Below are 227,774 nucleotides of genomic sequence, written 5' to 3'. Positions count from 1 at the left end.
ACCAGCGGCTGGAGCGGCCCCTCGGCGAGGCCGAGAGCGGACCGCACGCCCTCCGGGTCGAAGTCGCAGTGGACATGGCTCTCCAGACCGGCGGCGGCCGCGGCCAGCGCGACGCGCTGGGCCAGCGCGCCCGCCGCGATGTTCTGGGCGCGGTACCAGCGGTCGCCGAAGGTCTCGACGCCGGTCCGCAGGTCGCCGCAGGGCGCGAGGACCGCGGTGGCGGTGCGGCACTCGTCGGCCAGCATGGGACTCTTGCTGGCGCCGATCACGGCCGCCACGGCGTCCGACCCCCGGGTGGCGACCAGCGCGTGACCGGCCGGGTCGTACAGGTGCGCGCCGGTCTCCACCCCGGGAACCCGCTGGACGACTCCGGCCAGCCGGACCGTCCGGCCGACGGGGGTGTCGGCGGTGACCGCTTCCGCGGCAGCGGCGAGCACAGCGCCGAGCGTCCGCTGCTGGACCTCGCCGGGACGGTAGCCGTAGACGGTACGCCGGCCGGCGAAGCCGTCCACCACGTCGAGCGCGGCCGCGGGCAGCACGTGCCGGGAGGCGCCCGGAGGCGGTGTCCAGGCCGGGACGGGCCGGGACAGGCCCGGAGCGGCGGCGCGGATGGCGGCGTGCAGGGCTGCCACCTCCCCCAGGGCGGGCACCCCGGTGACGGACACCGGTCCGGGCCGGGCGGCGGGTACCTCGCCACGCCACCGCCCGGTCGGCGCGGCGGCCGACGGCGGGCCGTCCGGCCGGTGCGGCGCGGGCACGTCCGGCCGGTGCAGGGTGAGCACCGCGAACACGCTCTCGGCGAAGGGGGTGAGACCGAGTATCTCGTCCAGCGTCGCGTCGTCGTAGCGCAGATGGACGGTCGCCGACAGTCCGGTCGCCGCAGCAGCGGCCGCCGCCTGCGCGGTCACCACGCCGACGTCGAGGCTCTGCAGGCGGTAGCCGAACACGCCGTACTTGGCCGCGTTGCGCCACAGCACGCTGCTGAGCAGCAGGACGAACTCCGGTAGCTCGTCGGGCGGTTCGGCGAGCGACGACGTCAGCAGGTCGCGTCCGTCGCCCTCACGCAGCCATTCCAGCGCGTGGTGCACGGGGTCGTAGTGGGAAAGCCCGGCCGGCAGCCCGGCACCCCCCGGGGTGGCGGCATACACCTCCACGGGATAGCGGGACCCGGAGGACGCCCCCGTGCGGCCGGGGGACAGCAGCACCCCGCGGTCGCGGCGCACGGCGGAGGTTCCGAGACCGAGCGGCATGATGCCGCTCATCCAGCGCATCCTCGTCAGGCCGTTGGTCTGACGCAGCAGCCACGACAGGCGCCGGGCCGGATCGTCGTCCCGTGGGCCGGCACAGGCCGGCAGCGGCTGGCGGGCCGCCGACGGATAGCGCTTGTGGACCGGCGGGAGGGTGAGGGGGTCGGCGGCGGGCAGCGCGTCCGGCGGCTGATGGCCGGAGGCGAGATAGGCCAGTGCCGCCGAACCGAGGGTGGGGGCGTGGGTGGTCATGCGGCTGGTACCGCCTTCCGAGCCGAGGAGCCGCCGTGCGTCTGGGGAAGGTGCTCCGGGACGGGCATCAGGTAGCGTTCGTCGGCACCGGGTGTGCCGAGGGCGATCTGGAAGACCGGTTCGTGTCCCGGAGGAAGGCGCAGGGCGTCCGCGACTGCCCTCGCCGTGTAGCCGTTGTGGACGCGCGCGGCAAGTCCCGCCACGGTGCTCAGCACGCACAGGCGCTGTGCGACGACTCCCGCCTCGTGGTGCAGCACTCTGAATCCCCGGTCGCCGAAGGCGGCCTGGGCCTGCTCTCGGGGCACCGACAGGAAGACCACGGCGTTCACCGTGCGGTAGTGGATGTTGGGCGCCGCCAGGCCGAGGTCCGCGATCCGGACGGAGCCCAGATGACGCAGCCCGTGCTCGGTCATCTCGTACAGACCGTCCTCGGCTCCGGTGACGTCGACCGCCCACACGTGCGCCCTGACGGGCGGCGCGGAGCCGTCCGGCACGGCGTCGGACACGAACGGCGCGAGGGCGGCCCCGACGGCCCCGAGCACCGCATCCAGCGGGACGGGCCGCCGCTCGGGGTGGAACACCGGGGCGCCGGAGGTACGCCTGCGCAGGCAGTCGGCGAGTTCCCCGGCCACCGCGGCCCCGCCGGCCGCCCTCGGGACGGGGGACACGGCGTGGGGCAGCCGGGCGAAGGCCGCCGTGCCGGTGAGGCGGGCGGCGGTGTCCACGGCGACCAGGTCGCCGAGAGACCGGACGGCGGTGACAGGAGGTGCGGGGCGGCCGGTCACCGGACCGATCGCGGCGGACAGCGCCGCCTCGGTGTGCGGAGCCGGGGAGCGCAGGATCGGCCGGCCGTCGTCTTCGCGCCCCGGGTAGAGGGCGAGCACGGCGGCGATGCTCTCGTCAGGACGCGCGACGCCCGTCAGCCGCTCCAGCGGCCCGTCGAGGAACTGGTGGTGCAGATGTCCTTGTGCGCCGAGAGCGCCCGCGACCATCAGCGCGTTGCCGGCCACCAGCCCCGACTCCTGTGCGCACAGGCGATAGGCGTAGGCGCCGTAGCGGAAGGCGGTGCGCCAGAAGACCGTGGACAGCAGCAGCACCCCGACGGCGTCGGCGATGTCCGCGCCGAGCGCCGCGCCGAGCAGGGCACCGAAGTCGCCCGCCCGCAGCAGTACCAGGGTGTGGTGCGCTGGGTCGTAGGCGTAGACACCCGCGGGGACTTCGTCGTGCCCGGGAGTCCACAGATAGGTCTCCACCGGCGCGAAGCACCGGGCGGAGGGAACGGCCCGGTGGTAGGGCCAGCGGGCCGTCGGTCCGAACTCCGTCCGGAACACCCCGCACGAGTAGTGGAGCAGCGCCGAGTAGAAGGCGGCGCTCGGCGCGGGCACCGGCGGCGGGCCGCCCGTCCCGGGCCCGGCGTGCCACGGGCCGAGGCACCGGCCGAGCGCGCCGAGCGCGCGGGGCGGTGGAGGCAGCGGGTACCGGGGCAGGTCGCCGAAGCGCGTGAACCTCTCCGGATCCGCCGGTCGGCCCTCCCGGCCGCCCGGTCCTTGCCGGATCATGGCGGCGTAGTCGTGCAGCGACCGGTGCCAGTACCGTGCGCCGGGCGACTCGGTGGGCCGGGTCGGCCGAGTGGGCCGTTCGATGGCGGTCATCCGCTCTGTCCTCGGGTGTCTCTCACGGGAAGGGGTGGGGGTGAGGGTTGACGTCCTCCGGTGTCAGCTCCCGGTCGCGGTAGCCCAGTTCGTACGGGACGCGCAGCAGCCGGGGCAGGCCGTCGACCCGCCGGTTCTGGTGTCCGAAGGTCATCGGCAGGGTGCCGGGGACCATGACCTTCACGCAGGCGAAGCCGCCCGCCCGGTGTTCCGGCGTCGTCTGGTCCACGACCACGACGTCCATGCCCCGGTCCAGGTAGCGACGGAGCATCTCCTGGAGGTCCGCCCGCAGATCGGTGTACGCGGGCCACCGCCACTGCTCCTCGAAACTCGCGAACGGCCGTGCCTCGCGCTCCGACAGCAGGAAGTCGAACCGGTCGAACGCGTCCGGGTGGCTGTAGAGCACGGAGTGGTCGCCCATCACCTTCACCAGGGACGGGTCGCGCACCATGCGCGCGGCGCGCTCCCGTTCCGCGGCGTCGTAGATCTTGGCGTGCTCCAGCAGGTGCGCCATTTCGTGCAGGACGTTGACCACGGCTCTCTCGGCCAGCAGCGCGGAGCCGCCCGCGCACAGCACGCGCGGCCGGTCCGGGTCGCCGAGGGCGTCGAGGCCCACCGCCCAGAAGCACGGGACGCCCTGCTCAAGGGTGGCCGAGTACAACTGGATCTCGTACCCGGTCCGATGGCGCAGATGCTCGATCATCATGGGGATGGAGCGGTCCCGTGCGGAGCCCGGGTCGACGCGCGGGATCGGCATCCGCCCGTACCAGGTCATCAGGAAGGCGTCCCGCTCGGCGACCTCCAGCAGGCCGCACAGGATGGCCTCCTCGAGGCAGCCGCCCATGGCGCAGCCGTTGGAGATCTCGTAGACGAAGCGCGGATCGTCGTGGCTGTGCGCGGCGTAGTAGGCGTACCGCTCGGGCACGAGCACAGGCTCGGCGCGGGCGAAGGAGTACCCCCACACCCAGGGCATCACCAGGTCCTCGTGGTAGCGGAGGTAGGGGAACCCGGGCAGGTCGTGCCGGTCGTCGGGATAGAGGCCGAAAGCGCGCGGGTCCACCGCCCGCTCCCCCAGTTCGCGCCGGCTCGCCGTGACCGTGGTGCGCCGGCCTCGGGGCTGCTCCCCGCCGAACCGTTCCAGCGCTTCGAGCACGGCGGTGAGCCGGGAGGTGCGGTAGTCGGTCGTGCGGCCCCAGCCGTGCTGGGAGCTGTTGCCCCGCAGGGAGCTGAGCGGCGCCACCGCGCGGGGCAGCGGTCCGCCGCGCTCGTCGTCCACGGAGGGGACGACACCGGCGACGCCGTCCACATAGATGTCGTACAACTCCTGCTCGCGCGCCACCACGTTCTGCACCCGGAAGACGTCGGGTGCGGGCTTCGGGCGGGACAGCGGGGTGATACGCGCCGCCTCGGGACCGTCCGGCGGGAGACCTCCGCAGTCCTCGCAGAGCGAGCAGGGCAGGTAGCGGTGGGCACCGACGGCGAGCGAGGCGAGGTCGACGCGGAGGAACCGGTCACCCGGGCGGCGGCCGGTGGCGGTGCCCGCGCGGTCGGCGGCGTCCTGCGGCAGGGCCCTGCCGGACAGGGTCGCCTCCAGCAGGGCCACCGCGAGCCCGGCCGCCACGGCCGCCGCCGCTCGCGTCCGCAGCGGCGAGGGCTGCGCGGCCATGGCGGCGCCGTGGCGGGCGCGCAGGGTCTCGTGGTGCTGCGCCTGGTCACGGGCGAGGCGGCGGCGCCAGTCGGCGCAGGTCGGGCAGGCGTCACCCGGGCTGGTGACGACAGGCCCGACATAGATGGCGTCCGCGTCGGTGTGGAGCGGGATCCAGGGAATGCCCGCCACCTCCGCGGCCTTGCGCGCCCCGGCGTGGCGGGCGGTGTCGGGGGTTTCCGAGGGCACCAGGATCGCCGCGCAGGTACCGAGGGTGTCGGCAAGCGCGTCGGGTTCCGGGCGGACGAGCCGGAAGGAGCGGGCGACGGCGGCTTCCGTGGCCCGGTCGAGCAGCCCTCCGTCGCCGAGCACGGCGATCGGACGGGCCGGGGCGGCAGGCGTGGTCTCAGGCATCGAGGAGCACCACCCGGACCACGTGAGGCAGCACGGCGTGGACGGCCGGATCCTGGTCGAGCGGCACCACGACGGGTTCGAGGCCGTCGGCGCGCAGCGCCTCGACGAACGGACGGTGCCGTGTGGAGTCGGCGAGGTCCGCGGTCCACAGGGAGACCATGGCCGAGGGAGCGTACTCGGTCTGGCCGTGGGCCTCGGCCTGGTAGGCCAGCAGGAGCCGGCCGAGGCCCGCTTCGGCGGCCTCCGCGGGAGTGAAGCCGACGCCGCGCTCGACCAGGCCGTGTCCGCCGCCGAGGTCTCCGTCGAGGCGGCAGGCGTAGGCGCTCACCCCGGCCGGGGCCGGGAGCGCGTGCATCGACAGGTCAGCGCCGGTGGCCAGGAGCAGCTCACGGTACCGGCCCCCCGCGGGGGTCGGTTCGAGGCCGTCGGCTGCCGGCCGGTCGCCGTCCGCGGGCAGCCTGCGCAGGCAGTGGTCGAGCAGTGCCCGCTCCACGGCGGCGGCCCACGTCGGCCCGGCGGCCGTGCCGACGGGGAGGCCGGTGCCGGCCTGTCCGAAGGCCGTGTCCGCCGGTACGTCTCTCGGGGTGCCGTCCGCGAGCGCGAACCCGGTCACCGGACCTCCGCCGCGCGCCGGCCGGAGCGCGGCGGAGCGGACGGCGTACGCGGCGAGCGCGTGGCGGAGTGCGGCGTCCTGGGTCTGCGCGAAGTCGGCTCCCGCACCCCACACGGGGAAGGACTCTCCGGGACGGCCGGGATCGGCGACCGCGACCCGTACGACCCGCAGCGGGAACTGCTCGTAGTGCTCTTCGGACGCCCGGCCCAGCACACCGAGCCGTTCGTCGGTCAACGCGCCCACGCGTTCGGCCAGTTCCTCGGCGACCACGGCGGGCGCGTCGGCGAGTTCGCGAACCGTGCGGGCCGGTGTGGCCGGCGGGTGCGGGACGAGCGTGTGGACGGACGTCTGGAGCGTCTCCAGGTCGATGCGTACGGCACCGGCCTGCGGCGTCTCCGCCTCGTCGTGTCCGGTGACGCCGGTGACATGCTCGAACGCGCGGAAGACGAGGTGGTTGGCGACGATGCCGGGGACGGGCCCGGTGAGGAAACCGCTCCGTGCCGCAGCGTCCTGCCGCGGCCGGCCCAGCCTCTGCCACAGGCTCTCCCAGCGCGTCGTCCGGTGATCGGCCGGGCAGACGGGGCCGACCCACGCCTCGTCACCGAGGATGGTCACCGGGATCAGGGTCCGGCCGAGTTCCGCACAGGCCAGGTCGATCGCCCCCAGGCAGCCGGGATCCGTGCGGTCGGCCGCGTACAGCACCAGGTCGGCGGCCTCGACGGCGCGGTGCAGCGCCGCCGTGTCGGTCACGTCCATGGATCCGATGGCCAGGCTCCGCTCCAGGTCACCGCGCCGAACGTCGTCGGCGAGTTCGTCCAGACGTGCCCGCACGGCGGGTTCCTCCGTCGGCACGTCGCCCGCGAAACGTGCCGAGACGCGGGCCACGCCCGAGCGCAGGGCACCGTCCACCGTGGCGGAGAGCACCGGGCCGGATCCCAGGACCAGCAGCCGCGTGCGGCGGTACCGCTGGAAGCGCAGCGCCGGCGAGGTGCGGAACGTCTCGATGAACGCGATCTCGGCGGCGTACTCCGCCAGTTCCCGTTCCGACAGGGAGTGGTCCGCGTCCTGGCTCACGTCGCGGACCAGACCGGCGTCGTGCAGCGCGCCGACGAGCCGCTCGACCATCTGACGCGTCGTGGGTTTCAGGCCCGAGGTGAGGTCGCCGACGCTGTGTCTGCCGTCGAGGTGCGGCGACAGCTTCTCCAGCCACGCGTAGGTCGAGGCGCCCTGGAAGGTGACGATGTCACTGCCCTTGGTCAGCAGGACACCGTCCCCTTCCGGGGTCGGGGTGAAGAAGACGCCGGTTCTCATCCGCGGACGCATGGCCGCGATGGTGCTCTGCATGGTGGAGGACTCCGCGTTCGGCTGGCCGGGCATTGCCGCCCGGGCGAGTCATGAGGTCGATCGTGTCAGGTGGCCCCGCACCTTTTCGTCCGTCGGGAGTCTGCATTCCCGACTCCGCCGGAGGGACGCGCAAGGACCCCGTCTCCCACTGGCGTGGGGCCCGAATCTCAGAACCGCTGATGGTGTCCGGTCAGTTCCTCCAGCACCGGGACGAGGTCCGCGGGTCCCGGAAGCCGGGCGAGTTCCTCGCGCCACGCGGTGGCCGCCTCCTGGAAGGACGGGTTCCGCAGCAGCTCCGCCAGTGCCGCGCGAAGCGACCGCGGACTGAACTCGCGCCGGTCGAGGACGACTCCGGCACCGTTGCGGACCAGATGTGCGGCCGCCGCGTCCTCGTCCCAGGACGGCACCGGCACGATCAGCTGGGGGACGCCTGCCGCGGCGGACGGCGCCAACGTCTCGGCGGCGCCGTGGTGGACGACGGCGGCGCATCCCGGAAGCAGCTGCGGCAGGGGGATCCGCTCCAGTACGCGTACGCGTTCGGGCAGGCGGGACTCGGCAGAGCCGGGGTCGACCGCGGCGACCAGCTCCACGTCCAGGCCGGCGAGGGAGTCCAGCACGTCCGCGATACCCGTTCCGTTCTCCCGCAGCAGCAGCCGACCCGGCTCGCCGGCTCCCAGCGTCACACAGACCCGTGGCCGCGACGGCCTGCCGTGCAGCCACTCCGGCACGGCCTGGCCCCCGCCGTACGGCACCCAGCGCACGCTCTCGTAGCGGACCGCCGGTACGGGCAGTCGCATACCGGGCGGCATCGGGTCCACCGTCCACTGGCCGAGGACGAGTTCCTCCTCGAAGGTCAGTCCGTACGGTTCGAGGATCTGCTGCATCGTCTCCTCCAGCGGCTCCGGCCAGCCGCCGTCGGGGGCCTGATGCCGGTACCGCACGGAACGCCCGTACAGCCAGGCGATGTTGTCCCGGCCCCACAGCAGCCGGGCGTGGGCGGCGCCGCTGACCCGGGCGGCGACGGCGGCCGGCAGACAGAAGGGGTCCCACAGGACCAGGTCGGGACGCCAGCGCACGGCGACACCGGTGAGCTCCTCGAGCAGCGGCCGCAGCGCCGGGAACACCCGGGTCGTCCGGAACCACTTCGCACCCCAGTCGTCGCAGTCCCCCGGACCGATGTCCAGACCGCCTCCGGCGAGGCCGGACAGCACCGGGTTGCGGGCGAAGTCGGTGAGCGCGGCGAGGTCTTCGCCCCGCCCCACGGGGACGGCCGCGAGTCCCGCCCCGGTCACCACGCGGGCCGTGTCCGGGTGGGTGGCGATACGGACCTCGTGGCCCGCGTTCCGGAGCGCCCAGGCGAGCGGGACCACGGGGAAGACGTGTGCCGCGACGGGAAAGACGGCGAACAGGACACGCACGGATTACTTCCTCAGAGAACTTGTCGGACGGTGATCGGTGGGCCGCGGGCGCACGGCTCGCCGGCGGTACCAGTCGACGGTGTCCGCGAGGCCCGGTGCGAAGGGAACGAGGGGCCGGTATCCCAGGCGCCGCAGCTTGCCGTCGTCGACGCAGTAGCGGCGGTCGTGGCCCTTGCGGTCGGCGACCGGGCGTACCGCGCTCCAGTCGGCACCGCAGGCGTCCAGCAGCAGCCCGGTCAGTTCCGCGTTGGTCAGCTGGGTGCCGCCTCCCACGTTGTAGACCTCGGCGGGCGCCCCGCGTTCGAGGACGAGCCGGATGGCCCGGCAGTGGTCGAGGACGTGCAGCCAGTCGCGGACGTTGCCCCCGTCGCCGTACAGCGGCACCGGCTCACCGGCCAGCAGCAGCGTGACGAAGCGAGGGATCAGCTTCTCGGGATGCTGGCCGGGGCCGTAGTTGTTGCTGCACCGGGTGACCCGCACGTCGAGCCCGTGGGTGTGGGCGTAGCTGAGGGCCAGCAGATCGGCGGAGGCCTTCGTGGCAGCGTACGGGGAGCGGGGCCGGACCGGGTCCTCCTCGGTCCAGGAGCCCTCCTCGATGGAGCCGTACACCTCGTCGGTCGACACCTGGAGGAAGCACCGGACGCCGGCGTCCAGCGCCGCGTCGAGCAGGACCTGGGTGCCCAGCACGTTGGTGCGCACGAAGGCACCGGCGGCGGCGATGGAGCGGTCCACATGGCTCTCGGCGGCGAAGTTGACCACCACCGACCCGGGCCGCGTCAGCTCGCCCACCAGTGCGGCGTCGGTGATGTCGCCGTGCACGAACCGCAGCCTCGGATGGCCGGCGAGCGGGGCGAGGTTCGCGAGGTCTCCGGCGTAGGTCAGCGCGTCGAGGGCGGTGACCTCGATGTCGGGCGGTCCTTCGGGGCCCAGGAGCTGGCGGACGTAGGCCGAGCCGATGAATCCGGCCGCTCCGGTGACCAGGTGGTGTGTCGTGGTCATGAGGCGATTCGGACTGTGCTGTGGTCGCCGAGGACGAGGCGGTGGGACAGGGGAACCCGGGGCGCGGGAGCCACCTCCGTGTGACAGCCGATGAGCGAGGCGTCGATGCGGCGCACCCCGGTGATGGACGCGTCGTTCAGCACGATGGAGAACTCGATCTCGCTGTCCTCGATCCGGCAGTTCTCGGCTATCGAGGTGGAGGGGCCCACATAGGAGTCGACGACGACAGAGCCGGCGCCGATCAGTGCGGGACCGACGATACGGGAACCGCGCACCACCGCGCCCGCGCACACCCGCACCCTGCCGACGAGTTCGCTGTCGGCGCTGACCGTGCCCTCGACCGCGGGGTCGAGGCTGTCCAGGACGCAGCGGTTGGCCTCGAGCACGTCGGCGACGGTGCCGGTGTCCTTCCAGTATCCGTTGATCACCGTCGGCCTGATGTGCCGGCCCTGGGCGAGCATCAGGCGCAGCGCGTCGGTGATCTCCAGCTCCCCGCGGTCGGAGGGGGTGATGGCCCGGACGGCCTCGTGGACGGCGGGGGTGAACAGGTAGGCGCCGACGATGGCCAGATCGCTCGCGGGCCGCTCGGGCTTCTCCTGGAGGTCCGTGACCCGTCCGGCGGCTGACAGCGTGGCGACGCCGTAGGCGCTGGGGTTCGCGACCCGGGTCAGCAGGAGCTGGACGTCCGGCCGGTGGGCGCGGAACTCGTCGAGCAGCGCCGTGATGCCCCCGACGATGAAGTTGTCGCCGAGATACATCAGGAAGTCGTCGTCGCCGAGGAAGTCGCGGGCGAGCAGGACGGCGTGGGCCAGCCCCAGCGGCCGGGGCTGCGGAAGGTAGGTCACTCGCAGGCCGAAGGCCGATCCGTCGCCGACGGCACGCCGGATCTCCGCGACGGTGTCCCCGACAACCACTGCGACGTCCTTGATCCCGGCGTCGGCGATCGCCTCGAGTCCGTAGAAGAGCACGGGCTTGTTGGCGATGGGCACGAGTTGTTTGGCGGAGGTGTGGGTGATCGGGCGCAGTCGCGTGCCCGCGCCACCCGCCAGCACGAGGGCTTTCACGAGGCTCCTTTCGGTGGTCAGTGCTTCGGTGCGCGGAACGCGGCCACCGTCAGCGGGCCGAAGACCACGAGCAGCAGCAGGGACCAGCCGAGCGTGGCGGCGACCGGGTGCGCGATCGGCCATGCGGCGGCGTCGGGCACGGCGACGGGGTTGCCGAACAGCTCGCGTACGGCGGACACCACCGCGCTGACCGGATTCCAGTCGGCGAGCAGGCGCAGCCCGGCCGGCAGGCCCTCGGTGGGGACGAAGATGTTGGAGATCATCGTCAGCGGGAACATCAGCATGCCGACGAAGTCCGTGGCGGACCGGGAGGGCATCACCAGACCGATCCAGATGCCGAGCCAGCTGAACGCGTAGCGGGCGAGGAGCAGCAGCGCGATGCCTGCCAGGACGCCCATCGGCGCGGCGGCCGGACGCCAGCCGACGAGCAGACCGCAGCCCGCCATCACCCCCAGCGTGATGGCCCCGCCCAGGCACTCGGCCAGTGACTGCCCGAGAGGGACGCCCGCACGGCTCATCGGCAGGGAGTGGAAGCGGTCCATGACTCCTCGGTGTTTGTCCTCGGCCGTCACGGCGGCGCTCGCGGCGATGCCGAAGACGGCCATCTGCGCCAGCATTCCCGGCACCAGGAAGTCGACGTACGAGATGCCGCCGGGCGCCCGCATGTTGCTGCCGAGCACGTAGACGAACAGCAGCGTGAAGACCAGCGGGGTGACCAGCGCCATCGCGGCCCTCTCCGGGGCGCTGCGCAGATGGGCCAGATGGCGTCGGGCGACGGTCGCCGCGTCTCCGGCGCACCAGCGCAGCCGGGAGAGCGGCGGTTCGCCGGACGTCGTCCAGGTGGCCGGTGGCGATGTGCGGGCGGGGCTCGGGGCGCGCATCACACGGCCTCCCGGTCGGGGCTCGGCCGGCTCGTGAGACTGAGGAAGACCTCGTCCAGCGTGGGGCGGCGCAGGACGAGATGGACGACCGCGATGCCTTCGGCGTCCAGTTCGCCGAGCGCTGCGGCGAGCACCGCCGTGCCCGGCACGGGGCCCGCGCCGACGGCCAGGCACACCCGGTGCGGATCGTCACCGATGTCCGGCTCCCGGCCCCCCGCGCGGGCCAGGATCTCGGCGACGCGCGCACGGTGTCCGGGGTCACGGACGGTGACGTCGACGCGTTCACCGCCGAGGGCGGACTTCAGCGCGAACGGGGTGCCCTCGGCGATGACCCGGCTTCCGGTGCCGTTCACATCGGCCAGCACGGCGATCCGGTCGGCGAGGTGGTCGGCCTCGTCCAGGTACTGCGTGGTGAGCAGAACGGTGGTGCCGGCCCGTACGAGTTCGCGGACGCTCTCCCAGAGCCCGCCGCGGCTGTGTGGGTCGAGCCCCGTCGTCGGCTCGTCGAGGAAGATCACGGCGGGCGGCACCACGAGGCTCACGGCGAGGTCGAGTCTGCGGCGCATCCCGCCGGACCAGGTACGCACCGGGCGGTCACCCGCGTCCGTCAGGCCGAAGCGCTCGAGCAGTTCCTCGGCCCGTCGCCGTACGGCGGGACCACGCATCCGGTACAGACGGGCGAACATCTCCAGGTTGTCGCGGCCGCTTATCACCTCGTCCACCGCGGCGTACTGTCCGGTCAGCGCTATGCTCCCCCGTACCCGGGCAGGGTGCCGTACGACGTCGTGTCCGGCCACCCGGGCCGTGCCGCCGTCCGGGAGAGACAGGGTGGCCAGAATGCGGACCATCGTGGTCTTGCCCGCCCCGTTGGGCGCGAGCAGCCCGCAGACGGTGCCCGGCCCGACCGTGAGATCGACGCCGTCCAGAGCGGGGGTCGTGCCGAACCGCTTGCGCAGACCGCGCACCTCGATGGCGGCGGCCTCGGCAGGTGGGGGCACGGGTTCTCCTTGGCGCAGGGGGCCGGACGATTGACGCGTGAGGCTCATGCGCGCCCTCGGTCACGGGCGGTGGCAGCCGCGGACGGGACGGGACGCGGCAGCACCGGCAGGGTCAGCAGCCCGCGCATGTCGCCGACGGGGAGCCACCGCTGGGGCGCGTGCGGATCGGCCGCGGCCAGTTCCGGCCACCGGCTCAGCAGCGCGGCGAGCACGGTCTCCGTCTGGAGCCGGGCCAGCGGCGCGCCCAGGCAGTAGTGAATGCCGTGGCCGAACGACAGGTGGGCACCGGATGCCCGGGTGATGTCGAGCCGGTCGGGCTCGGGAAAGACGTCCGGGTCCCGGTTGGCGGCCGTGAGCGCGACGCTGACGACGCTGCCTGCGGGAATGAGGGTGCCGGCGAGCTGTACGTCCTCGCGTGCCACCCGCAGCGTGGTCCGGGCGAGCGGCGCCTCGTAGCGCAGCAGTTCGTCCACGGCCGAGGGCAGCAGTTCCGGGCGGTCCCGCAGCAGCGCGAGCTGATCGGGGTGGCGCAGCAGGGCGTCGACCGCGTTGCCGATCATCCCCGTCGTGGTTTCGTGTCCCGCGACCAGTAACAGCACCAGCAGGCCGACCAGCTCCTCGTCGCTGAGCCGTGCGCCCCGGTCGTGCGCCACGATGAGGGCCGCGAGCAGGTCGGGCTGCTCCTCCTGGGGCAGGTCGGTGCGGACTCGGGGACGCTTCGCGGCCACGAGGGAGGCGAACCACCGGTGCAGCCTGCGCGTGCGCTCAGCAGGGCCTGTTCCGGGTCCGGCCGCGCTTTCGGACACCGTGAGCATCCGGGTGGCCCAGTTCAGCAGCGCGCTGCGGCCGGCGTGGGGCACTCCCAGCAGTTCGCAGATCACCAGGACCGGCAGCGGGAAGGCGAGCGCCGTCATGAGGTCGACGGGGGTCGCGGCGCCGTCCCGGGTGCCGGGCTCGTCCGGGACGGCATCGAGCAGTTCCCGGGTGAGCTGTTCGACCCGGGGCCTGAGCGTCTCGACGCGGCGCGGGGTGAACGCCCCGGAGACCAGCCGCCGCAGCCGCGTGTGGTCCGGCGGATCGCTGTTGACCAGGGGCAGGAAGAAGCTGTCCGCCCCGAAGACCGCGTAACCGGCGGCGGTCAGCGCCTGCTCGGCGAGCCGGGGGTCCTTGGAGAAGCGGGGGTCGAGCAGGACCTCCCTGGCCTCGGCGTGCCGGGTGATCAGCCAGTACCCGAGGCCTCGCGGGTTGCGGACGAGACGCGGTCCCGGGCTCTGCCGCAGACGGGTGTAGTAGTCGTGCTGATCGGAGAAGAAGGCGGGAGTGTCGATCTCCGTCGGGATTTCGGCGGGTCGGCTCACGGCGCGCTCACCCGTGTGCCTGTGCGGACGCAGTGAGCAGGGATTCGATGACGTCGGCCGCGGCGGGTGCACCGCCCGCACGCCGGACATGACCGCGCATGTCCCGGACGCGGTCGCCGTAGGAGGAGTCCGCCAGCACCGCACGGGCCGCCTCCCGCAACGACGCGGCCGTGACCTCCCTACGGTGAAGCATCACCCCCAGCCCCAACCCCACCAACCGGTCAGCATTGGCACGCTGCTCACTCATCTGCGGAATCGCCACCATCGGCACCCCGAAGAACAACGACTCCATCACACTGCCCATCCCCGCATGCGTCACGAACAGGTCCGCCTCCCGCAGCACCCGCAACTGCGGCACATGCGCACGCACCTGCACATGCGCCGGAACCCCCGACAACACACCCGGATCCACCCGGTCCCCCACCGCCATCACCACATCCCACGGAAGACCGGCGAAGGCATCCACACACGCCTGGAAGAACCCCACATCGTCGTTGTGGATCGTCCCCAACGACACCAGCACCAACGGCCGCTCACCCGAACCATCCCCCGGCCGGCTCCACTCGCCGTCAAACCGACGCTCCGACCAGCACGGCCCCACGAAGTGGAAGTCCTCACCGAACGTCTCACCCCGAAACTGGAACTCCCGCGGAATACACACCAACGCGGGACCCGACTCGCTCCCGGTCATCAGCTCCTTGGGCCCCAGGGGCACCTTGAGCCGGTCCAGCAGGGTGGTGACGGCGTGGAACACCCGCATGATCTCCGGGTGCGACGGGTCGACGTCCGTACGGTGCGTGGCGAGCGACCAGCCGGCTCCCGCGGCGAACGTGGTCCGGTAGGGCAGGACCGGAATGCCGCGCCGTGCCGCGATCAACCGGGCCGCCCACCCGGAGGGGTCGTCGTAGACCACCAGGTCGGGCCGGTCCTGTGCGAACGCGCGGTCCAGGGGGCCGAGTACGGCCACGGTCTCACGCAGCAGATCCCGCAGGACCCGGGCCAGGTCGTCACTGCCGAAACGGTCGGGGCGGTCCGCGGCACTGTCCTTGGCCGGCAACCCGTCCATGGTGGACTCGTAGCGCAGCGGTACCGCACCGGTTGCAGCCGCGGCGGTGGCGAACCGGTCGGTCGTCGCGAAAGTGACCCGGTGACCGCGGCGCGTCAGCTCCGCGGCGACGCCGAGAGCGGGGTTCACATGACCGTGCCCGGGCAGGGCGAAGAACGCCACGTGCGCCGGGCGGGAGTCGCCGCTCACCGCTCCACCCCCGCCGTCACCAGCAGGGATTCGATGACGTCGGCCGCGGCGGGTGCACCGCCCGCACGCCGGACATGACCGCGCATGTCCCGGACGCGGTCGCCGTAGGAGGAGTCCGCCAGCACCGCACGGGCCGCCTCCCGCAACGATGCGGCCGTGACCTGCCTACGGTGAAGCATCACCCCCAGCCCCAACCCCACCAACCGGTCAGCATTGGCACGCTGCTCACTCATCTGCGGAATCGCCACCATCGGCACCCCGAACGACAACGACTCCATCACACTGCCCATCCCCGCATGCGTCACGAACAGGTCCGCCTCCCGCAGCACCCGCAACTGCGGCACATGCGCACGCACCTGCACATGCGCCGGAACCCCCGACAACACACCCGGATCCACCCGGTCCCCCACCGCCATCACCACATCCCACGGAAGACCGGCGAAGGCATCCACACACGCCTGGAAGAACCCCACATCGTCGTTGTGGATCGTCCCCAACGACACCAGCACCAACGGCCGCTCACCCGAACCATCCCCCGGCCGGCTCCACTCGCCGTCAAACCGACGCTCCGACCAGCACGGCCCCACGAAGTGGAAGTCCTCACCGAACGTCTCACCCCGAAACTGGAACTCCCGCGGAATACACACCAACGCGGGACCCGACTCACTGCCCCCGAAGAACTCCTCGGCGGTGAGACCCACTCCGAGTCCGGCCAGCATGGCGGCGATCTCCCCGTACACGGCGTTCAGTCCCGGGTGGTCCGGCTCGAAATCGGCGTACTCCCCGTCCGTGCCGAGCGACCAGTGCTCGTTCGCGGCCATGGTGGGGATGCTGCGCACGGCCGGTATGCCCCAGCTGTGCGCGAGCAGCCTGCCGGTCCAGCCGGACAGCCCGTCGTGGACGAGAACATCCGGACGGTCACCGGCGAACGCCCGGTCGAGCTGCGGGTACAGCGCCTCGGTCTCCGTCACCAGGCCCCGCAGCACCTGCACGAAGTCGCCCGTGGTGAAGCGGTCGACGCTCTCCAGGTCGTTCATCGCGTTGCGGGTCTGCCGCATCGTGGTCTCGTACGGCACCAGCGTGGCGCCGGCCTCCTCGATCTCCGCGCCCTGGTGCGCTGTCACCGCGTAGCTGACGCGATGGCCGCGCGCCACGAGTTCCGCGACGATCCCTGCCGTCGGATTGACGTGACCGGCTCCAGGAATGTTGAAGAACGCGATATGGGACATCGAACCACCTGTGTTTGCGGGCGGGGGGAAAGAAACGGTCATCGGAGCGGCAACCTAGCAAAGGATTCGACGAGTTCGCCATGCGATCACCGTTTTCCTCACCGCAATAACCAAAAGGCGAGGCTGCGTCTCCCACCCGAGTATGAGACGGGCGGTTCGATTCATACACGTGCGGTGACCGATAAACCAGTGAGAGGGCGGAAGAATTCGCCAACCTCCCCAGAGAGCATGACGACGGCTGCCCGGCCGACGGGCAGCCTCGCGGATGCCTTCGGGTATCCGCGGAGATCATCACTGTCGAGGAGGCAACCATGCCCGTCGCCGACCTGCTCGCCGACGACCTGCTTGAGCTGGACGCCCTGACCGAGGACGAACTCCTCCAGGTCGAGGCGGACGACAAGGAGGCGCAGGCCATCCTGTGCTCCTGCTGCTGCTCCTGGTGCGGCTGCTGAGTATCGGTCTGATGCACGTCTCCCGGGAGGCCCTGTCTCCCGGGAGACGCCAAGAGGTCGGAGTGAGAGATGACGAGTGAAGAGAACTGGGGCCTGCCGCCCATCCCGATCCCTCCCCTCGGGGCGAAACGCCTGCTCCTGGTCGGCACCGGATCGTCCAACGCTGCTTTCCTTCCCCTCTGGATCAACTGGTTCCAGGTCAGTTATCCGAAGGTTGAGATGCGCATCGTTCTCACTCGCTCCGCTCAGCGATTCGTGACCAGAGAAGGCCTTTCCGTCCTCACCAACCGACTTGTTTTCGAGGACTCCTGGTCCGAGGAACCACAAGCGCGAAAACTCCATGTGGAACTGGCGAGCTGGCCGGATGCGATAGCCGTCTACCCGGCGGGCCTGCACTTCATCGCGCGACTCGCCCAAGGCCTCGCGGACACCCCCGTGACGATGGCACTCCAGTGCACCGACGCCCCGATCGCGCTCGCCGCGGCGCTGCCGCCGGGCGGCTGGGAGAGCGCCGCCATGAACGATCACCGGACCCGGCTCGCGCAGCGCACCAACGTCGTCCTGCAGCCGCCGGTCGTGGGGCTGAGCATGACGACGGGGCGCCACGACGGCAACCAGCCGGACACGCTTCCCAACCTCCTCAAGAGTCTGGAGGACCTGCGCACACGGCGGGCCGCCGAACGCCCGGCTGACGGAGTGGTGAACGGTGCCGGGCCCCGCTGAGGCCGGGGCCGGCCGTCATGTGGCGGTCTTCACGGCCGCCGCGTACAGCCACATCAGCCCGCTGCTGGGCACCGTGAGGGAACTGGTGCGGCGTGGGGTGAGGGTCAGTTACGCCACGACGCAGCAGTTCGCGCCGCTGGTGGAGGCCACGGGGGCAACGGCCGTGGTGTTCCGTTCCTCGCTGCCCTCGGACCCGGGCGCCTGGCCCACCGACACCCGGCGACTGCCGCTGCTCTATCTCGACGACGCCCGCGCCATGCTGCCGCAGCTGGACGCCTCCTTCGCCGGGGACCGGCCCGACCTCGTCCTCACGGAGGATCCGGCCGGGGCGGGAAGCGTCCTCGCGGCGAAGTGGCGTGTCCCGTCCGTCCAGGTCTGGACGTATCTGGCGGCCGCCCGACACTGGTCGCTGATCGAACCGGGCACGGCCGGCGCCAACCCGATGGCCGCGGAGTTCCTGTCCCAGCTCGGCTCGTTCCTTGCCCAGGAGGGCGTAACGACCGCGGCCCGGGACCATCTGACGTCGGGTCTGGCGGGCGGGCTGGTCCTCGTCCCGCGCTCGTTCCAGCCGGATGGCGACACTTTCGGCGAGGAGTACACCTTCGCCGGGCCCGCTCCCGCGCCCGAGCCGGACCCGGCGCAGTGGACGCCGCCCGACGGCGGCGATCCCGTCGTCCTGGTCTCCCTGGGGTCCATCGACCACGACCACCCGGAGTTCTTCGGCACGGTCGCCGAGGCGTTCGACGGTCTCGCCTGGCATGTGGTGATGGCGATCGGTGACCGGTGCGAGCCCTCCGACCTGCCCCCGCTGCCTCCCAATGTCGAGGCGCACCGCTGGGTGCCGAACACGGCCGTGCTGAGGCATGCCTCACTCGTGATCCATCACGGCGGGATGGCCACCACGATGGAGGCCCTCCACCACGGCGTGCCCTCCCTCGTCGTCCCCCGGCTGCCGGAGCAGGCGGGCAACGCCAGGCGGGTCCGGGAGCTGGGGCTCGGCACGGCGATCCCCTTCCGTTCCGTGACCGCCGCCGCCCTGCGACGCACCGCGCTCGGCCTGCACACCCACGCCGGTGTACGCCGACGGGTGAACCTGATGCGGGAGGAGATCCGGCGCTCGGGAGGAGCCGTGACCGCGGCCGACGCCGTGCTACGCCGGCTCGCCTCCGGATGACCGGCGAGGTGATCGGCGACGGGTTCGTCGCCCGGTACGTCCGGCGGCACCTGGTGCCGGGCGGGCCGGTGACCGTGCTGGCCGCGGGAGTGTCGAGCACGTCGGCGACCGCGCCGGAGCAGTTCGCCCGCGAAGCGGCGCTGGTGACCGAGACGGCGCGCCGCTGCCGCGAGCGGAACCGCCTGCTGGTCCATCTGTCCTCGGCGTCCTGCGGCCTCTACGGAAGGCGGGGCGAGGGCCGCGAGGACGCGCGGGTCACTCCCCCGACCCCCTACGGCCGGCACAAGCTCGCCATGGAACGGGTCGTTTCCGACTCCGGCGCCCCCTGGCTCACGCTGCGGCTCAGCCATCTGGTCGGTCCGGGCCAGAACCCGGCACAACTCATACCGTCACTGGCTGCCCAGATCCGCTCGGGCACGGTCGTCGTCCACCGCGGGGCCCGGCGGGACCTGTTGGACGTCCGGCATTTCGTCACGGTGCTGGACCGGCTGCTCGCTCTCGGGGTGCGCGGCCAGATCGTCAACGTCGCCTCCGGGTTCTCCTTCTCGGCCGAGGAGATCGTCACGGCCCTCGAACTGGGGCTCGGCCAGCGGGCGCACCGGATCCTTCGAGACGTGCCGGCCGAGTCCCTGCGGATCTCCAACCGGCGGATGCGGGCCTTCGTCCCCGAGACCGAGCACTTCGGCTTCGGTGCCGGCTACCTCGACCGTCTCGTGGCCCGCTACGTGCCACACCTCGCGGCGGCCGAGCGAACCGGGGCCTGAGCTAGCCGCGGGCGCTGCGCGCCAGCCACGGCGTCAGGTTGGGGCTCGTGATCAGTTCCTTGTACGTCTCGTCCGCGGGCAGCGGCACGACGAGCCACTGGCCGGGGGGAAACAGCCGGCCCTTGGTGTAGGCGAGCCCGCCGTAGACAGACCTGAGAAACGCGGGGACCGAGTCGCGGGGGACGTCGTGGAACTCCACCCCGTCCACGGTGATGTTCGCGTCGTCCTCAGGGAAGAGCCGGACGCTCACGGACGGCGATCCCGCCAACTCCACGAACGCCTCGTGCGGCAGCGAGCCGTCGGGGTCCAACACCGTGAAGAGCTCGGCCGACGTACGGCGCGACGTCTGGTCCGCGCCGATGTCGTCGGTGACTGACATCGCCAATTCGAATGACTCCGCGATGTCGCGTATCGCGGAGACTGCAGCCTCGGTGGTCGGTAGGTGCACGTTCTCCATGCACCTGATCATGCCCGATGAAGGCGGGCGCGACCAGGATGCCGGAGGGGCTCCGAAACAGCGATCGCCCGCATCACCGCGACCGGCACCACGTGCCGTCGACGTGCTCGGGGCCGGCGGCCGGGGGCGCGCACAGCCCGACCAGAACCGTCTACTGGAAGGCATCACCTCCCTACCCGTCGAGTTACACCGATGAGGCCCAGAGCAGCGACCGCCACCAGCGCAGCGCGCCGTCGCCAAGGAGCTCGGCGCTCTCGCGGACTGGCACCGTGATGGGATGAAACCCCGTCGCGTCCGACGCAGGTTTTACCGTCTCATGGTTGCCGCCCCCCGACGGCTCGTCGGATTCTTGGCCACCATGCCGTCAGGCAGCTGATTCTGCTGTTCACGGGGGGTGTACGGGTCCCCCCGCGCTGAGCGGGGAAAGGTTCATGCACCTCGAGTTCCGGCACCTCCGTGTCCTGCTCACCGTCGCCGAGGCCGGCAGCATCCGCAAGGCAGCCGCGCGCTTGCAGCTCTCGCAGCCGGCCACCAGCGCTCAGCTGAAGCGGATCGAACACGAGCTGGGCGGCCCGCTCTTCATCCGCAGCGCCGACGGGGTGAAGCCGAACGAGAACGGCCAGTACGTCCTGCGCTGCGCCCGTGACCTCGTCGCCGGCTTCGACCGGCTGCGCGAGCACGCGCGGTCGGCGGCCGAGGCGGACAGCCGGGCCGCCGCCCCGCTGCGGGCGGGCGGAACCGCAGGCCCCTTGGTCTCCCTGCTGGTCTCCGCCCTCTTCGAACTCGTTCCGGAGCGCCGGCTCACCATAGATGCCCGCCGCTCGGTGCACACCCTGGTGAAATCGCTGAGTCTGGCGAAGTGCGACATCGCGGTGTTCGGCGAGTTCCCGGGCTTCCCGCTCCCGGTCGGCGACTCGGTGGCGACGCGCACGCTGCTCCGCGAGCCGGTCTTCGTCCTGCTCTCCGAGGACCACCCGCTGGCGCGCCGGGAGATGGTCGGTCTCCATGAACTGGCGGACGAGGACTGGGTGATGCCGGAGGCGGACGAGAGCGGTGTGCACGCCTACCTTCACCTCACCTGCCAGTCGGCAGGATTCACCCCGCGCATCACCCATGTGACGCCGGACCTGTCCGTGGCGCAGATCCTGGTCGCCGGCCGGCGTGCCGTCTGCGGCGTGTGGCCGACCGCCGATGTCGCCGCCCAGGGCACCGTGCAGCGGCCCCTCGTGGACGTCCCGTTCCACCGTCGGCTCCTGCTGGCCTGGAACACGGCATCGGTTCCGCCCGAGCTCGCCGACGCGGCGGGCGAGCGTCTGCTGGCCGCCTATCTGTCACTGGTGCGGCAGCGGCCGCAGTATCTGGCCTGGTGGGAGGGCGGGGGAGAGAAGTTCGCCCTCGGCGAGGGCAGCTGGCCCCCGGAGTCACGGGCCTTTGCCCTATAGCTCCGCGGCTATATCCCAGATGGGATCAGGTCAGGAACATGCCACCTGGTGAACACTTCGCGTCAACGTCCAAGGACGTCGTCACCCCACGACGACCCAACGTCCGAGGACGTCGTCACCCCACGACGAGCGAAGGAATCTCCCCGTCATGTCCCGTCCCTTTCTTGCCCTTTCCGCGATGGTCGCCGCCGGTGTCATCACCACGGGTGCGATGGCCGTACCCGCGCACTCGCAGCCCCAAGCGGTGCAGGACGGAACCTCCGTCCGCGACACGGCGATATCCCAGGCCAAGGCGAACGTGACCCGGCACGCCGACACCTTCGGGTTCGGCGCGGGCCAGACGCTCAAGGTGAAGGACGTCGTGATCGACGCAGACGGCACCCAGCACGTCCGCTTCGAGCGGACCTACCGCGGCCTCCCCGTCGTCGGCGGCGACTTCGTCGTCCACCAGAAGGCCGATGGCTCGCTCAAGGGATCCACCCGCGCCAAGGCCCACAAGGTGGCACTCAAGTCCGTCACTCCCGCCGTCGACGCCAAGGGCACCGCGGCAAGCGCTCTGAAGCGCTCGCGCGGGTTGGTGCGCAACGCCAAGTCCACGCCCGAGCTGATCGTGTGGGCCGCCGACGGCACCCCGCGCCTGGCCTGGCGGACCACCGTGCAGGGCCTGGGCGACAAGGGCCAGCCGCACGGCGAGGTCTTCGTCACCGACGCCACCACCGGCGCGGCGATCGAGAACTACGACGCCGAGCACGAGTCGACCGGCACCGGCCACTCCGAGTACACCGGTGACGTCAGCATCGACACCACCCAGCAGGCCGACGGCACCTTCGCCCTGATCGACCCGGTGCGCGGTCACATCACCAAGGACGCCCACAACCTCTCGTCCTCGTCCCTGAAGAGCTCCTCCGGCACCCTGTTCACCGACGCCGACAACATCTGGGGCGACGGCAAGAAGTTCTCCACCGACAGAGCCACCGCCGCCGTCGACGCGCACGCCAACACGGCGAAGACGTTCGACTACTACAAGGCGACCTTCGGCCGCAACGGCATCAAGAACGACGGTCGCGGCGCCACCGTCTTCGTCCACGTCGGCACCAACTGGGACAACGCCCAGTGGTCGGACTCCTGCTTCTGCATGATGACCGGTGACGGCAACGGCACCGTCGACCCCGAGCAGGTCGACCTCGACACCATGGGCCACGAGATGACCCACGGCGTCACCTCGGCCACCGCCAACCTGCGCTACAGCGGTGAGTCCGGCGGCCTGAACGAGGCCACCAGCGACATCCTCGGCACCATGGTCGAGTGGTACGCCAACAACCCGGTCGACACCCCCGACTACCTCTTCAGTGACCAGTCCACCCCGCCGTGGCTGCGCCGCTTCGACAAGCCGTCCCTGGACGGCCGCTCCGCCGACTGCTGGTCGAAGTCGGTCGGCCGCCTCGACGTGCACAACTCCTCGGGCGTCGGTAACCACTGGTTCTACCTCGCGAGCGAGGGCAGCGGCGCCAAAACCATCAACGGCGTCTCCTACAACAGCCCCACGTGCAACGGCTCCACCGTCACCGGCATCGGCAACCAGAAGGCATCCGCCATCTGGTACCGGGCGCTGACCGTCTACATGACCTCCACCACGGACTACAAGGGAGCCCGCACCGCGACTCTGAACGCGGCGAAGGACCTCTACGGCGCCGGCAGCCCCGAATACGCCACCGTGGCCGCGGCCTGGAGCGCGGTCAACGTCCTCTGACACACCGACGCACCGTCTGATTCGTGCGAGCCGGCCCGGACGACGACGAGAACCATCTCAGCCGTCGCCCGGGCCCGGTGTTCTCCGGCGACGCCGCGACGACCGGTGAGCCCGGCTGCCCCGCAGGTGAACTCACGGGCGAGCAGTGGTGGTGACGACTAGTCAGTTGGCGGCTGGCGGCGGGCTGGGCCGCTGTCGCGGCATCGGCGGCGGGAGGGGACGGGCGGGTCGGTGGTTCGGTGGTGGGCGCGGTCGAGCCGGTGGTGGTCGTGCGCGCGGCGGCGCTGGCGCGGCAGGGGCGGGAGCGGCGGCCGGCGGTGCTGGAGTGATTTACCGAGGCCGGGCATGGCCCCGTCGGCGGGGATGGTGCAGGTGCCGGAGCTCCCGGTCGGTTTCCTGCTGCGCGGTCTGGAAGCATTTTCCTCGACGGCGGTTCTGCCCTTTCAGGTGATCGGCCGGGTGAACATTTCCTGCCCGGCGCGGTCGAGACTGGCTTGCACGATGCTCATCGGGGGGCTGTCTTTCCATGATCGCCTGTGGGCGCCTGGGAGGGCCGATCACCGGGCTCGGCGAAGGCCGCAGGGCCGCTTCTCTGCAGGAAGAAAGCCAGGGTGGGAAGCCGCCACCGCCTTCATCGACGCCCTCCCGGCCGCCCGGCTCACCCAGCGCATGGATACAGGGGGGGTGCTCCAGTCACGACGTTGGACCGTCAGTTGTTCGCTCCGACGGACCCGCGCTCGGCGGGTGTGTCGATCCGATACGGCGCATGACTCCTTGCGGTGACACGATCGGTGATATGGACACCAATACGGACTGGGCGTACCGGGTGTTCGAACCCCACGGGTCCGAGGGCTGGCGCCCCTACGGCAGTGACCCCGAACGGTGGCACGGCGCGATCACCGCTCCCGACACGGACGAAGGCGCCAAGCACGCCATCGGCCGAATCATCGGCGACCTCATGACCGAGTGGGAGCGGAACGGCCTGAGCCACGCGATGCACGTCCGAGTCTTCCTCTGGCATGACGAGACGGGCGAGATGAAGGACCCCGACTTCATCGTGGAGGTCCGGCCCCGGACCGACTTCGACGTAGGGTGACCAATCCTGGACGGGACGTGTCAGCGCGTGCGGCGCCGCCAGGGCTGACCTCTGAGGCAGGGCCGCCGCCCGCCAGGCGCCGCTCGGCAGGGAGGGCAGCCACGACCATCTGCGATACGCCGGCGCACCGCTCGCGCCGCGGCGCTGCCGTGCCCGAGCCGTACGGCCCGTCGGCGCGAGGACCGGCGCTCGCTGGAGGCCGGACGGACGGGCCGCGTTTCGGGGTGCTCGTGCTGATCGTGGACGGCAGTCCGGGCCGTAGATCGTCTGGCAGGCCGGTCTTGCCGATGAGTTCACCGTCCTCGAACGGTCTACCCAGCGACACGACCGTTCTCGACAGGAGAGCCATGTCCACCATCCAGCCAGTGATCCTGACTGCCGACCACCACGTCCTGCTCGGCTTCTACACGAAATTGTTCGGCGCCGAGGAGATCTTCCGGGTGCCGGAGGCAGGCCCGGTCTTCTACCTCGGCTTGCGCATCGGCGACACCGACCTCGGGCTGGTGGCCAAGACCAACCCGGGGACCGGGGCGGAGCCGCGGATCCTGCTCAGCATCGCTGTCGACGACGTCGACGAGACACTCGGCCGGGTGACGGCGCTGGGCGGGTCGGTCCGCGGCGGCCCCAACGACATGCCGTGGGGACAGCGCGTCGCCCACATCCAGGATCCCGACGGCAACCCGGTGAACCTCACCCAGCCGATCCCGGCTCAGTGACGCTGTTCCGGAGAGCAGCGCGCGAAGCAGGTGGGTTGCGCGAGCGCGGTCAGTGCGGAGCTTGGTGAGATCCGCCCCGGCCAGGGCGCCGAGGCCGGCAGCACGCAGGTGGATGTGGTCGCGGCGGGCGGCGGTGGGCCAACGTCGACGCGGTCGACGTGGGCGCGCCACTGGGCCGCAAAGAACGGCCGATGCCACCCTGCTGCCGGGACGGCCATGCCTGTTGCCCGAGCCGCTCGCCCGCACAGGGAATCCGGCTGGGCTGCGGGCCCAGGCCGGGACGGATGGCGTGCCGGTCAGGGAGGCACCGGAGCCATGGGGGGTGCGGTGCGCATGCTGGTGCTGATGTGCACTGTGGGCCATGGTGGTGGGCCGCGGCTCGGGGCGCCGGTTTTCCTGACTGCCCCGAGCCGCGGGCCGGCCGGGTACTAGTGGTTGCCGAGGATCTTGTTCATCTCGGTGATCTCGGCTGACTGCGAGGTGACGATCGACTTGGCCATCGTCTTGGCGGGTCCGTAGGCGCCCTTGGCCTGCTCGGTCTTCGCCATCTCGATGGCGCCCTGGTGATGGCTGATCATCATCTGCACGAACGCCTTGTCGAAGGCGTCACCGGACAGGTCCTTCAGCTTGCCCATGTCGTCGTCCGACATCATGCCGGGCATCGACGAGTGATCCATGCCCGGCATGGCTGAGTGACCCATGCCGGCCATGCCGGCGTCCGGGGCCTTCTCGCCCCAGGCCTTCAGCCAGCCCGACATGGTGGTGATCTCCGGATCCTGAGCCTGCTTGATCTTCGCAGCCAGGTCCTTGACCTGCTGTGACTTCGCTCGCGACGGCGCCAGGTCCGCCATGACCACGGCCTGCCGGTGGTGCGGGACCATTCCCTGCGCGAACAACACGTCCTGCGCGTTGTGGCTGCCCTGCGCGGCCGAAGCGGTAGCCGGCGCGCTGGCGGAGGACATCGCCCCCATGCCTTGTCCGGATTGCTTCGAGGACGAGGAGGAGTCGCTGCTGCCGCAGGCGGCCAGCACCACCGCAGCAATGGCGGTCGCGGCCAGCGCGGTGGTCCGGCGGATGAGAGAACGGCGAGATGCCATGAAAAGTACAGCTCCTTGAAGCGCCCGCGCTCACGCGCGGGATGACGGATGCAGACAGACCGGAGCGCGCCACCTGCCTCAGGCGGGTGCCGTGCGGGCGCCTCTAGATCCGCAGGAGCTGCAGTTGGGAAAGGTCCGGCGGTGCCCGGCCGTCCACCGCCCCCACGGCCGGAACGCTGCCGGCGGTCGCCGCGGGCTCGCGGGCGACCAGTGACGGCATCAGGACCGGCGGAACGTAACCAGCGGCCGTACCGCCCGCTGCACAGGTCCCGCCGGAGTGGTCCGTGCCCATGCCGCCGCCCGGGTCCGTCAGGTGCTGGCAGTCTGCCCCCGCAGCGTGGGCGGACGCGGGCTGCCGGCCTGGGGCCACGACCGACATCGCCATGTCGTGTCGGCCGGCAGCCGGCATACCCATGGGTGACAGGGCATGCATCCCCAGCACCCCGGCCACCAGTGCCAGAGCCATCCACATCCAGCGCACGGAACTCATCACAGAGCCGATACGGATGCTGGACGTCATGCGTTCAGACGGGGGTTCCCTCCGGAAGGCTTCGCGCTGCTGTTGGCACCTCACCCCTGGCGCATCCTTCGTGCCAGCCATGCGGACGGGTCATCTGATGTTCCATGCCGGCTGGGTGGCCAGGTGGAGTGCTTGCTCCAGCGGGCCGCGCCGGAAGCGCCGGGTCCACACGACCGCCAGAACCATGGCGGCCGCCATGAAGCTCAGCAACGCCGGCAGGGCGGCCATGGTGTCCTCATCGACCGCGGCCACGTACCAGACATCGCCGAAGAACCACAGCGCGACGACGTGCAGGACGTACATGGTCAGTGCCGTCATGCCGACCGCGGCAACAGGTGTGGCCAGCCGGGTGAGGCGGGGCATCCGTTCGGCGACTGTCAGACAGGCGGAGATCACCACGAGGGCCACACCGGTGTTGGCGACCACGGAGAAGGAGGTCTGGCTGTGCGGAACGGCCACCAGCAACCACGCCGGCGGGGGACGGCCCTCAAGTCGGCCGACGGTGTCGGACCACCAGGCCGACGAGGCCGAGCCGCCGTCCGTGGCGGACGCGACGGCGGAAAGGGCGTGCGGGACCAGGTGCAGAGCGAGCCAGGAACTGCCGTAGCCCAGCAGAGCCAGCACCCCGCCGACGATCGCGAGCCGACATCGAGTGCCTGACCGGGTCAGGTCCAGCCGGGCCACCGCCATGCCCGCGATGAGGAAGGGGATCCAGGTGAGCACCGGGTATTCGCCCGTGACCAGGAGCTCGATGATGCCGTCCGTCCCGCTGATCCGGGCCAAGGGGTCATGGGCGATGACGGCGTCTGCCCAGGTGCCGCCCTCGATGGAGACCCTGATCGCGAACAGGACCTGGGGCAGGATCAGCGCACCGGCCGCAGCGATGAGAGCGAGCGTTGCTGCTCGCAGGCGGTAGAGGGGGAGGACGGCCAAGAAGAGCAGTCCGTAGAAGCTGAGGATCACGTCGACGTCGGTGTCCAGCGCGGTCAGCGCGTAACCGAGCGCCAGCAGGACGACGGCGCGAATCATGACCCTGGCCCGTACCTGACGGCCTGCCCGTCCGGTATGGGGGCGAGGGCGGCCCGTGATGATGACCAGTGAGAACCCGGCGAGCAGCGCGAAGAGCGCGGCGGAGCGGCCACGGGCGGTCTCGAGGAGGAATCCCACCGGCCCGCCGACCGTCACGTCCGGCCCGACATGGGCGGAGTACATGCCGAAGACCGCCAGTCCGCGAGCCAGGTCGATGCCGATCAGCCGGTTTGTCGAGGACCCGCCGTGGGAGGCGGGTGAGCGGTCGCGCTCAGGCCGCGCTGACATGTCCGCCGGCCCGGCCGGAATTGCTGCCATGCCTCATGGATTCACCATGTCTCACCCTGGTCACTCCGGCAGCTTTCCGAAGCCGCCCCGCCGCTTGACTGCACACCAGTCCTGCCGGTCGAGGGGGATGGCTGCGCACGCCGACGGCTCCTCCGTGCACGATGCGGGTCATCTCGTTCTGATCGCTCGCGGGGGGGGAGGCCGCTGCGACGACCACATCACCCGCCTCCTCAACAGGTCCTTCGCCATGAGCAGCTGTGTCCGGCACTGCGGTGCGCCCAGGCCGCGGCGGTCACCGCGGCGGAGCGCGAGGAACCAGGAGGAGCCCCACGCGGCCAGGCTGCATCGAGGCCCGCCGCATCGTCCCCGGCCCGGTTACAGCGCAGAGTATCTGAAACGCCACGAAGCGTTGCAGGGCGACGCAAACAATGACGACGGCGCGCTCCCGGGAGCCCCACACAACGCCTCCCGCCGTAAGGTCCGGGCCCGCACGGAGTGAAGGGATGGAGGATCCCTCGTGACTTCACTCTGAAAGGCGACGACGTTTACGAGACCAGGGAGGCCAGGGGAGGCAGCTCCGCACCTCCGGGGGTCCGAGAGTGCTCAGTCGATACAGAACTCGTTGCCCTCGATGTCCAGCATCGGGATGCACGACTCGTTTTCCCCATCGGCATACAGCGTTTGCACATGGGTCGCACCGAGCGCGACCAGTCGAGCGCACTCGGCTTCAAGCGTGGCCAGGCGCTCGTCTCCCACGAGACCGGTGCCGACCCGGACGTCGAGATGCACCCGATTCTTGACGATCTTGCCTTCGGGGACGCGCTGGAAGTACAGCCGCGGCCCCACGCCTGAGGGATCACTGCAGGCGAACCATGAACCCTGCTCCTCAGGAGGCAGGGTGCGGTTGAAATCCTCCCAGGTGGTGAACCCCTCCGGTGGCGGCGGTATGAGGTACCCCAACACTTCACACCAGAAGCGAGCGAGGCGCTCGGGTTCTGCGCAGTCAAAGGTGACTTGGAACTTCTTGATCACTGACATCGGCGCACCGTACCCCGCACCACAGAGACCCTGCCGCTCATTTCCCCAGGCGGTTGCGCCCGCCACCCGCCGCGCCCGGGGCCGCCTTGGACACCAAGTCGGAACGAACGCGCCCTGAAATCAGGAGAGGCCGGTCAGGGCATGCACAACTCATTGCCCTTCGACGCGTCTGAGCCACCCCGTAGAAACTGAGCCAGACCCGGCTCTCCTTGTCGAAGCCAACCGCCAACCTGTCTGACGAGGCACGCCCGCCCGCGCGGCTCTCGGGTGCGGATGCAGGCCCTCGACCGGAACCAGCGTCGTGACATCATCAAGCGATGACGGACACCAGCAGCGACGACGGCCGCGCCTTACGGCGCGAGACCGAGCGGATCGTCAACGAGATCGCCCAAGGACTCCGCACGTTGGACGCTGGTGCGGGCTGGTTCTCATGCCTCGCCCCGACAGGCCAGCGGGAAGTCCTGCAGGAGGTCGCCGGTTATGCGATGCAGGCGCACATCACAGCTGCGGACGGCCGTGCGGGGGTGGCGCGGTCCGGTGTGAAGCCGACGGCCAACCCCTCGGTCATGATCTGCATGGACCCACCCCGATACGGGTTCGCGGGCCTCCCCGCCGCCGAGTACGTCAAGGCATTCCACGTCCTCGTTTCCGCGTTCGCCATTGCCGACACTCGCCGCCGCGAGGCGTACTGCAGAGGCGCCTGCGGACATGCATGGCACAACCTGCCGGCTGCAACCGGGCAGCCGTAGCATCGGCCACCCCACCCCTGACTGGGGTGGCTATCGGACGGCCCTCCCATGTGACGCCCCACCAGCCGGGCTGAACTCGTTCTGCCCGGGCCTCGGTGTCCGGAGCAGCTGCGCCGCGAAGCACTGCGTGAGACGGGTCTGCATCTGGCCGGACCGGGTTCCCCAGGGTGAGCAGGGGAGCTGAGCGGGACGGTTCTCCAGACGCTCGGACATGTCTCGCCATGAGCCAGAACAGGGACATGCGGACTGCGATGTCACTCCTGTCTGCCGGTACGCAGCAAGGCCCTGCAGCTTCCTGTGGTGGCGGGCCCGAGCCTGAGAGCCCATCGGGACGCCAGGGTTGAGACGCCGCGAGGCCCCTCCCGGGCACTGCTTCGGGAAGGGCGTCATGCTGGTTGCCTGCTGCGATGCGGCGTAGGACGCGAACTCAGGCGCAGCCGCAGCCGCAGCCGCAGCCGCAGGAGGTGACCGTGACCTCGTCGATCGCAGGCCCCCTCGCGCCGGGAGTGGTACTGGAGAACGTGGGGGTCGTAGTGTCGCCGGTGGCCACGAACGCGAACCGGCGCGCCACCCAGGGGTCTCCGGCGGCGCATCTGCGTAGGCGGGAGGCGTTTGCCGCCGGTGGTTCGGGGAGTCGAAGAGAAGGAACAGCGCCGCGCGGCCGTCGGCCCGGCCCGGCGCGGATAGCCTGCACGCGTGAAGCGGATGCAGCGGGCCGCCGGCGCGGTCGTCGGCTCAGCGGTGGGTGACGCCCTGGGCGGTCCTTTCGAGTTCGGTCCCCAGGGAGCCTTCTCCGCGCGGTTTCCCACGCCTGGCGCCGGTGGCGAGATGTGCGGAGGCGGTGGCTGGGACCCCGGCGAGGCCACCGACGACACGCAGATGGCCGTGCTGGTCGCTGAGTCGCTGCTGGAGCGGGGCGGTCTGGATCTGCCGGACATCTTCGCCCGCTTCCAGCGGTGGGCCGCGTCAGAACCCAAAGACATCGGCCTGCAGACCGAAGACGTCCTCACCAACGGCATGCCCTGGGACCTCGCCGCCGCGATCCATTTCCAGGTCAACCAGCGAGCAGCGGGAAACGGTTCCCTGATGCGGGCATCGACCGCCGCGGTCCACTTCGCAGCGGCCGGCCCGGAAGCCACCATGGACGCTGCCCGCCGCATCGCAGCCCTCACCCACGGCGACCGCGCAGCTTGGGAAGGCACCGCGATCTTCCACGAACTCATCCGCGTCACGTTCGAGGGCACCGACCCCCTCAAGGCGCTCCCGGACATCCTGGCTCTCGTCCATCCCGACCACCGGGGCCGTTACGCCACTGTCCTCGCGCCCGACTGGCACCCCGATCAGGCGACCGAGTTCAACGGTGCCGTCTGGCCCTGCCTGGGCTCCGCCGTCTGGGCCCTGCGCACGACCACCAGCTTCGAAACCGCGGTACGCGCGGCGATCGACCTCGGCGGTGACACAGACACCGTCGCCGCGGTGACCGGAGGCCTCGCGGGGGCGTACTACGGGCTGGATGCAATCCCCGCCCACTGGACCCAGCCGCTCCACGTCCCCCTGCCAGGCTTCGACCGACGCGTGCTGCGCCTGGCGGATCTGCTCGACCTCGCACACCGCCTCGGAGGCTGAACCGGGCGCTGCTCCAGGATGATCAGCTTCGATATCGAAGCCGGGCACCGGATGGCCATAGGCACCCTCCGGATCCATCAGCACGCTCTCCAAGCGGGCTCGGCTCGTCGCACCCAGCTCCGCGATCACATCGCTGCCCCTGTCCCGCTACCGGTGATCTGCCAGCAGATCGAGGCTACTCATGGGTGGCTGCCGGGGGGCTTCACCGACCGATGCCGTTGCTTTTGAGTCGCAGAGATCGTTTGCCCCGGGTGTGACGGGTGAGTGCGGGGCAGCGGGTGCGGATCGGGACCCTGACGAAGCCATTCACCGCTGAGCTGGTGGACGCGGCCGTAATCAAGCACGACCGGCTGAGCGGCGGCGGCGCCTCCTGCCGACCAGGCCGGTCGTGCACTTCGTCCTGACCCTGTCTCTCGTCGCCCGGGATTCGTAGGAGGAGGTGCTGCCGCTGCTCCAGTCGTATGCCGGGCTGTCTCAGGTGGTGATGGTGAGGATCGCCGAGCCGGTGAGCCGGTGCGCGGCGTTCTCGGCGTACAGCCGGAAGTAGCTCGTCAGGCCCGCAGCCCGGTGGAACGTGAACGAGCTGCCGGTGAGCAGCGGCCCCGACGCCCGGACGAAGCACGGTCCGTCGGCGGTCGAGGGACCGCTGCAGGACCCCTCGCGATAGCCAGTCGTCACTGTGTCGGCCGGGTCCTTCGGGTCCCAGCTGACGGTTACCTGCTCGGTGGCCGCGTCATAGCTGTACGCCAGGCCTGTCGGCGCCGGTGCCGGCGCGGTTTGGGTGACACCGGTCGGCGCTGCAACCGCCGGGACCGTGGTTGCTCCCCCTGCTGCCGCCAGCGCGATGGCCACCGCCGCTGCGCGGCAGGCGATCCGTGCGCGCTCTCGCATGTCCCCTCCAGGATGTTGATCGTTTCGGACTGCGGAAGGTTACGAGCCCGTCCCGCGGCCTGGGATGGCGGGCAGGGGGCGGTGAGATGGCGAGCGGCTGAAGTCTTGCCGCGCGGCGCCGGAACACGACGGTCATGACGCGAGGGCAGGGAGTTCGCCTCGGCGTCCCCAACAGTTGTCAAGGTGGACCTCAGCAACTACCGCAGTGTCCGCGCGTACCGTCGACGAGGGGTTCGAGGTAGTCGGCGTGGGGGCCTTCGAGGGCCTTGAGGTCGGCCCGGGCATGGACGAAGGCGATCTGGTCGAGCTCGGTGACCTGGCCGACAGCGGCGGCTGCGGAGACGACTGCGGCGAAGCGGTCACGCACGCATGGGACCGGGCATCCTCCAGGTGATCTCACGGACGGCAAGATTCCCTCTTTGTCCCCGTCTGGCGTACAACCTTGTGGTGTGGTCGACTGTCTCACCCGGTATCAGAGTTACGCGACCAAGCGCGACCAAGGGGGACAGGATGCGACGTGTCAGAGCGGCAGTGGCGGTGCTCGCGCTCATGGGCGCCACGCTGGGGACGGCGGCGAGCACCGCGGGCGCGGCCCCGGCGGAGGGACCGCGCGCGGCGGCGGCCTGCCCGACGGGCTGGGGCAGCGGTGCCAAGGGTGGTACCGCCATGGGAGCCGATCACCTGGAGGACATCAGGACCGGACAGCACGAGTGCTACGACCGCATGGTGTTCATCGTGTCCGGCGGCGGCAACCACATCGGCTACCACGTCCAGTACGTGGACCGGTTCTACGCGGACCCCTCGGGCCAGTACATACCCGTTGCCGGCGGGGCGATCCTCGACATCCGCGTCGGCGCGTGGAGCTACGACCTGGAGGCCGGCGTGCCGACCTATCCGGGGAAGGTGGGCAAGGCCCTGCCCGGCGTGAACCTCAGCGGGTACAGGACCTTCCGGGACACCCGGTTCGGCGGCACCTTCGAGGGACAGACGCAGGTCGGTCTCGGTGTGCGCGCCCGACTGCCCTTCCGGGTACTCCAGTTGGACGACCGCGTCGTGGTCGACGTGGCCCACAGCTGGACGAGTTGACCCACGCCCGGCCAGTCCCGACCGCCCGTTCCTCCCGGGCGTCAACGTCGTGGCGCGGTCCCCACACGCGCCCCGATGCCGGCCTCGTACGCGCGTAAGAGCAGCGCGTTGAAGGCGAGCGCGGCCGGCGGGTCGGCTCGGGCGGTGGGGCCACGGCCGCCCACTCGTCCTCGCTGAGTGGCTACGGCAGGGCGGTACGGGCCGGCGTGCTCGGCAGGGCGTTGCTCGGGACGTCCGGGGCGAGGGCGGCGTGCGGGCGGCTTCGGCTTGCTGCTCCTGGCGGCGCTGATCGTCACGCGGCTGCTGCACGCGTTCGTGTTCGGCGTCGGCGGCGAACTCGTCCTGGACGGCAGCGCCGCCGGGCGTCCGGGGCGTGGACGCCGCCGGTGGTGGCGGGCAGTTGCACGCTGAGCTCCCACTTGCCGACTTGGGCGGGGCCGCGCGGATCGCCGGGCAGTGCCTCGCTGCCGCGTTCGAGGTGCTGCTGCAGCCGGCTTTCTTGAGCGCGGCCGCGGCCTCCGTGGCGGTCATGCCTGTGTCGCGCCGACGGACCGAGCGGCGGCCGGCCTTCGCCCAGCCGACCGGCTTGTGGGCGCTGCGGCCTCGTCTCTCGCCGACGGCTATGAGATTGAATGTGCCAGCACCTGAACGACGGCGACGCATGGGAGACACGCAGTGCAGAGCAAGGACACTCCGCTGATACCGGACGCGGTGTGGCTGGAGGACCGGTTGGGCAAAGGTTCGCTCTGGCGCCCGGACGAGGCTGACCTGCCGGCCGAGCTGACTGATGCCGCATCGAGAGAATTCCTGCTCCGGGTCGGATTCCCCGCCGTCCACCTCGACGTCGTGGGGATCGACACGAGGCACTTGCGGGACGAGTACGCGCTGGAACCGTTCGATGCCGACGAGATCTACGGGGAACGCTACCCGGACGACGACTCGCCGCCCAAGAACTTCTGCTTCACCATGGCCACCTGGTACGACCAGCACCTGATGCTCGGCGCGGCGGACGGTGGCATCACCCACTACGACCCCAACGGGTGGGACCACGGGGCCGGGTGGAAGGGACCGGCCGCCGATTCCCTCCCCCAGCTGGCCGTGCTCCTCGGGCTGATCGCCGAGTCGAGCAACGCCCTGGAATCGGCCGACGACGCCGCACGCGCGGCCGCCGTAACCGATCTACGTGAGCGAATGACCAGCCAGGACCTGTATGTGGACGACTCTGCGTTCTGGGATGAGATCTTCGAGCGTCTGGACTGAGCATGGGGCCGGTGAGGACCTGCGTCGCCGGGACGCCGTGCAGCCGAGCGTAGGCGTCGACGCCCCGGATCGGGTGCGCCGGCCCGGCCTGGGACATGGTCGGCCCGCCGTCGCCGACGGGCTCAGCCAAGCCATCGAAACAAGACGCTCCGGTCGCCGACTCACGTGCTCACTGGTCAGCAAGGGCTCCGTCGTAAGGCAGCCCTGCAAACGGAGTACGGATAAGCAGTCGGCTCCGCGCGGTCTGCGTCACCCGCCGTGGACGGCGACGCAGCACGCCCCACCGCTCGACGCTGCGGTCGAGGCCGGCGACACCTGATCGCATCAGGGTCGGCAGCAGTCGGCTGCGCTCAGCTCGGAGCTTCGTCAGGGGTCATGAGGTGCCCGGACTACGGTGAAGGCGGGAGGGTGCGCCTGCGGACTGGGCTCCCTCCTCGCCTAGGGTCATCGTGTCGTCGTCCGACAGCTCCACGACGTACACGTGCCCTTTCTCGCAGGTCAGCGTGGAGGCCGAGCGGTCGGTGGGGTGGCTTGTGACCGCCTCGAGGGTGACGGTGGCTCCGCGTAGGCCCCGCAGTTCGAGGGCTTCGGTGCAGCCCACCTCGCGTTGAGTGCCGGCCTCGGTGACGTTGCTGACCTGCTTGCCGGCGAGCTCTCCGACCGCGGCGGTGTGCAGGGTCAGCGTGACCTTGAACGAAGTGGTGCGGGGCGCGAGTCGTCCATCGGCGCGAGGATTGCCCGGCCCGGTGCCGGTCCACACTCCCGTCCACTTTCGCGGGAGCGCCGAAACGGTTGCCGAGGTGGAGGGCGTGGAGCGCCCGCCGTCCTTCGTGTCCGCACCCGCTCGATCATCGCGTCCGTCGAACGGGTGCAACAGCGCGACCATGGTTACGGCGGCGGCCGCTGCGACCACACCGACAATCCACCAGGTGCGGGAGGTGGAGGGCGTGGACTGCCTGGTGCCAGTCGGGGCGGGCGGTACGCCAGAAGGGCCGCCCGGTCGTGCGCCAGGGGGAGGCGGGGGTCCGAAAACACCCACGGGGCCGGTCCCGGCCGCGGGCGGCGGGGTCGTTGCGCCGGCGGGTGGCAGGGGTGCGTTCCAGGCGGGCGGCACCGGAGCCGTCATGAGGGTGGGGGCCGCGACCAGGCGCGCCACTTCCGCCTCGCGGGCCGCGAGTTCGTCACCGAGGCCGGGTGGCAGGCTCTGTTTCCAGGCCGAGCCGGATCGGTTGCGCAGCAGGTCGGTCAGTTCCCTGCTGCTGGGTCGCTGCTCGGGCTGTTTGGCAAGGCAGCGTCTCACGACGGGCAACAACTCCGGTGGCAGGGAGTCGATCTGAGCCGGCTCGTGCACGATGCGGTACAGCAGCGAGGCCGCCGAGACCTCCTCGCCCGGATGCTGGAACGGGCTGTGTCCGGTCGCCGCGAACACGAGGACACAGCCGAGAGAGAAGACGTCACCGGCCTCGGTCACGATGCCCCGGGAGACCTGCTCGGGGGCCAGGTAGCCCGGAGAGCCGATGACGCCGCCGCTGTGGGTGTGCCGCGAGTCGTCGGCTGCCCGGGCGATACCGAAGTCGATGAGCATGGGCCGTTCGCGGCCCAGGAGGATGTTCGAGGGCTTGATGTCCCGGTGCGCCAGCGAGCAGGCGTGGACGGCCGCGACAGCAGAAGCCAGTTCGCCGGCCAGTGCCCGCAGGGCGACCGTCGGAAGCGGCCCGTGGGCCACGACCCATTCGGCCAACGACGGCGCCGGGACGTACTCGGTCGCGAGCCACTGGGGGCGGTGGCCGGGCGGACTGAAGTCGATGACGGAGACGGTGAACGGCGACCGGACGAGGTCGCTGTTGCGGACTTCCCGGGCGAACCGTGCCTCGAAGTCGGGTGCCTCGGCGAGATCCGGGCGAACGGTCTTCAGCGCGAGCGGCCGTCCGGCCGTCGTACGGGACAGATACACCTGGCCCATGCCTCCGGCGCCCAGGCGTGCCAGGGTCGGATACCCCCCTACGGCAGCCGGATCCGTCGCCTCCACCGGTTTCACGTGCCCCTCCCCCAGTCTTGCCGTCTCACCCGGCAGCGACGGGCGCTGCGCGGATCTTGCGGGCAGCCAGCAGGATACGTGGACGGCATGATGGATGAACCCGGTGAAGGCCGCCGACAGCCAGGTGAGTCAACGGAGGTACTCATTCTCAAGGCGGCCGGAGGGGGAGCGCCTTTGGTCTGGCACAGGATGACGCGGTGGTTCAGACGATCCGGTAGAAGGTGATCGCGGGTTGGTACGACTCGATCGGGGTGCCCCTTCAGTCAGTCGGCGGCTGGTCAGCCAAGTATGCTGATCGCTCACTCTGGGTCAGGCTTCTGTGGACTGCTTGAGAGATCTTCTTCATGGCGGAGAGAGGATCAGACAGGGAGACATCCCACAGCCGGACCTTTTCGTCGGCTCCGCCGCTGGCCAAGGTGCGGCCGTCCGGGCTGAATGCCAGCGATTTCACGGTGTCGGTGTGCCCGTTCAGAGTCGTGCGTAGCCCTCCGGTGGCTATGTCCCACAGTCGGACCGTCCTGTCGTCTCCGCCACTTGCCAGAGTGTGACCGTCAGGACTGAACACCAACGATTCGATATTCCCCGTGTGCCCGTTCAGGGTGGCACGTAGCTTTCCGGTGGCCGTATCCCACAGACGAATCTTCTCATCGTCCCAACCGCTGGCCAGAATGCGGCCGTCAGGGCTGAAGGCCACCGACACGGCGCGGCCGACTTCCGGTTCGATAGCCGTGCGCAGATTGCCCGTCCTTGTATCCCACAGTCGGAGCTTCCCATCGTCCGCGGCGCCGGCCAGGGAGTTGCCGTCAGGACTGAACGCCACCGACTCGGCGGACCATTCGAGGATGTCGGACTGCCCGCTCAGGGTGGTGCGCAGCTTGCCCGCCGTCATGTCCCACAGCAGGACCTTTCCATCGCCTCCGCTGCTGGCCAGAGTGTGGCCGTCCGGGCTGAAGGCCACCGAAAGCACGGTGTCGAGGTGTCCGTTGAGGGTCGTGCGCAACTTGCCGGTTGGCATGTCCCACAATCTGATTGCGTTGTCGTAGTCGTCCCCGCCACTGGCGAGGGTGCGGCCGTCAGGGCTGAACGCAACCGTTTCCACCGCACTGATGTGTCCGTGCAGAGTGGTGCGCAGCTTGTCCGTCGCCGTGTCCCACAGCCGAATCTCCCCGTCGAACTCCCCGGCCGTCTCATCGGACTCGCCGCTGGCCAGGCTGCGACCATCCGGGCTGAACGCCACCGATTGCACGCCACCGGAGGCTTGCAAGGTGGCGTGCGGGCTACCTGGGGCGGTGTCCCACAGTCGCACGGTTTTGTCGTCCCCGGTGCTGGCCAAGGTACGGCCGTCCGGGCTGAAGGCGACCGACTCGACGATGTCGGTGTGCCCTTTGAGGGTGGCGCGCAGTCTGCCCGTCGCGGGATCCCACAGCAGGACCTTCTGATCGCCCCCGCCGCTGGCGAGGGTGTGGCCGTCAGGGCTGAAAGCCACCCCCATGACGGTGTCGGTGTGTCCTTTGAGGGTGGTGCGCAGTTTGCCCGTGGCCGTGTCCCACAGACGGACTTTCGCATCGGCTCCGCCGCTGGCGAGGGTGTGGCCGTCCCTGCTGAACGCCACCGCTTCCGCGCCGCCGATGTGCGCCTTGAGGGTGGTGCGCAGCTTGCCCTTCGCCGCGTCCCACAGCAGGACCTTCCCGTCGGACTGTTCACCCTTCCCACCGGACTCGCTGCTGGCCAGAGTGTGACCGTCCGGGCTGAACGCCACCGACTCCACGGTGTGGGTGTGTCCTTCGAGGGTGGTGCGCAGTTTCCCCGTGGCCGTGTCCCACAGGCGGACTCTCGCATCGACTCCGCCGCTGGCAAGGGTGTGACCGTCCCTGCTGAACGCCACCGACTCCACGGCGCTCGGGGTCTTCAGGGCGGTGCGCGGCTTGCCGGTGGCCGTGTCCCACAGCAAGACCTCCCCGTCGAACGGCTGCCCCTTCCCCTCGGACTCACCGCTGGCCAGGGTGTGGCCGTCGGGACTGAACGCCACCGACTCCACGCTGCCGCTGGTCTTCAGGATGGCGCGCGCTTTGCCCGTCGCCGTATCCCACAGGCGGACCCCATCGACTCCCCCGCTGGCCAGCGTGTGGCCGTCCGGGCTGAACGCCACCGACTCCACGGAACCGGTGTGCCCGGTCAGGCGGTGCTGGAGTGGGAGCATCGCGGCAGCGAAGAGGCTGGCGGTGGCTTCCCTTGTCGGACTGGCCCGGTACGCCTGGACCGCCAGGAGGGACGCCAGATCGGGGTTGGCCCCGATGAGGCCGTCCGACTCCGCGGCGAGCTGGCGGGAAACCGCCACCCGCTGTGCGGTGAGCGCCTGCTGCCGCTGCTGCTCGCTGACCCCATATTGCTGCCAGGCGATCAGCCCGGCGGCAAGGGCGAGTACAAGCAGGACGGACAAGGCCAGAGTGAACTGGCGCAGGCGCCGGGTGGTGCGGCCGGCTGCTTCTTGTTCGCGGCGGCGGCCCGTGATGCTGAGGGTGAGGAACTCCCTTTCGACAGCGGTGAGGTCGCTTTCGGCGTCTGTGAGGAGGAATGTCTCTTCGGCTGCGGTGAGCCGGGTGCCGCGTAACAGCGCGCCGGGGTCGCGGTCGAGGTCGTCCCATGTCCGTGCGGCTTCGGTGAGCTGACGGTGAAGCCGCAGGCGGTCTCGTGCTTCGTTGATCCATGCCTGCAGACGAGGCCACGCGGCGATCAGAGCTTCGTGAGTCAGGTCGACGGTGTCCTGCTCGAGCGTGAGCAGGCGGGCACGGGCGAGATGTTCGAGAACCTCGTCCGTGTCGTCGGGATCACCGAGATCCAGCTCCGTGCGAGGAGCGGGCCGTCGGGTGTCGGGTGTTCCCTCGCCCGGGGTGATCAGGCGCAGCATGACGCGGCGGGCGAGGTCAGCCTGTGACGGGGTGAGACGGGAGTGCACGTCTTCCGCTGTGCGGGCGAGGGCACCGCTGAGGCCACCGGCCGCTTGATAGGCCTCTATGGTGAGGGCACGGCCTTTGCGGCGGCGCCAGGTCTCGAGCAGGGCGTGGGACATCAGCGGCAGGGCGCCGGGTTCGTCTTCGACCTCCTCGATGATGCGTGCGGTCAGTCCGCGTTCCACGATCATCCCCGCGGCCTGGGCTGGTTTGGTGATGGCCTCGCGTAGCTCGTCACGGCTCATGGGGCCAACCAGCACGGTCTCGTCCTGTAACGCCGCAGTGAGGGCGGGGTGTTCGGCGCAGCGGCCGAGGAAATCGGCACGTACGGCGATGACAACGCGAAGCCGGCTTGCCGGGTCGGTGGCGGCCAGGAGCCGGTCGATGAACTGATTGCGTTCTGCCGGGTCGGTGCAGAGGGTGTAGAGCTCCTCGAACTGGTCGACGATCAGCCACGTGTCGCCGCCGGCGTCCTCCGGTGTCAACCGCCGCTCATGGACGCGTAACGGATGCTCTCCGGGAGTGAGGATACGCACTGCAGCGGGCTGCGGACCTGCGACTTCAGGGATCCGCAGGCGTGGGATGAGGCCGGCGCGCAGAAGAGAGGACTTGCCACTGCCCGACGGGCCGAACACGGCAGTGAACCGGCGGGAGCGGGTCAACTCGAGCAGACGGTCGGTGAGTTGTCCACGGCCGAAGAACAGGTCGGCGTCACCCGGCTCGAAACGGGCCAGTCCACGATACGGGGGCTCGGCGTCCTCGTCCTCGGTGCGCGGCTTTGCCGCCGCCTCCGCAGACGCCTCACGCCACCGCTCCTCCCACTCCTCGGGGTCGCCACCGCAGGCATGGACGTACGCCAGTAGGACCGGCAGGGTCGGCAGCCGCTCTCCCGCCGCCGCCTGCGACAGGGTGCTCGCACCTTGACCGGTACGCTGCGCCATCACCCGGTACGTCGGACTCCCCGCCTCCACACGAAGCTTGCGTAACGCGTCAGCGAATCGCGCGACCGGCCCCGCACTTGGATCGAGCGGACTCTCAGGACGTCCCGCCATCGACATCTCACCCCCACTGAACGCCCCTCCCCCGTGGATGCGGCGCGGCCCTGCACGCTACGGAGCCGGGGGCAGGAGTGTAAATACCCGCACTTTCTTTGGTCAGTGCCTCTCGCCGGGGACGCCGTCCGCGCCCGCCATTGACCGCCGTTTCGGACAGTGTGCCGGGTTGAGCGGGGAGAATTCCAAGACCGGCAGACCAAGACACTGCGCCAGGTCGGTGCACCAGCAGACTGGATGGCGCGCGCCTTCCCGCGACGATCCGCCCGTGCACGGTTCGACGCGAGGCAGGGAAAGTGGTCAGCCGACGCCCGACCAGGTCACGACAGCCAGAACGAGTGGGACAGGACACGCCACCGCAGTCAGCAACAGCCGACGTCCGGCCGGCGTCATGCGCCGCACCACGGGCACAAAGGCGAGCGCTACGAGCAATGCAGCACCGCCGGCCACGCCCGCCGCGTACTCCGCGAGAAGACCACCGGCGGCCATCCCTTCCGCCGCGCCCCACAGTGCGAGAACGCCTACCAGGAAAGTCAGCCACGCCAGCGACAGGACGGTGACAGCGCCGAGCAGAGCCGTCAACAGCGTGACCCATGGGCGGGCTGTGGCCGACGGGGCCGGCTTCCACGGGCCGTACAGCTTCGCATAGGTCTGGGGGTTCATGAGCCGATGATCGTCGGCAGCGCTCATACACTTCATGAGGCGCTCTACTCAACCAAGCCCGTAGGCATACTCACTCCGGGCTGATCCACACGCCAACTGGAGTGCTCATGCGCCAACTCGTGTGCCGGTCGGACTCGGTGAGATCGCTAAGAGGAGACGCAGCCGCCCGGGAGCAGCAGGTGAGCGGTGATCAGCCGCTCGGGGCTCCTTGGAGTCTGATCGGAGAGGCAGGGCCGAGCGTGGGGGGGGCGTGCAGTTGCTGCCGGGAGGAGCCTCCACGAACGGCGACCGGGCGGCGGGAGACGGTTGCGGTCTCCCGCCGCCCGAGGGCGATCCAGGTCGGCGCGCCGTGTCACCGGTCAGGCGCGGGTCACCGGTGTCTGCAGTTCCGTCACCCAGTCCTCGCGGTTGTCGGGGCATTCCAGGTTGATCTCGCGGGGGTATCCGGTCGACCGGTAGCCGTGGGCGTCGATCCAGCGGGCCAGGGTCTGAGCGGTGGGCAGCACGCCGTCCATCGAGCCGCGGTGCACGATGGTCGCCGCCTGCTCCAGGGACGGCATGTCCAGGACGCGGACGGCGCCGTCCTGGAGGGGGGCGGATACCTGGACGGCGGCGTGGACGGTGATCCTGCCGCCGCCTTCCGGGGAGTCCTCGTAGGAGGCGACACCGGGCCCGGTGGGGGTGATACCGGCCACGCTCAGGCGCCGGAACAACTCGTCGTAGAGCGGCCCGATGACCGGGCCGATGTCCTCGGGCACGAAACTGTCGGCGGTTGCGGTCAGCTCGGCCACCCGAATGGTGGGGACGGTCTTGATCACGACGTCGTCGGTGGGCATGTGCCCCTCACTCTCGATCGCTCGGAGTCTCGCCTCGACCTGGACCAGGCGCGCTTCTGCGGCGGCCATGGCGGTTTCCAGTTCGGCCCGTCGCAGCCGCAGCATGCCGCGCAGTTCCTCGACGCCGACCTTCTCTTCCACGATGTCCCGGACCTGCCGGAGGGTGAATCCGAGGTCCTTGAGCGCGATGATCCGGTTCAGGCGGGCGAGCTGGGCGGCGGTGTAGTAGCGGTAGCCGCTGGCTGGGTCGACGTGGGCCGGGCGCAGTAGGCCGGTGGCGTCGTAGTGGCGCAGCATCCGGACCGACACGCGGCCGTGCCGGGCGAAGTCTCCGATGGTGAACATGATGTCTCCGAGTTGACCGCCTGACACGGTGTGAGGGTCAAGAAGCTACTGGGGGGAGGCAGAGTGGGGTCCTGCCGGGTGGCCTGTGGTGGCGCCCGTTCGGGGCTCTGGCGGCAGGTGATCGGTGCGGTGGTCCAGGCGGCAGGTGATCGGGTGCGGTGGTCCGGCGGCAGGTGACGGGGCTGACGCGACGGGTGGGCCGGGCCGACGTCATCCAGGTCAACTTCCCTTGCGACGCGGGGGGTTCGGGCAAACGGTGGGTTCCTTCCCGAGGTGGGCGCCAGGCCCGGCGGGGAGAGCCGGGTCGCCGACCGGGGGGGCGACGCATGAAGAGGTGACAAAGATGTACGGGCCGGGCCGGGGAGCACACGCCGGGGCAAGTACGCCGGTCGGAGCCGGGGAGTGTGCGCCAGGGGCCAGTGTGCCGGGCGGGACGGGTGCGGTTGCGCCGTGGCACGTGCGCTCGGCGGGGTCTGTCGTAATGATCCCCCCTGCTGGGCGTTTCCTGCCGTAATGGGCGGGATCCGTGCTGTCTTCGCTAGGGTCGTGGTAGGGCCGCCCCGTGTCCTGAGAGGTCACCGGGACGGGTGGTGGGCAGCGGTGAGGAGTTCCGGGTGCACTACTACGACCTCGGCAGCCACAGCCGGCCGGTGACGACGACGTCGCCGGAGGCGCAGACGTGGTTCGACCGCGGGCTGAACTGGACGTACGCCTTCCACCACGAGGAGGCCGTCCGCTGTTTCGAGGCCGCCGCCGCGGCGGATCCCGCCTGTGCCATGGCCGAGTGGGGCCTGGCCTACGCGCTGGGCCCGAACTACAACAAGCCCTGGGAGTTCTTCGACGAGCACGATCTGGGGCGGACGGTGGAGCGGGCGCATGCCGCCGTGCGGCGCGCCCAGGCGAAGGCGGCCGGCGCCACTGCCGTCGAGCAGGGTCTCATCGGTGCGCTGGCGGCCCGCTATCCCCGGGCCCACGCCCCGAGCGCCGAGGACTGCCCGGTGTGGAATGCGGCCTACGCCGACCGCATGCAGGCCGTGCAGCGGTCGGCCGGTGACGATCTGGACGTCGCGGCTCTGTACGCCGACGCGCTGATGAACCTCACGCCCTGGCAGCTGTGGGACATCCGCACCGGCACACCGGCCGCGAGGGCACGCACGGTGGAGGCCCGGGCGGTGCTGGAGCGGGCGATGGGCACCGGGGCGGGCCTGCGGCACCCGGGGCTGCTGCATCTGTACATCCACCTGATGGAGATGTCCCCCACCCCGGAAGCGGCCCTGTGGGCCGGCGACCGGCTGCGCGGTCTGGTGCCGGACGCGGGGCATCTGCAGCACATGCCCTCGCACCTGGAGGTGCTGTGCGGCGACTACCGGCGGGTGGTCAGCGACAACGACGCGGCGATCACAGCCGACGAGAAAGTCCTGGCCCAGACCGGAGCGATGAACTTCTACACCCTCTACCGGTGCCACAACCACCACTTCAAGATCTACGGCGCGATGTTCCTGGGCCGCTTCCGGGACGCGATCGAGGCGGCCCAGCAGTTGGAGGCGGCCGTGCCCGAGGAGCTACTGCGGGTGTCCAGCCCGCCCATGGCCGACTGGCTGGAGGGCTTCCTGGCGATGCGGGTGCACGTCCTCGTCCGCTTCGGCCGCTGGCAGGACATCCTGCGCCTTGCGCTGCCCGCCGACCAGGAGCTGTACTGCGTGAGCACGGCGATGCTGCACTACGCGCGGGGCGTCGCGCTGGCGGCCACCGGCCGTGTCGGCGAGGCAGAGCGGGAGCGCGGCCTGTTCGCAGAGGCCGTCGCGCGGGTGCCGCAGACCCGCATGCTGTTCAACAACACCTGCCGGGACATCCTTGCGATCGCCGCGCAGATGCTCGACGGGGAGCTCGAATACCGCAAGGGCAGGTACGAGGCGGCGTTCGCGGCGCTGCGGCGCGCGATCGAGCTGGACGACACCCTCCCCTACGACGAGCCGTGGGGGTGGATGCAGCCCACCCGGCACGCCTACGGTGCGCTGCTCCTCGAGCAGGGCCTGATCGAGCAGGCCGAGGCCGTCTACCGCGCCGACCTCGGGCTGGACGACACGCTGCCGCGTCCACTGCAGCACCCGGGCAACGTCTGGGCGCTGCACGGCCTGCACGAGTGCCTGGTTCGCCAGGGCAGGACAGCGGAGGCGCGGATCATCGCCCAGCAACTCACCTTCGCGGCGGCAGTGGCGGACGTGGAGGTGGAGGCGTCCTGCTTCTGCCGGTCGCAGACCGGCGGGCACCCGGCGGTCGAGGGCGGGTGCTGCCCGGAGGGGCACTGAAGGTCGTACGCCGCCCCCCTTCAGCCCGTCGCCGATCCGCTTGGATGCGGATACGGTGGCCGGGCCGGCCCGGCTCATCGATTTCCTGCGCGCGACGCTGCTCGGCACTCGGTCCGGCGGTGTCGACCCGGTCGGAGTGCCCCGGCACGGTGATCAGACAGAACCGGCCGTCCAGAGCGGAGCCCTGGGCGGTCAGGTTGTGGCATCCTCCCTTCCACCGCCCAGACGCCGACGACATCACACCGGATGGCCTCGCCCACGAGTTCCGGCAGCGATTGTGCAGCTCGCCGGCAGGCAGCCGGTCAGGGCCGAGCCGACACCGATGTCCATGAAAACGGGCGGCACCTCGCCCGGCACGGGTCCTGCCTGCGTTTGCCAGGTGTGACGGACGGCAGGAGACTGTTGGTGTCAGCGCGGTCCTGCCACCGGAAACGGGGGCCGAGAGGGGCCGACGCTTTTCCAGCTGCCGCCGCCTCCGTGCACCCCCTTCGCGGCGGGGCCGTACCCGACGTCCCGGTCTTCTCGGGAGGACCCGTGACAACGCTGCGCCTGGCCACGTTCAACGTCGAGAACCTCTTCGCCCGCTGGCGGTTCAAGGACGGCCTCGACCCTGCGACCGCCAACTCACGGGGCTGGATCGTCGACCAGATGTGTTTCGAGGAACTCGGCATGGACGACAAGGCCATCACGGGAGCGGCCGTGCGCGAGATCGAAGCCGACGTGCTGTGCCTCGAAGAGGTGGAGAACGTCGACACTCTCAAGCATTTCCGTGCCCAGGCGCTGGGCGGACGCTCCCGGTACCCCTACGTCGCCGGAGTGGACGGCAACGACCCGCGGCTGATCGATGTCGCCGTGCTCTCCAAGCTGCCGATCACACGGATCCGCTCCCACCAGCACCTGATGGATCCCGCGAGCCCGACCGAGCCGCTGTTCTCCCGTGACTGCCTCGAGGTCGACATCGAGGTCGGCCTTGAGACGGGGCAGGGCGGGACGACCGTGGTCACCCTCTTCGTCAACCACTTCAAGTCCATGCGCGGCGGACGCGCCCAGACCCGGGGCAAACGCGAGCGGCAGGCCCAGAAGGTGCTGGACATCGTCACCGACCGCTTCGGGCAACAGGCGCCGGGAGAGCACCCGTTCGTGGTCCTGGGCGATCTGAACGACTATCTGGACCCCGACGGCGACGGTGGCTCGGGCATCGACCGGATCGTCACCTGGGACCAGGTCGAGAACGTGGTGGCCCGCCTGCCCCAGGACGAGCAGTGGACGCACTACTGGGACGGCGGCGAGGAATACCGGCAACTGGACTACCTCCTGCCCTCGGCGTCACTGGCCCGCGCGGCCCCCGAGGTGCTGCCCGAGATCCTCCGCAAAGGGATGCCGCTGCGCGCCGTGAAGTACACCGGCCCCCGCTTCCCCGGGGTGGGACCGAACAAGCCGAAGGCATCGGACCACTGCCCCGTCGTCTTCGACCTGAACCTGGACCTGCTGCAGACCACGGCATGACAGCAGCCGTACCCGTGCCCGAGCGACCAGCCGTTCACGAGGAAGGCACGGCCTCCAAGGACGACCCCGGACAGCCCCGGGCTCCCGGCGGTTCCTCGGAAGCCCGCGGATGACGGCCGTCGGCCGCACGTGCACAGCCCCGTGTCGGGGAGCCAACACAGCGGTAGCCCTTGATCAACGCGGCCGGGCTTCGTAGCCTCGCTCAATGGGGCATGACGACGACACTCTTCCGGCCCTCGAACTCGCCTTCCCGGGCCCGGAACGCGACCGTGGCGTGGCGGCGATCCTGAGCGGTCGCAAGACCGCCCTCACGGGCCTGCTGGAGATCTACGAGCACGCGGGAGAAGCAGTACCGGTGACCGGTCAGCGGTACTCGGTGCTTGATTCCGAAAACAGCCCGGCCGTCACCATCGAACTCGTCGACGTGCGCATCGTTCCCATGAAGGAGATCGACGACGACTTCGCGCGGGCCGAGGGACGCGGTTACAGGGACGTGGCCGAGTGGCGGGCAGCCCACGAAGAATTCTTCCGCAGCGCCGGCGTGAGCGAGTACCTGGGGCACACCCCCGTCATCGATGACGACACACTCGTCGTCGCACAACGCTTCCGCGTGGTGGAGCCCGACGACTCCGGTGGTCAGTGAGGCCGTCCCACGATCTGACGAGGGTCCGGCACGCTCAACCGGGCAGACCCTGCGGTGCCGGACCGGCAGTTGCTCCCGGCCGTCCGTCGGCGGCTGCCACCAGCCGTACCGCCGGCGTGATTGCTGCTGCCGGCCGGGTACGGCCATCTCCGGCCGGTTCCCCCCCCCCCCCCCGGCTCGCCGGTCCGCCAGTCTGAGCGCGGACGCCGGACGTCGTGGTCACGGCCGAACGCGGGTGTTGGGCCATCGCCCTCACCCGGCCGGCTCTCACTAGGGCGTCCCCGACCCCCACCGGCCGAGGACCATGTTCCCGAAGCCGCCTCCGCGGAAAGGGCCGATGAAACAGACGGCCCAGACGCGGCCGCGGTCGAACGACACGCGGGGAGCCAGGATTGGCGGTACGGCGGCGCCGTTGCGGTGTAATCCTGTGGCGCTTTGCCGCTGACATACCGAGGTGGATATGGGCCGGACCGTAGTGATCTTCGCCGCAGGGTCCCGGGGAGACGTCCAACCGTGTCTGGCACTGGGCCGAGGACTGAAACGCCGGGGCGATACCGTACGGGTGATCGCCAGCCACCGGTATCGCGGCCTGATCGCGCAGGCGGGCCTGGACTTCCACTCGCTCTCGCTGGATCCCACCGAGATCATCGCCTCACCCGAGGGCCAGGAACTACTGGCCGGTGGACGCAGCGCGGTCAGATTCGTTCGCGGAATGCACCGGATTCTGGGGCCGCTGATCGCCCGCATGCTCTCGGAGGTGCAGACGGGCGCCAAGGGAGCGGACCTCGTCCTCACTCCCAGTCTGTGTTTTCTCGGCCTCCATCTGAGTCAGTATCTTGAGGTCCCGTACGCGGTCATCCACTTCCAGCCGAGCCAGCCCTCCGGGGCGTTCCCGCACCCCTTCCTTCCCGCCGCGCGCTTCCTGGGCGCGGTCGGTAACCGTCTGAGTTTCTACGCGGTCGATCTGGCCTTCTGGCTGGTGTCGCGTCCAGCGGTCAACACGTGGCGGCGCGAGCAGCTCGGGCTTCCCGCCATGTCCCCTCTCGACCCCTTTCGCCACGCACCTGGCACTCCCGTGCTGTGTGCGTTCAGCCCCGCCGTCGTACCCCGCCCCGGCGACTGGGGATCGAGTGTCCATCTCACCGGTTACTGGTTCCACGAGGAGCCGTCCTGGACGCCGTCGCCGGACCTCCTCGCCTTCCTGGAGAGCGGGCCGCCGCCCGTCTACGTGGGCTTCGGCAGCATGAGCAGCAGTGACGACGGGGTGACCGGCCGCGTCGTACGGGCGGCGCTCCGGCGCGCCGGTCTGCGCGGTGTGCTGACAGGAGACTCTGCGACCAGCGACGACGATGTCCTCGTGGTCGACGACGTCCCCCACGGCTGGCTGTTCCCGCGCATGGCGGCGGTGGTGCATCACGGCGGCGCGGGCACCACCGCCGCGGCGCTGCGGGCCGGAGTGCCCTCCCTGGTCTGCCCCTTCTTCGGAGACCAGCCCTACTGGGCGGAGCGGGTACACCGTCTGGGCGCGGGCCCGAAGCCGCTTCCGGCCCGGCACCTCACGGTCCCGGTCCTTGCCGAACGGCTGCGCGCCGTGGTCCGGAACAGCGAGTACACCGAGGCTGCCCGCCGGCTGAGCCGGGCGCTGCATGCCGAGGACGGTGTGGCAGAGGCCTGTCGGGTTCTGGACCGGCTCGCACCCTCTAGCGTCTGAGTTCGTTCATCACCGAGGGCCAGATGAGGTGCAGTTCGCGTTTCCAGTAGGGCCAGGAGTGCGTCCCGGGATTGTAGACGTGGGTCGTGACGTCCACACCTGCGGTGCGCAGTGCCTCCGCGAACCGTTCCTGGCTCGGTGTGAAAATGCCTTCCCACGTCGACACCAGGGCCGCGTCGGCGTCTCGGCCCGCGTCCAGAGGGCCCAGATCGCCGGTCCCGACGCACAGGTGGACCTTCGTGCCGCGGTAGGCGGTCACCATGGCGGACGGGTTGTGCGACCGCCAGATGTCAGGATGTTCTGCCGGGTCACCCCAGGCACTGATCAGCTTGTTGCCGTGGAGAGCGTCGTAGACCCGGAGGAAGGTGCGGATCACCGGGTCGTCGAGATCGACGATTCCGCTGAAGCTTGCCACGTAGCGGAACATGCCCGGGTGCCGGCCCGCATAGTCGAGCGCACCGAGTCCGCCCATGGAGAGACCGACGACTCCCCGCGTGGCGTTCGCTCGGAACCTCCGTTGCAGGAGACGGGGCAGTTCCTCGGTGTGAAAGGTCTCCCAGCGCGGCTGCCCGACGTACCAGTCGGAATACTGGCCGTCCTTGCCTCCGTCAGGCATCACGATCAGCGCTTCGGCGTCGTTCGCCAGGTCCTCGACGTCCGTCTCGCGGGTCCACGAGGTGTAGTCGTCCTCCCCGCCGTGGAGCATGTAGAGCGTGGGGTAGCTCCGTCTCGGCTCGCGGTACCAGCTCTTGGGAAAGATGACACGGACGGGCACCGTGCGGTCCATGGCCGGTGACCACACGGTGAGATCCTGCATCCGGGCATCAAGTCTCTTCACGGCCGTGACCCGGGCGCCGCTGCCCTCCGGGGCCGGCCGACGACCGGAGGCGGACGCGGTCGGCCCGGCAACGAACGGCACCGTGACGAGGATCAGTGATCCGAGGACGGAATAGCTTACCAGCTTCGCTCGGCCGAGGCTCTTTCTGAAGTCGTATGGCATGCGCTGAGGACCGCCTTGGAGAGTTGGACGGGCATTCCCCTTACTGCGGAGACCCAGTGGCAGCGTCGCATGACATGACGTCAAGTCCGGTATGCCATTTTGCAGACCATCATAAAATTGACTCGTTCGGCGGCGGTTTCTGCGCTACGTGCGGCGACCCGTCCACCTGAGGGCGGCGCAGGGCCCATACGGCGACCGGGGCCCCCACGCCGACGAGTGCCGCCGCGATGCAGAGCCCGGCCTGGTACCCGGCCAGCGAGGCTTCGGTGCCGGAGAACTGCCGGGACACGCACAGGCGCTGCACGAACGTCACCACGGCGCCCACGAGCACGATGCCGAACACGCCGGACAACTCGCGTGTGGCGGTGAAGAGGCCGGCCGCGAAGCCGGAGAGGTGGCCGGGGGCGGATGCCAGCGCCCGTGTGGTCAGGGGGATGGCAAGGGAAGAGCCCGCGCCGACGGCCGTCAGGCCCGGAATCAGATCGGCCAGCCCGCCGCGCTCACTGCCCAGCGCGACCAACAGCAGCCCCAGGGCGACCAGGAGCAGGCCCGTCGCACAGACACGGGCCTCCCCCCACCGCCTGGCCATGGCGGTGACGAACGGGGCGGTGCACAAGAGCGCCGAGAACACGGGGGTGAAGGCCAGACCCGCCTGTACGGGGCTCAGCCGTAAACCGCTCTGCAGAAACTGACAGGTGTAGAAATAGACACCGCTCACTCCCAGGCCCCACAGGAGCTGGGTGACAAGCCCGCCGCTGTAGGGTCGCTGCCGCAGTAGCTCTCCCAGAGCCGGATGGCGGCCGAGTCCGCCGCGGCACAATGCGACCACGCTCGCCGTCGCCACCACCCCGCACAGGATTACGGGGACGCCGGTGAATCCGTAAGCGGGTCCCTGGATCAGGCAGTAGACGAAGCAGGAAAGACCGATGCACGCCAAGGCGATCTGGTGGTTCGGTACGGGTACCGCGGTCCCGCTGCCGGGACGGTTCCGGCGGCCGGACGGTCCGGGAACGGCCATGGCTCCGACAATGAAAGCGCACACGCCCAGCGGAGCGTTCATGAGGAAGAGCCATTCCCACCCCAGGTGCTCTGTCACCACGCCGGAGAGCACCGGCCCGAAAGCCAGCGCGCAGGCCGCTGCGGCGGTCGTCGCACCGTACGCGGCGGTGCGCACCCTGGGCGGCAGGTCCTGCGCCGTCAACGCCAAGGACGCCGGCAGGACGAAGGCCGCCCCGGTGCCCTGCAGGCCTCTGAAGAGGACGAGCGTCGCTCCGGTCGCCGACAGTGCACAGCACACCGACGACGTGGTGAACACCGCCACTCCGGTGAGCAGGGCCCAGCGCCGCCCTTTGGTGTCCGTCAGCCAACCTGCCCCCAGGAGAGAGCCGGCCAGCGTCAACGGGTACGCCGTACCGACCCACTTCAGATCGGTCTCCGTCAGATCCAGTTGGGCGCGGATCTGAGGCAGCGCGATATTCACCACGGTGTTGTCCAAAGCCGTGAGGAAAGTGCAGCAGATCACGGCCGTAATGACGCTCCACAGACGCAGCCGACTCAGCACGAAGCCAGCACCGCCCTCCCGTCCTTGTGTACGGCGTTCACCGGTATCCGTATGCCGCGAACACTAAGCCTTCCTTGGTCCACGAGGTGTGAGCGCGACCTGTGGTATTGGCGTGTCGACACAGGACGACGACTGCCGCGTGTTTTCCTGGCCCCTGCCGAAGGTTCCGCTTCCGCACGCTGAAAAAGAAGGTTCGGTGAGCCAGTGTCATCATCGGTGACGGATACGCTCAGCCACCATCTCGCCCACTTCGCCGCTCTCACACCGCAGGACACGGCCTTCACGTTCGTCGACTACAGCGCACACGTCGAAGGAACGGTGTCCTCGCTGACCTGGCGGCAGCTTCAGGAGCGGGTCCGTACCGTCGCGACGGGATTGCGTCGGCTGGTCGCGGAGGGCGAGAGGGTGGCCATCGTGGCGCCCCAGGGTCTCGAATACGTGGTGGGCTTCCTCGGCGCCGCCTGCTCCGGAGCGATCGCGGTCCCTCTGTTCCCTCCGTCCCTGCCCGGGCACAGTGAGAAGCTGGCCGCGGTCCTCCGGGACGCCGCCCCCACGGTGCTGCTCACCGTGGAAGCCCAGAGCCGGCTGCTCGCGGACTTCTGCGCGCAGCACGGTCTCGCCTCCTGCCGCCGCGTCGTCACCGAGCGGGAGCTGGGCGAGGAGGCGGCACACGCGCAAGCCGGGTTCAGCGCGCCGAAACCCGACGACGTGGCGTACCTGCAGTACACCTCGGGCTCCACCCGCATTCCGTCCGGTGTGGAGATCACGCATGCCAACGTGTGCGCCAACGCCCGCCAGGCCCTTGAGGCCTACGACATCCGCCGAGGCCGCAACTGCACCGTCGGGTGGCTGCCGCTCTACCACGACATGGGTCTCGTGCTGGCGATCGCGCTGCCGGTCATCGGCAACGTCGCCTCGGTCCTCATGGACCCGTTGGCCTTCATCCAGCAACCGGTGCGCTGGCTGCGCCTGCTCAGCCGGCACACCGGGGCCCTGACCGCCGCGCCCAACTTCGCCTACGAGTACTGTGTCCGGCAGGTGGATGCCGACGAGCGCGCCGGGCTGTCGCTGGGCTCGGTCGCTGCCATGGTCAACGGTAGCGAACCCATCGCACCCGGCACCCTCGAACGGTTCCAGAGCGCCTTCTCCCCGGCCGGCATGCTCCGTACGATCATGCGCCCCTCCTACGGGCTGGCCGAGGCCACCGTGTTCGTGTCCGCGTCACCCGCGGGCGAGGAACCGACGGTCATCGCCGTCGACCGCGAGGCTCTCGGCCAGGGCGTGGCCAGCCCCGTGGAGATGGACGACGAGGCAGCGGCGGTGGAACTGGTGGCATGCGGCCGGCCGACCGGCCAGGAAGTCGCGATCGTCGACCCGGCGACGTGCCGGCGCAGAGAAGACGGTCACATCGGCGAGATCTGGGTGCGCGGCCCCAACACCGGACGGGGCTACTTCGGCCGCCCGGAGCAGAGCGAGGCCACCTTCCGCGCGGTTCTCCACGGCGAGGAGGAGGGCGGCCCCTGGCTGCGTACCGGAGACCTCGGTGTGTGGCACGAGAAGCAGCTGTACGTGACCGGCCGGTTGAAGGACCTGGTGATCATCGACGGGACCAACCACTACCCGCACGACATCGAAGAAACGGTCCAGGGCGCCCATCCGGTCATCCGCCCGCACCACATCGCCGCCTTCGCCGTGGCCGGCGGCGACGGCGAACGTCTCGTCGTCGTGGCCGAGCACCGCCGTGACGCGAGCGCCGGCGACATCAGCCGGCAGGAGGTGGCGGACGCGGTGCGAGCCGCGGTCAGCGGCCGGCACGGCGTCGCTGTCCACGACTTCGTACTGGTGCCGCCCGGCAGCGTGCCGCACACGACCAGCGGCAAGGTCGCCCGCGGGGCGTGCCGTGAGCAGTACCTGGCCGGCGCCTGGACCACGGACGCCAGAACCTGAAACGCCGCCGGACGGCACCCTCTCAGGGTGCAGGCAGGGAGAGGCAGATGGAACCAGAGAGGGAATCGGCCCCGGGCGGCGCCGACGAAGTTCGGGCAACGTTGCGCACGCTCATCGCCGAGGCCTGCGGCATCGCTGCGGAAGAACTCGACGACGGCCGCCCCCTGATGGAGTACGGTCTCGGTTCCCGTGCCGCCGTCGGCCTGACCGGACGTCTGGAGCGCGCACTGGGCCGGCCCCTGTCGGCCACCCTGCTGTGGGAGCAGCCGACCGTCGAACGACTCGTGCGGCACCTGAGCGGGACTCCGCAGCGCGCGTCCGAGGCCCGGCCGGAACGCCGGGAGCACGCCGCGCCCCACGGCGCGCAGGAGACCCCTGCCTCCACCACCGGCGCAGACGGCGACGCACACGTCACCGCTGCCTCCACCACCGGCGCGGACCGCGACGGACCGGTCCCGGGCGTGTGCCCCATCGCCGTGATCGGCATCGGCTGCCGCCTTCCTGGTGGTGTCAACGGACCCGAGGGGTTCTTCAAGCGTCTCCTGTCGGGCAGCGACCTCGTCGGTCACGTCCCCGGCAGACGCCGGCGGTACTTCGCCACCGCCACCGGCGCGCCGGCGGAACAGGCCATCCGCCACGGGGCCTTCCTCGACGACGTCGAGGCCTTCGACGCCGGCCACTTCGGCATCACCCCGCGCGAAGCCGACGTGATGGACCCCCAGCAACGCCTGCTGCTGGAAGTCGCCTCGGAAGCGCTGGACCATGCCGGACGCCCCGCCTACAGCCTCGAAGGCAGCGACACCGGGGTGTTCGTCGGCATCAGCGCGGTGGAATACGGCCAGCTGACCACCGCGGACCCCGCACGCCTGACCCCGTGGACCAGTACCGGGGCCGCCGGCAGCATCATCGCCAACCGGCTGTCCTACGTGTTCGACCTGCACGGTCCGAGCCTGACCATCGACACGGCCTGCTCCTCGTCGTTGGTGGCGGTGCACCAGGCCTGCCGGAGCCTGGGCAGCGGCGAGTGCGACACCGCGCTGGCGGCGGGCGTCAACGTGCTGCTCTCACCGGTGGTCACGGCGTCGATGGGGCAGATGGGGGCGCTCTCCGCGGACGGACGCTGCAAGCCGTTCGACGCGTTGGCGAACGGCATCGCCCGGGGCGAGGGCTGTGGCGTCGTGGTACTGAAACGACTGGCCGACGCCCAGCGCGACGGCGACCGGATCCTGGCCGTCATCAAAGGCACAGCCGTCAACTCCGACGGCCGCTCGGCAGGTCTGATGGCTCCCAACCCCGCCGCCCAGGAACGGCTGTTGCGCAGTGCGCTCGGCAACGCGCAGCTCGACGCGACCGACATCGACTACGTCGAGGCACACGGCACCGGGACACTGCTGGGAGACCCCATGGAGGCAGCCTCCCTGGGGGCCGTCCTGGGTCAGGGCAGACCGGCCGACCAGCCCCTGCTGATCGGTTCCGTGAAGAGCAACCTGGGTCACCTGGAAGGCGCCGCGGGCATCGTCGGACTGATCAAGACGGTACTGGCACTGCACCATCGGCGCATCCCGCACAGCCTGCACTTCCACACGCCCAACCCGCACATCGACTTCCGCGCGCTGGGCCTGTGCGTCGTCACGGAGCCCACTGACTGGCCCCGGCGAGGCCGCCCGCCACGGGCCGGCGTCTCGGCGTTCGGCTTCGGTGGCACCAATGCGCACGTCGTCCTCGAAGACGCACCCGCGAGCCCACCCGCCGACGACCTGCCCGCAAGCGGCGACACCCGAGCGGAAGGCCCGCACGCACTCGTCGTCTCCGCCCGCTCCCCGCAGCGCATCGGCGACGTCGCGACCGCCCTGGCCCGCCGGTTGGCGGTCGACGACCCGCCGCCGCTGAAAGACCTCACGCACACCCTGGCCCGGCACCGCAGGGGCCCGGCGTGTGCCGCCGTCGTCGCACGCACCCACCAGGAGGCGGCCGACCGGCTTGCCGCCCTGGCCAGGGACGAGGAGGTCCCCGGCCTCCTGCCGCCCTGCACCGACAACCACGCCGGCCGCTCCTCGGGCTCCCACCGGCCCGTCTTCGTCTTCTCCGGCCACGGCTCGCAGTGGCAGGGCATGGGGCTGCGCCTGCTCCAGGACGACCCCTTCTTCGCCGCCGCAGTGGACGAACTGGATGGCGCCTACCGGGAACAGGCCGGCGTCCCGCTGCGGGACATGTTCAGCCGGCTCGACCCAGGAAGCGGCTTCGAGTACCTCCAGCCCGCGCTGTTCGGCATGCACATCGCCCTGGCCCGCACCCTGCAGGCCTACGGTGTGCACCCGGCCGCCGTCATCGGCCACTCGATGGGAGAAGTCAGCGCCGCCGTCATCGCCGGAGCCCTCGACCCCGCCGACGGCCTGCACGTCGTCCTCAGCCGGTCGGCGGCACTGGCCACCCTGGACACCGAAGCCACCGGCGCGATGGCCGCCGTGGAGCTGGCCGACGAGGACCGCGCGGAGGTTCTGTCGCGCTTCCCCGGCGTGGAGATCGCCGTGGACTCCTCCCCGCGCCGGTGCACGGTCGCCGGACCCGCACACACCGTGCGGCAGCTGGTCGACACACTCTCCGCCGACGGCCGTTTCGCGCGGCTCCTGGACATCGGGGCAGCGGCGCATTCCCCGGCGGTCGACCGCCTCCTGCCCCGGGTTCGGCAGAGCCTGGACGGGCTGGGGCCGCGTCCGGCCGGCATCGCCTGGTACAGCACCGTGCTCGACGACCCCCGAGCCGGCGTGACCGCGGACGCCGCGTACTGGTGCGCCAATCTGCGCCGTCCCGTACGCCTGCACCAGGCGGTCGCCGCCGCGGCGGCCGACGGCCACGCGATCTTCCTGGAGGTCTCGCCCCACCCGATCGCCCACATCCCCCTGGGCGAAACCCTGCAGACGGTGGTGAACGCCTCCGCGGCCCTCGCCATCCCCACACTGCGCAAGCAGGGTGACGAAGCGGTCGACCTGCGCACGGCACTGACCCGGCTGCACCTCGCCGGGGCACCGGTGGAGGAGAACCGCCTGTGGCCCCGGGGCAGGCGGATCCCGCTGCCCAGCCCCGTCTGGCGCCACGAGCGCCACTGGTTCGGCCACCGCGGCCCGGCGACCGGTGGTGGTGCGTCGCGCACCGCGCTGGGCCGTCGTATCGACGATCCCCGCTCGGGCGCCGTCCTGTGGCAGACGGACCTGGGCACCGGCCACGCACGGGCCGCCGGACGCCAGCTCCACGGCCGGCTCGTCCTGGACCTGCCCGCAGCCGCCGCACTCATGATCACGGCGGCGCAGGACATCCACGGGCGGGACTGCACCGACGGCCTGCACATCGAGGAGCTCGCCGTTCACCGGTGGCTGCCGCTCGCCAGCAGTACGCCCGTCACCCTCACCTGGGAGCCCATGGATTCCCACGCGGCCGTGGCGGTCAACGCCCGGTCCGCGGACGGCACCTGGCACTGCTACGCATCGGCACGGATGCACACCGACCTCGGGCCGTTCAAGGACGCGACGCCCGACACCCCACCCGCCGTCGTGACGCACTGGAGCCCCGCCACACCGGAGGAATCACGCCCGCGCTCGTACGAGGAACTCCTCACCGCCCTGCTGTACGCGCCCGCCGAGAGCGGCGCGGTCACCTCGGCGAGCGACGCCACCTCCGACGACTCCCGCACCGAGAACGTCCCCGCCCTCGTGCGGAGTCTGCGGCTCGAAAACCTCACCGACGTCGGCACGTCCTACACGGTGCAAGCCTTTCCCGAAAGCGGTGATCAGGGACCGGGCTGGACAGTCGTGGCCGGCACTGAACCGTCGAGGATCACTGCGACAGGCCTGCAGTTCGGTCCGGCCTCGCGCTACGACGTCCCCAAACCCCTGGAAGCACTCACCTACGAGATCGAGTGGCAGAAGTCGCCCGTTCCGCTTCCCGGCCGGCTCGGCAGCGCCCTGCTCCTCGTCGACGAGCCGGCAGCCGGCACGGACGGCACCCTGGCCACCGCCCTCGGCGCGGCGCTGGAGGCGCGGAACGTGTCCGCCACCACCGAGGCCGTCGTGGGGCCCGACGCCGGGCAGCCGCTCGGCGACTGGCTGCAAAGGACCGCGCCGGAGGAGCCGAGGGCGGTCGTGCTGCTGCTCACCCGCCCGGCCGGAACGCACGACCTGACGGCTCTGCACACCGCCGCACAGGTCGCGCGTCGCCTCGCCTCCCGCCCCAGTGGAGTGCAGCCGCCCCGGCTGTGGCTGGTGACCGAGCGTTCCCGCTGCGCGGCGCCCGGCGAACCCGGCCGGCCGGACCTGGCCTGCCTGCGTGGCCTGGTGCGCACCCTCGCCATCGAGGAGCCCGCTCTGCGGGCCTGCCTGCTCGACATCGACGCCCACCCGGAAGCCGTCGACAACCTCGTGCAGGAACTGCTCGGCGACAGCACCGAGGACGAGGTCGTCTGGAGGGCCGGAACCCGTCTCGTCGCCCGTCTCACCTCCGCCGACCTGTCCGGGCAGCAGTACGAGGCACCGTTCGTCCGCCGCAACGGCGCCTACGTCGTCACCGGTGGCCTCGGCGGTCTCGGCCTCGAAACGGCTCGCCGTCTCGCCGAGCAGGGGGCCGGCCGCCTCGTGCTCAACGGCAGGCGGCCCCCCGCCCCTGAAACCGAGGCGGTCATCACCCGGCTCGTCGCCCGCGGAACCTCCGTCGCCGTGGTGCAAGGAGACATCGCCGACCCCGGCGTCGCCGAGCGCCTGGTGCTGGCTGCGGTCAGCGAGGGACACATCTTGCGTGGAGTCGCCCACTGCGCGGGCGTGCTTCACGACCGCATGATCACCGACCTGGAGACCACCGATCTCGACACCGTGCTGCGGCCCAAGGTCGTCGGTGCCCTCAACCTCGAGGCCGCCCTGACCGACCACGACATCGACTGGTGGGTGTTCTACAGTTCGGCGGCGGCCCTGCTCGGCTCGCCCGGGCAGACCGCACACGCGTCCGCCAACGCCTGGCTGGACGCGATGGCGCAGCGCCGCAGGGCGGAGGGCCAGCCCGCCACGTCCATCGCCTGGGGGCCCTGGCGTGACGCCGGCGCCGTCGCCGACCATCGTGGGCTGGCCCTGGACTTCCTCACCGTGGAGGAGGGACTGGACGCCCTGCAGACACTCGTCGCCCACAACCGCACGCACACCGGCGTCGTCCATCTGGATGCCCCGCGCCTTTTGGAGGCCTTCCCCGGCTTTTCGGGCATTCCCTTCTTCTCGCACAGCCTCCGAACCGCCGACCTGTCCCCGGACGACTGGAGGGGCCCGGCCGGCATCGACTCGCTCGGTGCCGCAGCGGCGGACAAGGTGCTCCAGCGCCTGGCCGGCCGTGCCGCCGCCATCATGGGCTTCGGCGCATCGAGCCTCGACGAAGCCGTGCCGTTGCCGCGGCTCGGCCTGGACTCGCTGATGGCGGTGCGCATCCGCAATGCCGTCCAGCAGGACTTCGCCGTCGACCTGCCCCCGGACCTCATGCTGCGCGGCGCCACGCTCCGCGACGTCGGCGACGCCGTCCTGCGAGCACTCGGACTCCGACGGGAGGCGGCCGACACTGCCGCACCGCAGGGACGGCTCGACGCAGCCGAGACAACCGAAGCCGAAGCCGAAGCCGAAGCCGACACAGCCGAGGCCGACGCGGCCGGCCGGACCACGCCACCCGGCACACCCTCCGGCACGCTCCCGTCCACCATCCAGCCGCGCGATGCCGCCGAGCGCCTGGTGGCTGGCGCCTGGGCGGAGGTCCTGCGGCAGCCCCCCACCGACGTCCGCGCCGACTTCGTCGCGGCCGGCGGCGACCAGCGCGCGGCCGAAGAGCTCGTCGGCACCGTCCGCCACCGTCTGGGCGGCGTCCGGCTGGACCTCACCGCCTCCGCCGTACTCGAACAACGCACCGTCGCCGCCATCGCGGAACTGATCCGCCCGGCCGTCAACCCGGCCGGCGAGCAGGTGGTGAACGTCCTGCGTCCGCACCGAGCAGGCTCCCCCACGCTTCCGCTGTTCACCTTCCACCCGGGCGGCGGCCCCACGTCCGTCTACCAGCCGCTGACCCAACTCCTGCCCTCGGACCAAGCCGTGTACGGGATGGAACGGCTGGACGCCCTCGGCACCATGGAGGAGAAGGCCGCCCACTACATCACTCTGATCAAGAAACTCCAGCCGCAGGGCCCCTATCGGCTCCTGGGCTGGTCCTTCGGTGGTTTCCTCGCCTACGAGACGGCACAGCAGCTGACGGACGCCGGGGACACCATCGACTTCCTCGGTCTCATCGACACCCTCCTGCCGACGCCCCTGCCGGACGTGGACTCGTCCCAGGTGCTGCTCGAACGCTTCGGCCGCTTCGCCGAGTACATCTCGAAGACCTACGGCCACCGCGTGGAACTCCCCTACGAGGAGTTGGCGGTCACCCCCGCGGAGGAGCAGATCGACGTCGTGATGCGCCTGGTCGCCGAGTCCGGCCTGGACATGAGCCCGGGGATCATGGAGCACCAGCGGACGTCCTACATCGACGCCCTGGTCGGCGAGCGCTACCGGCCCCGCCCCTACCACGGCCGCGTGGTGCTCTACCGTGCACGGCAGGCCAACCACCTCATCACCGCGCTCGACCCGCGCTATCTGAGGACGGAAGCCGACCTCGGCTGGGCGCTGTTGTGTCCGAGCCTCGAAGTGGTGCCCGTCGACGGCGACCACCTCTCCCTCATCGACCCGCCCCACGTCACCACGATCGCCGACCATCTCGGGCACTCCTTCGGAGCGTGACGGCGGAGCACGCGCACCGGCGACACGGCGTGGGCGATGGGGTACCGGGCATGGTGTGGGGGGCAGTTCAGGGTTGTGGAGGCAGACGTGAGGTGAGTCGGCCTCGCCTGGTGGTGCACGGTGTTCCTCCCGCGCGCCCACTCGGGCGGCCGGCGCCGGCAGCAGACCTTCCGGTCGCGGTCGAGGATCTGCATGCGGGCACGGTGTCCGGGGCTGACTGCAGACCCATGCCGGCGAAGTCGGGAACGGCCTTCTTCAGGACGGAACGATGGCCCCGACTCCACGGGCGGCGCGGGATCGGGGCCTTCCGCTTGTTGCCTGTTCAGCCTGTGGTGGTGGGCGATCACACGATCGGTACCGCTCGTGTTACGGGCCCCACGGTTCGGTCACCCGTAAACCGGCGGCCCACCTTGTCTATTGACCGAGGGCGGGCTGCCGCGGTGCCCTGCCGTCAGCAGACGCCCCGGAGCTCTGGCCGGTGGTACCGGTGCGGGGATCACCTCCCCGTGGCCTGAGGGGCACGCGGGCTTCGGTGAGCACGCGGTGCACGAAGCCGTACGACCGACCATGGGCCTCGGCTATGGCGCGGATCGACCGACCCTCGCGATACTCCTTGACGAAGGCTTCGGCCAGCTCCTTACGTGCACTACCTGTTATCCACTTGCCCTTGTGCACGACAATCTCCTCTCACATCGTCGAGTGATCACCGGTTTCCCGCGTCGACGCGACCCATGTGCGCGAGCTGGGCATCGCCGTGCGTGTCGCGACCGTCCGGCACGCCGGAACGGGCAGCTGACGGTCGTGCGGTTGGTCAACGGAACGCCTCGCCAACGTCTTTGCGCTGGTCTTTCCACCTCGCCCTCGGCCTGGCTTCGTGACTGCGCCAGGTGACGTGGTCGCCCTTCTCGGAGCCGTCCCGCCCCGGGCTCCCGCGACGGCGCGGAGGGCTTCCGGGTCCGCTCGCGGTGCAGGCGGTGGATCAACCCGGTCGGCCGTCGTCCGGTGCGGCCGCGGCGCGGTCGGCCGTCCGCCGGCGCCGAGCCTGCCCGTGGCACGCAGCGGCCGGCCTGTGTCCCAGCGGGGCAGATCGTGGCGAGCCAGCCGTAGCACCACGGGCGGCCCCCGCCCAGCGCACGGGCTGCACGAGACGCAGCCACGGCCGGGACGTGGACAGCGGTGCTACGGCGCTCGACGGCGCGCGCCAGCCGGGCGGCGACCGCATCGGCCGGACGGATGTTCCGGACGCCGGGGGGCACGTGCCGGAGACCGTGCGAGTGCTCTACGCCCCGGCGGCACCACTGCTCGGCCGCGACATGCTGCTTGAGGCACGGTTTCACGGCATGCACTTCTACTGCGGTGTGCGCGTCACCGAGGTGGTGGACGAGACCCGCGACGGGACCGCCCGCGTCTGGGGATCGACCTACGAGACCCTGGAGGTCCCCCTGGAACGCGGCCAGGTCACCTACGAGGCGCTGTTCGTGGTCTCGTGCCATTCGAAGGGCGCCCCGACTCTGGACCGGATCACCTTCCTCGGATGGCGCCTCTTCGTCGAGGCCGAGCTGCGCGGCGAGCACCCGCTGCCCCCGTCGTCCGCCCGCAGTCGGGCGTCTGGTGTGCGCGCCCTCCGACGGGAGGATGGACCGCTCGGGCGCGCTGGCGATCCACCGGGTCGCCCCGGGCTGAAGCGCAGGGGCACACGGACGGCTCGTACTGGTCGCGACGGACCGACGCAGACCGGCGGGCGTCCCACCGGGGAGCCAGGCAGCTGAGGCGTGATGGCGGGGCGTCCGGGTGATCGATCATCTGGTGCCCGTACGCGGCTCATGCTCGCAGCGTCACCCGTCCGGCCGTCAGGCCGTTCGCCCGGTCCCGTGCTGGGCGCAGCGGCCATCGGCCGTGGACAGCCGCCTGTCCAGCCGCCACGGCCCACCGACCCGAGGGACCCGGCCGCCTTGTTCGAATTGACGCCGGGCTGCCACGGCCTCGTACTGAACACGACGGGCTCTTGGCACAGGTTTCCCCGTCGACTTCCATCATCTGCAACCTCCCCGCTCAGGGAGCCACCATGACGGTGCAGCAACAGACAGCGACGACCCCGACGGTTCTGGTGTACGAGGAGGACCCCGGATTCCCTCCCCGGGTCAACATGCCCGTACCGCATCCCGTTCCACAGCTCGACACGCAGCCCTTCCCGACGGCCATCGCGGACCCCGCGCCGCAGCCGGACGGTGCCGGGCCGGGCACCGAGGCGTTCCGCTACTGGGTGGCCGCCGACGCCCTCAGCAGGGCCGCCCAGACCTGGGGTCCGCTGGTCCCCACCGGAACCCAGTGGCACCAGACGGTCGGCCGCGCCCTCACCGCACACCTCAACGCGGGAATCGACCTGAACGCCTACTACGACCGCAAGGGCCTGTGGTTCTTCCGCAGCACGGTGGCAGGCGTCACCGTCGCCGCCTGCGAGAGTCCCGAGGTCGTCGCGCACGAGACGGGGCACGCGGTCCTCGACGCCCTGCGCCCCCAGCTGTTCAACGCCGCGAGCGCGGAGACGGCCGGCCTGCACGAAGGCTTCGGCGACATCAGCGCGCTGCTGAGCTCGCTCCGGCTGGAACCGCTGCGGATCGCGGTACTGGCCGAGACACAGAGCGACCTGGAGCTGTCCTCGCGGGTGTCGAGGATGGCCGAGCAACTGGGCGCCGCGATCCGGCAGGGTCACCCGAACGCGGTCGACCCGGACTGCCTGCGCAACATGTCGAACAGCTTCTTCTACCGCGACCCGGTCCACCTGCCGCCCAGCGGGCCCGCGAACACGCTGTCCAGCGAACCGCACTCGTTCTCCCGGGTGTTCAGCGGCGCGTTCCTGAAGATCGTGGCGGGGATCTTCCGCCAGCAGGACCTGCAGGACCAGGCCGGCCTGGCCAGGGCGGCCGAGATCGCGGGGCAGCTGCTGGTGGACGCCGTCGTGGCCGCACCCGTGGTGTCCGCGTACTACGCGCAGGTCGCGGGCCACATGATCGCCGCGGACCAGCGTCGCAACGGCGGCAAGTACGGCCCGTCCCTGCGCTCGGCGTTCGTCCGCCACGGCATCCTCTCCCTGGAGGCCGCCACGGCCATCACGGAGCCGGAGGTCGCTCGCCGGGGCGCCGGTATGGCGGAGGCGACGCCGGGCGGCAGTGACGAGGCTGGTCTGACGGCCGTCACGGTCCACGGGGCGGGCTACGGCATCACTCAGCCCCTCACCCTGTCGGCCCCCTCGCAGGAACGGCGCTTCGGCATCGCGAGCTCCGACCCCGCAGGCGGCTCGGTGCGGCCCGCCGACCCCGAGCAGGTCGCCACGTCGTACCTCGAGGACCTCTTCCGGCGGGGCCGCGTCCACGTGCCCCAGGAGCACCGGACCGCCACGGCGTTCGTCGACGACAGCCCCTCCCGGCTGAAGACCCACGAGATCATCCCGAGCTCGACCGGTGAGGGTCTCGCGCTGGTCCGGCGGTGCTTCGACTGAGTGCTCGGCCGGGTCAGCGCAAGCGCAGGCGACGGACGGTGAGCCGTCCGTCGTCCTCGCGTGTGACGACGTGCGTGGTACGGGGCGTCGGCTCCTCGCCCTCGTACACCGCCTCGCCCCGCGCCAGCAGATCACTGATGAACTTCTCGGACGCCCGGCGCTCGGCGTCGTCCGCCGGTCCGCCGTCGACCAGTTCCTGCAGGTCCACCGGGAAACCGGCGCGTTCGAGCGCTTCGGCGCCCCGTGTGGTCACCATCGCGAGCACGAGCTGTTCGGAGACGCTCCGCACGACGACGGCCTCCGTGTCGTTCACGGCTGTGGTCAGCTCGGGCAGGCCCCGGGCGTCCGGCAGCTCGATCCACGCCCGGTGCACGGGACGGTTCTCCGTCGCGGCGCGCGCGAACACCGGGTCGACCCCCGTACGCATCCCCACCTCGCGGGCGAACGCGCGCTCCCGGGCGTCCTCGCCCACGAAGACGCAGTCGCCGGCCGTGGCTTCCCCCGCGCCGGCGACCGCGCGGTCGAAGATCCCGCGGCCGTCCTTCGCCCCCCAGTGCACCAGTGCCCCGTCCGTGAACCGGCCGGGGAACGCCTCATGCAGCGCGGTCGCGGCAAGTGACGCGGCATCGGCGCCCGGTCCGGGGTCGGAGATGACGCCGGTGCGTACGTCGCGGAGGGCATCGAGCACGGCCATGACGCGCGGGCGGGGGCGCAGGGTCAGAGAGCCGTCGGGTTCCACACGGGCATCCGCCAGAGTCGCCCCGACGTCGAAGAAGATCACAGCCATGTGAAGTGCCTCCCCACGGCGGACGCTTCCGAGTCGGGCCCACCCGGGTGAGACGCCCTGGGAGTCGTCGTCGAAGGTCACGGCCACATCAGCGCCGCCGTAGAGCTGCCGGTCGAAGGCCGGGGGCCGGCCCCGGGGCTGCCGCTTCGCAGCGGTTGCGGACCTGGTCCGCCTGCTCGGCGGTCCTCGGGGTTGCCGGGGGCGTGCCGATGGATCCGCACGATGGTGGAGTCGAACGACAGCAGCCAGTCGATGTCACCGGCCGAATCGGCAGTGGCCTGTGCGGTCTGGAGCACCGTGGGGAAGGTGCGGTGGCCGGGCGAAGCAGGCTGGCCCGCCTCGGCAAGAGCTGTCGCCCGACCCTGGAATCAGTACGCGATGGTCCATGGCAGTCACCGTCTCGTGCTACGAGATGTCGGGTGACAAGACGGGCGATACGATGAAAAAGGCACAACACCTCAGGAGAGATCCGCCCCTAGGACGGGCTGGATGCCATAACCCATGCGAGGTGGGATGTGCCTGGCGTGACGGAGCGAGGCTTTTTCCTCGACGTCCTGCACGAGCGCCGCTTGGGTGATGAGGTCGTCACGTCTCACCGATAGCGTCGACAGTTGCCCGGGAGGTTGAACTATGAACCGCACCCGTCGTCTCACAGTCCTCACGGTTTTGGTCGCCCCTGCGCTCGCGGTGGGTCCTGCGGTTGCCGCACAGGCGTCGGGCACCACCGCGCCTGGGGCCGTGGCCCGCGCGGCGTGCCACGTCGAAACCGAGTCGAACGGCAAGTACCACCTGTGGGGCGAGGGATTCGCCGCCGGTACGAAGGTGACCTACTCGGGGTCCAGTTCGGGCAGCGTCTCCACGGACCGGTCGGGCAGGTTCGACCTCGGCGGCCTCAGCGGGTACAAGTACTCCGTCAAGTACGACGGGAAGACGCTGACCTGCGCCATGGTCCGCCACTGAGGGGCCCGCGCACGCTCCCCCGCTCCGCCGCTCCCGGTCAGTCCCAGGTCAGCGAGGGAGTCAGCACGGCACCTACGCCGACTGGCCATACCGGCCCACGCCGTCGCGGGCCGTGCATGAACCGGCCTCTGCCTTTGCCATCGCCCGTTACGCGAGGTGGGGCGCGACCCGCAGGATGCTCTTGCCGTACGTCTTTCCCTCGGCGAGCCGTTCCAGGGCCTCCTCGATGTCGGCCATCTCGTACTCGGCGGTGATGTCCGGCCGGACGTCCCCCTGAGTCATGGCCCGCAGTGCGTGCCGGGCGCTGTCGGCGAGACGTTCTGGGTGGGTCCGGGAGAGCAGGTCACTGTTGTAGGAGAGTACGGACCGGCCGCTCATGAGCAGCTCATCGGTGTCCAGCACCACGGGCGCAGAGCCGGCGAGGGTGCCGTACATCGCCAGCCGGCCGTGCGGGGCCAGCCGCTGCAGGCCGGCCAGGCGGGTGGAGCCGCCGACCGGGTCGAGGATGACGTCAAACGGTTCCTCGCCGGCGTGCCCGTCCGAGGCGTCGGCGAATTCCGCACGGGTGATCAGCCGGTCATAGCCGAACCGAGCGGCATAGACAGCCCGTTCGGCGTCGCCGACCACACCGACGACCCGGCCGGCCCCGGCGGCGCGAGCGAACTGGGCGGCCATGGTGCCGACGCCGCCGGCCGCCGCGTGGACGAGGACGCGATCGCCCGATCGCACCCGGGTGACCGTGTGGATCAGGTCGTACGCGGTCGGGGTCGTCCATCCGACTGCGGCGGCGGTTCGCGGTGCGAGCCCCTCGGCGTCGAAGGTGAGTGCCGCCGAGGCGGTCAGCACCTCGGCGAAGGCACCGCCACTGGTCAGCGCGGTGACCGTCCGACCCAGCAGGGCCCCGTCGACACCCGGGCCGACGCCGACGACCTGTCCGGCAGCCTCGAAACCGGCGACGAAGGGCCGCGGCACGGGGAAGTGGCCGCGACGCACGAGCACATCGCCCCACTGGATCCCGGCGTACTGGACGGCGATGGCGACCTGGCCGGGGCCGGGGACGGGCCGTTCCGCGTCGATGAGGTGGAACCGGTCGTCGGTGTCGAGGACGACAGCCTTCATGTCTCTGCTCCCTCAGGTGAATCAGTAAGCTGATACGAGGCGACGTGCCGACCGTACGAGTATCAGTATGCTGAGTCAAGCAAGAGAACTGATTCATGATGGAGGGGGTCATGGCCGATCCGACGGCGAATCATGAGAGCGGGGTCCCGGCCGAGGACTACCTGTGCAGCCGTATCCGGCGCGCCGAACAGGCCCTGATGGGTCACCACGAAGCCGTCCTGCGTGGCCACGGTCTCACCATGACGCAGTACACGGTGCTGCTCGCGCTCTCGGCAGAAGGGGACATGTCCGGCGCGCAGCTCGCGCGGGCCTGCGGCGTCACCCAGCAGACCATGGCCACGGTCCTGACCGGCCTGCAGAAGAAGGAACTCATCGCCCGCACGCCGTCACCAGTCCACGCCAAAGTCCTCCTTACGTCCCTGACCGACCAGGGCCGCACCGTGCTGGATCGCGCCTACCAGGAGGTCATCGTGCTGGAACGCGCCCTCAGCGACGCCTTCACCCCCGAGCAGCATGCTGCCCTGTGCGCCCTCCTCGAGCGCGCCACCGAGGTACTGGTCCAGCAGACCCCCCGCCGACGTTAGGGAGTGCATACGTAGCGCGGTGCCGGGGTCTGGCACGGCGCGTCGGGGGGCGAGCACCGGGAGCGTCGTGAGCCGGTGTCACGGCATGAGGTGAGGCGCTCTCGGGGGGCGACCGGGTGGTCGCGTAGCGGTGATGCAGCAGGACGGACACGTCGCCGCAGCGAGCGGCCCGGTCGGCCAACCCGGTGAGCGCGGCGTCGAGTCGACCGGGTCGGAACATGGACAGGTCCGCGGCGTCTGCGCCGAGGCCGACGGACGCTTGCCGAAGCAGTGGGCAGACTGCGGACGGGGCCAGAGCCGCCGAGCCGCGCCTACCGACGGGCCTCGGCGTTCCCGCGAGGGGCCGCCCAAGGGAACGTCGAGGGGCGAACGAGCTTCACACCCCTTCGGCTCAGACACCTACCGTGGCTCTGCGCTGCGCCTGTTCGAACTCGGCGACTGGATCGCCGCCCATCTGCCAGGGCCAGTCGGTGACGACTCCACCGATCGCCTCGAACACCGCCCGGGCCTCGGCGCGTCGGTCGCCGGCCATCAGCGCGTAGGCGAGAAGGTTCAGGTCGGCGAGGGCCTTGGCATGACGGAGGAATCCCGGCTGTCCCCACGTGTGCGCGACGCGGTCGAGGGCCTGGGCCGCCATCCCCTGGGACCAGTGGGTCCGCGCCACCAGTGCTTCGTATCCGCCCCGGCCCAGAATGGCGTGGTACTGGAACACCTGGGCGGTGAGTTCCGTCGCCACACAGGGCGCGTTGGCGGGCATGCGCGCGCCCAGCCCGTCGATGAACTCCAGAACCTGCAGCCGGGAGCCTCCTTCCTCGGGGGTGAGATAGCTCAGCATGTTCATGTACGCCTCGCGGTTCCAACGGTCACGCGCGAGCACCTCGTTCCAGACCCCGAACACCTGAGGCTGCGTCCAGCGTTGCCGACGCGCCACCTTGAGCAGGGCCACCCAGGGGGTCGGATCCTCCGGCGTGAGTTCGGCGGCGCGCAGACAGCTTTGCACCGCGTCATCGGCGACGCCCGGATCATCCTGGGCGCGGTTCTGCGCCACCTGGGACCAGGCATGCAACACGAGCGCGGTCGCGTTGCGAGGCTCACGCGCGGCCCAAGAGCTCGGCAGACGTGATGCGGCGAGGAAGTCCGCCAGAACGCTGATGCGGTGGGTACGACGGTCCCAGTCCCCCGGGTCCTGGTCCAGCAGCCGGGATATCTGGGCCGCGCACAGGTCTGTCGTGGCGAACGTCCCCGTCCTGGCGGTCGACAGCAGGGACTTCAGCAGTCTGCCCAGCTCCCGGTCGTCGAGTTCAGGGGCCAGACGTGCCCGTTTGCGGCGGCTTGAAAGAAATCCCATGGATGGAGACTAAAGCGGATCACAGCTCCCACAAGGGGTGGGCCCAGATCGTTATCGATCACATACCGTGCGTGATCATTCCCTGGTGCGCGGCGTGGCGCTGTGACGGCGAGGTGCCGATGCGGCAGCCGCTGCCGCCGGACGCGGCGGTGTGGGGCGACCTCACCGATGAGCGATTTCACGCCATGGGCCCCGCCGCCCTGGAGGCGGAGCGCGGTGTCATGAAGCTCCCTGATGGCGACGTCCACGGCACACGGACGCGCCACGCAGTGGCTTTTCCTGAACATCCGTCAAACCCGGATGTCCACCCCCCTCGCGGGGAACGCCTTGCAGTTTCCGGGAGACCGGCCGTACCGCGTCCGCAGGCGGCTCGGCGACAGCCTGCGGGGGGCGGGCGGCGAACACGGTGATGCCTGCAGCGCGCGAAGGTGTCGATGTGGCGAGCCCGGGTAGGCCGTGGTCCTGCGGGGCGTGCGTCCACCGCGGGCCGGCTTCGAGATGCGGTCACCGCCAGACGCTGGATATCCTCGCTGAGTGGCCGGGTGGATGACGGCCAGGGCCGTGGCGCAGCAGCCGCCCACCCCGCCTGGAGAGCGAACGCCCCACCCGACCTGGACAGCGAGGACTTCCGCAGTCCGGCCTTCGCAGTGTCCACGCCTCCACGGGAGGAAGGTCGCCATGAGGTTCATCCGCACGCGCACAGCAAGGGTCGCCGGAGCGGCTCTGTTCGCCGTCCCACTGGCCCTTGGAGGTCTGGCGTCGCAGAGCCACGCACAGGATGCGTCTCCCAGCCCGTCGGGGACGTTCGGTTCCGGCTGCTCGGCGCTCTCCCAGAAGACCGACACGGCCAAGGACAAGGTCACAGAGGCAGCGGCCGCATATCCGCAGCTCAGCCAGCTGGTCTCTGCCACGGTCAGGGCCAAGCTGAGCGACGCGTTCGACGGGAAGCCCGACGTCACCGTCTTCGCCCCCAACAACCAGGCGTTCCAGAAGGTGACCGTGTCGCAGCTCGTCTCGCTCCTCGGCGATCCGGGGCAGCTGAAGAAGGTGCTGACGTACCACGTCGTGGACAAGCAGATCACCCCGGACCAGCTTTCCAAGGGCTCCTTCACGACGGTGGAAGGCGGCAAGCTGACCACGTCGGGCTCGGGCTCCACGTTCAAGGTCAACGGCGAGGCGAACATCGTGTGCGGCAACATCAAGGCCGCGAACGCCACCATCTACGTCATCGACAGCGTTCTCAAGCCCCCGTCCTGACTCGCGACTCCCGTGGGTCGGCTCCTGGTTCTCCCCCACCGGCCGGACGAGAGAACCTGCCTGCCTCGGCCGCCAACGCACCGAATCAGGCTCGCCGTTGAGCGAAGCGTCGTCATGCGGGCGGTATCAAGGTGATCAGGAATTCCTGGTCGCGGGCGCCCGAGCAGCGACCCTGGACGATTTCGGCGCCTTCGACGGTGTCCTGGTCTCGGATGGAAAGGCACTGGCCGGTGGCGGCGGGGCGGAGACGGAAGTGTGCCGAGGCCGGCGGGCCGATCGGTTCGATCCGGAACTGCTGAGCGGGATCGTCCTCGGCGCAGTCGTCCCTGGGTTCGATCAGATCGCGGCCGGGGCCGTCGCGTAAGAGAGTCAGGCAGCCGATGGCGTACTTCGGATGGTGCCACTGGATCTGGACCAGGTTCTCACCGACGGGTTCGATGTAGGTGCGCGGCAGGACGGCCCGTGCGCAGGGGTACTGGGCTGCGACTGCCGTGGCGTAGTGGTGCGTGCGGTCTCGTCCTTCGGTGACACACAGCCGTGGCGTGCGGGCGGGGTGGATCTGCGCCCAGCTGCCGACAGCCAGTATGGCCAAGCCCTGCACCGGGCGGGGGGCCATGCTCGTGCGGTGCGATGCCGGCGGGGCCGAAAGCGATGTCTGCACGCCGAGGGCTGCGCCGGCCCCGATCGCCGCGGCCGCGATCAAGCTCATGAGTCTGCGCCGGTCCCTGGGCCGCGGCACACGGTCGGCACCGGCCGTGTCAGGCGCCGCCTGCTCGTCGGCGCCCGGCGGGACCCGATCGGTACGGGGACCGGGAGGCTGCTCGGCCATGGCCAGGCGTCGGCGAGCGTCGAGCCACCGCAGTACCTCGGCCTCGCTGAGTCCGCAGGCGCGGGTGAAGGCGGCGACGAACGGCTCGCGGGGCAGCGTCGCGCGCCCCAGAGCAGTCGCCATCGTGCTGGAGGCCAGCGTGTCCCCGCGCGCTGCGGCCTTCCCTTCCAGCTGCCGGTAGGACAAGCCGGACCAGATCCGCAGGGCACGCAACGCCGCGGTGTACTCCTCGGCAGTGCGTGGCCGGTCCGGCTGCGGTGTCCCAGGTGGAGGCGGCTCGGCCCCGTTGTCTTCTGCCCCTCGTCCCACGACCCCACCGTAACGGGGACTCGCAGCTGGGCGCTTCTGGCGAATTCGTCAACTCGGTGCCCCATCCAGCCATGTTCGGAACCTGCTGCTCAGCAGTGTTCGGCGGCTGGTCGGGACTGTTCCGAACGTACGCGAACACCTGGGCGGGTTGTGCGCGCTCGCCGTCATCGGGAGGCTCTGAGCCGCCGGCACAGCCACCACCGCTGCACGGAGAGCCGGAACTCCGGCCGGCCGGCGGAGAGCCTCGCGAAGTACGCCGGCGCCCCATGGCGCCCACGGATGCCGCATCCGATGCCGAACCGGACAGAGGCCGAAATCTGGAGGAGTTGCGAATGAAGAAGGCTGCCATGAAGTCGGCAGGCATTCTGGGCGGGCTGGTGACCGCGGGGATGCTCGCCCTCGCGCCACCGTCGTCGGCGGTGTCCGCCGCGAGTGACGACACCTACTTCACCGCCCAGGCGACCAAGCAGTACACCTGCGCGAAGACGACCTGCCGAGTGAAGAGGAATCTCTTCAAGGACCAGCCGCTGTGGATCAATTGCTACTACGTCGGTCAGCGGGTCTCGGGCAACGCCATCTGGTACTACACCACGACGTTCGAGGGCGAGCACTGGGTCGACGGATACACCCCGGGCCAGCACATCAAAACCGGTGGCGACCCACGGCCCGGAATCGCCCGCTGCTGAGCAGCACCCTGCCGGCGAGCAAGGACGGCTGACGGTCATGTCCCCCGCCGCCCCGCCGCGGTGAAGGTGGCTCACCCGACACCGGCCGTGCTCGGTCCGCCCCATCAGCACATCAGCTGCGGCGACGCTCAGGCGCCGAAGGCTGATGCCGTTCACCCTGCTGCCGAAGAGGAGAAGATCATGTCAAAGACGCTCCGAAGGCGAGCCGGACTCGCCGTCTCTGCACTCGCACTCGGTTCCGCGGCCGTGACCGCCGGGCCGGCGGTCGCCTCTCCCGCCTCCGTACCGGCTGCGCCGGCCTCGGAAAGCGCCTGTTCCTACGACGGGGCTCACCCGTACCTCTACCCCGGTGACCCCGGAAAGGCCGTCGCGCACGCCCAGTGCCTGCTGAACCTCTACGGCCGGCGCCTCCAGGTCGACGGCCAATTCGGCCCCGCCACGAAGGCCGCCGTCATCTGGGCACAGGGCCGGTGCCACATCGACACGGACGGCATCGTCGGCCCGAAGACGTGGGACTGCCTGCACCCGGACAAGAGCCCCAACCCCTGACCTGCACGCCGCTGGTGACGGTCATGCTCCGATGCCGTCACCAGCGGCGTACCGGGCCAGTCTCTTCCCAGGTGCCAGGCCGTGCGGGAGCCGGTGGCGCATCCGGGCAGGACGCCGACCTCCATGGGCCGCATGGCCCGGTACAGGCCGGCCCGAGCGGCGGCTGCCCGGTTCCGGCGGCCGTCGGTGCTCTCGCTCACCGAGTGACGTCCAGCTCTGTGTACATGCCGGCCGCGTAGTGGCCCGGCAGATTGCACAGCAGTTCGTAGCGGCCCGGCCGCAGCGTCACCGTGGTCCAGGCCGCCGCGCCGGCGGCGGTGCCCTCTCCGGCGTCACTGCCGCAGGTGCGCGACGCCTCGCCGACACTGCCTGCCGCCGGTACCCGGCCGTCGGGGCCGCTGGCACGTTGCCCGGCGGCCTGCCCCGCCGGCAGCGGCAGCACGATCACCTCGTGCGGGAGGCCTCCCGCGTTGACCACCCGCAGGGTCACCCTTCCGACCGGGATCGTCGCGGGGTGGGCCACCAGACGCATCATGCCCATACCGCCGTGCCAGCCGGGACGGCCGTTGTCCGGTGCGGGCCAGTTCGGCCCCGCATCATGCGTCCCATATCTCATAGGGCCACATCGACGCAGTGGCTTTCGCGGCCGGTGCGCCGCACCGTGGGCTCTGCGCCTTCCAGGAGGCCGGTGCCGTTCTGGGGAAGGCTCCGGGCGCGGCCATCAGCGCCGTGGTGGCGACGCCCAGTACCAGGCCCGTCGCGGCAACGGCGATCGCCGACCACACTCCTCGGCGGCGATGCGGGTTCATCGGTGCTCCCGCAGCAGCGCGAGCCGGCGTTCGTACTCGTTCTCGTCGATCTCCCCACGCGCGAACCGCTCGGCCGGCAGGTTCTCGTCCCGCCGGTCCTGCCACCCGCCTTCACCGGACGGTGCAGGCGAGCCGGGCTGCCGATGGTGACGCGCACCGGTGAGGTGGCGCACGAGTGCGATGAGCCCGACGATCAGGACGGCCCAGAACAGGACCATGAACACCGTCACGACGATCCAGCCGCCCCAGCCCCATCCGCCGTCGTACCACATCATGCCGATCACTTCCCTCGGCTGACTCGCGTGACGGGTCCAGGATGGATCAGTGACACCTCGGTCGGCCTGGGCCGAAGTTCCCAGGCGTAGGGCCGGAGGGCCCAAAGCCCCTGGCAGGCGGTACGAGCGCGGCGCGCCGTCCGCCCTCGGCAACACAGGCCCTGGCCGGTGCCGGCATCGAAGGTCCGGCCAACGGGCACGCGGTGGTCACTCCTTGCCGCGGACCACCGCCACGGAGCAGTGCGCGTGGTGGAGCAGGGCCTGGCTGACCGAGCCGAGGAGCAGACCGGTGAAGCCACCGCGTCCGCGCGCGCCGGCCACGACCAGTTGCGCGTCGGCGCTCGCCTCGATCAGCGCCGAGCGGATCCGGGAGCGCACCAGGCGCCTCTCCACCGTGACGTGGGGGTAGCGCGTCTGCCACGGAGACAGGGTCTCGTCCAGCAGGCGCTGCTCCTCCTCGCGGAGCCGCTCGATGTCGACCACCAGGTTCAGCGGGTCGCCGGGTCCCTCGTAGGCCCGTTCGTTCCAGGTGTTCCACACATGCAGGGCCAGCAGGTCCGCACCGCGCATCGACGCTTCGGCGAAGGCGAATTCGACAGCGCGTTCGCCTGCCGGGGAACCGTCCACCGCCAGCAGCACGGGACCGGTCGGGTTGGGCCTGCCGCGCACCACGAGCACCGGGCAATGGCCGTGCGCGGCCATGTGCACAGCGGTGGAACCGAGGAGCAGGCTGCCGAACGCCCCCCGCCCACGGCTGCCGACCACGACGAGCGAGGCGGTGCGCGACTCGATCTCCAGCACCATCAGCGGTTCACCGACCGTGACCTCCCGTGTGACGTCCGCCTGCGGTGCGGCCTCGCGTGCCCGCAGCTCGGCCTCGGCCAGCGCGCCGTCCACCAGCTCGCGCACGCCCGCCGTGGCGGGATTCCACGGCGGCCCACCAGACGGCGGATGGATCGAGGGCCACCCGAAGGCGTGCACGAGCCGCAGGCCGACCCCGTTCAGCACCGCCTCGTGTGCCGCAGTCTCGACCGCGTCCAGGCTGGACGGTGACCCGTCGACCCCCACGACGACCGGTTTCGCCATGCCGCGCCTCCTCGCCTGCCGTCTTTGCGCCTGTCTTCCCGGTTTTCGTCCATCCTCCGTCACCCAGCCGGGCACCGCATCGAACCGGATGGCCTCCCTGGCGGCCCTTCGAGCCGGCGACGCCGAACGGTCGGAACGGTCCGGGCTCGGCCGGGTCGGGCATGTGCCGGTGTCGGCCGCCCGTACGACGGTGCGGTCGCCGTCGGCGCGCACGATCACGTCGGCAAGGCCTCGGAAGACGCGCAGTCGAAGTTCCGCATGGGCGGGCCATGCGGGTGCACGGCTCGCCGGGTGGTGTCAGGAAGGTTCGGGTACGACGGCCACGGGGCACGCCGCGTGGTGCAGCACCCCGTGGGCGGCACGGCCGAGCTGGAGGCCGAAGTGGCCGGGGCGGCGCCGGGCGCCGACGACCAGCAGGTCGGCCTCGTGGGAGGCGGCCAGCAGGGCGTCGCGGGCGCGGCCCTCGACAGGGCGGCGGTGCACCTCCAGGTCGGCGGGTGCGTCGCGGAGGGCCTCCTCCAGCGCCTCGGCGGCCACCTGCTGCAGGGGGTGCCTCGGCTCCCGGGCGGGCTGGGCCCACTCCTGGACGAAGTCTGCGGGACGGTGGCCGGCGGTCGTGTACGCGGGGCGCCGCCAGGCTCGTACGGCTTCCAAGCAGACTCCCCGCAGCACGGCTTCCTCGGTGGCGAACCGTACGGCGGCCGAGCCCGCCGGCTTCCCGCCGACGCCGAGGACGACGCACCCCCGGGTTCCGGAGCGGGCCCGGTCGTCGTGACCGCCGCGCAGCACGATCACCGGGCAGTGAGCGCGCCCGGCGACCGTCAGGCTGACGGAGCCGAGAAGCGCCTCGGCGATCCCGCTGCGGCCCCGGCATCCCAGGATCACCGCGAGGGCCGTGCGGCTCTCGCGTACGAGTCCGTGCTCCGGCTCCTCGGGCAGCACGTCGGTGGTGACCTGCACGCCGGGCCGGCGGTGCTGGGCCCGTTGCCGGGCGGTTCCCACGACGTCCTGGGCCATCACCTCTTCCAACGGCTTGCCGAGTTCCTGGGCGAGCAGGGCGCCTTCGTACCGGTCCCAGAGCGAGGCGTACACCAGCCGGAGCGACGCCTTGCGCAGGGCGGCCTCGTCGGCCGCCCAGTCGACGGCCCGCAGGCTCGGTTCGGATCCGTCGATCCCTACGACGATCGGAAGGTCCATCCTGCTCACCGTCCCGTGCCGGGTCGAAGGGCTCGTCGACGGCCAGGGGCTCGCCCGAGCACCCGGACGACCACCGGCTTCATCGGTTCTCCTCCTCCAGTGAGTCAGTCGTGCGCGACCCCGGCAACAGGGGCGAGCACGTGGTGCGGAACGGCGTGGACGTCCTCGCCTGATCGGCGGCGGCCTCACCGACCCGGGACACCGGCGAGAGGCCGTACCTGTCCGGGAAGGCCGTCCAGCCCCACGTCCGGCGGCCGCCCGTCAAGTTAGCCGTGCCGCGCCGGGGCCGAGCGGCGGTCCTCGCGGCCCGGGGAGCGCTCGGAGTGCTGAGGGCGCGGTAGCGGGGGTCAGCCCGTGGTGAGGAGGTTCTTCACCTCGACCACGTCGGCGATCTCCTCCACCTCGGCAACCATCCGGGCTCCGGTCGCCGACGGCACCCTGCCCGCCAGTTCGACGACCCCGTCGTGCACGGTCACCTCGACGGCCTTCAGGTCGCCGGGCGGGCAGACGGCCCTGATCCTGTCCTCGACCTCCGCCTGGATCGCGGCGTCGTCCCTGATCAAGGCCTGGAGCAGCGCGTCGCGGCCCACGACGCCGACCAGCCGGCCCTCGTGGTCGGTGACCGGGAGCCGCCTCAGGCGGGACAGCGCGGCGAGCCAGGCGGCCTCGGCGACCGTCGCGCCCGGCAGGACCGTGATGGCGGGGCTGGTCATCAGATCGGCCGCCGTCTCGCCCCGGGCCTTGCCGTGCAAGCGCCGCTCCCGCAGCCGGCCGACGGGCCCGGGACGGTGACCGGAGGCTTCGAACGCGACCTTCGCCAGCAGATCCGACTCCGAGACGACTCCCACCACGCGGTCCTCCGCGTCCACGACCGGGACGGCACCGGCCTGCTCGCGCGCGAGCAGGCGGGCGATCGCCCGGTACGGCAGGTCGTCCCGCAGTGAGGCGGCGGGCACCTCCATCACGTCCCGCACCAAAGGCAACCCGGCGCCGGGCACCGAGCCGGGCTGTCGCGAGGACGAGGCGGCCTGCGGTGCCCCTCCCGAGGACGTATCGCTCACCGGTGCCGACGGCGGCTGCTCACTCATCCCGGCCTGCCTGGTCGCGGCGGCGGCCACGGCGCCCAGGTAACGCACCAGCCTGTCCTGCCGTGCGGTCTCGCCGGGACTCCAGGGGCGGGTGGGCACGGATCGCCGGGCGTCCGCGCCCGTGGAGAAGTTCTGGTGCTGGTTCACGGCGGCCTCCGGACTCCGTCGGGTTGCCTACGTTCCAGTCTCCCGTTCCGACGCTCGCCGCCTAGAGCCGAACGGCCCTGGTGGGACGGCATGACGGCCCTGTCCGGTGGCCAGCCTCCTGCCCGACTGGCGGCCGTGCAGCAGGAGGCCGCCCGCATCCGCGCCGCCGCGGAGCCGCTCGCCGCGGAGGCTTGCGGACCCGGCAGCGGGTCCGCGCGCTGCGCCGGCACTGGATCCCCCGGCCGCGGCGCGACCTCGCGGCGGTGGAACTGGCGCTGGAGGAAGCCGTGCACGAGGAGGCGGTACGGCGCCGCTGGGCCGCTGCACGTGGCGCCAGGTGACTACGGCGGGAACACACAGGCGACGACGGGCCCGCGTGGGCTCGCCGGGGACGGACGTCGTTCCGTCGGATGCGGCCATGGATCTGGACGGGTCTGCGCCTTCTCGGCGCCCGGACCCACGCCGACGGGTCGGCACGCCGTATGCGCGGTGGCCGGCGGACAGGGTCGCCGGACACCGGCACGAGCGCGCCCCGGCGGTGGGCCTCACGGGCCTGACCCGGGGACCAATGGCCCTGGCACATCCTTCGGGCCGGGAGGGATGGTGAGGTCGTCGGTGTCCACCTTCCCGACGGCAGCCCGCCCTACGACGTGCGCTGCGCGCCGGTCCGTTCCGGCGGACGCGGCGTCGGAGGCGCTCTCCGCGCCCAGTGGGCCGGAGCCTGGAGGCGATCATGTCCACGCAGAGTGACCGGCGGCCGATCGTCGTCGGTGTCGAGGCCGACCCGGCCAAACGGATGGCGCTGGCCTGGGCGGCCGACGAGGCAGCCCGCCGGCACCTTCCGCTGCGCCCGGTCCGCGCCGAAGGCGTACCGACCCGGGGCTACCGGGGGCGGGAGGTCCCTCCGTCCTGGGAGGAGTGGAACGACGAGCTTCACCACAGCGGGAAGCAGGTCCTCTCGGACGTCGTGGACTTCGTCGGGGCCCGGCATCCCGAGGTCGAGGTGGACGCCGAGCTCGCCGAAGGCGACCCCGTGTGGGTGCTGTGCGAGCAGAGCCGCCACGCCACGGCCGTCGTACTCGGCTCGCAGCACCTGAGCCGGGCCCGGGAGATGTACAGCTCCGCCTCCGTCGTCCTGCCCGTCATGGCGCACGCCCACTGCCCGGTGGTGGTCGTGCCGGAACCTGAGCATGTCACCCAGGAACCCGAGTACTACGTCGTCGGCGTCGACGGCAGCGAGCACGCGGCCGCCGCGGTCGACCTGGCCTTCGAGGAAGCCGCCCTGCGCCGCGCGGAGCTGCGTGCCCTGTACGTCTGGCAGCCCGGACCGCTGAAGATCTTCGACGAACACGCGGCCCAGCAGGAGTGCCGTCGGCTGCTCTCCGAGACCGTGGCCGGCCGCCGGGCCCGCTACCCGGAGGCGGACCTGCGCCACGAACTGGTCGTCGGCCATCCCGTGCAGGTCCTCACCGAGGCTTCGACGCACGCGCTGGGCCTGGTGGTGGGCACCCGCGGACGCGGAGGTTTCACCGGCATGCTGCTGGGCTCGGTCAGCCAGGGTGTGCTGCACCACGCCCGCTGCCCTGTCATCGCCGTTCCGACACGTGCGTGAGAGGCACCTGGGCCGCGGCGCCGCGCTGTTCGGCCCGCCCCCGTTCAGTACATGGCGCCCCCGGAGTCGCGAGCGGCGCTTCCGCCCGCGCCGTGCGGCCCTTGCGCCTGCGAGCCGTGATTCCGTTCGTACCGGGACCGGCTCCGACGGCTCCTCGTGCCATCTGGGGAACATCGGTGACTATGCGGCACCGCCCCGGGTGAGCGTGGATGTGTGGTGCTACAACACGGCCGGGCTGCGCGCCGACGCACCGTTCGCTGTGACGTACCTGCGTCGTCCCTGACGCGGGACGCCCGGGCGACGTCACCGGTCGGCGACTTGCTCAGCGTCGTAGCGGGCTGGAAAAAGGGTGCGGGCGGCCTCCGGGTCGGGTGCGACGAAGATGCCGTCCGCCTCCACGAGCATGGTGGAGGGCTCCTGTTGCGTGGCGATCACGGTCATGCCCGGTTTGCCGGCCGCGGCGCATGCCCGGCCCGTCCGTTCGTTCGTTCGCTCGTCGAGGAGCATGGCGCTGATGCCGTCGTGGCCGTAGCCGGGTGGTCCTTCATGGGCGACGCCCACGAGGGTCGTCAGCCGTGGCCTGACCTAGGTCGACGGACTCGCGGCCGAGGTCGGGGGGGGGGAGCGGAAGGCGGCTGTGGTCCCGGTTCCGGTCGCCACTCGGCCTGCCGCCCAAGCGGGCCGTGAAGCTGGTCCGCTTCGACCATGCTGCCCACCGCCTGGGCGCGGGCGAACGCGCGGCCCGGGTCGCGGCCGACACCGGCTACGCCGACCAGTCCCAGCTGCCTCGGGACGTCGTGGCGTTCACCGGGGCACCCCCCCCCGCCGTGGCCGGCGAGCCGTTTCTCGCCGTCGACGACCTCGCAGCGGCGAGGTCCACTTCGAACGCGGCCGGGTCGTGCCGCCGGCCGAGGCAGGCCCGGCGTACCCGGCCGGGCAGCCGTCGCCGCAGATGCGCGCCGCGGCTGCGGGCACGGGGTCCAGGATGACGCACGCACGGACGCCGAGGAGGATGTCCGGCGTCCGGTCGTGACGGGCGGGCCGGCACCCGCCGTCCTAGGGCGACACGGTGGCGGCGATCAGGCGTGAGACGCGGGCGGCGCCGACGCGTACCGCGTCCTCCAGCTGCGGCTGCCGCTGCTCGAACAGCTCGGCGGGGACGGATGTGGCCACGGCCCCCGCGACCCTCCCGTCCGCGTCGAGAACGGGGGCGGCGAGGCAGGACAGGCCGCCCTGGAACTCCCCCACCTCGACCGCCACGCCGGAGGCATGGACCCGCTCAAGGTGTCCCTCCAGGACGTCGGGCGCGGTGATGGTGCGCTCGGTGAGCCGCACCAGCCCCTGTTGCCGCAGGTAGTCACGGCGCCGCGCGGCCGGCAGCGACGACAGCATGACCTTGCCGAAGGCCGTGGCGTGCGGGGCCTGGTGGAAGCCGACGTCGAGCGGCTCGGCCCGGGGCGCCGAAGGCGAGTCCACGACCTCGGCGACGACGATCTCCTCGTCCCGGAAGACGGTGTAGTACGCGGCGGCCGCGCACTCGTCGTGGATCTGGTGGAGCACGCCCAGCAGGCCGGGGGTCACCTCCAGCTGCTGGCACAGGCGCCGGTGCAGCCCGGTGAGCTTGTACCCCAGGCCGTAACCGCGGGACTGGTTCAGCCTCACCAGGTAGCCGTCGTGCACCAGGGTGTTCAGCAGGCGGTACGTCGTCGGCAGCGTAAGGCCCGCGCGGCGGGCGACGGCCTTCGCGGTGATGCCGTCACCGCCGGCCGCAACCGCCTCCAGCACCCTCAGTGCCCGCCGGACCGATCCGAGCAGGTCCGCCGCGCCGGCGGCGTGCGTCTCGTTGCCGTGCATCATGCGTCTCCTGTGCGGCTCCGGGAAGTGAGCCGTATCGCCGTACCGTCACCCGGGCGGCCGGCTCCAGGCGGATGAGGCCTCGGAGCCGGCCGACAGGTCGGTCGCCCCGGGCGGCCGAGGTCTGCCTGTCGCGCGACGGTCATGCGGCGATGGTACGCAACCGGTTCATAGCCATGTAGACCTGACCGGCCAGCAGGCCTCCCAGCACCTGGGCCCCGAGGTACACGGGCAACTGGGACCAGTCCACCGGTCCCCCGGCGGGGCCGGACACCAGCATGGGTCCAAGGGTGCGCGCCGGATTGAGCGCCGCCCCCGTGACCGGGCCCACGGCGACGGCGATGGCGAAGACCGCGAAGCCGATGGGCAGGCCGGCGAAGCCGCCCGGTGCCCGCTGGTCGACGACTCCGAACACCACGAAGACCAGGATGAAGGTGCCCAGCGCCTCCGCGAAGAACGCCTGGGAGGCGGAGGTCGGAGAGGCGTAGGAGGCGACGCCGAGGCCCAGATGCACCGCACGGGTGCCGAGCACGGCGACGATGGCGCCCGCGCCTGCCACCGCTCCCGCGCACTGGGACAGGACGTAGCCCGCCACCTCGCGCCGGGGAATTCTGCCCGTCGCGGCCAGGGCGAGGGTGACGGCTGGATTGATGTGGCAGCCCGACACATGGCCTATCGCGAACACGGCGGCCACCACGACCATGGCGAAAGCGAACGCGATCACGCCCAGGTCGGCCATCGTGAAACTGGTCTTCCCGGTCTTCTGCAGCATGAGGGTGGCAGGAATCGAGCCGACCCCGAGGAAGACGAGAAAAGCAGTGCCGAGAAATTCGGCGAGCAGCCGTTGGAGATAAGTGTTTTCTTTCATGACTTTCGCCGGAGACAGCGGCCCCGACCTCAACCCCTTTACGATGTGTGGCGTTCGGCGTTTTCCGGGCCCGCCCCGGGCAGGTGCACGACTTCGCGGAGCGGGCGCCGCAGAGGGTGCGGAGGGGGCGTCACCGAGCGCCGGGCACGAGGATTCCGCGGCCCTGCAGCCGTCCATGCTCGAGATCGTCCATGGCGTCGTTCACGGCATCGAGCGCATACGTCGTGGTGTGCAGCCGCACCTTGCCCTGGGCGGCGAGCGTCATGAGTTCGTCCAGGTCGTTGTAGCTGCCGACGAGGTTGCCGATGACGTTGATCTCGTTCGAGATGATGTCGATGGTCGGCACGTGGACGTGTCCGCCGTATCCGACGACGAAGTAGGAGCCGGCCCTGCGGAGCATGGCGACGCCCTGGGCCTCGGTGCCTCGCTCGCCCACGAAGTCGATGACGACATGTGCTCCTCGACCTGCGGTGATCTCCTGCACCGCAAGCACCGGGTCGCCGTCGGCGCGCACGGTGTGGTGCGCACCCAGGCTCTTGGCGAGCTCCAGGGCCGCTTCGGAGGTGTCCACGACGACGATCTCGGCCGCGGTGAGGGCCACCAGGGCCTGGATGCCGATGTGCCCGAGGCCCCCGGCGCCGATGGCGACGACGAAGGCACCGGGATACAGCAGCGGCACCGCCTTCCGTACGGCGTGATAGGCGGTGAGACCGGCGTCGGCCAGGGCGGCCACGTCGGCGGGCCGGAGGCCGGGGTCGAGCTTCACGCACGAACGCGCGTTGGTGCGCATGAACTCCGCCATGCCACCGTCGCAGTCGATGCCCGGGAAGGCGCTGTTCGCACAGTGCACGTCATCCCCCGAGCGGCACGCGCGGCACAGGCCGCAGGTCATCAGCGGATGGAGGATCACGGGATCACCGACTGCCAGGTGGGAGACTCCGGAACCGATCTCCCGCACCCATCCGGCGTTCTCGTGGCCCAACGTGTACGGCAGCGACACCTGGGACTTTTCCTGCCACTGGCCCTCGATGACATGGAGGTCGGTTCTGCACAGACCGGCCCCGCCGATCTCCACGATCACGTCCTGCGGTGAAGTGATCCGGGGCTCCGGCACCTCTTCGACAATGGGCCGCCCGTGATATCCGTGAACACGCACTGCCTGCATTTCGCACACTCCTTGTGTCTGAATCCGGTAAGCGGTGCGAGGAGATGGTCATTCTTTTTCGGCCACATGGTCAACGGGACGGCATCTGGAAGATTTCCACCTGCCGAGAAAACAGACACACCACCACAGAAGTCTCGATCGAGCATTTATCGGGCGTGTGGGGGGCTGCGAGCGCCGGCCGGCGCCGTACGATCTTGTCGCCACGGGGCCCGGCAGGAGCAACGGGCCCGTGGAGCACGCACGTAGCGGAGAGAGAGTCCGATGATCTTCATTACCGCCAAGTTCCGCGTTCTTCCCGACGATGCCGACCGGTGGCCGGAGATCGCCGCCGACTTCACCGAGGCCACGCGCAGGGAGCCCGGCTGCCTGTGGTTCGAATGGTCGCGAAGCGTGGCGGACCCGACGGAGTACGTCCTGGTCGAGGCCTTCCGCGATGACGAGGCGGGCGCCGCTCACGTGCAGTCCGCGCACTTCAGGGCCGCGCAGGAGACGCTGCCGCGCCACCTGGCCGAGACACCCCGCATCGTGAACATGACGGTTCCGCAGGACGACTGGTCTCGCCTGGGCGAGATGGCCGTCGCGGAGCAGGACTAGACCTGTTCTCCATCTGGTGCCGGTAGCCGCGTCCGCGGGGCGGCACCGGCCAGGGGCTTGCCTGCGTTCACAGCCGGCGAAGACTACTTCGTGCGCAGCATGAGGGCGTAGCGGGTGTTGTCCCCGTACACGCCGGTCTCGTCCCCGCGGATGCCGAACCGTTTCTGGAACCGGGCCACGGCCTGCCGGACCTCCGTGCCGTAGCGGCCGTCGATCGCACCGCCGTCGTAGAGCCCTGGGATCTGGAGCAGACGCACCTGCAACTCGTACACCCCGTGCCCGCTGTCCCCCTCACGCAGTACCCCGGTGCCCGGGATCTCGGGGAGCGAGGTGTCGTCGGGCAGCGGCCGTTCGGGTTGCTCCTGGGCGGCAGGCGGCGCGGCCGGCTCGGAGTGCTGGTTCGTGAGGAGCGAAGAGGCAAGCAGGAGTCCGCTCACGGCACCCAGCCCGAAGAATCCGGCGACCCGGGCGTGCCGCCGGTCGGTGAAGCGCCGATGCTCCGGGCTTGCCTTCGGTAGCGGCAGCCGTACGGTGTCCGGGCGCGCCGGCGCCTCACGGGGCGGGGCGTCGAGAGGCGCCGTGCGCAGAGCGGAGGGTCCCGGGTCGGCCGTCCAGGAGGCGTCCGGAGACGGGCCGGCTCCGCGGCGCACGCTCGCCCGCACGGGCCCGAGGCCGGGGCGGGGCGCCGACGGCTCGTTCCGCCTCGGGCGCGCGTCGCTCGCGGTGGGCTGCTTCCCCGCCTCCTGCCGCGCGCCGTGCGACCACAGCGGCTGCACCACGGGGTCCTGCGGAGCCCGGCGCACATGACCGGTCCGCGGCGGATTCACGGCGGACGGCGGAACGCCTTGCGGAGGGGCGGGAACCAGGCCTGTGGCCCGAGGCCCCAGCCGTTGTGTCCGCGGATGTGCGGCCGGAGGGCGGGGAGCCGGCGGAGACGGAAGGACCTTGGCAGGAACTGCCCGGCTGCCGGCCGCCGCCGCTTCGCCGTGCCGGTCGAAGGACCGCGGCGGGCTCACCGTTCGCCGGCTCCTGCCCTCCGCATGGAGCTCGGCGCGCGCGGCGTCAAGGGCATCCAGGATCGCCTGGAAGGATTCCTGGATCTCCAGCGCGGCGTCACGCTCCGGAGCGAAGTCCGGCTGCGGTTGGGTGCCGTCGCGTTCCATCGGCATTCCTCCTCGGCCCACATCCGTAGGGCGCCGTTTGCTTGCTCAGCGATACGCAGTCCGTCCGCATCTGTCTCAACCCGCCGTCAAGAGTGGGTAGATGAGGAACGGAAGGACCCTGTTCGAGCGGATCTGCGTCTTCGTCTTCGGCGTCTTCGGCTGCCCGGCGGAGAGTTCCGCGGCCTCGGCGGACCCGTCAGTCCAGGATCGTGGCGACGCCGCGGCGACGAAGGTCGGCCAGCCCGTTCAGCATGGCTTCGATCTGCTCGGGAGAGTGCCCGACCCAGTCCTTGAGTTCCGACACGATGCGCACAGGCTCGCGTGTGCGGTAGGAGCGGGTGGGGTTGCCAGGGAACTTCTTGTCGGTGACGTTGGGATCGTCCTCCAGATCGCCGGTCGGCTCCACTACGTAGATCCGCCCCGGCCCCCCGCCGGCTGCGAGTTCGGCGCCCCAGACGGCGGCATCCAGGGTCTCGGAAACGTAGACATGGCGGGACGTGCGCCCTTCCTCGAAGTTGGATGCGTGGCCGGGGGTCAGCAGATCCCCGGGAACGAGGGCTGCCTTCGTACCGTGCAGGTACGTGCCTGCCTCGTACACCTGGAAGGGGACAGGGACGCTGGTCATGGGCCACTCCTTCGGCCTGGGCTTGGGACAGCGGGGAAACACCACCGGCGAGTGGCGGTGGCGCGGCGATGCCAGTATCGGCTCGATCACTGCCCACGTCTGATCGGTCAGCTGATGATGCGCACCTGACACACCGCTTGGCCACCCCCGGTGCGATGGGCCGGCCGGGCCGGATCAGGACGTCAGGACCTGCGGTCCTCGACGTCCGTGTGCGGGGGTCTGGTCCAGTGGTGCCGAACACCGTACGGTTCCCGATCGTCCGTCCTGGTCACCTTGGGGGTGTCGAAGCCCTGGGTCAGGACCAGGCTGCGCAGGGTGCCGTATCCGAGCAGGACGGTCGCGAACGCGGTGGCATACAAGCCCAACGTGTCGTCGTACCCCAGGCCGTCACCGGTGCGCAGCACGTACACGAGGCGCCAGCCGCTCAACACGGCCAGCAGGGCCCACACCGGCCACAGCAGTCGGTGCGTACGCCGACGCTGCCGTACGTCGGCCGTGGACCGTAGCACGACCCGCAGCCTCGCGTCGCAGTGCTCGCAGAACTCGCTCTTCTCGCTCGGCCGGTCGGCGAACCGGTCCAGGCTTCCCACCCGCGAGCCGACCAGCGTCGCCGTCTGCGGGTTGTCACCGACGTGCCGCGTGACGTAGGTGTGCGTGATGCTGTACCTGAATCTGTCCGAAATCTCGCTCGCCACGGCGCCTCCCCGTTATCCCGGCTCCCGCGACTCCTTCCCTGTCTGGACAGTTCACATCCACGGGGTGGCCGGCGGGTACGTCTGACGACGGTAGGAATCACCGCCTGATGCCGGTTGTCCGCCAAGACCGCCACCGCGCACCGCAAGTCGGGCTGCCGGCTTCCGTACGCTGCTTCCGCGGCTCGGCGGCGAAACGCTGCACGGGTGCCTGGCTCGGATCGAGTGGGTTTTCCGGACGCCCAGTCATCGACACCCCCTCAAACAGCGCCTGGGTGTTCCGTCACTGTTGTTGGCACGATGGTCCCATGGAGGAATACGAGGGCAGTGAAACCCCTCCCGCACCGGGCTCCTTGCCCGTGCTGGTGGCCGGCGAACCAGGTGGGGAGGCGACCTGGCTGGTGCAACGCCGTGCCGACGTCACCGTAGGACCGGACCGCAACGGTGGGCGGAAGTTCACCGTGGAGGTCCGCCGGAGAAGCGATCCGCAGGCGGTGAGCAGGGCGGTCGGACGGCTGCTGGAAGGCGGGGAGGAGTGAGACAGAGCGCGCCGCGCATCCCCGACGGTGCCGCTTCCCGGGCGGTCCTCATCGGGTGCAGCGACTTCGACGACATCGATCTGCCCGCGATTCCCGCCGTGAAGTCCAACCTTGCGGATCTTCGCTCCGCGCTCACGCACGAGACGTACGGAATCCTGCCGCCGGAACACTGCCGGGTGCTGGCCGATCCGGCCGATCACCGCAGCGTCGGCATGGCACTTGCCCAAGCCGCGCTCGACGCGGACGACTTGCTGCTCGTCTACTACGCCGGACACGGACTGCTCGACGAGGACGGGACGTTGCACCTGGCGCTGTCCTCCACCGACCCGGGACACGTCGGTTTCACCGGTGTCCCGGCCGATCTGGTCAAGAGGCAACTCGGCCGGGCCCGGGCACGTTTGCGGGTCCTGGTGCTGGACTGCTGCTTCTCCGGCCGTGCGGTGGCCGCCATGACGGAACCGGGCAGCCTGCTGTCGGCTCAACTCGACGTGAGCGGCACCTACACCCTCACCTCCACCACGGCCACCGCACCCTCACACGCACCGCCCGGGCAGCGTCACACCGCCTTCACGGCCGCCCTGCTGGACGCATTGAACCAGGCAGAGCCGCTCACCCTGGACGACATCCACCAGCACATCGACACCGTGCTGCAGGGGGCGGGGCTGCCGCGGCCGCAGCGGCGCTCCGTCAACACCGCAGGTGGCATCGCCCTCGTCCGGGGTCCCGTCCAGCCGCGCGGAGGACCGCCGACCGGCGATGAGGAAGAGATCCGCTTCCGCCGTCAGCCGCCCGAACCGCCGGCCCATCGCGGCCGCGACACCGTCATGTACTCCCTGATGCTCGCTGCCCTCGGCGCGGTGAGCGTGCTGTTCGCGGGGTGGCACACGACCTTGACTGCCGCCAGCGCCCTAGCCCTGTTCATGGGTCTGCTCCTCCTCCTGGGCCGGCTTGGGGGGAAAGACGTCCACTACGACCTCGTCGTCAACGGCGGCGGGGTGGGCATCGAGCACGGGCCGCACTCGGCTCACGTGCCGTGGAAGGATGTCGCGTGCGTGGGCGTACTGCGCAGGGCGCCGGGCACGGGACTGACCACCAACGTGCTCATCGTCCGGCTGAAGGCCGACGTGCCGCGCCCGACAGGGTTCCACGACCCGCTCAACAAACGTCTCCCGGACCAGCGCTACGTGATCGTGGGCATGTTGAGCACCTACGAAGCCGACCCCGTACGCCTGCGCTCGGCGATCGAACACTTCGCCGGCGGCATCTACCGCACCGACCAACAGCTAGTGGAGATGGACCCACGACTGCGGTGAGGAGCCGCGTCCCCGCGCCCAGCACACGGCCACCCGCAACGGGTCATCCGGAATGACGTCCCCTCAGACAACCGTCGGTCGGTCGTATCCGGTTACCTTCAGGCAGGTTGGAAGAACGCGAGCATTTTCCGGCTGGCGTCCGGCGATGCCAGGATGTCCTGGATGCGCGCGGACTGGCGGCCGGCAGCGCTGGTGCGTTCGAACATCTCGCGTTCGTATTCCTTGACGGCGGCGGGGAAGTCGTCCGGGTGTGCGGCCAGCGCGAGACCGAGCAACGCGCCGTCCAGCAGCGCCATGTTGGCGCCCTGCCCCACCGGCGGCATCAGGTGCGCGGCGTCGCCGAGCAGGGTGACGTCCGGCCTCGACGGCCAGGTCAGGCCGACCGGGAGAGTGGTGATCGGCCGCGGCAGGACCGTGTCGTCGCAGGCTGCGATCAGTGCGGTGAACCGTGGGTGCCAGCCGGCGAACAGCTCGATCAGCCGCACCCGGGCGGCGGCGGGGTCCCCGAACGGGATCCCGCTGGTGGCGAACCAGTCCTCGGCGGTGTGGTGGAAGCTGAGGTAGATGCGTACCCGGCCGTCGCCGTTGCGCTGCGCCGACAGGGATTGCCCGTTGCCGAGCACCCAGTAGTTGCCGCGTCCGACCATCGCCGCGAGGTCGGGGTGGGTGCGGTCGATGTCGGGGATACCGAGTTCGACCACGTTCTGGCCGGTGTGCGCCGGTCGGGCGTCGGTGAGCAGTGGGCGGACCCGGGACTGCGCACCGTCGGCGCCGACCAGCAGCTCGTACGTCGCGCTGCTGCCGTCGGCGAAGTGCAGCGTGCCGTTGTCGGCGGATTCGAGCGCGTGGCCCCAGCGCACCGCGTGTTCGGGGAGGGAGTCCAACAGCAGGTCGCGCAGGTCTCCGCGGTCGACCTCGGGCCGTTCCAGCGGTGCGTCGTCCGGCGTGTCCTCCTGGAGGAGCAGGGTGCCGTCCGGTTCCAGAAGACGCAGGTCCTGGCCTGCCCGACGGGCAATCGCATGGAACTGCCGTATCAGGCCGGCCTCGCGCAGCGCCTGCTGCCCGGTCCCGGAGTGCAGATCGAGCATGCCGCCCTGACCGCGCGCGCCGCGCGACGACTCACGTTCGTACACGACGGCGTCGATGCCGTTCACGTGCAGCACCCGGGCCAGGGCCAGGCCGCCCAAGCCCGCTCCGACGATGGCGATGGCGATGGTCATGGTTCCCCCTCGATTCGCTGTATCAGTCGATACACCGTATCGCTCCAACGATGTATTGTCTGCGGCATGTTGGTATGGGAGAGGCCGGAGCCACCGGATCGACCGGTTCCGGCCCCGTTGAGCCGGGAGCGGATCGTACGAGCGGCGATCCGGCTGGCCGACGCGGACGGCCTGGAGGCGGTGTCGCTACGCAAGGTCGCCGCCGAGCTGGGCGTTGGGCCGATGCGGCTGTACGGCTACATCGCCACCAAGGAGGAGCTGCTCGACCTGATGGTCGATGCGGTCCATGCCGAGATCCGGCCGGCCGGAGACGGCTGGCGCGAGGTTCTGCGCTCCCTTGCCGAGACCACCCGGCAGGCCGTTCACCGGCACGAATGGCTCGCCGACCTGATCGGTGGACGGCCCCGGCTCGGGCCGCACGCGCTGGCCAGGGGGGAGGCAGTGTTGGCCGCGATGGCCGATGTCGACGTGGACACCGTCGTACCGGTGGTCGCCGCGGTCGATGCATACGTGATCGGCGCGGTGCGCCGGGAGATCACCGAGCGGCGCGCCGAGCGGGCCACCGGGATGGACAAGAAGCAGTGGCAGGCCGCCTTCGGGCCTTATCTGCAGCGGGTCTTCGCAACTGGCCGTTTCCCTGCGCTGGCCTCCGTCGTACGAGACGGCCCCCACCTGGACGCCGACCAGACCTTCCAGACCGGCCTCGACTTCCTCCTCGACGGCATCGAAGCCCGCATCTCTGGCTGACGTACGGCCGAGGGACCGGGCGAGTGCGGCTCGTCGCACCGACTCCCCACCCATGCCGAGAGTTCATCGGTCGCTGGGAGTAGGTCCTGCGCCTCAGGCGCGCTTCGCTGCCGCTTGGCTAGGGTCGGTCTTCATGGAGACCACGGGAACCGTCCGTCGTCTGACGGCGGAACGTATGCGGGACGCTCTGGAGCGGCTCGTCACCGAGCGGGACGTATGGGTGTCGACGGCTCATCCTGATCACGGGCCGCACCAGGTGCCGCTGTGGTTCTTGTGGGATGGGCGCGCAGTGTGGATGTGCACCAGCGCCACTTCCGTGACTGCACGGAACGTCCGCAAAGAGCCGCGCGTGCGCCTGGCGCTCCCGGACACCTTCGACGTAGTACTCCTCCAGGGTGAGGCCGAATGCTTCCCGGACCAGGAGGTGCCCAAAGACGCGGCAGAGGCGTTCGCCGGCAAGTTCGGGTGGGATCCACGCGCGGAAGAGGGGTCCTTCCTGTATGTACGCGTGGTCCCGAAGACTGTGCGCGCATGGCGCGGCGAGCCGGAACTACGCGGGAGAGTCATCATGCGCGACGGGACGTGGCTGGCATAACAGCGCCGTGATCAGATCGGGGAGTTGTCGCGAGCTCAGTCCGCTGGGCGGGCTGAACGGCTGAAGGTGTGGATCGGGCGTCGATCGCGTGTCACGCCGCTGGGGCGCGTGGCACGTCTCGGGCGTTCTCCCAGTGGCGGTCGAAGTAGGACTTGAAGTACGACGCTGCCTCGCTGTCCTCGATCCGCATGCCCTGCACCCGGTCTCCGACGGTGAAAGCCAGGAACACCGCGCTCGTGTCCATGATGGCCATGCTCATGAGGTCCGCCTTGATGGGCCAGGTCACCTCCCGAATGCTGTAACTGCGCAGGTGACGTGTCTCCTCCCGGTGCTGCGCAGTCCACCTCGTATAGCCGCGGGAGGAACCGATGCAGAACAGTCGCTTCACTGAGCCGCCGGCCGCCGCCCAGTCGAGCACCGCTTGGAAGTACTCCGCGAAGGGCGCCGTCGACTCGCTGAAGTCGTCGGGGGTTCCGATCCGCATGTACCAGGTGTCGAGATGGCGGGTGCCGCGTGTGACCAGGTAGTCCGTGGCTGCCTTGTAGAAGGACGCCGCGTCCGGGTAGTGCTCGATGCGCGAGGAGTTCACCTGGTCGAAATCGCGGCGCAGCAGTTCGACTTCGGTGCGGAGACCGGCCAGTTCACGGCGCGAGGCAGTGAGCGGCACGAGGGTGCGCAGGATCGCGTACACCGCGGTGAACAGGAACGGCATCTGCCAGGCGGCAGGGAGCCCGAAGAGCGCGGCAGTCGCCGATCCGAGCACGGCGACCAGACAGGCGATGGCCAGCCCCCGCTCGTCCCAGCGCTCGAACCAGCTCCCCGACTCCGACGAGGGTGGCGAACCAGCCATGTACACCTCACAATTCCCGGGTGTCTCGTACGTGGTGGCAAGTCAAATACCCGGTGCTACCTGTCTGTTGGTAGGGGTCAGGTGGCGTGCGTAGAGAAGCTACCGCTGAATTCGGCATTCCAATCAGGCTCCGCACCGCCGTCTCCTGACGGCGTGATCGGAACGGCTGCCGACTGACGGTCTCCGGCAGCATGGGCACCACCCGGGCCGTGCCCTCGGCACACTCGCGGACCTGGAAGAGGCTCCGGTAACTGAACCCGTCGCCCCGGGAAGCCTTCGACCTCCTGCTTGCCGGGAACCAGCGCTTCGTCGCGGGCACCTCCGACTGCACGGATCGTCACGACCCGCGGCCCCGACGTCCTACGCACCCCGATGCTCCCGCCACAGCGAGCACCGACGGCATCGCTCGCGACGTGAGCGCTTCCCCCTCATGCAGGTGGGAGGGCCGGTACCGTGTCGTACCGGCCCTCCCACCTCCTTCTTATGCCGTCAACCGGGCCGGCGCAGTCCGCGTCGGTGGTGTCCTCGTCGTGGCCGAGCATCGTCCACGTCCGATTGAACAGTGCTCCCATGGTCGAACCGCCGACGCCCCCGAGGGCACACCGACCGGCCTGTAAGCAACGCGGGATGACTACACCCCGCTCACCCCTGCCGACGGCGGCAGGCCAGCCATGCCACGACGGCCAGGCCGGCCGCGGCCAGCAGCACCTTCCGGTTGTCCCGGGCCAGCTGCGCTCCTTGGGCCGTCCTCTGCCGCACGGGCTCGGGTGCCTTCTCTTCCCAGAGCTGACCGGCCTGGGCCGCCTTCGCGCGGGCCTGCTCGGCGGCTTGGGCGGCACCGGCCTTGACCGGGTCGGGCAGCCGGTCCTGCGCCTGGTGAGCCAGTTCGGCGGCCTTCTCCTTCAGTTCACCCGCCTTGAGGGCGGCTTGCTCCTTCAGCTCGTCGGCCTTCGCGGCAGCCTGCTCCTTTATTTCGGCGGCCTTCTCCTGGGCGCGCGCCTTGACGTCGGTCTTCGCTGCCAGCGCCTCGACCGTCTCCCCGAGCTCGGTCCGAGTCTGTTCGACCTGCTCGCGCAGTTCCTCGGGGCTGGTGGCGGTGGGCTCGTCGTGCGGCGGCTGGGTCATCGATGCGCACTCTCCTTGATCTCGGCCACGTCGGCCTTCACGTTCTCGATCGTCTGCTCGGGTGTGGGCGGCGCAGCCTGGTCGATCTGCTTTCTTCCGCTTATGGCCATCACCGCGGCGATCACACCCAGTACCGCGGTGACGATCAGCGCCGCCGCCCACACGGGCAGCGGAACCGCCAGCGCGGCGATCACGGTGGCAACCAGCGCCTGCAGCATCAGGAAGCCGACAACGCCGGCCCCGCCGAACAGGCCACCGCCCTTGCCGTAGCGCTTGCCCTTCTGCTTCATCTCCGCCTGTGCCAGCCGGAGTTCACCTCGCACCAGTTCGGTCAGTTGCTGCGAGGCCCGCTGCACCAGCTCGCTCACCGGCTCCTGGTCGGAGCGGTCCGTGCTCCGGCCGGATCCGGCGTGGTGCGGCTGCATGCTCGACACGACGGTCACCTCCCTTCCTGAGTCCGTGGCGGCCGGGCTGCATCCTGCGCCCGACCATCCGATGAGCGCGCGAGTACCCCGAACCGGCGAGTTCAGGTCGAGCAGCGTGACCCGCGGGCTCGGCCGGCGCCTGAACCGCACTGCCACGGCCGGCACCGGCCCCGTGGGTGGAGTGGCCTTCGGGGCCGCAGGCGGGTTGTACCCAGGGGCACGTGCACGTCCAAGCGGTGCTTGTGCGGGACGGGGTCCTGGTTCCTGCCCGGCACCGGGGCACGTCCTCCGGGCCGTCCACCAGGGGCCCAGCTCGGCACGGGTTACCGGACGGATGTTCCGTGCCCTTGCCCTATTTGTTCTGCGGGGCGGGCCCGGGGATTCCTACTCGGGCCGTCCGCCGAAGAAGCCGGCGAGGGAGGACGCAAGCGCTTCCGGGGCCTCTTCGGCCACGTGGTGCCCCGAGTCGATGCCGTGGCCCCGTACGTCCGGTGCCCATCGGCGCCAGATCTCCACCGGGTCCCCGTACAGGTCCTCCAGGTCGTCCCGGAGCGACCAGAGGATCAGTGCCGGGCACCGGATCCGTCTCCCGGCGGCGCGATCGGCCTCCTCGTGCCGCCGGTCGACGGTGAGGCCGGCCCGGTAGTCCTCCAGCATCCCCCGTACCACGTCGGGGTTCCTCGTGGCCGCGCGCCACTCGTCGTGATTCTCCTGTCCCATCCTCTGGGGATCGCCGCGGTACCAGCTGTCCGGGTCGGCGTTGATGACTCGCTCGGGGATGTCCGGCTGGGCGAAGAAGAACCAGTGCCACCACTGCGTGGCGAACTCGGTCGTGATGCGGGACAGGTGCTCGGTGAGGGGCAGACAGTCGATCAGCGCCACCCGCGAGACCGCGTCGGGGTGGTCGAGGGCGAGACGCAGCGCCACACTGCCTCCGCGGTCGTGCCCGGCGAGCGCGAACCGGGCATGGCCGAGGGAGCGCATCACCTCGACCACGTCACCGGCGACGGCCCGCTTGGAGTAACCGACGTGGTCCGCGGTGGGCGCCGGGCCGGTGGACCGGCCGTATCCCCGGAGATCGGGACAGACCACGGTGAAACCGCGCCGGACGAGGAGCGGGGCGACGCGATGCCAGGTCGCCGATGTCCGGGGGTGGCCGTGCAGCAGCACCACCGGCGGTCCTTCCCCACCGTAGCGAACGAAGATCAATGCTCCCTCGACCTGAACCCGCCTGGTCTCGAAACCCTCGAACAAGACCCGAACCTCCCGTCCTCCTCGACACGGCGCCTGCTGCACCTGTCGGACCCGGGCGACCCCGCTCCCGCCCGGTGAGGACCGCCGGGCCGACAGACTGCGCAAACCGGCTCTCCTCGTCGGCGCGTGCCAAACCGGCACGGCCTTCCTCTTTCCCCGCCAAGTCCGCGCGCCGACCGCTGCCGCCGAAGGATCGACCACAAGACCACAAGCGGGGTGACCCGATGGGACGCCGACGCGTCAGCGGGTGCCGTGCCAGTGGGGTGGCAGCAGGCGCCATCGCGCGATGACGGTTCCGGCAGTGGAGACCGCTCGATGTCCGTACGTACACGTGTCACTCGTGCCGTCGTGCGCTACAAAGACTGGCGTGGGGAGCGACCGGACGCTGCTCGGCGCGCTTGCCGGAGGTGCCGGTGGCGAGCTGGGGCGCCAGGCGTGGGCGGGGCTGACCGCTCTGGTGAGTCGCCCGTCCGGCGGTGGCCAGGACTCGTCCGGCCGGACACCGTCAGCAGGCTCCGGAGAGCCGGAACTGCTACGGCTCCAGCAGGCACCCGCCGACGTGGCACGTGCCCAGGCGCTGAGTACCGCTCTGGCGGTGCGCGCCGCGCTGGATGCCGAGTTCTCAGCCGCTCTGCGGCAGTGGCGCGCGCAGGCGGAGCAGGTGCCTGTCCACCAGAACACGATCAGCGGCGGCATCCAGTACGGGCCGGTGGTGCAGGGCCACACCTTCTCCCACCTGACCTTCAACTCCTCTGCCCCCGCTGCGCCCGACCCCGACACCGACGGCAGGCCCCGGCCGGCGCGGGACTGACTCACCCGAAGCTCCGCTGTGAGGGTCTCCGGGGTGCCCGCGCCGGCGACGTCAAATGGGCACAGCCTCAGTGCTCACCGTTGGCGGAGACTCACTGCTCGTCGAGGGATGCCTGCCGGGCGAGGAACTCCTCGAACGCCGCCTTCTGCTTCGGATCCATGAAGCCTTGGCGGACATTGCGGGCCCTCTCCTGGAGCCAGTGCGCCTCGTCGGGGTCCAGCAGCTCGGCGACCACCACGCCTTTGCGAGCAACCGCCGTACGCCCTCCCACGCGACGACGAAAGAGCGTGAACTCACCGAATTCCGCCGGGTGGGCAAGTTCCGGCTCCTCCGGCACGGCACGGTTCTCTTCCCCGGCGTCACTCGCCGGATAGGCGGTGGGCGCCCAATGCTCCCAGAGCGCCAGCGTGGCCGCGGGCACCAGCACCGCGCGTTCCGGTTCTTCGTGCCCGTCCCACAGGAACCCGACAGTCACGGGCTCGCCGACCGCCTCGGCCAACCCGAGCACCCTCTCCATCTCATCGTTGATCGGGTACTCCACTACTACATCGATCCGAATGCCCATGGTGCCGGAGGCTACTTGCCCCCTCTGACATGCCGGCCCAAACCTCATGGCCGGCCTGGGAGTCAGCGGGTGGCACTGCTCCGCCGAGCAGGCCTGGCCGTCCGCAAGAGCGGCAGCAGGTGCGACCACGGCATCGGCATCGTCCTTCAGCACCCCTCGGAACTTCGGGAGCCTTCGGGCGGACCGGCCACCGCCTCCCCTGCCCCGGCGGCAGCAAGGAGCCCGCGTGAGCTGTACGCCTCGTCGCCTCCGAGGTGGTCCGGCGGGTGCGCGGCCGTCCGCCCAGAGGGCGGGGCACCTGGATCCGTTGGCGGACCTCGATCATCTGCGGGGCGTCGCCCCATTGGCGAGCCCCGGCCGCGCGCTGATGGGCCCCGGCAGGACGTTGAGTCGACGCTGACCATGCTCCAGTCGACCCGCCGGCCAGGTCGGCGTCCGCCACGAAGTCCGGACGACGGCAGGTGCGGCTCCGACCGGACCGGCTCGGCATTCGTCGGATCACCCCGCCCCGTGCCCAGACCAACGAGCCGGTAGCCCGACAGTCACATGATCCGTCGGGCAATCCTAGTGCCCGCCCTTCTTCCCTGCCTTCTTCCGACGCGGCTTTTCGGCGTTCCGGGACTTGTCGGATCGCTTGCCGGCGGGCTTCTCCGCCCTCTTGCCCTGCGATGCGGTATCGGGTGTTCCCGCGACGCGTGAGGGTCGGGTCGTAGTGCTGGTGCCGTGGGTGTGTGTGTCGGCGGCGGGTTCCCGGTACGGGACGGCGGGGGCGAGGCCTGCGGCTTGATCCAGACCGGGGTCACGGGGGTCCCCGGCGGGGACGTCGCGGCTGGAGGGCTTGGCAGGGGCAGGTCCCCTCTCGTCGCGTGGGACGGACGCGCCCGGTGTGCCGTCCTTCGCGGAAGGGCTGCTCACCTCCCGTGTCGCTGCCCTGTGTGCAGACCCGTCGGATACCGCGAGAGTGGCGGCCACGGCAGCAGCCAGCGCGGCGGCCGTGCCGACGACCAGGTGGCGTCCGCGCGTGGACGCGGCCTTCGGTGCGGCCGTGCCGGCGGCGTGCGACGCGTACGGGTGCGTGAGTTCGGCCGCCGCCGGTACCTGCCCGGAAACCAGGCTCGTGACGTCGGCCGGGGGTGGCACGGGCCGGGGACCGAGCGTGTCGGCCAGGGCGGTCAGGCTCCGGACGCAGTCGTCGGCTGACGGGCGGGCCTGCGCGTCCAGGTCGGTCATGTCCCCCAGCAGGCCCGCGAACTCCTTGGGCAGGGAATCGGGCAGTTCGGGCCGCCGGTGGAGCCGCGCGATCGCTGACTCCAAGGGGGCACCGTCGTATTCGAGTCGGCTCGTGACGCATTCGAGGAGTACGAGCCCGAGGGCGTAGACATCGGCGGACGGGCCGACGGACTGGCCGAGCACCTGCTCGGGAGACAGATAGGCGGCCGTACCGATGAGTGCGTCGGTGGCGGTATGGGTGGTGGCGTCCAGCAGCCGGGAGATGCCGAAGTCGGTCAGGTGGGGGCGCCCGGAACCGTCCAGGATGATGTTCGAGGGTTTGACGTCACGGTGCACGATCCCGGCGTCGTGCGCGTGGGCCAGAGCACGTGCGAGGTCGGCTCCGAGGGCAGCGGTCTCCCCGGGTGCCAGGGGGCCCGCGGCGATGCGCGCCTTCAGCGTGGGGCCTTCGATCAGCTCCATCACCAGATAGGCACGTCCATCGTGCCGGCCTGCGTCATAGACGGTGACGAGGCCGGGGTGCCGCAACCGGGCGAGGATCACCGCCTCGTTGTGGAAGCCGTCCTCCCCACCGGTGCCGGCGCGGAACAGCTTGACGGCCACCGGCCGTTTCAGCCGCAGGTCGAAGCCACGGTGTACGTCGCCGGCGCCACCCGAGCCGATGACCGCGTCCAGACGGTACCGCCCGCCCAGCACTTGCGCGGAACACCGGAACGGCGCCAGAGTCGACTGGCGGAGCCTCATGTCATCTCCCACTGATTCCCCAGGTGGTGCCCACAGGTGCGCCTACAAGGGGGCGCCGCACACGCGTACCCCTGAGGTGCCGGAGTACCCCTATGCCCCGTTCCGCGACTCGACCGGTGAGGCTTGCGGCGTGCGTACGCCGGACGACGGCACCTCCTGTCGGCCAGCCACCGCGACCAGCGGCGTCAAGGACTGACTCCGGCAAGTGCAGTGATCGTCGATCTTAATGCTCGTTTCTCGGTCGTCCGGTCACAGTGAGGTTGTGCAGGCGGGCGGCGAAGGTGTGCTCGGCACGGGCGCGGAACTTGCGGTGAGTAGCGTTGTGCTCCTCCTTCCAGGCCGGGAGTGCGGCCTGGAAGGGCTCGTGGCGGTGCGGGATGACCAGGCCGGTGCCCCGATAGCCGCCGTCCGCGATCACTGTGGCCCTGCCGACGGCGTCTTTCGCACCGGACAGTTCCCACGCCTTGCAGTCGTTTCGGTTGCCGGGCGCCAGGGTGCCGTCCACGATCAGCACGGCGTCCCTGCGGAATCGTTTGCGGGACAGTAGAGCCAGCAACGGCCAAGGCCATCGATGACGCGGGCGGCGGCCGACTTCGAGATGCCGAACAGCGGGGCGAACTGCCGCAGGGGCTGGGTCCAGAACGGCTCAGAAGCCGTGATCACATCAGCCACAGCAAGATCATCTCACTCGGGGCCTCCCTTGATGGAGTTTTGAGCGCATGCTACGGAACCATGAGCAGCTTGAGTGCGGCTGCGACGCGATGAGGGGGCATGGTGGCCAAGGTCAATATCAGTCTCGACGCCGAACTCGTAGTGGAAGTGATGGTCCTGGCGGGGATCGGCTCGCCCCAGGACGCGATCGAGGCGATCGTGCGGGACTACATCGCCCGTGGCCACCGCACCGAGGCCCGCACCGAGCTCAAGGACCAAAGCCTGCGCGAACTCGACGTCAAGCCGCAGGATCCGCAAGGCTGAGCACCCTGCCGCGTGCCGCCGCTCAAACCGCCGGGCGACACATCCAAGAGTCCGCCGGCGCAGAGGTCGGCGATGCGCGCCGCATCATGCCGGGACCTCATCGGGGCCGTGCACATCACGGGCGTGGGCGTCGCCGTGCCGGCACCCGGCCTTCGTGTGGCAGCCGTTGTGGCGGCGACAGCGGGCGGTGGGTGTGAGGGGGTGGTGGGGGTCAGACGGGTTCGGGTTCGGGTTGGGGTTCGGGTTGGGGTAGGGGGGTCGGGGTGGGGTGCCAGAGTTTGGTGGTGCGCTGGTAGGCGTGGATGACGGAGGCTGTGGCCAGGAGGAGGAGGGGGCCGGACAGCCAGGGGTGTTGGGCCATGGGGGCCGGCAGGTAGCGGTAGGACAGCAGCAGGGCGGTGAACACCGTTGCGCCGTGGGTGACCAGGTGGGTGGCGGCGCGGTCCCAGCCGCGTGCCTGGGCGCGTAGTGCGGTTTCGATGGTGAGGGTGAAGACGATGCCGGCGAGGATGTCCGCGCCGTAGTGGTAGCCGAAGCCGAGGGTGGCGCCGAGGGTGGCGATCAGCCAGAAGGTGCCGGCGAAGCGCAGGATGCGCGGGCCGGTGCGGGAGTGGAGGAAGATCGCGGTGGCCCAGGCGGTGTGGAGGCTGGGCATGCAGTTGCGGGGGGTGATCTGGTCGAAGGGCATGGGGTGGGGGGTGTGCAGGGGTGGCGGGGTGTCGGGCCACAGGTGGGCTGCTGCCCAGTGGCCGCCGTCGGTGCCGTAGGCGAAGATCGGCCCGACCACGGGGAAGATCATGTAGATGCCGGGGCCGAGGAGGCCGATGACCAGGAAGGTGCGCACCAGGTGGTGGCGGGGGAAGCGGCGTTCGGTGGCGACGTGGCGCAGTTGGTACAGGGCGACGACGACCGCGGCGACGGCGAGCTGGATGTAGACGTAGTCCAGGATGTGTGCGCCGATGGTGCCGGTGGCCCGGACCAGCCGGCCCGCGAGCCAGGAGGGGTTGCCCAGGGCGTGGTCGGCGGTGGCGACGTACTGGTCCAGGACCAGCGGGCGGGTCTTGGAGGTGATCAGCAGCCAGGCGTCGCCGGTCTTGCGGCCGGCCACCAGCAGCAGAGCCAGCCCCACGCCTTTGAGCAGCAGGGTCCGTTCGGGGCCGGTGCGGCGGGTGACGGCGATGACCGCGTACGCCAGTACCACCCACAGGGCGCCGTTGCCGAAGGGGTGGCCGTAACCGTGGGGGGACTTGATGCCGGCCGCCCAGCGCACCAGCAGCAGGACCAGGTCGACACCCACCGCCGCGGCGGCCGCGATCGCGCGTTCGCGCCAGGTGAGGACCACCATCATCAACGCCATCCCGGCGTACAGCAAAGGCCCCGACTTGGGTGGAAGGATCACCTCCTTCACCTGGTTGGTCATCGGCCCCGGCATACCGTAGTGACGCGCGGCGATCTCCAACGCGACGAGGAATCCCAGAGCCGTGACCGCTGCCGCGGTCCACAGCACCACCCGCGGCTCACGCCACACACTCAAGCCGGTATTTCCGTTGTTCCGCGTCACCCGCGACGTTATAGGTATCAATTCACTGGCCGATTTGTTAGTTGTTATCCGGAAAGGTCGTATTTCCTGCGGTCGTCATGGCTTGGATCATGTTATCGGAGCGGTACGAGCATGTTTCCGTGATCACAGAGTCCGGGGAAGGACTGGCCGAGGCTCAAGATCGGCTCAAGTCGCTGGATTCCGCACCGGCCCCGGGTGGATCCTGCTCGACAAGACCACGTGCACCAGGGGGAACACCGATGAAGACCTTGCTCGGCCGAGTCGTGACGCACGTTCGGGACATTGTTTCCGGACGCCAGGATCTCAAGGAGTACGGCGACCCCGAGGCCCATCGCCACGGCCCCTACAACCGCGACGCCAACCTCGCCCGCCACTACGTCCGGACACCCCCGCCGGTCCCCATGAACTTCTCCAGCGGCATGTAGACGGCGCACACACGAACGCCGGTGCGTCGTACAAGTGGTGATCGGCTTACGGCGTCAGGGCTCTCGACTGGATCACCGGGTGGACCAGAAGAAGATGCCGGCAACGCGGGTACCGGCCGCGTGGGTGGTACTGCCTTCGGTGGTGGACCAGTTGCCGGACGCCTCAACTCGCCATGCCCCTCCCCCACATCGGATGCGGCAGGCAGGATGATCGCCATGGCCTACGAACGGGATGACACCGCCGCGTTCCATGACCTGTTGGCCGCGCACTCGCGCCTGACCGGCTTGGTGTTGGCGCCCGATGGGACGCGCTTGATCGCGTCGGTGCAGTCGGTCGACGAAGCGGGGACCGGGCGCGTTGCGACGTTGTGGGAGGTCGATACCTCAGGCAAGGATGAGAGCCGCCTTCTTGACCGTTCCGTAGAGGGTGACTTCGATCCGGCGTTCGCTGCCGACGGGACGCTGTTGTTCCTCTCCGGCCGCGAGAGCAGGGACGTCGCCGGTCAGGAGCCCGGCGGTGACTCGCTGTGGGCATTGCCCGAGAGTGGCGAGGCGAGGCGGATCGCTCACCATCCGGGGGGCATATACGCCTTCACTGCCGCCGCGAAGGCCGATGTGGTCGCTTACACCGGTGATCTGCTGCCGGATGCGGCGGACATCGCGGCGTACACCGAATTCCGCCGTGAGCGTGAGAAGGCCATGGTCACTGCGGCCTTGTACGAGGAAACGGCGGCCGGTGCCTGGAGCGCAGCCCTCGGGCCCGAGGAACCGCACACGTTCGTCCTGGGTCCCGACGGGCTCGGGGTGAGCGCCGGCAGCCAGGGCCTGGCGGGCGCCGGGGACACGGCCCTGTCTCCGGACGGTTCGCTGGTGGCCTGCACGCGGGCCGGCACCGGCTGTGCCCCGAACACGAACATCGTGGTGATCGCCGATGCCGCGACCGGTGTTCGGCGCCGCACGTTTTCCCGCCCCGGCCATCAGTACTACCACCCGGCGTTCACGGCCGACGGCTCGGCGCTGGTCTGCCAGCGCCAGCGGGAGGAGACCTACGACACCGAATGGCGCGTCACGCTCGTCGCGTTCGAGCTGGACACCGGCGAAGAGACCGATCTGCTGCCTGAGTTCGACAACTGGCCGTGGCCAGGACGGCCGGTCCTCTCACCGGTTCCCGGAGACGCCACCCTGTGGTTCACCGGGGACGAGCGGGGGCACTGCCCGGTCTTCCGCCGCGACGCGGACGGCACGATCACGCGCCTGACCGCCTCCGGCGCCTACACCTCGCTCTGTGTGACACCCGACGGGACCACGCTCTACGCGCTGCGCAGCGCGATCGACAGCCCGCCCCGAGTGGCCCGCCTGGACGCCGTCACGCCCGACCAGCAGCCCGCCTTCCTCAAGGCTCCCGGTGACCTCGGCTCGCTTCCCGGCACCCTGACCGAGGTGCACACCCATGCGGACGACGGCTTCCCACTGCGCGGCTGGCTCGTCCTGCCGGAGGGCTCTTCGCCCGAGCGCCCGGCACCCTTGCTCGTCGTCCCGCACGGTGGACCGCAGGCGTCCTGGAGCGCCTGGACGTGGTCCTGGAACCCCTGGCCGTTCGCGGCCCGCGGCTACGCGGTGCTGCTCCCGGATCCGGCGCTGTCCACCGGTTACGGCCGACGGATGCAAGAACGCGGCCGGGGACAGTACGGCGGTCAGCCCTATCGTGATGTCGTCGCGCTGACGGACGCGGCACTGGCGCGCGGCGACCTGGACGGGACCCGGACGGCTCTCGCCGGCTGGTCCTACGGCGGCTACCTGGCCAACGTGGCGGCAACCCTCACCGACCGCTTCAAGGCGATCGTCTCGGCCGCCGGGATGTGGAACCTGGAGGCATTGCAGACCGACACGGACATGCGCGCCTACTTCCGGGAGATCTTCGGCGACCCACGGACGCAACGGGAGCGGTACGACGCCAACTCGCCACACCTTCATGCGGCGAGGGTGAAGACGCCGATGCTGCTCGTGCACGGCGGTAAGGACTACCGTGTGCCGATGGGCCAGGCACTCAGCCTGCACAGCGATCTTCAGCGGCTCGGCGTGCCGGTCGGGCTCCTCCACTTCCCCACCGAGGGCCACACCATCGGGGCACCGAACCATGTCCGGATCATGTACGAGACGGTGCTCAACTTTCTCGATCACCATGTTCTCGGGATGGAGTGGCGGCGCCCCGCGATGCTTTGACCCATCCCGGAGACGGAGCTTCTCCTGAGCCGATTGCGCACGGCAGGTCTCTAGCCTGCTTGCAGCTGGTCGTACGTGAACCTGTAGCCGGTGAAGTCGGCGATCGGCAGGTATCCGATGCGCCGGTAGAGGGCGTTGCTGGTGGGATTGGCGGGGTCGGTGAACAGGACGACGTCCGTCGCGCCTGCGGTCAGTGCCGCCCGGCTCACCTCGGCGGTCACAGCGCCTGCGTAGCCGCGACCCCTGAGGTGGGTCGGGGTGTAGACGGGGTCCACTCGGATCATGCCGCCGACCATCGAGGTCGAGCCGGCCATGGATACGGGAGTGCCGTCCGGGTCCTCCCAGAACGTGAAGTGCTTGTCGGCGAAGCGCGAGTCGGGCCAGGAGTCGGCGTCCAAGGTGGGGACCTCTCCCACATCGGCGGCGAACTCGTTGCACCACCGGATGAGTTGCGCATGGTCGTGCGCCGCCACGACACGGGCCCGGCCTTCTGGGTGCGGCTCGGGAGGAGTGAGCGTACCGAGCCGGTACAGACGGCCCCACCAGTGGGCTACCGGTGCTGCGCCCGTGTGCCGCTGCCATGTCTCGGCGAACGTGGTGGCGGTGTCGTGGTCCGCGGTGACGCCGGTCACCGGGCGGCCGAGGTCGACCAGGCGGGCTGCGAGGCTGTCGGCCTGCTCGGTGGAGAGCGGGGTCAGGGTCACGCGCTGGGAGGCGAGGCGGTAAAAGACGGCGCGGACTTCTCCCTCCGACTCCAGCAGGCCGAAGACGGCGGCTTCGGCACCGTACGCGTCTCCCCCACGTGTTCGTAGTCTCTCGATCACCGTCAGCGGCGTGTTGTGCAGGGCGGGACGCGAACGCAGGAAGTCTCCGGCTCGGGCGAGGAACTCGTCGATGTCTTCGGTGAGGTGCCAGTCATCCGGACGCATGCTTCATGGTCCCCGAAGTACTCGACACCGGTGGGCACTTGCCGGAGATGAGTCGTCGGCATGGCTCGTCGTACCTCTGTCTGCGGCGGACGCGCACGCCTTCCTGCCCCCTGGTCAGCGCGCGCCTGCGTGTCCGACCGACCGGGTGGCCGAAATCCGTCGATCCGCCGGCGTGCGGGGGCTTGCCGGTCCCCGCCCTAGGCTGCCTGGAGTTCCTTCTCCAGCAGGGTGAAGGACTTGGGCTGTCCGCCCGGCTGCGGCTTGCCCTTCTTGTGGCCCACGACGCGGTAACCGGCGTGCTGGTAATAGGCGTTGAGCTGTGCGTTGTCGGCCAGGCAGTCCAGGCGCACGCGTGTCCGTCCCACCGCGGCCACTCTGCGTTCAGCCGCACTCAGGAGCAGCCTCCCCGTCCCGGGCGCGGCGACGCCCCGGTCCACCATGAGCCGGTGCACGTATCCGGCCACGGGGGGCTGGTGGCCCCAGGCGGCCTCGTCCTCCCACCACAACTCCCAGGCGCCGGCGAGGTGTCCGCCGACCTCGGCGAGCCAGACCTCCCCATGCGCCATGACCCGGCGGAAGTGGTCCTGGCCCAGCTCTCCGGGGCTCCGCTGCCCGGTGATACCGCGGGCCACCATCCAGCGTGCAGCGTCGTCGCGCAGGCGGACCAGGGCGGTCAGGTCGGCTTCGGTGGCGGCGCGAACTCGTAGATCATTCACTGAAGGATCCTCGCACGCCCCTCCGAGGTCCTCTCCGCCGGCAACGATCCCGCTCACGGCGCGCTGCAGAGCCGCTCCTGTTCCGGATGGCGGCCGGTACCGGAGCCTGATTGACTGTGCGGCGTGACCGAGATGATCAACCTCCCGGATCCCGAAGCTGATTGGGCGCCTGCCACGTCCTCAAGTCAAGTAAATGGTGGCAATCCGGCGCGGCAGTACTCCATGTTCCAGGCCGCGACCGAGCCGCTGATTTCGCTGGCGCTGCTCGCGGTGGATCTGGACTCGGTAGCGCGGCGGCTGAGGTTGACGATCGAGGAGTCATGGGACGGTCACGGAGCCATTCGTGCCGCGTTCTTCGCTCTCGACGGAACGGATTTCGTGGTCACCCATCACGAGCGTGATCCGTCCGGAACGTACGTGTGGGTCAGAAAGTCCGGACCTGTCGGGTCCACCGAGCGCATGGCCGTTCTCCTCACGGCCCTCGGCGTGGGGGCGGAGGCAGTCTCTTACTCGGCCTGGGGCATGGGCACCGACCTTTCCCGGGTGCCCGCCGCCTGGGGCCGGAAGACGGTCGGGCCGGTCGAATCACACCAGCGGTTCTGGGAGAGCTTCAGGAAGCGGACGGGGATGTACGTCGGCCGCATCACCTACGACGGGGTGACGGCTTACCTCAACGGTTACGACCATGCCTGCGGCGGAGTGCTGTTGAGCGGACTGCGAGAGTGGCTCATGGACACGAAGGAGGTCGGTCAGAACCTGGTGTGGTCCGCGCAGGTCGTTCAGGTTGTCTTCCCCGAGGGCCGGCCGGCCGAGCCGTGGTCGGAAGACGAACACCGGAAGGCAGTCGCCGGGCTCTTCGCCCTGCTGGACGAATTCTTCGAGCACCTCGCGAGCCGCGGCGCCGTACCGGAGACGGGCTGACGCCTCTCGTCCCGCCTGAAGAATGTCTCGCCGGCCGGGGTGGCCGGCGACGGTCGTCAGAAGGACTCGCGGACGACCGGTTCCGTCCGGTGAACGCGGCCGGCGGTGATGGTCAGGAGGACTCGCGGACGACCAGTTCCGTCCGGAGGATCACGTGCCGCCAGGCCACGGCCGGCTCTTCCATCTCTTCCATCAGGAGCCGGACCATGGCCCGTCCGATCTCCTCCAGCGGCTGACGCACGGTGGTCAGGCGCGGTTTCGTGCTCTGGGCCAGCGGAAAATCGTCGAACCCGATCACGGCCACGTCCTCCGGCACCCGTCGCCCCGCCGCGCGCAACGTGTGCAGGGCGCCCACCGCCGTGGTGTCCGACGCGGCCAGGACGCCATCGATCTCCGGGTGCCGTTCGAGGAGTTCCGCCATGGCACGGCGTCCGCTCTCCTCCGTGAAGTCGCCCTCGGCGACCAGGGACCGCGTGCCCTTCAGCCCGGCCAGCGCGAGGGCGTCCTGGTAGCCGCGCAGCCGGGACTGGGCGGCGTACATGTCGAGCGGCCCGGTGATGGTCGCGATCGTTCTACGGCCCCGTTCCAGCAGGTGGGACACGGCGCTTCGGGCACCGCCCGCATTGTCCGCGTCCACGTAGCTGACGTACTCGTCACCCGAGCGGCGCCCGAGCAGGACGGTCGGCAACCGGGCCTCGGCGAGCATGTCCGGCAGCCGGTCGCCCGCGTGCACGGACATCAGCAGGATGCCGTCGACCCGGCCGCCCCGGGCGTACTCCAGGAAGCGCTGCCGTTCGGCCTCGGAGCGGACCAGGGTCAGCAGCAGCTGCATTCCGGTGTCGGCCAACGCATCCCCGAGCGAGCGGACGATCTCCGAGAAGAACGGTTCCGCGAACTGCCTCCAGTCCGGCTCCGTGAGGACGAGGGCCACCGCGTCGGCCCGCCGCCCGGCCAGGGAGCGGGCCGCGAGATTGGGCACGTACCCCAGCTCCTCGATGGCCCGCTGCACGGCCCGGCGCGTCGACTCCTTCACACCGGGCGCGTTGTTGATGACTCGGGAGACCGTACCCCGCCCCACCCCGGCATGGGCGGCCACCTCTTCCAGCGTCGGCGTCCCAGGGCGTCGCTTGACCATGACCACCTCCCCCACGAGATCACTGAGCTTACGGGGCCGGGAACCGGGCAACAGGGCTTCCGCAGGAATCAGTTGGGCTCAGGTCAGGGGGAACTCGGTCGTCAGACTCTCCCGTGATCACTGCATGAACGGTCCGCCGGACTCCGTCACACGGTGGTGCACGAGGTGGTCCTGCATCGCCGTGTGCCACAGCGCCCGGAATCAGGACAGGAGCTGACCTGTTCCCCGCCTATCGTGGCTGCTCGGCAAGCACCACCGGCGGAAGGATCGAGATGACCGAGCAGACCAACGCCGCACCGGCCGGCTACACCACCGTCGCGCCCTGGGTCGTCACCGACGACACCGGGGCTTTCCTCGACTTCGTCTCGGAGGCGTTCGGGGGCGAGGAGCTGGCGCGGGTGCCGACCGAGGACGGGCTGATCGGTCACGGTGAGGTCCGCGTCGGCGACACCGTCGTTCTGGCCTTCGACCGGCACGCGGACTGGCCCGTCATGCCGAGCCTGCTGCGTGTGTTCGTCACGGACGCGGACGAAGCGTTTTCACGAGCCGTCGCAGCCGGCAGCCATGTCGTCACGCCGTTGGCCGATGACGCCTTCGGGCAGCGCGGCGGCCGTATCAAGGACCCGTTCGGCAACATCTGGTGGGTGGTCGCCCGCGTCGAGGAAGTCTCCGAGGGCGAGATGTGGAAGCGGCTGCGGCAACCCGAGTACGCCGAGGTCATGCGCGTGGCTCAGGAGACGCTCGACGCCGAGCTGAGCGGTCGGGACCAGGGGCGCAGCAGTGCCCCTGTTCTCAGGCCGACCAACTGACCGTGCCGGTCGGGGATGGAGGGGCAGCCGGGAGACTTTCAGACTGTTCGCCACGGGAAGTGAAGCCCCGCGAGGTCGCCCTGTACTGGCCTGACCTGTGACGGAGCCGGATACGGGTCGGTCCCCGGAAGGGGCGGGTGCCGCGTTGCGGGGTGGTTGGAGTGGAGTGAGACTGGATATCGGCGGTCGCGTCCTGATGCTGGGCCCGTGCGCGGCCCGTCACGGGCTCTTTCCCCCGGCAGCGCGGTTCGCTCGCAGGACGCCCTCTCCGCAGCTCTGGCGACTCATGGACGGAGGGCACCATGCTGCGTGCTCCTTGGCGGCATCTGATCGTCTCCGCTCTGGCATGGCTCGGAGTCGTCGCCGTGACCGCGACGCCGTTCGCAGCCGCTGGTGCCCCGGCCCGTGCCGGAGTGCCCGTGACCGCGCCGGGGAGTCCCTGCGCCTGGCCGGCCGTCGTCAGGCCCGGCAGGCTGAACTTCGCCTTCCCCGAGACCAACGCGACGTACTGGCTGACGCCCTACCAGCTGAACAAGGGCGACCGCCTCGTGGTGGACGGAACATACCCGTCCGCCCGGTTCACCGCGCTGACGGCGTACGACCGCAAGGGCGCGCCCATCGATGCCCTCGCCGACTACCAGATCTCCCCCAGTGCCGGGAGCAAGAATCCGTTCGCCGTTCCGGACGCGGGCACTGATCCGGCGCACCACCGCTACCAGGTGACCGTGAAGCCGGGAGTCGCGGCCGGTTCCGGTGCCGACACGATCGCCGCCACCACCAACAGCGCGGCATCCGGTGCGGGCTTCCTGGTGCTGAGGATCTACGTGCCCGACAACGAATCGTCCCTGGCAGGCGGAGTTCCGCTGCCGACGCTGTCGATCGAGCGCCAGGGCAGCAGCCCGAGCGCCATGAAGACCTGCCCCAGGGCGGATTCGCCGCAGGGACCGTCGGGACCGCTCGCCGACACGCTCCGGAAGCTCGTGAAGGACAACGCGCCGGCCGGAAAGTTCGCAGGCTGCGGAACGTTCACGACGAGCGATCCGGGCTTCGCATCGCCCACCAAGGTGCTCGGGCTGTTCCCCAACCCGTACAACAAGTACCTGTGCGCGCCTCTCGCCTACGAGTCCGGCCGTATCGCGGTGGTGCGCGGCAAGGCGCCCACGTTCCCCAACACCGTCAACAACCAGTCGGTCCTCACCAAGACACAGCTCAGGTACTGGTCCCTCTGCCAGAACCAGTGGCAACTTCCCTACCCCGTCAGCTCCTGCGCCGCGGATTTCCAGACGGCCCTGGACAAGGACGGGCGTTACACCTATGTGGTCTCCACCAGGCAGGACCGTCCCGCGAACGCGACCACGGAGAAGGGTGTGACGTGGATCGACTGGGGGCCCACCAACGTCTCCAGCGTGCTGTTCTTCCGGAACATGCTCCCAGCCGACGACTTCCCCAACGCCATCCAGGGCGTCAAGAAGGGCGACGACCCGGCGAAGGTGATGGGCGACTACTACCCGACCGTCACCTACTGCGCCAAGGAGGCCTTCGCCAAGGGCGGTCCGGACGCCTGCGCCGGCTGATGGACGTCAGTCGGCGGCCGGGTCCAGCACGCTGCGGCAGTGCGTCCAGGCCGGCTCGGACAGCAGCGGCCGCCATCGAGTGAACAGGTCAAGCAGGTCCGAGCCGTGGCGGGTGCGGATCTCCGGGCTGATCGCGGCGATGTCCAGCTCGTTCGCGGCGGTGAGTTCGGCGAAGTCCTGACGCGCTTCGCGGCTCGGATACGTCCGCGCGCCCGTGAACCGGTCGACGAACGTACCTCGGTGATCGGTCAGCTCCCGGTACGAGGACTTTCGGTCGCAGGAGGCGTAGAAGTAGACCAGTGCTTCGGCCTCGACGCCGATCGTCGACCAGTTCCGCCCGGCGGTCCAGGTCCAGCAGGGCCACCGGGAACCCGTCGGTCCCGTAGAACGCGTGACACAGCCCGGCCGACACCAGCGCCGGGCGAGCGCCCCACGAGGCGAGCAGGGCGCTGACGCGCCGCAGGTGCGCCAGCAGCGTTCCGCCGGGGTGCTCGATCTCTTCGGCTCCGGCCGCCTGGAGGATCGCCATCGCCTCTGCAGTCATCTCGACATCACCCGCCCGAACGATCGCCGTCTGATCCGAACCACCGAGATCGTACGGCGGAAGACCGCCAGATCACCCGTGTCAGCCTGGATGTGGATCACGCCAGCGGCGGTGGTGACCTTCCGGAGCTGGTGAGGAGCGTTGCGGACTACCCGGCCGCACCCGTCCTCCTCCCGCTCGTCTGCCAACTCGGCGACGTTGGCGGTGACTTCGCAGCGCCAACTGCCGGCGGCGACGTGGATGGCCGGTCCGGATCTGTGTCGCCGTGGCTTCTGCGTCGCCGGTCGGCGTCGGGTGACCTCGTACGCGCCGGTGCCGGCCTGGACGGTGATGGGTGGTGGTGCGGGCCATGCGGCCCGTGCCCCCTGGCGCGCGGCGGTCGAGAGCGGGGCGGCGCCCGCGTTGCTGTGTCACCTTGGCCGGAGAGCAGGTGATGCGCGAGCCCAGACACGGGAGGCGTTATGGGCATGGGTCCTGCCCGGCGAGGAGGGCCGGAACACGGGACGGCGGACGTACCGCGGCTGGGGCGCAGGCGCTTCGTCGGCGCGTGTGCCGGTCTCGGGCTCGCCTCGGTGACGGCCGCCGCCTGTGACGCGGCCGCTCCCCCGCGCGGCCCCCACCAGGCGGCCGTCTCCCACCGGCCCGAAGCGGAACGGGACCGGCCGGGGACACCCGATTGGCGTATCACCTCCCGCGGTCCCGCTCCGGCCGTGGCGGGCTACGCCGACCGGGTGAGTGTGACGCCGGGCGAGGAGTGCGGCCTGTACGTCTCGACGACCGCGTCGTCCTTCCGGGTCTCGGCCTTCCGTATCGGCTGGCACGGCGGAGCCCAGGCCCGGCTCGTGTGGTCGTCGGATCGCATACGGGGCCGCGTCCGGCCGGAGCCCCGCTTCCTGCCGGACACCCGCACGGTGCGCGCGGACTGGCCGCGCACGCTGACGTTCAGCACAGCCGGCTGGTCCGAAGGGGCCTATCTGCTGCGGCTGGAGGCGGACAGCGGCCACCAGCGCTACGTCCCGCTGATCGTGCGCTCCACGCAGGGCACGGGCCGAACGGTCCTGATGCACGCCCCGGCCACCTGGCAGGCCTACAACCGTTGGGGCGGGTACAGCCTCTACGCCGGTGCCTCCGGCGCGTACGCCACCCGCTCCCTGGCCGTCAGCTTCGACCGGCCCTACGACGCCGACGGCGCGGAGAAGTTCATGGTGTACGAACGGGCGGCGGTGGTGCTGGCGGAACGGCTCGGCATACCCCTCGCCTACACCACCGGGACGGATGTGCACCGCGACCCGGAGGTCCTGCGCGGAGCGGCCGCGGTCGTCTGTCTGGGGCACGACGAGTACTGGACCTCGGAGCAGCGCCGGCACGTCACACAGGCCCGCGACGCCGGGACCAACGTGCTCTTCCTCGGCGCCAACACCTGTTTCCGCCGGGTCCGCCTGGAGCAGGGGGAAGTGCGGCCGGACCGCACGGTGGTCTGCTACAAGTCCTCCGTCCGCGACGACCCCTGCTACACCACCCACCCCGCCCTGGTGACCACCGACTTCCGCCAGGCGCCGGTGCCGGATCCCGAGTCGTCGCTCACGGGAGTGCTGTACGAGGGCTACCCGACGGACGCGCCGTACGTCGTCCACGCGGCGGACCACTGGCTGTACGAAGGGACGGGCGTACGGCCCGGCGACGGGTTCGACCACCTCGTCGGCGTCGAGTACGACCGGGTCACGCCTGCTGCGCCCGTCCCCGAGCCGCTGGAGATAACGGCCCACTCCCCCTTGGTGTGCGGTGGTCGCCGCAGCCACAGCGACTCGGCCTACTACACGGCCGCGAGCGGTGCGGGCGTGTTCGCCACCGGCACCATGCGCTGGGTGGAGGCCCTCATGGCCGGCACCCCCGACGGCGGCCGCGACCACGGGATGGACGCCCGTACCCGCACCTTCGTGACCCGCACGACGGAGAACGTCCTGCGCGCCTTCGCCCAGGGCCCTGCCGCCAAGCACCGGCCGGCGGCGCGCCCGAACGTCAGCGAGGTGTACAAGGTCCGGGCGTGAGGCGAGGGGTGCAGTGGCGTCGGGAAAGGGCGAGGGCATCGGCGCGGTTCGACCGGGGGGAGCGTGGCGTACGCGGCCTGGCGGAGATCGGCGAGGAAGTCGTCGTACCCGTCCCCCAGCTCCCGTCGGAGCACGTGGGGCCCACGGTCGCGCATCAGCTGCAGCCACCGCTTGTAGACGGGGGACCACGGGGCGGCCCGGGGTGGCATGAGGCCGGTGCCGGCCGTGCGGCTGCGTGGCCGGCGGGGATCAGCTCGCGGTGAGCTGGAAGTACGCCGTCTCGCGGTAGCCGGCGTCGGGTACGGCCACCTCGACGGTGACGGGGATTCCGGCCCGGGTCGGCTTGATGCGGACGGGGACGGTTCGCTTCTCCCCCTCGGCCAGCGGGGGCAGGAGCAGGGAGGCGGTCTTCTCCCGGTCCAGCACGGTCAGGTCGTAGTCGCTGACGTAGTCGTCGCGGGGCTTGCCGGGGCGTACGACCAGGGGTGCGGGGCCGTACTCCAGGACGCTGTCTTCGGCTGAATCACCGCCCGGGAGCAGTTCGTCATCGGTGCCGTTCTCATAGGTCACGGAGAAGGTGTAGACCCCGCCGGCCTCCGGGTGCGGCGTACTGACCGTGACGTCGAGGCCGTCCTCGTACCGGGCCGTCTCGCCGGGACCGAGGGGCTCGAACTCGTTGCCCGACGGACCGTCCTGTTCCATCTGGCCGTACCCGTCCATCCCCTTTTGGAGGTTGTCCAGCGCCATGGCACCGTAGGCCAGCAGGGCGACCACGGCGATCGCCGCGAAGGTGCAGCCGGTGATCCAGCGGGGACCGCTCGGGGTCGTGGGGGCGGCGGGGGTCGAATCCGTCTTCATGCAGGCCAAGGTAGGCATCGGCCGGGTGCGTGATCATGAGTCGGTGTACTCAACTCCCGGCTGAGTAGATGTGCTTCGGTACGTCCCCGGAAAGCAGAGGTCAGCCGGCTGGCCGGGGCGTGGGCGGGGTCTGGTCGGCGGCCCCGTACGACATCCGGCGCACGCGCGCGGCGCCTGCCGGTGTTCAGTCCGCTCGGCCGCCGGGGGTGAACATGACGGGGAGTTGCGCCGGACCGCGCAGGCCTCCGGGCCGCCAGGTCAGCTCCGTCGGCGGTACGGCCAGGGCCAGGTCCGGGAGGCGGCGCAGTGCCGTTCCGATGGCGATCTGGCCCTCCAGCCGGGCGAGCGGTGCGCCCAGGCAGTAGTGGATACCGTGTCCGAAGGCCAGGTGGCCGTTGTCACGCCGGGTGACGTCCAGCCGGTCGGGATCGGGGAACCGGCCGGGATCACGGTCGGCGATCGCGGACGCGATGAGAACGGTCGCGCCGCGCGGGACCCGCACGCCTGCGATCTCGACGTCCTCGCGGGCGAACCGGGCGATGCCCGGGTTGACCGGGCCGTCGTAGCGGAGGAACTCCTCGACCGCGTCGGGGAGCAGTTCCGGGTGATCCCGCAGGAGGGTCAGCTGGTCGGGGTGGGCGAGCAGCGCGGCGATGCCGCCGCCGATCAGGTTGACCGTCGTGATGTACCCGGCCACCAGCAGCAGGAAGGTCATGGCGATCAGCTCGTCCTGGCTGAGTCGCTGCTCCTCGTCGTGCGCGCTGATCAGTGCGCTGAGCAGGTCGTCGCCCGGCCGGGCGCGCTTGGCTTCCAGGTGCGCCGTCACGTAGGCGCGCATCCGCTGCCAGGCCTCGTTGACGACGGCCGGGTCGGGCATCCGCTCCCCTCGCAGGACCATGGCGTCGGTCCACCGCTGGAAGTCGTGCCGGTCGTCCACGGGGACGCCGAGCAGTTCGCTGATCACGGTGACCGGCAGGGGCAGGGCGAAGTCCGCCACGAGTTCGGCCCGGCCAGCCGGCACCACCGCGTCGAGCAGGCGGTCGGTGATCTCCTGGATCCGGGGCCGCAGCTCGGCGACGCGGCGTGCGGTGAACGCCTTGGAGACCAGGCGGCGCAGGCGGGTGTGGTCGGGCGGGTCGGATCGGAGCATGTTGCTCGTCATCGACTCCCGCTCGAATGCGGGCAGCAGTTCGATGAGGCGGGGATCCGCGGCATCCCGGACATCGCTGCTCAGCCGAGGGTCGGACAGCGCGGCCAGTCCGTCCTCGTAGCGCGTGACCAGCCAGGCGTCCAACCCCCCGGCGATGACAGCCCGCCGAACCGGCCCGTCCTCGCGCAGCTGCCGGTAGAGCGGGAAGGGATCCGCGAGGAAGGTGGGGTCGCCGTAGGGAAGAAGGACCGGCTGCTCACTCATCGCACCTCCCGCATGAACCACACACGTGAGCGATATACCCATATTGTCCGAAACGGTAGCCGCCACCACTCTGCCCGCCCGCCACCGGAGCGCCCGAGCACCCGAAAATCGGGAACCTCGCGGTCGGGGCGGTGAATCGGCGCAGCAGGAGGTTCCGGTCGGCCATGGCGTGCCCCCTCCTGAAGGGGTGGGACACGGCAACCACACCCGGAAGGAGCGTCACAAACGTACGCGACGCTCTGGGAATCGTCACTCGTTGACATCGAAGGTTCGCCTTCTGATACTCACCGTGATCCGCACCGGCCACCGGTCATCCGGCCGCTGCCCGTTCGACGTGCCGGGTCCCTGGACACGAAGGCGTGCCGCATGACAGCAGCAGTCGGAGAGAGTGTGCGCCAACTCGACCTCGTGGTGATCGTCGTCTACCTGGTGGCGATCGCCGTGACCGGACTCCGTCTGGCCGGCCGGCAGAAGACGTCGAAGGACTACTTCGTCGGCGAGAGCAGCATGCCGTGGTGGACCGTCTCGTTCTCCGTGGTCGCCACCGAGACCAGCGTGCTCACCGTCATCAGCGTGCCCGGCGGGGCCTACAGCGGCCAGGGTTTCGGCAACGTGGAGCTGGCCCTGGGGTACGTCGTCGGCCGCGTTGTCGTGGCCACCGTACTCATCCCCCTGTACAAACGGGGCGGCTTCGTCAGCGCCTATCAGTACCTGGGCACCAGGTTCGGGCCCGGACTCCAGGGGCTGGCCTCGGTCACCTTCGTCTTCACCCGGCTCCTGGCCGAAGGCGTCCGGCTGTTCGCCTCCGCGATCCCCATCAAGCTGCTGCTCGACGAGTTCGGCGTGCACGCGGGCTACCGCGTCATCATCGTGGTGCTGACCCTGATCACGGTCGTCTACACCTATCTCGGTGGCATCAAGGCGGTCATCTGGACCGACGCCATCCAGATGGGTCTGTACCTCGGCGGCGCGGTCCTCGCCGTCGCCGTTCTCTCCGCGCACGTCGGCGGTGCCGGTTTCTCCCGTGCCCTCGGCGCGGGCCAGTTCCGGCTGTTCGATACCGACTTCACCCTCACGCACATCCTGACCAGCCCGTTCGCCCTGCCCACCGCCATCGTCGGCGGGGCGATCTTCGCCATGGCCAGTCACGGCTCCGACCAGCTCATCGTCCAGCGCGTCCTGGCCACCCGCTCGCTGCGCGACGGCCAGAAGGCCATGGTCGCCTCGGGTGTCTTCGTCGCCTTGCAGTTCGCGGCCTTCTCGCTCGTCGGCGCGCTGCTGTGGTCGTACAACGAGGGCCGGAACTTCAAGGAACTGGGCCTGAGCAGCTCCGACAACCTCTACCCGGACTTCATCCTGCACGGGCTGCCCGTGGTGATCTCCGGTCTGCTCGTGGCCGGCATCCTCGGCGCCGCCATGGGCTCGCTGTCCTCGGCGCTGAACTCCATGTCGAACTCGACGGTCGCCGACATCGTCCACAGCTTCTTCCGTACGAGGCCCTCCGAGGCGTCACTGCTCAGGCTCGCCCGGGTGATGACCCTGGTGTGGGCGGCGCTGATGGCGGTCTTCGCGTGTGCCTTCAGTACCAGCACCGGCAACGTCTACCTCACCGGTCTGACGATCGCCGGCTACACCTACGGCGCCCTGCTCGGCGCGTTCCTGCTGGGCCGCATCGTGCGGCGCGCCGGCCAGGCCGACTCCGTCGTGGCGTTCCTGGTGACCGTCGGGGTGATGACATACATCGTGCGCGCGGTGAAGATCGACGTCACCACGGCCGGCGCCACCGTCCCGACCGCGATCGCCGCCCAGTGGCTGGTCCCGATCGGTGTGGCGGTCACCCTCGCCGTCGGCAGCCTGATGAGCCTGCTGCACCGCGCCCCCGAACCGGCCGGGGTCCGCGTGGGCGCCGACGAGCCGGATCCCGGCGAGGGCCGGGTCACGGCGGCCACCCGCCCGAACTGACCGGCGGCGCCTCGCGTGCCGGGCCGACTCTCCGGAGGAACCATGCCCCAGCCGCAGTCCACGGCGCCCGCCGAACGGGCGGCGCCATGCAGGTGATCGGCCTGATGTCAGGCACCTCGTACGACGCGATCGAGGCGGCCGCCGCCGACCTCGCCCTGGACGACGACACCCTGCTTCTGCGGCCCCTCGGGCACCTCTCCGTTCCCTACGCGGACGAGCTGCGCGCCCGTGTCGCCGCTTGCCTGCCGCCGGCGGTCACGACCACGCAGGCGGTCTGCGCCCTGGACAGCGGTATCGGGCAGGCCTTCGCCGGGGTGGCCGCGCGCGCCCTGCGCGAACTGTGCGCGGGCACCGCGGACCTCGTGGTCTCGCACGGCCAGACGGTGCACCACTGGGTCGAGGACGGCATCGTCCGCGGCACGCTGCAGCTCGGCCAGCCGGCCTGGATCGCCGAGGCCACCGGACTTCCCGTCGTCTCCGATCTGCGCAGCAGGGACGTCGCGGCCGGCGGGCAGGGCGCGCCGCTCGTCGGCATGACCGACACCCTGCTGCTGCGGGGCCTGCCCGGCACCCCCGCCGCGCTGAACCTCGGCGGCATCGCCAACGTCACCGTCCTCGCGCCGGGCGCCGAGCCGCTGGCCTTCGACACCGGCCCCGCCAACGCCCTGCTCGACGCGGCCGTCCACCACTTCACCGACGGCCGTTGTGCCTACGACGCGGACGGGCGCCGGGCCGCCGCCGGACGGGTACGCCCCAAGCTGCTGCGCGTTCTCCTGGACGACCCGTACTACCGCAGGCCCGCCCCCAAGACGACCGGCAAGGAGCACTTCCACCTGCCCTACCTGGAGCGGGCGCTCGACGCCGCGCCCACGCCCGCCCCCGACGACGTACTGGCCACGCTGACCCGGCTGACCGCCGTGACCGTGGCCGACGCCTGCCGTGCGCACGGGGTCACCCAGCTCGTCGCCTCCGGCGGCGGCACCCGCAATCCGGTGCTCATGCGCCTGATCGCCGAGGAGCTACCCGGCGTACCGGTACGCCCCAGTGACGACCTGGGTCTGCCCTCCGACGCCAAGGAGGCCCTCGCCTTCGCCGTCCTGGGATTTCTCACGGTCCACGGCCTGCCCGGCACCCACCCCAGCGCCACCGGGGCCTCAAGGGCCACCCTGCTCGGCAGCATCACCCCCGGCCTGACACCCCTGCGCCTGCCCGAACCCGCGGCACGGCGGCCGCGCCGGCTGCGGATCGTCCACTGATCGACTCAAGTCGCTTTCAGTTACGAAACATTCGGGATCGCAGCCCCCTCACAGCAGCCCCTCCTCGGCCTCTCCAGTGAATCGACTGCCGCTCCGTACAGGCTAAATACGGCTCTGAACTGAGAATTTCTGTGTCAGACCAGCAAGTCGGGTCCGGCTGATGTTTCGGAATCATCGCCGAAAACATTGACAGTGCATCAGGGCCGCCCAACACTGTCGCCGTCGACGGGGGCCAGAGCGCGAGGACGAGGAGGAAGCATGAAGAACGCACTGTCACACCCGGCGCGCCGGTGGGCCGGCCGCTCACGGTGGTTCGGTCGTTTCAGGCTGCTCGTCAGCAGTGCCTGCACCATGCTGCTGGTCGGCGTGGCCGCGCTGACGCTGCCCGGCACCGCCCATGCGGACACGGTCGTCACCAGCAACCAGACCGGGACGAACAACGGTTACTACTACTCGTTCTGGACGGACGCCCCGGGAACGGTGTCCATGAACCTGGGCTCCGGCGGCAACTACAGCACCTCCTGGCGCAACACCGGCAACTTCGTCGCCGGCAAGGGCTGGAGCAACGGCGGCCGCAGGGCCGTGACCTACTCGGGCACCTTCAACCCGTCCGGCAACGCCTACCTGGCGCTGTACGGGTGGACCTCGAACCCGCTGGTGGAGTACTACATCGTCGACAACTGGGGCACCTACCGGCCCACCGGAACCTACAAGGGCACGGTCACCAGTGACGGCGGCACGTACGACATCTACCAGACGACTCGCTACAACGCCCCCTCCGTCGAAGGCAACAAGACCTTCAACCAGTACTGGAGCGTCCGGCAGACCAAGCGGACCGGCGGCACCATCACCACCGGCAACCACTTCGACGCGTGGGCCCGCGCCGGTATGCCCCTCGGCAGCTTCAACTACTACATGATCCTCGCCACCGAGGGGTACCAGAGCAGCGGCAGCTCCAACATCACGGTGGACGGCGCCGGTTCGGGCGGAGGCGGCGGTGGCGGCTGCACCGCGACGCTGTCCGCCGGCCAGCAGTGGGGCGACCGGTACAACCTCAACGTCGCCGTCTCCGGCTCCAGCAACTGGACGGTCACGATGAACGTGCCGTCCCCGGCGAAGGTCCTCTCGACCTGGAACGTCAGCGCCGGCTATCCCAGCAGCCAGGTACTGGTCGGCAAACCCAACGGCAACGGCGACAACTGGGGCGTGACCATCCAGCCCAACGGCAACTGGACCTGGCCGACGGTCTCCTGCAGCACGGGCTGAGGAGCGGGTCGGCTCGTACGGCCGGCGCCGTCGGCCGCCGGTTTCGAGGGAGCCAGGTTCCGGCCCGCCACCAGGCGAACTGCTCGTCCCGCAGGCACGGTTCCCCGACCAACTCGATCACGCACGATGGCCTGGGCGGCGGTGAGGTCGTACAGCACCCGCCGGAGCCGCGGCAGCACCTTCTGCCGGTCGCGGCGCCGGGTGCGGGTGGTGGTCTTGCCGGCGAGCGGGTAGAGACAGCCCCGCTCGTCGTCGTCCAGGTGCAGTACCCGGGCCACCCGGCGGGGCCCGCCGGTCTAGGGCAGCCCGACCTGGACGACGGCAAGCTGTGGGTCACCGCTCTCACGCTCGCCTGCGCTTCCCGCTGGAGGGAACCACCAGCCACGCCGTCGACCCCGGCTGGGTCCCCGCCCCTATGGGCGGCGTGGGCGCACCCGACGACCTGGCCGCCGGGCGCCGGACACAGGTGTGGCTCGCCACCGGCCACGACGTGACCCCGGCGACCGGCGGCTCCTGTTATCACCGGCGGACGCAGACCCCGCACCCCGCGGCGCGGGACGAAGCGTTCCGCGCTCGGGACCGTGTCGGACGGTGTCCGATGGCGGAGGTGACATCGCCGGCCTGATCATGGGTACCCCCGCAGAGGAGGTTGTGATGTTCGAGGCATCCGATATCCGCGAATGGCGAGGGCACGACGTCGTCGACGCGGACGGGCACAAGATCGGCACGCTGGAGTCCGTCTACGTGGACACCACCACCGACCAGCCCTTCTTCGCCACCGTGATCGTGGGCCTGCCCACCCGACGCCGGCTGGTCTTCGTGCCCCTCACGGGTGCGACCGTCGGTCCGGGGTACCTGAAGGTCGCCCACAGCAAGGACCGGGTCAAGAAGGCACCGGCGATCGACCCCGACGGGGAGCTGTCCGCCGCCGAGGAGCCGTCGGTCTTCGCCCACTACGAGCTGACCTACACCCCGGGTTCCGGCGGGGAGCGGCGCCTGGGCCGTCGTTGACCCACCGAAGCCGACGGGAGATCCGATGAGTATTTTCCTGTTCCTGATCCTCGTGGCCGTCGTGCTGGGCATCATCGGCGTCGCCGTCCACGGTCTGTTCTATCTGCTGGTCATCGGCGTCGTCGTGCTCGTCGTCGATCTCGTCTACGCCGCCGTGCGCTTCCGCCGAGGAGGCCGGAAGCACCGCATCGTCCGCTGACGAGCCTCCGCACCCCGTGGCGCGTTGTGTGCTGGTCGCAGGGGCCTGGCTCGGGTCGTGGGCCTGGGACGCGGTCGTGCCGGAGCTGCGCGCCGCGGGCCATGCCGTGCGGGCGTTGACCCTGTCCGGGCTGGCCGAGAAGCGGGGCATGCCCGCCCGGCTGTCGACGCACGTGCGTGACATCCTCGGCGAGGTGGCACGTCCCGGCGTACGGGACGTCGTCCTCGTCGGACACAGTTACGGCGGCGTTCCCGCAGCTCATGCCGCCGGGATGATCGGCGACCGGCTGGTGCGCCTGGTGCTCGTGGACGCGCCGGTGCCGGCCGACGGGGCGTCGTGCGTGGACCGGTGGCCGAACGGCGCAGCGGTCGAAGCGGCGATCCGCGCGCACGGCGGGTTCTGGCCACCGCCCGACCGGGCCTGCTACGCGGGCCAGGACCTGACCGACGCGCAGATCACCTGGATCATGGACCGCTCGACGCCGCATCCGGGTGACACGCTGACCGAGCCGGCGCTCCTGCCCCGCCCGCTCCCGCGGATCCCGACGACGTACGTCAGATGCCTCCTCAACGGCGCCGGTCTCGACTCCGAGGTGGCCGGGCTGCTGACCGGCGGACGGTGGCGGCTGGCCGAACTGGACACCGGTCACTGGCCCATGTTCACCCGGTCGCGTGAACTCGCGGAGATCCTCGTGCGCGAGGCGGCGGGGCGCGCGGCTCCCGCCGGGGACTGCGGCCCCTGAGCGACGCGGTCGCGCGTTCCCACCGGAAGCCTGCAAGCTGGTACAGACATGCTCGAAGCGTCGGCTCGGCAGGGAGCGCGGTCATGGATGGCGCAGGCAGTGCGACCGTAGGTGTACTGGGGTCCTACGGGGGCCGGAACGTGGGCGACGAGGCGATCCTGGCCGCCCTGCTGGACCGGGTCCGGGCCGGCCGGCCGGACACCGACTTCGTGATCTTCTCGCGCCATCCCGAGCACACACGCAGTGTCCACCCGGAGGTCGAGGTCGTCCGCTGGGAGGGGGTCTGCCGGGAGGGCATCTCCGCGCACCTGCGGCGGCTGGACGTGCTGGTGCTCGGTGGCGGCGGGATCCTCTACGACACCGAGGCGCGCCGCTATCTGCGGACGGCCCGCACCGCCCAGGACCTGGGCGTACCCGTGTTCACCTATGCCGTGGGGGCCGGTCCGCTCACCGACGAGGCGGACTGTGCGTGGGTGCGTACGGTGCTCTCGGACGCGGTCGAGGTGACGGTCCGTGACGAGGAGTCGAAGCTCGTGCTCGAAGAGGCCGGACTGACCCGGCCCATCACCGTCACCGCCGATCCGGCGCTGCTGCTGGTACCCGGCGATCGCGGCGGGGCGCTGCTGCGGGCGGAGGCCGTGCCGCGCCGGGTGCGGCTGGTGGGGATGAGCGTGCGCGAGCCCGGGCGCGCGGCGGAGCACCTGGACGAGGAGGGGTACCACCAGCTTCTCGCCAGTGTCGGTGACTTCCTCGTGCACCGGCTGGACGCGCACATCGTCTTCGTCTCCATGGAACGCGGGGACATCCGGCACGCGCACGCCGTGGCGTCGCGCATGGCGGAGGCGGACCGCTGCACGGTGCTGCGCGGCGATCACGGGCCGCAGCAGGTCCTCGACATCGTCAGCCAGCTGGACCTGGCCGTCGGGATGAGGCTGCACTTCCTGATCTTCGCCGCGCTCGCCGGGATCCCCCTGCTGCCGCTGCCGTACGCGGGCAAGGTCTTCGACTTCGCCCAGCAGATCGGCGCGCCGGCCCTGCACGGTGTGGTCAGGGAGACGGCGGGGCTGCTGCTGGCGGAGGTGGACCGGCTGTGGGACGAGCGGCGCGCCCGTGCGGCCGAGACAGCCGTGCGTACTGCGGCGATGCGGCTGCGGGCGGCGGAGACCGCCGAGCGGCTCCTCGCCTATCTGGACGGCGGGGCCGCATCGCGGGTCCTGCAGGGCGTCACGTCCGTGCCCGCCTCCCCCGTGGGCTGACGCCGACGGCCACCGGACCCCGGAGGAAGTGACCGTGTCGTATCTGATGCCACCCCGCGTTCCCCGGACGGTGGAGCTTCCGCCACGTCAGGCGCTGCACGCGGGATCCACGCAGGTGCTGGTGATCGGCGGCGGGCCGGCCGGCATCGGCGCCGCCCTCGGTGCCGCCAACGCGGGCGCCGAGGTCGTTCTCGTCGAGCGGTACGGGTTCCTGGGCGGCAACGCGACCGCGGCGCTGGTGATGCCGCTGATGAGTTTCCACAACGAGGTCAAGCAGGCCGTGGCCGGTGACACCACCCGGCTGCTGCCGCCCGATCACGGCGAGGGAGAGCCGGTGGTAGGCGGGGTGCTGTGGGTGCTGCTCGACCAGCTGGCACGCGCGGGGGCGGCGATCCGGCCGTCGCTGGAGACCGGCTACACCGTGCCCTTCGATCCGGAGCTGTTCAAGCTGGTGGTGTACGACCTGCTGGAGAGCCACGAGGTCCGTACGCTCCTGCACGCCTTCGCCTCCGACGTCCTCAGCCTGCCCGACCGCGCGCGTGCGGTGTTCGAGACGAAGTCGGGTCCGCTCGTCATGGACGCGGACGTGATCGTGGACTGCACCGGGGACGGCGACATCGCGGCGGCGGCCGGAGCCTCGTACGAGATCGGCCGGCCGGAGGACGGCTGGACGCAGCCCATGTCGCTGATGTTCCGCATGGTCCGCTTCGATCAGGAGGACTTCGCCGCCTACACCCGCGCCCACCCGGACCAGTGGAGGGGTGTGCACGGGCTGTGGGACCTGGTCCGGGCCGCCACGGACGCCGGTGAGCTGGACCTGCCGCGCGAGGACGTGCTGTTCTTCGCCACACCGAACGCCGGTGAGGTGGCGGTCAACTCGACGCGTGTCACCGAGGTGCTCGGCACCAGCGTCTGGGACCTCACCCGCGCCGAGTTCACGGCCCACCGCCAGATGGCGCAGATCGCCCGTTTCCTGCACGACCGCGTGCCGGGCTTCGCCGACTCCTACATCGTCCAGAGCGGTGTCCAGGTCGGCGTGCGGGAGACCCGCCGGATCCTGGGCGAATACCAGCTGACCGGCGACGACGTGCTCAAGGCCCGCAGGTTCGAGGACGCCGTCGCCCGCGGCGCCTACCCGGTGGACATCCACAACCCGAGCGGTCGCGGCACCACGCTGAAACGCCTGCCGCGCGGGGAGTCGTACGACATCCCCCTGCGCTGCCTCCTCCCCCGGGGCGTCGAGCGGGTCCTCGTCGCGGGCCGCTGCATCTCCGGGGACCACGTGGCGCACTCCTCGTACCGCGTGATGCCGATCTCCATGGCCACCGGGCAGGCGGCGGGCGTCTGCGCGGCCCTCGCGGCGACCCAGGGCCGGCAGCCACGGGACGTCCCGGTGAGCGCGGTCCAGCGGGAACTCCGGGCACAGGGCGCCAGCTTGCTTTGATCCGGCAGGTGCGGCACGTGCGGCGGCTGAAGATCCGTGTCGCCGGCAGGGGTCCCGGCCCGGGCTCGGGGGGGAAGCGCCGAACGGATGTGCCCCCGGGCGGCTCGCCGCCCGGGCGCATGGCCGATCGCCAGCCGGTGAGACATCGGATATGGACGAATCGACATCCCGTGGCCCCCTGCCGGGTCCTCGCGTGCCGCCCCCTCCGCCCGACGTGGTGTTCACGGCGGACTTCTCCTCCGAGACCCAGTGGGTCGCGGGGCGCTCGTGGGCCTATCCGGGAGGCGGACCGGTCAATCCGGGCGACGACAAACTGGATCACCTGGTGTCCGACCCCCGCTACAGCCGGTCGGGCGTCTTCCGGGCCACCCGCCGTCCGGACGGACTGTGGAACACGGGGCTGCTGACCACCGAAGGCAGCCGGGGCGGGTTCACCGTGCGATCGGGAGACGTGCTGCAGGCGCGCGTACGACTGCCCGAGGAGGTCGGTGCCTGGCCGGCCATCTGGACCTGGCGGGACGGCGACCAGGAGATCGACGTCTTCGAGTACCACCCGGACAACCCGGACCTGCTGGAGTTCACCAACCATGTGCGCCGCGGCAACCGCTACCTCCGGGACGACGCCGTGCGGCCAGGCGCCTGGGTGGACCTGCGCACCGACTTCGGGGCGCGGTCGGTGGTCTGGTGGCTGAACGGCGTGCGGGTCTTCGCCGACGGACGGGGCGTGGGGCCCGCCTGGCACGCCTATCTCATCGTCAATCTCTCGGTCAGCGCCGGCCGTTACCACCCGTCGCCCGACCCCGGGACGACCGAGATGTCGTTCGAGGTGGCAAGCCTGGTGGTACGGCGTCCGACCGCGGCCGGACCGTCGCACGGCGCTGCGGCCGGAGCCGAGACGGCGCCCGCGACCGGAGACGGCGAGCGGCAGTCGGCCGACTCGTGAAACTGTCCGCGGCACGCAGTGCCGTACGTCCGGTCGGCGGCTACCCGCCGGAACCGGTGTCCTCGCCGCCTTGCCGGCTCTCCTCCTCCTGCTGCTCCTCCGCGCGGACGCCGCGCAGCGGCTCGCCGGCCACCGTGCCACTCTCGGGCTGGTAGCCCTCCTTCGCGCTCGCCGTGCCCGGAATCGTGCGCTCGCGGGCCTGGCTCTCGCCGCCCGAGTGGGCTCCGGGTTCCTCGTCGTCACGGGCCCGTGCGTACCGGTCGGCAGGCTCGTCGGTGTGTTCCGTCATGGCCGTTCTCCGATCCACTCGTCGCCCGGCCCGGGTTCCCGGGGGCCCGGTGCGGAAACGGCGGGGAGGATGTGCGGGAGCCGGCCGCGGATGTGTGCCCGTGCGGGGTGGGGGGAACTTGGTCCGCCCGGGTGGCGGCCCCGGGGAGAGGAGTCCAGGTGAGAGCGTCGACATCGGCGGCAGACGGCCGGGACCCGGGCGCTCGGGAAGACGGGTACGAGCCGGATCCGCAGCGGTGGCGTGCCCTGTGGGTCACCCTGGTGGCCGGCTTCATGAGCCTGCTGGACGTGACGATCGTGGCCGTCGCCCTGCCCACCATCCAGCGCGACCTGCACGCCTCCCCCGCACAGGTGCAGTGGGTGGTCTCCGGGTACGCCCTGACCTTCGCGCTCGCCCTGGTCACCGCCGGCCGCCTCGGTGACGCCCTGAACCGGCGCCGGATCTTCCTGCTGGCCCTGAGCGGCTTCGTGCTCTGCAGCGCGGCCTGCGGAGCGGCCCCGGACATCACGCTACTGGTGGTGGCCCGGCTCGCCCAGGGCCTGGCGGCGGGCTTCATGGCGCCCCAGAACTCCGCACTGATCCAGCAGATGTTCCGCGGCGCCGAGCGCGGTCGCGCCTTCGGCTTCTTCGGCGCCACCGTCGGCATCTCCTCCGCCGCAGGCCCGATCACCGGCGGCGCCATCCTCGCCCTCGCCTCCGGCGCCCAGGGCTGGCGGTGGATCTTCTACGTCAATGTGCCCATCGGCATCCTGGCCGTGCTGCTCGGCCGCCGGCTGCTCCCCCGCACCCGGCGCTCCGAGCGGGGCCACGTGGACGTGGCCGGCGTGCTGCTGCTCGGGCTGGGCGTCCTGGCGCTGATGTATCCGCTGGTCCAGGCGGACTCCGGCGGCCTGAGCCGGGTGTGGTGGCTGTTCCCGGTCGGGGCCGCGGTCCTCGCCGTCTTCTCCTGGTGGCAGCACCGCCTCGTCGCCCGGGGTGCCCAGCCGCTGCTCGACCCGCGCCTGTTCAGCACCGTGCGCGGCTACGCCGTCGGCGCCGGCATCGGCACGCTGTACTTCGTCGGTTTCAGCGGCGTATGGCTGGTCTTCGCCCTCTTCTACCAGCGCGGCCTCGGCTTCTCCCCGCTCCGGTCCGGCCTCGCCGTGACCCCCTTCGCGCTGGGCTCGGCGAGCGCGGCCGTGGTCGCGGGCCGGCTGGTGGAACGGTTCGGGCGCCTGCTCACCGTGTGCGGTCTCGCGGGCGTGATCGCCGGCCTGGGCGGCACCGCGCTGCTGCTCCGTTTCGCACCGCTGCACATGGCGCCCTGGCTCGCCGCTCCGGTCCTGTTCCTCGGCGGCATCGGCGGTGGCTTCGTGGTCTCGCCCAACATCACGATGACCCTGCGGGACGTACCCGTGCGCATGGCGGGCGCGGCGGGCGGTGCCCTGCAGACCGGGCAGCGGCTGGGCGCCGCGCTGGGGACAGCCGCCCTGCCCGGCCTCTTCTACCTCGTGCTCGGCAGGAGCCACGACTATCGCGGCGCGCTCGTCACCGCGCTGGGCGCCGCCCTCGTCGGCATGGTGGCGTCCCTGGCGCTCGCGACGGCCGACTGGCGGCGCGACCGGCGCGCGAGCCGGTCCCGGCGCACGTGTCCGGAGGAGGTCGCCAACGACCCGGTGCACGCCCGGCAGACCTGACGGGGGCCGGGGCGTCCGAGGCGTGTGCGGCTCCCGTCGCCGCGGCGCGCGCGCTCGCTGCGCTGCCCTCCAGGTCCATCAGGGTGGCGCGGGGCCGTGTCGGGCGGCGGGTGCGGGCGTGGTTGGCCATGCTGGGCCGGGAGCGGCACCGCGACCGGCGACAAGGAGCACTGCATGCCGAAGGATCCCGTCGAACGATTCCTGGCGGCGCTGGACCCCGACCACCGGGAGTCCATCGGCGCGAAGCCGCGCGAGGAGCAGGAACAGCTCGCCGCGGCCTGGGAGCGGGAACTGGAAGCGGACGACGAACTCGACACCCTCGACGAGTTGTCCCCGCCGGCGGCGGAGGCCGAGGCGGCCCGCCGCGTCCTGGACCGCGGAACCGGATGACACGGCGTCCGGGGGACGGCGGGCGCTAGGCTCGGTCCCGTGACACTCTCCTCAGAAGAACGCGAAGAGTTCCTGGCGGAGCCTCACACAGGCGCCCTGTCGGTCGTCGAACGGCCGGACCGCGCGCCGCTGACGGTTCCCATCTGGTACCAGTACACGCCGGGCGGCGAGCTGTGGGTGCGCACCGGGCCCGATTCACGCAAGGCCCGGGCGATGCTCTCCGCGGGGCGCTTCAGCCTCATGGTGCAGCGGACGCAGCCCTCCGTGCGCTATGTGTGGGTGGAGGGCCCGGTCACCAGGACGTCGCCGGACAGCCCCGAACGGTCCTGGGAGATGGCCGCGCGCTACCTCCCGGAAGAGAAGGTCGCCGCGTTCGTGGAGTACGACCGGGCGCACCTCGGCGAGCACTTCCTCGTCCACATGCGGCCGGAGCACTGGGTCGCCGCGGACCTGGGTGCGTTCTGAGGGCCGTCAGCCGTCCTCCTGGTGCAGGTCCAGGCTGGTCGTCAGATGGATGTGGGCCGTCACCCAGTGCGGGACGGCGGCGTGGGCGCCCCGGTCGTGCAGGGTTCGGGTCAGGTCGTCCAGGAGACGTGCCGCGCCGTTCAGCCCGGTGCGGCGCAGGCGGTCGGCGCTGTCGGTGAGGGCGGTGCGGGTCGTCGGGGTCACGTGGCGCAGGCCCTGGTGGGCCGCGTCCGCCAGGGCCGTGAGCGCTGTCCGAAGGGCCGCGGTGATCGGGTCGTGCCGGTGGCGCGCGGTCGCTCCGAGCGTGCTGTCACCGGCGCCGGGGGCCAGGTCGGGGACGGTCACGCCCTCGGCGGTCAGCACGGCGAGCGGGTCCAGCACGGCACGGCCGCGGGCCCGGCCCAGCATGCCGCTGACGGCGCGGATCCCGTCGTCGGCCAGGGCCGCGGCCAGCGCGTCGAGGCCGCCGGGGCACAGCGGGTTGTACTCGGCATGGAGGTGGACGCCGTTGCCCGCCGGGTCGCGGAGCACCGCTTCGAGGCGTTGCGCGGCGGGGTCGTAGCCGATCCCCTCGACGGCGTCCACCATGATCACTCGTACGGCGTCCGCCGCGACGCGCGGGCGGATCAGGCGCGGCGGGCGCTCGCCGGCCGCCCGCAGGTGTGCGGCGGTGTCCCGTACCAGCAGGGCCTGGGGGAGTTCCGTCCAGGCCGAGCCGACCGGCGTGATGCTCGTCGCGGCGATGCGGCCGCGGGAGAGGGTGACCGTGCGGTCGGCGGCGCGCGCGGTGTGTTCGCTGACGACGTTCGCGGTGGCCAGCGCGTGCAGCGGGGAGCCGAGCAGGCGGCGCCGGGACAGGTCGTGGCCCGTGGGGCACTGATCTTCCGTCAGGTCCCATCGGGTGCGCAGGACGAGGGCGATGCCGGCGTCGGCGTGCGCGAAGTACGTCTCGGCCGTACGGTCCCGGGCGGTGCCGCCGATCCGGCAGCCGAGCGCCACCAGCCGTACCCGCCGCAGCGGTGTCACCGGGGCCTCCGCGGTGCCCAGTACGCCGGCCGGGTCGTGGCCGGCGGCGCGGTGCCGGGCGTGGAGTTCGGCGAGGAGTTCGGCGAGGCGTTCCGGGGTGTAGCGGGTGGCGCGGGCTGTGTACGCGTCGAGTTGTTCCCGTAGATCGGCGACCGCGCCCGCGGGCCAGTGCCGGGAGGTGGCGGTCAGGGCCCGGGCGGCGCGGCGGAGGGAGCCGGCGAACACCGGGCCCGCTTGCGGTACGCCGTCCAGGAGGAGTTCGTCGGCGAGCGCCACGGCCTCGCGCAGCGCCTCGCCCGCGGCGGCGGTGGGCGTGCTCGTACGGCCGCCGACGGACACCTCGGTCGCCCGCTCGGCGTCCGCGGCGCGGAAGGCCCACACCGCGAGGGTGATGACCTCGCCGCGCAGTGCGGCGGCCGCGTCGGTGAGGGCGTAGCCCAGCGCGTGCGGGACCGGGAAACGAACGGTGCAGGTGGGCAGTTCCACGCGGGGCGCCGGGTCGTCGGTGGCCGGGCGGTGCACGCGGGCCGTGTAGCCGCGGGCGCGGACGCGGTGCGCGGCGGTCAGGGAGGTGCGGCCCAGCGCGGCGGCCAGCGCGTCGTCGTCGAACTCGCCGGGCGACCAGTCGACCAGCGGCTCCTGGGCCGCCGGCGCCTGTTCCGGCGCGCCGCTCTGGTAGGCCAGCACCAGGGCGATCCGGTGCCGGCACATGCCGGCCGCGGCGCAGGTGCAGTCGGCCGCGTCCAGGCCGCGGCCCGGGGGGAGCACGGTCTCGGTGCCGTCCGGGAAGGTACCGCGTACGGTGCCGTCGTCGCCGGTGGTCACCACCGGTCCGGAGCCGGCCGCCAGGTCTTTTTCGGCGCGCTTGACCAGGCCCCGGTTGGCGAGCGAGGCGAGCGTGCCGGGTGTCAGGGCCAGCAGGTCGGAGCGGGTCACCGGGCCTGCCCTCCACGGCCGATCCGTTCCGCGACGAACTCGGCGAGACGGCCCGGTGTCATCGCTCCCACCGGGGCACCCACCGCGGCCAGCCGTCCGGCCAGGTCGCGGTCGTAGACGGGATCGGCGGCCTCGTCCAGGGCGGCCAGGCACAGCACGGTCGTGCCCTGTTCGACCAGGTGACGCACGGTGCGGACCAGGCGGAACGGGTCGCCGCCCTCGTAGAAGTCGGAGACGAGGGCGACGATCGTCCGCCGTGGGTTCTCCACGAGCGAGGCGCCGTAGTCGACGGCGCGGGCGATGTCGGTGCCGCCGCCGAGCTGGACGCGCATCAGCAGTTCCACCGGGTCCGTGACCTCGGAGGTCAGGTCCACCACCGCGGTGTCGAAGGCGACCAGATGGGTTTTCAGGCCCGGCAGGCTCCACAGGCAGGCGGCCGTGACCGCCGAGTGGATCACCGAGCCGGCCATGGAGCCCGACTGGTCCACCAGCAGCACCAGTTGCCACTGCTCCAGGTGGCGGCGGGTGCGCGAGTGGAAGCGGGGCCGCTGGATGAGGATGCGGCGTTCTTCGGGCTGGTAGTGGGCGAGGTTGGCGCGGATGGTGGTGCGGAAGTCGAAGTCGCGGGCGAGCGGGAGCCGGCTGGGGCGGCGGGTGCGGGAGCCGGTGAACGCCCGGCGCACCTCCGGCTGGAGCCGTTCCATCAACTGCCGTACGACCGTTTCGACGATCCGGCGGGCCGCCGCCAGCACCTGGGGGTTCATCAGGTGCTTGGTGCGCAGGACGGCGCGCAGCAGGGTCTGGCTGGGCTCGACGCGGGCGAGGACGTCCGGGTCGGTGACGATCTCGTGGATCTCGTACTGCTCCACCGCGTCGCGTTCCAGCCGCTCCACGGTCTCCTTCGGGAACAGCCGGTGGATGTCGTCGAGCCAGTCCACGGGGGTCAGCCGGGACGGTCCGCTGCCGCCCTCGCGGGAGTCGGCCGCCCCGCGGCGCACCCCGCGTCGGCGCAGGTCGTCATCGCGGCCGTACAGCCAGTCCAGCGCGGCGTCCCGGGCCGCGGACGTGCCGTGCAGCGGACCGGTGCAGCGTTCGGCGGGGGCACCGAGAATGAGCCGCCAGCGCTCCAGCCCCGGGTCGGGGGCCGGCGGCGTGGCCGTTGGCGCCGGGGGCGGGTCGGGCGGTGCGGGGTTCATCCGTGCGCCTCCGGGCGGGGGGGCGGACACCGCGCCGGGCACGGGTGCCGCCGCCAGGCCGTGGCGGTCGAGCAGTCGGGTCACGTTCTCCTCCAGGGCCCTGGCGCGGGCCAGCAGCAAGGGGTCGGCGGGGGTGCGCAGCAGGGAGCGGGCCGAGCCGCGCAGGCTGCGGCGGTGCAGCAGGCGCTCGGCGATGCGCTCGCGTTCGCGGGGCGGGAAGAAGGAGAAGGCCTGGCGCAGCGCGGGCAGTCCCCCGAGGAAGCCGGCCTCGGGCAGCGCCGACACGACTCCGTCCACGATGTCGATCAGCGAGTCGTCCTCGGTCGTGGTGCCGTGGGCCACCTCCTCGCGGGCCACCGCGAACAGGCCGGTCAGCCAGTCGCCGAGGGTGTCCACCGCGGCCGCGGCGAGCGCCTGCACCACGGGCCCGGGGTCGTCCGGGACGCCCAGCGCCCAGCGCAGGCCGAAGGCGGCTCCGCGCAGCGCGGCCGGGGCGCGCGGGTCACGGCTGATCCGGGCGGCGGCCTCGGCGGCGGCTTCAGGGGTGACCGACAGCAGGGCGGGCGCGTGCCGCAGCGCGTCCCGCGCGGCCGCCAGCGCGCGCAGCGCGGCCAGGTCCGCCCCGGGGCCGCCGTGGAGCCCCTCCGCCAGCCGGAACACCCGGTCGGCGGCACTGCCCACGACCGCTCCCAGCAACCCGTCCCGGGCCACGCCGAACACCCGGTCGTGTCGCCAAAGGCCCAGCGCCGCCGACAGCACCTCGCCGAGCGGGCCGAGGTCGCCGGCCTGCCCCACCTGGTCCGCGAGCGCGGTCAGCAGGTCGGCGCAGAGCGGCCCGGTGCCGCACAGCACGGTGTCGAACAGCAGCCCGGCCAGCGCTCCGAGTTCCGGGCCCGCCGCGCGCGTCCGCTTGCCGAGCAGCGCCGCGGCCGCCTCGTCCAGGCGTGCGCCGTAGGCACCGGCCTCGATCAGTGCGGCCTCCCGGCCGGCCGCTGCGGGGCGGGGCTCCCACACCTCGGTGAACACCGGGTCGACCCCGTGGGCCGGTCCCGAGACCCGGGTGAAGCCCGGGACGTCCAGGACGCGCAGCCGGTGCAGGGCGCGGCTGCGGGACAGGTCCCGTTCCTTCGTCAGGTCGAGGGTGACCGGCGTGGTGACGTCGGCCAGCCCCAGGTGGGCGAGGTGGGCGGCCGCGTCGTGCACCAGCGGGGGCAGCGGAGTGTCCGGGTGCAGCCGGCCCACGGCCTCGCCGGTGCAGGCGGCGACCATCTCCACCACGACCGGGTGGGTGCCCGCGCCGAGGGTGCCGCGCGTCGTCCACGGCAGCGGCCGGTCCAGGTCGTCGGTGATCAGCGCGCCGGCCAGGCCGTCGAGGACGTCCACCCTCGTCTCGCACGGGTGGCCGCGCAGTCGGGCCAGCCCCTGGGACAGCGAGCGGGCGGCGATCAGGTCGGCGGTGGACAGCGGGATCCCGCGGGCCCGCAGCCGCTCGGTGACCGCGCGCAGCAGGCCCTGCCCGGCAGCCTCCGGGCCCCTCTCCCACAGCCGCTGGTAGTAGCCGGGCGAGGGCATGCCGGACTGGTATCCGGCGAAGGCGTCCAGCTGCCGGAAGGAGTACGGCACCAGGAAGCTGCCGCCGAGCGCACCCTGGGGCGGCTCGGGCACCGCGGGCCAGTCGGCCGGGGCCGCGGCGGCCGCGTGCCGTGCGGACAGTGCGCGCAGGGCCGGCTGGTGGAAGCCGCCGGTGACCACCAGCACCGGGCGGTCGCCGGCGCGGGCCAGCGCGGCCCGCACCCAGGAGGCCATGTACTCCTCGCGCGCCTGGTCCCCGGAGTCCGCGTCCGCATCGCCGCGCACCAGCTCGAAGTAGGCGTCGAGCCGGGCGCGCAGCTCCTGCGGGCCGGTACCCGGCTCGGTGACTTCGAACAGCCCGTCCCACAAGGCGTCCGGGGAGTCCACCGCGAAGTGCTCGCACAACCGGCGTGTGGCCTCGGCGTACCGTGCCTCCGCGTCCGCGTAGCGGTTGGCGTACCGGTCGGGGTGGCCGGCGACGGCCGGGTGCCAGGCGGGCAGGTCGATGAACCGCACCTCGGCACCGGCCGCCCGGCCCTCGCGCAGCGCGATCCACTCCGGGGAGTAGTCGCACAGCGGCGTCCAGGACGTGGCGACGCGCTGGTCGTCGCGGTAGTGGCTGAACACGGCGACGGGCAGCGTGTGCCCGAGCAGCAGCTCGTCCATCCGGGCGTTCATGTCCGCCGGGCCCTCCACCAGCACGCACGCCGGCCGCAGCGTCCGGATGGTGTCGGCGACCAGACGCGCGCAGGCCGGGGAGTGGTGGCGCACGCCGAGGAAGACGGCGGGCGCAGCCGGGGCCGGCATCAGCCGGCCAGGAGGTGGCGGGCCTCGTACAGGGCCTGCCACTGCGGTCCGGGCCGGCGGGGTGCCTCCTGCTCCAGGAAGCGGCGCAGCCGGGCGAGGTCCTCGGGGCTGTCCTTGGCGGCCGTACCCGCCAGGCCGGCCACCACGTCGGCGGCGCTGCCCGGCTCGCCGCGCAGGAACCAGGCCCGCACCCCCACCGCGTGGGCCACGGACACGGCCTCCGCGGTGCTCATCACCGTCGACATCCGCTCGCCCCGCGCCGCGGTGCCCCGTAGCTCACGGAAGGTGCCGACCAGTACCTCCAGCACGTCCCGGCGCGGCGGCGGCTCCACCCCGGACTGCCGCAGCAGCGCGGCGGCCTCGGCCTCCACCAGGCCCAGTTCGGTCTCGAAGTCGGCGATGGGCAGCACCGTCTCGAAGTTGAAGCGTCGTTTGAGGGCGGCGCTCATCTCGTTGACGCCCCGGTCGCGGGTGTTGGCGGTGGCGATGACGTTGAAGCCCTGCCGGGCGAAGACCAGGCCGTTGGGCCCGTCCAGTTCGGGAATGGTGATGACCCGGTCGGAGAGCAGGGACAGCAGGCAGTCCTGTACCTCCAGCGGGCAGCGGGTGATCTCCTCGAACCGTACGATCCGCCCCTCGGCCATGCCGCGCAGCATCGGCGCGGGCACCAGGGAGCGGGTGGAGGGGCCCTCGGAGACCAGCAGCGCGTAGTTCCAGGAGTACTTGATCTGGTCCTCGGTGGTGGCCGCGCCGCCCTGAACGGTGAGCGCGCTGCTGCCGCTGACGGCCGCCGCGATCAGTTCCGACAGCAGCGACTTGGCGGTGCCGGGCTCGCCCACGAGCATCAGGCCGCGGTTGGTGGCCAGCGTCACCAGGGCGCGCTCGACCAGGGAGACGTTGCCGACGAACTTGCGGCTGATGCCCGCCGGTTCGTCGCCGACGATGAAGCGGCGGGCCGCCCGCAGGCTCAGCTGCCAGCCCGGCGGGCGGGGATCCTCGTCCGCGGCGCGCAGGGCGGCCAGTTCACCGGCGTACCGGACCTCGGCGGGCGGGCGCTGGAGCAGCGCCTCGCCGGCCTCTTCGACAGTGGCGGTCACTTCGCGGTCACCTCGGTGAGGTCGGCGAGGATCTCGGAGGCGATGACAGGGTCCAGGTCGCCGAAACGCAGGGGGTAGTCGCGGCTGTGCCAGTAGTCGCCCGGGGCGGAGTCGAGCCAGACGTTCTCGAAGGTCTGGTCGGGGAACACGTCCAGCGCGCCGACGGCGATGCCCTCGTCGAGCCCGATGACCAGGTAGCGGTCGTTGTCGGTGCGCCGGTGGAACCAGCGTTCCACGCCCGCGTCCTGCGGTTCGCCGCGCTCCCAGCCCCGCTTGGTGAGGCCGAGCAGCTTGCCGACCGGCACCCGCGCGCCCTCGAACCGGGTCAGCCGGTGCCCGGCGGCCTCCTCCTCGGTCAGCGTGTGCACGGCCCGGCCCAGCTGCGCGAACGGCTGGAGGATCTCGTAGTCGGCGAACAGCTCCGACCACGCGGCGAGATCATCCCCCAGGTGCAGCGGGTGCGCCACGCGCACCGTCGCCTCGTCGGGCAGCGTCAGCTCGTCGTCGTCCACGTCGGCGAAGGTGCGGTCCTCCGCCACCCGGAAGGCCGTCGCCACCCCGCCGCTGTCGCCGATCCAGACCAGGCGGCGGACCAGGTGCCACACCAGCGGGTGGGCGACGAACAGCTCCCGGAACTCCGCGGCCGTCCAGGTGCGCTGCGCGACCATCGCCGCCTCCAGGCGCCGCACCTGGTCGCCGGCGATGGTGCGGACGTCCTTCTTCAGCGCGGCGAACCGCTTGCGTTCGGCCGGGGCCAGCTCCGGGTCGTCCTTGACGCCGGGCGCGGGCAGTGCCTTGCGCTGCTTGCCGTCGGCGTCCCGGATGTAGGGGCGCAGCTGCTCGTCGAAGCCCACGGTGAACTGCCGGGGGCCGTAGTCGATGACCGTGCTGCCGTCCGTTTCGAGGCCGAGGTCGGGCACGAGCCGGTCCCCCAGCTGCTCGCCGGTGAGTCCCAGGCCCTCGGCGACCTCGGCGATCTTCTCCTGGGCGCGCTGCTTGAGCGCCTTGAACGGCACCCGCTGGGCGATGCCGTGCAGGTGCATCAGGGCCACGTCGGTGCCGATGGTCGCGAGGACGGTCAGGCCCTCCACGGCACGGTGGTGGCCGCCCTCGCCGGGCCAGGCCCGCACGATCGGCGTGAGCCTGCGTACGGTGTCGTCGTCGCCGAGCCAGCCGAGCGCGTGCAGCGCCCAGCTCTCCTTCGGCGGCATTCCGACGAGCCGCCACTGCTCGAACAGGCCCCACGCGAAACCGGCGAGGGAGTCGGCGGTGCAGTGCGCGGTCAGGACCTCCAGGCCCGGGTAGACCTCGCCGGGCTTGGACAGCGCCAGGAGCATCAGGACGTTGCGGACCGCGTCGGCGGGCAGGGCGCCGCCCTCGCGGAGCAGGATCTGCGGCAGCAGCGCCGGGTCCGCCCAGGCGCCCACCGTCGGCACGCGGGCGGGCAGCGCGCTGACCAGCGGGTCGACGGCCAGCGTCTCCTCGACGATGCCCGCGGCCTCCGGACCGCACCCGGCGACGGCCGCCAAGACCGCCGTATCGCCGTGGGCCTCCGCCAGCAGCCGCAGCGCCTTCTCCGCGCCGCGCCGGACCGTGCCGGCCGGCCCCACCGCGTGCGGGACGAGGAAGGGCACCGCGTCCAGGCCGTGCCGGGCCAGCCAGGCGCGGGCGGTGGCGTCGGCGGACTTCAGCCGGGCCAGCCAGTCGCACACCAGCCCGGCGACCTCCACGTCCCGGTACGGCAGCACCAGCGTGGCCAGGGTGCTCGGGTGCCGGGCCGCGGCACGCCGCATCAGCGGCAGGGCGGCCAGGGAGTGGCGGGCGGCGACCGGCTTCAGGGCTGCCTCGCCGTCCCAGTAGCCCTCGGGGGCGCAGTCGGCCAGCAGCGGTCGTACGACGTCCTCGGGGCCGTCGACGAACAGGCGCACGTTCTGGAAGCTCCTCAGCTGCCCGGTTTGCTGGAGGTGCTCGATCTCACGGGACCAGTCGTAGCCGGCGCGCCATCTCGCGTACCAGGTGTCGGCCTTGGCCCAGGCCTCCTGCTCGTCCGGCTGCCACGCCACCTGTGGTTCGGGTGCCGCGGGTGTCTCGGCGGCGACACGCGTCTTCCGGGCCTTGCGCTTGCCGACCCACGGCGGGCTGACCAGCAGTGCGGGCAGCGCCTCGGCCGGGGCCTCGGCCAGCCGGTCGGTGCGGTCGAGGTGGGGTGCCACGAGAGCGGCGACCTCGGCGGGCAGGTCGGGCAGCACGGCCGCGGTGATGCCGGTGTGCCCGAGGACGTGCGCGACGAGCAGCTGACCGGCCAGCGACGCGTTCTGCCCGGCGCCGGTCGCCTCGGCGCCCAGCAGGCGCAGGGCGCGCACCGGGTACCGGCGCATGGCCTCCAGCAGGTGGGGGCGGACGTGTTTGTCGCCGGCGCGGTCCAGGAGAAGACGGAATGCCTCGTCCGACGGCAGTTCGACCAGGATGCTCGCGAAGGCCCGGGTCTGCTCGGAGTTGTAGGCCCGGTCGAGGGCCTCCTCGAGGAGCGGGGCGAAGGCCTTGCCGGTGCCCTCGGCGAGGGTGGCGACGAGCGCCGTAGTCCAGCCGTTCCAGCACAGGCCTGGCCGGCGGCCGAAGTGCTTCAGCTGCTCGGGGGAGTTCAGCGAGCACAGCAGCATCGCGCGCAGCGTCTCGTCGGCCTGCGGTACGTCGACGCAGCACTCGTCGACCCACTGCTGCTCGGCCGGCAGCAGGTAGGACACGACGATACGGCGGCGTACGCCGGTGCGGCAGCCGGCCAGTGCGGCGACCGTCTCCCGGTAGGTGTCCTCGTCGGCCACGCACAGCAGGGAGCGCACGCGGTCGGCGAACTTCGCCCACGCCCACACGCTGCCCGTGGCCGCGCCGGGACGGAAGCCGAGCCAGGGGTCGTGCCGGTGGCTGCCGCTCTGGTAGTAGTGCGGCTCGACGTCGAAGTACTCCACCACCGCCTGCGCGGCGAACGCCAGGCCGTGCGCGCGGACCCAGGCGTCGACGTAGATGCCGTCCGGGAACTGCCAGTGGTAGGTCAGCGACGCGATCACCGCGGCACCCAGCGGGTTGTGACGGCCGCTCAGGTGGTCCCGAGTGGCCTGGACGATCCGCGGGTCGCTCTTGGGGGCGGACAGCATCGCCTCGACCCAGTCGGCCTCCTCGTGCAGCCGGGACGCCGTCCGCTGCTCGGCCTCGGCGTGCAGCCCGGCGACGCTCCGCTCGGTCCCGCCCCGCCGCGGATGCGCCAGCCGCCGCCAGGCGGCCGGCATCCGGAACGTCTCCTCGTCGGGCAGCACAACCGGCCCGTCCGCCACCGCCGCTGCTCCGGCGAGCGCGGCAGCCTTCCCCTCGGCCTCCCCCTTCGCCGGGCCCTCCCCGACCGACTCCGTGCGCCGCACAGCCCCTCCTCCGCCGATCCCGGGCGGGATCGCTAGCTTGATCAGATACCGATCACGCTATCCGGCCCCACTGACAACGCCCCCGGCCGGCCGCACCGCGGCGGGACGGCGGTGCCGCGCGGCCCGTTGCACCGGCGGCGCACGGTGCCTCAGTGGGGCTCCACCTCGTCGAGTTCGGAGCGCCAGCGGGAGTGGGTGGTGTCGTAGCGCAGGGGGCCGAGGCGATACCCGGTGAGGTCGAGAGAGAGGAGCTGGCGGTAGGCCTCCGGGGGCAGGTCGGGGTCGAGCACGATGCGCAGACTGCTCTCCGGGTCTTGCAGGACCAGGGGGCGGGGCTGCTCCTCGGTGCGCTTGCGCAGGCCACGCACGGCTTTCTGGAGGCGCTCGTAGGCATCGGTGGCAGACTTGTCGGCAAGCGCCTTCAGGAAACCGTGCAGGGGGACGGTGACCATGACCATCCACGCGAGTTGGTCGGGCGACCGCCGGCGGGGGAGTTCGCGGACGCGGGGAGTAAGGCCCAGGCAGGTGAGGGCCTCGGTGAGGAGGGCCTCCGGGGCGCGCGGAAGGCGAGGGTCCACGACCACGTCGGCGGTGCGCAGGGCGGAATCAGTCATGGGGTCTCAGCTCCTCGAGCGCGTAGACACGGACCCAGCGGTCGTTTCCGGTGGCGAGTCGGCTGCCGTCGTGGCTGAACGCAATCCCGCGGCCCTTGTAGTGCGCATGGTGGAAAACCTCGCGCCCGGTGTCGGTTTCCCAGACCCGTGCCATGCAGTCACCGATGGTCGCCACGTAACCGTCGTCCGGGCTGAGGGCCAGCCCCCGCACCTCCCCTTTGTGGTTCACCTCCACGAGGGATGCGCCGGACACGGCGTCCCGTATCGATGCCGTGCGGTAGCCGCCGACGGCGAGCCGGTGCCCGTCGCTGGTGAACGCCACGGCGGACACGGAGCCGTCGAGTTCGAGCTTCAGGATTCTGGTGCCGGTCTCGATGTCCCACACCCGCACGATCCGGTCCGCTCCGCTGCTGGCCAGCCGGAGACCGTCAGAGCTGAACGCGATACAGCGGACCGAGGCGGTGTGCCGCAGGCGCACCAGTTCCGCACCCGTCTCCACGTCCCAGATACGCACGTGGGCGTCGTGGCCGGCGGTGGCGAGGTGGCTGCCGTCGGGGCTGAACGCCACCGCGTAGACGGCCGCGCCGTGGTCGACCTCCCTCAGCTGGGAGCCGGTCCTGGCGTCCCAGACCCGGGCCGTGGCCCCTCCCGCGGTCGCGATGCGCCGGCCGTCGGGATGGAAGCAGACGTGCCGCACGCCGGTGTACAGTCCGCCGTGCCGCATCCTGACACGGTCCTCCCCGCTCGGGTCGGTCACCAGCGCCGTCCGCATGGTCAGGGCCACGGCCAGGCGGTCACCGCCCGCGCTGAAGGCGAGGGCCGTCACACGGTGGGGCACGACGAACCGGTGACACCGCGCCGGGCGCTCGGCCGCCTGCGGCCCGGTGGACTCCGTCACCGGTTTCGTCGCGTTGACCTCATTCCAGAGCCGTTCGACCAGCCGCCCGGTGTCGCGGTAGTCCGGGGCGACGGCCTGTATCTCGCCCAGCGACGCCAGTGCCCGCGCCCAGTCACCGTCCTCGATGTGGTCCAGTGCCTCGCTGTAGTGGCGGCTCAGCCGCTCATCCCGCGCGGCCTTCTCCAGCTCCGCCCGGGCGGTCCCGAGCATGGTCTCCCTCTCCGGGTCGGCCGCCGTCCCCTCGGGATCCCGCTCCCGCAGACGCTCGGCCGCCACCAGGACCGCCTGCCACTGGCCGCGCTCGTAGAGATCCCTGATCACTTCCCGTAGTTCCGCGCGCGTCCGCTCCTCGCGGGCCCGCTCAAGCAGCGCGGCGGCGTCCCGGTAGCCGGCCTCGGCGGTGACGACGGCTTCCAGGTGCTTGACCGCCTGGTCCCAGTCGCGCGCCGTGGCCGATGCGGCGCCCGCGGCGTACAGCGCCGCGAGTCGCTGCTGGTGACGGGCTCGGCCGAGCCAGGTCCGGGCGTCGCGGTAGTCGGGGTCCCGGGCGACGATCGCCCGGAAGGCATCGACCGCCGCGTCCCAGTCCTCGATGAAGGCGGCCGCGCGGCCGTCGGTGTACAGCTCGGGGAAGCCGGTCGGGTCGGCCGACTTCCGGCCGACCCTTGTGTCTTCGCCCGTTTCGGAGACCGGGTTGCCGAAGATGCGACCGTCGAGGGAACGCATGTACAGCACGGGCGTGCCCCACTCCAAGGTGCCCGGGTGAGCCAGGGTTATGGCCTGCCGGGCCTCCATGACCGCCACGTCGATGGGCACCTTGCGGGCCAGGGCGCTGTAGAAGGCGTGAGTGCACTCCATGGCGGCGTCCTCGCTCACCTCGTACTGCATGGCGAGGACGGCGGGCATGCCCTTACGCATCAGCGCACCCGCCACGCTGGAGAACGGGTTCAGCCCGCCCGCGCGGCCGGTCTCACAGGCGTTGAGCACCGCCAGGCGCAGCGCGGGATGGCCCGCGAGCAGCAGAGCAAGGTTCCCCGCCCCCAGCCAGTAGGTGCCGCCCCGCTCGCCGGCCAGCGCCAGCGTGCCCTCCTCGGCCCGGGCGTCGTATCCGCCGTGTCCGATGAAGTGCAGCACATGCCATTCGTCCCGGCGGGTGCCGGTGCGTGCGTCCCGGCGTACGGCGTCGCGGAGCTCGCGCCAGGTCTGGCCGCGCACCCAGTGCAGCGAGACCGTCTCGTTCTCCTCCAGGTCGGCCAGGGCTTCCTGCAGGCGGTGCTGCTCGACGTGCACCGCCAGTGACTCCTGGTCGTCGGGTACGGCGACCATGCCCAGGACGCGCAGCGGCGGCGTGATGCCGAGCGGCTCCATGGGGCGGGCGAGCTGTGGTTGGCGCACCAGCGGGACGCCTAGGCACACGTACATCTCCTCGTCGGTGTCGTACATGAACTCCCAGGGCAGCCTTGCCAGTTCGGGCGGTTCCACCTGGAGCACCATGCGCACCTGCGCGGCACGGCTACGGTCGGTGAGTAGGCGGTTTGCGCCGGTGTTCTTCAAAAGGGCGTCGAACAGCAGCCGGCCCAGGTCCCGGACCGGTGCCTCGCCCTCGACCGCGGCGCGGCGCACTCGTGCGGACGACCCCCGCACGGCATCCGGAATACGGGCCGCCTGGACTGCCACCTCTTCCGGCGGCGGCAGACGAAGGGTTCCGGAGGCCTCCTCGCCGTCCGTCGTCCGGAAAATCACCGGGTAGCCGTCGGTACCGGCGGGACCGATCTCGACCCGGAAATCGACATCCACCACAGTCACCCTGGCCCTGAAGCAGCCGGCCGCGGCCATGTCTCTGCCGCCTCCTCCACCCTACGACCGATCCCGTGCGGCGTCCTGCGACGGTCTGGTCCGGTCAGCGGACCGCGGCTTCCTGGCCGGCCGGCGCCGGTGCCGGTCTGCGGGCCGTGGTGCGGTGGTTCCGTCCCCGTCTGGTGAGACCCCAGGGTTTGAGGACCGAGATCGCCGTCATGAAGACGTACGCGCACAGGGAGACGATCGGGGCGGGCAGGAGGTCGCCGGGGCCGGGTGCCGGGCCGCTCGGCGTCATGGCGGTCACCGCCGTGTCGAGGCCGGGGCGCAGCGCGAAGGCCGTGGCGGCCGTCGCGGCGAGGGTCAGCCAGAACTTGACGGTGACCCACCGGTGGCGGAGCAGTCCCCACGGGGTGCCCACGGACAGCAGCACACCGCTCAGGGAGGTGAGGAACGCGACGGGAAGCAGCAGCCAGTCCGAGAAGAGCTTCATCGCCCGGACGGACGCCTCGGCCGTCACCGCCGAGCCGGTGGCGGTGGCGGTGACGGCGAGAGCCAGCGATCCGAGCGTGAGCCCGAGCCAGCTCGCGGAGGCGGCCACGTGGACGACGAGGGAGGCCCGGCGCGCGGGTCGGCTCAACTTCATGGACGACACGGTGCCGGAGGGGACGGGCGGTGCCGTCCGGCGCCGGGAGTAACCGGGTGTACTCGGCGCGGAGTACACCGGTCGGCGGGAGGTTCCCCGGTCAGGGCGCCCAGGGTGATTCGACGGACCAGGTGGTGTCCTCGGTGAAGGTGTTCGGGTTGTCCCAGGTGTGGGTGCCGCCGGAGCGGGCCAGCCAGAGTTCGGCGTCGATGTGCCGGAGGTACTGGCCGGGGAAGTCGGACGCGGAGAGCCGGATGCCGCCGGTTCCCCGGACGGGGCACCAGGTGGCGTCCCTTGTACAGCGCGGAGTCGTCGCCCGCCTCGCGGCGGACCCGGAAGTCGCGGTGCCGCAGGAACTCACCGGGGTTGTTGCGCGACTCGAAGGAGTAGCAGAGCCGGTTCGCCAGGCCCGGCCACACCTTCCAGGTGGCGTCCTGCTTGAGCAGGTCGCTGCTGGCGGAGTCGACCACCCCGGTGTAGCCGAGCCCGTCGGAGTGGCGGATGTAGCGGTCGGTGTAGCCGGGTGTCGTGACGCGGAGGGACACGTACTGCTCCAGTGGCAGGCGCACCGGGGGGCCGATGGTGCCGGAGGCGGCGACGAGCGCCTGGTTGGCCGCGCGGACGCGGGACTCGTCCACCTTGACGACCCGACGGTCGTAGGTCATCAGCCCGTTGGTCTCGTTCTCGACGTCGGTGATCTGCGTGTAGACGGATGCGGACAGGCCGCCGGCGGGCATGGCGTTCTCCCGGATGCCGTCGAGCAGCCCGACGAGGCGGTCGTCGAGCGCGGCCCGGGTCGGCTGGTCCTCGTAGCTGAAGCCGCCGCCCGGGAACCACTCGTGTCCGGGGACCCGGTGGCCGAGGCCGCCGTACTCCCCCAGTACCGAGGCGCGCACCGGATCCGTCGGCGTGTTGCCCGGTCCGACGTAGTTGTGGTTGTCGATCACGTCGCCGTTGCCGCCGTCCCGTGCGCCGCAGCAGTTGACGCCGCTCATGTTGTCGACGAGGCGTGAGGGGTCGTACGCCTTGACCATGTCCGCGATGCGGGACTGGTCGTACTGGCCCCAGCCCTCGTTCTGGTCGACCCACTGGATGAGGGCGGGTGAACTGCGGTGCTGGTCGATGACCGCGCGGTACTCGCTCTCCCACTGGGTGCGGGCCGCGCTGTCCGGTGTCCTGCCGCTGTCCATGGAGGGCATGTCCTGCCACACCAGCAGCCCGAGCCGGTCGGCCCAGTAGAACCAGCGCTGCGGCTCCACCTTGATGTGTTTGCGGACCATGTTGAAGCCGAGGTCCTTGTGTTTCTGCAGGTCGTACTTCAGCGCCGCGTCGGTGGGCGCGGTGTGGAGGCCGTCCGGCCAGTAGCCCTGGTCGAGGGTGCCTGTCTGGAAGACGAACCGTCCGTTGAGGACCGGCCGGCGCACGCCGTTCACGTCCTTCACGGCGATCGAACGCATGCCGGTGTAGCTGCCGACCCTGTCGCCGCCGGGGCTGCCGGTCAGCTGGGCGGTGACGTCGTACAGGAACGGGTCGTCGGGCGACCACAGGTGGGGATTCGGCACCGGGACGGAGAACTCGGTTCCGACGGTGCCGGTGGCGCTCGCGACGGTCGTGCCGCCGCTGGAGACCGTGACCTCGACGGCGGCGCCGGCGGCCCCGGTGCCCCGTACGGTCACCCGCAGGGTGTCGTCCTCCAGGTGCGGAACCAGATCGAGCCGGGTGATGTGTGCCGTCGGTGTCGGTTCCAGCCAGACGGTCTGCCAGAGGCCGGACGAGGCGGTGTAGACGATGCTGTGCCCGGCGTGCGGGGTGACGTCCTGGATGCGCTGCTTGCCGATGGCCTGGCCGCCGGTCTCCGTCGGGTCGTACACCGACACGACGACGGTGTTGGTGCCGCGGTTCAGCAGGGGGGTGATGTCGTAGGAGAAGGCGTCGTAGCCGCCGCGGTGCACGGCGCCCGCCCGCCGGCCGTTGACCCAGACGGTGGTCTCCCAGTCCGAGGCACCGAAGTTGAGCCGGACGCGGCGCCCGGCCCAGCCGGCGGGGACGGTGAAGGTGCGCTTGTACCAGAGCCTGTCGTTCTGGGTGATCTTGCGCTGGATGCCGGAGAGCGCGGACTCCGGCACGAACGGTACCCGGATGCGCTCGCCGAAGGACGTCGGCCGCCCTGCGTCGCGGGAGGTGACGGCGAAGTCCCATATGCCGTTGAGGTTGGCCCAGTCGGGCCGGGTGAGTTGCGGACGGGGATACTCCGGCAGGGGGTGGTCCACCGGCACCTGGTCGGTCCAGGGGGTGGACATCGGGGCGGCTCCGGGTGTCCGGGATCCTGTGGCGCGCGAAGGGGACGCCCCGGTTGCGAGGAGGGTGGTGACGGCGAGCGTCGTCACCGCGACGGCGGTCACGAGGTCCCGTAAGCGCCCGAGGGCCCGGTGCGGCCGGGAGGGTGCGCGGGTGCTGCGGGGCGGGAGTCTCAGCACGGTGTCTGCTCCAGGGTCGGTGCGGCGCCGCGGACGGGGGCCCGCCACGGTGCGTGCGGACCCCCGCTGCGAGCTCGTGTGGTCGGTGCGCGTGCGTCAGCCGGTGTACGTACGCAGGGCACCCCCGGTGTACGTACGCAGGGCACCCCGCTGCGAGCGCGTGTGGTCGGTGCGCGTGCGAGGTCAGCCGGTGTACGTGTGCAGGGTCAGGCCGTACCGGCCGAGGATCTCGTTGACCGGCTGGAACCAGGTCTCGCCGCCGCTGGTGCAGTTGCCCCAGCCGCCCGAGGTGACGCCCTGTGCCTGGTCCCCGGTGATGAAGGAGCCCCCGGAGTCCCCGGGTTCGGCGCAGGCGCTGGTCTTCGTCAGCTGGTGCACCGCACCCTGGCTGTAGTTGACGGTCTCGTTCGTCGCGAGCACCGTCCCGCAGTGCCAGTGCGAGGTCGATCCCGAGCGGCACACGGAGGAGCCGACGGGTGCCACGGCCGAGCCGCGCACGAGCTGGTCGGGCACCGTGCCCCAGCCCAGCACCACCGGGACCGTCCACCAGCCGCTGCCCACGCTCACCCAGGCATAGTCGTTGTCCGGGAACGACGAGCCCTGGAAGGTGCCGATGTAGGAGCCGTCCCAACCGCTGACCCCGGCGCCGGGCCGACCGCAGTGACCGGCGGTCACGAAGCCCCCGTGGACCGAGAAGCCTATGGAGCAGCGGACGTTGCCCGTGTAGTAAGGGTCGCCGCCGACCGTTCCCGCGGCGAAGGTGCGCGGGGCGGCGGAGACGGTCCGCACGGTGACGGGGCCCGCCTCGCGTGCCCGGGACACGAAGCGCCGGACATCGTTGTCGGAGCGGTCCTTGCGGACGACGTCGACGACGACCGTGTTGGCCACCGGATCGACGTGCCAGCCGCTCACTCCCGTCGGGGCGGACAGCCGGTCGACGCGCGCCTTGACGGCGTCCAGCCGGCGGGCCGAGTGTGCGGCCGTACGGACCTCCGCCCCGGCCGCCCTGATCGCGCTGCGCGTGTCCGCCGGGGCGTCCGGGGTGAGCGCCACCGTCAGGCGCCCCTTCTCGGAGTCGAACCAGGAGCCCGCGTAGGCCTTACCGGCCGTCCGGCGCACCTTCGGGGCGAGCGCCGCGGCGGCCCGCTCGTCCGCGATCCGGGCCTCGGCCTGCTGCCGGGTGAGGCCGAGATCGCGCTGCATGGCGGTCACGACTCCGTAGGAGGCGGGCCGGTAGGCGGACGGAGCGGTTCCTGCGGATCCTGCCGTGGAGCCGGTCGCCGCCGCGGGGATGGTTCCCGCTGCGCTCAGCCCGCCGAGGGCCAGGAGCGCGGCCAGCGCGACATGCGTAAGTCGTCTGCGTCTCATGGGAGTTGCCCTTCGTCGTTCCAGGGGTGGGGTGGAACAGCCGAGTGTCTGAGAGCGCTCTCTGCGTGGCGGAGCAGAGCTTAGTGGCGCTGCAGCGTCAGGTCCATGCCAATGCGGGTACTTCGGCGGCGGCCCGCTTGGGAAGACTGCTCTACCGTGTCAGCTCATGGACACCGACAGCTGGTTGGCCGACACCCGGACCTCCTACGACACGGTCGCGGCCAGCTATGCCGACCTGATGGGCGACGCGCTGGCCCGGGAACCGTACCTGCGAGCCGCCCTGGCGCTGTTCGCCGACTCGGTACGCGCCACCGGCGGCGGTCCGGTGGCGGACGTCGGCTGCGGCCCCGGGCACGTCACCGCGTACCTGAACGAACTGGGCGTGGACGCCTTCGGCATCGACCTTTCGCCCGCGATGACCGACCTGGCCCGGCGCAACCACCCCGGTCTGCGCTTCGAGGCGGGGACGATGACGGACCTCGACCTGCCCGACGCCTCGGTCGCGGGTCTGCTCGCTTTCTGGTCACTGATCCACGTCCCCGACGCGGACGTCCCCACGGTCCTCGGTGAGTTCCGGCGGGTGCTGCGTCCCGGTGGGCCCCTGCTGCTCGGCTTCCACGTCGGCGACGAGACGCGACACAAGACGCAGGGCTACGGCGGTCACCCCATGAACGTCCACGTCCACCTCCGCCGTCCCGACCAGGTGTCGGACCGGCTGCGGGATGCCGGGTTCACGGTCGAGGCCCATCTGCTGGTCGACCTGGACACGAGCGCTCCGGGAGCGGTCCTCTTCGCCCGCCGGCAGCCCTGAGGCCGTCGACGGGCGCCGCGCGCCTCATGGCGGCCGGGTGCCGTCCTGAGGGCGGACCGGCGTCGTCCTGAGGCGGACGGGTGCCGTCATGGGGGCGGCCCGGCGTTCACGGAGTGAGGAAACGGTCCTGTTCCACCGGAGGCGTGCCGTCGTGCCAGGGCAGGACCTTGCCGAAGCGGACCAGTTCACCGTAGAGCGCGGGATCGACGTGCTCGGTGAGGATCAGGTCGAGCACGGGGCCGGCGGCGCGGGCCGGTGGCTGGGCCCCGCTGTAGTCGGTGAACCAGGGGCGTGAGGTCGCGGTGTCGACCATGCCCGGGCAGACGGCCGCGATCAGCGTGCCGGTGGCCAGGTCGCGTGGGCGGCGTTCGGCGGCGACCGCACGGACGGCGGCTACCTGCGCCACCTTGGAGGGCACGTTGAGCCACAGCGGCCAGCCCGCCTCCTGCGCGGTCCGGTTGTGGATGGCGGTCCGCCAGGACTCGACGACGGACTCGACCTGGTTCAGGCTCGCGCCGTCGAACAGGTGGTGCAGCCGGGGATCGAGGTGGCCGAGGGTGCCCAGGCTGCTGGCGACGACGATCAGCCGGCCGCCCGGGCGGAGGACCGGGCCGAAGGAGCGCAGGACGGCGTGCGTGGCGGTGTTGGAGACGTCGATGAACTCGTCGGCCCGCTCGGCCTGCGACTCCCCGGGCAGGACCCGTGCGACCGCGTTGGAGACGACGACGTCGACGCCTCCGTGACGGGCCCGGAGCTCCTCGGCGAGACGGGCGACGGCGTCGGTGTCGGTGACGTCCAGCAGCCGGCCCTCCACCCGGGCGCGGGTGGTGGGCAGTCGGGCGGCCTCGCGGGCCGCGTCCGTCACCCGCTGCCGGCTGCGGCCGGTGAGCAGGACCAGGTCGTCGCGGCTCATGCGGGCCGCCAGGCCTTCGACCAGGGCGCGGCCGAGGCCCTGGTTGGCGCCGGTGACAAGGGCGATGCGGGACGTGTTCATGCCTGCCACGCTAGAAACGCCCCAGGCCATGAGTCCAACGAGAGTTCGGCAACGCTACTATGCGAGATCGTCATGGACTTCACCGATGTGTCGCTGACCGCGCTGCGTGTCTTCCGCGCCGTGGCCGAGCAGGGGACGTTCACCGCGGCCGCCGCGTCGCTGGGCTACACCCAGTCGGCGGTCTCCCGCCAGATCGCCGCGCTCGAACGGGCCGCGGGCACGGAGCTGCTGGAACGGCGGCGCGACGGGGTACGGCTCACCGCGGCCGGCCGCGTCGTCATGCGCCACGCGACGGTCGTGCTCGACGAGATCGACGCCACGGCGCGGGAGCTGTCCGGGCTGCCCGGGCAGGCCGGTACCGTCCGGCTGGGGTGGTTCCCGAGTGCCGGCGCCGTCCTGCTGCCGCGCGCTCTGGCAGCGCTCCGCCGTACGGACCCCGGTGTGCGCGTCGTCAGCCGGGAGGGCAGCACCCCGGCGCTGGTGCGCGCCCTGCGGGCGGGCAGCCTCGACCTCGCCCTGCTCGCCTCGGCACCGCCCTTCCGGCCACCGGACGCCGAGTCGCCCCCGCTGGTGCTGCAGACGCTCACCGAACGTGCGCTGTGTCTGGCGGTGCCCGCCACCCACCCGCTGGCCCGCGGCGACTTCGTCGACGTCGCCGACCTGCGGGGGCAGCGCTGGATCGCGAGCACCTCCTCGGGCGAGGAGCGGCTGATGGGGGTCTGGCCGGGCCTGGACGAACGGCCCGAGATCGCCCACACCGCCCGCGACTGGCTCGCCAAGCTGCACCTCGTCGCCGCCGGGTGCGGGCTGACCACCGTGCCGGCCGCCCTCGCGGCCACCGCGCCGCCGGGGGTCCGCGTCCTGCCGGTCCACGGCGGGCCCCAGGAACAACGGCGCCTGCTCCTGGCCCGACTCCCCCATCGCCCGACGGAACCGGTCACCCGCGTGGCAGCCGCCCTCCGCGCCGCGGCACTCGACCTTGACGTGCCTGTTCCTTCATCCCCTCCTCGGTGAGGGCAGGGCGGCACCTGCGCCCGCGTGGCGGCCGCCGGTCCTGCCGGGCGGCGGCAGCCGACGATGCGCGGCGATCGCCCGCTGCCCGGGACAGTCCGCGGGCACCTGCGCGCACAGCGCTTCCGCCGGCGCCAACGCCCGCTGCACCGCGGACGGCTCGCGCCTCTCCCTGGCCTGCTCGTACGCCGTCACGGCCTCGGCCGCGCGTTGCAGCAGGCTGTCGTCGAACGGCATCCGCGTGCCTCACGGCGCGGTTCCGCCGCGGCGGACGCCCACGGCGCGCCTACGGGTCGATGCGTCGCGTGCAGCGGCGTGACACCGTCCCGCCTCGGGCCGGCACCTCGTACCCGCCCCGCACCCCACCCTCGTGTCCACTTCGGCCTCCCCCTCGCCGGGCACGGACTCGGAAGTCACTACGAGACGATCCGTGCGAGGGGGAAACGAATGGCGGACGCCACGAGTTCCGGACCCGTCGGCGGCCCGCCCGTCCGGCTGGAGCGGCTGTCCCGGGCAGGCCGCCGGCGTCGGGCGGAGCCGTGTTACAGCGCGCGTTCCAGGCGGTCCGCCATCAGCTTGACGAAGCGGGCCGGTTCCTTCGGCTGGCCGCCCTCGGCGAGCACCGCCAGGCCGTGCAGGAGTTCGGAGGTCTCGGCCAGTTCCGAGCGGTCCTCGCGCTCCTTGTACGCCTGGTTGAGGCCCTTCACCAGCTGGTGGTCCGGGTTGAGTTCCAGGATCCGCTTGGCACGGGGCACCTCCTGGCCCATGGCGCGGTACATGTTCTCCAGGGCCGGGGTCAGGTCGTGCGCGTCGGAGACGACGCAGGCCGGGGAGACGGTGAGCCGGGAGGACAGGCGCACCTCCTTGATGTCCTCGTCCAGTTGCTCCTTCATCCAGCCGAGCAGCCCGGCGTACTCCTCGGTCTGCTTCTCCCGCTCCGCGTCGGAGGTGTCCTCGTCCTTGGCGTCGAGGTCGATCTGTCCCTTGGCGACGGACCGCAGCTTCTTGCCCTCGTACTCGCCGACGGCGTCCGCCCACACCTCGTCCACCGCGTCGGTGAGCAGCAGCACCTCGATGCCCCGCTCCCGGAACGCCTCCATGTGCGGGGAGTTCTCGATGCTCTGGCGGGACTCGCCGGTCAGGTAGTAGATGTCCTCCTGACCGTCCTTCATCCGCTCCACGTAGCCCTTGAGCGTGGTGGGTTCGGTCTCGTGGTGGGTGCTGGCGAACGACGCGACGGCGAGGATGGCGTCCCGGTTCTCCGCGTCGGTGACGAGTCCCTCCTTCAGGACCGTGCCGAACTCCCGCCAGAACGTGTCGTACCGCTCCTTGTCCTTGGTCATCATCTCCTTGACCGTGGACAGGACCTTCTTCGTCAGCCGGCGCCGCATCATCTCGATGTGGCGGTCCTGCTGGAGGATCTCGCGGGACACGTTGAGCGAGAGGTCCGCCGCGTCGACGACGCCCTTGACGAAGCGGAGGTAGGGCGGCAGCAGCGCCTCGCAGTCGTCCATGATGAACACGCGCTTGACGTAGAGCTGCACGCCGCGCTTGAAGTCGCGCGTGAACAGGTCGTGGGGTGCGTGCTCGGGGAGGAACAGCAGGGCCTGGTACTCGAAGGTGCCCTCCGCCTGGAGGCGGATCGTCTCCAGCGGGTCGCGCCAGTCGTGGCCGATGTGCTTGTACAGCTCGTGGTACTCGTCGTCGGACACCTCGTCGCGGGGCCGCGCCCACAGCGCCTTCATGGAGTTGAGGGTCTCGGGTTCGGGCGCCTCGTCGCTCCCGGCGGCGGGGCCCTCGGGCACCATCCGGATGGGCCAGGTGATGAAGTCCGAGTACCGCTTGACGATCTCCTTGATCTTCCACGGCGAGGTGTAGTCGTGGAGCTGGTTCTCCGGGTCGGCCGGCTTGAGGTGGAGCGTGACCGAGGTGCCCTGCGGCGCGTCGTCGACCGTCTCCAGGGTGTACGTGCCCTCACCGCGCGACGACCAGCGGGTGCCCTGGCTCTCGCCGGCGCGCCGGGTCAGCAGGGTCATCTCGTCGGCCACCATGAAGCCGGAGTAGAAGCCGACGCCGAACTGGCCGATGAGCCCCTCCTCACCGGCCTTGTCCTTGGCCTCCCGCAACTCCTGCAGGAACTTCGCGGTGCCCGAGTTGGCGATCGTGCCGATGAGCTGCCCGACCTCGTCGTACGACATCCCGATGCCGTTGTCCCGCACGGTGAGCGTACGGGCGTCCTTGTCGATGTCGATGTCGATGTGCAGGTCGGACACGTCGGCGTCGAGCGAGTCGTCCCACAGCTTCTCCAGACGCAGCTTGTCCAGCGCGTCCGAGGCGTTGGACACGAGCTCCCGAAGGAAGACGTCCTTGTTCGAGTAGACCGAGTGGATCATCAGCTGGAGCAGCTGACGAGCCTCCACCTGAAACTCGAAGGTCTCAGTCGGCATGTTCGCGGATACCTCACAGGTCCTGTCGCTGGAACTGGCGAAGCCACTGTAAAACACCACGTCAGCGCGGTGGCCGGAATCGGCGGCAGTGGCTGGATCGAACCGGGGCGAGCCACGGACCATTACGCTCCGTATCCTCCCTTTCACGCTCCTTGTTCCGGCTTCGAGGTCATGACCTCCGCTTCCACGGGTACTCGCCAGGTCCAGCCAAGGAGTGACAACGGAGGTACAGAGATGAGCACGGTCCGGGAAGCGGTGGAAGTCGACGTTCCGCTCCACACCGCCTACAACCAGTGGACGCAGTTCGAGGAGTTCCCGAACTTCATGGAAGGCGTCGAGGAGGTCAGGCAGCTGGACGACCGGCACAATCACTGGACCATGAAGATCGGCGGGGTACGGCGGGAGTTCGACACGGAGATCGTCGACCAGCTGCCCGACGAGCGCATCACCTGGCGCACCACCAGCGGCGACACGAGCCAGAGGGGCACGGTGCGCTTCGAGCGCCTGGACGACAGCCACACCAAGGTCGAGCTGGTGATGGACGTCGAGCCCAGCGGAGCCGCGGAGAAGACGGCGGACCTGCTCGGCACGATCGACCGGCGTGTCAAGGGGGACATGAAGCGGTTCAAGCAGTTCATCGAGGAGCGCGGAGGGGAGTCCGGTGCGTGGCGAGGCCGGGTGCGGCCGGGCGACACCGGCCCGTCGGCGCTCTGAACCCCACAGGTCTCCCAGGACACATGGGTACGAGGCACATGGCCCGGGCACACCTGCTCGGGCCATGCCTTGTGTCAGGCCACGCGACATGGGCGTGCCGCCCGGAGTCGTAGCGGTCACTGGTCGCGCGCGGGGAGGCCGGCCGGCCCGGTGTCGGACACGATGCGGTCGACGGTCTCCCGCAGGGAACTGCCGGCGCCGGTCACGGTCTCGACTCCGCCGGGCAGCAGGTCGAGGGGCCGGTACCACGCGCGCAGCTCCGCCTCGCCGTACTCGCTCGCCTGCGGCTCGGTGGCATGCCGGGCGAGGGTCTCCTCGAACGGGACGTCCAGGTAGTAGCCGTGGGTGGAACCCCGGTGGTCGGCACGCAGCGAGCATGTCGCCGTAGCGACCGGCCTGGAGGATGCCCTCCACGACGACGTGGAACCCGGCGTCCAGGGCGTAGCGGGCCGTGAGGCCGATCAGCCCGGTGTTCGCGGCTCCGGGCCGGTCGCGCTCACGGAGCACGACGCGGCGCAGGTTGTCCTGCGCGACGATGGCCAGGCCGCGGCCGAACCTCTCCCGGAGACCGGCCGCGACGGACGACTTCCCCGAGGCGCTGTCGCCGCGAAGCACAACCAGCCGGGTCTCTTCGGTGCCCACCATCACGCCGCCACGCCGGCGTGGGCGGGCTCCGGCCGGGCGGACCGGGTCCGAGTGGCGGGCCGAACCCGCGGCGGGGCCGGAGGCGTTGTCAGTGGCGGCTGACACGATCGGTGGCATGACGGACATCGACTACTGGCGGGCGTTCCTGACGCGCTGGAGCCATGAGTGGGCGGACGCGCAGGAACCCGACGCGCCGGATGACGAGCGTTTCGCCGGGGACGAGGACGTTCTGCGGACGCGGTGGCTGGGGTTCCCGCCCGCATCCGAGGAGCGGATCCTCGCTCTGGAGGACCGGCTCGGACACCGGCTGCCGCCCTCGTACCGCGCATTCCTGACGGTCAGTGACGGCTGGCGGCACGCGGGCGGCTTCGTGTGGCAGCTCGCCGGTACCGGCCGGCTCAGACGGCACCAGGACGCGGCGGGGCTGGCCGAGTATTTCCCCGGGGACCTGGACGACGACCCCACACCCGAGGACGAGTTGCTGGCCGGGATGTGGCAGCGGGCCCTGCAACTGGACGTGGAGTCGGACGCCGTCCACGTCCTGATGGATCCCGGGGACGTGGACGCCGACGGCGAGTGGGCCGTGTACTCCTACGCATCGTGGCGAGCGAGCCCGCCGGAGCGGTACGGGTCCTTCCGCGCGTTCATGGAGGACATGTACCGGGAGTTCCACAGCCTCCAGACGGACCGGTCGCGCCGCACCGGGCAGGACTTCGTCAACGACACGACGCGGGCGCTGGACGCGTCCGTGGAGGAGGCCCGCCTGGAGGCGCTGCGGGGACGGTACGAGGAGGCCGAGGCGACACTGGCGGAGGCGCTCGAGTACGGCAGGCCGCGGGCGGCGGGGCTGCGCGACCAGATCCGCCGGCTGCTGGGGCAGACGTACATGGTGTCCTTCCACGGGCTCACGGCCGATCCGCTGTACGCGCCGGAGGTCCTGCCCGTGGTGGCGGCCGAGCATGTGAGCGCGCACCGGGACGACTCCTCATGGACCTACCACCTGGGCGGCGCCTCCACCGCGTTGGCCGAGACGGCGGACGGGATCCTGCGCGACGTACGGGAGGGCACCTACCGCTACGCCCCTGAGGGCGCCTTCGGGCGCGCTGTCGCGGAGGCTCGGGAGCAGGCGCGGTGGGGCGACGCGGACGGGGCGTGGCGGACCCTGCGCGCCGCCCTGCCCGAGTGGCGGCCTGTGGGTCCGGAGCACATCGCCCCGGTCGGGCTGTGCGCCGATCCGCTCCTCGGACCGCTGCTCACCCTGGAGCGGGGCCGCGAGGTGCTGGCCACACCCCGGGCCGGGCAGCGGGGCGCGCCCCCGGCTCCGGCGGCCGACGTGGATCCGCCGGGGCTGGCGTGGCTGACCGAGCTGGATCCCGGCAACGTGCTGTCGTCGTCGTACCGCTTCGTCCTCGTGGAGGCGGTGGAGCCGGCCGAGCTGCCCGGCCGGCTCGGCGCGGACGAGACCACCGTCCTGAACGAGCCGACGACGCTGTGGGAGTCACGCATGCGCCTTCGCGATGACGCGAACGCGCCGGGCTGGGAGGACAGGGCGCTGGCCTCCGTCGGCCGGGCGGGCGGCGGCTGGAGCTTCGCCCTGGAGGCGTGGCCCGGCTCGCACTTCGCCGAGCAGTGGTTCGTCTCCCCCGGCGTCGCGGCCTCGCGCGGCACACGTGCGGTGACGGTGTGGAGCGAGTCCTCCGACGGGCACCGCCCCGGTGTCCTCCATCTGTCCGTCGCGGAGGACGGGGAGGAACGGTACGCGTTCACCGTGCGCGGGACGGCGGTCGACGTACGGGGCTCCGTGCCGGCCGCGCTGGCCCCGGAGCGGCTCTTCCGGCCGGACGACCCGGTCACCGAGCGGCTGGGTGAGCGTCGGGCCCTGGAGGCCCTCGCCGCCGAGTACGGCGTCCGGTTGCCGCGGTTCGCCCTCACGCGCGGTCGTCTGCACACGTTCCGGACCAGACCCTGGAACCGGCCGCCGGGGCCCGGCGAGGGCTACGCGACGCTGCGGTTCGTCCGCACCAGGCCCTAGAAGATGTCCGCACATGAGGGCCGGGGTCCTCGGTTTGTGCGGGAATCCGCTCCGGTGTCTCATCGGGCTCCATGGCCCCTTCGGTGGAGGGCGGGCTGAAGGAGAGGCCGTGTCCTGGCGGGGAGGAGGATGTCTCACAGACCAGGCGGATGGGGGAGCTGCGCCCGCTTCAGTCCCACGTGATCAGCGGTGACGGGCAATACGTCGCCCATCCGGTGCAGTGGGTGAACGACACGCGGATTCGCCAGTGTCAGGTGAGCACGGGAGTGGTGCCTTCCCTCAACTGCTCGGCCTACGGCTGCAACCAGCCGTCGCTGAGCGGGGACGGCGGCCACGTCGCCCATGTCGTCTTCTCCGGCACCTCCTCCGGCCCGGTCGAGGACCCGTCCCGGGCGGCGACGCTCGTACGAGTCGGACGTCTTCGTCCGTCACTTCTACTGATCGCCCCGGCCGACTGCGCTCGCAGACTCCCGCCACGAGGCGCACGATAGTCACAGGGGGACCATTCCCGGGGGGCGCTCGGCACCGCGGACCGTACCCGGGCCGCGGTCGGCACGAGGAGGGCAGTATGACCCGCGCCGGCACCGTCGCCAGAAGTCCGTTGCCCGACGAGGTCAAGCCGGGCGGCACCCTGTCCGAGGACCATCCCTGGAGGATCCGGCTGGTGAAGCATCCGAAGCGTTTCGAGTCGCCGTTCTTCCAGGCCGCGAAACGCACGGCGCACCGGATCCTCGACGAGATCGACGACGCGGACCTGCCCTACGGGCCCCGGCCGGTGGCGCCCGAGGGCTGGGAGATGCACCACGGCGGCAGCTTGTGGGTGATGACGGCGGGCGGCTGGCGGATGTACCGGGCCCGCGTGGGGATCGAGTGGAGCATGCAGTTCTGCGCCGATCCACCCAAGATCGACCGGCTGCGTCAGGACGCGGCCGACCTCGTGGCGGCCTTTCCGGAGACGCTGCCCGCCCTGGCCCGGCTGGGCTACGAGGAGGCCGAGCAGCTGCTGCGCACCCCCGTCACGGACGCCGACGGCGTCGAGGCGTGGACCGACTCCCTCTTCAACGCCTGTGTGCCGATGAGCCGCGGAAACCACCAGGGGATCCTGCCGAAAGTGCCCGGGGAGCACCATTACCCGTGGCCGGTGAAGGGCGCTGACTTCTTCCGGTTCGACGACTTCCAGCTGTGGGTGACGCTGCCCGACGGCACGCACGGCGCCGTGACGCCGGTGGACCGGCGGGGCTCCGGCGACGGGCACGTGCGGCTGGTGCTCGCCCCGGAAGGCAGCCAGGCCGCGGACACGCTGGCCGAGGCGCAGGACCGGGGGCTGATGGCGGTCCTGCCGCCGAACAGCTCGGCCGCGCTCCAGGCGTTCGCCGAGCAGATCGAGCCGGGCCGACGCAGCGCGTCCGGACCGCTGGCGCCCCGGCGGTCACGAGGCAACGGCCGGAGTTCCCGGGACCGTTGAGGGGGTGCCGCTAGGCTGCTCGGCATGCCCACAGCAACTCGCAGGTCCGTGGCCGGTGCCGCCGCTCTCGCCGCCGTCTGCCTGGTCGGTGGCACCGGGTGTTCCTCCGGCGACGGCAAAGGTGAAGGCGAAGGCGGTTCCCCCGTGCTGCGGGGGCTGAGAGCCCTGGCGAGCGACCGTGGCACGGGTCAGGTGTCGTATCTGGACGCTGCGACGGTACGTCGGCTGAGCAAGGGTGGGAACAAGCGGTTCGCCGTCATCGGGCAACCCAACAACGCCCTGCTGAACGCGTACGACGCCGGCCCCTGGGGCGGGCATCTGAAGGCGGACCAGATCGACACCGCCGTCGACGCCAAGGGGGCAGGCCACTGGGAGGGTTCGTTCGACGCGGCAGCGATCACCGCGGCGCTCAAGGCCAACGGCTACGTCCGTAGCCACCAGGACGGCAGGCCGACCTGGACGCGCCCGCACAGTAAGGGGGTGTCCCTGGAGATCTCGAAGGACGCCATCTCGTACGGGACATCCGGCATCGCCTCCCTGTCGGCCGTTCACGCGAAGGAGGGCTCCTCACTGGCCGACATCGAGGAGTACCAGCGCGCGAGCGAGTGTCTCGGCGACGTCTACCGGGCCGACTTCAACCCGCTCACCGCCGCCAAGCCGGTACGGCTCTCCGCGCTGGGCCAACAGGCCGACTCCGCCGGCAAGAACACCGAGGTGCTCTGTGTCGTGGTGAAGGACGAGGCGACCGCTCGGCGCCTCTCGGCAAAGCTGCGCTCGGTCGTCCGCGGCAAGGCACCCCGATACGACGGCGCGGAGGTCACCGTGGAACAGGGCGAGCAGCCTCTGGTCCGGGCAACCGTCCCGGACAGCTCCGATCAGCGACCCGGCCGGCTGATGCTCTCCGATCTGGACCTGTGGATGGCCGTCGTCAAGCTGTGAGCCACGTGTCGAACACCCCGGCCATGCACCTGACGCCGAACACCGAAGGCCGGAATCATCTTCCGCTTCCGGGGGGCTGCGGCGACGGGGCGAAAGTCCCGCCGTCATCCGACTGATCTACGCGAACGACGGCCGGGTGCCGGTGATGTCCGGCCGGCCGTCGGGTCAGTTCGGGTTGTCGCCGTGGGTGAGGGTCTCCCAGGCGACGAAGAGGTTGTTGCTGCCTGCCGGGCGGTTCTGTGCGGTCAGGGTCTGGGTGTTGGTCATGGCGATGCCCAGGCGGTTGTGCAGTGCGTTGTAGCCGACCTCGGTGACCGGGCCCAGCCCCCGCTTGACCGATCCGCCGCACAGCCAGCTCGGGACGGCGGTGCCCAGTTCGTACGTGGACTGGAAACCGAGCGCCTGCCGCAGCCGCTCGCCCACGTCGGTGCCGTACAGGTCCTGGCCCTGGATCCGGCTGGTCTCGGCGACGTGCGAGATGGCGGAGATGCCGTAGCCGGTGTGGGTGAAGTCACGGCAGGTCTCCTGGGTGAGGCCGGTGACGAAGGTGGACTGGCCCTGCCAGTAGGAGACGATCTTGTCACGGGTGTTCAGGTTCTGGCTCGGTACCGTCTTCGGCAGGTCGCCGTCGGAGGCGAGGTACACGTACGCGGCCGTGCGGGTGCGGAACTTCGCCATGGCCGTGTCGTACGACACCTTGTCCTCCAGGAAGACGGAGATGCCGACGGCCGCCTCCATCATCGACAGCTCCCAGTTGCCGTTGGAGTTGGAGCCGTTGATGATCTCGGGCAGGTAGACGTTGCGCAGCATGGACGCGAACCGGCCGGAGTTGGCCCATGTACCGGGGTACGTGTACTTGATGATCTCGGCGGCCTTCGGCCAGGAGGAGCCCGCCCAGCCCGTCTGCAGTGGCGCGTTGCTGTTGGTGTGGTCCGTGAGCACGGCGGACCAGGCGTCCATCAGCTCGATCGCCTTCTTGGCGTACCGCTCGTCACGGGTGACGTACCAGGCGAGTGCGTCGGTGTAGGCCGCGATCGCGTCCTCGCGTTCGTCCGTGCAGCCGTAGTCGGGGTTGGAGTAGGAGCCGCACTCCACGACGGCGCGGGGCCGGGGGGTGCGGCTGAGGCTCGCGTACTTGCTCGCCATCATCTGGTCGTACGCGCTCTTCCAGGGCTGAGCGCCGGCGAGCACCTTGCCGCGGGCGAAGTCGAGTTGAGCGCGCGAGACGGTGACGCCGGGGTGCACGAAGGTCGCGGGAGCGGCCTGCGCCCGCTCGGTGCCGGGCCAGGAGAGCAGGCCGGTGGCGAGCAGGGTGGCCGCCGCCGTGAGGACGAGGGCGGAACGTGGGGACTTACGGCGGCGCGGGGCGGGTATGTCCTGCATCTGATCCGTCCTCGTATGTGAACAGCGGGCGTCTTCTTGAACGTACGAGCTGAACCGAGACCATAGGTACGGACCACATGACCGTCAAGGGGGCGTGGAACAGGGGCGGTTCGCGAGGTGGGGGACGGCGCGCCGGGGCAAGCGCCCCTCCGTCGCCGGCATCAACAAGTGAACGCCGAGTGACGCGCACACGCGTCGACAGCCTGGCTTGAATTCACGCCCCGGGGTTACTCAACTCCGTTTACAGCGCGCCCTGTTCGACTCTTGACGGTAATGGTTCAGACCACCTACGGTCCCGGGTGCCGGGGGGCCTTCGCACGCAGCGCTCGGCTCGGTGAGGCCTTCCCCGGGTCCTTCATCGACCGCGAAAGGCTGTGATCTCCTCCGTGGCCGCACAACCCCCCACTCGCTCGGTCCTGTTCCGCACCGTGCTCGCCGCCGCCGTCGCCGTATCGGCCGGAGCGCTGGCCGTCTCCCCCGCCCGGGCCGCCACCGGCGTCGCCATCACCGGGCTCGCCGGCAAGTGCCTCGACGTCGCCGGGGCCAACTCCGCCGACGGCACGCCCGTACAGCTCTACGACTGCAACGGCAGCAACGCCCAGCAGTGGACCGTCGGCAGCGACGGCACCGTCCGAGCCCTCGGCAAGTGCCTCGATGTGACCGGGAACTCGACCGCCGACGGCGCCAAGGCGCAGTTGTGGACCTGTAACGGCGGCGCCAACCAGAAGTGGACCGTGACCGCCGCCCACGACATCGTCAATCCGCAGGCGGACAAGTGCCTGGACGTCACCGGCAACACCTCCGCCAACGGCACCCGGATACAGATCTGGACCTGTACCGGCGGCGCCAACCAGAAATGGACCGCCCCGGCCGCGCAGTCCGGTGAGAAGTGCTGGGCCACGCACTACGGCCCCCAGCCGCCCGGCGCCCTGACGGCGAGCGGTGAACTGTTCGACAACAACGCCGACACGGCGGCGACCTCGCTCAGTCGTCAGCCCCAACTGCCGTTCGGCACCAGGGTCCAGGTGACCAACGTCGCCAACGGCCGGTCGCTGGTGGTCCGCATCAACGACCGCGGCACCTTCGTGCAGACCCCGCAGGAGCCCAAGTGCCTCGACCTGACCGACGGCGCGTTCAGCAGGCTCGGCGGCAGCCTGAACCCGGACGCCGGGCACATCGTCGTCACCCAGACCGTCCTCAACTGACCTCCGCGGCCCGCGCCCCGCGCATCCCCCGGACCACCGTCAGCCCCGTGAACTGGAGCGAACTCTTCATGCCACACCCCTCCCCCAGACGGATCCCGCTGCGCCGCATGCACCTCGGACGCTTACTGTCCGCCGTCATCGCCGCCTCGTTCGCCGTGCTGTTCGCCGTCACACCGGCGCAGGCCGCCGACGGGCAGATCACCGGCCTCGCCGGCAAGTGCGTCGACGTCGCGGGCGCGAGCAGCGCCAACGGCACCGCCGTACAGCTCTACGACTGCAACGGCACCGCGGCCCAGCGGTGGTCCAACCCGGGCGACGGCACCCTGCGGGCGCTCGGCAAGTGCCTGGACGTCGTCGACCGCGGCACGGCCGACGGAGCCGCCGTACAGCTGTGGGACTGCTCCGGCGGGGCCAACCAGCAGTGGGTGGTCACCGCCGCGCACGACATCGTCAACCCGGCCGCGAACAAGTGCCTGGACGTGCGGGACAACAACCCGGGCAACGGCACGCGTCTGCAGATCTGGAGCTGCACCGGCGGCGCCAACCAGAAGTGGAACGCTCCGGCGAGCGGCGGAGGCGGCACCACGCCGTCCGGGTTCGTCGTCTCCGAGGCCCAGTTCAACCAGATGTTCCCGAACCGGAATTCGTTCTACACCTACAGCGGTCTGACCGCCGCCCTGAATGCCTACCCCGCGTTCGCGAACACCGGCAGCGACACCGTGAAGAAGCAGGAGGCCGCCGCCTTCCTCGCCAACGTCAGCCACGAGACCGGCGGCCTGGTGTACGTCGTCGAGCAGAACACCGCCAACTACCCGCACTACTGCGACTGGAGCCGGCCGTACGGCTGCCCGGCGGGGCAGGCGGCGTACTACGGGCGCGGACCCATCCAGCTCTCCTGGAACTTCAACTACAAGGCCGCGGGCGACGCGCTCGGCATCGACCTGCTCGGCAATCCGTGGCTGGTGCAGAACGACTCCGCCGTGGCCTGGAAGACCGGCCTGTGGTACTGGAACACGCAGACCGGGCCCGGCACCATGACCGGTCACAACGCCATGGTCGGCGGCGCCGGCTTCGGCCAGACCATCCGCTCCATCAACGGCTCGCTGGAGTGCGACGGCAAGAACCCCGCGCAGGTGCAGAGCCGCGTCGACGCCTACCAGCGCTTCACCCAGATCCTCGGCGTCAGCCCAGGTGGCAACCTGTACTGCTGAGCTCCCGCCGGCAAGCCGCGCCTCCTCGATACATCCGACGAGTTCTCACCAGTCACCTGGAGAACCCTGATCAACACCGCGCCGGGCAGAGCCGCGGTGGCGGCGCTGCCCGGCGCGGTGCACGTCGAGGAGGCGGGGCCGGGCGGCGGCGCCGGTCCGGCCTCCGGGACCGCCGCCGCGGGCGACTCGCTGCGGGCGACTCTCTGCGTGGCCTGCGGCGCGCGGGGTCGTACGACACCCTCCGGCGGCGGCATCTGGGCTGGTGGTACCCGTTCCACCGGAAGAGCTTCGCGACGGCGGTCAGGACCGGGGTCGAACGGGACGGCAGGCGGCTGTTCGCGGCGACACCGGAGCAGAAGGGGACTCCCCCACCACCGCCGTCGTAGGTGTGGACCTTCCCGGTCCTTTCCTGCACGGTGCACGGTGCACGGTGGCGGACAGTCCGCCCCGTCGGGCCGTGCCGTCGACCGGTCGCCCGTTCCCCCAACTCCGACCACCGAGGTCTGCTCTCATGCCGATGCCACCAGCCGTGCTGCGGCTCGCCGTCACCGCCGCGGGACTCCTGCTCACGGCCACCACGACCACCGTGGCCTCCGCCGCCGCACCACCGCACGCCGCCGCCCGCGCCGCCGCCGACGCGACCGACGAGCCCACCTGGACGGCACCACTGTCGACCCGGGGCCGGTACGTCGTGGACGCCCACGGTGACCGCTTCCGGCTCAAGGGCGCCAACTGGGACGGTGCTCAGGGCTCGTGGACCGGGAGCGGCAGTGCCGCCGACCCGGCCGAGCACCACGCCGGCCAGGACTCCCACGGCATCCCGCTCGGCCTGGACCGCACACCGCTGCCGCAACTGCTGGCCGACTTCCACCAGTTGGGCATCAACACCGTCCGGCTGCCGTTCTCCAACGAGATGATCCACAGCACGTCGTCCGTGCCCGACAGCGCCGTCGCGGCCAACCCTGCCCTGCACGGCAGGACACCGCTGGAGATCTACGACACCGTGGTGGACGCGCTCAGCCGGAGCGGGTTCGCCGTGATCCTCAACAACCACACCAACACCTCCCGCTGGTGCTGCGGCGTCGACGGCAACGAGCGGTGGAACACCGGTCAGTCCACCACGCAGTGGGCGGACGACTGGGTGTTCATGGCCCGCCGCTACGCCACCGTGCCGCGCGTGGTGGGCGCCGACCTGTACAACGAGGTCCGGCGTGACGTCCTGGACGACCCCAACTGGGGCCTGGGCGACGACCACGACTGGTACCGCGCGGCCCGGCTGGCCGCCGACCGCATCCTCACCGAGGCCGACCCGCGTCTCCTCATCGTGATCGAGGGCATCAACTGGACCGGCGTGCCCGTCGACGGGCTCCCCCACGGCCGGCCGGTGCTCACCCCCGCCCGCACCCTGTCACACACCCTCGTGGACTCCCGCAAGCTGGTCTACTCCGCCCACTTCTACGGCTACACCGGCCCGCACCACAGCGGCGCAACCGGCATCGGTGAGACCCACGACGCCCGCTACCAGGATCTGTCCCGGTCGGAACTGGCCGCGGCCCTCGACGACGAGGCGTTCTTCGTGCAGGAGGACGGCCGGCACTACACCGCGCCCGTGTGGGTGAGTGAGTTCGGCATCGGTTCGAGCGAGACGAACCCGGCAGCCCGCGCCTGGTTCGGCAACGTCACCGACTACTTCGCCGACCACGACGCCGACTTCGCGTTCTGGCCGCTGGTCGGCTTCGAGGGCCACGACGACTGGGCGCTGCTGCGCTACGACGGCGCGGGGCACCGCTCGGGCATCCTCGACCCGGGCGACTGGCGCGCCACCGCATGGGGGCACCTGATGACCGCACCGGGCAGGACGGGGCCCGTGGCGTCCGTGCCGCTCTGGCGCATGCTCGACACCGATCACGGCGACGCGGTCGCGTCACTGCGGGTGCGCGCCACGGGAGACTGGGACCGGGGGGCGTACAAGGCCGCCTGCCCCGACGGTACGAGACTGGCCGGGCTCAGCCACACCGGTGGGCGCGGGCTGTGCACCGACGTCGGCGCGGGCGATCTGCGGGCCGGCGACGCCCGCCAGACGGTCGTCACCGACGAGCGGTACGTCCCGGCCGGCGGCGACTGGGCGTCCGGCTACACCAAGTACCAGTGCCCGGCAGGGCAGTTCCTCATCGGCTACAGTCTGCGCGGCGCTGGTGTGTCGGCGGCGCTGTGCGTTCCGGCGCGGGCCGGCCTGCCGGGTGCCGGCCGCACCGTGTGGTTCGACCGCTCCGACAACCGTCCCGCGGACGCGGCCGGCGGCGACTTCGCGTACGGCGCCTACAAGGGCCAGTGCGCGGCGGACGAGTACGCCGCCGGCATCGCCTTCACGACCCGCGTGGGCAGCCGGCCCGGCCCGGCGGCCCTGCTGTGCCGAGGCTCTCAGCTCCTCCGGGCCCGCGCACGGTGAGCGGTGGGACAGGCCGACGACTCCGGGGGGGCGTCCTTCGGTTGCCAGTGGTACTCGTGGATCGCGGACGTCTCGTCCACGTTCTCCGGCGCGTGCGCGAAGCCGAGGGTGGAGCCCGTCGACCTCGTCGTGCTCCGAGGTGACGGCCAGCCAGGGACTCTGACCGCCCATCAGTTCGCTGGCATCCAGCTCGCCGGGTGCGGTCAGGTCGCGGGCGTGTACGGCGCCGCAGCCGTAGCGGTGCTGGCGGTTCTGCAAGGGAATTGGCTGGTGCGGGGGGGCTTCGCCGGGGCGGTCCATCGGTGTCGGCGGCGCCTCTCCGGGGCACACCGGGCAGGACATCCGGGGAGAGTCACCCGCTCAGCGGAGCCGGCCTCGCCGATAGGTGGCCGGCCTGGTGCAGGCGTGTCACCAGAGCGGCGCAGCCGAGCCCGGTCACGGCCAGTCCGGCCCACGGCAGCCAGCGCACCCCGGTGTCGAACAGCGCCCCGACGGCCAGGTCGCCCAGCGAGACAGCGATGCCGGAGGCGGTGCTGTAGGCGCTGTAGTACGTGGCGACGAGCCGATCCTTGGAGAGCCGTACGACGGTGTCCATCTCGAAGGGGTAGAACAGCGCGCCGCCAAGGCCCCCGGCCGGCAGCGGCGGGAACCGGCTGGCGGGCGGTCGCCGCCCCCGCGTCCGGGGGTGCCTTGCACGGCAGTGCGTTGGCCACGAAGCGGTGCCACGAACGAGCCGAGGATGCGGCGGCGGCCGTCGGGGGTGAGGCAACGCGGGTCTTCGGTCTTGAGCGGTGCGCCTGCTCAGGGCCTCTGACGTTACGTCAGCTCAGTGAGCACACCTGGTGGCTGCTGCCGCGGCCGCGGGCGCGCCGGGAGCCCACACGGCCACGGACCCGCTCCGCGACTACGGGTGCAGCTTCTCGCCCTTCGCCAGCATCGCTACGTACTTCTCGATCCGGCGCGCCCGGGTCTCGGCCTTCTTGGCGTCCTGGATCCGGTACAGGATCGCGTAGCGGTTCTGACGGTCCAGCGTCTCGAAGAACGCCGCTGCGGCCGGTTCGGCGGTCAGGGCCGCCGCGAGGTCGTCCGGCACCGTGGCGGTCTTCGCGCCGTCGTAGGCCGCCTCCCAGCGGCCGTCTGCCTTGGCGCGGTCGACCTCGGCCTGCCCCGGCGGACGCATCCGGCCCTGCTCGATCAGGGCGGCCGCCTTGTCCCGGTTGATCTTGGACCACTTGCTGCTCGGCTTGCGCGGGGTGAACCGCTGGAGCCACCACTGGTCGTCGAACTTGGCTTTCTGGCCGTCGATCCAGCCGTAGCAGAGTGCCACGTCGAGCGCCTGGGCGTAGTCCAGCGCGACGATTCCGGGGCCCTTCTTGCGAAGCTTGAGCCAGATGCCGGGCGAGACGGCGTGATTCGCGTCGAGCCATGCCTGGAATGCCTCGGCGGATTCGAATGCGACGATCTCCAAGTCCTGAGTCACTCCACCAGCGAACCACACCCGCCCGATTGTCATGACCCGTCGATGCCCAGCGTCTCCGCCCGGGGCACCAACAGTGGGTGTCGTGCAAGCCGTTGATCAAGTGCAGGTCGCCCGGTCCGCAGGAGCCCGCGCACGCGGCCAGTCGCCCGGTGAGCTGCGCCTCCGTGCCGGCGGCGAACGCAGCGACCTCCTCGTGAGGCTGGATCCACTCGACGTCGGCAGGCCGTGCGACCGCGCGGCAACGACGGGGTCCCTCGCGGGCTGTCTGTACTGCTACAGGCGATTCGTCCGCCTCACCCCGCACGTAGGACACGGGCTGCCCTCGCGGCCTCGATTGGCGCTTTGACCTGGGCTGATCGTGCGGCGCAGCCTTCGCGGGTCAGTGTTGTCGATCTTCGGAGGACCTGGTGTCGGTCGAGTTCCTGTCGGATCAACAGGCAGCCAGGCCCCGCCGATGACACGGGTCGGTTGGGCTATGAGTGGTCGTGGTGCTCGCAGCACTCGTCGTGCCCGTGGTTCTTGATCTTCGTGGGGTCGGTGGCGGTGTGGGTGGCGGTGTCGCCGCCCCCGGTGACCGTCGCGGTGTTGATGACCTGGCGGGGGGCGGTGCAGGAGACGTCGACCTTCAAGGTGATGGGGGGGTAGCTGCTTCCGGCGGCGAGGACGTCGCACGGGTGCAGGTGAGGGTGCTCAGGGTGCAGTTCCATCCCGTGCCGCGGATGCTGTCGGCGCTGAGCCCGACAGGGAGGGTGTCCTGCACGGTGACCGGGGTGCCGTCGGTCGGGGCGGCCCCGGGGGCGTTGCCCACGGTGATGGTGTAGGTGCCGTCCCGCCCCTGGGTGAAGTGCCTGATGTGGGTCTTGGTGATGGTCAAGGACGACGGGACCGTGTAGGAGATGGTCACCTGGCCGTTGCTGTTCGCCGTCCCGATCGTCGAGGCGCTGAAGCTGGTTCCGGTGCCCGACGGGGTGACGAAGCTGCTGCCCCCACCACCGCCACCACCATTAGCGAAGCTGGCACCGTTCCCGAGGTCGGTGGCTCCCCCGCCGCCGCCTCCCCCGGCCCCAGCAGTAATGCACGCGGTGCTGTTGCCGCCGGTGCCCCCGGTGCCGACCGTGGCGCCGGTGAAACCGCTCCCCGGGCCACCCGCGGTGGCCGTGCAAGCGGAATGGGGACTGCCGGGCGCACCGCCGGTGCCGCCGGTCATGGTGGTGGTGCTGCCGCCTTGCCCGCCACCTCCCGGCGAACCGCCAAAAAGGGATGCTCCGGTGCCGCCGGCGGTGGCGTCCGGTGTGCCACCGTTGCCCCCGCTTCCCCCTACGATTCCGGCGCCGGCGTTGGATCCGCCGGCACCGCCGCCACCACCACCAGCGACGATGAGGAGGCTGGTGCCGGTGCTGACGCTGGACGCCCCGCCTCCGCCGGAACCGCCCTGGCGAGCGCCATTGGGGCCGCTCGCACTGCCTCCTGGGGCGCCGCCGTTGAAGCCGCCGGCGCCGCTTTGGTTGCAGCCGGCGGCGCCGGTGCCCCCGACGTTGACGGTGCAGGTCGTCGGGGAGGCGGATGGCGACAGAGTCGTCACCACCCGCGCCCCCGTCCCGCCCGACGCCGTGACAAGGCAAGGTTTGCCGGTGTTGTCGGCGCCCCCGGCGCCATCCGCGGTGATCGTGACCACCGCGTTCGCGGGGACGGTGAGGCTCTGCGGGGCCCCGGTGAAGCCGAAGGCGAACCGATGGGTCAGTTCCTCGTGCCCGTACCGGGGCGGTGGCCGGCTTGGCTCCCGTCGGTGCGGCGGCTACGGGTGGAGCCGTGGCCGCCAGCAGCGCCACACCAGACAGCAAGACGCTCCCCACCGACACCACCCCCACACCGCGCTCTCCAGCCGGCCGGACCGGACGCACCGACGGCACGAACCGGGAGGAGCCCAGCGCCCCGGGCCCGAAACACGGCCACGGGCCACCGACGGACGACCCGAGACCACGACAGATCGCCCTGTCTACGCGCACGAGCGCTCATCCGCGAGTTCACCTCTCCTCACAGCCAAGCGCCCCGCAGTCCCACGCCACAAGGCAGAAGCGCCACGGGACACCTGACGAAAAATCATGACAAACCATATTAGATAACCGGAGCCGATCACTTCGAGGTAGCGAGGCAATGAGCAACCCCGCGTGTCGCGGCGGGCAGGGCCTGGCCGAGCTGGCCGATCGCCAGGATCGGACTTCTTGCACGAGACGGAGTGGCGATCGCGGTAGCGGGCGGCCGCCATCGGGTTGATCGCGAACACCTTCCGCGTCCCGGTCCGCACCACAGCCACGAGCAGGCCGCGGACGTCTCGATCGCTACCGGGATGGGGTTCCCCTCGGTGTCGCCGTACTCGGCAAGCAGCTCCAGCAGGACCTTGTAGCCGGCCACGTCTTCGCTGATGTGCCGCTTGGTCACCAACGTGCCGGTGTCGTCGATCCTCAGCACACCGTGGTCCTGGGCCACGACCTGGCAGGCAACGCCGCCTACCTCCACCAACTGCTCAGCGAGTAGCCCCGAAACCACCGCCGGGCGCTGCTCTCCCCACGCCCGGCGGGACAGCTTCTCCAACTGCCGTCTCAGCGAAGGAGACCAGCGGGAGACGGGGGAGACACAAGGGACGGGCGGCGGAACCTCCCCTGACTCCCCGCCTGCCAATCACGTGCATCCAGATCTCAGTCCTCCACCGTCCTCTGTGCGCCGCCTGGTGTAAGGGTGGCTCGATACTTTCGGAATCTCTCTTGGATTTTCCCGCGATGCCGGTACTGGATGTCACAGAATGAGGGACATTGTTGCTGGCTCCCATGGCTGGGGGCCTGCCGGGCGCAAGGGGGCACTGTGGCAGAACTCGTCATGATGACGGTGGACGGTGATCGCGAAGGCACTGCCGTCTTCGAGGTTGACGGCAGCCTGGTGGGCTCGGACCTGGAACTTGCTGCGGACGACGGCGTGGTATCCCGAGCCCAGACCTCGCTCCGTCAGGCACTGGAGCGCGTGAGGCCAGCTCTGTCGCAGGTGTCTGAAACGGTCCAAGAGCTTAAGCCGGATGAGATGGAGATTCAGTTCGGGCTGAAGATCGGCGGCGAAAGCGGCGTGATCATCGCCAAGGGGACGACAGAGGTGAACTTCGCCGTCCGGGTGGTCTGGAAGCGCGCTTGATCCACATGCACGCTCGGCGGGAAGGGTTCATCGTAAAGATCCGGTCAGCAGTCTCAGGCGCTCCCATCGGCCTCGGTTTCGTTGTCGGAGACCGGCACATCGTCACATGTGCACATGTCGTCAATGCAGCGCTCGGACGTGACAAGTACCGCCTTGAACGCCCTCATGACGACGTTCGAGTCCAGGTTGAGTTCGTCTTGCTGGGCGACGTCGATGGCGCGCCGCTGCGTGTCTGCCGAGTCGAGGCGTGGGATCCGCCCGCTGGACCAGGCGGTTCTGGACGTGACGTAGCCGGCTTGGTCGTCGTGGGTGGAGACACACTGCCTGTTGGAGCCGGGCCGGCGCGGCTGGTCGATGCACGTATTGACCTGACCGCCGATTCCCAGGTATCGATGTTCGGCTATCCGAGTGTCCCCGCCAGAAAGGACAAGGGTGCCTGGACCACCTGCTCTGTACGTGGAGCAGTCGGTGGTGGTTTGATCCAGCTCGATGCCCGCGCCGAGGCCGCCTTGCGAGCTCAGCCCGGTTACAGCGGCACGCCAGTTGTGGCGACGGATCGCTGGGGCGATGCAGCCGTAGGGATGCTCGCAATCGCGAGCAAAGAAGGTGCAGAGCAAGATGCGTATGCAGTGGCCCTGTCAGAGGTAGCAACTGCCTGGCCCGAGGTCCTGGGTCGGTTGGTACTTCCGCCGTGTCCATACCGAGGGCTGCAGGCATTCACGGCAGCAGACGCGCAGGCGGGCATCTTCGTGGGGCGCGAGCGCGAGGTCAAGCGGCTCCGGGAAATGGTGAGGGTGCAGCCGCTTGTGGTCGTCACCGGCCCTTCAGGTGTCGGAAAGTCTTCCCTTGTTGCGGCTGGACTGCAGCCTTCGCTTTCGGCAGACGGATGGATGGTGGCGTCCTTCCGGCCAGGAGTGACACCCTATGAATCAGTTGCTCGGGCGCTGCTCGATCTTGAGCATCCTGGAGCGAACCACTCCCTTGAACAGTTGGATCACCGAGCCCGGGCGCTGCGTGAGGACGGGTTTTGGCCCGTAGCTTCGAAGGTTTCCTTGCTCACCGGGAAACGACTGGCCCTCATCGGGGACCAGTTCGAGGAGGTGCTCAGCGGGAGTCCGGACACGGATAAGACGCTGCAGTTCCTGCAGCATCTGCTGCCGCCCCCGGACACCGTGCAAGACCCAAACGTACGTCTGGTGTGCACACTGCGGGCCGACTTTCTTCCCGACTTGCTGGAACTACCTCAGATCGGTTCCCGACTACAAGATCGGCAGCTGAACGTCTCCCCGCTGGACGAAGCAGCACTGACACGGGTGATCGTGGAACCGGCACAACTTGCCGGAGTGGCCTTCAGCCCGGGACTGGCGGAGAAGATCGCCCGTGAGGCCAGCAGGGCAGCAGGTAGTCTGCCACTCCTAGAGTTCACCTTGACCGAACTGTGGCCCTTGCAGGGTGAACGCCAAATCAGTTTCGACAGTTATCACGGCCTCGGCGGCGTTGCTGGAGCCCTGAACCAGCACGCGGAGAAGGCCTACTACTGGCTACACGACCAACTCCGACTGGATGAGCAACGCATCCGTCGTGCTCTGCTATCCATGATTCGAGCCCGCGGTGGGGCGGCCAGCGCCGTCCGCGTGACCGCCGAGCGCTCCCATCTCGGCACTGACTGGCACATCGCCCAGCTACTGGCCGACCCGGACCGACGTCTCGTCATCCTCGGATCCGATGGACCCGAGACAGCCGAGATCGCACACGAAGCACTGATTCGAGAATGGGACAGACTCTCTGCCTGGGTCGAGGAAGACGCCGATTTCCAGCAGTGGCTGACCGTCATGGAAGAACGCGCCCGGGACGAAGACCTCCTCTCCGCTACCCGAGTAGCGGAGGCACAGCGCTGGCTGGGCGAACGCGGCCCGGACATCCCAGAGAAAGTTGCCAATCTCATCCGGCTCAGCAGCGACGCAATCCTTGAGCAACAGCAAACTCAACAGCTGTTAAGCCAATCTCAGGAGATAGCCGCACAACTGCGGCACCAGACGGCACAACTGGAAGAACGACAAAAAGCACTCCAGGCATCCAATGCTCAACTGGAGGAAAGAGCTGAACTGCTGACACTGCGGAACCTCGACGTCGAGGAAAAGAACGCCGAGATCGAAGAGGCCCGGCAGGTCCTAGAGGAACGTGCCGAACAACTCGTGCTCTCCATGCGCAACAAATCATGGTTCATGGCAAACATGTCACACGAATTGCGCACACCACTCAACTCACTTTTGATTCTGGCCAAGCTGCTCGCAGACAACGACGAAAAGAACCTTTCGCCAAGGCAGATCGGGTTCGCAAAGACTATCCATGATGCTGGCAGCGACCTCCTCCAACTGATCGATGACATTCTCGACCTGTCGATGGTTGAGGCGGGCAAGATGAAGGTACTCGCCGATCCAGCCACACTCGTAGAGCTCGCCGACTACCTAAGGGCCCTCTTCAATCCATTGGCAGCGGAAAAGGGCCTCAACTTCTCGGTGCGAGTGTCTCCGGAATTGCCTCCCACACTACTTACCGACGAACACCGACTGCTGCAAGTGATGCGCAACCTGGTTTCGAACGCAATCAAGTTCACCGACTCCGGTGAAGTCGGGGTGGCCATTCACCCCGCCGGCACGGATGTTCCGCCGGCCATACGGCGGCAGCTTATGGAGGCTGGGTCGCTTTCGGGTCCAGGCGTCGACGTCGTCGCGTTCGCTGTGATAGACACAGGGGTCGGCATCGTGGCCAGCCAGTTGGAGGTCATCTTCGAGGCGTTCAAGCAAGTTGACGCGATCAGCAGGCGCAAGTACGGAGGCGCGGGCCTCGGACTCACTATTTCGCGAGAGATCGCGTGGCTACTTGGTGGTGAGATCCATGTGCAGAGCGAACCAGGTCACGGCTCGACGTTCACGCTGTACTTGCCATTGTATCCGAGCGATCCATCGCAGGACGACGAGACGACAGCAAAGGCACAGAACGAATTCGCTGCGCTTATCAGGCGCCGTCAGGCAGCTGCAGCCCTACGTCAACAGCAGGCTGCGCTCCTGGACCTGACCGGTGCCGAAGCGCCGTCGAAGAACTTGGATGAGCACGGGGTCGTGGAGGTGGACCGGGACATCCGCTTTGACGGCGAGGTGTTAATCGTCGACCACGACATACGCAGCGTCTTCGCACTCACTAGCCTCTTGGAAGGCCACGGTCTGTACGTGAGCTATGCCGAGGACGGGGACGAGGCACTCGATTTGCTGGAGCAGCGCGACGGTATCAGGGTTGTCGTCATCGATGTCATGCTGCCGGTGGCGGACGGCCCGACGACGATCGCGAAGATTCGCCGGACGGCGAGGGGTCGTGCCATGCCCATCATCGCGCTGGCTTCAGGGGGTGCGCTTGGCGGCCAAGAGCTGGCTGTCGAGGCAGGCGCGTCCGACTGCGTGGCCAAGCCGGTCGACCCTGACGTCCTGCTACCCATGCTGCGCCGATGGATTGAGGAACCCTCAGACGCCCCTGAGGCTGGTCCATGAGAAGGCGTCTTTGATCAAGGTGCAGTGCCCGACACATCAGCGAGCTAGACGAGTAAGTCCAAAGGGGCCGGGTGTATCAAGCGAGGCTTACACACCGCCGTAGCTCTGCGGCCCGGCGCCGGAGCCGAGCACCACCAGACCCGAGCCCGGTGAACGCCTTCGGCGACACCGCCGGCGACACGCGCCAAGTACTGCACCAAGCGGGACACCGGCTGTTCTTCACGCCCGCCTCGCTGCGGCCCGCCATCCCCGGCGGCTTCACCCTGGACGACTTCGCCATCGACACCGCCGCCGCCACAGTCACCTGCCCCGCCGGACACACCGTTGTGCTGTCGGACCCCGGCGGACAGCACAGCCAGCACAAGGCGGCCTTCGAAGACCTTTGCGCCGGATGTCCTCGGCGTGAGCGGTGCACCAAGGCCAAAGCCGGCCGCATCCTGACCATCCGGCCCCACCACGACCTGCAAGCGGCCGTCCGCCGCCAGGCCGCCACCGAGCCGACTGGCAAGCCGCCCATCGCCGCTGGCGACCACCCGTCGAACGCGCCGTCGCCTGGCTCGTCCGCACGGCAACCGCATACTCCGCTACTGCGGAACCATCGACAACAACACCTGGCTCCACATCCGAGCAGCCGCCCTCACTCCGCCGACTGATCAGCCTCGGACTCACCCACACCGGCAGCGGCTGGCAACTCGCCCCGGCCACCGCCTAACGGACAGGGGTTGCCCGGCCTACGGCCGACCAGCCCTCACCAAGATCTTCATGACCCTTCTAGGAGTGCTTCGTTAGGTTCTGCCTTGTCTGCGGCGGCTTCGTTGGGCGGGTAGAGGACGTCCGCAGGTGGTGCAGGTGTCAGCCCAGCACGTCAGCAGCTCCTGGAGGAGATCGGGGACCTGGTAGAGGGTCGACGCAACGAAGCACGCGCTACCAGACGGACGGCGGGGGCGCCGCTGCCGTCAGCGGGGCCCGGCGGGGTGCGGCATCATCGGTTTCGGTCAGACGGGCGCCGACCGGGATCGGTCGCCCATGGGTTCGAGGCGGACGACGATGCCCTTCGACGTGAGCTGGTTGCTTACGTCGGCGACGCTGTCGAGCGGCACCAGGACGTTCGTCTCCGGGTAGTAGGCGGCGGCCGAACCCTTGGCCGCCGGGTAGGACACGACCTCGAAGTTCTCGGCCCGGCGCTCGGTGCCGTCCTCCCAGACGCTCACCAGGTCCACGCGGTCGCCCTGGGCGTGGCCGAGTTCGGACAGGTCGGCCGGGTTGACGAGGATCACGTGGCGGCTGCCGTGAATGCCGCGGTAGCGGTCGTTGTTGGTGTACGGGAACCGGCTTCCCCCGGCCCACGGGGCTCGGACCTGTGTGTTCACCCCCTTTTTCGCCCTGACGTGGGCGCAGTCGAGTACCACACGGGAGACATCGACAAGGCCCGCATCGTCGAGCTGATGCAGGACCGCTTCGTGCAGGCGGTCCCACACGCCGGCTCAGATCATAAACCGGCGGTGCGCGGTCGACTTCGATATCCCGAAGCACGGCGGCAAGGCCCGCCACGCACAGCCACTGACCAGCACGTAGATGATCGCCGCGAACAGCGTCTCATCAGGCGTGTTCTGCTTCCAGCCGCCCTGCGGTCGTACCCGGTCCTCCGGAATCAACGGCTTCGCGAGCTCCCACAGGCCATCCGGAACAATCCAACTCCACGTGCCCCGCCCCATGCCCAGCTCAACGACCAACCGCCATGTAGGACACGCTCTAAGACCTCGTTCGAGATCTACTGGGATGCCAGCCATGCGGTGTACCAGTCGCCGAAGTCCGGTCCTGGGGTCAGGCCGCCCCAGGGGCGGTCGTCGAGCCACACCTGTCCCGCATTGGTCCCTGTGATGACCAGGCGGGAGAAGGTACCGCAGCCGATCTCGCCGAGGACCAGCGTCCCGGCGACCGAGTAGTCGGCGTCGCCTCCCCGGCCCGGTCCGGGCCAGTCCGTGGTGTGCGGGAACGGGGTGGCCAGGAAGCCCACGCGCAAACACTCCGCCCGAAGGTCGTGCAGTGCCTCTTCGTCGTCTACTGCCTCTGTCAGGCCCAGGAGTCCGTAGTCCGGTCCCGCTCCGCCGCCGGCGACCGAGCCCAGGAAGCCTCGGTAGGAGGCGGGAAGGGTGACGCGGTGCACCTGCTCGAACGAGCGGATCGCCTCCTCCGCCAAGGGCGGGTGAAGCCGGTACCGGTGGTGAGAGGCGCCGAAGCGGCGGTGCTCGGGATCTTCCCGAGCCATCGCGGCAACACGGGAGCGCACCGAGGCACCGTTCCAAGTCCCCCTCGGGGCGCCGACGTCACTGGTCACGCCCGAACCGTACCCTCATGAGCCTAGATCTTGCCGTCGTCGGACCACCGCAAGACCCACGGTTTTAAGTGGCAGGCAACGGCTGAGTGAAATCCGGGAAGCATTCTGCTTTCTGAAATCACTCACCGCCCTTCAGGCCATACAAGGATTTACCGCCGTATCCGGTACCGGGATTCTCCGGTACCGGATACGAACGGATTCCAGCGGATCAGCCCAGTTCGGTGTCCAGCCACTGCAGGACGTCGGGTGTCACGGCGTCGACCAGGTCGGCGAACTCCTCGTGCCGCTTGAGGAACTTCGCCACGTACGGGCAGACGGGCACGATCCGCTTCCCGGAGTTGCGTACGTCGGTGAGCGCCTCCTGGACCAGCCGGGAGGCGAGGCCCTGTCCGGCGAAGGCGTCGTCGATCTCGGTGTGGTAGAAGACGCGCTGCTCACCGCGGTCGCGGTAGGCGGTCAGTCCGGCGCGTTCGCCGTCGACGTGGATTTCGTAGCGATTCCTGGAGTCCACGCGCTCGACGACGGAAACGGGGGAAGGCTGGCTCATCGGGTGCCTTTCGGACGGCGTCAGTGACGCGGTGGATTCCTGCGCGGCGTGATGGTCGCATTCGGCAGGGCCGGGGCGGGGAGACGGTCTCCCGGATATCCTTCGACGGCCCCGAAACGATCGGAAGAGTTTTGCCAGTCCTCGCGGGCCCTGACGATATCCTCGTGGCTGCGGCCGATGAAATTCCACCACATGACGATCTCCTCCTGGAAGGGTGTTCCGCCGAGGAGGACCGCCCGCGCGGTGTCGTCCGACTCGTTGGTCAGGGTCAGCGCGCCGGGGCCGGGGTGGACGTAGCCCAGCTCGGCGGGTTTCAGGTGGACGTCCGCGAGACGGACGGCACCCCGGTCGACGAGGAGGCCGTGCTCGAAGCCGGGGTCCACGGCGAGCGTGAGGGCCGCGTGCGGCTGCAGGACGATCTCGGCGCCGAGCAGGGGCGTGAAGGTCGGCACCGGGGAGACGGCCCCGGCGAGGGAACCGAGGAAGACCCTGACCTCGGCCCCGTCGGTGCGCACCGGCTCGGGCACGTGGTGCTGGAAGTTCCGCGGGGCGGCCCGGTGCTCCTCGGGCAGGGCCACCCACAGCTGGACGCCGTGCAGGACGGTGGTCCGCGGGGTGGAGACCTCGGAGTGGCTGATGCCGTATCCGCCGGTCATGAGGTTCAGCTCGCCGGGCCGTACGAAGGCGTGGCTGCCGAGGCTGTCGCGGTGCTCGATCTCGCCGCTGAAGAGCCAGCTCACGGTCTGCAGCCCGGTGTGCGGGTGCGGTGCGACGTCCATGCCGCCGGTCGCGGCGACGTCGTCGGGGCCGTAGTGGTCGGCGAAGCACCAGGCACCGATCAGGGTCCGGGAGCGTTGCGGCAGAGTGCGCCGCACGGTCATTGCCCGGGGGCCGCCGAGGGGCACGTCGCGCGGGGTCAGCACGTCGACCCGGGGCGTCCCGGCCGCCGGTTCCTCCGCCACCGCCGTGCCGCAGCGTACTTCGACGGGTTCCGTCTCGGCATTGCTCATCGTGGACCACCTCTCGACCCGCTAGTTGTTCTATATTCAATCATCATGCGGCCGGGTGGGGCCGGGCGCCATGCCGATTCGCCGCGGGGCTACAACCCGTGCGCTCCCCGGCCAGCCTCTCCCCCGGCCCCGCCGTACGGTCGTCGGCACCTCGGCCCGCCCTGGCACGGACCGAACAACGCAACCGAGCCGTCGCAGACTGGGGGAACGGCATGACACACGATCCCGGGAACGACATGACACACGATCCCGCAGAGGCCGCGGACGAGGACCCGATCGTCTGCAGGACGAGCGTCCACGTCGCCGTGGCCGACGATCCGCCGGTGCCGCTCCCCGCCGAGCTGCGCTACTCGGCGACCGACCCGTACGCCGTGTGCCTGTCCCTCGGCGCGCCCGCCGCCCCCTCCGTGGACTGGGTCTTCGCCCGGGCACTCCTCGCCCAGGGGTTGCGCCGGCCCAGCGGGTCGGGGGACGTCGTGGTGTTCCCCGGGCTCAGGCCCCGTTCCGACGCGATCCGCATCCTGCTCAGAACCGGGGCCGGGGCGGCGGTGCTGGAGGTGGACGGCGCCGTCGTCACCGGCTTCCTGCGGCGCGCCGACGCGCTGGTGCCGCCGGGCACCGAGCACCGCCACCTCGATCTGGACCGCGTCGTCGAACAGCTGACGGCCGGCAGCGAGTGACCCGCCCGGTGCGCTGACGAGCACTCCTGCGTGCGCTCCTGGGCAACCGGCACCCCGCTGCCGCCCCTAGCGTCCACGGCGTACACAGCACGCCATCCGCAGGAGGCACAACACCTGGTGGACACCCCACTCGTGCGCTCCTGAGCCGGGGCGCCGACGGCAGGGCGGGCAGTGCGTCCGTGTGCGTGACCGCGTTCCCGTCGAGCGGAGCGCCTGCGCACGTGATCGCGTTCCCGCGCGGGGCGTCCGCCCGTCCGCGCCTCCGCCCGGCCTGCCGTCACCGGCGTGCGTCCGCGCGGGGAACCCCTGGAGCCGCAGTTCTTCCGGTTCTGCAAGAAGATCCGCGCCGCCTGGTTCGCCGGCGGCATCTCCGTCCGGTACCCAGCCCAGAAACGGTCACCGCCCGGCCCATGGACCGCAGCCGCCTGCACGCCGCCCTCGGCGTGCTCGGGGTTGCGGGCGCGTCGCCGTCGTGCGGGCCGTGCCGCAGCGGCTTCCGGGTCTGCTGGGCGGCGTCATGGCCGGCCTGGACCGCTCCGCTGCACGGGCCGGAACGTCGGTCTGCCGGACGGCAGGCCCCCGGCGGTCCTCCGGTTCAGCCGAGCCGGCGGACCGACGCCACCGCCCGGTCGGACCGGGCCAGCAGGACGGCCCGTCTGCGGGGCCACCACAAGAGGTCGGCGACGCAGAGGACGACCACCAGCCATGAGGAGATCATCTCGCCCGTGGTGCCGGTCAGGGTGTCGTACACGGCGAGGGCGATCGCGAGCAGGGTGACGACCAGGACGATCCAGCGGCGCAGCCGGTCCTCCTCCGCGGCCCGCCGCAGCGCGGCGGCGTACGCGAGGACCGCGGGGGCCAGCCCGGGATCGGCGACGGGCTCGCCCCGCCGGGTGGCACGCACCACGGCCGCCCGGTCGGCCCGGCTCATGTCCTTCGCCTCGGGCCAGAGCCGGTTCATGCGGCGCGGCACGCGGATCCCGTAGAGCAGGCCGAGCACCACGAAGACGACCACGGCGGCCGCCCATGCCCCCGACTCGACGAGGGCGAAGGCACCGAAGAAGACGCCGACGGCGAGACCCGCGCCCACGGCCCGGCTCCCCGTCCCCCACTGCCACAGCCGGCCCGGAACGAGCATCACCTGTCAACGGTGGCCGGCACCCCGCGTGGAACACAATCACCACACCGGCACGTCGAACCCGGCACACCCGCACAGCGCACCCACCCGGACAGCTCCCGGCGCACACAGGTCGCCCGACCGCACGCCGGCACAGCGCACCACGCCGTGCAGCCGGCGCTCGCAGCCCGTCCTGGCACACACGCACGACACACCAGGCCCGACAGCCTCGACGCACGCGCGCCACCCGGCGCACACGCACGACGCCGGACACCTGCAGCGCACACACGTCGGCTCCGGCACCCACGCACGCCGTACCGCCCCGAAACGGCCTCGGCCCGTGCGCGGGGTGTCACTCCGGCTGTCGGCCGCTGGCCGTTCGGGTCCAGCGGGTGCGGGTCGCGCCGAAGCCCGTCTCGTGGTCCCAGATGTGGGTGCACGACGGGCACTGCAGGTGGAGCAGGCTGCCGGTGTTGGAGAGCAGGTAGCGCCAGTGGTCCGTGCACCTGCGGCCCTGCCGGCAGGTGTCGCATGCGCGGTGGTCCTCGCAGTTCGGGCAGGTCACCCAGGCGCGGCGCCCGATGTCCGCCTGCGGATCAAGGGGCAGCACGGCCGCTCCCGCGCCGCGGGAGAACCCCGGCTTCGACGAGGGTGTCGTACAGCCGCTGCTGTTCCCCGTCGAGGCCCGAGTACAGCATGTCGTACGCCTCCTCCTCGCCACGCAGCGCCTCGACGGGGTCCCAGTCGGTGCCGAGTGCGGCCATGACGTGGGTCCGCCGGGTCATCTCGTGGCCGGTGAGGTCTACGGCGAAGTCGATCGGCTCGGGGGGAAGTGCGGCGTCTTGGGCGGACATATGACCGAACTTAGGTACAGTTTTCGGCCACGCCAAGGGCCCGTGGGGCACATCACACGAGCCCGGCAGCCCACTCCCCCTGCCCCTGGTCTCACGGATTCACGTGATGTGGCGGCCACGCCGCGCTGGCAGCGCTGGCGCGAGGTCCTCTCCCGCGCGTTCGGCGCCGTGGACATGGGCGTGCCCGACGAGGTCGAGTGCGGCGCGATCCGCGCGTCGCTGCTGGGTCCGGTGCAGGCCGTCGTGGTGGACGGCGGTCCGCTGCGGGCCCGGCGCACCCGGCGGCTCATCGCCCGCAGCGACAACACCGAGCGCCACCTGTTCGCCTCAGACCGGGGGCTGGACGGCGCCGGGGCGTCGGCGGAGGAGGCCGAGATGCATGTGACCCCCGACTCCGAGAGCTGCTGACGCCGCCGACCCGGCGAGCGCGAGGCTCGGCACCACACTGCCGAGGGTCACGCCGGTGCTGGTGAGGAGGTCGCGGCCGTCATTCCCAGCACCTGGCGCGGCAGGACCAGGGACTTGGTCCGCAAGCGCTCGGGGAAGCGTCAGCCGGACCGGCCGGGCCATGTCGTAGACGAAGAGCTGCCCCGGCTGGTTCTCGTGGGTTCCCTCGTCCGGTGCGGAGAGCCGGCCGGCGCGCGCGTCACCGACCTCGTCGTCGATCGGTTCGCCGTCCGTGTCCCGGTGAACAGCCCGGCCGGCCCTCACCAGCGCACCCCGGTGAAGTCGATCGGGCGCGGGCGCAGCAGTCGGGTGCGCTCCGCCAGGGCGTCCAGGCGCCGAGCCATCTCGTCGGCCGGCAGGCGGCGCCGGTCCCCGTGGCCCGGCAGGACCCACTCGAACCGCAGCCGCCCTGCCGTCCTGGCCAGGGACGCGGCGAGTTCCTCGATGGAGTACCAGGTCACGCTCTCGGCGACTTCCAGATCACTGGTCGTACGCGACCAGAAGAAGCTGTCGCCACTGAAGCAGTACCGGTCGTCGGCGAGATAGAGGACGCTGCCCCGGGTGTGCCCGGGCAGGGGGTGGACGGTGACGCCTTCGGCGATCTCCAGTGGTTCGAGCCCGCGGATCACCTGGTCGGCGTCCGGGGCGGCGTCCAGGTCGTCCTCGTGGATCCACAGCCGGGCGCCGAAGTGGTCGGCGTAGCGGCGGCCGTGTGCGGCGTGGTCGCGGTGGGTGAGCAGCACGTCGGTGACGGGGCCCGCGGCCGTGTAGCGCTCGGCCAGGTCGCGGCTCCAGCGGGGGGTGTCGATCATCATGCTGGTGCGGGAGGGGCGCAGCAGCAGGTAGGAGTTGGCGCCGGCGGTGTGGGGCGAGTTGTGCCCGCAGATCAGTACGCCGTCGTCCAGGGCCAGCGGGAACGGGTCGAGCGACTGGTCCGCCCGGCCGGTCACCGGCCGGATCGAGCGGGTGGGGCAGGCGAAGACGGCCGCGTGCAAGCGCCGGTTCTCCGCCTCGTCGGCCGGCGGGCGCAGGATGCGCGACTTCCCGTCGGCCTCGCCGATCAGTTCGGGTGCGAACTGCCGGGCCACATCGCAGTTCGTGCAGCGGTCGTCCACGTACCATCCGTCCACGGCCGGGCTCCTTCCACGGGGCGGCGGCCTCGGCGGAGGCCGCTCTTCCAGGGGTATCCCGCCGGCTGTCGAACCGGTAGGCCATGCCGACCTTGTTCTTCCGGCGCCGGGCCACTCTCAGCAGGGGATTCCCGGCAGGGAGCAAATCAGCCGAATCCGGGAGCCTTGGTGTCCTGGGCCGCGGTCAGGGCCGTACCTCGAAGCCGCCCCGCCCGTCGAACCGCACCTCGTGCACCGCGTCGAACCCGTCCGCCGCCGTCGGCATGCGCAGCCGCTTCAGGGTGGCCAGGACGCCGACGTCGGGGACCCGGTCGCGGCCCTCGCGTCCGGCGTTGCGCCGGAGGGAAGCCGCCGCGTCGGGCGGGAACCAGTAGGCCGTCACGGTCGCGCCATGGGCGTGGGCCGCCTCCACCAGCGGGCCCCACTCCTGCGGCGACGGGTTGGTGTTGTCGACGGCCACGGCCCGTCCGGCCGTCAGATGCTCCGCCAGCAGCCGCATCTGCCGGCGCTGCTTGTTCCGGGCAGCGCGGGGGAACAGGTCCTTGCTGACCAGCGCGTACCGGTCGGACAGGCACTGCGCGTAGAAGGAGGTCTTCCCGGAGGCCTGCAGCCCGACCAGCACCGCCACGTCCGGTTCTGTCGCCATACCCGCCACGATGGCACGCCCCGGCGGCCCGGCGAGCACCGCCGAGCGCTCAGCGTGCCCCCGCCACGGACGCCGTGTCCGGGACCCGGGCCCGTGGCGTGTGCCCTGCCGTGCGGGCCACGAGGAGTACGACGAGTCCGCAGCCGGCCACCAGGAGCCAGCCCGGGCGGGAGGCGTGGGCGAGTCCGGCCGGGCCGGTGTCCGCGACCAGACCGCCGGCGAGGGCGATACCGAGGGCCGCGCCGACCTGGCGTGCGGTGGACGTGATCGCACCCGCCACGCCGGCCCGGGCGGGCGGCAGCCCGCCCACCGCGGTGTTGGTGATCGGCGCGTTGGCGAAGCCGAACCCGATGCCGATGAGCAGGTAGGCGAACAGCAGCAGCGAGAGGCTGGTGTCCCGGCCGAGCCCGGCCAGACACAGGCCGCCTGCGGTGAGGAAGCCGCCCGCCAGGAGCAACGGCAGCCGCGGGCCGCGCCGGCCGACCAGCCGGCCCGACCACGGGGCGCAGACGGTCGCGCCGACCGCCATCGGCAGGGTCGCCGTCCCGGCGGCCAGGGGGCTGAATCCCCTGGTGTGCTGCAGGTAGAGGGTGTTGAGCAGCAGCGCCGCGTTCAGGGCGACGAACACGGCCACGGCGCCGAGGACCGCGCCGCTGAACACCGGGCCGCGGAAGAGCCGGGGGTCCATGAGCGGCTCGTCCCGGCGCAGTTCCAGCCACCCGAACCCCGCCGTGGCCGCGGCGGCGACCGCGTAGGCGACCAGCGCCGCCGGTGACGTCCAGCCGATGCGCGGCCCTTCGATGAGGACACCGACCCACATCCCGATCGTCACGGTCAGCAGCAGCTGCCCGGGAACGTCGGGTCGCCGCGTCTGCCGTGCCCGGGACTCGGGCACGAACACCGCGCTCAGCACGAGGGCGGCCACGATGACCGGGGCGTTGATCCAGAACAGCGACCGCCAGCCGAGTCCCGCGACGAGGGCGCCGCCGGTGACCGGCCCCGCCGCCATGCTGAGCCCGAACACCGAGGCCCACACGCCGATCGCCTGCGCCCGCTCCCGCGGATCCGGCATCGCGTTCACCACGATCGCGAGGGCGACCGGACTGAGCATGGAGGCGCCGATTCCCTGCACCGCGCGGGCCGCGACCAGCGCGCCCACCGACGGGGCCAGAGCGCAGGCCAGCGAGGCCACCCCGAAGACGGTCAGCCCCCACTGGAACACCCGCCGGCGCCCGAAGCGGTCCGCCAGCGCGCCGGAGGAGATCAGCAGACCCGCCAGGACGATGGTGTAGGCGTCCACGGTCCATTCGAGGCCGCGTGTCCCCACCCCCAGGCCGCGCCCGATCGAGGGCAGGCCGACGTTCACGATGGTGGTGTCCAGGCCGACCAGGAACATGCTGAGACAGCAGACGGCAAGCACCGTCCAGCGTCTGCGTCTGCTGAGCGCGGGGGGTGGGGCAAGGGGCATCGTCGGCACGGTCGTCGTCCGCCTCTCCGGTACGCAGGGTCGTGTACCGGGCCAGGCTCCGGCAGGAGGCCGCCGACCGGCCAGCTTCTTTGCCGAGACGGCAAACGACCCGAGGACCGGCCGTCGCGTCAGTCCGTGCCGCGCCTCCCCAGCAGGCCGGTGACCTGCGGCCGGACGAAGTCCCACGCGGCGGCGGGCAGTTCACCCAGGGCCGTGCCGCGCAGCGCGCCGAGGGTCGCTTCGGCGTCGGGCTCGCACAGGGTGGTGCCGCAGAGGACGTCGTAGCCGTCCCGTACGGCGACGCGCAGACGGTCGGGCGTCCCGTGCCCGGCGTGCACGGCCGAGGCCACGACGAGGGGCGGCGCTCCCCCCGCCTCACCGGGCAGCTTGCGGTACGCCGAGGCTGTCGGCGGGCGCCAGCGCAGGCTGAGCAGGACGGGACGCTTGGCGACCACCTCGGCCAGGTCCGCCTCGCGGACGCCGTCGGGTTCCAGGACCGTCGCCCGGGCGTCCAGGACGAGTGCGGCGGGCAGCAGGCAGCGCAGTGTGCTGCCGACGATGTTGCCGCCGACGGTCGCCGTGCGCCGCACCGCACCGGTGCCGACCGTGCCGGCGGCCAGCCGCAGGACGTCCGGCACCGTGGCGTCGATCCGGTGCAGGAGCACGGCGCCGCCCACGGTCTCCCGGCCCAGGACGTTGGCCTCCGGCAACTCACGGAGAGAGAAGGCCAGTTCGGGGAACCCGTCGCGCTGCCAGGTGGCCCACACGAGCGTCGCGCCGCCGATCGGCACGGCCCCCTCGGCCAGGCACTCCCGGGCTTCCGTCACGGACGTGGGCAGACGCAACAGCACGGCGGCCACCTGCCTTTCTGGGCTCGGACGACGGGCGGACGGTGGCGGCCGCCGCCCGCCGACAGCGCAGTCTTGCCCGCCGGGCGGGGGCGCGTACAGGGCTCACACGAGCATGCGACGCGCGCTCCACGGACGGCGGGCGGAGCCGGCTCGGCCGGCGGGCACGGTGGACTGCCCGGTGCCACCGGGGAGCCCGAGCGGCTCCGGCACCCACACGCCGTCCGGCCCGGCTCGTTCACCGTCGACCACGACGGGGCGGAACTGCGGGCACTCGGCCAGGCGGTGCACGCGTTCTCCGGTGACCGGCTGCCGGCCCCGGACGCCGTCAGGCCGGCCACAGCACGGGACCCGCCCGCCTGGAGTACGCGTGGGCGGCCCGCCGGCCTGCCGCCCTTAGTGTGGTCCTGTGACCGGTGAGACTGATCTGAGGACACTGCTGAGCGACATGCGCCCGGAACTGAACCCGGGCCGCTATGTCTTCACCACGGCCGAGGGCGGCGTCCCCTCCGGGGTGTCCCCGGTGGTCACGGTCGCCGAGCAGGAGGGCCTGACCCTCGTGGTGCCGCAGGCGGACGCGGACGCGGCCGGGATGGCGTACGACCATGTGGCCGGGTGGATCACCCTGCGCGTCCACTCCGCGCTGGACGCGGTGGGTCTGACCGCCGCGGTCGCCCGGGCTCTCGCAGATGCGGGCCTGAGCTGCAACGTCGTCGCGGGCTTCCACCACGACCACCTCTTCGTGCCGTACGAGCAGGCCGAGCAGGCGGTGGAGGTCCTGCGCCGGCTGGCGGCCGCGGAACGCTGAACCGGACGGGCGCTCGGTCGCGGCGCCCGCACGCACGGCGGATCCACTGCTTCCGCGGCCCCGCCGCCACCTGCCGACCGCCGCAGGCCGGTCGTCGGTCCCGGACGGGAAAAGTCCTGCCGGGCCGCGTGGCCCGGCAGGACTCGTCGGTCACACCGCGTGCGCTAGCCGCGGCGCCCGGCGGGATCGTGAGCGGTGCTGTCCCGCTCCTCGTCACCCCGGGCCGGTCCGGAACCTCCGGCGCCGGCGGCCGGCACCTCCGCCCGGTCCCCGTGGCCCGGCCACCAGGCCGCGTGGCCGATCAGGGCCGTGAGGCTCGGCGTGAAGAACATCGCCATGACGAACGCGGCCACCGCGATGCCGAAGGAGACCGCGAAGCCCATCTCCGAGAGCAGCGAGTTGCCCGCCAGCATCATGGTGGCGAAGGTCGCCGCCAGGATGAAGCCCGCCGCGGCCACGGTCGGCCCGGCGTGGCGGAGCGCCATGCCGGCCGCCTCGCGCGGCTCCCGGCCCTCGCGGGCCTCCTCCCGCAGCCGGGCGATCATGAGGATGTTGTAGTCGGTGCCGATCGCGACCACGAAGAGGTACATGATCACCGGCAGCATGAACATCAGACCCGAGTGGCCCTGCGCCTCCTGGAAGATCCACACGGTGGCACCGAGGGTGGCGCCGAAACCGAGGCCCACGGAGGCGATCAGGTACCAGGGGGCGACCACACTGCGCAACAGCAGGCCCAGGATGACCATGATCAGGAGGGCGGCGACGGGGAAGACCGTCCGGTAGTCGTGGTTGACCGCCGCGTCGATGTCCTTGTAGATCGAGGACATGCCGCCGACCAGCGCCTCGGTGCCGTCGGGCGCCGCGGAGTGCGCGACGTCGCGGACCCGGCCCACGGCGTCGATCGCCTTGTCCGTCGACGCCTCGTACTTGAGCGTGACGGTGAAGTCCGCGGTGGTGCCGTCCTTGTTCACCTGGGTCATGCGGGCGTTCGCCACGCCGTCCACGGCGCCGAGTTGCTTCGCGTACGCGTCGAAGGCGGACCGCTCCAGCGGCTTGCCGTCGGTGCTGGACAGGTAGACGTCGGTGGGTGCCGCGGCGCCCGCCGAGTACGCCTTCTGCATCTCGTCCTGGACGACCATCGACTCCTTGGTCTTGGGCATGGAGCCGGAGGCCAGGTCGAAGGTGGCCTTGTAGCCGAGGATGCCGGTCGACAGGGCGAGCAGGACGAGTCCGGACGCGACGGCGGTCAGCGCCGGGCGGCGCTGGACGCCCCGGCCGAGCGCGGCGAAGCGTGCGTTCTGCGGTTCCTTCTGCCAGGACTTCGAGGGCCAGAAGACCTTCGGTCCGATGAGCGAGACCACGGCGGGGATCAGCGTCAGGCCCGCGACCAGGGTGGCGCCGACCGCGATGGCGAGCGCCGGGCCCATCTGCTTCAGGAAGCCCAGCGTGGACAGCACCAGGGCGAGGAACGCGATGATGACCGCGCCCGCCGCCGAGGCGATGGCCTCGCCGACCCGGCCCACCGCGTTGATCATGGCCTGCTTGGGTTCGTCACCGGCCCGCAGGCTCTCGCGGTAACGGAATATCAGGAACAGGAAGTAGTCCGTGCCCACACCGAAGAGCACGACGATCAGGATGGAGGAGATGGAGCTGTTGGCCTCGAGGTCGAACAGCTTGGTGGCGTAGGCGATCAGACCGTTGGCCACGGCTGACACCAGACCGATGAGGATCAAGGGCAGTACGGCGAGGATCGGTGCCCGGAAGATGATCAGCAGCGTCACCAGGATGATGACGAAGGTACCGATACCGATCAACGCCTCGCCGCGCTTGGACGAGTCCTGCTGGTCCAGTGCCTGCGCGGCGGAGCCGCCGAGCTTGACGTCGAGATGCGTGCCCTTGGCCAGTTCCTTGGCCTCGTCACGCAACTCCTTCGCCGCGTCGGCCTGTTTGGGCTGACCGGCGTTCTTGCTGTCCATCTGCACCAGGGTCAGGGCGTACCTGCCGTCCTTGGACGGCTGGCCGGGGACGACCTTCTGCACCTGGTCGATGTGCTTCTTGCCCAGTTCGGTGGTGATCCGGGCGACGTCCTTCTGGTCGGCGGCGGTGAGCTTGCCGCCGTCGGTTCGCTGGTAGAGCGCGATGGCGGACGGGGTGAAGGCGCTGGGGAACGCCTTCTGCTGGAGATCCGCCGCCTTGATGGACTCGTAACTCTTGGGCAGGAAACTGCTCTCGTCACTGTTCGAGGGCAGGCTCGGAGCGGTGGCGACAATCGCCACCGCGGCGATCAGCCACGCCACTATCGTCCAAACGGGATGACGGACGACGGCGTTGCCTATTCGTCGGAACATGCGGACGGTCCTCCTGGGAAGGAAGATCACCGCAACCCGGGGAGCGGTCCCTGGCATCGGCGACCCGACCGGCCCGGGTCCAACGGGCCGGTCGAATGGTTGTCTTGTTCTCACATCCTAGTGACCGTGAACACGTGTTCTCGCACGAGACGCGCACGCCTGGAGCCAGAGAGCCGAACCAGCCAATTTTCCGGACAAAGCCGAGGCCAGACGGTGAACATGCCCCGAACCGGAGGCTGTTGGGCGGGAAACCGGCCGGTTGCGGACGGTCGCGGCGAAGAGCGTCTCGTCGTGCTCCCGGTCGGTCGGCGCGGCCTGTGGGCTTCCGGCGGGACGTGATCGTACGGACGACGGTGATGGCGTCATGGCCGCGAGCGCTCCCGGACGGGCGCCGGCCGTTCGCCGCCGGTTCGGCGGGGCATGACCCGCCGGTTCGGCAGGGTGTAAACCGTCTCAGCGGTTTGGTACGCGCCGACACGTACGCCTGTCACGCCGCGTCGGGAGGCGGCGGGAGAGGGGAAGCGTGTCAGCCGGGGACGCCGGCGAGGTCTGCCGACTTCTCGTGGACCTCGGCGATCACACGGGCACCCCGGTCGGGTGCGGTGTCCAGGCGGACGAGGACGGCCGGGGCGGCGATCGCGGGGAGCAGGTGGCCGTACAGTGCCGACATCCGTTCGTCCAGGTCGGCCCAGCCGGCCACCGCCTGCGAGACGAACTGCACGCCGATCCAGGCGCCGAGGAAGACCTGGGCGGTCTCCTCGGGCACGACGTGCGGGAGCACCTCGCCGCGCGCCTTGGCCTCCGTCAGGACGCACGAGGTCAGCCGGGCCCAGGCCGGCCAGGCGCTGCCGAGGACGTCGTGGCCCTGGAGGTCGGCCGAGAGCCGGACCCCGGCGAGCAGCACGGGTTCCTGGGGCAGTCGCTTGGCCAGGGTCATGCCCGCGTCCACCCACTCCTGGAGCTTGAGTTCCCGCGGGAGGTGGTATTCGGTCCGCATCTGCTCCTGGAGCACGCCGCGGGCGAGGGCCGCCTTGGAGTCGAAGTGGAAGTACAGGGCACCCTTGGTGACGCCGGCCCGGTTGAGGATCTCGGCGATGGTGGCAGCCGCGTAGCCGCGTTCGGCGAAGACGGCCGCGGCGGCCTCCAGAACAGCGCGTCGGGTCCGGACAGCTCGCTCCTGCTGAGCCATGGACCCTCCCCCAAGCTGAAAATTAAACCAAACAGCTCGTACCATACCGCACGCCTCTCAACCGGAAGGCGCGCCAGGGCGGTTGGCACATGCGCCTGGCATGCGGACGAGCACCGGCGTTAGGAGCGGGCCCCGCCGTGGTGCCGCAGGCCGGCGATCCGGTTGCGGCGGGACCGGCGGGCGGTGCGTCCGGGCGGGTGCTCATGGCGTCACAGGCCGCGGGACCAGCCCGCTCCGCGTGCTGCCGACATGCCCCGGCGAGCAGGTGTCGGACCGCGGTGCGGGGGCATCGGCGGTGTATGGACGCACGCTCATGGGCACTTCAGGGACGGTTCGGGGCGCGCCGGGCAGCGGACAGCACGGCCATGGCCGTAGCGGCCCGGGCGGGCTTCGCGGCACGCGGGCTGATCTACGTACTGGTGGCGGTCATCGCGCTGCAGATCGCCTTCAGCGGTGACGACGGCGGGCAGCAGGCCGACCGCGGTGGCGCGCTCGGTGAGCTGGCCGGCCGGCCGTTCGGGTCGGTGATGCTGTGGATCGTGGGCATCGGACTGGCCGGGATGGCGCTGTGGCGGCTGTCGGAGGCGGTGTTCGGCGGGCCGGGCCCCGACGGGTCCAAGCTCTCCCGGCGGGCGGCGGACCTGTTCCGTTTCGTCTTCTACTGTTTCGTGTCCTACTCGGTGCTCGCCTACGCGGCCGGGGACCGGGGCAGCGGCAGCGGCTCCTCCGACCGGCACACCGACGACGTCACCGCGCGGGTGCTCCAGTGGCCCGGCGGCCAGTGGCTCCTCGGTATCGCGGGCGCCGGAGTGGTGATCGCGGGTCTGTGGATCGCGGTGCGGGCCGTGCAGCGGACGTTCTGCAAGAACCTGCGGACCCACGCGATGTCCGCCAGGGCCCGCAAGGTCGTGGAGGCCTTCGGGGTGACCGGTGGTTCCGCCCGTGGCGTCGTCTTCGCCGCGGCCGGGGTGTTCGCCCTCGTCGCGGCCGTCCAGCACCAGCCGGGGAAGGCCAGGGGCATGGACGACACCCTGCGCGGGTTCCGGGACCTGCCGGCCGGGCCGTGGCTGCTCGCCCTGGTGGCGCTCGGCCTGGCCGCGTTCGGTGTCTTCTCCTGGTGCAACGCGCGCTGGCGCAAGGTCTGAGCCGGCGGGTCCCCGCGGTGCCGCTCAGGCGTCGGAGTCGGGCTTGTTCCGCGCCGCCGCGTACGCCTGGGCCGGGGTCATGGCGACGCCGTCGAGGCTGACCGTCTTGTAGGGGCTGACCTTGGCGCAGGTCTTGGCCTGGTCGGCGGTCGAGGCGTGGGCGCCTCCGACGGCGGCCTTGGTGTCGGCGGGCGCGGGCGAGGAGCTGCCGCCCGGGTAGCTGTTGCCGCTGGGCCAGTCGCCGCCGATCACGAGGGTCAGGCCCGCGCCGGTGCCCTGCTCCAGGTGCGAGGAGGGCAGGCCGAGCGCCTTGGCCACGGTCTGCGCCTCCGGCTTCCGGCCGGCGCCGTAGGTCAGGGTGGTGGTCGTCGCGGCACTCGGGGCGTTGGCCGTGGTCGTGCCCGGACTGAAGCCCTTGCCGGCGAGAGCGGCGGCGACGGCCGAGGCGCGGCCGGTGATCCTGGTGCCGTTCTCCACGGTCACCGTGATCCGCGCGGCGGGCACGGCGGAGGCGGTGGCCGTCGCCTTGGCGGTCGCCGAGGCCGCCGCCGACTTCTTGCCGGAGCCGGTGGTCAGGGGTTGGTCGTCGGCGATCGTGGAGAACAGACTCCGGGCGCCGGCGCCCACCACCACCCGGTCGCTGTCGGCCGGGTCGGGGGCCGTCTGCATGGTGGCGAAGGTGATCCGCTCGGTCGGGACCTTGTTCACGTCGTCCGCGAGCGCGATCAGCTTGTTCACGGAGCCCAGGCCGTCGTCCACGGTCAGGGCCTTGGTGGCGGCGTCGGCGAGGTCGTAGACCGCGGTGGGGTCGGTGAGCGTGCCCGCGCTCTTGAACTTGCGGATCATCGCGCTGAGGAAGATGTGCTGCGAGATCGTACGGCCGAGGTCGCTGCCGTCGCCGAAGCCGTGCCGGGACCGTACGAACTCCAGGGCCGCGACGCCCTTGAGCGTGTGGGTGCCCTTGGAGAGCTTCAGATGGGAGTAGGTGTCGTAGACGTCGTCGCTGACACACACCGAGACGCCGCCGACCGCGTCGGACATCTTCACCACGCCGGAGAAGTCGAGCTTGACGAAGTGGTCGATGGGTATGCCGGTGAGCCGGTGGACCGTGGCCACCTGGCAGGCGGGGCCGTACTGGAGCGCGCTGTTGATCTGGCCGTAGTAGCCGGCGGTGGACTGGCCGGACTCACTGTCCTTGCAGGCCGGGACCTCGGTCATGGTGTCGCGGGGGATGCTCATCACGGTGGCGTTGGAGCGGTCGGCGGATATGTGCAGCACCATCTGCACGTCCGCGTTGCTGCCGGTCTGCACGCCGGTCTTCGCGCAGCCGCCGCCGAGTTTGCAGTCCTTCGCACTGGTGCGGCCGTCCGAGCCCATGACGAGGATGTTGATGGGTGTGCGGCCGAAGGCGTCGGCCTTCTCCGTGCCGCCCTTGCCGTCCAGCGAGACGCTGTGGATGTTGCCGTTCAGGTGCTGGTAGAACCACCAGCCCGCACCGGCGGTGACCACGATGAGGACGGACAGGCAGATCCCGGTGATCTTCAGGAACCGCCTGCCGCGGCCCGCCGGGCGGCGCCGGGACCGTGGGCCGCCGCGCGCACGCGAGGCGGACCGGCCGCCCGGCGGACGCGTGCCGTCCGGCTCGGCCCCGCGCTGCCCGGGAACCGGCGTGCCGCGGCTGCGCGTGGCCTGGCCGGCCGGCCCGTCCCACGGGTCGCTCATGTCCCACTCCCCTGAACGGTCGCAGCAGCGCTCGATTGCGTAGTTGCGCAATCTAGCAAACACGTGTCCGAACAGCGCAGACGTACAGCCGATTCACAGACGTCCCGCTCGGCACGCCGCGCACGCCCGGAGCGAGCCGGGAAGCGGGAGTCCATGTGCCGATGCTGTGAGCGGGGGTCGGCCGGGAACGGAGCGCGGGGGGAGGAGCGGGCCGTGCCGTCCGCCGCTCGGCACGGCCGGTCGGTGGCTCCCGGTGGGGCCGGGAGCCACGGGTCACCTCCCGGTGCTCCGACGGCGTACGGCCGCCAGCACGAGGCCGCCCAGGGCCGTCGCGCCCACCGCGCCGGCGGCCAGGAGCGGCATGCCGTCGCTGCCGGTGCTCGCGAGGGTGCCGCCGGTCGCGGTGCCGGAACCGGAGGTCGTGGAGCCGGTGACCGCCGGCCCCGAGGTGCCCGTCGTACCGGACGTGCCACCGGACGTGTCCGTCGAACCGCTGGTGCCGCTCGTACCGCTCGTGCCCGTGGTGCCGGTCGTGCCCGTCGTGCCGGAGCCGCCCGTCGACTGGCCGTGCGGGTCGCCGCCGCCCGTGCCGGAGCCGCCGGTGGTGGTTCCGCCGGCGGTGCTGGTGCCGGGGTCCTCGCCGCCGGTGACGTCGACGGCGAGGTAGGCGGTGTCGTTGGCCGGGTTCTTGTCGAACGCGGGGTGGATGCCGTACACCGAGCCGGCCGTCACCCGGCCCTTGGTGTTCCGTGCCGTCTTCCCGATCTCCAGCACGAAGGTGTAGTCGAGGGACTGGTCGACGTCGATGGTGTGGTCGGCGGGCAGGCAGACGTACCGCGCGTGCCCCGGCTCCGAGGGGCCGGTCGGCCCGTCGACGCCGAACGGCTCGCAGTCCTCGGGCACCGCCTTGGCGACGGTGCCCTCCGGGATGCGCACCATCAGGGCGGGCTGGTCGTCGCTCTCCTCGTTGCGGATCCAGCCGGGGCCGTTGTTGCGCAGCGTCGCGGTGACGGTGACCCGGCTCCCGGGCGCGCCCTCGACCAGGTCTCCCTCCGCCGCCAGGTCGGCGGTGCTGTCCGCGGTCAGGGCCAGCCGCCGGTAGCTGTCGCCGAAGCCCTCCCCGGGCGTCTCGCCGGTGCGGCCCGTGCCGTACTCGACGGCCTCCATCAGCGCCTGCGGCAGGGCCTTGAACCGTACGGACGTGGTGATCGAGGCACCGGGCTCGACGACCGTGTCCAGCTCGCACAGCGCCTGGCGGACGTGGTCCGCGAGGGTCGAGTAGGTGCAGCCCTTGGCCTGGTCCGGGAAGTCCAGGCCGCGGGTCAGCCGGATCCGGAAGGTGACGTGGGCCGCGGGCGCCGTGCCCTTGTTGGTGACGGTGACGGGGTGGTCGTAGATCTCGCCCGGCTTGGGAGAGGCGGTCGGGAGGGTGGAGATCACCAGGTCGGGGGCTGCGACTTCCTCGGCGTGCGCCACGGGGACGGCGAGGGCGGGGACGCCGATGCCGATCGCTGCGGCGGCCACGGCCGCCGCCGTGGAACGGAGGGGTGAGCGCACGGTGAATCTCCTCTTCGGTACGCACAGGGGCATGCACATCGGCACGCCACACGCCGGCGGCCGGGCACGGTACGGCCCGGCCGTCATGTACTGGACACACGAGAGGCGTGAGAGGTTGCAGGGAATCCACCGGCTGTCGCGGGAGCGCGGAAGGGCAACCGGCATCCTCCGCGTGATCCTGGGCAGCCTCCCGGATGAGGAAAGCTCTGGGCAAGGATCGGGTGAGCGTGAACGTGGACGAGGATCACGTGGCAGACACGGCAGACACGGCAGGCACCAACGAACCGGCAGAACCGGACGGGCTGTCGGTCACCCGGTCGGTCGTCGACGGTGTCACCGTCGTCACGGTGACCGGCGAGGTCGACCACCACACCTCCGGTACGCTCCGCCAGGCCCTCACCCCCGCGGACCCCGACGGGGCGCGCACCGTGGCGGATCTGAGCGGCGTGCCGTTCATGGACTCCAGCGGCATCAACGTGCTCATCGCCGGCCACCAGGCCCACGGCCCCACGGGTTGGCTACGGCTGGCATGCGTACGGCGGCCCGTCCTGCGCACCCTGGAGATCGTCGGCCTCACCCCCCTCCTCCCCTGCTACCCCACCGTCCGCGACGCCCTGGAAGGCTGACGGGCCCTTCCGGGTCCCCCCCTCGCCCCTGTCGGGGGCCGTGTCAGCACTGCGGGCGTCGCCCGTGGTTGGCCGCGTGCTTGCGCCGCCCCTTCTTCTTCCGGCGTCGCTTCGAGGACATGGGTACCTCCTGACGGCAGTGAGCGGAGCACGATCGGCTCCGCCCGGGGACATAAGCACGATATCCCTGTATTCCCGGCCGATCCACCGGAGCCGGGCGCCGGGCACCACACGGTTATGATGCGAAATGCCGGACTTGCTGCCCTTCATCCGGCTGCCCGTTCGCGCGCAGAGGAGCAGACACCATGACCGGTGATCCGGAGCCGCTCAGCACACAGGCCCGTCGGGCCCTGGAACAGGAGCTGGCGGACCTCCAGGCCGAGCGCCGGCTGGTCGCCGGCACGCTCCGGGACGCCACCTCCGTGGGCGATCAGGCCGACCAGGCCGACGAGTTGCGGCGCGCCGACCAGCTGGAGCGCCTGGACCGTCGTATCGAGGACATCACCGTACGGCTGCGCCAGGCGGCGGACGCCGGGCCCGCCCCCACCGACGTGGTCGGCGTGGGAAGCACGGTCAGCGTGCGCTTCTCCGACGGCGCGACGGAGACGCTGCAGATCGGCGAGGTCGCCGAGGCGCTGGACCAGTCGCTGGTCACCGCCGACAGCCCGCTCGGGCGCGCGCTGCTCGGACGCCGGCCCGGGGACACCGTGCACTACGACACCCCGGACGGACCGGCGACGGCGGTCGTCGTGTCGATCGGGGAGTGACCGGGGCCCCCGCCCCTGCGTCGGCCCTCAGGAGGGTTGTCCGGACTCCCCGCGCCGCACCGAGCAGTGCAGCGAGTCCTCCCGGACGTCGGCGACGATGGTGTCGCCGGGCTCGGCGTCGCCGCTCAGCAGGATGGTGGCGATGCGGTTGTCGAGTTCGGCCTGGATCGTGCGGCGCAGCGGGCGGGCACCGAACTCCGGTTGGTAACCGTGGGCGATCAGCAGCTTCTTGGCCGCCTCCGTGACCTCCAGACCCATGCCCTGGGCGCGCACCTTGCGCCTGCTCTGGTCCAGCAGGTGGTCCAGGATCCGCCCCAGGTCGTCCTCGGTCAGGCCGTGGAAGATGATGATGTCGTCGATCCGGTTGAGGAACTCGGGCAGGAACCGGGTGCGCAGGTCGTCCATCAACTCGCCCTTGAGTTCCGAGACATCGCCCTTGTGTTCCAGGATCCGGTGCGCACCGATGTTGGACGTCATGATGACGACGCAGTGCCGGAAGTCGACGGTGCGGCCCTGCGCGTCCGTCAGCCGTCCGTCGTCCAGGATCTGCAGCAGCGTGTTGAAGACGTCGGGGTGGGCCTTCTCCACCTCGTCGAACAGCACCACGCTGTAGGGCCGGCGGCGCACCTTCTCGGTGAGCTGGCCCGCCTCCTCGTAGCCGACGTATCCGGGAGGCGCGCCGACCAGCCGGGCGACGGTGTGCTTCTCCTGGAACTCGCTCATGTCGAACCGGACCATGCGGTCCTCCTCGCCGAACAGCAGGAGGGCGAGGGTCTTGGCGAGTTCGGTCTTGCCGACACCCGTCGGGCCGAGGAACAGGAAGGACCCCACGGGGCGGTTCGGGTCTCCCATGCCGGCCCGGTTGCGGCGTACGGCCTGGGAGACCGCCGTGACCGCCTCGTCCTGGCCGACGATCCTCGCGTGCATCTCCTCCTCCAGCCGCAGCAGCTTCTCCTTCTCGCCGGCGGTGAGTTGCGAGACGGGGATCCCTGTGCGGCGGGAGATGACGTCGGCGATGTCGGAGGCGGTGACGGAGACGACGCCCTCGCGGCGCTCCTCGATGCCGGCGAGTTCGCCCTCCGCCTCGGCGATCTGCCGCTTGAGGTCCGATGCCTTCTCGAAGTCCTCGGCGGAGACGGCCTGTTCGAGTTCCCGCCGCAGTTTGGCGATACGGTCCTCGCGGCTGACGATCTCGGTGGAGCGTCCGGCGCTGCGCAGCCGCACCCGGGCGCCGGCCTGGTCCATCACGTCGATCGCCTTGTCGGGCAGGAAGCGGTCGCTGATGTAGCGGTCGGATAGTTCGGCGGCGGCGACCAGCGCCGCGTCGTCGAAGCGGACCTGATGGTGGGCCTCGTACGAGTCGCGCAGACCTTCCAGGATCTGGATCGTCTCCTCGACGGTGGGCTCCGGGACCATCACCGGCTGGAACCGGCGCTCGAGCGCGGCGTCCTTCTCCACGTACTTGCGGTACTCGTCGATGGTCGTGGCGCCCACGACGTGCAGTTCCCCGCGCGCGAGGGCGGGCTTGAGCATGTTGCCCGCGTCCATGGAGCCCTCGCCGGTGGCGCCGGCGCCGACGACCGTGTGCAGTTCGTCGATGAACAGGATGATGTCGCCGCCGGCCGCCTGGACGTCCTCGATGACCTTCTTCAGCCGCTCCTCGAACTGGCCCCGGTACTGCGCGCCCGCCACCATGCCCGACAGGTCCAGGGAGACGACCCGCTTGTCCTTCAGAGCGGCGGGGACCTCCTCCGCCACGATGCGCTGGGCGAGTCCCTCCACGATGGCGGTCTTGCCGACGCCGGGTTCACCGATCAGCACCGGGTTGTTCTTGGACCGCCGGGAGAGGATCTCGACGGTCTGCTCGATCTCCTCGGCCCGCCCGACCACCGGGTCGAGCTTGCCGGCCCGCGCCTCCTCCGTCAGGTCGCGGCCGTACTCGTCCAGGGTCGTGGCCGGCTTCTTCCCTTCGGCCGGGGCTCCCTCGGCCCGCGCCGCCGTCTGTTCGGTCAGGCCCGCCAGGCGCCCGGTGTCCACGCCCTCCGCCCTCAGCATCCGGGCGGCACCGGTGTCGCGGTCGCCGAGCAGGGCGCTCAGAATGTGCTCGGGACCGATGTAGGAGACGCCGGCCGCCTGCGACTGGGCATAGGCGGCGCGGAGCGTGCGCTTGGCCGCCGGGGTCAGGCCCGGTTGCGCGGACGGCTCGACGGACTCGCGCGGCAGGACCTCGGCCAGCTCGGCGGCGACCGTGTCGGGGTCCACGCCCACCTGGGCGAGCAGCCTGCGCGACGGGGCGACCTGGGTGGCCGCCCAGAGCAGGTGCTCGGTATCGAGGTCGGAGGTGCCGTCCTCGGCGGCCCGCCTCGCGGCGAGGTTCAGCAGTTCCTGCGACGACTCCGTCAGCAGCCGTCCGATGGGTACGCGCTGCACCGCGGGGGGCGAGGACGCCGGCGACATACCGAAAAATCGGTTCAGCATGTCACTGAACGGATCCGACGAACCGAACGGTCCACCGAACGACATCGACATGACGGCTCCTGGCGCGCGAGGGGGCAGAAATCCGGGGACGGGAGTCTGCGAGGGGCAGCGATTCGGGGGCGGGTCTGCGAGGGGGGCAGCGAGCGATTCGGGGACCGGGGTTTGCAAGGGGGCCGTAATCACTGAAACCCCGTGCGGACGGCACCGCAAGCGGAGGCTTCCGGTTCCACCGGAGGGGCAGCCGGGCTCTAGCCTGGTGGGATGCATCATGAGGTGACCGACGACGACACCGCGGTGCGGCTGGGCAGCGGTGACGTGCCGGTGCTCGCGACACCCCGGCTGATCGCGTGGATGGAGGCGGCGACCGTGCGGGCCGCGGTGCCGTTCCTGGGTCCGGGCCAGACGAGCGTGGGTACGGCGGTGCGCGTCGAGCACCTGCGGGCCACGCGGGTGGGCGGGCAGGTCGAGGTGACCGCCGAGCCCGCGTCCGCCCCGGCGGGCCGGCGTCTGTCTTTCGCGGTGCGGGCCGTCGACGGCTCGGGGCGGGTGGTCGCAACGGGCGAGATCGAGCGGGCGGTCGTCGACCGGCGGCGGTTCCTCGCGGCGCCGCCCGATGCGGGGGCGGACGGCTGAGCGGGGTGGGTGGTCGCCGGTTCACAGGGGGTTGGTCGGGTGACCGGTTCACTTGGGTGCTCACAGTTCACCGCGGGAGTGGTCGCTGACCGGCATCTTGCGGGGAGGCGTTCACGCGCGCGTGGCCGTACCGGCGAGTTCACACCAGGGCGCTCAAGCGGTCGGTTCACACAGGAACGCTAAAGCGGTCGGTTCACACTGGCGTACTCAGACAGGGATGTTCACACGCGCGAAGCCACGCGCGAGCCCAGACGGGGGTCCAGCCGCACTTGGCGGTGCGGGCGGTTCACACCGGCATGGTCGACGGACGTGTTCACACCTGGCTGGCCGTTCCGGCGTGTTCACAAGGGGTGGGTCACGCCTTAATGTTCACACAGGTCGGCCGCGCCCGCGCGTTCACACGGGGCCGACCACGCCCGCATGTTCACACGGGACCGGTCACACCCGCGTGTTCACACCGGTGTGTGCCCCTGCAGGTAAGCGCGCACCGTGTCCGGCAACGGCGTGCCGGCGGTCTCCTCGATCGGCGCCCAGCGCAGTCGGTCCGGAGTGAAACGACCCCCGGACGACGGTGACTCGCTCAGCAGTTGGCAGACCACGGCCGTCTCCCCCGTCGCCTCCCGCGGCTCCAGCGGCTCGGTGCCGTCGACGAGGTATCCGGTGACCTCGTAAACGATCCGCGCCGCGGCGGCCCGGGCGGACTCGGCCGGTTCCGTGGTGCCCGCGGGCAGTCCCCAGCCGTCTCCCTCCGGCACCAGCAGCACCCGCCCGTCGTACAGGACGACCGCCCGCACCACACCCCCGGCCTGATCCACCGTCATACTGCTCCCCCTCCCAGGCACTCCTTGCCTACCCAGGGGTGGGCGGGTGATGCGCCGCGGGCCTCAGTACAGCACCGGCAGGTCCCCGGGCCGTACCCGCACGGTGACCGGGAGCGTGGCCTCCACCTCGCCGTCGGCGCCGTAGGGGACGGGCCGGTCCGCCTCGATGCGCAGTTCCCGGCCGCGCAGGACGCGTACTTCTGGGCGGCGGACGTGGGCGCCGGTCTTCAGCTCGTTCATCAGGGTGAAGAACAGCCGGCGCGGGGCCTCGCGGATCAGCACGATGTCCAGCAGCCCGTCGTCGACGCGCGCGCCGGGTGCGATGTGCCGGCCGGAGCCGTAGTAGGGGGAGTTGGCCGCGACGACGGTGTAGCCCCGGTGGAGGTGCTCCTCGCCGTCGACGGTGACCCGGTAGTCGGCCGGCCGCCAGGTGGTGACGGCCCGCAGGCCGCCCGCGTAGTAGGAGGCGGCGCCACGCAGCAGCCGGGCGTTGTTGGCGTGCCGGTTGGCCTCCGCGTCGACGCCGGCGTACACGCTGCCCAGGACCACCGTGCGCGGGTGGACGGCCGACTCCACCTCGATGGTGTCGACCGGCCGGGGTTCGGCGTGCAGCAGGATGCCGGCGAGGGCTTCCGGGTCGGCGGGCAGATGGAGCGCGCGGGCGAAGTCGTTGCCGCGTCCGGCGGGTACCAGGCCCAGCACGGTTCCGGTGCCGCTGAGCGCGCCGCCGATGCCGCCCGCGATGCCGTCGCCGCCCACGGCCAGGACGATCCGGCCGCGCTCGCCGGCCGCGCGGGCGATGTCCTGGGCGTGGGCGAGGCTCTGGCTGTACTGGGTCTCCAGTTCGGCGCCGGCCGCGCGGAGCAGCCGGGCCAGCTGGAGCAGCGTCGCCGCTCCGGTGGAGCCGCCCGCGGTGGGGTTGACGACGGCGGTGAACTGGCGCATCGGTGGGCCTCCGAGGCAGGCGGTCGGATCGGGTGGGGTCAGTCGGTGGGCAGCAGGACGCCGGGGTTGAGCAGCCCCTCGGGGTCCAGGCGGCGCTTGACGGCGCGCAGGGCCGAGACGCCGAGCGGGCCGGCCTCGCGGACGTACCAGTCGCGGTGGTCGGTGCCGACCCCGTGGTGGTGGGAGATGGTGCCGCCGGCCGCGAGCACGGCCTCGTTGGCCGCGTGCTTGGCGGGCGTCCAGTGCGCCACCGGGTCCTCGCCCTGGGCACTGACGACGGTGAAGTACAGGGAGGCGCCGTTCTCGTACACGTGGGAGATGTGGCACATCACCAGGGGCGGGGTGCCGGCCCGGGTGAGGGTGTCGGTCAGGGCGGTGCGGACGCCCTCGTACAACTCGGGGACGCGGGACCAGAAGGCCGCGGTCTCCAGCGTCTCGGCGAAGGCGCCGACGTCGAGCAGGGCGTCGCGCAGGTACGGCGCGGAGTAGCGGCCGTGCGCCCAGCGTTCGCCCGGTTCGGCGCCGGCCGAGGTGCCGCCGCAGTCCGTCAGGACGGCCGCCGCCCGCTCGCGGCGGTAGGCGGTGTCCTCGGCCGTCCCCTCGTACCCGGCGATCGCCAGGCAGCCCGCGCCGCCCTGGGCCGGGTCGGCGCCGATGGCGTCGGGCTGGGCGAGGCCGATGAGCGTCTCGGTCTCGTCGGACAGGCGCAGCACGGTCGGCCGGGGTCCGTCCTGGGCGAGCCGGCGCAGCGCGGCGGCGCCCTCCTCGAAGGAGCCGAACCGCCAGCCCTCGTACACCCGCACCTCGGGCAGCGGGCGGATCCGTACGGTGACGGAGGTGATGACGCCGAAGGCGCCCTCGGAGCCCAGGATCAGCTGGCGCAGGTCGGGTCCGGCGGCGGAGCGGGGGGCGCGGCCGGTCTCGATGGTGCCCTCGGGGGTGGCGAGGGTCAGTCCGAGCACCATCTCGTCGAAGCGGCCGTACCCCGCGGACGCCTGGCCGCTGGAGCGGGCCGCCGCGAAGCCGCCGATGGTGGCCCATTCGAAGGACTGCGGGAAGTGGCCGAGGGTGAAGCCGTGTCCGGCGAGCAGGGCTTCGGCCTCGGGGGCGCGCAGGCCGGGCTGGAGGACGGCGGTGCGGGAGACGGGGTCCAGGTCGAGCAGGCGGTTCATGCGGCGCAGGTCCAGGGCGATGAACGCGCTGCGCTGCGGGGCCAGTCCGCCCACCACCGAGGTGCCGCCGCCGAAGGGCACGACGGCGAGGCCGTGTGCGGCGCAGGCGCCGAGGACGGCGAGGACCTCGTCGTGGGTGGCGGGCAGCACGACGGCCTGCGGGACGTCGGTGACGTCGCCGGCGCGGATGCGCAGCAGGTCGGGGGTGGACTTGCCGCGGGTGTGCCGGACACGGCTCTCCGCGTCCGTGCGCACGTGTTCGTCGCCGACGGCTGCGGCGAGGGCGCGCAGGGCGGCGGGGGCGGCCGTGGGGGCGGGCGGGCGGATGTCCTCCAGGCCGGGGGCGGGGGTGCTGCGCGGCTTGACGCCGAGCAGGTCGCGCAGCAGCCCGGTCACCGCCTCGGGCAGCGGCGCCGCCTTGGCCGGGTCGCCCCAGCCGTTCCACAGCATGTCCATTGAACGGTCGTCCTCACAGGTCGGTGTGCTGGTCGGGGTGCTCGGTCCGCGCGGCTCGGCTGCCGTCTCCGGGCCGGGCCGCTTCCTTCCGAGCCCCGGGGCGTTACACTGTGACACATGACGCCTATTCGTCACAACGGTTCGGGTGGTGGTTCCGACAACGACGCCGTGCTCGACGCGGTGCGCGACTGTGTGCTGGCCGTCGGGGTACGGCGCACCACGCTCGCCGACGTGGCACGCCGCGCCGGTGTCTCCCGGATGACGCTGTACCGGCGCTGGCCGGACCTGCAGACCCTCGTCGGGGACCTGATGACCCGGGAGTGGATCGACGTGGCCACCCGGGCCATACCGGAGCCCGCACCCGGCACCGGCACGCGCGCCCGGATCGTGGACGGACTCGTGGCCGGGGTCGAGGCGTTCCGGGCCCATCCCCTGTTCCGCAAGATCGTCGACGTCGATCCGGAACTGCTCCTGCCGTACGTCCTCGACCGGCGCGGCGCGAGCCAGGAGGCGCTGCTGGCCCTGCTGGGCGACGCGCTGCGCGAGGGCCACGCGGACGGTTCGGTACGGCCCGGCCACGCCGAACGGCAGGCGCGCACCGTGCTGCTGACCGTGCAGTCCTTCACCCTGTCCCTGCGCACGATGACCGACGAGGACGATCCGGAGCTGGACTCCGCCGCGTTCCTCGGTGAGCTGCGCACCCTCCTGGAGAGGACCCTGACGCCATGAGCCATACCGAGGCCGCGCCCGGCTCGTCCCTGAGCGCACACCGGCGCCGCCGGGAACTGGCCGAGGCCGCGGGCGGCCGTACCGCCGACGTCCTGGTCGTCGGGCTCGGCGCCACCGGGGCCGGTGTCGCGCTGGACGCGGCGGCCCGCGGACTGGACGTCGTCGCGGTGGACGCCCACGACCTGGCCTTCGGCACGTCCCGCTGGAGCTCGAAGCTCATCCACGGGGGGCTGCGCTATCTCGCCTCGGCGCAGTTCGACGTCGCGCACGAGAGCGCGGTCGAACGCGGGGTGCTGATGACCCGGACGGCCCCGCACCTGGTGGCCGCCCAGCCGTTCGTGCTGCCGCTGACCCCGCTGGTGTCCCGGGCCCAGGCCTCGCTGGCGTGGGCCGGGTTCCGGGCCGGGGACATGCTGCGGCTGGCTGCCCGGACCCCGCGCCAGGTACTGCCCGCTCCGCGCCGGCTGTCGGCGACGGAAGCCCGGCACCTGGCGCCGTCGGTCCGCGCGGCCGGTCTGCGCGGCGGACTGCTGTCCTGGGACGGCAGGGTGACGGACGACGCGCGCCTGGTGACCGCCCTGGCCAGGACGGCCGCCGCGCGCGGCGCCCGAGTACTGACCCGGGTCCGCGCGCTGGAGCTGACCGGTACGGGGGCCCGCGTCCGGGACGAACTCACCGGTGAGGTGGGCGAGATCAGGGCACGCGCCGTGATCAACGCCACCGGGGTGTGGGCGGGCACCCTCGCCGACGGCATCCGCATCCGGCCGTCCCGCGGCACCCACCTGGTCCTGCGCTCGGAGCGGCTCGGTGCCCTGCCGGCCGGCCTGCACATCCCGATCCCCGGGGAGACCAACCGCTTCGTGCTGGTCCTGCCCCAGGGCGACGGCCGGGTCTACGTCGGCCTCACCGACGAGCCGGTCGAGGGCGGCATACCGGACGTGCCGGAGGTGCCCGAGACCGACATCGGCTTCCTCCTGGACGTCCTCGGCTCCGCCCTGGACGTGCCGGTCGGCCGGGACGAGGTGGTCGGCGCCTTCGCCGGACTGCGCCCGCTGCTGGACGCCTCCGCGGGCGGCTCCCCGGACCGCACCTCCGACATCTCCCGCCGGCACGCCGTACTGACCTCCCCCGACGGTGTCACCACCGTGGTGGGCGGCAAGCTCACCACCTACCGGCGGATGGCGCAGGACGCCGTGGACGCCGCGGCCGGGGCACGGGGGCTGCGTGCCGCGCCCTCCCCCACCGCCGCGCTGCCGCTGATCGGGGCCGCCGCCCCTGAACGGCTGCGCACTCTGCCCGCGCCCCGCCGCCTGGTCCGCCGCTACGGCACCGAGGCCGTCGTGGTCCACGCCCTCGCCGCCCAGGACCCCACCCTGGCCGAACCCGTGCTCCCCGGCCACCCCGTCACCCGCGCCGAACTCCTCTGGGCCGTCCACCACGAGGGCGCCCTGGACGAGTCCGACCTGCTGGACCGCCGCACCCGCGTCGGTGTGGTCCCCGAGGACCGCACCCAGGCACTCCCCGCCGCCCGGGAAATCCTCGGGAGGGCAGCGCCCGTGCACCCCTGACCCGGGCGCCCGGACGCACTCGCACCCACCCGGTATTCGATTGCGCAGGGCGCCTCGAGGAGGCGGTGACGCGGAGGCCCAGGGCCCGGCTTTACCGGGTGGAGGCGGGGACGTCGGGTGGGGCGGGACGCGCCCACGAGCTGCCGGTGTCCTGCCGGCCGCTCGGTCCGGTCGGGTGACAGCGCGTCAGAGCAGGCGGCGGATGTCGCCGCGGACGCGGTAGAAGCCGCCCGCCGCCGGATGCAGGGCGTCGACGACGTACCGGGCGCCGGGTTCGCGTATCGCGCGCGGGAACTGGACGTTCCAGGAGGAGTCGTAGCCGTCGGAGAGCACGTGCACCCGGAGCCGGCCCGCCTCCTGGACGCACTCGACCACCACCGCTCCGGCGGGTGCCTGGGCGACCGTGGACACCGCGGTCACGGCCGTCGCCGGGGCGTACGTGGGAAGAGCGGCGGCGAGCTTGACGTCCCGTACCACCGGCACCGTGCCCTGCTGGGCCGCAGAGATCGCCGCCTCGCTCGCGTCGACGCACACCAGCGAGCCGTCGGTGGTGACCAGGTACAGCCGCTCGTCTCGGTACTGCATCGACAGCGCCGAGCCGCTGCCCGTGCCGAGCTTCCACAGCCGTCGGCCGTCCCGGTCGAAGCAGTAGACGGAGGAGGCGGAGTCCCCGGCGAAGACGAACCGGCCGCCGGGCGAGGTGGCGCACGAGTACACCGCGCTGTCGCAGGCGTACGTCGCCTCGATCGCGCCGGTTTCCTTGGACAGCCGCTGGACCACGCGGTGCGCGGTGCCGGCGTACACCGCGTCCTCCTCCTGCCAGCCGAACAGCACGCCGCCCTTGGTGGGCGTGTGCCACAACTCGCCGCCGCCGTCGGGCGCGTAGGCGGTGACGCCCCGGTGGTGGCCGTGGTAGACGGCGCGGTCGTCGGCGCGGACCATCCAGGCGTGCTCGCCCTGGCTGCGGCGGGACCACTGGTGTTCGTCCTCGTGGTCGATGACCGTGAGCCGGCCGTCGCGGTCGGAGACGTCCAGGACTCCCTCGTGGATGTCCAGCCAGAAGATGTCGACATCGGCGGCGATGTCGTAGGCGGCGAAGGGCAGTTTGGAGGAGAGGTCGTACACCTTGCCGTCGTCGCAGCCGGCGTAGATCCAGAAGTCGTCGGCGACCAGGCACTTCACGCCGTCCGGCAGGCTGAAGCGGGCCAGGACGGCGCCCTCGTGGTCCAGCGTGTAGACGTCACCGGCCTGATTGCCCACCCAGCAGCGCTCGTCGTCGACATGGATGCCGAACGCGGCGGAGCCGGTGCGGAACCGCCACAGCACCGGTGCCACGGCCCGTGCGGTGGACGGCGCGGAGCTGACCTGACGGCGGGTCACCGCACGCGGGGCACGCCCGCCCGGGACGGCCGGGGCGTATCCCTTGCGGACCTTCTCCCCCACCTTCTTCGCGGCGGCGGCCCGCGCCTTCTCCGCGGTCGGGAACGTCGTCGTCTGCGTCTGCCCGGCGGCGCCGATCCGGCCGTACCGCACGGTCACCACCTGCCCGTCGACCGTCACCTCGTAGAACTTGTGGGCGCCGTCGCCCTCCTGCGACAGTTCCAGATACGTCGTCGACACCGCGGACCCCGTGGACATGGCAGACCCCTCCCCAGTCGGACCCGCGGCCGTTCCCGCAGGTCCTCAACTGCTCCTCACGGTAAAGGGAGCCACTGACAACGCCCCCGGACCCGTTGGCCGGAGGGCGGAAACCGGTGTCAGGCCAGGGCGATCAGGTCCCGGTAGTCCTCGTTCCACAGGTCCTCGGCCGCGTCCGGCAGGAGCAGCACCCGGTCCGGTCGCAGCGCGTCGACGGCGCCCTCGTCGTGCGTGACCATCATGATCGCGCCGGGATAGGACCCGACCGCGGCCAGCACCTCGTCGCGGGACGCCGGGTCGAGGTTGTTGGTCGGCTCGTCGAGCAGCAGCACGTTCGCCCCCGAGTGCACCAGGCCGGCCAGCGCCAGCCGGGTCTTCTCCCCGCCGGAGAGCACACCGGCGGGCTTGTCCGCGTCGTCGCCGGTGAACAGGAAGGCGCCCAGCACGCGCCGTGCCTCACCCGGACTCAGGTGCGGTGCGGCCAGGGTGAGGTTCTCCAGCACCGTGCGCCCGGCGCGGAGGGTGTCGTGCTCCTGGGCGAAGTAGCCCAGGCGCAGTCCGTGGCCGTGCACCACGCGTCCGCCGTCGGGCCGTTCGGCGCCGGCGAGGATGCGCAGCAGGGTGGTCTTCCCGGCGCCGTTGAGGCCGAGTACGACCAGCCGGCTGCCCCGGTCGACCGCCAGGTCGACCCCGTCGAGGACGCGGTGGCCGCCGTAGGACTTGGCGAGACTGATCGCCCCGAGCGGTGTGCGCCCGCACGGGGCGGGCTCGGGCAGCCGGATGCGGGCGGTCTTCTCGGTACGCCGGGCCGGTTCCAGCCCGGCCAGCATCCGGTCGGCCCGCCGGGCCATGCTCCGGGCCATGGTGGCGGTGGCGGAGCGGGCCTTCATCCGGTCGGCCTGTGCGTGCAGGGCGGCGGCCTTGCGTTCGGCGCTCGTCCGCTCCCGGGTGCGGCGCCGCTCGTCCGCCTCGCGCCGGCTCAGGTACGTCCGCCAGCCCGTGTTGTGGATGTCGAGGGCGGCCCGGGTGGCGTCCAGGTGGAAGACGCGGTTGACGACGTCGGTGAGCAGGGCCGTGTCGTGGCTGATCAGCACGAGTCCGCCCTGGTGGGCCTGGAGGAAGGCGCGCAGCCAGGCCTGCGAGTCGGCGTCCAGGTGGTTGGTCGGCTCGTCCAGCAGCAGGGTGCGGTCGGTGCCCGCGAACAGGATGCGGGCGAGTTCCACGCGACGCTTCTGGCCGCCGGAGAGGGCGCCGACGGGCTCGCCCAGCACCCGTTCGGGCAGGCCGAGTCCGGCCGCGACGCGGGCCGCCTCGGCCTCCGCGGCGTACCCGCCGCCGGCCTGGAAGGCGGCCTCTGCGCGCGCGTAGGCACGCATCGCCCGCTCCAGCGCCGCCGCGCCGGCGGCGTCGGCCATCGCCGCCTCGGCCTCGCGCAGGCTGCGCAGCGCGCCGTCCAGGCCGCGGGCGGACAGGATGCGGTCGGTGACGGTCACGGCCGGGTCGGCGGCGCGCGAGTCCTGCGCCAGGAAGCCGACCGGCCCGGTGTGGGTGACCACGCCTGCGGCGGGCCTGGTCCGTCCGGCGAGGGCGGTCAGGAGGGTTGTCTTGCCGGCGCCGTTGCGGCCGACGAGGCCGATCCGGTCCCCGGGGGAGACGGTGAAGGAGACACCGGAGACCAGGAGGCGGGCGCCGGCGCGCAGCTCGGCGTCACGAACGGTGATCATGTGGAAACGCTCCGAGAAAGCAAGAGGACACACTTCTGGTGTGGAAGCGGGTCCTCGGCTAGGAGATTCGGGGCGTTGACATGCCGCCACGGTAACGCGGGCCTCCGCACCGGCGCATGCCGTTTTCCCGGCGGGGGTGACGTCGTACGGCGGCCGGTCAGTACGGCTCGCTGTGCGCCCCGCCCCAGCCGTCACCGTCGTCGACCGTCGTCATGGCCCTGTACCGGGGCCCGTCTTCGTACCAGGCGGTCCGGTGAGTCCGGTGTCGTCCCAGCCGGCCGTGGGACAGCATCCCGTAGGCCCCGTTTCCCGTCCTCCGCCACAGCCGGTAGCTGCATCCCTGGCCCGACACGTTGGAGAACGACGCCCGCACGAACCAGTGACCGGGTGCCGTCCTCTTGGCGTCGAGCCGGGCGGTGCACCGTCCATCGTGTGTGTGGATCTGCCGCACGCCGTAGTGGTACTCGACGACCGTCGGCGGTACGGGAGTTGCCCGGACGGGCCGCGCGGAGGCGAGGGGGGTCAGGCCGCTGCTCAGGGCCAGAGCGGCCACGCCCAACGCGATCGGCTGATGGATGGTGGCGATCGGCACCACGTGCTCCTTCCGAGGTGGTGAACGGCCGAACCCCACATGCGGGTCCGTGCCCTACGACCTCGACGTTCCCGGGCCGCCGATTGATTGGACAGCAGGCTCCGCCACCCTGATCAATGGCGACAGCGCAGGTCACGGGCACGGCGCAGGACGCTGAACGAAGAAGGTGCCTGCCGCGGGCCCGACACCGCCGGGCGTCCGCGATCGCACCGTCCGGGGATACGGGCGCGGCTCCTCAGGGTCGGCGGAGGGTGTTGAGGCGGGCGGCCTGGCGTGTGAGGTGGTCGCGCTCGGCGAGGTTGGGTGCTTTGTGGGCCGCCTCGGCGTACAGCCGTGCCGCCGTGGCCAGGTCGCCGTCGCGCTCGTGGAGGTAGGCCGCCACCGCGGCGTGGCGGGGCAGTGCGGAGTCCAGCCCGGCGAGCGCGGCCAGGCCGGCGCGCGGGCCGTCGGCCTCGCCGACGGCGACCGCGCGGTTGAGCCGGACGACGGGGCTGTCGGTCAGGCGGGTGAGTTCGTCGTACCACTCGACGATCTGTACCCAGTCGGTCTCCTCGGCGGTGGGCGCGTCGGCGTGGAGTGCCGCGATGGCGGCCTGGGCCTGGAACTCGCCCAGCCGGTCGCGGGCGAGGGCCGCCTGCAGGATCCGGATGCCTTCGGCGATCAACCTGGTGTCCCACCGGCCGCGGTCCTGCTCGGCGAGGGGCACCAGGCTGCCGTCGGGCGCCGTCCGGGCGGCGCGGCGGGCGTGGTGGAGCAGCATGAGGGCGAGCAGTCCCGCCACCTCCGGGTGGTCGATCCGGGCGGCGAGCTGCCGGGTGAGCCGGATCGCCTCGGCGGCGAGGTCCACGTCGCCGGAGTAACCCTCGTTGAAGACGAGGTACAGGACTCGCAGCACGGTGGCGACGTCGCCGGGCTGGTCGAACCGCACGCCGGCGACGGTGCGTTTGGCCCGGCTGATGCGCTGGGCCATGGTGGCCTCCGGCACCAGGTAGGCCTGGGCGATCTGGCGGGTGGTGAGGCCGCCGACGGCGCGCAGGGTGAGCGCGATCGCGGAGGCCGGCGTCAGGGACGGGTGGGCGCACAGGAAGTAGAGCTGGAGTGTGTCGTCCACCGCGGGCGCGGGTCCGGGCGCCGGCTGTTCGTCGTGGAGGTCCTCACGGCGGCGGCGGGCGGTGTCCGCCCGGGCCTGGTCGAGGAACTTGTGCCAGGCCACGGTGACCAGCCAGCCCTTGGCATCCCGCGGCGGGTCGGCCGGCCAGACGCGGACCGCCTCGACGAGGGCGTCCTGTACGGCGTCCTCGGCCGCCGCGAAGTCGGCTCCGCGGCGGACGAGGATCCCGATCACCCTCGGCGTGAGGCTCCTGAGCAGGGCCTCGTCCATCGATGGGATCACTCCGTGACGGTGGGCGGCGCGGCGAGGAACGGGCGGACCTCGAGCCACTCGTGGATCGGCTTCCCGCCCGCTCCGGGGGCGGCCGACAGCTCCCCGGCCAGTTCGACGGCGCGCTCGTAGCCGTCGACGTCGATCACCATCCACCCGGCGATGAGGTCCTTGGTCTCGGCGAACGGGCCGTCGGTGACCGGCGGGCGCCCTTCACCGTCGTAGCGGACCCACGCCCCCTCGGGGGCGAGTGCCTGGCCGTCCACGAACTCGCCGGTCTTCTCCAGCCGGGCCGCGAAGTCCTGCATGTACTGCACGTGCGCCGAGATCTCCTCCGGCGTCCACTGGTCCATCGGCACGTTGTTGATCGGAGCCGGGGCGCCGCGGTAGTGCTTCAGCAGCAAGTACTTGGCCATCGTGCTTCTCCCTGGTGGTCGTGCGACACATTGTGGTCGCGTTCAGCCCTGGGACGCAGCCGGCCGGGAGTTCTCGACATCGCCGCCCGAAATTTTTTTGACTCGTGTGGAAAACAGTCCGGGCGAGCCGTCACCGGGGCTCGGCGGCCGGAGTACGACGGGGCGGGGAACGGCCCGAGCGCATGGATTCACCGTTCCCCGTCCCTGCCGGTCGGCCACCGCCGCTCGGGGGCGAGGCGGCGTGCCGGTCCGTGGGGTCACGATCTCGGCGGAGTTGACGGAACCGCCGGTCCCGTCGCCGACCCTCCGATGATCGATCTGCTCCGACCCTCCGACGCCGCGGCCGCACGCGCCAGCCGGAGGGGCCCGGCAGGGTGAGGCGGTCCGGCGGAAGGCACCGCCGGCCGGGCGGGACCCGGCAGGCTGAGGCATACAGCCGAAGGCGTCGTCGGCCGGACGTCACCGGGACGGCGCCGGCCTGCCCGTGGCATCACCGGACCGCCCATGGCACCCCGCCGCGCGCGACCGGCGGCCGGCGGTTCCGCCTCGCCGTACCCGGCCGCCTCTGCGGGAACTCCCGAGGCGAGCACGGCAGTTGAGAGGGGGTGTGGGAAGCCGTGTGCGGACCGAGGCCGTGCCGGCCGTGGAGAGGAGCTCAGCGTGACACAGGACGGCTTCGAGGCCGTGGGCATCGACACCAGCAGACCGCATCCCGCGCGGATCTACGACTATCTCCTCGGCGGCAAGGACCACTACGAGGTGGACCAGCGGGCGGGCGACGAGCTCGCCGCCGCGGCACCCGAGGCACGGATCGGTGTCCGGGCGAACCGTGCCCTCCTGCAGCGCGCCGTCCGGTACGTCGTCGGCAGCGGGGTCCGCCAGATCCTGGACATCGGCACCGGCCTGCCCACGTCGCCGAACGTGCACGAGGTCGCCCAGTCGGTGGCACCCGACGTCCGCGTGGCCTACGTCGACAACGACCCGATCGTGGCCGCGCACGGCAGCGCCCTGCTCAGCCGCTCCGGTACGACCGGCATCGTCCTCGGTGACCTCCGGGACCCGCGGTCGGTCCTGGACCACCCCGACGTCCGCCGGCTCATCGACTTCGACCGGCCGGTCGCCCTGCTCCTCGTCGCCGTCCTGCACTTCCTCGCCGACGCTGACCGGCCCGAGGAGATCGTCGCCGTGCTGCGCGACGCGCTGCCGGCCGGCAGCTTCCTGGTGCTCTCGCACGCCACCGGTGACTTCGCCGACCGCAGCGCCGCCCAGGCGGTCTACAGCAAGGCGACCGCCTCCCTGAACCTGCGCACCCGCGCCGAGGTGCAGCGGTTCTTCGACGGGTTCGACCTGGTCGAGCCGGGCCTGACCCAGGTCCCGTTCTGGCGCCCGGACACCCCGCCCCCGCCCCGGTCCGAGGAGATCGGCTTCTACGGCGGCGTGGCCCGCAAAGCCACCTGACCAGCCGGGCCCGCCCGCCGCACCGTGCACCGCAGCCGCAACGTGATCCGGCCACCGCGCCATGATCCGGGCGTCGCGCCGTGATCCGGGCGTCGGCCGGCGCGGCGGGCACGGCGGCCATTGCTGCGGACGCCGGCCGCCGGGCCCGGCGCATCCGAGTCCGGTGTGTCCGAGGCCGGCGCATCCGGGCCGCGCACCCGTGGTCCGGTCCGCCGACCGTGCTGCCCCTACACCACGAACGCGTTGACGCGGCCCGCGGCGATCTGCCGCTTGTTGTCGACCGCCTGCGCCACCGCCGGGTACGGCTCGGAGCTGTTGAGGCTCCAGCGGTACCCCACGAAGAGGCCCGTGCTCGGGTCGGCGTAGAAGACCATGTGGCCGTAGCCCACGCCGTTGTGCTGCGTCCAGGTGCGGTTGTCGTCGCTCAGCTCGGCCCGGGTGTCGGGGTAGGCGCGGTAGCGGTCGATGCTGGTCTGGCTGCCGAGGTCCGGGCCGCCGTGCGGGTTGTCGGTGCAGTCGACGATCTGGAAGAGGTGCGGGACGACGCCGGGTACGTCGAGCTTGCTGTCGACGGAGGAGGCGTAGGTCCCCAGGTAGGCGCGGATCATCACCGTGTGCCCGGTGTAGGGGACGGTCTTGGCGTCGGGGTCCTTGTCCCAGGCGACGATGTCACCGGGGCGCAGGTTGACCGGCTTGGTCACCGGGTCGAAGTGCGGTACCTGGGAGGCGTTGAGGAACCCGGCCTGCAGGTCCTCGGCGGTGGGGTAGGTGCCGGTGCGGGTGGTCCCGGCCGGGGCGTTCTTGGTCGGGAAGTACTGGTCGAAGTAGGACGAGGTGGCCCAGCCGTAGGCGGTGTCGGCACCGTAGGAACGCTCCAGCAGCAGGGTCATGAACGACGCGCACTGGGACAGGTTCTCGAACTCCTCCGGGTGCCCGGGACGGCCCCAGGTCACCGTGGTTCTGCCGAGGGTCTTTCCGTCGGTCTCCACGTTGTACCGGTTGTGGTCCCACGGGTTGGCACGCAGCCGCAGGTACTCCACCAGCGTTTCGGCCTCCAGCAGGTGCGGTGGCTTGAGCGGGTACAGCGCGGCCGACTTCGGTTCGGCCGCGGCAGCACGGGGCGGCGAGACCAGCGACGCGGCGGAGGCGGCGAGCGCCAGACCGGCGCCTCCGGTCAGCAGATGGCGGCGGGAGGGGCGGGCTGAGGGCGCGGACACGAGGGCTCCTTCGACGCGGGCGGTGCGTGTGGTCTGCGGCACCCTACTGACAAATGATCACCGCCAGGAAGGGAAGGACGCGTGATCGGCCCGCACGATGAAGGGGAATCGGCGCTTCGGATCGGTTGGGCCCGCACACCGCCCCGCAGATCCGCCGGCCTCCCCGTCACGCCCGTACGCCCCCCGTCACGCCCGTACACCCCCGCACCCCGCCGGCCCCCACCCCCATGCCCCGCGCCCCGCCGACCCCATGCCTCCATGCCGTTCCCACCGGCATCGCCACCCGCATGGTGCCCCTCGGGTGATGGTGCGACGCTGGGTGGAGAGGTGTCCGACGAGGGGCCTGGAGGGCCGATGGGGCGTGACGTTCCGGCGCTCGTCTTCACCCGCGAGGACCGCCGCCGGTACCGGATCAAGATGCACGAGTGCCTGGACGCGCTGGCGCAGATGCTGCGCGAGGCACGGTTCGAGTCGGAGCGGCCCCAGGTCGGTCTGGAGATAGAGCTGAACCTGGTCGACGACAGGGCCGAGCCGGCGATGCGCAACACCGATGTGCTGGAGGCGATCTCCGACCCGGCCTGGTCCACCGAGCTGGGCCGGTTCAACCTGGAGATCAACGTCCCGCCCCGGCGGCTGACGGCGGGCGGTCCGGACGCCTGGGAGTCGGAGATCCGGGCCGCGCTGAACCACGCCGACCAGCGGGCCCGGTCGGTCGGCGCCCGGCTGCTCATGGTCGGGATCCTGCCCACGCTGCGGCAGGACGACATCACCGAGGAGACCCTGTCGGAGAACCCCCGCTACCGGCTGCTCAACGACCAGATCTTCGCGGCCCGCGGTGAGGACCTGCGCATCGAGATCGACGGGTCCGACCGGCTGCGGACCTACGCGGACACGATCACCCCGGAGGCCGCGTGCACCAGCACGCAGTTCCATCTGCAGGTGTCACCGGAGGAGTTCGCCGGCTACTGGAACGCGGCGCAGGCGATCGCGGGGGTGCAGGTGGCGCTGGCGGCGAACTCCCCGTTCCTGTTCGGCAAGGAGCTGTGGCACGAGACGCGGATCCCGCTGTTCGAGCAGGCCACCGACACCCGCCCGGAGGAGATCAAGGTGCAGGGGGTACGGCCCCGGGTGTGGTTCGGAGAGCGGTGGATCACCAGCGTCTTCGACCTGTTCGAGGAGAACCTGCGGTACTTCCCGGCCCTGCTCCCGCTGTGCGACGAGCAGGACCCGGTGGAGACGCTCGACAGCGGCGACACGCCCGAGCTGTCCGAACTCACGCTGCACAACGGCACGATCTACCGCTGGAACCGGCCGGTGTACGCCGTGGCGAACGACCTGCCGCACATCCGGGTGGAGAACCGGGTGCTGCCGGCGGGACCGACGGTGGCCGACACCCTCGCGAACGGCGCGTTCTACTACGGGCTGACCCGGGCCCTGGTGGAGGAGGACCGGCCGGTGTGGTCGCGGATGTCCTTCGCGGCCGCCGAGGACAACCTGCACGCCGCGGCCCGGCAGGGCATCGACGCGCCGCTGTACTGGCCCGGGATGGGCGAGGTACCGGTGCCGGAGCTGGTACTGCGGCGGCTGCTGCCGCTCGCGCACCGCGGTCTGGAGCACTCGGGGATGGACTCGGCGTGGCGGGAGCCGCTGCTCGGCGTCATCGAGCAGCGCTGTGTGACGGCACGCAACGGTGCGGTGTGGCAGAAGGAGATGTTCCATCACGTCGCCGGCACCACGCACGCCGGCCGGCACGAGGCGTTGCGCCGGATGACCCAGGTGTACATCGACTACATGCACCTCAACGCCCCGGTGCACACCTGGCCGGTGGACTGAACGCGGTCGAACGCCCGGTCCCGGTTCTGTGCGAACTCCTTCTCGGTGAAGACCGTCCGGTCAGCTGCGGTGCAGCGCCCGTACGCGGTCCGGGAACAGTGCGCCGAGTACGGCGGTCAGGGTTGGATACCACGACCCGCTCCCCCGCCATCCGGCGGACCGGCGTTCCGGACCGGGGACAGTCCACGGCGCATCCGCCGCTAGCGGTGTACGGCGGGCCGCTCCAGGCTCGTCTCGGGGCAGGCCGATGCCTCCGGCAGATGGGACTTCGCCCACTCCGCGAGTGCGCGGAGGGCGGGCTCCAGGGCCGCGCCCGCGTCGGTCAGCCGGTAGCACACGCGCAGCGGGGGGCCCTCGTCGACCTCGCGCAGGACGAGGCCGGCCGCGCCGAGTTCGGCGAGCCGGTCGGACAGCATGCGTTCGCTGATGCCGGGGATGGCCCGCCGGAGGTCGGTGAAGTAGGCGGGCTGCTCCACCAGGACGGCCACGATCGGGCCGCTCCAGCGTTTGCCGAGCAGCTGGAAGACACGGGTGATCCCGTCGTCCACCCGCTTGCACGCCGCGCTGTCGTGGTTCTGCTCCGCCGCCATGACCTCAGGGTACTACTTCACCGTATGGTGCTGAGAAAAAGTAAGTCCATGTGTTAAAAATAGTCCAGTACGAAACGTGAGCCGAACGCGCTGGGGCGTCCGGCTGTCCTGAGACCTCTCTGGAGACATCCCATGGCCACCCTGCTGCACATCGATTCATCCGTTTTCCCGGCCGAGGCGTCGGCGTCCCGCGCCGTGACGGAGGCCTTCCGCAAGCACTGGGAGGAGCAGCACCCGCAGGGCACGGTCGTCTACCGCGACCTGGCGGCCGAGCCCGTTCCGCACATCACCGCCGAGGCGCACCTCGCCGGCTTCGTCCCGCCGAGCGCGCACACGCCCGAGCAGGCCGCCGTCTTCGCCGAGCGCGTGAAGCTGATCGAGGAGCTGGAGCAGGCCGACGCGATCCTGATCGGCGCCCCGATGTACAACTACACGATCCCGTCGACCCTCAAGGCCTGGCTGGACAACGTGATCCTGATGGGCCGCACCGCGGGCGAGAACCCGTCCGCCAAGGGCACCCCGGTCACCGTCATCGCCAGCCGGGGCGGCTCGTACGCGCCGGGCACCCCGCGCGAGGGCTACGAGTACGTGCAGAACTACCTCAAGGCCGTCCTGGCCGACGCCCTCGGCCTGGACCTGGAGTTCATCGTCCCGGAGCTGACCATGGCGTCGAAGAACCCGGCGATGGCCGAGCTGGTCCCGCTGTACGAGGCCTCCCGCGACCGTGCCTTCGAGGCCGCGGCCGCCAAGGCGCGACAGCTGGCGGAGCGCCTCGCCGCCTGAGCGTCCTCCCGTACCGCACCCCACGGACCCCGGGCCGGCGCCGCGCCGTCCCGGGGTCACGCGTGCGCACGGCCGCGGTCAGGACAGGACGAGCACCAGGGGGACGCCCCGGCACGGCACCAGGCGCAGGCCGTCGTACACGCCGGGCCGCACCGCGGTGAGCACGTCGCAGAAGTCGGGGCCCTTGGTGAGGGAGCCGGCCAGGTGGCCGGGGTCCGTCGAGGCGGCGACCCGGCCACGGGCGTTGACCAGGCGGGCCGGCCGGGACAGTGCCCGCAGCAGCGGCAGCACGGCCGCCTCGAAGTGCCGCAGGTACACGTCGGCCGCGGCAACTCCGGCGAACCGACCCTGGCTCCGCACCGGTTGGGACAGGGTGAGGCTGTACTCGTCGGAGCAGAGATAGTCCACGTACGGTCCGGCGACGGCGCGGCGCCCGGTGTCGCGGGGCAGCGCGAACCAGTCCCAGTGCGTGTAGTCGGAGTAGGCCGACCGGCCGGGGTCGAGGTCGAGCAGCAGGGGGCGTACGGCGCCGTCGGCGCCCGTCTGCCACCATTCCAGCCAGGCCGGTACGTCGGCCAGCAGGCCGGGGGCCGCGACGAAGCCGACGCCGGAGACGAGTTCCTCGTGGCGCAGCCGCAGATGCAGTCCGGGGCGCAGGGCGGCGAGGTCGCGGCTGGCGGGCCGGCGACCCTCGGCGGCCACCCGGTTCAGCAGGGCCGCGGTGTCGGCACGGGTGGCGGCGACCGCGGCGAAGACGGCCTCCAGCGCGCCGCCCACCTGGGCGGCCACCCATGTCTCCGGGTCCGTGGCGACGGTGGCCCCGGGGCTCACGCCCATCGTGTCCTCCACTGGACGGGAACCGGACGCGGCGCGGTCAGAGCCCGAGGCGTACGGCGACGAGCCGCGCCGTCGACTCCCTGACGCACCGCTCGGCCAGCGTGCCGGCCGTTTCGTGGGCCCCATCTTGCACGGCGGAGACGACCGAGCGGTGACGCTCCGCAACTTCTTCACGATATGCGTCGTCGGCCAGGACCAGACACAGCAGGGCGCCCACCTCGCTCTGCAGCCCGACCTGTTCCCGGGTGAGCCGGGCCGACTGGGCGGCGGCGGCGAGCTCGACGTGGAAGCGGCCGTACAGCCGGCTGCGCGCCGGCGCGTCCTCGGCCTCCGCGAGCTCCTGGGCCGTCCGGCGCAGCGGCTGGAGGTCCGCGGGTTCGGTGCGCTGGGCGGCGAGCCGGGCGGCGGCGCCGGACAGGGCGGCCCAGTGGTCGCCGAGGTCGCGCAGTTCCTCGGTGCTCCAGCCGCGCAGCCGGGACTTGAGCCGGTCGTCGGCGGGGACTTCGGGCAGCGAGACGAAGCTGCCTCCGCCGCGGCCCCGCCGGGTGGTGACCAGACCCTGCTGTCGCAGGGCCATGAGCGCCTCGCGCAGGGTGACCGTGGAGACGCCGAGCCGGCCGGCCAGTTCGCTTTCGCCGGGGAGCTGCTCGCCGTCGGCGAGGAGGCCCAGCTCGATGGCGTCCCCTATGCGGCGGACGACCGCGTCCACGCGGGCCCGGCTGTCCACGGGGCTGAAGACTGCCTTGCGGGCCCCTGCGTCGATCTCGTGCTGCCTCACGGTCATCACCTCGTGCGTTGACTCAACCTTTACCCTAAAGGGACCTTGAGCTATGACCTATGACTTCATATGTTTGCGGTCAACGTTCAGCGCGCCAGAAAGGTTCCCGCATGGAGGGAATTGCGATCCGGTTGCAGGGCCTGCGCAAGTCGTTCGGCGAGACCACCGCGGTGGCCGGGGTCGACCTGGAGATCCGGGACGGCGAGTTCTTCTCGATGCTCGGGCCGTCCGGCTCCGGAAAGACCACGGTCCTGCGGCTCGTCGCCGGGTTCGAGTCACCGGACCACGGCCGCATCGAACTCGCCGGGCAGGAGGTCACCGGCCTCGCCCCGTTCGAGCGGGACGTGCACACCGTGTTCCAGGACTACGCGCTGTTCCCGCACATGTCGGTCGAGCAGAACGTCGCCTACGGGCTCAAGGTCCGCAGGATACCGAAGGCCGAACGCCTGGTCCGGGCCCGCAAGGCGCTCGCCGAGGTCCGCCTCGAAGGCTACGGCCAGCGCCGGCCCGCCCAGTTGTCGGGCGGGCAGCGCCAGCGCGTCGCGCTCGCCCGGGCCCTCGTCGGCCGGCCCCGCGTGCTGCTGCTGGACGAGCCGCTCGGTGCCCTCGACCTGAAGCTGCGCGAGCAGATGCAGGTCGAACTCAAGGCGCTACAGCGGGAAGTGGGCATCACCTTCGTCTTCGTCACCCACGACCAGGAGGAGGCCCTGACGATGAGCGACCGGATCGCCGTCTTCGACGGGGGCCGCATCGCCCAGGTCGGCACCCCCGCGGAGATCTACGAGCGCCCGGCGACCCCCTTCGTCGCCTCCTTCGTCGGCACCTCCAACCTCCTCGAAGGCGAAGCGGCCCACCGGATCACCGGCTCCCCCGGCACCTACAACATCCGCCCGGAGAAGATCCGCGTCCTGAAGGACGCCGCCGAGCCGGACGAGCCCGAGCACACCACCGCCACCGGCACCGTCGCCGACGTCGTCTACCTCGGCGACGCCACCCGCTTCCTGGTCGACCTGGACGGCGGCGGCCGGCTCACCGCGCTCCAGCAGAACCTGGAGACCTCCTCCGCGGACGTCGCCGCCTACCGCGGCACCCGGGTCCGCCTCCAGTGGCACCGCCGGCACGCCGTCCGCCTGCCCTCCTGACACCGTCCCCCTCCCCCTGGAGAACGCCGTGCGTCTCACCCGTACCCTGCGCGCCTCGGCCGTCTGCGCCGCCGCGCTGCTGCTCGCCGCCGCCTGCGACTCCTCCGGCTCCGGCAGCACCTCCGCCACCGGCCTCAACCCGCCCGACCTCAAGGCCCCCACGAAACTCGGGAAGACCGAAGGCCAGGTCAACCTCATCGCCTGGGCCGGCTACGTCGAGGACGGCTCCAACGACCCCAAGGTGGACTGGGTCTCCGGCTTCGAGAAGCGGACGGGCTGCCAGGTCCACTCCAAGGTCGCCGCCAGCTCGGACGAGATGGTCAAACTGATGAAGACCGGCGAGTACGACGCCGTCTCCGCCTCCGGCGACGCCTCCCTGCGCCTGATCGCCTCCGGCGACGCCGCCCCCGTCAACACCGGCCTCGTCCCCCACTACAAGGACGTCTTCGGCGGGCTGAAGAACGGCGCCTGGAACTCCGTACGGGGGAAGATGTACGGCATCCCGCACGGCCGGGGCGCCAACCTGCTGATGTACAACACCGCGAAGGTCCAGCCCGCCCCCACCTCCTGGTCCGCGGTCTTCGACGACGCCGCACGGTACAAGGGGCACGTCACCGCGTACGACTCGCCGATCTACATCGCGGACGCGGCCCTGTACCTGAAGGCCACCAAGCCCGAGTTGAAGATCAAGGACCCGTACGCCCTCGACCAGAAGCAGTTCGACGCGGCCGTGGCGCTGCTCAAGCGGCAGAACGCGGACGTCGGCGAGTACTGGAGCGACTACCTGAAGGAGGTCTCCGCCTTCAAGAGCGGTGACTCGGTGGTCGGCACGACCTGGCAGGTCATCGCCAACCTCGCCGCCGCCGAGGGCGCGAAGGTCAAGGCGCTGGTCCCGAAGGAGGGTTCGACCGGCTGGTCCGACACCTGGATGGTCTCGGCCAAGGCCAAGCACCCCAATTGCGCCTACAAATGGCTCGACTGGATCGTCTCCCCGAAGGTCAACGCCCAGGTCGCCGAGTACTTCGGCGAGGCCCCGGCCAACTCCAAGGCGTGCGCGGAGACCACGGACAAGAACTTCTGCACCGTCTACCACGCAGCCGACGAGAACTACTGGAAGAAGATCGCCTTCTGGAACACGCCCATCGAGCAGTGCCTGGACGGCCGCACGGACGTCACGTGCGTGCCGTACGCCAAGTGGGTGCAGGCCTGGACCGAGATCAAGGGCTGAGCGTGACGACCGACGCGCCTACCGCCGCCGGCCGGGGCACCGTCCGGCGGCTCGCCGGAGCCCTGCACCGCATGCCCCGGCTGCGCCTGACCCTCCTGCTCACCGCCCCGCTGCTGTGGCTCACCGTCCTCTACCTCGGCTCACTGGCGGTCCTGTTCGTCTCCGCCTTCTGGACCACGGACTCCTTCACCTCCCAGGTGGTGAAGGTCTGGTCGACGGACAACTTCCACGCGCTGTTCACCACGCCGGTCTTCCGCCAGGTCGTCCTGCGCAGCGTCGGGGTGGCCCTCGCGGTGACCGTGCTGTGCGCGGTGATCGCCTTCCCCGTCGCCTTCTACACCGCACGCGTGGCCCGGCCGAGGTGGCGTCCGCTGCTGGTCGTGGCCATCCTCACCCCGCTGTGGGCGAGTTACCTGGTCAAGGTGTACGCCTGGCGGCTGATCCTCTCCGAGGGCGGCGTCGCCGACTGGATGCTCGCGCCGCTCGGGCTGAGCGGCCCCGGCTACGGCCTGCCCGCCACGGTCCTGACCCTGACCTACCTCTGGCTGCCGTACATGATCCTGCCGGTCCACACGGCCCTGGAGCAGCTCCCGGCCAACCTGCTCGACGCGTCCGCCGACCTCGGGGCGCGGGCGGGGCGGACCTTCCGCTCGGTGGTGCTCCCGATGGTGCTGCCGTCGGTCGCCGCCGGGTCCGTGTTCACCTTCTCGCTCAGTCTCGGCGACTACATCACCGTGCAGATCGTCGGCGGGAAGACGCAGCTGATCGGCAACCTCGTGTACTCCAACATCGAACTCAACCTGCCCATGGCCGCCGCGCTCGGCACCGTGCCGGTGGCCGTGATCGTCCTGTACCTGCTGGCGATCCGCCGCACGGGCGCCCTGAACAGCCTGTAGTCCCGCCTGGAGAACCTGGAGGAGAAGAGCGCCATGCATCTCGGCCGCACCGCGCGCATCACCCTGCGCATCGGCGCCGGGCTCGGGTTCGCGGTGATCTACGTCCCACTGCTGCTCGTCCTGGTCAACTCCCTGAACCCCGACCGCAGCGCGAGCTGGCCGCCGCCGGGGCTCACCCTGCACTGGTGGTCGGTGGCCGCGCACAACTCCGGTGCCCGCGCGGCTTTGTGGGTCTCGGTGAAGGCGGGGCTGGGAGCCACCGCCATCGCGCTGGTCCTCGGCACCCTGATCGCCTTCGCCGTGGCCCGGCACCGCTTCTTCGGCCGCGACACCGTCTCCTTCGTCGTCGTGCTGCCGATCGCGCTGCCCGGCATCGTCACGGGGATCGCCCTCAACTCGGCGTTCGGCACGGTCCTGGCGCCGCTCGGCGTGGGCCTGGGGCTGTTCACCGTGATCGTCGGGCACGCCACCTTCTGCATCGTCGTGGTCTTCAACAACGTGGTGGCCCGGCTGCGCCGTACCGCTTCCTCGTACGAGGAGGCGGCCATGGACCTCGGCGCGACCACCTTCCGTGCCTTCGCGGACGTCACCTTCCCGCTCGTCCGCTCCGCGCTGCTGGCGGGCGGTCTGCTCGCCTTCGCCCTGTCCTTCGACGAGATCGTGGTCACCACGTTCACCGCGGGCCCGGGCATCGAGACCCTCCCCATCTGGATCTTCGGCAACATGACCCGCCCACAGCAGGCGCCGGTGGTGAACGTCGTGGCCGCCGTGCTGGTGCTGCTGTCGGTGGTCCCGATCTACGTCGCCCAGCGGCTGTCCGCGGACACCGCGACATCGAGCCGGGTGTGAAGGCACGCGGCTCGCGCGTTCGGCCGGGAACACGGTCCCGCCGGCTGGGTCGCCGGGGACGGCCGGCGGCCCTCGACGGGGCGCCGGCGCGACGCCGGCCGACGGCCCGGACGCGGAGCACTGGCGCATCCGCGGGCGGGTACACGGACGTCCGCGGCCGACGGCGACGGCCGAGGCGGGGCCGCCCCGGCGAGCCGTACGGTCCGGCCCGCGCGTCCACGTTCGCAGCACGCTCCCGGGAGATCGCATGACCACAGCGCACATCACGGAACCGGCGCGGACGTTGCGCGCCGCCTACGAGGCCGCCTCGGCCGTCGTCGCGACGCTGGACGACGAGGAGTCCTGGTTACCGACCGGCTGCACGGGCTGGGCGGTCCGCGACCTCGTCTTCCACTGTCTGCAGGACGCCCAGCGCGGACTCGTGGCCCTGCACACGCCGTCGGACGGGCCCGTCGACCGGGACGCGGTGACGTACTGGCAGGACTGGCGGCCGGGCACCGCGGGCGCGGCGAACGGGCGGCGCTGGGCGCGGGTGAACGGGAGCATGTTCCTGGTCTTCGGCCAGTTGCAGGAGCTGTATCGGGAGACGCTGGCGGCGGCCGCGCACGCGGCGGACGCGGCCGATCCGGCGCGGCACGTGGCCACCCAGGGGCACGTGCTGACGGCCGGGGACCTGATCACCACGCTGGCGGTGGAGGCGACCGTCCACCATCTCGACCTGACCGCCCGGCTCCCGCTCGCCCCCGGCCCCTCGCGCGAGGGCCTGACGGCGGTGCGTGCCACGCTGGACGGTCTGCTCGGCAGACCCGCCCCGGCGGACTGGAGCGACGAGCGGTACGCGCGCGTGGGCACCGGGCGGGCCGCGCCGACCGACGCCGAACGCGCCGCCCTGGGCGCGGCGGCGGACCGGTTCCCGCTGTTCGGCTGAGGGCCGGCCGCACGCCCAACGCGGGGACTCCCGCGGGCGACACCTGCGCGGTGCGGGGCATCCCGGCCGGGTTGATGGAAACCTGCGCCCCATGAACAACCCTCCGAGCATCAACAGTTACGTCGACCGGGTCACGGCCGGCCCGGGCGGGGCGATGACCGACGAGGTCGGCGTCATCACCGGCGACCTCACCGTCGCCACCATCCTGCTGGCCGACGGCCACAGCGCGCGGGTCGCCATCCAGCATTCCGGCAGCGACACCTGGTACACCCTGGCCGGGAGCCCGGCCCCGGTGCCGGCCGGCCGGCTCGCCGCCTACCACCGGGATCTGCTGGGCCGTATCCGCCGGGGCGGCGGAACGCGCGCCACCTGAGCCGGGGCCGGCACGGCTGACGACCCGTCGGGAAGGGCTGCGTGAGACGGCGCTCGCGGGTAACCCGCGATGTCATGAACGCGTTGAAGAAGCGGACCGAACAGCCGTGGCAGCAGCGGCACGGGCAGCCGATCGACCAGCCGACCGGACCGGTGCGAAAACCACCGTGCCCGGTCAGCGCGGCAACGCTCAGCGGGGCGGGGAGGTAGCCGTGCTCTTCCTGGTCGTCGCCCTGCTCCTGCTGGGCCTCGTCGTGGGAACGGCCGCCTATCTCCCCTGGCCGCTCACGCTGGTGCTCGGCTCACTCATCGCCGTCTGGCTCGTCGTCTTCGCGGGCCGGGAACGACGGCGCCGCAGCCGGACGAGGGGGGTCTGACCATGCGGCTGACCGCTCCCCCCGCGTACCGGACGGGCCGGCGGGACACCGAGGGCATGGCCGTGGCCTCCTTCGTCCTCGGACTCGTCGGACTCCTCGTCCTCAATCTCGTCCTCGGCCCCATCGCCATCGTGCTGGCCGTCATCGCCCTGCGGCGGGGCACCCCACGCCGGTTCCGCGCCCTCCTCGGGCTGGGACTCGGCATCGCCGACCTGGTCCTGCTCCTCGTCCTGGCGTCCGCGCACGGGACGGCGTCCTGGTCCGTGTGGGGTGGCTGAGCACCCCGGGGCACGGCACGCCGGGTTTCGGGGCCGCGCTCCGGGGGAGTCGGTGCCCGTGGTCTCGTATGGACCCCCGCAGCGCGTGTACGTCCCGGCGCTGCGGGCCGACTGGCTGACCCAGACGTTCGTGCACTGGGCCTACCCGCCCGCTCGCATCCAGCCCCTCCTCCCGCGCGGGCTGACCGTGGACACGTTCGACGGTGCGGCGTGGGTGAGCCTCACGCCGTTCGTCATGGCCGGTGTGCGCCCACCCGGCTCGCCGGCCGCCCTGCCTCCCTTCGCGGAGACCAACCTGCGCACCTACGTGCGGGGCCCGGACGGCGGGCAAGGGCTGTGGTTCCTGTCCATCGAGGTGGCCTGCCCGGTGATGCTGGCCGCCCGCGCCGTGGGCGTGCCGTACCACCCGGGCCGCCTGGAGCTGGCGCGGCGCGACGGCGTGGTGGACTACAGCGGGGCGCGGCGGGGCGACGGGCCCCGGTACCGCCTGACGGTCCGACCGGGCGAGCCTATCCGGCCCAGCCGGCAGGACGTGTGGCTGACCTCGCGCTGGCGGGCCTACACCCGGCAGCTCGGCGCGCTCTGGGAGACCCCCGTCGAACACGCCCCGTGGCCCTTGCGCGAGGCGCGCCTCGACGCGCTCTCGGAGACGTGCACCCGGGTCGTGGGGCTGCCCCCGCCCGTGACGGAGCCCGTCGTGCACTTCTCGGACGGGGTCCGGAACGTGCGCCTGGGCGTCTCGCACCCGATACGGCACCGCGGCGGGACGCCCGCCGGTGCCACCCCGGACGGATGAATCCCGCCAGGCCGGCCCCCGGCCGGCTGCGCTTCGACGGCTGGATCGCCGGTATCGGTACGGCGTCCGGGACCCGCGTGGTGCTCGGCCACTGGCCCCGCTCGCCGTTCGGCCCGTTCAGCGACGTGATGCTGGAGCGGGAGGACGGCCACCGCCTGCTGCTGGCCCCGACCCGGCGCACGGCGGACTTCGTCGCCGGTACCTACGCCTTCGACGAGGTGCGGATCGTGCCGGTACGGGTCCGCGTCACCGGCGACCACTGGGCGGTGACCGCCGGCGCGCTGCTCGACCTGCGCCTCACCGTGGGCCGCAGGAACCTGCCGGGGATCCTGCTGAGGAGCGTCCCCGGTGCGCTGGCCGCCCGCACCGGCTGGACCGCGCTGACCGACCCGGCGGCCCGTGTGCTGCTCGGGGCGCGGACCCGCGGGAGCGCGGGCGGCGGCCGGCGCGAGTGGTACGGCGCCCGTGATCTGCACCGGATCAGCGCGGCGAGCGCCGTCCACGAAGGGCGGGACCTCGGCTCGCTCGCCCCGGTGGAGCCCGCCGTCCGGTTCGGTTTCGGCTCGACGCCCCGGGCACCGAGCCTCGTACGCGTCACGACGACGGTGAGCGTGCCGCGCACGGCCGGAAGCCGTGCACGGCCCCGTCCGAAGCCGCAGGACCAACGAAGGAGGATCGTCATGAACGGACCGGTACGGGCCCGTACCCCCCGGTCGCGATCGACCGGTGGCGCCGACATGAAGCTGCTCGGTATCTACCTCAACGACCACCTCGCCGGCGCCACCGCGGGCACCCAGCGGATCGGCCACCTGGCGCGCGCCTCCCGGGGTACCGCGCTCGGCCGCGCCCTCGACGGCATAGCCGCCGAGATCGCCGAGGACCGGATGACGCTGCTGGAGATCATGCGGGACCTGGACGTCCCGGTGCGCCACTACAAGGTCTGGGGCGGCTGGGCGGCCGAGAAGGCGGGCCGGCTCAAGCTCAACGGCCGCCTGGTGCGGCGCTCCCCGCTCAGCACGGTGCTGGAACTGGAGGCGCTGCGGCTGGGGGTGGAGGGCAAGGCGGCCGGGTGGACCACCCTGCGCCGGCTCGCCCCGACCGACGAGCGCCTGGACCCCGCCCTCCTCGACACGCTCCTCGACCGGGCCGAACGCCAGCAGGACACCGTGGAGGAGTGGCGCGTACACGAGGCGGAAACGGCCCTGCGCACGACCGCCCGGTCCGCCGGGTGACCCCGGACCGGGACACCGCCCCGACCGGGCCGACCGGGGCACCGGTCCCGGCCGACCCGGTCCTCCAACCACCCGATGCGCTCCCCCGCTCCCCTGCCACCCGGCGTTTCCACCCGCCGGCCGGAGCGGATCAGCGGTGCCTTTCGTAGGCTGGAGGGACTCGTTCCTCCTCCGGGAGGTCTGCCGGCCGGCAGGAGATGCTCGTGATCGAACTGGCCGCGGTGTTCGCCGTCGCGGGAGCGGCGAGCAACGCCGTGGGCACCGCGTTCCAGCGCAAGGCGGCCTCGTTGAGCAGCACCGGTGGGATCCGGCTGCTCGCGGAGCTGGTGCGCCGGCCCGTCTGGATGATCGGCATGGCCGGCGTGATCTGTGCCGCGCTGTTCCAGAGCCTGGCGCTGGTCAACGGCCCGCTCGCGCTGGTCCAGCCGCTGTTCATCCTGGAGCTGCCGTTCGCGCTGCTGATCGCGGCCCCGCTGATGCACCGGCGGCTGCCCCCCTGGGGCTGGTGGGGCGTGGGCGGCTGTGTGGCGGGCCTCGCCGTGCTGCTCGTCGCGGCCGCCCCGCACGGCGCGACCAGTCAAGCACCCCTCGCCCGGTGGATCCCGGCCCTGTGCCTGTGTGTCGGCGCGATGGCCGCGGCCGTGCTGCTGGCGAGCCGAGGAGGTCCGCCGGCCCGGCGCGCCGCGCTCCTGGCCGCCGCCTCAGCGACGGGCAACGCGCTGACCGCCGCCCTCCTGAAGTCGGCCAGCGGCACGTTCGCCGACGAGGGCTTCTCGGCGTTCCTGCGGTCCTGGCAGACGTACGGCTTCGCGCTCGCCGGTGTCGCCTCCGTCCTCCTGCTGGAGAACGCGTTGCAGGCCGGTCCGCTGGCGGCGGCGCAGCCCGCGCTGACCATCGGTGACGCGGTGGTCAGCCTGGCCCTGGGGGTGACCCTCTTCGACGAGCGGATCCGCACCGGCTGGTGGCTCGTACCGGAGGCCTGCGGTGCCCTGCTGATCGTCGGGGGTGTGCTGGTCCTCAGCCGGGCCGTTCAGCGCATCATCGTGCTGCCGGCTCCGGTCGAGCAGCAGCACTCGACGACGTGAGGCAGCTGTGGGAGCGGCGACGAGCGGCGGCTCTCCGGGCACCGACTCGATGACGTCGATCGTGGCCTGCACCCGCCGACGGCCCCCGCCGGCCCTCCCCCCGTCAGCGCGGCCGTGTGAGCCGTACCTCCTCCACGCCCAGCAGCCCCAGCAGCGGCACCCGGCCGACCCGCTGCGCGGGATCGACCACCAGCCCGGAGCCGCGGATCAGGTCCAGCAGCAGCTCGGCCAGCGGCATGACCATGTGCCGGCCCCAGCAGCGCTCCGAGGTGTGCCCGAAGGGCAGGTAGCCGGGGGTGGTGTCGGGGTCGAGGCGGTCCCAGCGTTCCGGGCGGAAGGCGTCGGGGTCGTCCCAGAGGGCGGGGTCCCGGTGGGACAGCAGCGGCAGCAGCAGGACGTCGTCCCGCTCGCCGATGCGGCCGTCGACGGCCGGGTACTCGGGTGAGGCGTTGCGCAGGATGTTCCACGAGGGCGGCAGGAGCCGCAGCGCCTCCAAGATGATGTTCCGGTTGGACGTGCCGTCGTCGAACGGGGAGCCGAGCCAGAGGGCGTTGGTCACCAGCGTGGAGACGGTGAAGCACACGGGGGCCGCGGCCCTGCGGTACAGACCCATCACGTACCGCCGTTCCTGGTACCCCCGCGCCCGCGCCGCACGGTTCGCGAGGCCGGTGAGCCGGGCGTCCGGCCGGGGCCAGCCGGGCAGGGCGGCCCCGACCGCGATCACCGACCAGGTGAGCTTCGGGGTGAGTTCGAGGTTGCGGCTCATCAGCATGCGCAGTCGGTAAGGATCCTGACCGAGTATCAGGTCACGCAGGAAGAGGTGTCCGGTCAGCGGCCAGGGGCCGGCGAGGTCCACGTCCTGCGGCAGGGGTCTGGCCAGGGCGTCGCGTACGTCGTTGCCGACGGTGCGGGTGACCGCCGAGGCCTCGGTGCGGGTGATGGAACGCCCGTGCAGCGGTTTGAAGGTGGGGCGTTCGGTCTCGGTGGCCCGGCGTGCGGCCAGGATGCGGTCGGCGACCTCGTGCCCCGCGACGCCGACGGTGTCGGGTTCGAGCCGGAAGACGTCCTGGCCCAGGTGGTCGTCGAGGAGCGCGGCGAGCCGTGGGGCGAACACGGTGGCGCGCGCACGCGCGGTGGATGACGGCGGCATGGCTGCTCCGGTACGGGGGCGGGGGCTGCGGAGAGTCGACGGGACACCGCTGTCCGGCCGGACCGCGCCGCGGTTCGGCCGGACAACGATGTCGGCGCCACAGCGGTGCGGATCAGTACCAGAAGTACCAGGCGTTGGCCTTGAGGCTCTTGGCGGCGGCAACGCGGTTGCGAAGGGCGAAGAGAAGCTTCATCACTGCACCTCCCCTCGGGGGCGGACGGATGACACGCGTCGGTCCGGACCAGCCGGTGAAGATCACGTGTCGGCGACACCCCGGAACCTTCCCGCGACCGTTCACCGGTTAATCACCAGGGCGCTCAAAGCCCCTGCGCCGTAGTCGATTTCGGACTTTCGCCGGTCACCGGCGCTCCGGTTTGACACGCCGAGAGGCCGAGGGAAACCGAACCGCCGCCGGGACCTCACCGCACTGGTGACGGGCGGCGGCGACCGCCCGAATGCCGGACGGCCGGTCACCGAGAGCGGACGCCCGTCGCACCTCGGCCGACGGGAGCGGCGAAGCCACATTGACCGGATACGCACCGCCGTGATCACCCACCGGACAAGGCCACCTTGCACCGACGGGCCTTCGCCCGGCGGGCATCGGCCTTCCCGGCGCGGACGGCACGGCACCCAGGGGGGCTCAGGGGACGCGGGGGGCGGGGGGTCGTCGGGGTCGGCGGCTCAGCCCGCGGCGGGGCGGCGGGCGTACGCCTCTATCTCGATCTTCATCCGGGGGTCGGCGAGGCCGCACTCCAGCATGGTGGCGGCGGGCCGGACCTCGCCGAAGCAGCGGCGCAGCACCGGCCAGCAGGGCTCGAAGTCCGCGCGGTCCGGCAGCAGGTAACGCACCCGCACCACGTCGGCGAGGCCGCACCCCGCCTCGGCCAGCGCGGCCCCGATGTTGCGCAGGCACTGTTCGGCCTGCTCCACCACGTCGTCGGAGATGGTCATGGTGGTGTAGTCGAAGCCGGTGGTCCCGGAGACGTGCACCCAGTCCCCGTCGACCACGGCGCGGGCGTAACCGATCTGTTCCTCGAAGGTGGAGCCGCTGAGGATCGCGCGTCGTTCCGTCATGCGCCGAACGCTAGGTGACCGGCGTCGGCACGTCCAAGCGCTACTCGGCCCGCACCGGGTGCCGGCTCATGATCGAAACCCGGTTGAAGGCGTTGATGGTGACCGCCACCCAGGTCACCGCCGATATCTGGTCCTCGGTCAGGACGTCCCGCGCCGCCGCCCATGCGGTGTCCTGGGCGGCGGTGTCGGCCGCGGCGGTGGTCGCCTCGGCGAGGGCCAGGGCGGCGCGTTCGGCCGGCGTGAACAGGTCGGTCTCGCGCCAGGCGGCGAGCACTCCGAGGCGCTGCGGGGTGTCGCCCGCCCGCAGCGCGGCCCGGGTGTGCAGGTGCAGGCAGTAGGCACAGCCGTTGAGCTGTGACACACGGAGGTTGACCAGTTCCACCAGGACCCGGTCCAGGCCTGCGTCGGCGGCGACCGCCCGGACCGTCTCCGAAGTCTGCACCAGTGCGTGGTACGCCTTCGGGCTCTGCTTGTCGATGAAGATCCGCCGGGCGGTGCCGGCCGGTACGGGACTGGTCAACCTGCACTCCTCCGGACAGATTTGTTGAACGCGAAACTATCATGCTCGGGGCGTCGGTGACCGAGGTTTCGACGCCGCTCCGGTCCAGAGCACCCCACGCCCACCCGGTGCGGGCCGGAGACTTCCGGACTCCTGGGCGGCCGGGCCGCATCCCGGCACACAGCACCGACCCCGCGGCGGTGCTGACGGGCACCCCGGTGGCGCCGTGCATAGCATCCAGGTATGGCAGACATTCCCGACGAATTGGTCAAAATGGAACGCTCCGCTGAAGCGGAGCGCGCGCAGCTGGCCGGCCTGAGCGGTGAGGAGTACGACGCTCAGTGGCGGGCCTGGCGACGGGCGGCCGAGGCGTTCCAGGCTGCGGTGACCGAGCACTCGACGCGCGAGGGCATGTCGCGGTACGAGCTGGAGCAGGCGGTGAAGAAGGCGGTCCGGCGCGCAGAGGAGGATCCGGCGCGGTAACCCCAGCCGAGAACGACCTGGATGAGGCGAGCAGCAGGAACCGTGGTGACGGTGTACCGGGGCACGGACAGCGGCGGCCGGGTCGCCGTCGGGTCCGGACTGCCGGCGTGGACGGTGTCCGCCTGGTCTCCAGGGGCATGGCCTCCCCGGTGCCCCCCGCCGCTACGGCCCACGCGTCCCGCCGTACCGTGACCGCCGCCGCCGTCCAGGCGGCCACCCCGTCGTTCGACACGTCTGCCGTCGCCGGCCCGCGCGGTGGAGCTGCTCCGGGAGGCGGCCGGTGCGCGGGGCGCCGAGGTCGTGGTCCTGCGGACTTCGGCATCACGGTCGGCAGCCGGACCCCCGTCGGCCGTGACCTGTTCCGCCGCTACCACGCCGCCGCCGTCGACGTCCCCGGCCCCGAGGTCGACACCCTGGCCGCTGTCACGCGGGACCTCGGCTGCCACGCCGTCGTCGGCGCCGTCGGGCGACACGGCGGCACCCTGTACTGCGTCGCTCTCGTCTTCGGGCCGATGGCTGCCTGGGCTTGCACGGCAAGCTCATGCCGACCGCCCTGCCCTCCGACGTGCACCCGGTCCAGGGCGACGAGCCCGACACCGTCCTCATCGGCGGGGGCTCCGTCATCGTCTCCCCGCTCGGCGAGGTGTCTCGACGACCTCGCCCGCGCCCGCTTCGACTTCGACCCGACCGGCCACTACGCCCGCCCGGACGTCTTCACGCTCCGCGTCGACGAGTCCGCCCGCACGGCCGTCGGCGGCCGCTGACCGGCAACGGCGTGCCGCCGTCGACGGTGACGGCACGCTGTCCGGCGCGGCCCTGGCGGCACGTGCCGCCAGGGGTGCCGGTCAGGACGAGAGGATGACCCGGCGGCCGCTGTCGCTCGCGTCGACGCACTCCCGGTAGGGGTTCGGGTCGCCCTGACGCTCCTGGCACTTCCACGCGGTCACGCCGACACGGACCGTCGCGGATGCGTCCCGCGCACCGGAGGCGGCCTCGTTGTAGGCGCCCGCCACCTGCAGAGCCGTGGCGCAGGACACGGTCCGGTCGGCCGACACCGCCAGGCCGGTGGCCTGGTCCGGCCCGCAGTACGTCACCGATGGCTGAGCGGCGTCGACGCCGCCGGCACCGGTGCCGGCGACCGCGTGGGCCGGGGCCCAGAGGCCCAGCGCAGCGGCCCCCAGCAGGCCCGCGGCCATGCTCCTCCTGATCGAGCGCATAGGGTGTGCCTCCTTCACGGCGCTGACGGGGTGGCCTGTGTGTTCCTCCCCGGGACGGGGAAGACCGGGTACGCCGTGTACCCAGCCTTCCCCGGTCCTCGATCCGCTTACCGGGTTTGCCGGCCGCCGTAGCCCGTCCGGGAGCGGAGTGCCGGGCGGTGTCAGCGGTTGACGAAGGTGAGGCTGTTCGCGTCGTAGCGGTCGCCCACGATCTGCTCGGCCGGGGCGGCGGCCTCGATCGCGGCGAGGTCCTCCGGTGTCAGCTCGACGTCCAGTGCCGCGAGGTTCTCCTCCAGGTACCGCTGCCGCCGGGTGCCGGGGATCGGCACCACGTCCTCGCCGCGGTGCTGCACCCAGGCGAGGGCGAGCTGGCCGGCGGTGACGGACTTCGCCGCGGCCAGCTCGTTCAGTTTCGCGACGATCGCCAGGTTCCGTTCGAGGTTGCCGTCGGCGAACCGCGGCTGGGTGCGCCGTACGTCGGTCTCCGCCAGGCCGTCGAGCGAGTCGTACCGTCCGGTCAGGAAGCCCCGTCCGAGCGGCGAGAACGGGACCAGGCCGATGCCGAGCTCGCGGCAGACCGGGGCGACCTCCGCCTCCAGGTCCCGGGTCCACAGCGACCACTCGCTCTGCAGCGCCGAGATCGGGTGCACGGCGTGCGCGCGCCGGATGGTCTGCGCGCCCGCCTCGGACAGCCCCAGGTGACGGACCTTGCCGGCCTGCACCAGCTCGGCCATGGCGCCGACGGTCTCCTCGATCGGCACCTGCGGGTCGACGCGGTGCTGGTAGTAGAGGTCGATGTGGTCGACACCGAGGCGACGCAGGGATGCCTCACACGCCTGGCGTACGTAGGCGGCGTCGCCGCGGATCAGGGTGGGCTCGCCCAGGCGGTTGGCGAAGCCGAACTTGGTGGCCAGCACCACCTCGTCGCGCCGCCCGGCGATGGCCCGCCCGATCAACTCCTCGTTGTGCCCGAAGCCGTAGAAGTCGGAGGTGTCGAGGAAGGTCACGCCGAGGTCGAGGGCGCGGTGCAGGGTGGCTGTCGACTGCGCGTCGTCCGTGGCGCCGTAGCCGTGGCTCATGCCCATGCAGCCCAGTCCCTGCGCGGAGACGGCCAGTTCACCCAGATACCGGGTGGGGACGTCGGTCATGCTGCTGCCTCCTGGGCTCGATGATCGTTTCCCAGGACGCTATGTGCTGGAGTGCACTCCATGTCAAAGGGGGCAACGGGCGGACGCCGAGGCTGCGGTCGGCCTGTGGTGGCGTGGGACGCCGCCCGGGGTTCCCGGGCGGGAGGTCAAGGGTGCGTGGCGCGTACTGCGCACGGCGTCACAGCACGCCTCCCGCCTCGTCGTGGAAGACCTCCGGCCAGTACCGGTAGCCGTCCGGGGCCTCGGCAGGGCGGCAGGCTGTCGGGTCGACCGCGGCCGGCACCTCGATCATGGTGTCGGCGAGCTGGTGGTAGAAGTCCTGGCTGAAGCCGTGCTCCTCGTCGAGGGCCTGCTCCCGCTGGTGCAGCCAGAGAGAGGCGTGGGCCTTCGTCCGTGTCGGACCCGGCGGCCGGGCCGGCGCGGCCGGACGCCGGCGTGCCGCGGCCGATGCACAGCCCCGGTGGACGTCAGTCCGCCGCGGGCAGGACCTGGACGGTGTCTCCGACCGCGCGTTCACCGGTCGCGTCGGACGGGTGGTTGACCAGCGTGCCGTCGACGGCCATCGCGGTGGAGCCGCCGCCGTCGAGGTTCATCGCCTGCACGGCACCGAGCGACCTCATGAACGCGGCGGCCTCGTACAGGGTGAATCCTTCGCTGCCGTTCTTCAGCCGGCCGTCCACCGTCGCGAGGATCAGCCGGCCCCGTCTGTCGACGCCCGCCATGGTGCGCGGCTGACGGACGTTGGCCCAGGCGTATCCGAAGGAGGTGTACTCGGGGTCGACCACGCCTTCGGCGGCGGCGTCGATGTCGATCCGGCCGTCCTTCACCAGCGTCGGCGCCGCACTGACGACGGAGTCGTCGCCGTCGAGTGCGACGCGCCGGCCCTCGGCGGTGCGGACGACCTCGCTGACCTTGATCCGGCTGTACCGCTCGGC

Annotated in this window: 201 protein-coding genes and 12 pseudogenes (2 of these 213 only partly in view); 95 read left to right on the top strand and 118 right to left on the bottom strand. The window is 71.4% G+C overall.

Annotated features, from left to right (window positions below):
• From S1361_RS37435 to S1361_RS37380, 12 genes are all read right to left on the bottom strand, one after another.
• Positions 1-1,499, bottom strand: partial view of a SagB/ThcOx family dehydrogenase gene (locus tag S1361_RS37435; RefSeq protein WP_208036250.1) — the 5' portion only. It extends 70 nt beyond the left edge of the window; the window shows 1,499 of its 1,569 coding nt (coding positions 1-1,499); the start codon lies at positions 1,497-1,499; its stop codon lies off the left edge, out of view.
• On the bottom strand, positions 1,496-3,151 hold the full coding sequence (locus tag S1361_RS37430) for a nitroreductase family protein (protein WP_208036249.1): 1,656 nt from the start codon (positions 3,149-3,151) through the stop codon (positions 1,496-1,498). Before S1361_RS37430 ends, S1361_RS37435 begins: the two co-directional genes overlap by 4 nt.
• Positions 3,152-3,173: 22 nt before the next feature.
• Entirely contained in the window at positions 3,174-5,210 is a 2,037-nt protein-coding gene (locus S1361_RS37425; protein ID WP_208036248.1) for a TOMM precursor leader peptide-binding protein, read from the bottom strand.
• A complete protein-coding gene (locus tag S1361_RS37420) occupies positions 5,203-7,167 on the bottom strand; it encodes a hypothetical protein (protein WP_208036247.1) in 1,965 nt (654 codons plus the stop codon). Before S1361_RS37420 ends, S1361_RS37425 begins: the two co-directional genes overlap by 8 nt.
• Positions 7,168-7,334: 167 nt before the next feature.
• The gene (locus S1361_RS37415; RefSeq protein ID WP_208036246.1) at positions 7,335-8,585 is read right to left on the bottom strand and encodes a nucleotide disphospho-sugar-binding domain-containing protein; all 1,251 of its coding nucleotides are present in this window, start codon (positions 8,583-8,585) and stop codon (positions 7,335-7,337) included.
• Between the two features lie 3 nt (positions 8,586-8,588).
• Positions 8,589-9,584 carry a dTDP-glucose 4,6-dehydratase gene (gene rfbB / locus S1361_RS37410; protein WP_208036245.1) on the bottom strand — a complete coding sequence of 332 codons (996 nt, stop codon included), beginning with the start codon at positions 9,582-9,584 and terminating at the stop codon, positions 8,589-8,591.
• The gene (locus tag S1361_RS37405) at positions 9,581-10,648 is read right to left on the bottom strand and encodes a glucose-1-phosphate thymidylyltransferase (RefSeq protein ID WP_208036244.1); all 1,068 of its coding nucleotides are present in this window, start codon (positions 10,646-10,648) and stop codon (positions 9,581-9,583) included. Before S1361_RS37405 ends, rfbB begins: the two co-directional genes overlap by 4 nt.
• 17 nt (positions 10,649-10,665) lie before the next feature.
• Positions 10,666-11,529 (bottom strand): ABC transporter permease, encoded by an 864-nt coding sequence (locus tag S1361_RS37400; protein WP_208036243.1) that lies wholly within the window; start codon positions 11,527-11,529, stop codon positions 10,666-10,668.
• Positions 11,529-12,527 (bottom strand): ATP-binding cassette domain-containing protein, encoded by a 999-nt coding sequence (locus S1361_RS37395; RefSeq protein ID WP_243769450.1) that lies wholly within the window; start codon positions 12,525-12,527, stop codon positions 11,529-11,531. The genes S1361_RS37400 and S1361_RS37395 overlap by 1 nt, the downstream gene beginning before the upstream one ends.
• A 44-nt stretch (positions 12,528-12,571) precedes the next feature.
• On the bottom strand, positions 12,572-13,885 hold the full coding sequence (locus tag S1361_RS37390; protein ID WP_208036241.1) for a cytochrome P450 family protein: 1,314 nt from the start codon (positions 13,883-13,885) through the stop codon (positions 12,572-12,574).
• A 7-nt stretch (positions 13,886-13,892) separates the two neighbouring features.
• On the bottom strand, positions 13,893-15,140 hold the full coding sequence (locus S1361_RS37385; protein WP_208036240.1) for a macrolide family glycosyltransferase: 1,248 nt from the start codon (positions 15,138-15,140) through the stop codon (positions 13,893-13,895).
• Complete coding sequence (locus S1361_RS37380; protein WP_208036239.1) at positions 15,137-16,369, bottom strand: macrolide family glycosyltransferase; 1,233 nt, start codon at positions 16,367-16,369, stop codon at positions 15,137-15,139. Before S1361_RS37380 ends, S1361_RS37385 begins: the two co-directional genes overlap by 4 nt.
• 311 nt (positions 16,370-16,680) lie before the next feature.
• Here S1361_RS37380 and S1361_RS37375 point away from each other — a divergent pair, with 311 nt between their 5' ends.
• The 4 genes from S1361_RS37375 (at position 16,681) to S1361_RS37360 (ending at position 19,482) form a co-directional block, all read left to right on the top strand.
• Positions 16,681-16,821 (top strand): hypothetical protein, encoded by a 141-nt coding sequence (locus tag S1361_RS37375; RefSeq protein ID WP_208036238.1) that lies wholly within the window; start codon positions 16,681-16,683, stop codon positions 16,819-16,821.
• A 69-nt stretch (positions 16,822-16,890) separates the two neighbouring features.
• Positions 16,891-17,544, top strand: a complete 654-nt coding sequence (locus S1361_RS37370; RefSeq protein WP_208036237.1) for a flavoprotein — start codon at positions 16,891-16,893, stop codon at positions 17,542-17,544.
• Entirely contained in the window at positions 17,528-18,718 is a 1,191-nt protein-coding gene (locus S1361_RS37365; RefSeq protein ID WP_208036236.1) for a macrolide family glycosyltransferase, read from the top strand. Before S1361_RS37370 ends, S1361_RS37365 begins: the two co-directional genes overlap by 17 nt.
• Positions 18,715-19,482, top strand: coding sequence for an NAD-dependent epimerase/dehydratase family protein (locus tag S1361_RS37360; RefSeq protein ID WP_208036235.1), 768 nt, complete (start codon positions 18,715-18,717; stop codon positions 19,480-19,482). The genes S1361_RS37365 and S1361_RS37360 overlap by 4 nt, the downstream gene beginning before the upstream one ends.
• Position 19,483: 1 nt before the next feature.
• On the opposite strand, the gene S1361_RS37355 is transcribed toward S1361_RS37360, so the two are convergent.
• Positions 19,484-19,939 (bottom strand): hypothetical protein, encoded by a 456-nt coding sequence (locus S1361_RS37355; RefSeq protein ID WP_208036234.1) that lies wholly within the window; start codon positions 19,937-19,939, stop codon positions 19,484-19,486.
• A gap of 431 nt (positions 19,940-20,370) precedes the next feature.
• Here S1361_RS37355 and S1361_RS37350 point away from each other — a divergent pair, with 431 nt between their 5' ends.
• The 5 genes from S1361_RS37350 (at position 20,371) to S1361_RS37335 (ending at position 24,943) form a co-directional block, all read left to right on the top strand.
• A complete protein-coding gene (locus S1361_RS37350; RefSeq protein WP_208036233.1) occupies positions 20,371-21,381 on the top strand; it encodes a LysR family transcriptional regulator in 1,011 nt (336 codons plus the stop codon).
• Between the two features lie 148 nt (positions 21,382-21,529).
• Entirely contained in the window at positions 21,530-23,131 is a 1,602-nt protein-coding gene (locus S1361_RS37345) for a M4 family metallopeptidase (protein ID WP_208036232.1), read from the top strand.
• A 23-nt stretch (positions 23,132-23,154) separates the two neighbouring features.
• Positions 23,155-23,286, top strand: a complete 132-nt coding sequence (locus S1361_RS39985; RefSeq protein WP_279577643.1) for a hypothetical protein — start codon at positions 23,155-23,157, stop codon at positions 23,284-23,286.
• Positions 23,287-23,927: 641 nt separating this feature from the next.
• On the top strand, positions 23,928-24,227 hold the full coding sequence (locus tag S1361_RS37340; protein WP_208036231.1) for a hypothetical protein: 300 nt from the start codon (positions 23,928-23,930) through the stop codon (positions 24,225-24,227).
• 347 nt (positions 24,228-24,574) lie between these two features.
• A complete protein-coding gene (locus tag S1361_RS37335; protein ID WP_208036230.1) occupies positions 24,575-24,943 on the top strand; it encodes a VOC family protein in 369 nt (122 codons plus the stop codon).
• 428 nt (positions 24,944-25,371) lie between these two features.
• On the opposite strand, the gene S1361_RS37330 is transcribed toward S1361_RS37335, so the two are convergent.
• From S1361_RS37330 to S1361_RS37315, 4 genes are all read right to left on the bottom strand, one after another.
• A complete protein-coding gene (locus S1361_RS37330) occupies positions 25,372-26,040 on the bottom strand; it encodes a DUF305 domain-containing protein (protein ID WP_208036229.1) in 669 nt (222 codons plus the stop codon).
• Between the two features lie 103 nt (positions 26,041-26,143).
• Complete coding sequence (locus S1361_RS37325; protein WP_243769449.1) at positions 26,144-26,560, bottom strand: DUF6153 family protein; 417 nt, start codon at positions 26,558-26,560, stop codon at positions 26,144-26,146.
• Between the two features lie 90 nt (positions 26,561-26,650).
• Entirely contained in the window at positions 26,651-27,907 is a 1,257-nt protein-coding gene (locus S1361_RS37320) for a DUF418 domain-containing protein (RefSeq protein WP_425087912.1), read from the bottom strand.
• Between the two features lie 573 nt (positions 27,908-28,480).
• The gene (locus S1361_RS37315; protein WP_208036228.1) at positions 28,481-28,915 is read right to left on the bottom strand and encodes a VOC family protein; all 435 of its coding nucleotides are present in this window, start codon (positions 28,913-28,915) and stop codon (positions 28,481-28,483) included.
• Positions 28,916-29,232: 317 nt separating this feature from the next.
• Here S1361_RS37315 and S1361_RS37310 point away from each other — a divergent pair, with 317 nt between their 5' ends.
• Entirely contained in the window at positions 29,233-29,664 is a 432-nt protein-coding gene (locus S1361_RS37310; RefSeq protein WP_208036227.1) for a DUF5958 family protein, read from the top strand.
• 696 nt (positions 29,665-30,360) lie between these two features.
• The gene (locus S1361_RS37305; protein ID WP_208036226.1) at positions 30,361-31,290 is read left to right on the top strand and encodes an ADP-ribosylglycohydrolase family protein; all 930 of its coding nucleotides are present in this window, start codon (positions 30,361-30,363) and stop codon (positions 31,288-31,290) included.
• A gap of 474 nt (positions 31,291-31,764) precedes the next feature.
• Here S1361_RS37305 and S1361_RS37295 read toward each other — a convergent pair whose 3' ends face one another.
• Positions 31,765-32,142 carry a hypothetical protein gene (locus S1361_RS37295; protein ID WP_208036225.1) on the bottom strand — a complete coding sequence of 126 codons (378 nt, stop codon included), beginning with the start codon at positions 32,140-32,142 and terminating at the stop codon, positions 31,765-31,767.
• 229 nt (positions 32,143-32,371) lie between these two features.
• The gene (locus S1361_RS37290) at positions 32,372-32,548 is read right to left on the bottom strand and encodes a hypothetical protein (protein ID WP_208036224.1); all 177 of its coding nucleotides are present in this window, start codon (positions 32,546-32,548) and stop codon (positions 32,372-32,374) included.
• Positions 32,549-32,691: 143 nt separating this feature from the next.
• On the opposite strand from S1361_RS37290, the gene S1361_RS37285 reads away from it, so the two are divergent.
• The 3 genes from S1361_RS37285 (at position 32,692) to S1361_RS37275 (ending at position 34,527) form a co-directional block, all read left to right on the top strand.
• The gene (locus tag S1361_RS37285) at positions 32,692-33,267 is read left to right on the top strand and encodes an AMIN-like domain-containing (lipo)protein (RefSeq protein ID WP_208036223.1); all 576 of its coding nucleotides are present in this window, start codon (positions 32,692-32,694) and stop codon (positions 33,265-33,267) included.
• A 267-nt stretch (positions 33,268-33,534) separates the two neighbouring features.
• Positions 33,535-33,678 (top strand): hypothetical protein, encoded by a 144-nt coding sequence (locus S1361_RS37280; RefSeq protein ID WP_208036222.1) that lies wholly within the window; start codon positions 33,535-33,537, stop codon positions 33,676-33,678.
• Positions 33,679-33,942: 264 nt separating this feature from the next.
• The gene (locus S1361_RS37275; protein ID WP_208036221.1) at positions 33,943-34,527 is read left to right on the top strand and encodes an SUKH-4 family immunity protein; all 585 of its coding nucleotides are present in this window, start codon (positions 33,943-33,945) and stop codon (positions 34,525-34,527) included.
• A gap of 373 nt (positions 34,528-34,900) precedes the next feature.
• Here S1361_RS37275 and S1361_RS37270 read toward each other — a convergent pair whose 3' ends face one another.
• The 4 genes from S1361_RS37270 to S1361_RS37255 all read right to left on the bottom strand — a co-directional run bounded on the left by S1361_RS37270 (position 34,901) and on the right by S1361_RS37255 (position 42,412).
• On the bottom strand, positions 34,901-36,565 hold the full coding sequence (locus tag S1361_RS37270; protein WP_208036220.1) for a serine/threonine-protein kinase: 1,665 nt from the start codon (positions 36,563-36,565) through the stop codon (positions 34,901-34,903).
• A gap of 259 nt (positions 36,566-36,824) precedes the next feature.
• Positions 36,825-40,568, bottom strand: a complete 3,744-nt coding sequence (locus tag S1361_RS37265; RefSeq protein ID WP_208036219.1) for an nSTAND1 domain-containing NTPase — start codon at positions 40,566-40,568, stop codon at positions 36,825-36,827.
• 300 nt (positions 40,569-40,868) lie between these two features.
• Positions 40,869-41,258: a hypothetical protein gene (locus S1361_RS37260; protein ID WP_243769447.1), complete on the bottom strand. Its 390-nt coding sequence runs from the start codon at positions 41,256-41,258 to the stop codon at positions 40,869-40,871.
• 332 nt (positions 41,259-41,590) lie between these two features.
• Positions 41,591-42,412 carry a MerR family transcriptional regulator gene (locus tag S1361_RS37255; RefSeq protein WP_208036218.1) on the bottom strand — a complete coding sequence of 274 codons (822 nt, stop codon included), beginning with the start codon at positions 42,410-42,412 and terminating at the stop codon, positions 41,591-41,593.
• Positions 42,413-43,026: 614 nt separating this feature from the next.
• Between S1361_RS37255 and S1361_RS37250 the strand changes: the two genes are divergently transcribed.
• From S1361_RS37250 to S1361_RS37235, 4 genes are all read left to right on the top strand, one after another.
• Positions 43,027-44,721 carry a hypothetical protein gene (locus S1361_RS37250; protein ID WP_208036953.1) on the top strand — a complete coding sequence of 565 codons (1,695 nt, stop codon included), beginning with the start codon at positions 43,027-43,029 and terminating at the stop codon, positions 44,719-44,721.
• 534 nt (positions 44,722-45,255) lie between these two features.
• Entirely contained in the window at positions 45,256-46,227 is a 972-nt protein-coding gene (locus S1361_RS37245) for an endonuclease/exonuclease/phosphatase family protein (RefSeq protein WP_208036217.1), read from the top strand.
• Between the two features lie 205 nt (positions 46,228-46,432).
• A complete protein-coding gene (locus tag S1361_RS37240) occupies positions 46,433-46,870 on the top strand; it encodes an ASCH domain-containing protein (protein ID WP_208036216.1) in 438 nt (145 codons plus the stop codon).
• Between the two features lie 460 nt (positions 46,871-47,330).
• Complete coding sequence (locus S1361_RS37235) at positions 47,331-48,581, top strand: glycosyltransferase (RefSeq protein ID WP_208036215.1); 1,251 nt, start codon at positions 47,331-47,333, stop codon at positions 48,579-48,581.
• On the opposite strand, the gene S1361_RS37230 is transcribed toward S1361_RS37235, so the two are convergent.
• Entirely contained in the window at positions 48,571-49,398 is an 828-nt protein-coding gene (locus S1361_RS37230; RefSeq protein WP_208036214.1) for an alpha/beta hydrolase, read from the bottom strand. The two genes, S1361_RS37235 and S1361_RS37230, sit on opposite strands and share 11 nt — an antisense overlap.
• A gap of 292 nt (positions 49,399-49,690) precedes the next feature.
• Positions 49,691-51,142, bottom strand: coding sequence for an MFS transporter (locus tag S1361_RS37225; RefSeq protein ID WP_208036213.1), 1,452 nt, complete (start codon positions 51,140-51,142; stop codon positions 49,691-49,693).
• 216 nt (positions 51,143-51,358) lie between these two features.
• On the opposite strand from S1361_RS37225, the gene S1361_RS37220 reads away from it, so the two are divergent.
• Positions 51,359-53,089, top strand: a complete 1,731-nt coding sequence (locus S1361_RS37220; RefSeq protein WP_208036212.1) for a fatty acyl-AMP ligase — start codon at positions 51,359-51,361, stop codon at positions 53,087-53,089.
• A 47-nt stretch (positions 53,090-53,136) separates the two neighbouring features.
• The gene (locus tag S1361_RS37215) at positions 53,137-59,880 is read left to right on the top strand and encodes a type I polyketide synthase (RefSeq protein ID WP_208036211.1); all 6,744 of its coding nucleotides are present in this window, start codon (positions 53,137-53,139) and stop codon (positions 59,878-59,880) included.
• Between the two features lie 414 nt (positions 59,881-60,294).
• Here the strand turns inward: S1361_RS37215 and S1361_RS39670 are convergent, their stop codons facing one another.
• A complete protein-coding gene (locus S1361_RS39670; RefSeq protein WP_243769446.1) occupies positions 60,295-60,555 on the bottom strand; it encodes a helix-turn-helix domain-containing protein in 261 nt (86 codons plus the stop codon).
• 491 nt (positions 60,556-61,046) lie between these two features.
• On the opposite strand from S1361_RS39670, the gene S1361_RS37210 reads away from it, so the two are divergent.
• Complete coding sequence (locus tag S1361_RS37210) at positions 61,047-61,649, top strand: DUF1990 family protein (RefSeq protein WP_243769445.1); 603 nt, start codon at positions 61,047-61,049, stop codon at positions 61,647-61,649.
• 296 nt (positions 61,650-61,945) lie between these two features.
• The gene (locus S1361_RS37205; protein ID WP_208036210.1) at positions 61,946-63,379 is read left to right on the top strand and encodes a hypothetical protein; all 1,434 of its coding nucleotides are present in this window, start codon (positions 61,946-61,948) and stop codon (positions 63,377-63,379) included.
• Positions 63,380-63,392: 13 nt separating this feature from the next.
• On the opposite strand, the gene S1361_RS37200 is transcribed toward S1361_RS37205, so the two are convergent.
• Positions 63,393-64,166 carry an HAD family hydrolase gene (locus S1361_RS37200; RefSeq protein WP_208036209.1) on the bottom strand — a complete coding sequence of 258 codons (774 nt, stop codon included), beginning with the start codon at positions 64,164-64,166 and terminating at the stop codon, positions 63,393-63,395.
• A 738-nt stretch (positions 64,167-64,904) separates the two neighbouring features.
• Here S1361_RS37200 and S1361_RS37195 point away from each other — a divergent pair.
• Complete coding sequence (locus tag S1361_RS37195) at positions 64,905-65,126, top strand: hypothetical protein (RefSeq protein WP_208036208.1); 222 nt, start codon at positions 64,905-64,907, stop codon at positions 65,124-65,126.
• A 147-nt stretch (positions 65,127-65,273) separates the two neighbouring features.
• Here S1361_RS37195 and S1361_RS37190 read toward each other — a convergent pair whose 3' ends face one another.
• Complete coding sequence (locus S1361_RS37190) at positions 65,274-66,245, bottom strand: quinone oxidoreductase family protein (RefSeq protein WP_208036207.1); 972 nt, start codon at positions 66,243-66,245, stop codon at positions 65,274-65,276.
• A 110-nt stretch (positions 66,246-66,355) separates the two neighbouring features.
• Here S1361_RS37190 and S1361_RS37185 point away from each other — a divergent pair, with 110 nt between their 5' ends.
• The gene (locus S1361_RS37185; RefSeq protein WP_208036206.1) at positions 66,356-66,829 is read left to right on the top strand and encodes a MarR family winged helix-turn-helix transcriptional regulator; all 474 of its coding nucleotides are present in this window, start codon (positions 66,356-66,358) and stop codon (positions 66,827-66,829) included.
• Between the two features lie 391 nt (positions 66,830-67,220).
• Here S1361_RS37185 and S1361_RS37180 read toward each other — a convergent pair whose 3' ends face one another.
• A complete protein-coding gene (locus S1361_RS37180) occupies positions 67,221-68,177 on the bottom strand; it encodes a hypothetical protein (protein WP_208036205.1) in 957 nt (318 codons plus the stop codon).
• Positions 68,178-68,855: 678 nt separating this feature from the next.
• Here S1361_RS37180 and S1361_RS37175 point away from each other — a divergent pair.
• Positions 68,856-69,434: a fasciclin domain-containing protein gene (locus tag S1361_RS37175; protein ID WP_208036204.1), complete on the top strand. Its 579-nt coding sequence runs from the start codon at positions 68,856-68,858 to the stop codon at positions 69,432-69,434.
• A gap of 112 nt (positions 69,435-69,546) precedes the next feature.
• Here the strand turns inward: S1361_RS37175 and S1361_RS37170 are convergent, their stop codons facing one another.
• Entirely contained in the window at positions 69,547-70,476 is a 930-nt protein-coding gene (locus S1361_RS37170) for an XRE family transcriptional regulator (RefSeq protein WP_243769444.1), read from the bottom strand.
• A gap of 428 nt (positions 70,477-70,904) precedes the next feature.
• On the opposite strand from S1361_RS37170, the gene S1361_RS37165 reads away from it, so the two are divergent.
• Both S1361_RS37165 and S1361_RS37160 read left to right on the top strand, forming a co-directional pair.
• Positions 70,905-71,258 carry a hypothetical protein gene (locus S1361_RS37165; protein ID WP_208036202.1) on the top strand — a complete coding sequence of 118 codons (354 nt, stop codon included), beginning with the start codon at positions 70,905-70,907 and terminating at the stop codon, positions 71,256-71,258.
• A 180-nt stretch (positions 71,259-71,438) separates the two neighbouring features.
• On the top strand, positions 71,439-71,807 hold the full coding sequence (locus tag S1361_RS37160; RefSeq protein WP_208036201.1) for a peptidoglycan-binding domain-containing protein: 369 nt from the start codon (positions 71,439-71,441) through the stop codon (positions 71,805-71,807).
• Positions 71,808-72,003: 196 nt separating this feature from the next.
• On the opposite strand, the gene S1361_RS37155 is transcribed toward S1361_RS37160, so the two are convergent.
• The 5 genes from S1361_RS37155 to S1361_RS37135 form a co-directional block, all read right to left on the bottom strand.
• Positions 72,004-72,342 (bottom strand): sulfocyanin-like copper-binding protein, encoded by a 339-nt coding sequence (locus tag S1361_RS37155; RefSeq protein ID WP_208036200.1) that lies wholly within the window; start codon positions 72,340-72,342, stop codon positions 72,004-72,006.
• A 270-nt stretch (positions 72,343-72,612) separates the two neighbouring features.
• On the bottom strand, positions 72,613-72,891 hold the full coding sequence (locus tag S1361_RS37150) for an SHOCT domain-containing protein (protein ID WP_208036199.1): 279 nt from the start codon (positions 72,889-72,891) through the stop codon (positions 72,613-72,615).
• Between the two features lie 207 nt (positions 72,892-73,098).
• Complete coding sequence (locus S1361_RS37145) at positions 73,099-73,977, bottom strand: universal stress protein (protein WP_208036198.1); 879 nt, start codon at positions 73,975-73,977, stop codon at positions 73,099-73,101.
• Positions 73,978-74,274: 297 nt separating this feature from the next.
• Positions 74,275-75,174 (bottom strand): universal stress protein, encoded by a 900-nt coding sequence (locus S1361_RS37140; RefSeq protein WP_208036197.1) that lies wholly within the window; start codon positions 75,172-75,174, stop codon positions 74,275-74,277.
• Between the two features lie 347 nt (positions 75,175-75,521).
• On the bottom strand, positions 75,522-76,409 hold the full coding sequence (locus S1361_RS37135) for a CBS domain-containing protein (protein WP_208036196.1): 888 nt from the start codon (positions 76,407-76,409) through the stop codon (positions 75,522-75,524).
• 191 nt (positions 76,410-76,600) lie between these two features.
• Between S1361_RS37135 and S1361_RS37130 the strand changes: the two genes are divergently transcribed.
• From S1361_RS37130 to S1361_RS37120, 3 genes and pseudogenes are all read left to right on the top strand, one after another.
• Entirely contained in the window at positions 76,601-76,750 is a 150-nt protein-coding gene (locus S1361_RS37130; RefSeq protein ID WP_243769443.1) for a V-type ATP synthase subunit D, read from the top strand.
• 240 nt (positions 76,751-76,990) lie between these two features.
• Positions 76,991-77,059: pseudogene (locus S1361_RS40460) on the top strand (hypothetical protein); the annotation flags it as partial.
• 83 nt (positions 77,060-77,142) lie between these two features.
• The gene (locus S1361_RS37120; RefSeq protein WP_208036195.1) at positions 77,143-78,021 is read left to right on the top strand and encodes a universal stress protein; all 879 of its coding nucleotides are present in this window, start codon (positions 77,143-77,145) and stop codon (positions 78,019-78,021) included.
• Positions 78,022-78,324: 303 nt separating this feature from the next.
• Here the strand turns inward: S1361_RS37120 and S1361_RS37115 are convergent, their stop codons facing one another.
• Positions 78,325-78,528 carry a hypothetical protein gene (locus tag S1361_RS37115; RefSeq protein WP_208036194.1) on the bottom strand — a complete coding sequence of 68 codons (204 nt, stop codon included), beginning with the start codon at positions 78,526-78,528 and terminating at the stop codon, positions 78,325-78,327.
• Positions 78,529-78,704: 176 nt separating this feature from the next.
• On the opposite strand from S1361_RS37115, the gene S1361_RS37110 reads away from it, so the two are divergent.
• Complete coding sequence (locus S1361_RS37110) at positions 78,705-79,010, top strand: helix-turn-helix domain-containing protein (protein WP_425087900.1); 306 nt, start codon at positions 78,705-78,707, stop codon at positions 79,008-79,010.
• A 67-nt stretch (positions 79,011-79,077) separates the two neighbouring features.
• Here the strand turns inward: S1361_RS37110 and S1361_RS37105 are convergent, their stop codons facing one another.
• The 3 genes from S1361_RS37105 to S1361_RS37095 all read right to left on the bottom strand — a co-directional run bounded on the left by S1361_RS37105 (position 79,078) and on the right by S1361_RS37095 (position 81,857).
• Positions 79,078-79,878 (bottom strand): IclR family transcriptional regulator, encoded by an 801-nt coding sequence (locus S1361_RS37105; protein WP_208036193.1) that lies wholly within the window; start codon positions 79,876-79,878, stop codon positions 79,078-79,080.
• Positions 79,879-80,017: 139 nt separating this feature from the next.
• Positions 80,018-80,743, bottom strand: a complete 726-nt coding sequence (locus S1361_RS37100; protein WP_208036192.1) for an MIP/aquaporin family protein — start codon at positions 80,741-80,743, stop codon at positions 80,018-80,020.
• Positions 80,744-80,873: 130 nt separating this feature from the next.
• Positions 80,874-81,857, bottom strand: coding sequence for an NAD(P)-dependent alcohol dehydrogenase (locus tag S1361_RS37095; RefSeq protein WP_243769442.1), 984 nt, complete (start codon positions 81,855-81,857; stop codon positions 80,874-80,876).
• 312 nt (positions 81,858-82,169) lie between these two features.
• On the opposite strand from S1361_RS37095, the gene S1361_RS37090 reads away from it, so the two are divergent.
• On the top strand, positions 82,170-82,502 hold the full coding sequence (locus tag S1361_RS37090) for a putative quinol monooxygenase (RefSeq protein ID WP_208036190.1): 333 nt from the start codon (positions 82,170-82,172) through the stop codon (positions 82,500-82,502).
• A gap of 83 nt (positions 82,503-82,585) precedes the next feature.
• On the opposite strand, the gene S1361_RS39665 is transcribed toward S1361_RS37090, so the two are convergent.
• From S1361_RS39665 to S1361_RS37075, 3 genes are all read right to left on the bottom strand, one after another.
• Positions 82,586-83,281, bottom strand: a complete 696-nt coding sequence (locus tag S1361_RS39665; RefSeq protein WP_243769441.1) for a peptidoglycan-binding domain-containing protein — start codon at positions 83,279-83,281, stop codon at positions 82,586-82,588.
• A 580-nt stretch (positions 83,282-83,861) separates the two neighbouring features.
• A complete protein-coding gene (gene arr / locus S1361_RS37080; RefSeq protein WP_208036188.1) occupies positions 83,862-84,290 on the bottom strand; it encodes an NAD(+)--rifampin ADP-ribosyltransferase in 429 nt (142 codons plus the stop codon).
• A 182-nt stretch (positions 84,291-84,472) separates the two neighbouring features.
• A complete protein-coding gene (locus tag S1361_RS37075) occupies positions 84,473-84,985 on the bottom strand; it encodes a hypothetical protein (protein WP_208036187.1) in 513 nt (170 codons plus the stop codon).
• A 305-nt stretch (positions 84,986-85,290) separates the two neighbouring features.
• Between S1361_RS37075 and S1361_RS37070 the strand changes: the two genes are divergently transcribed.
• Both S1361_RS37070 and S1361_RS37065 read left to right on the top strand, forming a co-directional pair.
• Positions 85,291-85,521, top strand: a complete 231-nt coding sequence (locus tag S1361_RS37070; RefSeq protein ID WP_208036186.1) for an effector-associated constant component EACC1 — start codon at positions 85,291-85,293, stop codon at positions 85,519-85,521.
• Positions 85,518-86,834, top strand: a complete 1,317-nt coding sequence (locus tag S1361_RS37065) for a caspase, EACC1-associated type (RefSeq protein ID WP_208036185.1) — start codon at positions 85,518-85,520, stop codon at positions 86,832-86,834. Before S1361_RS37070 ends, S1361_RS37065 begins: the two co-directional genes overlap by 4 nt.
• 98 nt (positions 86,835-86,932) lie before the next feature.
• On the opposite strand, the gene S1361_RS37060 is transcribed toward S1361_RS37065, so the two are convergent.
• On the bottom strand, positions 86,933-88,048 hold the full coding sequence (locus tag S1361_RS37060) for an FAD-dependent oxidoreductase (protein WP_208036952.1): 1,116 nt from the start codon (positions 88,046-88,048) through the stop codon (positions 86,933-86,935).
• A 72-nt stretch (positions 88,049-88,120) separates the two neighbouring features.
• On the opposite strand from S1361_RS37060, the gene S1361_RS37055 reads away from it, so the two are divergent.
• Positions 88,121-88,801: a TetR/AcrR family transcriptional regulator gene (locus S1361_RS37055; RefSeq protein WP_208036184.1), complete on the top strand. Its 681-nt coding sequence runs from the start codon at positions 88,121-88,123 to the stop codon at positions 88,799-88,801.
• Between the two features lie 133 nt (positions 88,802-88,934).
• Positions 88,935-89,396 (top strand): pyridoxamine 5'-phosphate oxidase family protein, encoded by a 462-nt coding sequence (locus S1361_RS37050; protein WP_208036183.1) that lies wholly within the window; start codon positions 88,935-88,937, stop codon positions 89,394-89,396.
• A gap of 91 nt (positions 89,397-89,487) precedes the next feature.
• On the opposite strand, the gene S1361_RS37045 is transcribed toward S1361_RS37050, so the two are convergent.
• From S1361_RS37045 to S1361_RS37030, 4 genes are all read right to left on the bottom strand, one after another.
• Complete coding sequence (locus S1361_RS37045; protein WP_208036182.1) at positions 89,488-90,246, bottom strand: hypothetical protein; 759 nt, start codon at positions 90,244-90,246, stop codon at positions 89,488-89,490.
• A 642-nt stretch (positions 90,247-90,888) separates the two neighbouring features.
• Entirely contained in the window at positions 90,889-91,371 is a 483-nt protein-coding gene (locus S1361_RS37040; protein WP_208036181.1) for a DUF3618 domain-containing protein, read from the bottom strand.
• Positions 91,368-91,796, bottom strand: a complete 429-nt coding sequence (locus S1361_RS37035) for a phage holin family protein (protein ID WP_208036951.1) — start codon at positions 91,794-91,796, stop codon at positions 91,368-91,370. Before S1361_RS37035 ends, S1361_RS37040 begins: the two co-directional genes overlap by 4 nt.
• Before the next feature lie 384 nt (positions 91,797-92,180).
• Complete coding sequence (locus tag S1361_RS37030) at positions 92,181-93,050, bottom strand: alpha/beta fold hydrolase (RefSeq protein WP_208036180.1); 870 nt, start codon at positions 93,048-93,050, stop codon at positions 92,181-92,183.
• A gap of 367 nt (positions 93,051-93,417) precedes the next feature.
• Between S1361_RS37030 and S1361_RS37025 the strand changes: the two genes are divergently transcribed.
• Positions 93,418-93,861 carry a hypothetical protein gene (locus S1361_RS37025; protein ID WP_208036179.1) on the top strand — a complete coding sequence of 148 codons (444 nt, stop codon included), beginning with the start codon at positions 93,418-93,420 and terminating at the stop codon, positions 93,859-93,861.
• Between the two features lie 91 nt (positions 93,862-93,952).
• On the opposite strand, the gene S1361_RS37020 is transcribed toward S1361_RS37025, so the two are convergent.
• From S1361_RS37020 to S1361_RS37005, 4 genes and pseudogenes are all read right to left on the bottom strand, one after another.
• Positions 93,953-94,426: a hypothetical protein gene (locus S1361_RS37020; protein ID WP_208036178.1), complete on the bottom strand. Its 474-nt coding sequence runs from the start codon at positions 94,424-94,426 to the stop codon at positions 93,953-93,955.
• Between the two features lie 224 nt (positions 94,427-94,650).
• A pseudogene (locus S1361_RS37015) lies at positions 94,651-94,887 on the bottom strand (hypothetical protein); the annotation flags it as partial.
• A 103-nt stretch (positions 94,888-94,990) separates the two neighbouring features.
• The gene (locus S1361_RS37010; RefSeq protein ID WP_208036177.1) at positions 94,991-96,400 is read right to left on the bottom strand and encodes a serine/threonine-protein kinase; all 1,410 of its coding nucleotides are present in this window, start codon (positions 96,398-96,400) and stop codon (positions 94,991-94,993) included.
• 223 nt (positions 96,401-96,623) lie between these two features.
• Positions 96,624-97,027: pseudogene (locus S1361_RS37005) on the bottom strand (IS5/IS1182 family transposase); the annotation flags it as partial.
• Positions 97,028-97,174: 147 nt separating this feature from the next.
• Between S1361_RS37005 and S1361_RS37000 the strand changes: the two are divergent.
• Positions 97,175-97,375, top strand: coding sequence for a type II toxin-antitoxin system VapB family antitoxin (locus S1361_RS37000; protein WP_208036950.1), 201 nt, complete (start codon positions 97,175-97,177; stop codon positions 97,373-97,375).
• A 211-nt stretch (positions 97,376-97,586) separates the two neighbouring features.
• Here S1361_RS37000 and S1361_RS36995 read toward each other — a convergent pair whose 3' ends face one another.
• Complete coding sequence (locus tag S1361_RS36995; protein ID WP_243769440.1) at positions 97,587-98,909, bottom strand: phosphatase PAP2 family protein; 1,323 nt, start codon at positions 98,907-98,909, stop codon at positions 97,587-97,589.
• A 266-nt stretch (positions 98,910-99,175) separates the two neighbouring features.
• Between S1361_RS36995 and S1361_RS36990 the strand changes: the two genes are divergently transcribed.
• Both S1361_RS36990 and S1361_RS36985 read left to right on the top strand, forming a co-directional pair.
• Positions 99,176-99,361: a hypothetical protein gene (locus tag S1361_RS36990; protein WP_208036176.1), complete on the top strand. Its 186-nt coding sequence runs from the start codon at positions 99,176-99,178 to the stop codon at positions 99,359-99,361.
• A gap of 216 nt (positions 99,362-99,577) precedes the next feature.
• On the top strand, positions 99,578-101,584 hold the full coding sequence (locus S1361_RS36985) for an alpha/beta hydrolase family protein (RefSeq protein ID WP_208036175.1): 2,007 nt from the start codon (positions 99,578-99,580) through the stop codon (positions 101,582-101,584).
• 50 nt (positions 101,585-101,634) lie between these two features.
• Here S1361_RS36985 and S1361_RS36980 read toward each other — a convergent pair whose 3' ends face one another.
• On the bottom strand, positions 101,635-102,513 hold the full coding sequence (locus S1361_RS36980; RefSeq protein WP_208036174.1) for a GNAT family N-acetyltransferase: 879 nt from the start codon (positions 102,511-102,513) through the stop codon (positions 101,635-101,637).
• Positions 102,514-102,710: 197 nt separating this feature from the next.
• Positions 102,711-103,229: a GNAT family N-acetyltransferase gene (locus S1361_RS36975; protein ID WP_208036173.1), complete on the bottom strand. Its 519-nt coding sequence runs from the start codon at positions 103,227-103,229 to the stop codon at positions 102,711-102,713.
• A gap of 123 nt (positions 103,230-103,352) precedes the next feature.
• On the opposite strand from S1361_RS36975, the gene S1361_RS36970 reads away from it, so the two are divergent.
• Positions 103,353-104,150 carry a hypothetical protein gene (locus S1361_RS36970; RefSeq protein ID WP_208036172.1) on the top strand — a complete coding sequence of 266 codons (798 nt, stop codon included), beginning with the start codon at positions 103,353-103,355 and terminating at the stop codon, positions 104,148-104,150.
• Positions 104,151-104,262: 112 nt separating this feature from the next.
• On the opposite strand, the gene S1361_RS36965 is transcribed toward S1361_RS36970, so the two are convergent.
• A complete protein-coding gene (locus S1361_RS36965; protein WP_208036171.1) occupies positions 104,263-105,285 on the bottom strand; it encodes a LacI family DNA-binding transcriptional regulator in 1,023 nt (340 codons plus the stop codon).
• A 272-nt stretch (positions 105,286-105,557) separates the two neighbouring features.
• Between S1361_RS36965 and S1361_RS36960 the strand changes: the two genes are divergently transcribed.
• Positions 105,558-106,094 (top strand): VOC family protein, encoded by a 537-nt coding sequence (locus tag S1361_RS36960; RefSeq protein ID WP_208036170.1) that lies wholly within the window; start codon positions 105,558-105,560, stop codon positions 106,092-106,094.
• 302 nt (positions 106,095-106,396) lie between these two features.
• Positions 106,397-107,668, top strand: coding sequence for a hypothetical protein (locus S1361_RS36955; RefSeq protein WP_208036169.1), 1,272 nt, complete (start codon positions 106,397-106,399; stop codon positions 107,666-107,668).
• Between the two features lie 6 nt (positions 107,669-107,674).
• Here S1361_RS36955 and S1361_RS39660 read toward each other — a convergent pair.
• Positions 107,675-108,140 (bottom strand): annotated as a pseudogene (locus S1361_RS39660) (DUF6817 domain-containing protein).
• On the opposite strand from S1361_RS39660, the gene S1361_RS36950 reads away from it, so the two are divergent.
• Positions 108,060-108,347, top strand: a complete 288-nt coding sequence (locus tag S1361_RS36950) for a hypothetical protein (RefSeq protein ID WP_208036168.1) — start codon at positions 108,060-108,062, stop codon at positions 108,345-108,347. The pseudogene S1361_RS39660 and the gene S1361_RS36950 sit on opposite strands and share 81 nt — an antisense overlap.
• Positions 108,348-108,673: 326 nt before the next feature.
• The gene (locus tag S1361_RS36945) at positions 108,674-110,260 is read left to right on the top strand and encodes a N,N-dimethylformamidase beta subunit family domain-containing protein (protein WP_425087891.1); all 1,587 of its coding nucleotides are present in this window, start codon (positions 108,674-108,676) and stop codon (positions 110,258-110,260) included.
• A 249-nt stretch (positions 110,261-110,509) separates the two neighbouring features.
• Here S1361_RS36945 and S1361_RS36940 read toward each other — a convergent pair whose 3' ends face one another.
• Positions 110,510-111,118, bottom strand: a complete 609-nt coding sequence (locus S1361_RS36940) for a hypothetical protein (RefSeq protein WP_208036167.1) — start codon at positions 111,116-111,118, stop codon at positions 110,510-110,512.
• A 184-nt stretch (positions 111,119-111,302) separates the two neighbouring features.
• Positions 111,303-112,532 carry a cytochrome P450 family protein gene (locus S1361_RS36935; protein ID WP_208036166.1) on the bottom strand — a complete coding sequence of 410 codons (1,230 nt, stop codon included), beginning with the start codon at positions 112,530-112,532 and terminating at the stop codon, positions 111,303-111,305.
• Positions 112,533-112,922: 390 nt separating this feature from the next.
• Here S1361_RS36935 and S1361_RS36930 point away from each other — a divergent pair, with 390 nt between their 5' ends.
• The 3 genes from S1361_RS36930 to S1361_RS36920 all read left to right on the top strand — a co-directional run bounded on the left by S1361_RS36930 (position 112,923) and on the right by S1361_RS36920 (position 117,016).
• Positions 112,923-114,494 (top strand): sodium:solute symporter, encoded by a 1,572-nt coding sequence (locus S1361_RS36930; protein ID WP_208036947.1) that lies wholly within the window; start codon positions 112,923-112,925, stop codon positions 114,492-114,494.
• An 86-nt stretch (positions 114,495-114,580) separates the two neighbouring features.
• Complete coding sequence (locus S1361_RS36925; protein WP_208036165.1) at positions 114,581-115,750, top strand: anhydro-N-acetylmuramic acid kinase; 1,170 nt, start codon at positions 114,581-114,583, stop codon at positions 115,748-115,750.
• A gap of 258 nt (positions 115,751-116,008) precedes the next feature.
• Positions 116,009-117,016, top strand: coding sequence for a glycoside hydrolase family 11 protein (locus S1361_RS36920; RefSeq protein ID WP_425087888.1), 1,008 nt, complete (start codon positions 116,009-116,011; stop codon positions 117,014-117,016).
• A gap of 112 nt (positions 117,017-117,128) precedes the next feature.
• On the opposite strand, the pseudogene S1361_RS39655 reads toward S1361_RS36920, so the two are convergent.
• Positions 117,129-117,294, bottom strand: a pseudogene (locus tag S1361_RS39655) (transcriptional regulator); the annotation flags it as partial.
• A gap of 376 nt (positions 117,295-117,670) precedes the next feature.
• Here S1361_RS39655 and S1361_RS36915 point away from each other — a divergent pair.
• The 6 genes from S1361_RS36915 (at position 117,671) to S1361_RS36890 (ending at position 122,611) form a co-directional block, all read left to right on the top strand.
• Complete coding sequence (locus tag S1361_RS36915; protein WP_208036164.1) at positions 117,671-118,027, top strand: PRC-barrel domain-containing protein; 357 nt, start codon at positions 117,671-117,673, stop codon at positions 118,025-118,027.
• 25 nt (positions 118,028-118,052) lie between these two features.
• Entirely contained in the window at positions 118,053-118,226 is a 174-nt protein-coding gene (locus S1361_RS36910; protein ID WP_208036163.1) for a hypothetical protein, read from the top strand.
• A gap of 16 nt (positions 118,227-118,242) precedes the next feature.
• On the top strand, positions 118,243-118,968 hold the full coding sequence (locus S1361_RS36905) for an alpha/beta fold hydrolase (protein WP_208036162.1): 726 nt from the start codon (positions 118,243-118,245) through the stop codon (positions 118,966-118,968).
• A gap of 83 nt (positions 118,969-119,051) precedes the next feature.
• The gene (locus S1361_RS36900; RefSeq protein WP_208036161.1) at positions 119,052-120,224 is read left to right on the top strand and encodes a polysaccharide pyruvyl transferase family protein; all 1,173 of its coding nucleotides are present in this window, start codon (positions 119,052-119,054) and stop codon (positions 120,222-120,224) included.
• Positions 120,225-120,258: 34 nt separating this feature from the next.
• Positions 120,259-121,668, top strand: a complete 1,410-nt coding sequence (locus tag S1361_RS36895) for an FAD-dependent oxidoreductase (protein ID WP_425087886.1) — start codon at positions 120,259-120,261, stop codon at positions 121,666-121,668.
• Positions 121,669-121,819: 151 nt separating this feature from the next.
• A complete protein-coding gene (locus S1361_RS36890) occupies positions 121,820-122,611 on the top strand; it encodes a LamG domain-containing protein (protein ID WP_208036160.1) in 792 nt (263 codons plus the stop codon).
• Between the two features lie 40 nt (positions 122,612-122,651).
• On the opposite strand, the gene S1361_RS36885 is transcribed toward S1361_RS36890, so the two are convergent.
• Positions 122,652-122,900 carry a hypothetical protein gene (locus S1361_RS36885; RefSeq protein WP_208036159.1) on the bottom strand — a complete coding sequence of 83 codons (249 nt, stop codon included), beginning with the start codon at positions 122,898-122,900 and terminating at the stop codon, positions 122,652-122,654.
• Between the two features lie 158 nt (positions 122,901-123,058).
• Between S1361_RS36885 and S1361_RS36880 the strand changes: the two genes are divergently transcribed.
• The 3 genes from S1361_RS36880 (at position 123,059) to S1361_RS36870 (ending at position 125,431) form a co-directional block, all read left to right on the top strand.
• A complete protein-coding gene (locus S1361_RS36880; RefSeq protein ID WP_208036158.1) occupies positions 123,059-124,576 on the top strand; it encodes an MFS transporter in 1,518 nt (505 codons plus the stop codon).
• Between the two features lie 174 nt (positions 124,577-124,750).
• Positions 124,751-124,966: a hypothetical protein gene (locus S1361_RS36875; RefSeq protein ID WP_208036157.1), complete on the top strand. Its 216-nt coding sequence runs from the start codon at positions 124,751-124,753 to the stop codon at positions 124,964-124,966.
• Positions 124,967-125,005: 39 nt separating this feature from the next.
• The gene (locus S1361_RS36870) at positions 125,006-125,431 is read left to right on the top strand and encodes a pyridoxamine 5'-phosphate oxidase family protein (RefSeq protein ID WP_208036156.1); all 426 of its coding nucleotides are present in this window, start codon (positions 125,006-125,008) and stop codon (positions 125,429-125,431) included.
• A gap of 6 nt (positions 125,432-125,437) precedes the next feature.
• On the opposite strand, the gene S1361_RS36865 is transcribed toward S1361_RS36870, so the two are convergent.
• The 9 genes and pseudogenes from S1361_RS36865 to S1361_RS36825 form a co-directional block, all read right to left on the bottom strand.
• Positions 125,438-127,393 (bottom strand): hypothetical protein, encoded by a 1,956-nt coding sequence (locus tag S1361_RS36865; protein WP_208036155.1) that lies wholly within the window; start codon positions 127,391-127,393, stop codon positions 125,438-125,440.
• Positions 127,390-130,968 (bottom strand): DUF5682 family protein, encoded by a 3,579-nt coding sequence (locus S1361_RS39650; RefSeq protein ID WP_243769438.1) that lies wholly within the window; start codon positions 130,966-130,968, stop codon positions 127,390-127,392. Before S1361_RS39650 ends, S1361_RS36865 begins: the two co-directional genes overlap by 4 nt.
• A complete protein-coding gene (locus S1361_RS36855; RefSeq protein ID WP_208036154.1) occupies positions 130,968-132,065 on the bottom strand; it encodes an ATP-binding protein in 1,098 nt (365 codons plus the stop codon). Before S1361_RS36855 ends, S1361_RS39650 begins: the two co-directional genes overlap by 1 nt.
• The gene (locus tag S1361_RS36850) at positions 132,062-135,478 is read right to left on the bottom strand and encodes a DUF4132 domain-containing protein (protein ID WP_243769437.1); all 3,417 of its coding nucleotides are present in this window, start codon (positions 135,476-135,478) and stop codon (positions 132,062-132,064) included. Before S1361_RS36850 ends, S1361_RS36855 begins: the two co-directional genes overlap by 4 nt.
• A 149-nt stretch (positions 135,479-135,627) precedes the next feature.
• Complete coding sequence (locus tag S1361_RS36845; protein WP_208036153.1) at positions 135,628-136,092, bottom strand: hypothetical protein; 465 nt, start codon at positions 136,090-136,092, stop codon at positions 135,628-135,630.
• Complete coding sequence (locus tag S1361_RS36840; RefSeq protein ID WP_208036152.1) at positions 136,085-138,787, bottom strand: CHAT domain-containing protein; 2,703 nt, start codon at positions 138,785-138,787, stop codon at positions 136,085-136,087. The genes S1361_RS36845 and S1361_RS36840 overlap by 8 nt, the downstream gene beginning before the upstream one ends.
• Positions 138,788-138,890: 103 nt before the next feature.
• The gene (locus S1361_RS36835; protein ID WP_208036151.1) at positions 138,891-139,433 is read right to left on the bottom strand and encodes a DUF2269 domain-containing protein; all 543 of its coding nucleotides are present in this window, start codon (positions 139,431-139,433) and stop codon (positions 138,891-138,893) included.
• Positions 139,434-139,533: 100 nt separating this feature from the next.
• A pseudogene (locus S1361_RS36830) lies at positions 139,534-141,835 on the bottom strand (AbfB domain-containing protein).
• Positions 141,836-142,093: 258 nt separating this feature from the next.
• Positions 142,094-143,278, bottom strand: a complete 1,185-nt coding sequence (locus S1361_RS36825; protein WP_208036150.1) for a S1 family peptidase — start codon at positions 143,276-143,278, stop codon at positions 142,094-142,096.
• A 166-nt stretch (positions 143,279-143,444) separates the two neighbouring features.
• On the opposite strand from S1361_RS36825, the gene S1361_RS36820 reads away from it, so the two are divergent.
• A complete protein-coding gene (locus S1361_RS36820; RefSeq protein WP_208036149.1) occupies positions 143,445-144,089 on the top strand; it encodes a class I SAM-dependent DNA methyltransferase in 645 nt (214 codons plus the stop codon).
• A 106-nt stretch (positions 144,090-144,195) separates the two neighbouring features.
• On the opposite strand, the gene S1361_RS36815 is transcribed toward S1361_RS36820, so the two are convergent.
• Positions 144,196-145,083 carry an SDR family NAD(P)-dependent oxidoreductase gene (locus tag S1361_RS36815; RefSeq protein ID WP_208036148.1) on the bottom strand — a complete coding sequence of 296 codons (888 nt, stop codon included), beginning with the start codon at positions 145,081-145,083 and terminating at the stop codon, positions 144,196-144,198.
• A gap of 72 nt (positions 145,084-145,155) precedes the next feature.
• Here S1361_RS36815 and S1361_RS36810 point away from each other — a divergent pair, with 72 nt between their 5' ends.
• Complete coding sequence (locus S1361_RS36810; protein WP_208036147.1) at positions 145,156-146,097, top strand: LysR family transcriptional regulator; 942 nt, start codon at positions 145,156-145,158, stop codon at positions 146,095-146,097.
• On the opposite strand, the gene S1361_RS36805 is transcribed toward S1361_RS36810, so the two are convergent.
• Both S1361_RS36805 and htpG read right to left on the bottom strand, forming a co-directional pair.
• Positions 146,080-146,331, bottom strand: a complete 252-nt coding sequence (locus S1361_RS36805) for a hypothetical protein (protein WP_208036146.1) — start codon at positions 146,329-146,331, stop codon at positions 146,080-146,082. The genes S1361_RS36810 and S1361_RS36805 overlap by 18 nt on opposite strands.
• 305 nt (positions 146,332-146,636) lie before the next feature.
• Positions 146,637-148,541 carry a molecular chaperone HtpG gene (gene htpG / locus S1361_RS36800; protein ID WP_208036145.1) on the bottom strand — a complete coding sequence of 635 codons (1,905 nt, stop codon included), beginning with the start codon at positions 148,539-148,541 and terminating at the stop codon, positions 146,637-146,639.
• A 234-nt stretch (positions 148,542-148,775) separates the two neighbouring features.
• On the opposite strand from htpG, the gene S1361_RS36795 reads away from it, so the two are divergent.
• A complete protein-coding gene (locus tag S1361_RS36795) occupies positions 148,776-149,255 on the top strand; it encodes an SRPBCC family protein (RefSeq protein WP_208036144.1) in 480 nt (159 codons plus the stop codon).
• 116 nt (positions 149,256-149,371) lie between these two features.
• Here S1361_RS36795 and S1361_RS36790 read toward each other — a convergent pair.
• A pseudogene (locus S1361_RS36790) lies at positions 149,372-149,900 on the bottom strand (P-loop NTPase family protein).
• 115 nt (positions 149,901-150,015) lie between these two features.
• Between S1361_RS36790 and S1361_RS36785 the strand changes: the two are divergent.
• From S1361_RS36785 to S1361_RS36775, 3 genes are all read left to right on the top strand, one after another.
• The gene (locus S1361_RS36785) at positions 150,016-151,932 is read left to right on the top strand and encodes a DUF6461 domain-containing protein (protein ID WP_208036143.1); all 1,917 of its coding nucleotides are present in this window, start codon (positions 150,016-150,018) and stop codon (positions 151,930-151,932) included.
• A 568-nt stretch (positions 151,933-152,500) separates the two neighbouring features.
• A complete protein-coding gene (locus S1361_RS36780; RefSeq protein WP_208036142.1) occupies positions 152,501-153,397 on the top strand; it encodes a DUF6424 family protein in 897 nt (298 codons plus the stop codon).
• A 24-nt stretch (positions 153,398-153,421) separates the two neighbouring features.
• Positions 153,422-154,336, top strand: coding sequence for a hypothetical protein (locus S1361_RS36775; RefSeq protein WP_243769436.1), 915 nt, complete (start codon positions 153,422-153,424; stop codon positions 154,334-154,336).
• Between the two features lie 165 nt (positions 154,337-154,501).
• Here the strand turns inward: S1361_RS36775 and S1361_RS36770 are convergent, their stop codons facing one another.
• Positions 154,502-155,719 carry an alginate lyase family protein gene (locus S1361_RS36770; protein ID WP_208036141.1) on the bottom strand — a complete coding sequence of 406 codons (1,218 nt, stop codon included), beginning with the start codon at positions 155,717-155,719 and terminating at the stop codon, positions 154,502-154,504.
• 416 nt (positions 155,720-156,135) lie between these two features.
• Between S1361_RS36770 and S1361_RS39980 the strand changes: the two genes are divergently transcribed.
• The 3 genes from S1361_RS39980 (at position 156,136) to S1361_RS36755 (ending at position 160,584) form a co-directional block, all read left to right on the top strand.
• Positions 156,136-156,924, top strand: a complete 789-nt coding sequence (locus S1361_RS39980) for a lectin (protein WP_481906726.1) — start codon at positions 156,136-156,138, stop codon at positions 156,922-156,924.
• Between the two features lie 107 nt (positions 156,925-157,031).
• Positions 157,032-158,135, top strand: a complete 1,104-nt coding sequence (locus tag S1361_RS36760; protein WP_208036941.1) for a chitinase — start codon at positions 157,032-157,034, stop codon at positions 158,133-158,135.
• 511 nt (positions 158,136-158,646) lie between these two features.
• The gene (locus S1361_RS36755) at positions 158,647-160,584 is read left to right on the top strand and encodes a glycoside hydrolase family 5 protein (RefSeq protein ID WP_208036139.1); all 1,938 of its coding nucleotides are present in this window, start codon (positions 158,647-158,649) and stop codon (positions 160,582-160,584) included.
• Between the two features lie 352 nt (positions 160,585-160,936).
• Here S1361_RS36755 and S1361_RS36750 read toward each other — a convergent pair whose 3' ends face one another.
• From S1361_RS36750 to S1361_RS36725, 6 genes and pseudogenes are all read right to left on the bottom strand, one after another.
• Entirely contained in the window at positions 160,937-161,179 is a 243-nt protein-coding gene (locus S1361_RS36750) for a hypothetical protein (RefSeq protein ID WP_243769435.1), read from the bottom strand.
• A 309-nt stretch (positions 161,180-161,488) separates the two neighbouring features.
• Complete coding sequence (locus tag S1361_RS36745) at positions 161,489-162,097, bottom strand: YdeI/OmpD-associated family protein (protein WP_208036138.1); 609 nt, start codon at positions 162,095-162,097, stop codon at positions 161,489-161,491.
• 40 nt (positions 162,098-162,137) lie between these two features.
• Positions 162,138-162,275, bottom strand: a pseudogene (locus S1361_RS39630) (thiamine pyrophosphate-binding protein); the annotation flags it as partial.
• A 262-nt stretch (positions 162,276-162,537) separates the two neighbouring features.
• On the bottom strand, positions 162,538-162,693 hold the full coding sequence (locus S1361_RS36735; protein WP_208036137.1) for a hypothetical protein: 156 nt from the start codon (positions 162,691-162,693) through the stop codon (positions 162,538-162,540).
• Positions 162,690-163,739 (bottom strand): DUF11 domain-containing protein, encoded by a 1,050-nt coding sequence (locus S1361_RS39975; protein WP_208036136.1) that lies wholly within the window; start codon positions 163,737-163,739, stop codon positions 162,690-162,692. The genes S1361_RS36735 and S1361_RS39975 overlap by 4 nt, the downstream gene beginning before the upstream one ends.
• A 528-nt stretch (positions 163,740-164,267) precedes the next feature.
• Positions 164,268-164,551: pseudogene (locus S1361_RS36725) on the bottom strand (IS110 family transposase); the annotation flags it as partial.
• 372 nt (positions 164,552-164,923) lie between these two features.
• Here S1361_RS36725 and S1361_RS36720 point away from each other — a divergent pair.
• The 3 genes from S1361_RS36720 (at position 164,924) to S1361_RS36710 (ending at position 169,442) form a co-directional block, all read left to right on the top strand.
• Entirely contained in the window at positions 164,924-165,244 is a 321-nt protein-coding gene (locus S1361_RS36720; protein WP_208036135.1) for a CU044_2847 family protein, read from the top strand.
• Between the two features lie 5 nt (positions 165,245-165,249).
• Entirely contained in the window at positions 165,250-168,789 is a 3,540-nt protein-coding gene (locus S1361_RS40105) for an nSTAND1 domain-containing NTPase (RefSeq protein WP_341829374.1), read from the top strand.
• 149 nt (positions 168,790-168,938) lie between these two features.
• On the top strand, positions 168,939-169,442 hold the full coding sequence (locus S1361_RS36710) for a transposase (RefSeq protein WP_208036133.1): 504 nt from the start codon (positions 168,939-168,941) through the stop codon (positions 169,440-169,442).
• Between the two features lie 342 nt (positions 169,443-169,784).
• Here S1361_RS36710 and S1361_RS36705 read toward each other — a convergent pair.
• From S1361_RS36705 to S1361_RS36685, 5 genes and pseudogenes are all read right to left on the bottom strand, one after another.
• Positions 169,785-170,114 (bottom strand): annotated as a pseudogene (locus tag S1361_RS36705) (hypothetical protein); the annotation flags it as partial.
• 4 nt (positions 170,115-170,118) lie between these two features.
• Positions 170,119-170,504: pseudogene (locus S1361_RS36700) on the bottom strand (transposase); the annotation flags it as partial.
• A gap of 56 nt (positions 170,505-170,560) precedes the next feature.
• Positions 170,561-171,127, bottom strand: a complete 567-nt coding sequence (locus tag S1361_RS36695) for an SMI1/KNR4 family protein (RefSeq protein WP_208036132.1) — start codon at positions 171,125-171,127, stop codon at positions 170,561-170,563.
• A 208-nt stretch (positions 171,128-171,335) separates the two neighbouring features.
• Positions 171,336-171,674, bottom strand: coding sequence for a GNAT family N-acetyltransferase (locus S1361_RS36690; RefSeq protein ID WP_208036131.1), 339 nt, complete (start codon positions 171,672-171,674; stop codon positions 171,336-171,338).
• A gap of 20 nt (positions 171,675-171,694) precedes the next feature.
• Positions 171,695-172,684, bottom strand: coding sequence for a pirin family protein (locus tag S1361_RS36685; protein ID WP_208036130.1), 990 nt, complete (start codon positions 172,682-172,684; stop codon positions 171,695-171,697).
• Positions 172,685-172,920: 236 nt separating this feature from the next.
• Here S1361_RS36685 and S1361_RS36680 point away from each other — a divergent pair, with 236 nt between their 5' ends.
• Positions 172,921-173,364 (top strand): SsgA family sporulation/cell division regulator, encoded by a 444-nt coding sequence (locus tag S1361_RS36680; protein WP_208036129.1) that lies wholly within the window; start codon positions 172,921-172,923, stop codon positions 173,362-173,364.
• A 595-nt stretch (positions 173,365-173,959) separates the two neighbouring features.
• Here S1361_RS36680 and S1361_RS36675 read toward each other — a convergent pair.
• The 3 genes from S1361_RS36675 to S1361_RS36665 form a co-directional block, all read right to left on the bottom strand.
• Positions 173,960-174,505: a hypothetical protein gene (locus S1361_RS36675; RefSeq protein ID WP_208036128.1), complete on the bottom strand. Its 546-nt coding sequence runs from the start codon at positions 174,503-174,505 to the stop codon at positions 173,960-173,962.
• 328 nt (positions 174,506-174,833) lie between these two features.
• Positions 174,834-175,091, bottom strand: a complete 258-nt coding sequence (locus S1361_RS36670; protein ID WP_208036127.1) for a hypothetical protein — start codon at positions 175,089-175,091, stop codon at positions 174,834-174,836.
• On the bottom strand, positions 175,078-175,335 hold the full coding sequence (locus tag S1361_RS36665; protein WP_208036126.1) for a DUF6400 family protein: 258 nt from the start codon (positions 175,333-175,335) through the stop codon (positions 175,078-175,080). The genes S1361_RS36670 and S1361_RS36665 overlap by 14 nt, the downstream gene beginning before the upstream one ends.
• A gap of 108 nt (positions 175,336-175,443) precedes the next feature.
• On the opposite strand from S1361_RS36665, the gene S1361_RS36660 reads away from it, so the two are divergent.
• A complete protein-coding gene (locus S1361_RS36660; protein WP_208036982.1) occupies positions 175,444-175,743 on the top strand; it encodes a DUF5709 domain-containing protein in 300 nt (99 codons plus the stop codon).
• Between the two features lie 299 nt (positions 175,744-176,042).
• On the opposite strand, the gene S1361_RS36655 is transcribed toward S1361_RS36660, so the two are convergent.
• The 4 genes from S1361_RS36655 to S1361_RS36640 all read right to left on the bottom strand — a co-directional run bounded on the left by S1361_RS36655 (position 176,043) and on the right by S1361_RS36640 (position 179,877).
• The gene (locus S1361_RS36655) at positions 176,043-176,912 is read right to left on the bottom strand and encodes a 4Fe-4S domain-containing protein (protein ID WP_208036125.1); all 870 of its coding nucleotides are present in this window, start codon (positions 176,910-176,912) and stop codon (positions 176,043-176,045) included.
• A 184-nt stretch (positions 176,913-177,096) separates the two neighbouring features.
• Complete coding sequence (locus S1361_RS36650) at positions 177,097-177,558, bottom strand: ATP-binding protein (RefSeq protein ID WP_208036124.1); 462 nt, start codon at positions 177,556-177,558, stop codon at positions 177,097-177,099.
• Between the two features lie 49 nt (positions 177,559-177,607).
• Positions 177,608-178,954 carry an MFS transporter gene (locus S1361_RS36645; protein WP_243769433.1) on the bottom strand — a complete coding sequence of 449 codons (1,347 nt, stop codon included), beginning with the start codon at positions 178,952-178,954 and terminating at the stop codon, positions 177,608-177,610.
• Between the two features lie 200 nt (positions 178,955-179,154).
• On the bottom strand, positions 179,155-179,877 hold the full coding sequence (locus S1361_RS36640) for an FAD binding domain-containing protein (protein WP_208036122.1): 723 nt from the start codon (positions 179,875-179,877) through the stop codon (positions 179,155-179,157).
• Positions 179,878-180,283: 406 nt separating this feature from the next.
• Between S1361_RS36640 and S1361_RS36635 the strand changes: the two genes are divergently transcribed.
• Positions 180,284-180,682, top strand: a complete 399-nt coding sequence (locus S1361_RS36635; protein WP_208036121.1) for an ACT domain-containing protein — start codon at positions 180,284-180,286, stop codon at positions 180,680-180,682.
• Between the two features lie 164 nt (positions 180,683-180,846).
• Here S1361_RS36635 and S1361_RS36630 read toward each other — a convergent pair whose 3' ends face one another.
• Both S1361_RS36630 and S1361_RS36625 read right to left on the bottom strand, forming a co-directional pair.
• Positions 180,847-183,030: an MMPL family transporter gene (locus S1361_RS36630; RefSeq protein WP_208036120.1), complete on the bottom strand. Its 2,184-nt coding sequence runs from the start codon at positions 183,028-183,030 to the stop codon at positions 180,847-180,849.
• Between the two features lie 526 nt (positions 183,031-183,556).
• A complete protein-coding gene (locus tag S1361_RS36625; RefSeq protein WP_208036119.1) occupies positions 183,557-184,219 on the bottom strand; it encodes a ScbR family autoregulator-binding transcription factor in 663 nt (220 codons plus the stop codon).
• Positions 184,220-184,584: 365 nt separating this feature from the next.
• Between S1361_RS36625 and S1361_RS36620 the strand changes: the two genes are divergently transcribed.
• Complete coding sequence (locus S1361_RS36620; RefSeq protein ID WP_243769432.1) at positions 184,585-185,364, top strand: DUF1206 domain-containing protein; 780 nt, start codon at positions 184,585-184,587, stop codon at positions 185,362-185,364.
• Positions 185,365-185,388: 24 nt separating this feature from the next.
• Here S1361_RS36620 and S1361_RS36615 read toward each other — a convergent pair whose 3' ends face one another.
• Complete coding sequence (locus tag S1361_RS36615; RefSeq protein WP_208036117.1) at positions 185,389-187,086, bottom strand: LCP family protein; 1,698 nt, start codon at positions 187,084-187,086, stop codon at positions 185,389-185,391.
• 273 nt (positions 187,087-187,359) lie between these two features.
• Positions 187,360-188,643: a COG1361 family protein gene (locus S1361_RS36610; protein WP_243769431.1), complete on the bottom strand. Its 1,284-nt coding sequence runs from the start codon at positions 188,641-188,643 to the stop codon at positions 187,360-187,362.
• Positions 188,644-188,891: 248 nt separating this feature from the next.
• On the opposite strand from S1361_RS36610, the gene S1361_RS36605 reads away from it, so the two are divergent.
• The gene (locus tag S1361_RS36605) at positions 188,892-189,269 is read left to right on the top strand and encodes an STAS domain-containing protein (RefSeq protein ID WP_425087872.1); all 378 of its coding nucleotides are present in this window, start codon (positions 188,892-188,894) and stop codon (positions 189,267-189,269) included.
• Positions 189,270-189,312: 43 nt separating this feature from the next.
• On the opposite strand, the gene S1361_RS40510 is transcribed toward S1361_RS36605, so the two are convergent.
• Complete coding sequence (locus S1361_RS40510) at positions 189,313-189,390, bottom strand: 50S ribosomal protein bL37 (RefSeq protein WP_465560540.1); 78 nt, start codon at positions 189,388-189,390, stop codon at positions 189,313-189,315.
• Between the two features lie 184 nt (positions 189,391-189,574).
• Between S1361_RS40510 and S1361_RS36600 the strand changes: the two genes are divergently transcribed.
• Positions 189,575-190,036: a GreA/GreB family elongation factor gene (locus S1361_RS36600; RefSeq protein ID WP_208036116.1), complete on the top strand. Its 462-nt coding sequence runs from the start codon at positions 189,575-189,577 to the stop codon at positions 190,034-190,036.
• A 27-nt stretch (positions 190,037-190,063) separates the two neighbouring features.
• On the opposite strand, the gene S1361_RS36595 is transcribed toward S1361_RS36600, so the two are convergent.
• On the bottom strand, positions 190,064-192,565 hold the full coding sequence (locus S1361_RS36595; protein ID WP_208036115.1) for an ATP-dependent Clp protease ATP-binding subunit: 2,502 nt from the start codon (positions 192,563-192,565) through the stop codon (positions 190,064-190,066).
• A 210-nt stretch (positions 192,566-192,775) separates the two neighbouring features.
• Between S1361_RS36595 and S1361_RS36590 the strand changes: the two genes are divergently transcribed.
• Complete coding sequence (locus S1361_RS36590; protein ID WP_208036114.1) at positions 192,776-193,147, top strand: thioesterase family protein; 372 nt, start codon at positions 192,776-192,778, stop codon at positions 193,145-193,147.
• Between the two features lie 452 nt (positions 193,148-193,599).
• On the opposite strand, the gene S1361_RS36585 is transcribed toward S1361_RS36590, so the two are convergent.
• The 3 genes from S1361_RS36585 to S1361_RS36575 form a co-directional block, all read right to left on the bottom strand.
• Complete coding sequence (locus S1361_RS36585) at positions 193,600-193,968, bottom strand: NUDIX domain-containing protein (RefSeq protein ID WP_208036113.1); 369 nt, start codon at positions 193,966-193,968, stop codon at positions 193,600-193,602.
• A 63-nt stretch (positions 193,969-194,031) separates the two neighbouring features.
• A complete protein-coding gene (locus tag S1361_RS36580; protein ID WP_208036112.1) occupies positions 194,032-194,913 on the bottom strand; it encodes a YegS/Rv2252/BmrU family lipid kinase in 882 nt (293 codons plus the stop codon).
• 38 nt (positions 194,914-194,951) lie between these two features.
• Entirely contained in the window at positions 194,952-196,541 is a 1,590-nt protein-coding gene (locus S1361_RS36575; RefSeq protein WP_208036111.1) for an FAD-binding oxidoreductase, read from the bottom strand.
• 117 nt (positions 196,542-196,658) lie between these two features.
• Between S1361_RS36575 and S1361_RS36570 the strand changes: the two genes are divergently transcribed.
• Positions 196,659-197,270 (top strand): TetR/AcrR family transcriptional regulator, encoded by a 612-nt coding sequence (locus S1361_RS36570; RefSeq protein WP_208036110.1) that lies wholly within the window; start codon positions 196,659-196,661, stop codon positions 197,268-197,270.
• On the top strand, positions 197,267-198,838 hold the full coding sequence (locus S1361_RS36565) for a glycerol-3-phosphate dehydrogenase/oxidase (protein ID WP_208036109.1): 1,572 nt from the start codon (positions 197,267-197,269) through the stop codon (positions 198,836-198,838). Before S1361_RS36570 ends, S1361_RS36565 begins: the two co-directional genes overlap by 4 nt.
• A gap of 186 nt (positions 198,839-199,024) precedes the next feature.
• Here the strand turns inward: S1361_RS36565 and S1361_RS36560 are convergent, their stop codons facing one another.
• From S1361_RS36560 to S1361_RS36540, 5 genes are all read right to left on the bottom strand, one after another.
• Entirely contained in the window at positions 199,025-200,476 is a 1,452-nt protein-coding gene (locus tag S1361_RS36560) for a WGR domain-containing protein (RefSeq protein WP_208036108.1), read from the bottom strand.
• Between the two features lie 119 nt (positions 200,477-200,595).
• On the bottom strand, positions 200,596-202,200 hold the full coding sequence (locus S1361_RS36555; protein ID WP_208036107.1) for an ABC-F family ATP-binding cassette domain-containing protein: 1,605 nt from the start codon (positions 202,198-202,200) through the stop codon (positions 200,596-200,598).
• A gap of 157 nt (positions 202,201-202,357) precedes the next feature.
• Positions 202,358-202,792 (bottom strand): hypothetical protein, encoded by a 435-nt coding sequence (locus S1361_RS36550; protein ID WP_208036106.1) that lies wholly within the window; start codon positions 202,790-202,792, stop codon positions 202,358-202,360.
• A gap of 235 nt (positions 202,793-203,027) precedes the next feature.
• Entirely contained in the window at positions 203,028-204,173 is a 1,146-nt protein-coding gene (locus S1361_RS36545; protein WP_208036938.1) for an RNA polymerase sigma factor, read from the bottom strand.
• 8 nt (positions 204,174-204,181) lie between these two features.
• The gene (locus S1361_RS36540) at positions 204,182-204,589 is read right to left on the bottom strand and encodes a YciI family protein (RefSeq protein ID WP_208036105.1); all 408 of its coding nucleotides are present in this window, start codon (positions 204,587-204,589) and stop codon (positions 204,182-204,184) included.
• 660 nt (positions 204,590-205,249) lie between these two features.
• Between S1361_RS36540 and S1361_RS36535 the strand changes: the two genes are divergently transcribed.
• Entirely contained in the window at positions 205,250-206,047 is a 798-nt protein-coding gene (locus S1361_RS36535; protein WP_208036104.1) for an SAM-dependent methyltransferase, read from the top strand.
• 227 nt (positions 206,048-206,274) lie between these two features.
• Here S1361_RS36535 and S1361_RS36530 read toward each other — a convergent pair whose 3' ends face one another.
• A complete protein-coding gene (locus S1361_RS36530; protein WP_208036103.1) occupies positions 206,275-207,264 on the bottom strand; it encodes a hypothetical protein in 990 nt (329 codons plus the stop codon).
• Between the two features lie 354 nt (positions 207,265-207,618).
• Between S1361_RS36530 and S1361_RS36525 the strand changes: the two genes are divergently transcribed.
• Positions 207,619-209,097, top strand: coding sequence for a glutamate-cysteine ligase family protein (locus S1361_RS36525; RefSeq protein ID WP_208036102.1), 1,479 nt, complete (start codon positions 207,619-207,621; stop codon positions 209,095-209,097).
• Positions 209,098-209,297: 200 nt separating this feature from the next.
• On the opposite strand, the gene S1361_RS36520 is transcribed toward S1361_RS36525, so the two are convergent.
• A complete protein-coding gene (locus tag S1361_RS36520; RefSeq protein WP_208036101.1) occupies positions 209,298-209,687 on the bottom strand; it encodes a winged helix-turn-helix transcriptional regulator in 390 nt (129 codons plus the stop codon).
• Positions 209,688-209,819: 132 nt separating this feature from the next.
• Between S1361_RS36520 and S1361_RS36515 the strand changes: the two genes are divergently transcribed.
• On the top strand, positions 209,820-210,470 hold the full coding sequence (locus S1361_RS36515; protein WP_208036100.1) for an FMN-dependent NADH-azoreductase: 651 nt from the start codon (positions 209,820-209,822) through the stop codon (positions 210,468-210,470).
• A gap of 78 nt (positions 210,471-210,548) precedes the next feature.
• Here S1361_RS36515 and S1361_RS36510 read toward each other — a convergent pair whose 3' ends face one another.
• A complete protein-coding gene (locus tag S1361_RS36510; protein ID WP_208036099.1) occupies positions 210,549-211,307 on the bottom strand; it encodes a cache domain-containing protein in 759 nt (252 codons plus the stop codon).
• A gap of 37 nt (positions 211,308-211,344) precedes the next feature.
• Positions 211,345-212,091, bottom strand: coding sequence for a FadR/GntR family transcriptional regulator (locus S1361_RS36505; RefSeq protein WP_208036098.1), 747 nt, complete (start codon positions 212,089-212,091; stop codon positions 211,345-211,347).
• A 104-nt stretch (positions 212,092-212,195) separates the two neighbouring features.
• Here S1361_RS36505 and S1361_RS36500 point away from each other — a divergent pair, with 104 nt between their 5' ends.
• The 12 genes and pseudogenes from S1361_RS36500 to S1361_RS36445 all read left to right on the top strand — a co-directional run bounded on the left by S1361_RS36500 (position 212,196) and on the right by S1361_RS36445 (position 221,268).
• Positions 212,196-213,227: an ABC transporter ATP-binding protein gene (locus S1361_RS36500; RefSeq protein ID WP_208036097.1), complete on the top strand. Its 1,032-nt coding sequence runs from the start codon at positions 212,196-212,198 to the stop codon at positions 213,225-213,227.
• Positions 213,228-213,255: 28 nt separating this feature from the next.
• Complete coding sequence (locus S1361_RS36495) at positions 213,256-214,455, top strand: ABC transporter substrate-binding protein (protein ID WP_208036096.1); 1,200 nt, start codon at positions 213,256-213,258, stop codon at positions 214,453-214,455.
• Positions 214,456-214,457: 2 nt separating this feature from the next.
• Entirely contained in the window at positions 214,458-215,351 is an 894-nt protein-coding gene (locus tag S1361_RS36490) for an ABC transporter permease (protein WP_208036095.1), read from the top strand.
• A gap of 33 nt (positions 215,352-215,384) precedes the next feature.
• Positions 215,385-216,200: an ABC transporter permease gene (locus tag S1361_RS36485; RefSeq protein WP_208036094.1), complete on the top strand. Its 816-nt coding sequence runs from the start codon at positions 215,385-215,387 to the stop codon at positions 216,198-216,200.
• 247 nt (positions 216,201-216,447) lie between these two features.
• Positions 216,448-217,128 (top strand): maleylpyruvate isomerase N-terminal domain-containing protein, encoded by a 681-nt coding sequence (locus tag S1361_RS36480; protein WP_208036093.1) that lies wholly within the window; start codon positions 216,448-216,450, stop codon positions 217,126-217,128.
• A gap of 91 nt (positions 217,129-217,219) precedes the next feature.
• Positions 217,220-217,501, top strand: coding sequence for a hypothetical protein (locus S1361_RS36475; protein ID WP_208036092.1), 282 nt, complete (start codon positions 217,220-217,222; stop codon positions 217,499-217,501).
• A gap of 211 nt (positions 217,502-217,712) precedes the next feature.
• Positions 217,713-217,877 (top strand): hypothetical protein, encoded by a 165-nt coding sequence (locus tag S1361_RS36470; RefSeq protein ID WP_208036091.1) that lies wholly within the window; start codon positions 217,713-217,715, stop codon positions 217,875-217,877.
• Positions 217,878-217,879: 2 nt separating this feature from the next.
• On the top strand, positions 217,880-218,155 hold the full coding sequence (locus tag S1361_RS36465; RefSeq protein WP_208036090.1) for a DUF4190 domain-containing protein: 276 nt from the start codon (positions 217,880-217,882) through the stop codon (positions 218,153-218,155).
• Between the two features lie 58 nt (positions 218,156-218,213).
• Complete coding sequence (locus S1361_RS36460) at positions 218,214-218,951, top strand: YqjF family protein (RefSeq protein WP_243769430.1); 738 nt, start codon at positions 218,214-218,216, stop codon at positions 218,949-218,951.
• Positions 218,948-219,568: pseudogene (locus tag S1361_RS36455) on the top strand (hypothetical protein); the annotation flags it as partial. The gene S1361_RS36460 and the pseudogene S1361_RS36455, both read left to right, overlap by 4 nt.
• A 63-nt stretch (positions 219,569-219,631) precedes the next feature.
• Positions 219,632-220,183, top strand: a complete 552-nt coding sequence (locus tag S1361_RS36450) for a hypothetical protein (protein ID WP_208036936.1) — start codon at positions 219,632-219,634, stop codon at positions 220,181-220,183.
• Between the two features lie 203 nt (positions 220,184-220,386).
• Positions 220,387-221,268: a DMT family transporter gene (locus tag S1361_RS36445; protein ID WP_208036089.1), complete on the top strand. Its 882-nt coding sequence runs from the start codon at positions 220,387-220,389 to the stop codon at positions 221,266-221,268.
• Positions 221,269-221,371: 103 nt separating this feature from the next.
• Here S1361_RS36445 and S1361_RS36440 read toward each other — a convergent pair whose 3' ends face one another.
• The 4 genes from S1361_RS36440 to S1361_RS36430 all read right to left on the bottom strand — a co-directional run bounded on the left by S1361_RS36440 (position 221,372) and on the right by S1361_RS36430 (position 224,012).
• The gene (locus tag S1361_RS36440; protein WP_208036088.1) at positions 221,372-222,418 is read right to left on the bottom strand and encodes a cytochrome P450; all 1,047 of its coding nucleotides are present in this window, start codon (positions 222,416-222,418) and stop codon (positions 221,372-221,374) included.
• A 112-nt stretch (positions 222,419-222,530) separates the two neighbouring features.
• Positions 222,531-222,611 (bottom strand): tryptorubin family RiPP precursor, encoded by an 81-nt coding sequence (locus S1361_RS40455; RefSeq protein ID WP_425088122.1) that lies wholly within the window; start codon positions 222,609-222,611, stop codon positions 222,531-222,533.
• 488 nt (positions 222,612-223,099) lie between these two features.
• Entirely contained in the window at positions 223,100-223,492 is a 393-nt protein-coding gene (locus tag S1361_RS36435) for a RidA family protein (protein ID WP_208036087.1), read from the bottom strand.
• Positions 223,493-223,532: 40 nt separating this feature from the next.
• Positions 223,533-224,012, bottom strand: coding sequence for a carboxymuconolactone decarboxylase family protein (locus S1361_RS36430; protein ID WP_208036086.1), 480 nt, complete (start codon positions 224,010-224,012; stop codon positions 223,533-223,535).
• Positions 224,013-224,234: 222 nt separating this feature from the next.
• Between S1361_RS36430 and S1361_RS36425 the strand changes: the two genes are divergently transcribed.
• Positions 224,235-224,474, top strand: a complete 240-nt coding sequence (locus S1361_RS36425; protein ID WP_243769429.1) for a hypothetical protein — start codon at positions 224,235-224,237, stop codon at positions 224,472-224,474.
• Positions 224,475-224,581: 107 nt separating this feature from the next.
• Positions 224,582-225,238 (top strand): nitrilase-related carbon-nitrogen hydrolase, encoded by a 657-nt coding sequence (locus S1361_RS36420; RefSeq protein WP_243769428.1) that lies wholly within the window; start codon positions 224,582-224,584, stop codon positions 225,236-225,238.
• 81 nt (positions 225,239-225,319) lie between these two features.
• Here the strand turns inward: S1361_RS36420 and S1361_RS36415 are convergent, their stop codons facing one another.
• The 4 genes from S1361_RS36415 to S1361_RS36400 form a co-directional block, all read right to left on the bottom strand.
• On the bottom strand, positions 225,320-225,691 hold the full coding sequence (locus tag S1361_RS36415) for a hypothetical protein (RefSeq protein ID WP_208036085.1): 372 nt from the start codon (positions 225,689-225,691) through the stop codon (positions 225,320-225,322).
• 161 nt (positions 225,692-225,852) lie between these two features.
• A complete protein-coding gene (locus S1361_RS36410) occupies positions 225,853-226,839 on the bottom strand; it encodes an aldo/keto reductase (protein WP_208036084.1) in 987 nt (328 codons plus the stop codon).
• A gap of 178 nt (positions 226,840-227,017) precedes the next feature.
• Positions 227,018-227,356 carry an SUKH-4 family immunity protein gene (locus S1361_RS39605; RefSeq protein WP_243769427.1) on the bottom strand — a complete coding sequence of 113 codons (339 nt, stop codon included), beginning with the start codon at positions 227,354-227,356 and terminating at the stop codon, positions 227,018-227,020.
• Positions 227,307-227,774, bottom strand: partial view of a phosphodiester glycosidase family protein gene (locus S1361_RS36400; RefSeq protein WP_208036083.1) — the 3' portion only. Its footprint extends 1,164 nt past the window's final position; the window shows 468 of its 1,632 coding nt (coding positions 1,165-1,632); the start codon falls outside the window, past its right edge — the gene reads right to left on this strand; it ends in the stop codon at positions 227,307-227,309. Before S1361_RS36400 ends, S1361_RS39605 begins: the two co-directional genes overlap by 50 nt.

It is taken from the genome of Streptomyces cyanogenus (genome assembly GCF_017526105.1).
Taxonomy (GTDB): domain Bacteria; phylum Actinomycetota; class Actinomycetes; order Streptomycetales; family Streptomycetaceae; genus Streptomyces; species Streptomyces cyanogenus.
This window is presented reverse-complemented; position numbering and strand designations above follow the sequence as displayed.

Excerpts from the sequence above, each read along its gene's own strand:
- S1361_RS36745 (WP_208036138.1), bottom strand. The coding sequence starts at position 162,097 with ATGACAATCGGGCGGGTGTGGTTCGCTGGTGGAGTGACTCAGGACTTG.
- S1361_RS37160 (WP_208036201.1), top strand. The coding sequence starts at position 71,439 with ATGTCAAAGACGCTCCGAAGGCGAGCCGGACTCGCCGTCTCTGCACTC.
- S1361_RS36940 (WP_208036167.1), bottom strand. The coding sequence starts at position 111,118 with ATGAAGACGGATTCGACCCCCGCCGCCCCCACGACCCCGAGCGGTCCC.
- S1361_RS36485 (WP_208036094.1), top strand. The coding sequence starts at position 215,385 with ATGCATCTCGGCCGCACCGCGCGCATCACCCTGCGCATCGGCGCCGGG.
- S1361_RS36515 (WP_208036100.1), top strand. The coding sequence starts at position 209,820 with ATGGCCACCCTGCTGCACATCGATTCATCCGTTTTCCCGGCCGAGGCG.
- S1361_RS37340 (WP_208036231.1), top strand. The coding sequence starts at position 23,928 with ATGGACACCAATACGGACTGGGCGTACCGGGTGTTCGAACCCCACGGG.
- S1361_RS36820 (WP_208036149.1), top strand. The coding sequence starts at position 143,445 with ATGGACACCGACAGCTGGTTGGCCGACACCCGGACCTCCTACGACACG.
- S1361_RS37375 (WP_208036238.1), top strand. The coding sequence starts at position 16,681 with ATGCCCGTCGCCGACCTGCTCGCCGACGACCTGCTTGAGCTGGACGCC.
- S1361_RS36505 (WP_208036098.1), bottom strand. The coding sequence starts at position 212,091 with ATGACCGTGAGGCAGCACGAGATCGACGCAGGGGCCCGCAAGGCAGTC.
- S1361_RS36540 (WP_208036105.1), bottom strand. The coding sequence starts at position 204,589 with ATGGCCAAGTACTTGCTGCTGAAGCACTACCGCGGCGCCCCGGCTCCG.
- S1361_RS36560 (WP_208036108.1), bottom strand. The coding sequence starts at position 200,476 with ATGTCCACGGGGTCCGCGGTGTCGACGACGTATCTGGAACTGTCGCAG.
- S1361_RS36520 (WP_208036101.1), bottom strand. The coding sequence starts at position 209,687 with ATGGCGGCGGAGCAGAACCACGACAGCGCGGCGTGCAAGCGGGTGGAC.
- S1361_RS36825 (WP_208036150.1), bottom strand. The coding sequence starts at position 143,278 with ATGAGACGCAGACGACTTACGCATGTCGCGCTGGCCGCGCTCCTGGCC.
- S1361_RS37425 (WP_208036248.1), bottom strand. The coding sequence starts at position 5,210 with ATGCCTGAGACCACGCCTGCCGCCCCGGCCCGTCCGATCGCCGTGCTC.
- arr (WP_208036188.1), bottom strand. The coding sequence starts at position 84,290 with ATGACCAGCGTCCCTGTCCCCTTCCAGGTGTACGAGGCAGGCACGTAC.
- S1361_RS37360 (WP_208036235.1), top strand. The coding sequence starts at position 18,715 with ATGACCGGCGAGGTGATCGGCGACGGGTTCGTCGCCCGGTACGTCCGG.
- S1361_RS36900 (WP_208036161.1), top strand. The coding sequence starts at position 119,052 with ATGGATGGCGCAGGCAGTGCGACCGTAGGTGTACTGGGGTCCTACGGG.
- S1361_RS36545 (WP_208036938.1), bottom strand. The coding sequence starts at position 204,173 with ATGGACGAGGCCCTGCTCAGGAGCCTCACGCCGAGGGTGATCGGGATC.
- S1361_RS37265 (WP_208036219.1), bottom strand. The coding sequence starts at position 40,568 with ATGGCGGGACGTCCTGAGAGTCCGCTCGATCCAAGTGCGGGGCCGGTC.
- S1361_RS37320 (WP_425087912.1), bottom strand. The coding sequence starts at position 27,907 with ATGGCAGCAATTCCGGCCGGGCCGGCGGACATGTCAGCGCGGCCTGAG.
- S1361_RS36780 (WP_208036142.1), top strand. The coding sequence starts at position 152,501 with ATGACCCGCGCCGGCACCGTCGCCAGAAGTCCGTTGCCCGACGAGGTC.
- S1361_RS37335 (WP_208036230.1), top strand. The coding sequence starts at position 24,575 with ATGTCCACCATCCAGCCAGTGATCCTGACTGCCGACCACCACGTCCTG.
- S1361_RS37100 (WP_208036192.1), bottom strand. The coding sequence starts at position 80,743 with ATGAAAGAAAACACTTATCTCCAACGGCTGCTCGCCGAATTTCTCGGC.
- S1361_RS37105 (WP_208036193.1), bottom strand. The coding sequence starts at position 79,878 with ATGATGCACGGCAACGAGACGCACGCCGCCGGCGCGGCGGACCTGCTC.
- S1361_RS39650 (WP_243769438.1), bottom strand. The coding sequence starts at position 130,968 with ATGCCGGCCCCGGCTGCGCCCGCCGTCTTCCTCGGCGTGCGCCACCAC.
- S1361_RS36755 (WP_208036139.1), top strand. The coding sequence starts at position 158,647 with ATGCCGATGCCACCAGCCGTGCTGCGGCTCGCCGTCACCGCCGCGGGA.
- S1361_RS36805 (WP_208036146.1), bottom strand. The coding sequence starts at position 146,331 with ATGCCGTTCGACGACAGCCTGCTGCAACGCGCGGCCGAGGCCGTGACG.
- S1361_RS36835 (WP_208036151.1), bottom strand. The coding sequence starts at position 139,433 with ATGAAGTTGAGCCGACCCGCGCGCCGGGCCTCCCTCGTCGTCCACGTG.
- S1361_RS36435 (WP_208036087.1), bottom strand. The coding sequence starts at position 223,492 with ATGACGGAACGACGCGCGATCCTCAGCGGCTCCACCTTCGAGGAACAG.
- S1361_RS37120 (WP_208036195.1), top strand. The coding sequence starts at position 77,143 with ATGTCCACGCAGAGTGACCGGCGGCCGATCGTCGTCGGTGTCGAGGCC.
- S1361_RS37020 (WP_208036178.1), bottom strand. The coding sequence starts at position 94,426 with ATGGGCATTCGGATCGATGTAGTAGTGGAGTACCCGATCAACGATGAG.
- S1361_RS36785 (WP_208036143.1), top strand. The coding sequence starts at position 150,016 with ATGACGGACATCGACTACTGGCGGGCGTTCCTGACGCGCTGGAGCCAT.
- S1361_RS36630 (WP_208036120.1), bottom strand. The coding sequence starts at position 183,030 with ATGTTCCGACGAATAGGCAACGCCGTCGTCCGTCATCCCGTTTGGACG.
- S1361_RS36510 (WP_208036099.1), bottom strand. The coding sequence starts at position 211,307 with ATGGGCGTGAGCCCCGGGGCCACCGTCGCCACGGACCCGGAGACATGG.
- S1361_RS37235 (WP_208036215.1), top strand. The coding sequence starts at position 47,331 with ATGGGCCGGACCGTAGTGATCTTCGCCGCAGGGTCCCGGGGAGACGTC.
- S1361_RS36465 (WP_208036090.1), top strand. The coding sequence starts at position 217,880 with ATGCGGCTGACCGCTCCCCCCGCGTACCGGACGGGCCGGCGGGACACC.
- S1361_RS36625 (WP_208036119.1), bottom strand. The coding sequence starts at position 184,219 with ATGGCTCAGCAGGAGCGAGCTGTCCGGACCCGACGCGCTGTTCTGGAG.
- S1361_RS36760 (WP_208036941.1), top strand. The coding sequence starts at position 157,032 with ATGCACCTCGGACGCTTACTGTCCGCCGTCATCGCCGCCTCGTTCGCC.
- S1361_RS36450 (WP_208036936.1), top strand. The coding sequence starts at position 219,632 with ATGAACGGACCGGTACGGGCCCGTACCCCCCGGTCGCGATCGACCGGT.
- S1361_RS36990 (WP_208036176.1), top strand. The coding sequence starts at position 99,176 with ATGAAGACCTTGCTCGGCCGAGTCGTGACGCACGTTCGGGACATTGTT.
- S1361_RS36645 (WP_243769433.1), bottom strand. The coding sequence starts at position 178,954 with ATGTTCCTGGTCGGCCTGGACACCACCATCGTGAACGTCGGCCTGCCC.
- S1361_RS37430 (WP_208036249.1), bottom strand. The coding sequence starts at position 3,151 with ATGACCGCCATCGAACGGCCCACTCGGCCGACCCGGCCCACCGAGTCG.
- S1361_RS36410 (WP_208036084.1), bottom strand. The coding sequence starts at position 226,839 with ATGACCGACGTCCCCACCCGGTATCTGGGTGAACTGGCCGTCTCCGCG.
- S1361_RS36775 (WP_243769436.1), top strand. The coding sequence starts at position 153,422 with ATGCCCACAGCAACTCGCAGGTCCGTGGCCGGTGCCGCCGCTCTCGCC.
- S1361_RS37200 (WP_208036209.1), bottom strand. The coding sequence starts at position 64,166 with ATGGCTGTGATCTTCTTCGACGTCGGGGCGACTCTGGCGGATGCCCGT.
- S1361_RS37185 (WP_208036206.1), top strand. The coding sequence starts at position 66,356 with ATGGCCGATCCGACGGCGAATCATGAGAGCGGGGTCCCGGCCGAGGAC.
- rfbB (WP_208036245.1), bottom strand. The coding sequence starts at position 9,584 with ATGACCACGACACACCACCTGGTCACCGGAGCGGCCGGATTCATCGGC.
- S1361_RS36555 (WP_208036107.1), bottom strand. The coding sequence starts at position 202,200 with ATGATCACCGTTCGTGACGCCGAGCTGCGCGCCGGCGCCCGCCTCCTG.
- S1361_RS37350 (WP_208036233.1), top strand. The coding sequence starts at position 20,371 with ATGCACCTCGAGTTCCGGCACCTCCGTGTCCTGCTCACCGTCGCCGAG.
- S1361_RS37420 (WP_208036247.1), bottom strand. The coding sequence starts at position 7,167 with ATGCAGAGCACCATCGCGGCCATGCGTCCGCGGATGAGAACCGGCGTC.
- S1361_RS37165 (WP_208036202.1), top strand. The coding sequence starts at position 70,905 with ATGAAGAAGGCTGCCATGAAGTCGGCAGGCATTCTGGGCGGGCTGGTG.
- S1361_RS36575 (WP_208036111.1), bottom strand. The coding sequence starts at position 196,541 with ATGGACATGCTGTGGAACGGCTGGGGCGACCCGGCCAAGGCGGCGCCG.
- S1361_RS36570 (WP_208036110.1), top strand. The coding sequence starts at position 196,659 with ATGACGCCTATTCGTCACAACGGTTCGGGTGGTGGTTCCGACAACGAC.
- S1361_RS37370 (WP_208036237.1), top strand. The coding sequence starts at position 16,891 with ATGACGAGTGAAGAGAACTGGGGCCTGCCGCCCATCCCGATCCCTCCC.
- S1361_RS37380 (WP_208036239.1), bottom strand. The coding sequence starts at position 16,369 with ATGTCCCATATCGCGTTCTTCAACATTCCTGGAGCCGGTCACGTCAAT.
- S1361_RS36690 (WP_208036131.1), bottom strand. The coding sequence starts at position 171,674 with ATGAGCCAGCCTTCCCCCGTTTCCGTCGTCGAGCGCGTGGACTCCAGG.
- S1361_RS36415 (WP_208036085.1), bottom strand. The coding sequence starts at position 225,691 with ATGCGCTCGATCAGGAGGAGCATGGCCGCGGGCCTGCTGGGGGCCGCT.
- S1361_RS37400 (WP_208036243.1), bottom strand. The coding sequence starts at position 11,529 with ATGCGCGCCCCGAGCCCCGCCCGCACATCGCCACCGGCCACCTGGACG.
- S1361_RS36920 (WP_425087888.1), top strand. The coding sequence starts at position 116,009 with ATGAAGAACGCACTGTCACACCCGGCGCGCCGGTGGGCCGGCCGCTCA.
- S1361_RS37190 (WP_208036207.1), bottom strand. The coding sequence starts at position 66,245 with ATGAAGGCTGTCGTCCTCGACACCGACGACCGGTTCCACCTCATCGAC.
- S1361_RS37175 (WP_208036204.1), top strand. The coding sequence starts at position 68,856 with ATGAGGTTCATCCGCACGCGCACAGCAAGGGTCGCCGGAGCGGCTCTG.
- S1361_RS37355 (WP_208036234.1), bottom strand. The coding sequence starts at position 19,939 with ATGGAGAACGTGCACCTACCGACCACCGAGGCTGCAGTCTCCGCGATA.
- S1361_RS36955 (WP_208036169.1), top strand. The coding sequence starts at position 106,397 with ATGCTGCGTGCTCCTTGGCGGCATCTGATCGTCTCCGCTCTGGCATGG.
- S1361_RS37240 (WP_208036216.1), top strand. The coding sequence starts at position 46,433 with ATGGGGCATGACGACGACACTCTTCCGGCCCTCGAACTCGCCTTCCCG.
- S1361_RS37155 (WP_208036200.1), bottom strand. The coding sequence starts at position 72,342 with ATGATGCGTCTGGTGGCCCACCCCGCGACGATCCCGGTCGGAAGGGTG.
- S1361_RS36985 (WP_208036175.1), top strand. The coding sequence starts at position 99,578 with ATGGCCTACGAACGGGATGACACCGCCGCGTTCCATGACCTGTTGGCC.
- S1361_RS36875 (WP_208036157.1), top strand. The coding sequence starts at position 124,751 with ATGCCGAAGGATCCCGTCGAACGATTCCTGGCGGCGCTGGACCCCGAC.
- S1361_RS36620 (WP_243769432.1), top strand. The coding sequence starts at position 184,585 with ATGGCCGTAGCGGCCCGGGCGGGCTTCGCGGCACGCGGGCTGATCTAC.
- S1361_RS36910 (WP_208036163.1), top strand. The coding sequence starts at position 118,053 with ATGAGTATTTTCCTGTTCCTGATCCTCGTGGCCGTCGTGCTGGGCATC.
- S1361_RS37310 (WP_208036227.1), top strand. The coding sequence starts at position 29,233 with ATGACGGACACCAGCAGCGACGACGGCCGCGCCTTACGGCGCGAGACC.
- S1361_RS36440 (WP_208036088.1), bottom strand. The coding sequence starts at position 222,418 with ATGCCGCCGTCATCCACCGCGCGTGCGCGCGCCACCGTGTTCGCCCCA.
- S1361_RS37230 (WP_208036214.1), bottom strand. The coding sequence starts at position 49,398 with ATGCAGGATCTCACCGTGTGGTCACCGGCCATGGACCGCACGGTGCCC.
- S1361_RS37145 (WP_208036198.1), bottom strand. The coding sequence starts at position 73,977 with ATGGCGAAACCGGTCGTCGTGGGGGTCGACGGGTCACCGTCCAGCCTG.
- S1361_RS36680 (WP_208036129.1), top strand. The coding sequence starts at position 172,921 with ATGACACACGATCCCGCAGAGGCCGCGGACGAGGACCCGATCGTCTGC.
- S1361_RS36815 (WP_208036148.1), bottom strand. The coding sequence starts at position 145,083 with ATGAACACGTCCCGCATCGCCCTTGTCACCGGCGCCAACCAGGGCCTC.
- S1361_RS36595 (WP_208036115.1), bottom strand. The coding sequence starts at position 192,565 with ATGTCGATGTCGTTCGGTGGACCGTTCGGTTCGTCGGATCCGTTCAGT.
- S1361_RS37255 (WP_208036218.1), bottom strand. The coding sequence starts at position 42,412 with ATGTTCACCATCGGAGACTTCGCCCGGCACGGCCGCGTGTCGGTCCGG.
- S1361_RS37345 (WP_208036232.1), top strand. The coding sequence starts at position 21,530 with ATGTCCCGTCCCTTTCTTGCCCTTTCCGCGATGGTCGCCGCCGGTGTC.
- S1361_RS36580 (WP_208036112.1), bottom strand. The coding sequence starts at position 194,913 with ATGCGCCAGTTCACCGCCGTCGTCAACCCCACCGCGGGCGGCTCCACC.
- S1361_RS36480 (WP_208036093.1), top strand. The coding sequence starts at position 216,448 with ATGACCACAGCGCACATCACGGAACCGGCGCGGACGTTGCGCGCCGCC.
- S1361_RS36565 (WP_208036109.1), top strand. The coding sequence starts at position 197,267 with ATGAGCCATACCGAGGCCGCGCCCGGCTCGTCCCTGAGCGCACACCGG.
- S1361_RS36885 (WP_208036159.1), bottom strand. The coding sequence starts at position 122,900 with ATGACGGAACACACCGACGAGCCTGCCGACCGGTACGCACGGGCCCGT.
- S1361_RS36600 (WP_208036116.1), top strand. The coding sequence starts at position 189,575 with ATGACCGGTGATCCGGAGCCGCTCAGCACACAGGCCCGTCGGGCCCTG.
- S1361_RS36810 (WP_208036147.1), top strand. The coding sequence starts at position 145,156 with ATGGACTTCACCGATGTGTCGCTGACCGCGCTGCGTGTCTTCCGCGCC.
- S1361_RS37180 (WP_208036205.1), bottom strand. The coding sequence starts at position 68,177 with ATGGGATTTCTTTCAAGCCGCCGCAAACGGGCACGTCTGGCCCCTGAA.
- S1361_RS37010 (WP_208036177.1), bottom strand. The coding sequence starts at position 96,400 with ATGAGGCTCCGCCAGTCGACTCTGGCGCCGTTCCGGTGTTCCGCGCAA.
- S1361_RS37035 (WP_208036951.1), bottom strand. The coding sequence starts at position 91,796 with ATGCAGCCGCACCACGCCGGATCCGGCCGGAGCACGGACCGCTCCGAC.
- S1361_RS40105 (WP_341829374.1), top strand. The coding sequence starts at position 165,250 with ATGCACGCTCGGCGGGAAGGGTTCATCGTAAAGATCCGGTCAGCAGTC.
- S1361_RS36590 (WP_208036114.1), top strand. The coding sequence starts at position 192,776 with ATGCATCATGAGGTGACCGACGACGACACCGCGGTGCGGCTGGGCAGC.
- S1361_RS36585 (WP_208036113.1), bottom strand. The coding sequence starts at position 193,968 with ATGACGGTGGATCAGGCCGGGGGTGTGGTGCGGGCGGTCGTCCTGTAC.
- S1361_RS36960 (WP_208036170.1), top strand. The coding sequence starts at position 105,558 with ATGACCGAGCAGACCAACGCCGCACCGGCCGGCTACACCACCGTCGCG.
- S1361_RS36500 (WP_208036097.1), top strand. The coding sequence starts at position 212,196 with ATGGAGGGAATTGCGATCCGGTTGCAGGGCCTGCGCAAGTCGTTCGGC.
- S1361_RS37205 (WP_208036210.1), top strand. The coding sequence starts at position 61,946 with ATGACGGTGCAGCAACAGACAGCGACGACCCCGACGGTTCTGGTGTAC.
- S1361_RS37055 (WP_208036184.1), top strand. The coding sequence starts at position 88,121 with ATGTTGGTATGGGAGAGGCCGGAGCCACCGGATCGACCGGTTCCGGCC.
- S1361_RS37050 (WP_208036183.1), top strand. The coding sequence starts at position 88,935 with ATGGAGACCACGGGAACCGTCCGTCGTCTGACGGCGGAACGTATGCGG.
- S1361_RS37325 (WP_243769449.1), bottom strand. The coding sequence starts at position 26,560 with ATGACGTCCAGCATCCGTATCGGCTCTGTGATGAGTTCCGTGCGCTGG.
- S1361_RS36890 (WP_208036160.1), top strand. The coding sequence starts at position 121,820 with ATGGACGAATCGACATCCCGTGGCCCCCTGCCGGGTCCTCGCGTGCCG.
- S1361_RS40510 (WP_465560540.1), bottom strand. The coding sequence starts at position 189,390 with ATGTCCTCGAAGCGACGCCGGAAGAAGAAGGGGCGGCGCAAGCACGCG.
- S1361_RS36965 (WP_208036171.1), bottom strand. The coding sequence starts at position 105,285 with ATGGTCAAGCGACGCCCTGGGACGCCGACGCTGGAAGAGGTGGCCGCC.
- S1361_RS36935 (WP_208036166.1), bottom strand. The coding sequence starts at position 112,532 with ATGAGTGAGCAGCCGGTCCTTCTTCCCTACGGCGACCCCACCTTCCTC.
- S1361_RS36845 (WP_208036153.1), bottom strand. The coding sequence starts at position 136,092 with ATGACTGATTCCGCCCTGCGCACCGCCGACGTGGTCGTGGACCCTCGC.
- S1361_RS36525 (WP_208036102.1), top strand. The coding sequence starts at position 207,619 with ATGGGGCGTGACGTTCCGGCGCTCGTCTTCACCCGCGAGGACCGCCGC.
- S1361_RS37070 (WP_208036186.1), top strand. The coding sequence starts at position 85,291 with ATGGAGGAATACGAGGGCAGTGAAACCCCTCCCGCACCGGGCTCCTTG.
- S1361_RS36425 (WP_243769429.1), top strand. The coding sequence starts at position 224,235 with ATGGCAGACATTCCCGACGAATTGGTCAAAATGGAACGCTCCGCTGAA.
- S1361_RS37260 (WP_243769447.1), bottom strand. The coding sequence starts at position 41,258 with ATGAGCGCTGCCGACGATCATCGGCTCATGAACCCCCAGACCTATGCG.
- S1361_RS36650 (WP_208036124.1), bottom strand. The coding sequence starts at position 177,558 with ATGGCGACAGAACCGGACGTGGCGGTGCTGGTCGGGCTGCAGGCCTCC.
- S1361_RS37315 (WP_208036228.1), bottom strand. The coding sequence starts at position 28,915 with ATGTCAGTGATCAAGAAGTTCCAAGTCACCTTTGACTGCGCAGAACCC.
- S1361_RS36615 (WP_208036117.1), bottom strand. The coding sequence starts at position 187,086 with ATGAGCGACCCGTGGGACGGGCCGGCCGGCCAGGCCACGCGCAGCCGC.
- S1361_RS37285 (WP_208036223.1), top strand. The coding sequence starts at position 32,692 with ATGCGACGTGTCAGAGCGGCAGTGGCGGTGCTCGCGCTCATGGGCGCC.
- S1361_RS36980 (WP_208036174.1), bottom strand. The coding sequence starts at position 102,513 with ATGCGTCCGGATGACTGGCACCTCACCGAAGACATCGACGAGTTCCTC.
- S1361_RS36925 (WP_208036165.1), top strand. The coding sequence starts at position 114,581 with ATGCAGGTGATCGGCCTGATGTCAGGCACCTCGTACGACGCGATCGAG.
- S1361_RS40455 (WP_425088122.1), bottom strand. The coding sequence starts at position 222,611 with ATGAAGCTTCTCTTCGCCCTTCGCAACCGCGTTGCCGCCGCCAAGAGC.
- S1361_RS36770 (WP_208036141.1), bottom strand. The coding sequence starts at position 155,719 with ATGCAGGACATACCCGCCCCGCGCCGCCGTAAGTCCCCACGTTCCGCC.
- S1361_RS36750 (WP_243769435.1), bottom strand. The coding sequence starts at position 161,179 with ATGGACACCGTCGTACGGCTCTCCAAGGATCGGCTCGTCGCCACGTAC.
- S1361_RS36795 (WP_208036144.1), top strand. The coding sequence starts at position 148,776 with ATGAGCACGGTCCGGGAAGCGGTGGAAGTCGACGTTCCGCTCCACACC.
- htpG (WP_208036145.1), bottom strand. The coding sequence starts at position 148,541 with ATGCCGACTGAGACCTTCGAGTTTCAGGTGGAGGCTCGTCAGCTGCTC.
- S1361_RS37140 (WP_208036197.1), bottom strand. The coding sequence starts at position 75,174 with ATGGACCTTCCGATCGTCGTAGGGATCGACGGATCCGAACCGAGCCTG.
- S1361_RS37150 (WP_208036199.1), bottom strand. The coding sequence starts at position 72,891 with ATGATGTGGTACGACGGCGGATGGGGCTGGGGCGGCTGGATCGTCGTG.
- S1361_RS36685 (WP_208036130.1), bottom strand. The coding sequence starts at position 172,684 with ATGAGCAATGCCGAGACGGAACCCGTCGAAGTACGCTGCGGCACGGCG.
- S1361_RS37040 (WP_208036181.1), bottom strand. The coding sequence starts at position 91,371 with ATGACCCAGCCGCCGCACGACGAGCCCACCGCCACCAGCCCCGAGGAA.
- S1361_RS36915 (WP_208036164.1), top strand. The coding sequence starts at position 117,671 with ATGTTCGAGGCATCCGATATCCGCGAATGGCGAGGGCACGACGTCGTC.
- S1361_RS36475 (WP_208036092.1), top strand. The coding sequence starts at position 217,220 with ATGAACAACCCTCCGAGCATCAACAGTTACGTCGACCGGGTCACGGCC.
- S1361_RS37215 (WP_208036211.1), top strand. The coding sequence starts at position 53,137 with ATGGAACCAGAGAGGGAATCGGCCCCGGGCGGCGCCGACGAAGTTCGG.
- S1361_RS37330 (WP_208036229.1), bottom strand. The coding sequence starts at position 26,040 with ATGGCATCTCGCCGTTCTCTCATCCGCCGGACCACCGCGCTGGCCGCG.
- S1361_RS37045 (WP_208036182.1), bottom strand. The coding sequence starts at position 90,246 with ATGGCTGGTTCGCCACCCTCGTCGGAGTCGGGGAGCTGGTTCGAGCGC.
- S1361_RS36665 (WP_208036126.1), bottom strand. The coding sequence starts at position 175,335 with ATGTCCGCCCAAGACGCCGCACTTCCCCCCGAGCCGATCGACTTCGCC.
- S1361_RS37090 (WP_208036190.1), top strand. The coding sequence starts at position 82,170 with ATGATCTTCATTACCGCCAAGTTCCGCGTTCTTCCCGACGATGCCGAC.
- S1361_RS37115 (WP_208036194.1), bottom strand. The coding sequence starts at position 78,528 with ATGCTCCTCGACGAGCGAACGAACGAACGGACGGGCCGGGCATGCGCC.
- S1361_RS36945 (WP_425087891.1), top strand. The coding sequence starts at position 108,674 with ATGGGCATGGGTCCTGCCCGGCGAGGAGGGCCGGAACACGGGACGGCG.